The sequence below is a fragment of the Aquabacterium sp. CECT 9606 genome, assembly GCF_918741295.1.
Lineage (GTDB): Bacteria > Pseudomonadota > Gammaproteobacteria > Burkholderiales > Burkholderiaceae_C > Aquabacterium.
Genome location: NZ_CAKKNB010000003.1, coordinates 227,141 through 453,108 on the forward strand (window position 1 = coordinate 227,141; position 225,968 = coordinate 453,108).

Sequence of the window (225,968 nt, forward strand, 5' to 3'; positions counted from 1 at the left end):
TCTGCTGGGCATTGGGGCGCCACCTTCACTGCGCGCGGCGGCTTACCTGGTCTACGCCAGCGAGTACCTGACCCCGCCTGATGAGGTCATTGGCCGGGCCTTTGGCCCCGATGCTGCCGCCCTGGTGGCCCACACGCGCAAGCTGGTGCAGATCCAGCGCAATGCGCGCGACTCGCTGGGGGACGACACCGATGGCCCCTTGCGCGCCGAACAGGTCGAACGCATCCGCAAGATGCTGCTGGCCTTCTCGCGTGATTTGCGCGTGGTGCTGATGCGCCTGGCATCGCGGCTTCAGACGCTGCGCCACTATGCCGAGACCAAACTACCGTGCCCCAAGGCTTTGGCACGCGAGTCCATGCAGGTGTTCGCCCCGCTGGCCAGCCGCCTGGGCATCGGCCAGATCAAATGGGAGATGGAAGACCTGTCCTTCCGGTTCCTGATGCCCGACACCTACCGCTCGATCGCGCGCTCGCTCGACGAAAAGCGGCTGGAGCGTGAGCGCGATGTGGAGCAGGTGCGCCGCACACTGGCCGAGGCCCTGGCTCAAGCCGGCCTGCAAGCCCAGGTTCAGGGTCGCCCCAAACACCTGTACAGCATCTGGAAGAAGATGCAGGGCAAAGGCTTGTCCATCGACCGCGTGTTCGATGTGCGCGCTTTGCGCGTCATCGTGGCCGACATCCCAGCCTGCTATGCGGCGCTGAGCCGGGCCCACGAGATCTGGCGCCCCATGCCCGATCACTTCTCTGACTACATCGCCCGCCCCAAGCCCAATGGCTACCAATCACTGCACACGGTGGTGCTGGGCGATGACGGCAAGCCCATCGAGATCCAGATTCGCAGTTTGGCCATGCATGAGCACGCCGACAGCGGCGTGGCGGCCCACTGGGCTTACAAAGAGGCGGGCGCCAAAGGCTACGCTGGCGTGCAGGTGGTCGGTGAATTCGAAAGCCGCGTGGCGGCGGCCCGCAAGACCGTGCTGCGCCAACTGCTGGCCTGGGAGCGCGACCTGGCCGCGGCCGACGAGACCGAAGGTGGCGGCCCAGCCGGCCACGGCTACTTCGACGACCGCATCTACGTGTTCACGCCCGACGGCAAGATCATCGACCTGGTGCATGGCGCCACGCCGGTGGACTTTGCCTACACGCTGCACACCGACCTGGGGCACCGTTGCCGGGGTGCAAAGGTTGATGGGGTCATGGTGCCCTTGAACACGGCCTTGCAAAGCGGCCAGACGATCGAGATCGTGTCGGCCAGAGAGGGTGGGCCATCGCTGGACTGGCTGAACCAGGACCTGGGCTATGTCCGCAGCCCCCGGGCGCGTGCCAAGGTGCGCGCCTGGTTCAACGCGCTGGCCCAGCAAAGCACCATTGCGAAAGGCCGTGAGCTGGTTGAGAAGTTATTGCAGCGCGAAGGCAAAACTGCGGTCAAGCTGGAAGACTTGGCCGCGGACCTGGGCTTCCGCAGTGCCGATGCCTTGTTCGATGTGGTGGGCAAAGATGAATTCTCGCTGCGCAACATCGAGCAGCTGCTGCGCCCCGCCGCGCCCGAGCAAGACCCGGATCAGGTGGTGGCCCAACGCATTGCGCGCAGTGAGGCCGAGCTGGACCGCAGCGGCAATGGTCGGGGCGTGCTGGTGGTGGGCATGGATTCACTGTTGACGCAGTTGGCCCGCTGTTGCAAACCCGCGCCGCCTGATGCGATTGGCGGCTACGTGACGCGGGGCAAGGGCGTGGCTGTGCACCGCTCTGACTGCAGCAATTTCCGGCAGATGGCGGGGCGCCATGGTGAGCGCGTCATACCCGTTGCCTGGGGCCAGCATGCGGCCGCGCAGAGCGCGCACTACGCGGTGGACGTGTTGGTGGAAGCGCACGACCGTCCAGGCCTGCTGCGGGATGTGTGTGATGCCCTGGCGCAAGGCAAGACCCATGTGGTGGCCATGAACAGCCAGACTCAGCGTGATCACACCACCATCACCCTCACGGTGCAGACCTCGGACACGGCCAGGCTGGGTCCGGTGCTCGCGCGTGTTGCACAAGTGAACGGTGTTTTGAAGGCGCGGCGAAAATAGAAAAAAGTCATGCTATAGTAGCGGTCTTGAAGGCGCGTAGCTCAGCTGGTTAGAGCACCACCTTGACATGGTGGGGGTCGTTGGTTCGAGTCCAATCGCGCCTACCAAATTGGTAGCCCCGGAAAGCCGGTAAGTTGTTGTAGCGACTTACCGGCTTTTCCGTTTCCGGGCCCATATCGGCCACAACCTGCGGAAACAGGTTCAACCCCGAAGAGGCGGCTCCGCGGTCTCTCCATCGTCGATGACCGCGGCTTGTTGCGCATGCGAGGCTTGCTTTTGCCACCGTTTTGACCACGCTTTTCTCACCGGTTCGTCAAACTGCTTGAGCATCAGCCACGACAAGACTGCGGTGATGGACAGCGCAATCACGACCAGCACAGGGCTGTGTCCATTTTGGTTCATGGTTTGCTTGATGCCCGAAGTGATGAGCAGAATCGGAAAGTGCAACACATACAAGGGGTATGACAAATCGCCCAAGAATGTGCCCGCACTGGTTTTCACTTGGCTCGGACCACTTCCAAAATATGCCAAGAGTGGAAGCAGTATGAAAATACTGACCAGGTCCCACAGCAGATTGTGCGGCATGAGAAGAATACCCGCTAAAAGTGCACACAGCATCCCGCCGGTCAACCCCGCTTTATTTTCATTGGATGTGCGAAATCTGTGTATCAGCACGCCGGTTAAAAAGCCAAACGTGACCCTTGGGAAACCTGCCAGGTAAGTTAGGGAATCCCAGCCCAGGTTGGCGTTGCCAAAGTTCATCACCGCGGCCGCGTACAAGGCCCCGCTGATAGCCGTGATGGCACACAAGATGGACGTTCTTGCCTTGACCAGGCAGGACGCCCAGATCAGGTTGATGATCACCTCAAACGAGAGGCTCCAGAGGGGCCCATTGCCAGGAAACGCCACGAACTTGGTGATGTCCGTCGTGAAGAACGATGGCAGCAGTAAGGCGTTGAGGCCACTTGACACCAGAATCGTCGGCAGTGTTTCAACTTTTCCTGGCGAAACCAGGTATTTCAAAAGCAAGACGGCAAGCCCCAGGGCAGCGCCTGACACGGCGAGCGGATAGAGCCGGATAATGCGTGCCCGCACGAAATCAAAGAACCCCATGCCTGATATCAGTCTGTGGCTGTAAGCGTGGGCGATGACAATTCCACTGAGTATAAAAAAGAGGTCAACTGCCAGATAACCATGTGGCACGAAAGTGATCGAGAGTTTGGCTGTTGCCAGGTGATATATCACGACGAATACTGCAGCAGCACCTCTCAATGCGTCCAGGTTGTGCAAACGAGTGGGAAGCCCTGATTCATTGTTCATGGTCTGCCGCGCAAAATATGAGCGCTCTCCAAGGTTTATTCGAAAAGCGGCTTGCACGGACGCAGTGACTCAGCAGATTGAATATCTGCTGCACCGCTATGAGTCATGCAAACTGCGCTTTTCCCTTGGCCGAACAATAAGCAGGTTGTGGGCCAGCGCACCCATTGAGTGGCCGACAGCGCGGAAAGGAGCGGCGGATGCTTCAGCGCCGCCGCATGGGTTGCTCAATGAGTCTTGGAGCGATCCTTGGGCACCTTGCCGCCGGCTTTCCTGGCCTCGGACAAGCCAATCGCAATCGCCTGCTTCCGGCTGGTCACCTTCTTGCCCGACGTGCCGCTTTTCAGCTTGCCAGCTTTGAGTTCGTGCATGGCCTTGCCGACCTTTTCAGATGCCTTTTCACCATACCTTGCCATGATGTTCTCCTTTGATGGAAGTGGACACAGGCAAAATCTGGCAATCAGCATGCCGGCCCAGGGCTTTCTGAATCAGTACAAAACGCGGCTGCGGATCGTGCCTGGAATGTTCTGGATTTTCTGCAGCGCCACTTCTGAATAGGCGGCGTCCACGTCCATCACCAGGTAGCCGATGGCCTCGTTGGTCATCAGGCTTTGAGCTGAGATATTGATGTTGTTTTCGGCGAATACCTTGTTCACATTGGACAGCACGCCCGGCACGTTCTCGTGGATGTGCAGCAAGCGGTGCTTGCCCGCGCCCAGCGGCATGGACACCTCTGGGAAGTTGACGGCCGACAGCGTGGTGCCGCAATCTGAATAGCGCACGAATTTTTCGGCCACTTCCAGCCCGATGTTGGCTTGGGCCTCCAGCGTGGATCCACCGATGTGCGGCGTCAGGATCACATTGTCGAACGCACGCAAGGGCGATTGAAACTCTTCATCGTTCGCCTTCGGTTCAACCGGAAAGACGTCAATGGCCGCGCCACCGAGATGCTCACTTTTCAGGCTGTCGGCCAGGGCATCAATGTCGACACAGGTGCCGCGCGCGGCGTTCATGAAGATGGCGCCACGCTTCATCTTGGCGAAGTGTTCGGCGCGCATCATGTTTTGCGTGGAGGGTAGTTCAGGCACGTGCAGGGTGACCACGTCGGCCACGCTGAGCAACTCACTCAGGCTGCCGAGTTGGCGCGCATTGCCCAGGGGCAGTTTGGTGACGGTGTCGTAATACACCACCTGCATGCCCAGCGATTCGGCCAGCACCGACAGTTGCGAACCAATGTTGCCGTAGCCCACGATGCCCAGGGTCTTGCCGCGTGCCTCCCAAGAGCCTTCGGCCGATTTGCTCCAACCGCCACGGTGCACCAGCGCGTTCTTCTGCGGGATGCCCCGCAGCAGCAAGATCAACTGGCCCAGCACCAGTTCGGCCACCGAGCGGGTGTTGGAGTAAGGCGCGTTGAAAACCGGCACCCCCTTGCGCATGGCGTGCTGCAGCGCGACCTGGTTGGTGCCGATGCAGAAACAACCGATGGACACCAGCTTGTTGGCCGCTTCCAGCACGGCGGGCGTCACCTGGGTTCGCGAACGGATGCCCAGAAAATGCACATCTCGCACCCTCTCCAGCAAGGCCGATTCGTCAAGGGCGGTCTTGAGGTATTCGATGTTGGTGTAACCGTTCTTGTGCAACACATCCAAGGCGTTCTGGTGCACACCCTCCAGCAGCAGAAAGCGAATCTTGTCCTTGTCGAGCGAAAGCTGCTGCATGCCTGAATCCTTCATGTGGTGAGTGTTGATCAGCCAGACGCTACCATGATGAGGATTTTCCACTGAAAGAATGGTCATGCCGACAGCACCCGACGACATCCTTGCCCGGCTCCATGGGATCGTGGGCGAAAGCCATGTGAAGACCGACCCCGACAGCCTCAAACACTGGGGTTGCGACTGGACCAAGGTGCGCACCCCGGCCCCTTTGGCCATCGTGTTTCCGTCGAGCATTGAAGAGGTTCAGGCCATCGTGCGCCTGGCCAACGAGTTGCAACTGGCCCTGGTGCCCTCTGGCGGGCGCACGGGTTTGTCGGCGGCAGCCGTGGCCGCTGAAGGCGAAGTGGTGGTCAGCTTTGACCGCATGAACCGCATCATCGAATTCATGCCGGAAGACCGCTTGGTGCGGCTTCAGGCGGGTGTTGTCACGGCTCAGTTGCAAGCATTTGCCGAAGAGCAGGGGCTGTACTACCCGGTGGACTTTGCCAGCGCCGGCTCGTCGCAACTGGGCGGCAACATCGGCACCAACGCGGGGGGTATCAAGGTCATCAAATACGGCATGACGCGCAACTGGGTGCTGGGCCTGAAGGTGGTCACTGGCAAGGGCGATGTGCTGGACCTGAACAAGGGCATGGTGAAGAACGCCACCGGCTACGATTTGCGCCAATTGTTCATCGGAGCGGAAGGCACGCTGGGTTTCGTGGTCGAGGCGATGATGAAGCTCGACCGGGCGCCGCGTGATTTGCGCGTGATGGTGCTGGGCACACCCGACTTCGCCGCGGTGATGAAGGTGCTGGCGGCGTTTCAGAAGCAGCTGGACCTGACGGCCTTTGAGTTCTTCTCGGAGTTGTCGGTGCAACTGGTGACCAAGCACCAGGGCGTGCCACGGCCTTTCAATGCAGCCACGCCGTTTTACGCCTTGCTGGAGTTCGAGGCATCCAGCGAGAAGGTGGTGGACGAGGCCATGGCCTTGTTCGAGTCCTGCGTGGAACAGGGCTGGGTGGTCGATGGCGTGATGAGCCAGAACCAGACGCAGGCCAAATCGCTTTGGCGTTTGCGCGAAGGCATTTCTGAAACCATCTCGCACTACACGCCGTATAAAAACGACTTGTCGGTGCTGATCCAGCATGTGCCGGCGTTCATCGCCGAGATCGATGGCATCGTGGCCGAGCAGTACCCCGACTTCCGAGTCGTCTGGTTCGGCCACATCGGCGATGGCAATGTGCACCTGAACATCCTCAAGCCTGACGACATGGCCAAGGAGGATTTCTTTGCCAGGTGCGCCACCGTGAACACGCAGATCTTCGAAACGGTGGCACGGTACGAGGGATCGGTGTCGGCCGAGCATGGCGTGGGCCTGACCAAAAAACCCTACCTGGGCTACAGCCGATCGCCGGAGGAGCTGGCCTACATGAAAGCCGTCAAGCTCGTGTTCGACCCCAACAACGTGATGAACCCGGGCAAGGTGTTTGACCTTTGAAGGGCTGGGCTGCCGATGGATGCGTGCGGCTCACTGCAGCACGCCGATCACGATCAGAACACTGTTGCCGCCCGAGATTTGGGCCGGGCCTTCGCCACCATGCGGGTCGCCCATCTGCGCGGCCCGGCCTGGGTCGATCTTGTCAGCGCCGGTGTTGACCTGGGCGCCGTAGAACACGCTGTCGATCTGCACCTTGCCCCTCACGCCATAGAGCATGGGTGACTGGTTGTTGAAGTAATCAAGCTGGCTGCCGGAGCCCGACAGTTCAATGCGGAAAGCAGGCTTGTCGGCGGTGCCGTCCTTGCCCAGGTAGGTGTACGAGATGTCGCCACGCCAGTCCGACAGGTTCACGGATTGGCCGCTGGTGGCCGTGATGCCCGCGCTGCCGCCCACCGCCAGCGAACTGCCCCCGCCCAGTTTGAAATCGAAGGATCCGAAAGGTTGCACGCGGTTGACCGAGCCGGCCGTGGGGGTGCCACTGGCATCCTTGGGGGCCAGGCTGTCTTCGGCCTTCCAGCTCATGTGGGTGACCTTGAAGCCGACCTTCTTGAGTGGCCCTTCAGCCGGCGCATAGGCCAGGCCTTCGGTGAAGAACATGGACGTGAGCTGCTTGGCCTGCGGCCCGCTGTAGTGCCCGCCAACGTCGGCCAGGATGAACATGCCCTCGCTGCCGAACAAGGCGCCAGCCCTGAAGCGCGCATCGGCCACGCGGCCTTGGTCGGCCAGCTCGGGCGTGGGCCGCAGGCGCTGGTAGTCACCCCAGACGCTGCCTTGCCAGCCCCGGTACTTGCGAGGGTCGTCCAGGTCGGCCGCGCCCAGCTTGTTCTGCTCATTGGGCGCCACCAGCTTGGCCAGGTTGACCGTGCCGCCCAGGTGCAGCAGGTCGCCGCCGTTGGGGCCCGAAGCTGCATCCACGTTCAGACCGGTGGGCAGGTTGCCGCCAAAGTAGCTGTCTTGGGCATAGTAGGGGTGGCTGGGCGTGAGCAGTGGGCCGACGTCGAAGATGCCCGGCGCCTTGAGCTTTTCCTTGAAGATAAGACCCACCATGGTCTTGGCCAGCAGCAAATCGGCGTTCCAGGTCTCATCGACCAGGCCGCCTTCATCGGGGCTCGGCGGTGCAGCGCGGTCCTTGGTGAGGATGCCAATCTGTGCCATCCAGGCCAGGAAAAGTACCGTCTGGTAGTTGTCCTTGAGGCGCTTGGTGAAGGTGTCGCTGCCCAGGTATTCGTCCACCCGTAAACCGACCATGCGGCTGACGATGTCGGTTTTGATCGAGTTGCTGGGTGTGAGGGGTTCGATGGCGTCGAGGTACTTGCCGAAGGTGGACAGGTTGCTGCCGATGCTGTCGCCATACTGCAGCCCACCGACGCCCCCATTGGGCAGGATGGCGGCGCTGAACAGGGCGCCATACGAGGCGGACTCGGTGCCTTTGAGCTTGAATTTCTGGCGCTCTTCGGCTGAGAAGTCTGTGCCATAGCGCAAGTCTTTGTAGATGTCGCTGACGAGCCCGACCACGAGCGGGTGGTCTGCCGCCTTTTTGGCAGCTTCCTCCAGCTTGGGGTCGGCCTTGGCCTCCGTTTTGGCCGGGTCTTTTCCATCGGCCGTGGGTGGCGTGGCTGCGCTGGGTTCACGTTGAATCACCGGCCCGGCCGCGCTGATGGCGGCAGGGTCGGCCATGCGCATGATCTGATCAGCGACCGCGTCAGCCTCTTGCTCCAACGCATCACCAGGCGTGCTGACGGTGGCTTTGCGTTGCACGGTGGCCTCGGTTGCCACATTCTTCTTCAAGATGTCGAGCGCGCGTTCATAAGCTTTGGTCTTGCGTTGGCCGGCCTGCTTGACGCCGTTCCAGAAGGCCAGGCGCTCGGTGGCATCGGGGTTGCCCTTGGCCTTCTCGCCCGTCCAGTGCGCGATCTTGGCGTCGAAGTTGTCGCCACCGGTTTCCCACCGGTCTTCCGGGCCGGTGCCACCAAAGTTGGCGGTTTTGCCGCTCATCTCGGTCGAGGCCTGCACCCCGCCGCTGGCGTGCATGGCCGCCGCGGAAAAGATGAAGGCGTATTGCGGATCAGCGGCGGCGGTCGGGTTGGCCTTGACGGCTGCGGAGGTGGCCCGCGCCAGGGCCGCATCATCGGTCTGGCCTTGCGAATCAAGCCGCTCGGCCTGTTCGTCCAGGTAGGCCAGGGCTTTGATGTACTGCTGCCGGAAGGTGATCTGCAAGGGCCCCCGGCCCGCGAATTGGCCCACCACGGCGGGGTCGGCCTGGGCCGTCAGCGAGCGCAGGCCGCGCGACTCGACGGCGGCGTGTGCCAGGTACAAGGCCTGCGCTTGCAGGGTGTCGATCTGCATCACCCTGAAAGCCTCGGTGAGGCGCTCGCCCGCGCCGGTGGCGGCTTGTTTGATCTGGGCCAGGTCTTTGTCCCCATAGCCGGGGTCGGTCATCACCGCTTCCACGTCGGCGTCGGTCAAGGCCTTGCTCATGTCCATGCGGGTGCCGGTTTGGCCGTTGGGGCCGACGGCTTCGCTGGCAGATTCCAGGTCCGCCTGGTGGCGTGTTTTCTGCTTCTTGTCCTGTCCGGTGAAGGTCACGTCCTCGCCAATGGTGCCCCGTTCGGCGCCATAGGCCGTGGCAGGGTTCTTGCCATAGGCCTTGTTCCACTTTTTGTTCTTGATCTCTTCCTCGGCCTGGGTCTCGGCATCCACGATGTCGTAGAACTCGCGGGCGATGTTGCTGGGCCCGGTGCGTTGGCCGTTTTGCTGAACGATGTGGGTCAACTCGTGGGCCAGCAGCCGTTTGCCACCCTCGGTGTCGGGCGCGTATTGGCCCGCGCCAAACACGATGTTTTGCCCGGTGGTGTAGGCCTTGGCCTGGATGCCTTGTGCGGCCTGCGCCGCTTTGCCATCGGTGTGGAGCCGCACCTGGCTGAAGTCCTGGCCAAAGCGTGGCTCGAAATAGGACCGCAGCTCCTGGGGCAGGGCCTGGCCGCTGCGCTGCGCGGTCTCAACAGCCGTGCGGGTGTCCAGCGGTTCACTCGTCTGGCCGGACTCTTGGCGGGCTTCTCGCTGCAAGGTGGCCGGCTGGCAACGTGGGCAAGCGCCGCCACAGGCGCAGCCTGAGGGCGAGCGCATCAGCTGGTTCAATGGCCCGGAAGAAGCCGCAGGGGCCGCGCGCCTGGCCAGCGCGGGCGTTTTGGGGGCGTGGGCAGGCGGAGATTTTTGAGATGACATCGCGGCAACTCAGGGCGTGCATTCAAGTTTGATTTTGGTGCCAGGCACCGGGTGGGCCTGGTTGTAGGTGTCGATGGTGGTGCCCACGCAATGGGTGAGCTTGTTCGATGCTTTCTCGGCACTGGCCGCGTAGGCCTTGACGGCGGCTTTGTAGGTGGCGATCTCGTCGGTGAACTTCCGGCGCGTCATGCCGCTGGTGCCGTTGAAGGTGGGCAAGGGGTTGGCCTTCAGGTAGGCGACATAGTCCAACCCATGGTTGCCTTCGTGCCAGCGCAAGGTGGTGGATGCCGGGTTGACCTTGCCGCCAGCGATGTCTTCGGCCGTGGTGCCGCGCCCATAGCCCGAGGTGGTGGAGCCGGGCATGCCTGGCGGGTAGGCGGTCTGGATGGTGGCCAGGTTGGCGGGGGCGGTGAAGGTGTCGATGGTCTCTGTCTTGCCAGAGATCAAGGTGGTGAATGGGATGTCCACCGGGATCAACAGGCGAGTGACTGGCGTGGTGATGCTGGGGTCCACCATGTCCGTCAGGATCTTCACGCTGGTGCCGCTGGATGTGCTGAAACCCACCTCGCCGCTCAAGGGGTCGACGGCTTGCCCTTGGTCAAGCGGTGTTGAAATGCCCGTTTCCTGGCGGTGCGCCGACCGCCAGGCCCACATGGGGATGCGCGCGCTGTTGATGCCATAAAGCGCATCCTCGGTGGTGCTGAGCGCGGTGGCGGCCTTGGGCATCAGGGCTCGGATGGCGCTGATGTAGGCGGCTTGCAGGTCTCGGTCCAGCAGGGTGTCGCCGCTGAGCTGGTCCTTGATGAGTTTCTGGGTGTCGGTCACCTTGGCGTACCAGCCATTGATGTCGGTCTCGAAAGAGGCGGCGTCCACCTTGCCCTGGGCGCTGCCGATCGTGGTGGCCGCGTTGGTGAAGGCGGCGATGGCGGCCTTGACAGCATCGCGGTGGTCCTTTTCGGTGGGGGCGCCGGGCTTGGGCTCGCGGGCGATCACGGGGCCGGCGGTCTGGGTGATCGGCAAGGTGGCTGGCGAGGCGGACTGGCAGCGCTGGCAGCCCCCGCCGCAGGCACAGCCTTGTCTTTGCACGGTCGGGCCGGTTGCAGGAGATGCGTCGGTCCGCGGGCCAGGCGTCTGCCGTGGTGTGGTGGGGGCGAGGATGCGGGTGGACTGGCCCTGCGGGGCCTTCAAGGCAGGCATCTGGGCTAGCCTGCCGTGTGGCCAACGCAGGATGCGGGCGCAGCTTGTCCGGACACCCGGGCCGCGAATGATTCGAAGCAGGACGAATCTGCCCGGCGCAAGGCGTTGGGCGCGTGCTGGAGCATCGAGAACCACACGTGGAAGGGTTCGTGCAGCAGGGTCAGGCCCCGCTGGTCAGGCGTGTTCCAGAACGTGGGGCATAGCACGATCAGGCGGTTGCCAGGGCAGCTGAAAGCGAAGTTGGTGCCGCAAGCGCCAGCGGTGCAGCCCACGAGCTTGAAGTTTTCGCCACCCAGGCATTGGTAGCGCAAGTAGCCGCTTTCCAGCGTGGTGCGGACACGGTTGAAACGGGTGATCTGCTGCTGGATGATGGGGAAGTGGGCGCGGTTGGTCAGCGTCAGCCCCAACTCCTCCTGCAAGATGGTGTCGAAGGCCGCGTCCACCGGATCGCCTGCGCGCGCCGAGTCCAGGTTGGTGGTCAGCTGGTCTTCTGCAGCTTGAGCCAGCGTGATCGCTTCAGCATCGGCATCCGTGATGGCCTGCACGACTTCGTCGCCGGTCAGGGCCGGGTTGGTCAAACCATCGGCTTCACAACTGACATTGGCCCGGCGCACCAGGCGGTTCACCATGGGCTCGATCGCGGCCTGCTGCTGCACCACGTGGGTCAGTTCGTGCGCCAGCAGTTGGCGGCCAGACTGGCTTTGCGGCGTGTACTCGTTGGCGCCAAACACGATGTCGGCACCTACCGTGTAGGCGCGGGCATTGATCCCTTCGGCGGATTGGGCTGCTTCGGCGCCATCGTGAACGCGGACTTCGGCGAAGTCATGCCCAAAGCGCGATTCCATGAAGTCGCGCGTGGACGAGTCCAATGGTTTGCCGGGCGATTGAAGGCCGCTGGCCACGGGGGTGCCAGCCATGGCCGCATCGGTGTCGCGGATTGGTTTGCGCCGAACAGCGGGGCGATCCTCAGATTCGCTTTGCTCGATGGGTGCGCTGGGACTGCGCATGACCTTGTCGGCGACCTGGTCCGCCTCGCGCTCCAGGGCATCGTCCGGTTCGCTCACGCGCAATGCCGAGGATGCCCCGGCCTGGCAACGCGGGCAACTGCCACCGCAGGCGCAGCTGGCCCGCTGGACCAGCGACGGCGGCCATCCCTGCGCACGCCGCACAGGCTCGCCTTTGGAGAACCTGGCCCGCGCCGGAGACCTGGCCAGCAGTTGGTGGTTCATCATGGCGAGGACTCCTCAGCGTTTGCGTTTGGCGGCGACAGGCTTGACTTCGGGTTCGTTGTCGGGCTTCTTGGCGGCTTTGGGCGTGCTTTTGCTCGGGGCTGTTCTGGGCTTGGGGGCTTCTGTCACCACGTCTGTGAAGGCCGGTCGAAGCTTGAGTTTGTCCAACTCGCCCGCCTGAAGCCGTGTTTCATGGGCCGTCATCTGCCCGGCGGTCAGTGAAAACGGCTTGCTCGCCTGCGGCACCAATTTACCGCTGTCGCTGCCAATCTGCAATGTCAGCTTTCGGTTGGCGCCGATGGCATCCACCTGCGCGGGTTGCAGGATGAAGGCGTAGTAGCCCGAGGCATCGGTGGTTGCTGGCGCCACGCCGGTCACTGGCTTGCCGGCTTCGTCGATCAGGGTGACCTGAACGTGCGCGGCGGCTTTTGAGGCCTCATCGGTGATGCGCCCTTGCAGCAAGGTCTCGGTCTTGGTGACGGGGGGCACGCGGATGTTGGCGATCTGGACCTCGACCTCCAGCGCGGCCACGCGTTGCAGCATGCTCTTACTGGCATTGGCGTAGCGCTTCACGCGCGGGTCATCGGGGTTGACGTCCGATCGAAGACGGCGAGCTTCTTCGACGATAAGCAGGCGGGACGCCAGCTGCGCGTCGAGCACCATGCCGAGCAGGTCGCTGCGCTGCACTTGCAAGGTTTCGAAAGCACCCTGCAGATCGCTTTTGTAGGTTTTTTGTCCGGTGTTGGAGATGATGGCCATGACGTCACCCGTGAGGTTTGAAGAGGATGCCGGAGGTGGTGCTGCGGCTGGCGCACAGTGCGCTGGGGTTGAGCACCTGGTTGCCGACCTTGACCTCGGCCATGGCCGGGTTCATATCGTTGGCCACGATGCAGTGGTCGCCCTGGTTGAAACTGGCATTGACGAGCCGCACGCCCAAGGCGAACAGCGACAGCAGTGTTTCGGGGCCTCGTTCGCTGAAGCGGTTGTTGGTGGCGCGCAGGGTATTGCCCATGAGCAGACCGTTGGCGAAGAGGTTGCCACTGCGCAGGCTGAAGGACTGGTTGCTTTGGTAGGACAGGTCGTCCATCGAGGCGATGAGGTGGCAGGAGAGGCTGGTGTTGCTTTGCCCGGTGCGCGATTGGTTGTCGTTGAACATCACATTGCCCGCCGGGAAGAGCCTGGCCACGGCCGCATCGCGCTGGACCGCCATGGCAGCGGGCGCGGCATGCAGGCCTGTGGCTGCGTTGGTTTCGACACCTGCTGCGTCCACCCGCGAGGCTGGCGCGGTTGTCAGGCTGCCTTCCCGTTGAAGCTCCACGCCCGCACCGGCGTTGTTCACCCCGCCCAGGTCAAAGAGGAAGACCGTGCCAGCCATGCGCTCCTGGGCGCTGAGCCCTGACAGCTCGCTGGAAAACGCGTTGTCGTTGCATTGCACCGGCCCGAATGCCACCGCGTACAAGGCCAGGCCCACGGGCTGATCGACCAGGTTCTCGTGGATGCGCGCGGCCGGGCGTTGGCTGAAGGCCTCGCCTTGCGCCATGGCTTGCCGGTCCAGCAGGTTGAAGTTGCTGACCAGCTTGATCACGATGCCGCCCCGATGGCCGGGGATCAGTGATTCGGTCGTGATGTCGGGGCTCAAGGGGCCGTTGTTGACCAGCCGGTTGTGGGTGATTTCCACGTCTTCACCATAGGCGATGAAAATGCCGCACACCGGGTTGGCGCCGGTCACGCCGTTGTCTTCGATCTGGTTGTCAACGATGGCCAGGGCCTCGCACAAGCCCAGCGAGATGCCGCCCAGGCCTTGCTTGGCGGCCGTGCTGCGCAGGGCGTTGTCGAAGAGGTTCAACAGGCAGCCGGTGATCTGGTTGCCCAGGATGCGCAAGCCCACCACGGGCGTGCCGAGTTGGCCCAAGGCCGTTGACAGGGCGCTGCTTCGCAGCTTGCTGGCCTCTTGCGTGGCCGCGGTCACGCCGATGCCGGACAGGCCCATGGCCGTCAGGGTATTGCGTTCGATGGTGATGTCATAGAGGAAGCCGCTGTCTTCTCGCGTGGGCTTCTCGTCGTCTTTCAAGGTGATGGTGAGGTCGAAGCGCTGAGCGCCGGGGATGGGCTGAAGGTCCAGCTTGTCGATGCTCAAGCCGGGCTCGCCTTCGGTCACGCGGAAGGTGGCGGGGTTGCTGCCGAAGCGGAAAGTGCCATCGGCGCCGCTCACCTCCACCCGGGTGTCGCCCGTGGCGGTGTCGGTCAAGGTGATTTGCACACCGGCACGTGGCTTGCCGTCGGGGCCCAGCACCAGGCCGATCACGCCGGACTCACGTGGCAGGGTGAAAACGTGCTCGGGCTCCGGCTCAGGGACGGGCAAGGACGCCCCCAAGGTCACGCCATTGCCCGCGCCGCCGACGACGGTGTTCTCCAGCACCCGCACGCGCTCGCTGCCACCGCCCAACTGGATGCCGCCCAGCGCGCGGTAAGGCTGTGTCAACAGGGTCAAGGGGGTCAGCAAGATCTCCCAGACGGTGTTGACGTAGCTGATGATCAGCCGGGGGTTGAAGTAGACGATGTCGAGCTTGGCGCAGGGGTCGTTCGGGTCCAGCGGATCGGGTTCGGTGGGCACGTCGATGGGCGGCATGCGCAGGGCGGGCACCAGACGGATGTCGTTGCGCTCGATCAGGCTGTCGTCACCGGCCAGGTAGATGGCCACGTCGCTGCCGCGCTTGTCCAGCATGCGGATGCGGTTGTGGTGGATGTTGGCGCCGCGCGCGTTGCGCGCGCGGATGGCATTGGTGCAGGCCAGGATGCGGTTGTGGGCCACTTCGATGTCCACCACCTCACCGGCCTTCTTGGCACTGATGACGATGGCGGTGCCGCCCAGGGTCACCATGTCCATGTGCTCCAGGCTGATGTTGACCGAGTCGCGGATGGTGAAGATGGGCAGCTTGTCGCCGTCCTTGCGCGGGATCACCTTGGTCTTGGTGTCGCAGCCCTTGATCTTGACGTTGCGCCGGCCGTCGATGACGGCATTGGTCTGGTGCAGGCCGGGCAGCAGGCAGATTTCGCCCCCGCTGGCGGGCAGGTGCTGGATGGCTTCTTCGATGGAGTCGAAATCGCCATGGCTGGTGCGGCCATCGCCCACGTTGTAGGTGCAGCAGATTTTCTGGTTGGTGAGCGGGCGGAAGATGCGGCGGCAGTCGTCGATCTGGCCGGCGGCCCAGGTGATGGTGGTGGAGGGCGCGGCGTTCCAGTTCAGGATGGCCAGGGCGACGCGGTGGTGGCGCACGCCTTGCGGCGGCGCGTTGGCGGGCCACACGGGCGGCTCGAAGGCGGCGCCCGAGGCGCGCACCGGGAAGGTCCAGTAGTCGCCGGGCTGGTAGTTGGCGTTGCTGGCGGTGGCGGCATCGAATTCAAGCCGGATGCCGTCTTTCAGCTCGGTCGGGTTGGGGCCGCCAACCGGGAAATCCGCGACCAGTTCGATGCCGTTCCACAAGCGGAAGAAGCCGGTGGCGGGTGTCACGGCGGGCCAGGGCCCTTGCACATTGGTGAGCGACAGGATGCCGTCTTGCGACAAGGTGGCATCGGCTGTGAGGGTGATGCGCCAGCTGCCCAGGCCGGCGTCGAAGGCCAGCGCCTCAAGGTAGAAGTCGGTGACGCCGCAATGGTTGATCATCTGATCATTGGCGGTGATGGTCACCGTGCCGGTGCCTGGGGCCGCTGCCGCGTACAGGCCACGGCCCACCAGGCCGCCGTTCCACTGCGACCATTTGAAGCGCGCCCGGTTGGCGGCATCGGGGTCGGCCACTTCGATGCGGTACAGGTAGTGTTCGAGGCCGGTGTAACCGCCACCGGCTTCCAGCGGGCAGTCGCCGGTGATGGTGAGCACAGGCGCGGGCGACACGGTGAGCTTGCCTTTGGCGCCGAAGTTGTCGGCCAGGCCAGCGGCGGCGCTGCAATCGTCGTTGGGGCCCAGGCGCAGCAGCTTCAGGTTGGCGAAGGTCTGGGTGCGTTCGGTGGTGTCCGGGCCGCCCAGTGCAGGTTCGATCAGGTTGAGCGGGTCCTGGAAGCCGCTGACGGTGTCTTCCCACACATCCAGCACCAGCAAGTCGCGGATGCCATCGGCGATGTTGGCGGGGGTGGCCTGCGGTGTCTGGAAGGGTGGCGCCAAGTAGGTGGCGATGAAGGTGGACGGCAGGTCCAGGGTCATCGACAGCCCATCGGCCCAGGCGCGCCCGGCATCCAGCTCGACCTTGACCAAGGTGCCATCGGTGCTGGCGCTCAGCGCCTTGAAGGCCTTGGTGTTGGACGAAGGCACGGCCAGCACGCCCGGGCCGAAGGTGTCGCGGCCCACGGCAGCTTGCCAGGTGGCGGCAATGGCCGCGGCCTCGTTCCAGTCACGGTCCAGCAGCACGCGGCCTTGCTGGTGCAGCACCCCCGAATAATGCGGCTCCGTGTCAAAAGCCAGGAATGAAAAATCGCCCTTCATGATCGTGTCCCTCAAGTGATCGGGATCAGCACGGGTCGCACGCCAACTGGCATGAACTCCCGCAGCCTTATCCCGATGTTTTTCCATTTGTGCGTGCCCCGCAGGTAGCTAAAGGCCCCCATCTCGTCGTCGTGGCTGCCGCCTTCGCGGACGCGGCGGTCGCAGTCGGGCCGCAGTTGGGCGTAGCCGGGTTGGCCAAACCATTCGGTGGTGAAGCGCAAGCGCGCGTCTGGCCCGAACACGCAGGCGAAGTGCTGCGGCAGGCGGTCGTGCTTGCCGCTGAACCAGCAGAACTTCAGACAACTGCCGCGCTGGGCCAGGCCAATGTCGACGATGTGGCTGTCCTGGTTGTCGTGCACCTCCAGGCGGTGCACGAACAGGCCGCTTTCGCCGCGCGCGGTTTGCACGCGGGTACGGCCGAAGATGGTGACGCCCTGAATGACCAGATCGGGGCCCCATTCGAGGTCGGGGTTGCCGGTGGCCGCGCCAATGGCCAGGGCGAATGGCGTGGCCGCTGCGATGCCGCTGCCCGCGTCGACGATGCTGTCGCTCAGGGTCAGCAGGTAGCCTGTGTCGATGGACAACGGGCCGGTGATGCTGCGCTGGATGGTCACCGCGGGCACTTGGTCGAAGGCGCCCAGGTCAGGTGACACCAGGCCGTAGTCATTGCCCAGGCGCATGGCCTGGCGGATGGCGGCACGTTTGCCAGTCACACTGCCATCCAGGATTTGGCCGCCGCCGGGGTCGAGGGTGCAACCCAGCACGTTCAACTGGCCGAGCGCAGCCTGCATGATCAGGGCGTCGGTCGCCGGGAAGGTGGCATCGCGGGTGAGGTACAGGCCTTCCAGCGTCACTTCCAGTTGCTCGGCGTTGATGGCGCCAGGGCCTGTGATCTGTGTGGGCCTGAACCGCAGGGGTTGGCGCAGGCGGATCACCGGGCGTTGTCCTGGCGCGCTGCGGATCCACAGCGAATGGGCCAAGCGCAGGGACAGCACGCCAGCGTCATTGCCGATGCCGTTGATGGCGTTCAGGTCCAGCACATGGGTCTGGCTGTCGGTGATCTCGATGACCAGGGGACGGTTGCGGGTGGGCAGGCCGTCCAGTGCCTTCTGCAAGGCCAAGGAGTCGTCGAACCAGTTGATGGTCTTGAGCTCGTAGGATTGTTCGGCGGGCCAGGTGGCGGGCAGGGCCGATCGCTTGATGGGTTGTGCGCCCGTGGGGCCGGCCAGGGCGTGGGTGGCAGATACCAGCAGGCCATCCTGCAAGGGGGTGGCTTGCGTGGCCGGGTTGGCATCGGGCACGCCAAAGACCAGGCGACCGCGCTCGGGATCGATGACGACCTCCCAGGCGCGCAATGGGGGCGCCAGGCCCGATTCCCAGGCGCAGAGGTTGGCGCCTCGGACCTGCCAGGCCTGGCCCAGGAAGGGCGTGGCGGGCAGGTGCAGGACCAGACCGACGGCATCCGGGCCCGGGTGGGCGTTGCGCGGATCGCTGTAGGTTTGCACGGACACGTACTGGGCCGCGCGGCCGGCTGGTGTGCCGTCGGTGAGCCGTGCGGTGGGCATGGGGCCGGGCACCTCGTCTTCGCTGCCCAGGCGGGGCGGATCTTCGTCGGCGTGGAAGCGGTGCGTGTTGAACAGCGGCCAGGGCTCGCCCTGAGCTTGCACGTCGAAGCGCACGGCGAGCGCAGCCGAGCCGGGGCTGGGTGGCACGGGCGCAATCAGCCTGAACACGGGGCGCGACAAAGGCACCTGGAAATCCTCCAGACGCCAGAGCAGCACCGCCAGGTTGGGCAGGTTCCAGCCCGACATGCCCAGCGTGGGCGGCTTGATGTCCACCACGCGGGCGAACGGATCGAAGGCGCCATTGACCAGGGACAGCAGCGCCGGGTCGCGCAGTGATGTCGTGCCGCCGCGCACGGCCGATCGCATGTCGGTACGCCGCTTGAGTGGGGGCGTGCCGCCCGCATCGGGCCGCTGGTGATTGAGGTGTTGGTTCCAGGCCAGGCGTTCGCGCATCTCGACCGCGTGGGCAGCCCATCCGGACAGCGTGAACACTTGGGACTCGACCGCGCCCAGCGTGCCTTTGCGGCGCCGGTGGAAGACGGTGCGCGCCACGTCGGCCCGCAAGGTCCACGGGTCGCCAGACAGGCGGGTGGTGCCCAGCAGATCGGCGATGTAGGCCACCACCCAGTCGTCGCAATGCTCGACGAACAGGTCGTGGTATTGCGCATCGGTGCGGGCGTGCAGCGCGGCCATCGCGTCTTCGATGACGCCCAGGAAGGCTTGCAGTTGACCTGGCGGCGTTTGCTCGGTGTCGCGGATGCGGTAGATCTCGGGGAGCCGATCGAACAGCGGCTGGCGTGGGGAGCTCATGATGGCTGGGCCTCCTTGTCCACGGCAAGTTGCAATTGCAAGGCGGTGGACGTCAATGAGAGCAATCGGTCGCCGGCGCAGGGCAGGGAGCGTTGGGTGGCCGTGGTCGCGTGCAGGGTGGAGAAGGCCAACGCTGAAAGCAGCAACTGCGGCTGGTGGGTGGACATCCTGGTCAAGCGCACCCAGGCGACGCCCGGCACGTTTTGCACCGCGCCCACCACCTGCGAGCCATGCGCGCTTTCGCCGAACTGTCGTTGCTGCCAACTGAACAGGCCTCGCGATGAATCAATGCCGTCGCCTTCTTCGCCCGTGGCACCTAGGGCTTGCAGGATGGCGGCGCGCACATCGTCGGCGCGGCGGGTGGCTTCATAACCCACGACGAGTTTCAAGGCGACCTCGGTGCGCGAGCCCTGGACCACCAGCAGTGGGCAGCGCCCCGCGCCGCGCGTGCGAACGGCCGTGCGCAAGGCGTCGGCGGCGGCCAGGGCATCGGCCTCCAGCGCGCTGTCGGTCAGGATGGTGACGCGCACCAGCGGCGAGCCGTCCACGCTGACCCAGGCGGCGCGGGCCTTGAGGACACCGGGGATGGACAGGGCTTCGGCTTCGTAGTCGGCCAGACTGACGATGCGCCCCAGGCTTTGCATGGTACCGGGCGCGGCGGTGCGGCCGCCGTCTTCGGTTTCAGCTTGGGCGCCCCCGGTGGCGGGTTCCAGCATGAAAACGGCGTCCAGCCCGGCGGGCTTCTTGTCGGCCTGAGGCTTGGCATCCAACTTCAGCGGGCCATTTGCGCCATCGCCCGTGCGGTACACGGCGACGACGTTGCCGCGGCCCGAACGCAGTCGCGCGCCCGTCTTGCCATCGCCAAACTGCACCCAGCTCTTGCCTTCGGCGTCTTCGCGCACGATGTAGACGTGCTCTTTGGGGCCACGTCCGAACAGGCTGTCGACGCGGGTCCATTCGATGCCGTTCACCCACACCTGCACCTGGGGCCAGTGCGGTTGAGACTGCGTGGTGTCCAGCAGGTAGGTCAGCGGGGTCTTGGGCAAGGCGAAGGTCTGGAATGTGGCGCGCGCATCGCCATCGCCCAAGGCCACTTGCGCCTCGGTCTTGCCTTGCGTGGCCTCGACCAGGTTGCCGTAGACCGTGACTTGGGGATCGTCGTGGCCGAACTGCGCGTAGGTGAACTCGCGGTCCAGTTGCACGCGGTGAAAGCCGGGTTGGTTGGCATCGACACCCGCCGTGTCCACCGCCAGCGCGGTGGCCTGGGTCAAGTCATCGCCTGGCCCTTTGAGCAACAGGCTCCGCTTGGCCAGGGCTGCAGCCTCCTGGGCCGTGCCGTAGAAGTGCAATTCATGGCCACTGGTCGCGAGGCTGGGGGTGAAGTCTGCATGCAAGCCGAAGGGCTCGCCCACCACTTCGTGGAAGCTGATGCCACGGATGTCGGCATGGCCCAGGGTGGTGAACAACTCGGTGATGGCCAGCGAATCGTCCAGGCTCAGCACAGTACTGGCGCCGGTCAAAGGCCCCCAGGTCAAGGATTGCCGATCCACCTGCGACACGCGCCGCTCCAGCAAGCGCTTGCGGTCGCTGCCGTTGCTGCTGGCCCGCAGGTTGGCCTCGATCAGGATCCGGGTTCCGGCCACGACGCTGCTCACCTCGCCATCCAAGGGCATTTGCGTGGCGCTCAAGCTGGGCACCGAAGGCGCGCCCGTGTTGGCGTTGAGCCGCCGCTTGTACGAGACCTCGGAGGTGACGGCACGCCCCAGGCTGTCGACCACGACCTGCTGCGCGGGCGCGTTGTGCCCGAAGTGCCGGTGCGTGCTGCCCAGCTTCCAGGCTTGCAAACGCGGCGTCGAAGTCAAAGCGGGCACGCCCAAGCCCGCGGCCAGGATGGTGGTCGAGGACAGCAAGCTGATGCTGGACGAGATGGCTGGCGCGCTCAGGCTGAAACTGAAGGTCAAAGGCAAGGCCAGCAAGCTCAGCTTTTTCAGGCTGGTGACACCGCCTTTCATTTTCACGACCGTGCTGCCGAAGGACTCCCAGGTCTTGTCCACCACCAGCACTTGCAGGTGGTCGTAGGCATCGCCGCTGCCGCGCGCCACGCCGACCATCACGCGGTCACCCGCTTTCAGGCTCACGTTCGTGCCCGCGTCCAGCACCAGCGTGAAAGTGTGGGTGCCATGGCGGATGGCGGGCACCTGGCGTGGCCGGTACAGGTGGAACTGCGAGAGGGCGGGGTGCGCGATCAGCTGGCGGCTGGTCTCGAAGACGGCTGGCTTGTCCTCGCCTTCAAGTTGGGCCTTGACGCCCAGGCCCATGGGCAGCACCACAGGCTGCGTGCCTTTGACCGCGAAGGCAAAACGCGCTTTGCCGCCCATGCCCGGGGCCAGTCGGTAGCCCAGCAGGCGCACCAGGTCGGCCACGCTGTCGCGCCATTTGGCGCTGCGCAGGTAGGCCTCGTTGGCGTACAGATCCTGGTAGAAGCTGAGGATGTCGCCAACCTCGGCGGCGGCTTCGATCAGGGCGATGCCGGGGTCGTCGGGCAGGCGGTGCGTCCACGCGGCCAACGCGGGGCTGGCGTCCAACAAGGACAGCATGTGTTCGCGCAGGTCAGCATAGCTGCCGATGCGGTAGCCGATGGTGGACAGGCCTGGTCGGTTGAAGACCACCTTGGGGAAGTCCGCCGCTTGGCGGCAGTCGTTGTCGCAGCTCATCGGCGGCCTCCGGTGATCTCGAAGGTGATGCGGCCGGTTTCCAGGTGGTCCGGGTCATTGGCGACGAGGATGATCTCGAAGGCGCCCACGTCCAGCTTCTCGGTGCGGGATTCGGGCAGCTCCGAGGGATCGATGTCGACCACGGTGATGCCGCCGCCGCTGCCAGGGTTCCAGCGCCGCATGCGCAGGCGCAGCACGCGGCCGATGCCGGTCACCTTCAGGGCTCGGCCGATCAACTGGCTGGCGTAGAGGGGCTGGCCAAAGGTCCAGGCGTCGGGGTTGAAGAAGCCGGAGCGGCCGTCGCCCGTCCAGCTGTCAGAGAACTCTTCTTCAAGCGCAGCGCGCAGGTCTTCAGGCCAGTAGGCCTGTTGGGCACACAGCGTCATCTTGATGTCCAGCGGCACGTAGCTGGCGGGTCGCACCTCCAGATCCTCGCCGATCAAGCGCACGGCTTCCAGGTGGTTGGCGATGGTCTGGCGCAAGGGTTCGGCCAGCACGGTGGTGCCCACGGGGTCGACGGCCACGCGCACGGTGCGCCAGCTGCCGGTCCAGGCGTACCTGGCTTTGGCGTGCGAGACGCCAGGCAACTCTTCCGCACGCTTGGCATAGTCCTGCAAGGTGACGGCACGCAGTTGGCGTTGGCGGTAGGCCTCGGGCACGCGGCGCACGATCTCGGCCACGGGCTCGGGGTCGCGCCCGTTGAGCACGTCAAATGGATTCCAGACAGCTTGCACTGCGCCGCTGGCATCGTCGAAGTTGACGAGGGTATCGGCTCCGACGTTGCCCTGGCTGCCTTGGCCCACGCGGTATCGGCAACGAACGAAGGCGTTGGACGGCAGGGCTGCGCCATTGGTGCCGTCGCCAAAGCGGATCGAGCTGCCACCCAGCTCATCGGTCTCGACGATGAAGTGCTCGTCGTCACCTTCACTTTCGATCAGGTCGGACTGCTCCTGCCAGGGCTGGGCAAAGCCCTGCACCGAGACCTGCGCGGTGGTGCGCGTGGGCAGGTCGCCGCCGGGCGTGGTCGCGCGGTAGGCCAGGGGCGAGGCCGGGAAGGGACACAGCATGCCGCGCAGGGGCGATTCGCTGCCTTGCTGGCGTGTGACGATCTCATAACGCGCTTCGTCGATGGCCACCAGGCTATGTTCATCCAGACTGCCCAAGGGCTGGCCGGGGGCGCGAAAGGTGGTGATGCGCGGGCGGCCTTGTGTGGCACGGACCAGGTTGGCGTGGAACAGGCTCACGTCATTGACCACCACGCCCGAGCATTCGCAGATGAAGCAGAAGTTCTGTTGCAGTGCGTCCTCAAGCAGCCAGCACACGCGCACCAGCCATTCGCCGGTGAAGGGATCTTGCAGGGTTTGGGCGCGGGGCGTGGGGCCGCCCAATGGCAAGAGGCGCAGCAACTGGCGCTGGGCGGTGCGGGCGCCATTGGGGGTGCCGGTGGCAGGGTTCAGGGCTTCCTGCACCAGCAGGTGATCCACGCCGACATCCACGTCTTCCGCGCCGGGTGCTGGCGCCTGGCTGGGGTGCGTTCCGAGGAAGAGATCGCGCAGTGATTCGGCTTGTGCCTGGGTGAGTGGAGACAGGCCGGTCAGGTCCGCTTCGGTGCTGCCTTTGGCCAAGGCGGTGACCGTGTCACCCCAGGTGTAAAGGCGCAACGTGCTGAGCTGTGCAAAGCAGCGCTGGCGCCACTTGCTGCCTTCGCGCGGCATGGCGAAGATCACCGCGCCCGCATCCTTCCAGTGCTCGCCCGTCCAGGCGCCGAACTCGTCGTTGGGCGTGGCAGGCAGGTCCACCGTGGCGCTGACATTCAATGCCAGCCAGGTGCTGGCCTGGTTGCCCTGGTGGATGTGGTAATCCATCAAGCGGGCATGGCGCGCCAGCGAGACGCGCTTGCGGGCGGTGGCGATGGAGCGTTCGTTCAAGACCCGGTCGTGGTAGTCGGCCTGCTCATCCGCATCGGCAGCGATCAGGTCGATCAGCACCTGGTCCAGATCGGCTTCGCTGGTGGGCGACCAGTTGGGCACGCGCCGCATCATGGCCGCGATCAGCACGTGGCGGAAGGAGTCGTAGTCGCGCGCCAGGTAGTCGATCTCAGGCTCGACGGGGGGCGGTTTGACGCGCTCCGACGGCATGCAGTTGAGGTTGAAGCAGCCCGGGCGGAACTTGAAGGGCAGGGCGTTGAGCAGCGGGTCCATCGCCAGCGGTAAGGCATTGCCTGGTGCGGACAAACCCATGGCGGTGGTCGACAGCAGGTAGGTCGAGTAGTCGCCCACCGGCGCGATCTTCAGCTTGAGGGTGTTGGCGGTGGCGCCCGCTTGCACCTGGACCACCTGAACGGGCCGCGCCGGGTTGCCCGCGCGGTGGCGTTCGGCGCCTTGCACGGTGAAGGCCTCTTTGGGCGGCAAGGGCGCCAGAGCATTGTCGTTCCAGAACTCGACTTCCAGCCAGGCGAACGTGGGCTTGGGCGCGGCTTCCAGCGTGACATAGGCCAGCTTGAAGGCGTTCAAGCCTTTGGCGTCAAGGTCGCGGGCGCGGTCGCTCAGGCGTTCTTCGTTGCGCAGCAGGCTCATGTCAGTGCGCTCCCTGGCGTTGCAGGCGCACGCTGATCACTTCGCCGGTGGCGATGATGCGGTAGCGCAGGTCCACGTTGAGGGTCGAGTCTTCGGCGCTCACGTCCAGCAGTTCGACCGTGATGCGTTGGCCCAACCAGCGCGACAGGTTCTGGCTGACCAGGGCCTTGGTGATGCCGGCGGTGGCGTCGTCATTGCGCTGGAACACCAGGCGGCGCAGGCCGGCCCCGAAGCTGGGCAGGAAAGGCCGTTCGCCTTGCGCGGTGAGCAGCAACTGGATGATCTCGCCCCGGATGTGGTCGGGCAGGTCGGCCGGCGTGGCTGTGCGCCCATCGGTGCCGATGCGGAATGGGAAAGCCAGGTGGCGGCCGTTGTTCGTGCTCATGGCAGCGGCGTCCGGTAGGTGTCGACCGTGAAGGCCATGGTGTGGTGGTGGTTCGTCAGGCCGCCATCGCCGCTGTTGTCGGTGGTGACCAGATCGCCCACGTGGTCACCCAGGAACTTCAGCACACCTTGGGCAATGGCCGCGAACAGGATTTTGCGGTCGTCGGCGCCCTGGCCGTCCATGGGCAGGAACTCGCCTTTGCGCGCCTGCCATTCGTTCTGCATGGCCTGGTCGATGTACGCGGCCAGGCTGGACGCGAAGTCATCGAAGGTGCCGGCTTTGAGGGGGGAGCTCATGGGATGGCCTCGGTCGATCAACCAGTGGTGACGCGGGTCGACAGCAAGGCCGGCGTCGCGGGTGGGAAGGGGGTGACCGGCACGATGGGCGTGACAGGGATGCCGATCACGGTTTCGCCCACGTGCATGTGCGCGTTGAAGATGCTGACGAGCTGGTTCAGGTACTGCAGCAGCGAATCGCCAAAGGCCACGGGGTGCGTGGCGCCCTCGGTCAGCTCGATCAGTGGTGCTTCGACGATCACCTTGGTGGCGGCCAGCAGCTTGATCTGCCCATCGTTGACGCTGATGGTCATCAGGTTGCTGCCGTTGCCGTCTGACAAGGTCAGCGTGTTGGCGTCGTCGTCGAGCGCAACCATCAGGCCTTTCTCACTGCGCAGGACCTTCAAGGGGGGCTTGGCGGCGGTGCCTTTCTCGTCGGCCGGGACATCGCTGGTGCCCCACCAGCCGCCAGTCCAGATGGGGCGGGATGGGTCACCCGCCTCGAACTCGATCCAAACGCCTGCGCCCACGGGCGGGATGGCGTGGAAGCCCACGCCCGGGCCGGCGTAGGGCGAACAAGGCGTGGCCCAGGGCGTGGACAATTCTCCAAAGACCTCGGGCACTTGGGCCTTGATGCGGCCGATGGCGGACGGGTCTTCGTTGTCGGTGACCAGGCCGCGGTACTTGCCGAAATGGCGCGTGCGCGATTGCGTCGCCAACTCGACCACCAGTTTTTCGAGCGTGCCGCTTTCCATCAGAACACCCCCGAGGCCATGCCAGAGCCGCCACCCGCGCCACCGGCCGAGCGCGCATTGCGGTGCAGAGAAAACTTTTGCCGGTAGCCGTGGTCGGTCAGCACATGGGTGACGCGGCCGATGAGGTAATCGCCCGACAGGTAGCCGCCGATGCCGCGCACGCGGACCAGGTGGTAGGGCTGCATCACCCCTTCGTAGTTGTCGGCGTCCAGCTCGCCATTGGCGGCGTAGGCCCAGGACGAGAGATCGACCGTCGCCGAAGTGGCCGCGTCCAGGTCGGTCTGCTCTTCGCGCGTGCCGGTCAGCAGCATCACGGCGGGCTGGGTCATGTCGTGCGTGGAGGCATCGCCCAGGGGCGCGATGTCGGCGGCCTCGGTGCTGCTGGAGAGCACACTGCGGTCGGCCAGGCTGATGCTGCCCGCTTGGGCCTTGATGGGCCGCAGGGCGTCGAACTCGGCCGAGAAGCTGGCCACATTGCACTTGTCGCCCACCAGCAGGATCTCGGGCAGGTCGGCCGCGTCGAACTGGGGGCGCTTGAACATGCCCACGCTCAGGCCCGGCGCCTCGCCAGGCTTCACATAGGTGAACATGCCGTAGCGTTTGGCCAGGTCGCGCAGCAACTGCATGCTGGTGCCGCGCTGCACGACCACGCGCTGAAGCGCCGCGCCCGCGTCCGGGGCGGCATCGACATCGGCGCTGAAGCCCACATCGGTGAACAGGCTGGTCACGATGTCCTGGGGCGCCATGTCTTCGAACAGCACGACTTTTTCGTCGCGGTTGAGCTGCACGCTGTCGTCTTGCACCACCAGGGTCATCACGCTCTGGTTGGGCGCCGATTTCATCTCGTAGCGGTTGCCCACGACCATGCCGTCGATCAGGGGCAGGAAGTCGGCATCGGCCACCTTGACCTCGATGCGCACGCGCACGAAGGGTTGGGCGATGTCGTCCTCGATGCCGGCCCACACACCCGCGTCGTCGGTGCCCACGGGCAGGTCCAGCTCGGCCTCGGCCGCGATGCCAATGCCTTGGTCGATGCGGATCTCGGTGAACAGCGCCAATTGCTCAGCTGACGCCGGAGCATTGTCGAAATAGACGCGGTATTCAGCCTTGGCCATGGTGCTCAGCTGTTGGGGATCTGGATGGTGCGGCCGGTGGGCGCCAGCAAGGAGGCGGCTTCCAGCTCGGTGTTGGCATCGGCCACGTGCCAGTAGCGCGTGGCATCGCCGTAGCGCTGCTCACTCATGGCGTCAAGCTGGTCGTGTGATCGCACGGTCGCCTCAACGCCGGGCGTCGGTGGCAGCGGGCGCAGCTTGACGGCGGCCACGGGGCCACCGGCCCGGTCTGGCGCGGTGACGGTGGGCAAGCCGAAGTAGCGGGAGTTCTTCAGGAACATGAGGGCTTCTCCATCCTTCATCAAAAGGGAATGATGTCCAGCGCAAACTCAACCGCCTTGGCTAGGTTCAGGGTCGCCTGGGTGTCCTTGATCATTTGCGTGTACTTGTAGGCGCCTGCGCCCACGGCGTCGTCGGTGGGGGCCTGGCTGGACACCTGCAGGCCGATCTTCACTTCGGCCTGGATGGGGTTGAGCAGCACGTCGTACTTCTGCTCGGTGATGGACATCGAGGTGATCGTCACCGGCAGCACACGCGAGGGCCCCCAGATGAACAGGATGCGCGGCAAAGGCACGCGGGGGATGGGCTGCGACGGCGGCGTGGTGCTGGGCCCGGAGATGGCTGATCCCACGGCGTCGATGGCCGCCCCGATCAGGCCGCCCGGCGTGGTAGGCGGGTAGACCATTTTTTCCAGCGCCGCGATTTGCGGGCCCACGCCGAACAGCCGGGGGATGGCCGAGACCGCGCCGCCAGCGCCCAGGTCATCCGCCGCTGAAAAACGCGCAGTGATTTCGAAGCGCTCCGAAGGTGGTGCGGCCGCCGCGTGGTTCTCGGTACGCGGCTGTGCGGCCGCGGTGCTGGGCGGCTGGGGAATGGTGATGGTGCGCGTCATCTGTTCGGGGTTGAACTGGAAGACGACGATGTTCGGGATCGGCCCGAGGATGTTGGCGCCGTATTCCACCAGCACGCCGCGCAATGGGAAGAGTGCCATCAGACCGTCTCCCCTTGCGTGGTGCCGATCCAGTCGACCAGGCGTGCGGCGATCAAGTCGGTCAGCGCGTGCGCATCCATGCCGACGTGGGCATCAATGGCCCCCAGGTCGGCTTGGGCGATGACACTGCTGGCACCACGCAGCTTCAGGTCGGACAGGCGATGGGTCAAGGCGGGGCCCAACAAGTCTTGCACCTGCCCGCCCATCTCCGTGGACACGCCTTGCAGCGTGACCGCCAGGTGATCAATGTCCAGCTTCATGCCCAGACCTCCATGAGTGCGGCATAGCGCCCGAATTGCTCTCGGCCGGCCACGCGGTTCATCTTTTCCAACTCTCGCTTGATGGCGGTGAGCACGTGGGGCATGTCAACACGTGCTGGCGACTGCGCGCCTTGCTTGGATGCGGCCAGCAAGCAGGCGTTGAACGCGGCCGAGCGGATGTGGCCACCCGCCATGTCGAATTGCTGGGCCAGCCAGCGGCAGTCCAGCTCGGTGATGTCGACCTGGGCGGGGAAGACCTGTCGCCACAGCTGCTCACGCTCAACGACGCCCGGCACCGGGAACTCCACGATGTGGCGCAGGCGGCGTGTGAATGCCTCGTCCAGATCCTTGCGGCGGTTGCTGGCCAGCACGGCCAGGCCCTTGAAGCGCTCCATGCGTTCGAGCAAATAGCTGATCTCGATGTTGGCAAAGCGGTCGTGCGCGTCTTTCACCTCCGTGCGCTTGCCGAACAAGGCGTCGGCCTCGTCGAAGAACATCAGGCAGTCGCTGGTCTCGGCGGCGTCGAAGATGCGGCGCAGGTTCTTTTCGGTCTCGCCGATGTATTTGTTGACGACCTGGGACAGGTCGATGCGGTACATGGGTAAATCCAGTTCGTGCGCCAGGGCTTCGGCGGCCATGGTCTTGCCGGTGCCCGGTGGGCCGCAGAACAGCACCGACAGGCCGCTTTCGTTCCAGGCTTGAGCCGTGCCCCAATCATGGTGAACCCGGCCCAGCACGGACATGGCCGCGACGATTTCGCGCAGTTGCTGGGCCTGTGCGGTGGGCAGCACCAGTTCGTTCAGGGCGAAGCGTGGCATCACGGCATTGGCCAGGCCGTCGAGTTCAAGCCGGGCTTCGGCGCGGCACACGGCGAACAAGTCCGAGGCGCTGGCTTCATCGCCCAAGGCGGAGGCCGCTGCTGCGGCGCGATCCAGCGGGCGCTCGGCCATGCGGAAGCGCCGCGCAGCTTCGGGGATGGCCTCGCGAACGGCGGGGGCGCAGTCAGCGAGTAATGCGTTCAGCCGCTGACCCCGGGCTGCCACGTTCAACGGCGGCAGGGTGCAGGTGGGCAGCATCAGCTTGCCTGGCAGGACTCTTGCAGCTTGGCCGCCATCGGTGGTGGGCAGGTACCAGCGCAATGGCAGGGCCGCTAATGACGAGGTCCAGTGATCTGCACCAGTGGCGCAGCAGCGTTCTTGCCAATGTTCCGGGAGCAGCACGTCCACGCCTCTCAGCCAGCAGACGGTCGCTGCGGCGGCCAAGCCGCGCTCGGGGGTGATGTCGTCGCTCAGCACGCACAGGCCTCGGCCCGCGGCGGCGCTCAGGGCCTGCGCCCAGGTGGTGAAATCGGTGCCGAGCTGCGCCTGTAAAGGCAACACCTGCATGGCGGTGGGTGGGTCAGAGCGCAAGCGTGCCAGCACGGCTTGCATCTCGCGCGGCAGTTCGCGCGTGGGGACATCACCGTTTTGCAGCAGGCCTCGGGGGCTGCTTTGAGGATCCAACAGGGCCTGCGCCACGCTGGCGGGCATGTCCAGCGCTTGATGCCAGTCCAGCACTTCCCGCCCGCTTGGCAAGTGCAGCAGGCCATGGTGGAACAAGGCATGACTGGCGTCGGCGCAGGCGGCCACGGCCATGGGGTCGTCCCACAGGCGTTGTGCCAATGCCAGCGTTGGCCAGGGGCGAGACAGGTCGTTCTGGCAGGCCGCGCACACCGCGCCGATCGAGGCATCGACACGCCCCGCCAGCGCGCAGGCCAGCACGAACTGGGCCGCTGGCGTCAAGCCGCAAGTGCGCGTCAGCCAAGCCCAATCCCCGTGGCGACTGAGGCGCAGACGAGGTGCCTCCAGCTCGGCAATGCGGTCGCTCAAGTAGCGCGCGGTCGTGTCCTCGGCAAAGAAGGCCCGCTTGTCGTCGCGAAAGCGCGCCAGGTCCAGGCTGTCTTGCACCGGGTCCGTGATGGGCGGCAAAGCACCAGGTACAGGCGCGGCGCCATGGCCCCGCTGGTGCCAGCACCAGGCGATCTCGCGCCGCAGACGCCAGGTCACCTGTGCCAGCCAATGGGCGCACACCGGGTCACCCACGCCCAGGTCGGGGTTCATGGAAACAGGCGTGGCGGCGAGTGGCGCGCTCATGTCCAGCTCAGCACGGGAGAGTCCAGGGCCTGCTCGCCATTCACGCGCAGGATCACCCGGTAGTTGGGATTGGGTGCCAGCGCTTGAACGTCGCTGACGGCAAAGGTGAGGGAGGTGGCGCTGCCGCCGGGCAATGGCTCCAGCAGCAATTGCGCTTGGCCATTGAGGTAAAGCGCCGCGTAGATGGCGGCATCAGGCCCGCCCAGTTGCGCACCATTGACCACGAACTGACCGAACAGCTTGCCTGCCACCAGGGTGAGCGGTACGGGCAGGTTCACGCTGGTGACCCTGGGCACAAGGTGCCCTGCCACCGCATTGCTGCTCAAGGTGTGCCCATCGGGCAGCGTGCGCGCCACGCAGACGGGGTAGGCGCCTGCCGTGATGGGGTCGGCCAGTGGGATGGTGGTGCTCAAACCGCCGTCTGCCGTGGGCGTGGCGGGGTAGACCGAGGCACCCACCATGATCTGATCGTAGCCCGCCAGATCAACACCCCGCAGCACGAAGTCCTGGCCAGCGCTGATGCGCTCTGGTTCGATGGCGCTGAGCCTGGGGCCCAGGCTGGGCAGGGCCGTGACGCCTTCGTACATCTGCGGCGGCGGCAGTGGCTTGCCGATGGTCTTGACGGGCAACGCATACGCCGGAGGCGTGTCCATCGGCGCCAGCATGACCGGGCGGACCTGGAAAGCGGCCGAGATGCGGTACTTCTCTTCACTGCCTTGCATGATCTTGGACAGCATCTCGACATCGGCCTCGTCGAAGGTGATGCGCAAAGGATCCGGGCTGCTCGACAAGGCGGCGTTGGTCGGGTCGGGCGGGATCACGCTCATGCTGTTCAGGGCTAGCATGCCCCGGCTTAGCAGCTTGTGCGCGGCGATGGAGTCGCTGTCTGCGCCATCGAAGGCGGTCAGCAGGTAGTACAGCACCAACCAGACTGGCGGGGCCTGGCCGGCGTCAAGAGGGCGGTTGCGCAGGTTGGCGTCAATGCCCACACGGTAGAGGAAGAGGTTGAAGCTGCCGCCCGTCGCGCCGGCATTGCTGGCATCTTCGGGTCGGCCCACGGCCACGGCATTGATGCCGGTTCGGGATGCAAGCTGGACCTTCAGCAGATCGCTGACAGCGCCGATGGCCTCACTGCTGGCGGCAAGTGACATGGCTCAGCTCCAACGCACATGGTGGCGGCGCAAGGCGAACCGCGCTGGCGCCGGGGTGGGTTCGGCCACGGGCTGAGGCTCGGGCATGATCACCGTCGCAGGGCTGGCGGCGCGCACTTCCAGGGTGATGGTGCCAATGCGGACGTGGGTCCGGGGCATGGCCTCGCCTGGGTTGGAGGGCTTGATCGTTGGGCGTGATTCGCGCTGGTGGTCAGGCTGCACTGGCCGGACCGTGAATGACGACCCCACAGAGGTGGGCTGTTCAGGGGTTTGCCGTGCCAGGCTCCGGCTTTGTTCCTGCGACTCAGGTTTTTGCCGAGGCAGGTCCACGCTGCTGGAGCTTGCCAGGGTTGATAGCGCCTCTTTGACCAACTGGGGCGCGGCTTGCGACAAGTGCATGTCGCGTGGTTGCCGAGGCGAACTCAACGTGGTGTTGGTCAGAGTCGTGGTCAGCGGCGCCAAAGCTTTGTCTGCCCAGGCTTCGCTTTGAGAATGAACCATTGGCGAGGCCAAGGCTGGCTTGCCTGGTTGGACATGGACCGGCCATGCCATCGCGTCGGGCACAGGCAAGGTGTCGGCTGGTGCTTGGGTGAGCGGTTCTGCCGGTCGCGCCATCGTTGGAGCCTCTGAGGTGGTTTGCGCCTTTTGCCTAGGCAGCGTACCCAGCAACGACGAGGTCTGGCGCTCCTCACTCAAACTCAGAGGGGGTGCGGTGGTGGCCATGGGCGCCATGACCTCGGCATGCTGCTCAAACATTGAAGGGCTCACCGTGGTGGGTGCGCCGGGCGTCACCGCAGGCGGTGCGACCTGCGCGGCCAGTCGGGCAAAGTAGCCGCTCATGCCCAGGCTCCTTCACGGTCAAGCTGCCGCAGGTAGTGCGCGCGCCGCCAGCGGGGCAGGGCCAGGATGTCAGCCTCGCGCCAATGGAAGGCGCTGGCCAGTTGCAGCACGTCATCCAGCATGCGGGCTTGCGCGCGCGAGAACCCGTCGATCAGCAGGGCTTCCAGGTCACAAACCAGGGTGTTGTCCTGCGCGCAGGCGGGGCAGGTCGTGTGCAGGCGCAGGGCGGTCAAAGGGTCGTGCGCCTCAAAGGCATCGTCCAGCATGGGCAGCAGCGTGGACAGGGCCGGCGGCTCTTCATCAGGCGCCACACCATGCACCGCTTCAATCAAAGACGCGGCCAGGGCCTCTTGCGAAGAAGGTCCTTCCAGCATCCAGCTTTGCAGATCACGGCCACGGGGCAGGCGCAATGCCAACTCGACGCCGCTGTCGCTGCGCCAATTGAAGCGCGGCGCAGCCGACTGGCCGGCCAAGGCGCGCAAATCCAGCGCGACTTCCATGGGCTCGTTGCACTGAGTGCACGCGCTTTGCAACTCGATGACGGGCTCCTGAGCGGCCAAGCGCATGGCGATCAAGGCCTGCAAGCGCTGGTTCAGCGTCCAGTCCCAGGCCTCATCCGCCTCGATCGCCTGCCCATCAGGGCCGCACACGCAAGCGGTCAGCAAAGCGGTCACCGTGCCAGGGCGGTCAGCCGCATCGAACACCAGGTCGATGTCTGCCGCCGCGCTGCCCACGGCACGCGCCCGCCAGGCCTGAGCATCCTGCCCAGCCATCATCAGCCCGCCTCGTTCGGCTCAGGCGTGTCGGCATCGCGCACCCAGCCTTCCAGTTCGATCTTGATGTGCTCGATCGCCACGGCGTTCGCATTGGCGTCCAGGTCGGGCAGGGTGACGAACTCGCTGACCCAGCAGCGGAAGAGGAAGTAGCGGATGGCCACCTGGCTCTTCTCGTTGAGCACTTCCAGGGTCAGATCCTTCTTGTAGCCCGCCAGGTCCATGGCCGAGTCGCCGGCGTAGCTGCCGACCGCATTGGCCCACTTCTCGAACTCCAGGTCGTGGGTGATGCCGCGCTCCAGCGTCACGCCTTCGTAGGTCGAGCGGCCGGGTGATTTATGGTCATAGCTGTTCTGCCCGCCGCTGCGGTGCTTGACCACCTCGGTGGTGCGCTTGAGCGAGCTGACCTTGGACACGCCGAGCACGGCCTTGCCGTCCCACAGCACGCGGAATTTGAAGTTCTTGTAGGGATCGATGCGGGTCGCGTTGACGACGAAACCGGTATTGGCCATGACGAGGTTCTCCGGTATTTATTTACAGATCACCAGCGATCTGCTGGATGCTGATGACGACAAATTCGGCGGGCTTGAGCGGGGCGAAACCGACCTGGATGTTGACGATGCCCTGGTTGCGATCGTTCTGGTTGGTGGTCTCGCCATCGCACTTGACGAAATAGGCCTCCTTCGGCGTGCCGCCCTGGAAGGCGCCCTGGCGGAACAGCGAGTTCATGTAGGCGCCCACGTTGAGGCGGATGTTGGCCCACAGCGGTTCGTCATTGGGCTCGAACACCACCCACTTGGTCCCTCGGAACAGCGACTCTTCCAGCATCAAGGCCAGGCGGCGGATGGGCACGTATTTCCACTCCGAGCCCATCTGGTCGGCGCCGACCAGGGTGCGCGCGCCCCAGGCAATGCCGCCATAAACCGGGAAGGTGCGCAGGCAGTTGATGGCCAAGGGATTGAGCACGCCGTTCTCGGCGTCGGTCAGCTTGGTGTCGAGTTGTGCCACGCCGTTCAGCACGGCTTCGACCCCGGCCGGCGCCTTCCAGACGCCACGTTGGCTGTCGGTGCGCGCGTAGATGCCGGCAACGGTGCCGCTGGCGGCCACAGAGCGCAGGCGGAACTCGTTGACCGGGTCCGGGATCTGCGTGCGCGGAAAGTACAGCGCCGCGTTCTTGTTGCGGAATTCATTGTGGTCGTCCAGCCAGTCCTTGATCTCCTGCACCTCGTTCTTGTCGGAGGGGAAGTCGATCAAGGCGAAGGCACGCTTGCGTTCGCAGAAGGCCAGCGCGGCGCTGTAGACGGCGCGCGTCTGCGAGTCGGGGAAGCCATCGGCCACCGCGCGTGGAATGCACAGGATGTTGAACAGGTCGACTTTTTCAAGTGCGTTCAGGCCTGTGAACAGCGCCGGGTTGCCGATGATGGCCGTGGCGTCGGGGGCGATGCCATCGCCACCCACCGTGGACTTCTTGAGCGCCGCCACGTCCGCCCCTGCCACCAGCCCCAAAGGGTACTGCTGCACATTGGTGTTGTTGGCGGCCACCAGCGCCAGCGTGGTGGCCGTGGTGTCGGCAGCGGCATTGGCAATGAGCACGGTCTCGACTGGATCGAAGGTGGTGCTGCCTTTGCCCGACAACACGCGCAGCCTCGTGCCCACCACGTCCACCGTGGCGCCGGTGTAAGAAGTGGAATTGACATTGGCCGCGCGAATCGCCTTCTCCAGGCGGGGCCGAAGCTGGGCCAGGGTGGTCACGGTGCCCGCGGCCCAGACGTCCAGCGTGGCATCCACAGCTGCCAGTGCCCCGATTTTGACGCTGATCTTCTTGCCGCTGAAACCATTGAAGTCGGCCAGCGCCAAAGCCGCCAGATCGCCGCTGATGGTGCCGCTGGAGGCTGGTCGATTGGTGGCGGTGGCCCCTGCGCCCTTCAGCACCTTGATCAACTTCGAGCCATCGTTGATCACCTTGACGGCGTAACGTGGCTTGCTGTCGTCCATCGTGAGGTTCAGGAAGCGCTCGCTGCCCAGGGGCTTGGCCTTGGCACTGGGACCGTCATACCGGGTCACCGTGAGGTTGAACAGCGTGGCGGCGTCGGGCTTGCTGAAGTCCACGTTGTAGTCCACGTCCACCCGAACGTTGTTGCCCCACAGGCCCTCGCTGTAGGCGCGCACGTCCAACACGGCCGCGCCACCACCCGATGCATCCGCCTTCAGTACGGCGCCGGCCAGTGACACCGGATGGGTGCCGTCCGCCGTGGCCACGCGGATCACATAGGCCGAGCCACCCCCATTGAGGAAGTACTGGGCAATGGCGTAGCTTGCCTCGCTCCGGTCATCCAGGCCACCGAAGACGCGCTGAAAATCGGCCATGCCGAAGATCTCGATTGCCTCGTTCATAGGCCCTTCCCGGAAGAAGTCGATGAAAGCAGTGATCGAGGTGCCCACGCTGGTGATGGTGTGCACGCCGCTCGACACTTCCTGGATGTAGACGCCTGGGTAACTCACTTGCACCATGTGTGCCTCCTGGAACAGTCATTCAATCGATCAAGAATTCGCGATGAAACGGTCAAGCGTTTCATCGACCTTGGCGTTCAGGCCGGTGCGCCGGTAACGCACCTGCCCGTCTGCCGCGTTGCTCGCCTCGATGACACCGGCCTGCTCCATCTGCTTGAGCGCTTGCGCCAGGTCAACCAAGGACACCTCACCTGATTTCAGCCACCACTGCGCAATGCCTTGCTGGGTGTCAGACGCAAGGGGGTTCTGCCGCAAATAGCACGACAGGACACCCACGATCTTCGCGACCGAAGCAGAAACATTCATGGCGACATGCAATCCCTTGACCTGTCTATACGCAATCTCGGTGCCATGCATCAAGCAGGCTGATCACAGAGGGGAAAGACATCTCGGGCAGTCATGTCCGCGGACAAATGTGTCCACCTTGGCCCTGCTCAAGGCCGCTTTACCTGGGGGCCATCACAGCAGGAAAGCACCTGGACAAATTTGTCCGACCAGATGCGCGGAAATGTCCTGGTCAATGCGCGGCGGCATCCTTGGGCCGAAAGCGCTCGGCGCAAATGCCGTGCTTGCGTATCAACTCGAACAGTGCCCTCCGGTTCTTCTGGGCCACCTCGGCGGCCTGCGTGATGTTGCCGCCATGGGCTGCCAGCAGGCGCTCCAGGTAACCGCGCTCGAAGGCATCGACGATGCGTGTCTTGGCGTCCTGGAAGGATTCGCCTGCGCCTGCCGTGGTGTCGATCGCTTGCAATTGAAGATCATCGGGCAGGATGCTCGAACCCTGTGCCAGCAGAACAGCCCGCTCGATCACATGCTTGAGTTCGCGCACATTGCCGGGCCAGTCGTGGGCCAGCAGCCGTTTGACGGCCTGAGGCGACAACCCGATGGGTGGTCGCCCTGATTGGGCAGAGAACTGCTGAAGGAATCGCAAGGCCAGGGTGCAGATGTCCTCGGCGCGGTCGCGCAAGGGCGGCAGCACCACGGTCAGCACGTGCAGGCGGAAGAACAGGTCGCGGCGGAAAAGGCCGCGTTCGACCAGGCCCGCCAGATCTTGATTGCAGGCAGCGATCACGCGGACATTGGCTTTCAGCACCGAATCACCACCGACCGGACGGAACTCCATGTCCTGCAGAAAGCGCAGCAGCTTGGCTTGTGCGGGCAGGGGCAACGAGTCGATCTCGTCCAGGAACAGGGTGCCGCCTTCGGCTTCGCGCACCAGGCCGCTGCGCGTGGCGTGGGCGCTGGTGAAGGCGCCGCGCACATGGCCGAACAGCTCGCTCTCCAGCAGATCGGCCGGGATGGCGCCGCAGTTCACGGCCACCATGGGTCGTGTGGCCCGCGCCGAGGTGTAGTGGATCGCCCGGGCGCAGACCTCCTTGCCGGTACCTGTCTCGCCCAGGATCAGCACCCCTGCATCGCACCCCGCGATGGTGGGGAGCATGGCCAGTTGCTTGACGAACGCCGGGCTGGCGCCCACCAGTTCACGCAAGGCAGGTGATTGAACCGGAGGGCGTTGCAAAGTTGTGGTGGCGGGCATCGCACCCACGGCGCGGCGCAAGCGGGTCAGCAAGGCAGGCTCATCCAGCGGCAGGCTCACGAAGTCGATCGCACCCGCGGACAGCAAGGCCAGCAATTGGGGCTGCGACAGCCCCATCACCACCGGGAGCACAAGGCAGTGGGGATGCTTCAAGCGCCAGGCCGCGATGGTGGCGGCCACGTCGGCCACGTTGTCCGCGTCCACCAGCGGAAGCGACAGATCGCACGGCGCGCAGGCAGGCAGGCAGGTTTGCAGCTCGACGGTGAACAGATCGGCGGCCCCGGCCAAGATGCAGTCATGCAACTCGCGGCCCAGCGCACCGTGCGGCTCACCTGCTGCCACTGAGCAGGTGAGCTGATTCATCGTGATGTCTCGATCGTCATGCGGGCTCCCTGGGAGGGTTTGTTCTTGCCCGGATTTTGCGAGACATCAACGCATTGCAGTATCCCTACCTTGTCAGGGATCAGCGGTTCGGCTGTGGTGTGAGCCTGAGGTAAGGTGTGACGGCTTTGTAACCTTTGGGGAACTTCTGCTTGATCACTTCAGGGTCTTGCAGCGAAGGCACGATTACCACGTCGTCGCCATCCTTCCAGTTGCCCGGTGTGGCCACGCTGTGGTACTCGGTCAGTTGCAGCGAGTCGATCACGCGCAGGATCTCGTCGAAGTTGCGCCCGGTGCTGGCCGGGTAGGTGATGATCAGCCGGACCTTTTTGGTCGGATCGATCACGAACAGCGAACGCACGGTCAGCGTGCTGCTGGCGTTGGGGTGGATCAGGTCGTACAACTCAGAGACCTTGCGGTCAGCATCGGCGATGATGGGGAAATCCACCACCGTGTTCTGCGTGCTGTTGATGTCGCCAATCCAGCGTTGATGAGATTCAACCGGGTCCACCGACAGGGCGATGACCTTGACGTTGCGATTGGCGAATTCGTCCTTGAGCTTGGCGGTCAGGCCCAACTCCGTGGTGCACACGGGCGTGAAATCGGCCGGGTGCGAAAACAGAACGCCCCAGCTGTCGCCCAGCCATTGGTGAAACCGGATGGGGCCTTCGGAAGAGTCTTGTTCAAAATCAGGGGCGGTGTCGCCCAGGCGCAAGCTTGGCATGGTGAGTCCTTTCAGTGGGTGAGGTCAGATCGCGTAAGTCAGTTCCATGGGATGCACGCGCTCGATGCGCCGTTGGCGCTGCTGGTCGCGGATCATCTGGTCTACATGGAAGCGAGCCAGTGGCCAGGGCCCAAAGCCCGATTCCGTGTTGATGTGGCCCACGGGGCCCAGGTTCAAAAAGTGTGCGCTCCAGTGATCGGCCCATTGCCGGGCGCTGTCCAAAGGCATCCAAGGATCATTTTCACTGCCGATCACGGTGGCCGGCAAGCCCAACCCCGGCGTTGACAGGGCATCGACCACGCCAAACTTGACCGGGTCGGCCGGCGCCACCAGCAAGGCGGCTCGGATGCCGCCCCCGGAGGGTGACAAGGTGGGGTTCAGGGCGCGCAGGTAGCGGGCCAGCGCCAGGCAACCAAAGCTGTGGGCCACGGCCACCCATGTGGTGGAGGCCGGCGCGCTTTCGATCGTGCCGCCAATCTGCGCGGCCCAGGCATCCAGCTCGGGGTGATCCCACTCCTGCTGCTTGACGCGGACCGCCCCCCGGTACTGGCTTTGCAGCCAGGTTTGCCAATGGGTGCGCCCACTGTTGTGCAACCCGGGGATGACCAGCACGCGCACTTGCGAGCCGGCGTAGCGGCGTGAGGCGTGCTGAACCGCACTGTTTTCCAATTCATGGAGGCCATTCAAGCTCATGGGCAAATCCTGCGCAATGACGCGATGGGTGAAACATTAAGGAATGAACACCATGCTGTGAAGCAACCTTTGCGCATGCCCCTCATGGCAATGCGCATAACGAGGATGCACATGTCAAATGCGTTGTTCCCTTGCGGGCGCAGGCGGCCTATCGTCCAGCATGACTTTCGCAATTGGATTCCAGGGAGAAAATTCCATGAGCAGTTCTCTGGAATTACCTCCTCCTACCGTGAACGATGGTGCCGTGTCGACCCTGGTCGGCCACAATCTGCGGCGCTTGCGCAAGCAACACCGCTGGTCGCTGGAAGAATTGGCCTTGTACAGCGGCGTGTCTCGCGCCATGCTGGGGCAGATCGAGCAGGGTAAAAGCGTGCCCAGCATCCGAACCCTGTGGCAGGCCGCCCAGGCGCTGGGCGTGTCGGTGTCGTGGTTTCTGGAGTCTCAGCACGACGCCAGCGTCTTGCTGATCAAGCCCGCCAAAGACCAGGCCACGGTTTTGGGCCCAGGCGACGGCGAGTTGCGCGCTCTGCACATGCCTACCGAGGGTCACCGTGACGAATTCTATGAACTGCGTTTGGCACCCGGGGCCCGCCTGAGCCTGACCACCCCAGCCAAGTCCCGCCGGATCAATGTGGCTGTATCCGAAGGCACCTTGGAGGTACTGGTTGACGAGGCTTCATACCAATTGGGCTTGCGCGACGCGCTTCAGTTTGAAGGCACCGACGCGCTGACCTGGCGCAACACCGGGCTGATCGAGGCCAAGGCCTTCGTGGTGATCAAGCCCTTGCTGCACCAAAATCAAAGCACCGTGCTGGCCAGGGCCTGATCCAGGTCAGCCAACAAATCATCGATGTGCTCGATGCCCACCGACAAGCGAACGGTATCTTCGGTGACACCCGCTTTGCCCAACTCTTCTGGCGACAACTGACGGTGCGTGGTCGACGCGGGGTGGGTGGCCAATGAGCGCACATCCCCGATGTTGACCAGGCGTGTGAACAGCTTCAAGCCATCCAGGAAACGCGCACCGCCTTCGCGGCCACCTTCAATGCCAAATGTCAGCAGGCCCGATGCCTGGCCCGACAAATACTTTTTGACCAGTGCGTGGTCGGGGTGGTTTTCCAGCCCGGCATAGTTGACCCATTTGACGCGAGGGTGGCTGCTCAGGTATTGCGCGGCCTTGAGCGCATTGCTGCTGATGCGGTCCATGCGCAGGGCCAGTGTCTCGATGCCTTGCAGGATCAAAAAGCTGTTGAACGGCGAGATGGCCGCGCCCGTGTTGCGCAGCGGGACCACGCGCGCCCGGCCAATGTAGGCGGCAGGGCCCAGGGCCTCGGTGTAGACCACGCCGTGGTAGCTCACATCAGGTTCGTTCAGGCGCTTGAAGCGCTCCTTGTGCTGGGCCCAAGGGAACTTGCCCGAATCGACGATTGCGCCGCCGAGGCTGTTGCCGTGGCCACCCAGGTACTTGGTCAGCGATTGCACGACGATGTCGGCACCATGCTCTATCGGGCGGCAAAGGTAAGGCGAGGGCACCGTGTTGTCCACGATCAGCGGGATGCCATGGCGGTGCGCGATCTCGGCCACCTTGGCGATGTCGGTGATGGTGCCCGAGGGGTTGCCCAGCGATTCGACAAAGATGGCCTTGGTGCGGTCGTCGATCAGGGGCTCGAAACTGTCGGGGTTGCGGTGGTCGGCAAACCGGGTGGTGATGCCGAACTGGGGCAAGGTGTGCGCCAGCAGGTTGTAGGTGCCGCCATACAGCGCCGTGCTGGACACGATGTTGTCACCCGCTTCGGCGATGGTCTGGATGGCGTAGGTCACCGCGGCCTGGCCCGAGGCCACGGCCAGCGCCCCGATGCCGCCCTCCAGCGCCGCGATGCGCTGTTCCAGCACATCCTGCGTGGGATTCATGATGCGCGTGTAGATGTTGCCAGGCACCTTCAGGTCAAACAGGTCAGCGCCATGCTGGGCGCTGTCAAACGCGTAAGCCACCGTCTGGTAGATCGGCACGGCCACCGCCTTCGTGGTCGGGTCTGGAGAATAGCCCGCGTGCACGGACCTCGTTTCGAACTTCCAATCGGGATGGGTGGCCATGTCGCTCCTTGGTGATTGAGGATTCAGAGTGCTGCGATGGAAACTTCGGTCGACTTGACCAAAGCAATGACTTCCTTGCCAACGACCAGGCCCAGCTCCTTGACCGAGCGGGTGGTGATGACCGAGGTGACGATCAATCCCGAGGGGGTTTCGACGTCGATTTCCGAAACAACGGGGCCGTCAACGATTTCTTTGACTTTGCCGCGGAACTGGTTGCGAACATTGATGGCGGTGATGGTCATGGGAGTCGATTCAAAAGTCAATGATGAAGCTTGCACCTTAGGGGGGTGCCCTGGCCTTGAGAAGTGATGAGTTGGCATGCCGGTGTGCAAGAAAATCATATGGACTGCTTAATAATCGGGTGAGCCTTACCCTTTACCAGAGCCTGACCATGAGCCAATTTCCTGACGACATCTACACCGAACCCTCCGCCGTCGCTGTCGACACCCTGGCCAACCTGGGACCATTGCGCGGCATGGCGGGCATCTGGCAGGGCACGCGCGGCCTGGACATCAAACCCAAGGCCGATGGCCCGCGCAAGCAGGCCTATGTGGAGCGCATGGAGCTGCAACCCATCGATCCGGTCACCAATGGCCCGCAGCTCCTGTATGGGCTGCGCTACCTGGTCCTGATCACCAAGCCTGACCAGGTCAAGACTTACCACGAGCAAGTGGGCTATTGGCTGTGGGAGCCGGCCACGGAAACCGTGACGCACACCCTGACGATTCCCCGCGCGCAAACGGTGATGGTGTCTGGTCAGGTCAAGGCCGATGCCACCAGCTTCGAGTTGGTGACGACCGACGGCGTGGGCATCTGCTCCAGCGCCTTCATTGATTACGCCTTCAAAACCGTGGAGTTCCGCATCAAGGTGCAGTTCAACGCGGACGGCACCTGGGCGTATGACGAAGACACGGTGATGATGATCAAGGGCCAGCCCGAGCCCTTCCACCACGTGGACACCAACCACCTGAGCCGGATTGGTGAGCCAACGCCCAATCCTTTGGCCCGAGGCCGCTGAGGCAGCGTGGTTTCTTCTTCCGCGCCTGTTTTTCGCTTTGACCGCCTGGATGCCCTGCGCGGCTTCGCGCTGGTGTGGATGGCGGTGTTCCATTTTTGCTTTGACCTGAGCCACCAGGGGCTGCTGGCCGCCAATTTTTACGAAGACCCTTTGTGGATCACGCAGCGCACCTGCATCCTGTCCTTGTTTTTGCTGTGCGCGGGCGCAGGCCAGGCGGTGGCCACCACCCAGGGCCAGTCATGGCCACGCTTTTGGCGGCGCTGGGCGCAGGTGGTGGCTTGCGCGGCGCTGGTGTCCCTGGGCAGCTGGTTCATGTTCCCCAACAGCTTCATCTACTTTGGCGTGCTGCATGGCATGGCCGTGATGCTGGTCGTGGCCCGTTTGAGCGCGCCATTGAAGGCGTGGCTTTGGCCGCTGGGCGCCATCGCCGTGGCCTTGCCCTGGTTCATTCGGCATCCATTTTTTGACAGCCGGGCCACCAACTGGCTGGGCTTGGTCACCTACAAGCCCATCACCGAAGACTATGTGCCGGTGCTACCCTGGCTGGGCGTGATGTGGTGGGGCATGGCGGCCACGCAATGGCTGCTGGCCCGGCATCCGCATTGCATGGCTTCTGGCGCCAACGGGCCTGGCAGGGGTGACAATTCAGGCTTGACCGCGACAGTTCGGGCCGCTTTGGCGGCCTTGGGCCGTTGGAGCCTGACTTTTTACATGCTGCACCAACCCGTGCTGATCGGTGCCTTGAACGCCTGGATTTTTTTGAAGTGACGACACCATGACCCAAGACGAAATGAAAACACTGGTGGGCCAAGCGGCCCTGGACTACGTGACTGCGGGCAGCGTGGTGGGCGTGGGCACGGGATCGACCGTGGACAAGTTCATCGATGCTCTGGGCGCCGCGCTCAAGACCGATCCCCAGCGGGTTGTGGGTGCCGTGTCCAGTTCCGTGCGCAGCACTGAACGGTTGCTGGCCTTGGGCGTCAAGGTGTTGCCGGCTGAGTCGGTGAGCAGCTTGGCCGTCTACATCGATGGCGCGGACGAAATCAATCACCAGGGCGACATGATCAAGGGCGGTGGCGCCGCCTTGACCCGCGAAAAAATTGTGGCCGATTTGGCTGAGCGTTTTGTGTGCATCGCCGACGAAACCAAGCTGGTGGACACCTTGGGGCGCTTTCCGCTGCCGGTGGAGGTGATCCCGATGGCGTCGGCCCAGGTCATCCGCCGCTTCACGGCCATGGGCGCGCAGGCCAAGGTGCGTGAAGGCGTGACCACCGACAACGGCAATGTCATCGTCGATGTGACTGGCCTGAGCATCACCAACCCCGCCCAGATGGAGTCGGATGTGAACCAGTGGCCGGGGGTGGTCACCGTGGGCATATTTGCCCGCAACCGCGCGTCGGTGTGCCTGTTGGGCACGCCAAACGGCGTCAGAACCCTGACTTTTTAAGCCCCGGGCCGTGCTGGTTTCTCAGAACTTGAAGCCAGGTGGCGGAGGCGGCGTGGGATTGGGCGAAGGGCTGACATTGCTGGGCGTGTCGGTCTGCAGGCGCAGTGGCTCGGGCACGGGTGCGCGCACTTCGGGCGGCACCAGCGGTGTGGCTGCGGGCTGCTTGTAAGTGTTGGGCAACGCCGATTTGGCTGGGTAGCCCGCCGCGTCCAGGTAGCCGCTCCAATCGGCTTGCGTGAAGCCCACCAACTGCTTGCTGCCCACCTTCAACACTGGCAGCTGCTGGACGCCTTCCTGCTTTTGCAAGGTCAGGATGTCCTCAGAGGTTTCCACCGTTTTCTCGGTGTAGGGGATGCCCCGTCCTTGCAGCATCTGACGCGCGCTGTCGCAGGGGGGGCACTTGGACGACGAATAAAAAGTGACCGGGTATTGGCTGGCCACGCGCTGCAATTCAAACGGCAGCCCGGTGGCCTGCACCACGGTGCCATTGGTTTTGAGCGTGGCGGCAGGCCGATCGGCCGGGGGGCGGTCGGTGTAGGTGACACGGCCATCCGGCCCCACCACCTTGTAGAGGGCCCAGGCCGGGCCTGCACTGAGCAAAGTCAGGCCCACCAGAGAGGCCAGCAAGGAAGAGGACTGCACGTAACGACTCATGTGGTTCTACCTTTGAATTCAGCTCATGCCTTGGTGGCGCAACAGGGCGTCGATGCTGGGCTCGCGGCCTCGGAACGCCTTGAAATTATCCATGGCGGTGCGGCTGCCGCCGGCTTCCAGGATCGACTCCCGATAGCGCCGGCCAACTTCAGGATTCAGCACGCCGGAAGGACCTGTGGCGGCTTCTTCAAAAGCTGCATAGGCATCCGCCGACAGCACTTCGGCCCACTTGTAACTGTAATAGCCCGCCGCGTAGCCGCCTGCAAAGATGTGTGAAAAGCTGTGTTGAAAGCGGTTGAACGCTGGCGGGATGTTGACCGCAACTTCCTTGCGCACTTCGTCCACCACGGCTTGAACCCGCTGGTCGTTGCCTGCTTCGGCGTGCAAGCGCATGTCGAACAATGAAAACTCAACCTGGCGCAGGGTGGCCATGCCGCTCTGGAAGTTCTTGGCGGCGTTCATCTTGTCGAACAGATCGCGCGGCAAGGATTGGCCGGTGTCCACGTGGCTGGTGAGTTGCTGCACCACGTCCCACTCCCAGCAGAAGTTTTCCATGAACTGGCTGGGCAGCTCGACCGCGTCCCACTCGACGCCACTGATGCCTGACACACCAATGTCGTCCACCTTGGTCAGCATGTGGTGCAGGCCGTGGCCGAATTCGTGGAAGAGGGTGGTCACGTCATCGTGAGTGAGCAGTGCAGGCTTGCCCCCCACGCCCGAGGCGAAGTTGCACACCAGGTGCGCCACGGGGGTTTGGGTCTGGTGGTTGTCGGGGCGCGTCCAACGGCCCCGCACGTCGTCCATCCAGGCGCCGGGGCGCTTGCCCGAGCGGGCGTAGAGGTCCAGGTAGAACTGGCCGACCAGGCTGCCGGCGCGCTCGATGCGGAAGAATCGCACCGACTCGTGCCACACAGGGGCGCTGTCAGGCTTGATGTTCACATCGAACAGGGTTTCGATCAGCTTGAACAGGCCGGCCAGCACCGTGGGCTCGGTGAAGTATTGCTTCACCTCCTGGTCGCTGAAGGCGTAGCGGGCTTCCTTGAGCTTCTCGCTGGCGAAGGCGATGTCCCAGGATTGCAGATCGGTCAGGCCCAGTTCGGTGCGTGCGAAGTCGCGCAGTTCGGCCATGTCCTTTTCGGCGAAGGGGCGTGCTCGGCGTGCCAGGTCGCGCAAGAAATCCATGACCTGCTGCGGGCTGGTGGCCATCTTGGGCACCAGGGACACATCGGCGAAGCTGGCATGGCCCAGCAAGGCGGCCTCTTCCTGGCGCAGGGCGATGATCTGCTGCATCAAGGGGGTATTGTCGCGCTCGGCAGGGCCAGTCTCGCTGGCGCGGGTGGCATAGGCCCGGTACAAGGTTTCGCGCAGGGGGCGGTGCGTGGCGTACTGCATCACCGGCAGGTAGCAGGGCATGTGCAGGGTCAGCTTGTGGCCATCCTTGCCCTCGGCTTGCGCGGCGGTTCGGGCAGATTCGACCACGTCGGCGGGCACACCGGCCAACTCTTCCGCCGTGGCGTAGTAGCTGTAGGCATCGGTGGCGTCCATCACGTGCTCGGAGAAGGCTTGCGACAGAGCCGCCTGCTGCTCCTGGATCTCGGCAAAACGTTTTTTGGCCTCGCCTTGCAATTCGGCGCCACCCAGCACGAAACCGCGCAGGGCGTTGTCCAGCGCGCGGTGGCGGGCCGGGCTCAGGCGTTGGCCCTCGGGTGTCAGTGACAGCGCCTTGTACTTGCCGTAAAGACGCTCGTCGGCCCCCAGGCGCGTGTAGAACTCGGTCAGGCGCGGCAGGTTTTCGTTGAAGGCCGCGCGGATTTCTGGCGTGTCGGCCACCGCGTTGAGGTGGCCCACCGCGCCCCAGGCACGGCCCAGGCGTTCGGTGGCCACGTCCAGCAGCAGCGACAAGGTGTCGTAGTCCGGCGGCACGTCGGGGCCGGTGACCTTGTCCAGCGCAGCTTCGGCCTCCTTGAGCAACACATCCATCGCCGGCGTGACATGGCCGGGTTGGATGCTTGAGAAAGCGGGCAAGCCGGAGGTGTCGAGCAGGGGATTGGCTGTGGTCATGGGCGTTGGATATTGGTTACAGGCGAGTTATAGGCGCTCGGCGGCTTCGATGGTGTTGACCAGCAGCATGGTGATGGTCATGGGGCCGACACCGCCCGGCACGGGGGTGATCCAGCCAGCCACTTCCTTGACGCCGGCAAAATCGACGTCGCCACACAGCTTGCCTTCATCATCGCGGTTCATGCCGACATCGATCACGACGGCCCCGGGCTTGACCATGTCGGCCGTGAGTACATTGCGCTTGCCCACGGCGGCCACCACCACGTCGGCTTGGCGGGTGTGGTAGGCCAGATCCGGGGTTGCACTGTGGCAGATGGTGACGGTGGCACTGGATTGCAAGAGCATCATGGCCATGGGTTTGCCGACGATGTTGCTGCGGCCAATGACCACGGCGTGCTTGCCGCGCAGGTCGTAACCGATGGACTCGATCATCTTCATGCAGCCATAAGGCGTGCAGGCCTTGAAGCCGGGCTCGCCCACCATCAGGGCACCAGCGCTGGCCACGTGGAAGCCATCGACGTCCTTCAGGGGGGAGATGGATTCGATGACTTTGTGATCGTCGATGTGCTTGGGCAGGGGCAACTGCACCAGGATGCCGTGGATGGACGGATCGTTGTTCAGCGCCTCGACGCGGGCCAGCAGTTCGGTCTCGGTCATGGTGGCGGGGTATTTCTCGAGCACCGAGTGCAGCCCGGCGTCTTCGCAGGCCTTGACCTTGTTGCGCACATAGACCTGGCTGGCGGGGTTCTCGCCGACGAGGATCACGGCCAAGCCGGGGGTGATGCCTTTTTCGGTGAGCGCGGCGGCGCGAATGGCCACCTCGGCGCGGAGTTGCTTGGACAGGGCGTTGCCGTCGATCAGTTGTGCGGTCATGGGGCGGTCTGCAATTCAGTCAAAAAGGGACGAAAGAACGAAAAAGGCCGCACTGAGGCGGCCTTGCTTGCGTGCGAGAGGGCAGACCTCTCACAGGCATTGTTGCCTCACATCAGGGCTTGGCGGGCGCGCTGGCCGGTTGGCCGCTGGCGCCCAGGGCGATCTTGAGCAGATCGGCCACGGTGTTGGCGTTGAGCTTTTCCATCACATTGGCGCGGTGGGCTTCCACCGTTTTGATGCTGATGCCCAGGTCGTCGGCGATCTGTTTGTTCAGGCGGCCGGCGACGATGCGCTCCAGCACCTGGGCTTCACGCGTGGTCAGGCGCGACAGCAGGGCTTCGCGGCTGGCGGCTTCTTGCGAGCTGGAGAAGGCGGTGCGGGCTTCGTCGAGCATGCGTTCGACCAGGGCCACCAGGGCGTCTTCCTTGAAGGGCTTCTCGATGAAGTCCATCGCACCTTTTTTCATGGTGTTCACAGCCATGGGCACGTCGCCGTGGCCGGTGATGAACACGATGGGCAGGGGCGATTTGCGCTCGAGGAGTTTGTCCTGCAGCTCCAGGCCGCTCATGCCATCCATGCGGATGTCGGCGATCAGGCAGGCCACTTCGCGGGGGTCGAATCGGGCCAGGAAGGATTCGGCCGAGTCAAAGCACCGCACCCGGTAGTCTTTGCCTTCGAGCAGCCATTGCAGCGAATCGCGCACGGCCTCGTCGTCATCGACCACATACACAGTGCCTTTTTTGGGGATCAGACTCATGGGTTATCGGCTAGCAAGTCGTTGGAGGGAGGGGTGATCGAATCGGAGAAATCCGAGGCACCACTGCTGTCGACCGGGAGGGTGAAAGTGAACTTGCACCCCATCACCGTGGGACCATTGTAGATGTTCTCGGCGCCAATGCGACCGTGGTGTGACTCGATGATGGACCGGCACAGGCTCAGGCCAATCCCCAGGCCTTCGGCCTTGGAGGAATGGAAGGCCTCGAACAGGCGGCTGCTCATCTCTTCTTTCATGCCCGGGCCGGCGTCGGTGACGGTGAATTCAACCACCTCGCCCTGGTCTTCCGTCTTGCGCAATTGCACGCGCAGATCAACGTGGCGGCGTGACTGTGGCATTTGCGCCGAATCAATGGCCTCGGCGGCGTTTTTGAGCAAGTTCAGCAAAACCTGCTCGATCAGGATGGGGTCGACCATCAGGGTGGGCAGGCGCTGGGCGATGGTGCTGTTGAGGGTGACGCGGCGGCGGCGCATCTCGAATCCGGCCAATTCCAGCACGGCTTCGATGATGTCGCGGGCGCGGGCGGGCTGGCGTTGCGGCTCGCTGCGTTTCACGAACTGGCGGATGCGGTGGATGATCTGGCCGGCGCGCTGGGCCTGGCGCGAGGTTTTTTCGAGCGCCTCGATCAGGCCCTCGTTGGCGATGCTGCCTGATTTGATCCGGCTGACCATGCCGCTGCAGTAGTTGGAGATGGCGGCCAGGGGCTGGTTCAGTTCGTGCGCCACGGTGGAGGCCATTTCGCCCATGGTGATCAGGCGGCTGGTGAACTGGGCTTTTTCGGCTTGGCGCGCGGCGGCTTCCTCGCCCTGGCGGCGGGCGGTGATGTCGGTGGCGATCAGCATTTGCGCCAGGTGGCCGTCGGTCCACTGGATGTAGCGGGCGCGCACGTCGAACCACTTCTGGGCCGATTCCATGTAGATGTCCCGGGCATCGACCCCTGCGGCGGTCAATTCCTGCGTGGGCAGGTTGCCGAAGTTGTCGACGGATTCGTCGCCATCGGCCAGGTCGGCGGGGTCGAATTCGCCGCCGGTCAGCTCCGAGTGGGCGCCAGGGTTGGCGCCAAACCACAGGCGGTAGGAACGGTTGGCGAACAATAACTCGCCGCGTTGCACGGAGACCACGGACACGGCCGCGTCCAGCCCTTCCAGCACGGTGGTGAAGCGCTCGTGCGCGGCGGTGAGCTGGTCGCGCACGCGCTTGGCTTCGGTGATGTTGGTGACGGAGGTCATCCAGCCGGTCTGGTTGCCCTGCGAGTCGATCAGGGGCGAGACGTACATGCGGGCATCGAACTGGCTCAGGTCGCGGCGCTGCATCACCACTTCGACGCCGCCAGTCGGGCTGCGGCCCAGCAGCTCTTGCTGGAACATGCGGTTGAACTCGTCCAGCCGGTCCTTGGGCCAATAAGGATAGGGCGGTACACAGCCGATCAGCTCGTCTTCGGCGAAGCCGGTCATGGCGCAGAAGGCCGGGTTCACGTAGGTGATGCGGCCTTCCAGGTCGATGGTGCGCATGCCGGTGAGCATGGAGTTTTCCATCGCCCGGCGGAAGTTGGTTTCCTGCACCAGGGTTTTCTGGATCTGGGCGCGGCGGCGCATGTGGCGCAGCGTGCCCACCAGCGTCCACACGGTCAGGGCCGACAGCGCCACCACCATCCAGAACAAGGTGTTGCCGACCAGGTTGGTGGAGGTGCGGAAACCCATGCCACGCAAGATCAGGCCATTGCCCACGGGCGTGACGATCACTTCGTGCACAAAGGTGGGTTTGGCCGATCCCTCGGCCGAGGCGCTGACCGTGTTGGTGAGCACTTCGCCGCCAAACTGGACCAGGCTCATCGCGTGTCGGCTGACGATCTCGCGGGGCACCATGTAGCGCATCAGCGCTTCGAGCGAATACTCGGCCGACAAGGTGCCGATGAAGCCCGTGCTGTCAATCAGGGGTACCTGGATCTGGATGACCCGGACGGCCAAGCCATTGATGTAAGGCTGCGAATAGACGGGCTGATTGCGCTCCTTGGCCAGCTTGAACGCGCTTTTGGGAGCTTGAACACCGCGCTGGGGGTCGTAGGACGACAGGTTGGCGTAGGGGTCCAGATTCAAGCCCTGCGGCGCGGGCAGGTACAGGTTCATGGCGGCATGCGCGGCCTTGACGGTTTCGTCGGCCTGCGTCCAGGCCACGCTGATGACCTCGGGGCGGGCCCGCACAAAATCACTGGCCTGCGACATGAACTGCTCGGAGTTCACCGCCTTGATGCTGATTTCGCGGGCCAGGCGCAGCAGTTGCTCCTGGCTTTCGATCATGCGCATGCGGATTTGTTGCTGCACGACCTCGGTGTCGCGTTTCACCGACTCTTGTTCGCGCTCGAGTTCTTCATTGCGCAGGTACCAGAAGGCCACGATGATGGCGGCCAAAAACAACAGCACCGAGACCAGCGGCCCCAGGGTGGCGTAACGGTCTTGCTGGTTGGGCGACTGCTTGCGCCACCACTGCCAGAAGAAGCGGTTGGAGTTTCCAGCCCCGGGGGTGCGTGAGGCGGCGGTGGACAAGGATGAGCGAGACGGCATCCGGTGATTATCCGTGTGGTCTCCCACAATCGACGTGCTGCTTGAGAACAGGTGCAATCCCGATTCAATTCCAGCGTTAAGGATTCACTCTAATCACCCCACTCACTCAGGGGATGGCTGATACTCATGACACTGGTACATACCAACGGAGACTTTGCTTATGTCCGCTGCCGATGCGCTGCCGTCTGCTTCCATGGATCTTGACCCGGAAGAGACACGCGAATGGCTTGACGCCTTGTCGGGCGTCATCGAAACCGAGGGTCGCGGCCGTGCCCACGACCTGCTTGAACAGCTCTTGGACCACGCCCGCCAGGCCGGTATCGACCTGCCGTTTTCGGCCAATACAGCCTATGTGAACACAATTGGGGTTCAAGACGAAGCCCAGTTCCCCGGCAACATGGAGATTGAAGAGCGCCTGCGCGCCTTCATGCGCTGGAATGCGCTGGCCATGGTGGTGCGGGCCAACCGCCACGAGCCGCCGGATGGCGGTGACCTGGGGGGACACATTTCGTCCTTCGCTTCGCTGGCGACCATGCTGGGCTGTGGTTTCAACCATTTCTGGCACGCCGAGCATGAAGGCCATGGTGGTGACCTGCTCTACATCCAGGGCCATTCGGCACCCGGCATCTACGCCAGAGCCTTCATGGAAGGCCGCATCACCGAAGAGCAGTTACTCAATTTCCGCCAGGAAGTGGGAGGCAAGGGGCTGTCGAGCTACCCGCACCCCAAGTTGATGCCCGAGTTCTGGCAGTTCCCGACCGTGTCGATGGGGCTGGGGCCGATCATGGCCATCTACCAGGCGCGCTTTTTGAAGTACCTGCATGCCCGAGGCATCGCCGACACCTCCAACCGCAAGGTCTGGGTGTTCTGCGGCGATGGTGAGATGGACGAACCCGAATCGCTGGGCGCCATCGGCCTGGCCTCGCGCGAGAAGCTCGACAACCTCATCTTCGTCGTCAACTGCAATTTGCAGCGCCTGGACGGCCCGGTGCGCGGCAACGGCAAGATCGTTCAAGAGCTGGAAGGCGAGTTCCGCGGCGCGGGCTGGAACGTGATCAAGCTGCTGTGGGGCGGCTATTGGGATCCGCTGCTGGCGCGCGACAAGGAAGGCCTGCTCCGTAAGGTCATGATGGACATGGTCGATGGCGACTACCAGGCCTGCAAGGCCAATGACGGCGCCTTCGTGCGGCAGCATTTCTTCGGGCGCAACCCCAAGGTGGCCGAGATGGTGGCCAAGATGTCCGATGACGACATCTGGCGTTTGAACCGCGGTGGTCACGATCCGCAGAAGGTGTACGCCGCCTACCACGCCGCCGCCAACCACACCGGCCAGCCAACCGTGCTGCTGATCAAGACCGTCAAGGGTTTTGGCATGGGCAAGAGCGGTGAGGGCAAGAACACCGCGCACCAGACCAAGAAGCTGACCGAGGAGGACATCAAGACCTTCCGCGATCGCTTCAACATCCCCATCACCGACGAAGACCTGCCCAAGATCCCCTTCTACAAGCCGGCCGAACACACGCCGGAGATGGAATACCTGCACGCCCGCCGCAAGGCCCTGGGCGGCTACCTGCCGCAGCGCCGCGTCAAGGCTGACGAGCAGTTGGTGGTGCCTGAATTGACGGCTTTCAAAACCGTGCTGGACGCGACCGCCGAGGGGCGTGAGATCTCGACCACGCAAGCGTTTGTGCGCTGCCTGACCCCCTTGCTGCGCGACGCCCAGTTGGGCCCACGCGTGGTGCCCATCCTGGTGGACGAAGCCCGCACCTTTGGCATGGAAGGGCTGTTCCGTCAGATCGGTATCTATGCGCCGGAAGGCCAGAAGTACACCCCGGTCGACCGCGACCAGGTGAGCTACTACCGAGAAGACAAGGCTGGCCAGATTCTGCAAGAAGGCATCAACGAGGCGGGCGGCATGAGTTCGTGGATCGCGGCGGCGACGTCGTACTCCACCAACAACCGGATCATGATCCCGTTCTACGTGTATTACTCGATGTTCGGGCTGCAGCGCGTGGGCGATCTGGCCTGGGCGGCTGGCGACATGCAGGCGCGCGGCTTCCTGCTGGGCGGTACCTCAGGCCGCACCACGCTGAACGGTGAGGGCCTGCAGCACGAAGACGGTCACAGCCAACTGGTGGCCTCAACGATCCCGAACTGCCTGAGCTACGACCCGACCTTCGCGCACGAAGTGGCGGTGATCGTGCAGCATGGCTTGAAGCGCATGGTCGAGCAGCAGGAAAACGTCTTCTATTACCTGACCTTGCTGAACGAGAACTACAGCCAGCCCGGCCTGCGTGAAGGCACCGAGGCCGAGATCATCAAGGGCATGTACCTTCTGCAGGAAGGCGCCAAGAAGACGCCGCGTGTGAACCTGCTGGGTTCAGGCTCGATCCTGCGCGAATCGGTGGCGGCGCGCGAGCTGCTGGAAGCCGACTGGGGCGTGGCCGCCAATGTGTGGAGCTGCCCGAGCTTCAACGAACTCGCTCGCGATGGCCAGGACACCGAACGCTGGAACCTGCTGCACCCGACCGAGACGCCGCGCGTGTCTTTCGTGGCGCAGCAACTGGCGCCGCACAACGGGCCGGTCATCGCCTCGACCGACTACGTCAAGACCTTTGCCGAGCAGATCCGGGCCTACATTCCCAAGGGCCGCACTTACAAGGTGCTGGGCACGGACGGCTTTGGCCGCAGTGACTTCCGCTACCGCTTGCGTGAGCACTTCGAGGTCAACCGCCACTACATCGTGGTGGCCGCGCTCAAGGCCTTGTCGGAAGAGGGCAGCGTGCCGGTGGCCAAGGTGGCCGAGGCCATCGCGCGCTACAAGATCGACGCCGACAAGATCAACCCGCTCTACGCTTGATGCACTTGAGGCAGCACTGAATGGCACTCACAGAACTGAAAGTTCCCGACATCGGTGACACGACCGATGCCGCGGTGATTGAAATCCTGGTCAAGGTGGGTGACACCGTCAAGGCCGAGCAAAGCCTGATCACCCTCGAGTCGGACAAGGCCTCGATGGAAGTCCCGGCGGCACAAGGCGGCGTGGTCAAGGAGATCAAGCTCAAGCTGGGCGACAAGGTCAGCGAAGGCGCTTTGATCGCGCTGGTGGAATCGGCGGAGGCCGCGCCAACGCCATCCCCATCGCCAGCAAACGATGCGCCGTCTGCAGCATCTGGCTCCGCCGAGCCCGAATCGGCCGCGGTGGTTCAGGCCAAGACCCAAGCAGCGGAGTTGGTCGAACCAGTGGCGGCGCCGAGTTCACGCATACCACCCACGGCCGCTTTGCCGCCCGCCGAACCACCGGCCAAAGATGGGCACGTGCCTCATGCGTCGCCTTCAGTGCGCCGTTTTGCACGCGAACTGGGCGTGGCCTTGGGCAGCGTGCAGGGCTCAGCACCCAAGGGGCGCATCACGCACGCCGATGTGCAGGCGTTTGTCAAAGCCGCTTTGGCCAAAGGCTCGGGTGCGGCGGTGGCATCCCCCGGCACGGTTGCCGAAGGTGAGGGCCTCAACTTGCTGCCCTGGCCCAAGGTGGACTTCGCCAAATACGGGCCCATCGAACGCCAGCCCTTGTCACGCATCAAGAAGCTGTCGGGTGCCAACCTGCACCGCAATTGGGTCCGCATTCCGCACGTCACCAACAACGAAGAGGCCGACATCACTGATCTGGAAGCCCTGCGCGTCAAACTCAATGAAGAGCATGCCAAGACGGGCCCCAAGTTCACGATGCTGGCTTTTCTGATCAAGGCTTGCGCGGTGGCGCTCAAGAAGTTTCCGCAGTTCAATGCCTCGTTGGATGGCGATGACCTGGTGCTCAAGCAGTATGTGCACATCGGGTTTGCGGCCGACACGCCCAATGGCCTGGTTGTGCCCGTGATCCGCGATGCCGACACCAAGGGCCTGTCGCAGTTGGCAGCTGAGACAGCCGCATTGGCGGCCAAGGCGCGAGAAGGCAAACTGTCGCCTGCCGACATGCAGGGCGGTACCTTTTCGATTTCGTCACTGGGCGGCTTCGGTGGCACCACCTTCACGCCCATCATCAATGCGCCCGAGGTGGCCATTCTGGGCGTGTGCCGCGCGGCCATGAAGCCGGTGTGGAACGGTTCAGGGTTTGATCCGCGGTTGATCATCCCGCTGAGCCTGAGCTACGACCACCGCGTGATCGACGGGGCCTCCGCGGCCCGCTTCAACGCGTTCCTGGCCACCTTGCTGGCCGATTTCCGCCGCGCAATTCTTTGAACTGACACCATGGCCTTGATCGACATCCCTGTGCCCGACATTGGCGACATCGCCGATGCGGCGGTCATTGAAATCCTGGTCAAGGCGGGTGACACCGTCAAGGCCGAGCAGAGCTTGATCACGCTGGAGTCCGACAAGGCCTCCATGGAGGTACCGGCGCCGCAGGCTGGCGTGGTTGGCGAAGTCAAGGTGAAGCCGGGCGACAAGGTGAACCAGGGCACAGTGATCCTGACGCTGGAGACGGGGCAAGCGGCGGTTGCGGCCCCCCCGTCCCGGGCAGCGGCCGTGACGGTGGCACCAATCACTGCCGCGCCTGTGCCTGCGCCAGCCGCCCCAGCTCCCGTTGTTGCGTCAACGACGTCCAGCAAAGAGCCCGACAACGCCGACTGCGATGTGCTGGTTCTGGGCGGTGGCCCCGGTGGCTACAGCGCCGCCTTTCGTGCCGCCGATCTGGGCCTGAAGGTCATCCTGGTGGAGCGCTATGCCGAGCTGGGCGGCGTTTGCCTGAACGTGGGCTGCATCCCTTCCAAGGCCTTGCTCCACGTGGCCAGTGTGATGGAAGAGGTCAAGCACTTCGATGCGCTGGGCGTCAGCTTTGGCGAACCCAAGCTCGACCTGGACAAGCTGCGGTCCCACAAGTCCAAGGTCACTGGCAAGCTCACCACTGGGCTGGTCGGCATGGCCAAGGCCCGCAAGGTTACGGTGGTGCGAGGCTACGGCAGCTTTGTGGACGATCGACACATCAAGGTCGAGGTGACCACCGGCCCCGGCCAGGACAAATCGGGCGAGACCCAAACGCTCAGCTTCAAGCGCTGCATCATCGCCGCGGGCTCGCAATCGGTTCGCCTGCCTTTCATGCCGAACGACGATCGCGTGGTCGACTCCACCGGCGCGTTGGGACTGCCATCCGTGCCCGGCAAGATGTTGGTGATCGGCGGCGGCATCATCGGCCTGGAAATGGGCACGGTCTACTCCACCCTGGGCACCCGCATCGATGTGGTCGAGATGAGCGACACCCTGATGCCCGGCGCTGACCGCGATCTGGTCAAGGTCTGGGAAAAACACAACGCCAAGCGTTTCGACCGCATCATGCTGGGCACCAAAACCGTGGCGGCCGAAGCGACGGCCGAGGGCATCCGCGTGAGTTTCGAGTCGGCCAAGCCTGGGGCCGAAGCGCCTGCGGCACAAATGTATGACCTGGTTTTGCAGGCCGTGGGCCGCAGCCCCAATGGCCGCAAGATCGGTGCTGAGCTGGCGGGCGTGGCCGTCAATGAGCGCGGCTTCATCCCGGTGGACCCGCAGCAGCGCACCAATGTGCCGCACATTTTTGCCATTGGCGACATCGTCGGGCAGCCCATGCTGGCGCACAAAGCCACGCACGAAGGGCACGTTGCCGCCGAGGTGGCGGCTGGTGAATTGACAAGCGACACCGCTTTGTCCCGCGCCGCTTTTGATGCGCGCGTCATCCCCAGCGTGGCCTACACCGACCCTGAGATTGCCTGGGTGGGCCTGACCGAAGACCAGGCCAAGGCACAGGGCAAAGCCATCAAGAAGGGCTTGTTCCCATGGGCCGCCTCGGGCAGGGCGCTGGCCAATGGCCGCTCGGAAGGCTTCACCAAATTGCTGTTCGATGCCGAGACCAAGCAGATCCTGGGCGGTGGCATCGTGGGCACGAACGCCGGTGACCTGATCAGCGAGGTGGCTTTGGCCATCGAGATGGGCGCCGACGAGGTCGACATTGGCAAGACCATCCACCCGCACCCCACCTTGGGCGAAAGCATTGGCCTGGCCGCAGAAGCCGCCCATGGGACTTGCACGGATTTGATGCCTCCTCGGCAACGGCCTTAGCCTCAGGGCAACGCTGGCCGGTTACCATGAGAGCTTGCCCCTCAGGGGTTCATCCATCGAGGAGTCAAACATGGCCAAAGGTCAGCAACGCAGCGGCAAGGAAGTGAAGAAACCCAAGCAGGACAAGACGCCTGCCAAGCCGATTTCTCCGGGCGCTGTCATGCCCAGCATCACCACGGTGGTGCCCGTTCGTGGCAAATTGAAGAAAGCAGGCTGAAAACCTGACGCAAGCACCTTGGTTCGAATCTGGACTTTTATTTTAGAAATGTCTAGAATTGAACCATGAGTGCTGCATTGCATCTTTCCCGGTCGGCCAATGTGCCACCAACTCCGTCAGCCCAGCAAATGGGCGCTGCGGGTTTGCGCGCCTTTGTCCGCATCGCCGAAGCCTGGGGCTTGAACACCGACGAGCAGCTGCGCCTGTTGGGCGAGCCTGCCCGGTCCACCTTCTTTGCCTGGCGCAAATCGCCCGACACCGCCCGCGTGCCCCGCGACACGCTGGAGCGCCTGTCCAACCTTTTGGGCATCTACAAGTCCTTGCAGATCCTGCTGCCTGATCCGCAGGCGGCAGATGCCTGGGTGCGCCAGCCCAACACCGCTGAATTATTCGGTGGCCGCTCGGCCCTGGACCGCATGCTGGCGGGCAACGTCAGCGATTTGAACCTGGTTCGCCGTTACCTGGACTCGGTGCGCAGTGGCGGCTGGGCATGACCCAGCTGGTTCCTGACATCCGGCGTGTGCGCTGGCAGCCCGCCTACCGCATCGTGCCCACGCGTTATCCGTCGGTTTATTTGTTCGACCGGGTGGCCGAGTTGGAAGATTTCGACGCCTTGTACGCTCTCGAATCATTGACCAACGAACGCGTGCGCGATGAAGTCGGCCAGGTGGATTTGGTGGCACCACAAGACCGCATGGTTGGCCCAGGGTCTGGCCCGGTCATGGCGGCCTTCACCCACCTCAATCCGGAAGGCAGCCGGTTTTCAGACGGCAGCTATGGCGTGTTCTACGCGGCGCACGACAAGGACACCGCCGTGGCCGAGACCCAATACCACCATGCCAGGTTTCTGGCCGCCACCCGGCAGCCGGCCCTGCAATTGCCGATGCGCCTGTATGCCGTGAAGATCAGCGCCCAATTGCACGACCTGCGCCCATTGGACCCTGACGGTGCGGGCGTGCATGCCAAGGACAACTATGCCGCCTCGCAAGCCTTGGGCAAACAACTGCGCCAACAAGGATCGGCCGGGGTGATTTACCGCAGCGTGCGCCACCTTGGTGGGGAGTGCGTGGGGCTGTTCAAGCCCAAAGGGGCCAGCCAGTGCCTGCACGCCGCGCATTTGCTCTACGTGTGGAATGGCCAGGCCTTTGCGGATGTCTATGAAAAGCTGGGGCCTTCTTGATTCAATGAAAGTTACGGCTTTCAGTGACGAGCCGGCCCAGCAAGGGCGTCAAGTCACGCAAGTGGTGGGCGATCAGATGGCTGACATGGCCTTCGCGCTGCCAGATGCCGTAGACGGCCAGCAGCCGTGAGTGCAGCAGCTCCTGGCGTTGGCGATCGCGCAGGTGCTTCCAGATGACGACGTTGACGGTGCCGGTTTCATCTTCCAGCGTCACGAAGACCACACCGCCCGCGGTGGGTGGTTGCTGCCTGACCGTGACGATGCCGCAAGCGCGGGCCAGCTTGCCGTGGCTGAGTTCGCGCAAGGTTTGCGCCGACATCAGGCGCTGTTGATCAAGCCTGCTGCGCAGCAAGGCCAGGGGGTGCCGGCGCAAGGTCAGGCCCAGTGAGGCGTAGTCAAAAACTATTTCTTCGCCTTCGGGTGCGCAGGGCAGGGTGAGCAGGTCTTCGTGGACAGGTGCCTCGCGCAGCAAGGCCGGCGCACGGTGCAAGGCCGCGGCCTCCCAGACCTGCTGGCGGCGGTGGCCGGCCAGGCTGATCAAGGCATCGGCCGCGGCCAGGTGGCGCATGTCGGCCTGGTCAAGCTGCGCTCGGCGCGACAACTCCTCGACGCTCTTGAAGGGGCCTGCGCGCCGCGCTTCTTGGGTGATGCGCTTGGCGGCATCGGATGACAGCCCGCTGATCATGGACAAGCCCAATCGCACCGAAGGCTGCCGACTTTGATCAGTTAGACCGACCAGCGTGCATTCCAGCTCGCTGTGCACGACATCGGGCTGAAGCACCGTCACGCCATGGCGCATGGCGTCTTGCACCAGTTGGCTGGGCGAGTAAAAGCCCAGGGGCTGTGCGTTGAGCAAGGCGGCCAGGAAGATGGCGGGCTCGTGGCACTTGATCCAGGCGCTGACATAGACCAGCAGGGCAAAGCTGGCCGAGTGCGATTCCGGGAAACCGTAGGCGCCAAAGCCTTGGATCTGCTGGTAGATGCTTTCGGCGAACTGGAGGGAATAGCCATTGCGTGCCATGCCGTCCATGATGGGTTGGTGGAACTTGTCGACGCTGCCATGGCGTTTCCAGGAAGCCATGGATCGGCGCAGCTCATCGGCTTTGCCGGGCGTGAACCCCGCCGCGATCATCACGACCTGCATCACCTGTTCCTGGAAAATGGGGATGCCCAAGGTGCGGCCCAGTGCTTCTTCCAGCTGTGGGGGGCATTCGTATTTTTTGGGCCGCTCCTTGCGGCGCTCCAGGTAGGGCTGGACCATGCCGCCCTGGATGGGGCCGGGCCTGACCAGCGCCACTTCCACCACCAGGTCATAGAACGTGCGCGGCTGCAGTTGCGGCAGCATGTTCATCTGGGCGCGGCTTTCGATCTGGAACACGCCGATGGTGTCCGCCTGGCAAATCATGTCGAAAGTGGCCGTGTCCTTGGGCGGGATGTCTTGCAAGGCAAAGGTGTGGCCCCGCCGCAGGCTGATGAAATCCAGCGCGCGCCGCAAAGCCGACAACATGCCCAGGGCCAGCACATCCACTTTGAGCATTTTCAAGGCGTCCAGGTCATCCTTGTCCCACTGGATCACCGAGCGGTCGGGCATGGTGGCGTTCTCGATGGGCACCAGTTGGCTCAGCGCTTTGCGGGCGATCACGAAGCCGCCCGTGTGTTGGCTGAGGTGGCGGGGAAAGCCCACCAGGATGCAGGTCAGCTCCTGCCATTGCTGAACGCGGCGCTCGGTGGGGTCCATGCCCAGCTCCAGCAAACGCTGGGGGTCGATGCCCCGGCCATCCCACCACTGGTGGTTCTCGGCCACGCGTTCGATCAACTCGGCGCGGATCCCCAAGGCCTTGCCCACGTCGCGCAAGGCGCTGCGGGTGCGGTAGGTGATCACCGTGGCGGTGAGGGCGGTGCGGTCGCGGCCGTATTTGCCGTAGAGGTACTGGATGACTTCTTCACGGCGCTGGTGCTCGAAATCGACGTCGATGTCGGGTGGCTCGTTGCGCTCGCGCGAGATGAAACGCTCGAACAGCAGCGTGGTGCGCGCGGGATCGATTTCAGTGATGCCCAGGCAATAGCACACGGTGGAGTTGGCCGCGCTGCCGCGTCCCTGGCACAGGATGTTTTGGGACCGGGCAAACCGAACGATGTCGTGGACGGTGAGGAAGTATTTTTCAAAACCGAGTTCACTGATCAGGGCCAGCTCTTTCTCGATCTGGTCTTTCACGTCAGCGGGGGTGCCCTTGGGGAAGCGGTCGAGGCATCCTTGCAACGTCAACTGGCGCAAGTGCGATGCGGCAGTTTCGCCCGGCGGCACGATCTCTTCGGGGTAGTCGTAGCTCAGCTCGTCCAGGCTGAAGTGGCATTGCGCCACCACGTCTTGCGTGGCGGTCAGCAGGTCGGCCGGATAGCGCCGGGCCAGCCTCAAGCGGCTGCGCAAGTGCTGTTCAGCGTGGACTTGCAACCCCAGGCCGCAGTCTGGCAAGGGCTTGCCCAGGCGCGTGGCGGTCAGCACGTCTTGCAGGGGCTTGCGTGAGCGCACATGCATGTGGACATCGCCACTGGCCACCAGGGGCACGCCGCTGTGTTGGCTGAGCTGGCGCAAGCGCTGCAGCCACCAAGCGTCGTCCAGGGTATTGAGCAACTCGGCCGCGAGCCAACATCGGCCCTGGAAGTGGGCCTGCAGCCAATGAGCCTGTTCTTGCAGTTGAGGCCATGGCGTGCGGCGGTGGGGCACCATCAGCACCAGGCAATCATCCAGGCTTGAGGGTGGGATGTCTTGCAGCCTGAGCGGATCGGGGCCCTTGCCTGGTGTGGCACGCCTAAGCCGGGTGATGAACTCGCAAAGCCGGCCATAGCCACCGATGTTGCAAGCCAGGACCACGAGCTTGAAGTCGGGCTCGGCTTGCACGGTGAATTCGCTGCCGATGATCAACTTGAAATCGGGCGATGGCTCGCCTTGCTCTTCGGCTTGTTCACGCGCCGTGCGCAAAGCCAGATGAGCACGCACCACGCCGGCGACTGAGCACTCATCGGTCAGGGCCAAGGCCGTGTAGCCCAGGGCCAAGGCGCGGTCCACCAGCTCGCCCGGGTGCGCCGCACCACGCAGGAAAGAAAAGTTGGACACGCAATGCAGCTCGGCGTAAGGAGGCAGGGCTGCGCGGCTAGGCCGGCCCGTCGTCATGAAAAGATGCCGTGCAGGAACAGAGGGCTGGACTGGTTTTCCTGCACATGCCGCTCGCGGAAAACCCACAACAGCCCGGCTTGGTCGTTGTGCGCCAGGTAGTAGTCGCGGGCCACGTTTTGCCCATCCCACCAACCGGCTTCCACGCGGTGGGGCCCAGCCAGCAATTGCAGGGGATTCAGCGTCAGGGCTTGGGGCTCGGGCAGCAGCCAGCCGGGTTGAGGGTGATCGGCAATGGGTTTTTGGGCCGAGGTACTGCCAGTGTGGGCCTTGTTGGTCGATGTGAACGCGTCCACGGCCGGAATCCAGCGCTGGGTGCGCTCGATCCGGTGGTCTGCCTGCACCACGGCTTGCTGAACATGCTCTTTGCCCAGTCGGGCCGAGAGCCGGTCCAGCAAGGTGGACAAGGCCTCGCGCTGTTGGCGCTGTGCGGCGGGCGAGGCGAGGGCATCCGGCCCTGCACCCAGGCCCAAGGTGCTGTGCTCCTGGAAAAGGCAATCGCTGTCGATGGACAAGGGTTCGATCTCGTCCACATGAAGGCTCAGGTCACCCACTGGCCCCCCCAGCGTGGTGCGGCTCAGGTGCTCTGCCAACAGGCGGTGCAGGCGGCCCAGATCACGTGAGGCTTCGGACAGGCGCATGACCAGCTCACCTTGTGGCGCGACATCCCGGCGGTGGAAATCAAGCTGCCAGCGCAAGGTCAGCACCCTGACGCCACTGTGGCGGCCTGCCAGCCAGGCGCACAAGGGCTGCAAAAGACGCCGGGCCGCGAACACCAGCGAGGCGGCGTTGTCCACCCGGCCTGGCAATTCAAGCCGCAAATCAAAGCGTTCCGGCACCTGCACCCATTCAAAGGCCTCGGGCTTGGTGCCGTGTGCCTGGTCCAGGGCCAAGAGCAAAGCGGCGCCAAAGCGGCGGCTCATGCCATGCCGGGGCAGGCGTCGGACATCGCCCAGGGTTTTGCAGCCCAGCCTGGACAAGGTGGCCTCGTGGGCTTGCACGGCGCTGATGGTGGACAAAGGCAGCTCGTCAAGGCGGTTGCTTTTGCCTCTGATGGGACGCCCGTGCCGTGCCCGCGCCAGCGTGGCCAAGGCGGTGGGCCCGCAAGCCCAACGTCCCCATCCCAAATGCGCAGCGCCTTGCACGACCAAACGCATCAGGTTTTGCGAGCCCCCAAAAAGACGCCGGCTGGCATGCACTTCCATGACCACACCTTCGTCCAGCAAGGCCACCCGCGGTGTGAATTGCGAAGCCCACCAGGCCAGCGACAAGGCATCAAGGGCTTCCTGGTCAGGCGATGAGGAGGCCTCTGCGGGCAACAAAGCGATCCAGAGCAGCATGGCGCATCACCACAGGCCGCAGCCCTGAAGTGGCACGGCCCGCTGGATCAAGGGTTCCAAGCCGGCAGGCCAATGGGGCAGCTCAATGAGGCGGTCCAGCAAGGGGCCGCGCCGTTTCAGGATGTTGACCCGAAGCGGCGGGGGCAGTTTGGGCGGATGCCCGCTCACGCTCACTTCTAGCCTGAGGGGCGCGGCAGAGGCTTCAGTGCGCGAGGCTTGGTGCCGGAAGATGAAAGCCAGCGCGGGATGGTGCATGGCGCAAGCCTGCAATCGCCGCAGTTGATCGGACCGGGCCTGGGGCAACCAGGCCAGCACGGCGCTGACGCTGCGTGATTTCAGGGCCTGCTCGGTGGCCCACAGGGATTCGGTGGGTGTGCGGGTCTGGATCCACACCAGGTGGTCTTCGCGCAGACCTTCGCGGCGCAGGGCCGGCAAGTGGGGGCTGTGCGGTGGGTTGACCAGCAGCACGGTGCCGCCTTGCCCCACAAGCTGCGCCAGTGCGGGTGACAACAGGCGCCATTCGGCGTGCACCCCGGGCGCCTGCAGCACCTCGGTCAGGGCCTGGCAGGGCCAGCCGCCTCCGGGCAATTCAGCGTCGAGGGCCGGGTGGCCGGTGGACAAGACAGGGGTGGCCCGCCCGCCCAATGCATTGCCGCGCCACACCGTCTGGGCGATGTGGTCGGGCAAAACGGGGGACCGATGGGCAAGCAGCATGGAAGGCACGATACTGTTTATTTGTACAGTATCGTACCGCAGCCCGGCCGGGCCGTGTTGAGAAAAATGAAGTCAGCGGGGTTTTCTGAAATCGTCCTCGATCCAGGCCGTGGCCGAGGCCATGTTCAACTTGAAGCTGGCCGACACACGCACCTGGACCGCCTCGCCACCCTCTGCATCGTGCGCGGTCAGCAGCGCATGCGGTTCGTACTCGTCGGCCACGATGTCCAGCGTCACTCGCCATGGTTGCGTGGCCACGGTCACCACCACCTCCTTGTGCAAGGTGGCGTGCAGCTGTTGCTCATGCCGGCGAATCACCTCCGAGGCCGTCTTGACCAAGGTGTTGAAGGCCGACACGTCCAGCGGCTTGGGGTTCTTCTTGTCCCGGCCCATGGTCCAGGGGCCGACAAGGGCGGGCTCGGGTTGGCCGTCCTTCAGCATCTCCACGGCCCAGCCATCGTCATCGTTGTTCTTGATGACGCGGGCCGTCCAGCCGTTGTCGGACCACAGGCGGGCTTCTTTCACAGGTGTCGTTTCAGTCATCCGCCGATCTTACGTCTCATGCCTTGTTCAGCCGGTTGACCGCCTGCACCAGGGCTTGCAAGGACGCGGTGACCAGGTTGGGATGCCAGCCCGCGCCATGCACACCGCCTGCCACGCCGGCTCCGCCCAGTTCAACCCAGGCCAAGGCCGACGCATCCGAGCCTTGTCCGGTGGCATGCTCCTCGTAGCCGTGCAATTGCATGCCGGGCGCCAGGTCCAAAGCCTGCAAGGCATGCCAGGCCGCGTCCAGCGGGCCATTGCCTTGCCCCGCCAAGTGCCGTGTTTGCCCATGGATTTTCACGGCCAGGCTCACATGCGTCACCGTGCCTTGCTCTTCCAACTGGTGGCTCACCAACTCCAGCGGTGCCGTGCGTTCCAGGTACTCAGCGCGGAACAAATCCCACAGCACGCCAGAGGTCAGCTCGCGCCCCGAGTCGTCCGCCACACGCTGCACGATGCCGCTGAATTCGATCTGCGCGCGGCGCGGCAAGACCAGCCCATAGGCCGACTCCAGCAAATACGTGATGCCGCCTTTGCCCGACTGGCTGTTGACGCGCACGACCGCTTCGTAATTCCCGCCCACATCGGCCGGATCGATCGGCAAGTAAGGAACAGCCCACAAGGTTTGCCCAGCCTGGGCCGTCATGCCTTTGCGGATGGCATCCTGGTGCGACCCCGAGAACGCCGTGAACACCAGATCGCCCGCATAGGGATGGCGTGGGTGCACTGGCAGCGAAATGCATTGCTCCACCTCGCGGGCCAAGGCGTGCAGGTTCGAGAAATCAAGCCCTGGGCTGACACCCTGGCTGTACAAGTTGAGCGCCAAGGTCACCAGATCGACATTGCCGGTGCGCTCGCCATTGCCAAACAGGCAGCCTTCAACGCGTTGCGCGCCCGCCATCAAGGCCAGTTCGGCCGCGGCCACGGCGGTGCCCCGGTCGTTGTGTGGGTGCACGCTCAACACGATGGCATCGCGCCGGGCCAGGTGCCGGTGCATCCACTCGATCTGATCGGCATAGACATTGGGGGTGGCGGCCTCGACCGTGGCGGGCAAGTTGATGATGGCGGGGTTCTCGGGCGTAGGCTGCCAGACCTCGGTCACGGCATTGCAAACCTCCAGCGCGAAATCCAGCTCGGTCGTGCTGAAGGTTTCCGGGCTGTACTGAAGCGTCCAACGCGTTTGCGGGTGCTCGTCAGCCAGCTGCTTGATCAGGCGCGCGCTGTTGACCGCCAATTGCCGAACCTCGGTTTGGCTCATGTTGAACACCCATTGGCGCCAGGCCGGTGCGGTGGCGTTGTAGAGGTGGACGATGGCACGCGGTGCGCCGCGCAATGCTTCAAAGGTGCGGCGGATCAGGTCTTCACGGGCCTGGGTAATGACCTCGATGGTGACATCATCGGGGATGTGCCCATCATCAATGAGCGTGCGCACCAGGTCAAAATCAGTCTGCGAAGCTGCGGGAAATGCCACCTCGATTTCCTTGAATCCAAGCTTGACCAGCGTCTTGAACAGGCGCAGCTTGGTGGCGCCATCCATGGGTTCGAACAGCGCCTGGTTGCCATCACGCAGGTCGGTGCTCATCCACACGGGCGCCTGGGTCAGACGCTGTTGGGGCCAGGTGCGGTCCGGCAAATCAACCGTGGGGGCCGGGCGGTACTTTTGAGAGGGGTCTTTCAACATGATCAAAATGCTCCAGAAATGAAAAAGCCAGCTCGAAAGCTGGCTGGAGGGGTGTCGGAAGTTGGTGTGGCTGAAAGGTCAACCAGACTCAACGCACGCGCTCGCACCCACGCCAGCCAAATTGGCTAGCGATAGCAGGGCGAAGGTGGTCATCGACAAGTTCATGGCGAACAGTGTAGGCGAATCATTCAGATTGAGCAAACCCTGTTGCGGCCTTGGTGTTTGGCGTCATACAGAGCGCGGTCAGCCCTGGAGATCAGGCTGTCCGGCGTGGCGCCTGGCATGGCCGCGTTGCAGCAGGCGACCCCCAGGCTGACGGTGACCACGGGCAAGGTGGGCGATGCCCCATGCGCCATCGCCATGCTTTCTACGGCATTGCGAAGCCTCTCGGCCGCCTGCAACGCCAGTGCCAAAGAAGTGTCGGGCAGCACGGCGATGAACTCCTCGCCGCCATAGCGGGCCACCATGTCGCCGGGTTTGCGCAAGCTGTTCTGCATCACGCTGGCCACCTGGCGCAGGCATTCGTCGCCCGCTGGGTGGCCGTAGTGGTCGTTGTAAGGCTTGAAATAATCCACATCCATCATGATGATGGCCACTTCGGTGCCGCCATGTTTGGCGCGCTGCCAAAGGTCTTGAAGGTACTCCTGGAAATGGCGGCGATTGAACAGGCCGGTCAGCACATCAACCCGGGACAATTGCTGCAACTTCAGGTTCACCTCGCTGAGAGCCTTGACCAACTCACGCTCGCGTTCGCTGAGCAGGTAGCGGCGGCGCTTGTCGCGCTCCATCACATAGTTGGCGCACAGCGAGAAAGCCACCGTGGCCGCGGTCAGTGAACAGATGGGCCACACCAGGCGTGGGTTGAAGTTGGGCAGCACCCATATGCCCACAACCTGGATGGCCAACACGGCCAGCGAAAAACCAAGCGCCGACCAGAAGCGCAGCCGCTGGACAAGGTTGCCGTACATCACCACCACCGCAAAACCGGCGTGGTAGAAATCGCTCAAAGGGCTGCGGGTGATGGACAGGGCATAAGCCAGGGTCGCCGCGGCGAACAAGCCACTGATCACCACGGCCGAATCAAGCAAGACCGGATGTTGGGTCAAAGGCTTGTCGCCCTTCAGCCAGAGCACCAGCAAGGCCAGCAGGGCCACGGGCGTGAAAATCAACAGCCGCAATTGGACGGCGATGCTGAACACGTCGGGGATCAGCAGGTAGTCCGCCACCAGAAAACCGTCGTACACCACCAGCGAAATCAAGCCGCTGATGATGAAATGCCGCAAACGCTGCTGAGGGTCCTGGCTGAGGAACTCATTCTCCAGCGCCGCAGGAAACTTCATCCACCTGAAACCAAGGTTCAGCAAGTCTTGCACCTGGTTCATGCGCAAGCGGTCGAGTTCGATGGAGGCGGAGGCCGTGCTCATGAGGTGCGTCCAGAATCAGGGTCTGGCCAGACACGATTGCGTCCGCTGTTCTTGGCGCGGTACAGGGCTTCGTCGACCTGGATCAACAGGGTTTTCTGGCTGGCCCCACGGTCAATGGGGCGCATGGACGCCACCCCCACGCTGACCGTCACGAACGAGCTGGTTGGCGAGCCCACGTGAGGCACGCGCAGGCGTTCGATGGCGACCTTGATGCGGTCGGCGGCCTGCAAGGCAATGGGCAAGGTCGTGCCCGTCAGGACAGCAATGAACTCTTCGCCGCCAAAGCGTGCCACCAGGTCACCGGGGCGCCGCAGCCGGCGTTTGAGCGTGCCGGCCACCTGGCGCAGGCATTCGTCGCCAGCGGGATGGCCATAGTGGTCGTTGTAGGCCTTGAAGTGGTCCACGTCGATCATGATCAAAGACACCTCGCTGCCGTCCACTTCGGCACGCTCCCAGACTTGCGTCAGGAACTCGTCGAAATGCCGGCGGTTGGCCACCTGGGTGAGCAGGTCAGACCGGGAGATCTTGTCCAGCCGTTCATTGGCGGTCTTCAGGGCGGCCAGCAGATTGGTTTCGCGGATCCGCAGCAGCCAGTTCTGACGCTCGTCGCGCTCCAGGCTGTAGCAGCCGAACAGGGTGAAGGTCATGGTCGAGATCAGTACCAGCGCCGAGGGGATCATGACCTCGATCGGCGCTGGCGGTATGAAGTGCAAGGCCACCACCGTGCCCATGGCGATGAAGATGTCCAGGATCAGTGCCATCCAAAAGCGCATTTGCGCCACCGAGTGGCTGAACATCACCACCACGGCCAGCCCGACCAGGTAGGGGCCGGCCAAGGGGTCCTTGCTGATGCTGGACAAATACAACACGATGCAGGTGGCCAGCATGGCGGCCAGCAGTACCAGGGTTTCCCTGAAAAAGGGGTGGGGCGTTTTGATCAGCACGTACAGGCCGATCAGGCTCACCGGTGTGAACAAACCCGTGCGCAGCGCCACGGCCTCGGCAAACACATCGGGGATCATCAACAGGTCAGTCAGCAGGTAGCCGTTGAACAAAATGGTGACCAACGCGGCCGTGATGATGATGACTCTCAGGCGGTCTGCGGCCGTATCGTGCTGAAAACGCCTTTCAAGCTTGGTGGGAAAACGCAGTGTCGGAAAGCCGTTTGTCAGCAGCTGGTCAATTTGCTCGGCGGAATCCCCGGAGACCGGGCCGTAGTCAACCGGGGCGAGGTCGATTGCCCCAAAGCCGGTCGTGGGGATGAAGTCGCGCGCGGTAGGGTGGATGGACACCGAAGCAGATCCAGGCGTTTGCTGTTTCAAACCTTCAAACATAAAACATGGTCACGATGGCGCAGGAGGTGCCTGGGCACGCCATCATCAATCAATTCGCCATGGTTTGAAGCCGGATTTTCCCCCTTGATGTTCGGGATACAGGGATGAATTCACGTGCGAATGTGCCGCAAATTGCATCAATTCGCGTTGGTCTTTACTCGGCGTCCGGTTTGCCGAAGAGGTGTACAAACAAATCGTCGTCGGTGATCTCCCGTACCGACAAGCCATTCACAGGCTCGCGGAATGGCATGTCCGGTTGCTCAAGCGGCAGTTCAGCCGGCATGGTTTCCGCAAAATTAACCACGGGGCCACCTTCGCCAGCCCTTTGCAAGCGCCATGACATGGAATCGGCCAAAGAGGGGGGTGTCATCCCACGGTATAAATCCAGTGGATGCGGTGGGGGCGTTTTCATGTGGCCAGCCTACCCAGGTTGGTTACATGTAAACACACGATAAAAGCACTTTTGGACGACCAGTTAACGATGAGTACACCCGCGGGCCTTTTCTCAGACACACCCGGCTTCATGCGCTGCAAGTGGTGCCAGGCCACGCCGGCTTATCAGCGCTACCACGACCACGAGTGGGGCTTTCCGGAAACCGATGACCGCCAGCTGTTCGAAAAGCTTTGCCTCGAGGGCTTTCAGGCCGGGCTGAGCTGGCTCACCATCCTCAACAAGCGGGAGGGGTTTCGGCAGGCATTCGCCAATTTCGATGTAGACCAGGTGGCCCGGTTTGGCGACAGTGACATTGAGCGGCTGGTCATGGACGCGGCCATTGTGCGGCACCGGGGCAAGATCGTCTCGACCATCAACAATGCACGGCGGGCGATTGAGTTGCGCGAAGAGTTCGGCTCGCTGTCGGCCTACATCTGGCGCTTTGAGCCGGCCGCCAACGCCCGCCCCAAGCGCGCGACCTTGGAGGCGCTCAAGGCCCTGCCCATCGCGCCAGAGGCCGTGGCCCTGTCCAAGGACCTGAAGAAACGCGGCTGGACGTTCGTGGGCCCCACCACCTTGTACGCTTTCATGCAGGCCATGGGCATGGTCAATGACCACATCGAAGGCTGTGGCGTGCGTCAAGCGGCATTGGCCGCCCGTGCCAGCCTGAAGCTGCTCAAACAGCCAGCTTCCTGACCCAGGCCACGTAGCGGTCGACCCAGGCCTGCAGGAATTTGCGGCTGTCCTCGTTGGCGATGCTGCCATCGGGGCCAAACAGGCCGTCCTTGGCTTGCACAAAAGCTTCGGGTTGGCCCAGCGTGGGCACATCCAGGTAAGCCAGGACGTTGCGCAGGTGCTGCTGGGCCAGGGCCGTGCCAATGGCACCGATCGAGACCCCAATCACCCCCGCCGGCTTGCCACCCCACACGCTTTGCCCGTAGGGCCGCGAAGCGTGGTCAATGGCGTTTTTCAGCACACCAGGGAAGGAGCGGTTGTATTCCGGGGTCACGAACAGCAGGCCCTGGGCGGATTTGACGGCCGCCTTCAACCGCTTGACGGATTCCGCCGGGTTGGCATCGTCATCCTGGTTGTACAAAGGCAGATCGTCGATTTGGATGTGCTCAAACGCAAAGTCAGACGGTGCCAGCTTGGCCAGCGCGACGGCCAACTGGTGGTTGAAAGACGCTTTGCGCAAGCTGCCCACCACCACGGCGATTTTGATTTGACTCATGAAAGTTCCTTCGACTCTGGATTGCGTGACTCGGCCTTGATTAAAGCCTCATTGCGTGCAATTTGCTCAGCTTGGTGGTGAACCCTGTGCAGCGTCAGGTTTTACGATCTGCCAAAGCCTGCGCTTTCAGGAATTTTTAAGTGGGGGCTCAGGAGCGCAGCCTCTGCGGGCTGAACATACATGTCAGCAGTTGTATCGGGGTTCTCATGGGACAGACGGTTTTGGTCGTGGACGACAACGCCTTGAATCGTGAGTTGTTGCGATTGGTGTTGGAGCAGCAGGGATATGCGGTTCTCGAGGCCACAACGGCCGAAGAAGCGTTGGGCATGATCCGCGAAAATCACCCGTCTCTGGTGCTGATGGACTGCCATCTGCCAGGCATGGACGGCCTGACGGCCACGCGTGAAATCAAAGGCACCGACGCCACCTGTGGCATCCCTGTGGTGGCCGTGACGGCCCATGCCATGCCCGGTGACCGCGAACGCGCCCTGGCGGCAGGTTGCAACGAGTACATCTCCAAGCCGGTGGATTTTTCCCGCCTCATGACCATCGTGAGCACGCTGGTGCCCTCGGTCTGATAGGCTGGGTAACGCTAAAGGCGCGCCAGCGCCTCGCGGATGCGCTCAATCGTGTGGGCCATTGCTGCCTTGCTGGACACCTCCAGCCCCAACTGGCGCGCAATGTGGTTGACCTTGGCCGGGTTGAGCGGCAGGCCGCCGTTGTCCACCGCCTTGATCAGGTCCTGCGCCTGCCGGATTTCCGCCGAGCAGGCCGAACGAGGCGAGAAAAAACGGGTCAATTGTTTGACGAGCTGCATGGTGACCCGTTGATCTTCAGCGAAACACACCCACTGCATCGGCCAAGCTGGCCATTTGCTGTTTGACGCTTTCAGATGCCGCCGTGCCTTGCTCAACCAGGGCTGCGTTTTGCTGGGTGATCTGGTCAAGGTGGCTAATGGCTTGGCCGACCTGGGCAATGCCCGCATTTTGCTCGTGCGTGGCCGAGCTGATCTCTGCGATCAAGTCCGACACCCGCTGAACCTGCGTGACGATGTCGCCCATGGTTTGCCCGGCGTCATTGACCTGCCGGGAGCCGGCCTCCACCTTGTTCACGCTCTCATTGATGAGGGCTTTGATTTCTTTGGCAGCGCCCGCACTGCGGTGCGCCAGACTTCTCACTTCACTGGCCACCACCGCGAAACCACGGCCTTGCTCGCCGGCGCGAGCGGCTTCAACTGCGGCATTCAATGCCAGGATGTTGGTCTGGAAGGCGATGCTGTCAATCACGCCAATGATGTCGGCGATCTTTTTGGAACTGTGCGTGATGTCATTCATCGTGGCCACCACGTCTGACACGGCGCGTCCACCCTTGGCGGCCGCTTCACTGGCCGAGCCCGAGAGTTGGTTGGCCTGGCTGGCGGTGTCCGCATTGTTCTTCACGGTCACGGTCATCTGCTCCATGGACGAGGCGGTTTCCTCGACGCTGGCTGCGGCCTGTTCCGTGCGAGAGCTCAGGTCATTGTTGCCCTGCGCGATTTCATTGGTGGCCGTCTGCACATTCAAGACCTGCCCACTAACATCGTCGATGACCCAGCGGAACATCAGGCCAAGCTGGCCGATGGTTCGCATGGTCATGCCGATTTCATCGACGCGGTCCATGTGCAAGGCCTTGTGCTTGTCGCCCGAGGCCACCCGCAGGGCTTGATCGCGCATTTGCTCCAGCGGCCTGGCAATCTGGCTTTCAAGCGACCAGTTGGCCAGCAAAGACAGCACTGCAACGGCCCCCGAAAAGCCAAGAAGCGCCATGCCGTTCGCCAGACCCAAGGCCCATGCCGCGCCAACCAATGCGGGCACCAGCAACAGCAGGGTCGATCGGATGCGCCAGCGCACAGGCATGGTCTGCAACATTGACATCCAGGCAGCCGCGCCCGTGCGGATGATCAAACCCTTGTGGAAGCGGCGGTTGCCGGCCTTGCCTTCGCGGAAATCGCGGTACAGGCTTTCTGCCGCGGCAATCTCTTCATTGGAGGCCTTCGTGCGAACCGACATGTAGCCGGTCTGCTTGCCTTGGCGCACCATCGGCGTGGCATTGGCGCGAACCCAGTAGTGGTCGCCATTTTTTCGGCGGTTTTTGACCAGGGCCGTCCAGGGTTGGCCCGCCTTGAGGGTGGCCCACATGTCGGCAAAGGCCTCGGTGGGCATGTCCGGATGGCGCACCAGGTTGTGCGGTTGCCCCTGGATTTCCTCGCGGCTGTAGCCACTCACGGAGACAAAAGCATCGTTGGCGTAGGTGATATGGCTTTGAGTGTCCGTGGTGGACATCAGGGTGGCATCGTCGGGAAATTCAAAGGCTCGTTGAGTGACGGGTTGATTGTTGCGCATGTGGCCGCTCTAGGATTGAGTTTGGAAACCCGGCCACTGCAATTGGATCCGCCGGTCAGATCACTTCTGATCTTTCCATATCGGAACAGGATCGTTCTTCTTTAGAACATTCGGTTCAACGGGCATCTTTGGGTTTCAGGGAGGCTGTTCTCCATTCGGATTCAAGAGGGCATCGCGGCGCTCGGCCATTTCGCGGCGCATGGCATCAATGTCTTGCGAACTCAGCTTGGCTTTGGCGTGGGGATAGACCGCACGCTCTTCTTCCTCGATGTGCTGCCGGCACAGCGCAGTGAACCGCAGGGCCAGTTCCCGGATCTCACCGAGGTAAGGGTGGCTGTAACCACGCGCGATCATGTCCAAATGGGGCACCAGGCGCAGCCATTGGGCTTCAATCTCGACATGGTCTTGCCGAAGGTGCTCAATCGTGCGGACCATGTCCAGATCACCGCTTTGCACCAGGGTCGGAAAAACGTGCTGTTCTTCGTCCAGGTGGTGCTGCAGGCCGGTGGTGGTGAAGAATAGATGAATGCTCCGCGACAGCGTCCTCGCCGTGGCATCGACCCCTTGGGCGCTCACATGCTCGATCAGGGTGTGCAGATCGTCCAGCATCGACAGGATCTCTTGATGGCAACTGTCCAGGACATCAAAGGGCATGGGCGCATAGAAGGCGGCTTGTGCGTGAGACAAGGGCCGGTCGGACGAGTGGGTCATGTGGGCCTCGCATTCAGTGCGCCATCAACACTGGCAAAGACATGTCATTCAACACGGTCCGGGTTGCTCCGCCCAGCACCATCTCCCTGGCCCTGCTGTGGCCATAGCAGCCCATCACCAGCAAGTTGGCCTGGATATCTTGCGCCAGGGACAGCAAGGCCGTGCCCGCATTGGAAGGCGAGGCAAGGCGTCGCACGTGCCAGATCGGTTCGATGTCGTGCAGACCCAGATAGCGTGTCAGATGAGCCCGACTGGCAGCGTCGTCATTGACGGGGTCGCCCAGCATGGCCACATGAACGGCTTGAGCCTGGGCCAGGAATGGCCATGCGGCGCTCAAGGCCCGAGCGCACTCCCGGCTCCCGTTCCACGCGATCAGCGCGGTCTTGAACGGCTGATCGGGCAGGGCGCCCAGCGCCGGAACGACCAGCGCGGGTTTGCCGCTGTGCTCGAGGATGGTGTGCACGAAGTCTCCAGGCACTTCGTGGTAGCCCACGGAGGCGTGTGCAGGTTGACCCAGCACCAGCAAATCAGCGCAAAGCGCATGCTGTGCAAAGTCATACGGTGATGGCGTTCGCACTTCATCCCAGTTCACGTCAGACAAACCTTGGATCGCCGATTGGAATGCAGCATGGGCCCTGGCCCGCTTCTCGGTGTCCAACCGGGACAGGGTGGCCACGGCCGCGTGGTCGGCATCTTGATGCCCAGGGTAAAGCTGTAACCAAGGCGTGACGGCATAAAGTGCCGTGATCCGGGCTGGCAATGATGCCGCCACAAGTTGGGCAAATCTCAAACGATCAAGTGCCCTTTCAGAGCCATCGACATGCACGAGCACGTGGCGCAATGGGTTCATAATCATTTCCGTCCAAGCTGCCATCAGACTCTCGAAAATAGTCTATTGCCCTTGAATTCCTTTGCGCGAGATCAAGAAATCAACGTGTCAAGCCCAATTCACATTGCCGTTGTCGATGACGAGCCCGAGATCACCTTGTTGCTCAGCAACTACCTCTCAGGTCATGGGTTCAGGGTGAGTGCGCTTCATTCCGGTGCGGCCTTGATGGCGATGATGGCGCTGGATGCGCCTCAAGTGGTGCTGCTCGACCTGGGGCTGCCCGGCGAAGACGGCTTGAGCATCGCCCGCCAGCTTCGCGAAAAATGGCGTTGCGGCCTGCTGATCGTGACTGGCCGAGGCGATCCAGTAGACAGGGTGGTTGGCCTTGAATTGGGTGCGGATGACTACGTGACCAAGCCCTTTGACCTGCGCGAGTTGCTCGCCCGCACCAAGGCGGTTTTGCGCAGAATCATGCCGCCTGCCGACGGGCCCGGCGCGAGGGCCACGCAGCAGACTCAAGACGTTTGGCGTTTCCTGAACTGGACCTTTGACCTGGCCGCTCGCCGCTTGCTGACCACCCAAGGCGACGAGGTGCCCCTGACCAGCGGAGAGTTTGATTTGCTCGCTGTGTTCTTGCAGCATCCGGGCAGGGTGCTGTCCCGTGATTTTCTGTTGGAGCACACGCGCGGGCGTGAGGCCGGCCCCTTCGACCGAACCATCGATGTCCAGATTGGCCGCCTTCGCAAAAAGCTGGAAGAAGACTCTCAAGATCCCAAGATCATCAAATCGGTGCGCGGAGCGGGGTACGTCTTCGTGCCACTTGTGCAGGCAGCACCATGAACCACGAGATATTCCAGTCCATCTTCAAAGCGTATCCGGACGCACTGTTGCTGGTGGATGGCAGCGGCATGATCGTGATGGCCAATCCTGCCGCCGCCGAGTTGCTGGGCTATGAACTGGACGAATTGGTGGGATTGGCGGTCGAGGCCCTGGTGCCCGATGCCATCCGCCCTCGGCACGCGCAGTACCGCAATGCCTACGGCCGCAATCCCCATGCCCGCCCCATGGGCACCAACATGGATTTGGTGGCCAAGCGCCGAGACGGCTCGCAGGTGATGGTCGAGATCGCGCTCAGCCCGCTCAAAGATCTGGGTTTTCCTTATGTGGTCACGGCCATCCGGGGCATTGGCGCCTATCCCCGGGTCAAGCAGGCCTTGCAACGCGCTCGTTACAGCGATTATGTTGCCCGTTTGGGCAGGCTGGCGGTGGACATGCGTGACCCGCAAGAGCTCATGCAAGAGGTGCCCTTGGTGGCCACCGATGCCTTGCAGGTGGAGTACAGCGCGGTGTACTTGCTGGATCCCAGTCGCCTGGAGTTCACCTTGGCCAGTGGTGTGGGGTTGGTGGCCGATGAACCGCTGCATGCACGGATCCCGAGCACGCCTGACCGCATGCCGGGCTATGTGCTGGCCAACCATGCGCCGCTGCTGGTGCAAGATGGCCGCACCGAAACGCGTTTCGTTGTCTTGCCCGCCTACCTGGCGGCCGGGCTCGTCAGTGGCTTGGCGGTGCCCCTGTCTGACCGGGGCAGAACCGTGGGCGTGCTGGTGGTCAGGTCCAAGCAGGTGGCCCGTTTTGACGAAGACGAGACCCGCTTCCTGGAATCGGTCGGCAATCTGTTGGCCAGCACCTTGCAACGCTCACAAACCGAAGAGGCCCTGCGACACTCCCAGCGGCTGGAAAGCGTGGGGCAGCTCACCGGCGGCATTGCGCACGATTTCAATAACTTGCTGACCGTCATCCAGGGCAATCTTCAGGTTTTGCAAGAGTTGCCCTCCATCACCGCCGATCCGCATGCACAGCAGTTGCTGGGATCCGCCTTGCGCGCGGGCAAGCGAAGCGCCGAGTTGACCAGCAAGCTCCTGGCTTTCTCGCGCCGGCAAGTGCTGCAACCTGGCCGCGTTGATGTCGTTGCGCAGCTGCACTCGCTGGCCGACATGTTGCGCCGCACCCTCGATCAGCGGATTCAGATCAAGCTGGACGTGGACGAGGCCTGCCCGCCATGCCTGGCCGATCCGGGCCAACTCGAGGCGGCGCTGCTCAACCTTGCCATCAATGCGCGCGACGCGATGCCCGATGGCGGCACGCTCACCATTGCCTGCAAGGCCTGCGGCGTTTTGCCGGGGGATCTTCAAGCTGAATTGGTGGGCGGGGAAGGGCAGTCGGCCCCACAACCGTTTGTTCAGATTTCGTTGGCGGACACGGGCACCGGCATGTCTGAAGAGGTCAAGAAGCGGGCCTTCGAGCCCTTCTTCACGACCAAGGAAGCGGGCCGAGGAACGGGCCTGGGCTTGAGCACGGTCTATGGCTTTGCCAGGCAATCCCGTGGCGCCGTGGCCCTGGATAGCACCATCGGGGTGGGCACCAAGCTCACCTTGTACATCCCGGTGCCGCCGCCGGAAAATGAGCCCGAGCTGGCGCAGGCCGCTTTCACCCACATCGTGCCCATGGGCCTTCGGGTGATGCTGGTTGAAGACGATCCTGAGGTCAGGGCGATTGTTCAGCGCTTTCTTGAAACCCTGGGTTGCCAGGTCACCCCTTTTGCCAGCGCTGAAGAGGCAGTGAGTGCCTTCCATGTGAATGACGAGGTTCAACTCTTGCTGACCGACATTGCCCTGGGGCCTGGCATGCGCGGCATGGAACTGGCCAAGATTGCGCAGGCCCGGTGGCCCGCCTTGGCCATCATCCTGATGTCGGGGTTCTCATCCGAATTGCTGGACGCCAATCGCGATGCGCCCGAGCACTGGGAGCTGCTTCAAAAGCCCTACGGCCGTGATGAACTGGCCAACGCGATCGCCAAAGTCACCTCGGCATTACCTCATTGAAGCGTGGTGTTGCGGGCAGCAGGCAGGCTGCTTTCAATGAAAGCCGCCAGCTGATTCACATCCGGAATGAGGATGTCGCGTCGGCCTTTGGCAGTGAAGCCGATCAGGTTCTTGCTGGCCAATCGCGTCAAGGCGCGGCTCACGGTTTCCAGCGTCATGCCCAGGTAGTTACCGATCTCGGCGCGGGTCATGCGCAGGGTGATCTGGTCGGTGCGCAGGCCACGTTGGGCCAGTGACTCGGCCCAATACCGCAGAAAATCAGCCACGCGTGCGTCGGCCGACAGGGTGCACAGTGACAGCAGCGAATCACGGTCACGCGTGATCTCACGGCTCATGGACTCGTGAAGCAAGGCGAGCAATGCTGGTTGCGTTGCTGCGGCCTGGCACAGCGACTCGTAGCTCAGGCACCAGACTTCTGCCGTGTCCATCGCGACGGCGTCGCAGCCATAGCGGCCTCGGGCAATGCCATCGAAGCCCAGCCAGTCGCCCTTGAAGTGCAGTCCCACCACCTGTTCGCGGCCGTCTTGCGAGGCGTTGATGGTTTTGAAAATGCCGGAATTGAGCACGTACAGGTACTTGAATGGCTGCCCGGCTTCATAGATTTTGTCACCCGCGTGCACCAGACGACGCTGGATGGTCACCGCTTGCTGCAGCAAGCGCAGGCTGCCCGCGATTCGCTCGCTGACGACGTTGGCTTCATTGGTTCTCCAGCCCAGATCGGCCAAAGCCGGGACAACGAAAGGCGCGCGGTTAGTCAGGGCAGAGGCGGAGGTGAGGGTGGAGGTGGTCATCTGAGACTTTCTCTGAACAGTGCGTTGGTAGATGTCTTTCACTGATGCTCAGTCTAGAAATGCCGGATCAATGAGGTACCAACGCTCTGTCGCACTGCGCAACGTTGTGTAAACGGTATGTATCAGGGCGGCATCGCTTGACCTGCATCAAGCGCCTTCCTGCGCTTGTCCCTTAGCCTGCGACCACAGCGGATCATCATCCCGATGCGCGCCCCATGGCCGTTCAATGTGAGCATTTACCTAGACTACAAAGCGCTGAATGCCCCCGACGGGCTGAACGAAGATCAGCTCGCGGCTCTGCGCTGCGTTGCGGACAGCCTGACCGTGACGGGTGCTGGTGGCACATCGCAAATGCTGCTGCGCGACAAGAACATCGCCGTGGTCTGTGGTCAATCGGATCTGCAAGATGCCAGCCTTTTTGAGCGTGCTGCCACCAGCCTGGGCGCGCGCGTGGCCCGGATCCGATCCAGCGATGCGGGCTTGGCACCTGGGGCCGACCTCATCGCCACGGCCAAGATGCTGGGGCGACTGTACGAGGCGATCGAGTGCCAGGGCGTGGCCCCTGAAGTGATTGCCCAACTGGAGCAGCACGCCGGTATCGTGGTGTTCAACGCCCTGGGTTCACCCCGACATCAGGCGTTCATCCAGTTCGATCGAACACGGCATGACGCCTTGGCCCGAGACCATGCACCGAACAGTGATGAAGCTGGCCGCGAAGCCTTCATCCAGGCGGTGCTGCTGAGCACGCTGCGTTGATCCCATGAACACCTGGGCCGATCTCCAAACCACGCCTGACGCTCAGATGGCCGTGCTGGACGACGACGTGGAGGCCGCTCGGTTCACCCGGTGGAAGGCCGGGGCCGATGGCCGGCGGCTGGGCGAGTCGTCCTTGCGCATTGGCGGCATGCACTGCGTGGCTTGCGCCTCAACCATTGAGCACGCGCTTGAAGGGGTGGTGGGCGTGACTGCGGTTCGCGTCAGTGCCGCAGGGCAGTGCGCCACCGTATCCTGGGATGTTGAGTTGACCCGCCCCTCGGCGCTGGTGCAGGCCATTGAGCAAGCTGGCTACAGTGCAACGCCAGACACCGTGGCCGGTGCGCGGGCCTTGCGCTTGAAGGAATCACGCGACGCGCTTTGGCGCTTGTTCGTGGCATCTTTTTGCGCCATGCAGGTGATGATGCTGGCCACCCCCTCCTACGTGAGTACATCGGGCGAATTGGCACCAGACCTGAAACAGTTGCTGGATTGGGGCGCATGGTTGCTCACGCTGCCCGTGATGATTTTTTCCGCGGCACCTTTTCTCACGGGCGCCTGGCGTTCAATGAAGCACCGCCGGATCGGGATGGATGTACCCGCCGCCTTGGGCATGCTGGTGGCCTTCATCGCCAGCAGCGGGGCCACCTTTGACCCTGGTGGGGTGTTCGGCCACGAGGTCTACTTTGACTCATTGACCATGTTCATCAGCTTTCTGCTGGGCGGCCGATACCTGGAAATGCGTGCCCGTCACCATGCCGAGCGCTCCCTGGAAGACACCGTTGGGCGGATGCCCGAAGTGGCGCTGCGCGAGAACCTGGATGGCAGCGTGGCCTCGGTCAGCGTGCTGCGCCTGCAACGTGGTGACATCGTACGGGTGCCCGTGGGCGGGGCGTTCTGCGCAGATGGCGTGTTGACCCAAGGCCAGACTCGCGCGGATGAATCACTGTTGACGGGCGAGTCGGCCCCTGTGGAGAAGACGGTGGGCGACGAGGTGGTGGCCGGAAGCCTGAACTTGGCCGCCCCTGTGGCCATGCGGGTTGAACATCTGGGGGCCGACACGCGTTATGAGGCGATCGTGGCCATGATGCGCGACGCCCGCACGCAACGCCCCATGTCGGTCAACGAGAGCGACCGCTGGGCGGCACCATTCTTGTGGGCCATCCTGGTGCTGGCCGCAGTGGCGGCGGCGGTGTGGAGCGTGATTGATCCCTCCCGGGCCGTGTGGGTGGCCGTCTCTGTGCTGATCGTGACATGTCCATGCGCCTTGTCCTTGGCCGCACCATCGGCCATGTTGTCGGCGGCCATGGCAATGGCCAAGCACGGCCTGCTGTTGCGCCGCATCGAGGCCATTGAGGGCTTGGCTGGCATGCAAACCTTGTTCGTCGACAAAACCGGCACGTTGACCGAGGCCCGCACCCAGCGCGCCACCATGATCCGCACGGGCCATGACGACCGTTGGACTGACGATGCGGTGCGCAGGCAAGCGGCTTCGCTGGCCGCATGGTCCACGCACCCGCTGGCCAAGGTCCTGGCGCAAGAGCCCGCCCGGGCCGGCATGGCGTGGCATCGGCTGATCGAGACACCGGGCCAAGGCATTGAGGGCCATGCCAGCGATGGATCGATCTGGCGGCTGGGCCGGGCATCGCCGAGCGTGCCGGTGGCGGCCAACGATGGTGACGACGCCGAGACCTGGTTGATCCACAACGGCCGGCCGGTGGCGTGCTTCCGCTTTACCGAAACCCTGCGCCCAGGCGCGGTCGAGGCCGTCCGGACCCTTGGGCAAGATGGTGTGAAGGTCGTGCTGCTGTCGGGTGACAGCGCCGAGCGGGTCAGCCGTGTGAGCCGGTTGTTGGGCCTGGCGGACGGCCAAGGGGGCATGGCGCCCCAAGACAAGCTGGCCGCAGTCAAGGCGGCCCAGTCGCGTGGCGAGCACGTGGCCATGCTCGGCGATGGCATCAATGACGCGCCCGTTCTGGCGCAGGCTGACACCTCGATCGCCATGGGGGAGGGCGCGCAGATCGCCCGGTCACAAGCCGATGGGGTGCTGGTCACCAACGATTTGCAGGACGTGGTTCGCGCACGCGCCCTGGCGCGGAGAACGTTGCGAGTCGTGCGGCAGAACTTCATTTGGGCCGCGTCTTACAACGCGGCTTGTGTGCCTTTGGCCCTGATGGGTTGGTTGCCCCCGTGGGCCGCCGGCCTGGGCATGGCCACCAGTTCACTGCTGGTCGTTCTTAACTCACTGCGCCTCGCGCGCTGACCAGCATGGACATCCTCTACCTTTTGATTCCACTGTCGTCTGTGCTGGTGCTGTGCATCCTGGCCGTTTTTGCCTGGGCGCTGAATTCCGGGCAGTTTGACGATGTCGAGCAGCATGGCGAACAGATTCTGGATGCCGCGCAAGAGCCGCTTGATCTGAGTCAAGGTGATCAGGCCAGCTTCATCCAACAATCACCTCTGAGCAAGAAAGCAGAGGCGATTGATGGCTGACAACACACGAAAAATCATGGGGCCGCCCACGGCGCCATGGTGGCGCATCAAGATGGTGTGGCTGGTGATTGGCGGACCTGCGGCGGTCGTGGTTGCTGGCTTCATCACGCTGGCACTGGCCATTGATGGTGGTGACCAGCCCGTGCCCAATCCAGGATCCGCTGCCGTGGTGTTTCGTCGCTGACGCCTGACCCCATGCAGTGGCCTTTGATCCTTGCTGGTATGGCCATGGGCTTGGCCGCCACGCCCCATTGCGCCGTCATGTGCGCGGCCCCTTGCGCAGCGCTGACGCGTGGTGACAAGCACAGCACGACCAGTTTTCAAGTGGGCCGCCTGAGCAGCTACATGCTCGTGGGCGCGCTCGCTGCCTACAGTGTTTCCACCTTGGGCGTGTGGAGCGAGTCGGTGCCCGCGTTGCGGCCGCTGTGGACGTTGCTGCACCTGGCCTTCCTGGGATTGGGCCTGTGGTGGTTGTTCAAGGGTGAGCAGCCCGCCTGGATGCAACGCGACGACACCGTGTCCATCGTGCGCATGCCGGGCCGCCGCCAATCACCGGTTCTGCGTGCTGGCCTGGCAGGTCTGGCATGGGCTGCCTGGCCCTGCGCGGCCCTGCAAGGCGCTTTGGTGCTGGCTGCGCTGGCAAACACCCCTTTGGCTGGCGCCCTGGTGATGGGCGCGTTCTCAGTGGCTTCCATGCCGGGCTTGCTGTTGGCGCCCTGGGCTTGGAAGCGTTGGCAGGCCCACCATGGCACGGCCATTTCCCCCGGGCAGCTCACGCTCCACGGGTTCCGCATCGCCGGGGTCGGACTGGTGCTTGCCTCCGGGTGGGCCCTGACGCACGACCTTTGGGAGCGTTTTGCTATCTGGTGCACAACATGATGATCCGAATCATTGCCTTCGTCCTTGCCACCTTGGGCGCCACCGGCGTGCTGGTGGCAGCAGGGCTGAATGAACACAAGGAGCGCGCTGCCGCTCTGAGCCTTGATCAGGGTCAAGGGCCAAACGGTGCCTCTGACCAACAATCTCGGTAGACCTTCAATCTCAAGCACGAAACAACGAAAGGACGCGCCGAATGGCCGCTCTAAAATCTGCCGTGGTCAGCTATGACGACTGGCCTGTTCGACAGTTCGCACTGGCGGCGGTGTTGTGGGGCGTGGTCGGCATGTCCGTCGGCGTCCTGATCGCAGCTCAACTGGCTTGGCCCGACCTCACGGCGAACATTCCCTGGCTCAGCTATGGGCGCCTCAGGCCCTTGCATACCAACGCGGTGATCTTCGCGTTTGGCGGCTGTGCCTTGTTTGCCACCTCTTACCACGTGGCCCAGCGCACGGGCCAAACCCGCCTGTTTGCACCGGCCTTGGCCAGGTTCACCTTCTGGGGATGGCAGGCCGTCATTGTGGCGGCCGCGATCACACTGCCGATGGGGTACACCCAAGGCAAGGAATACGCCGAGCTGGAATGGCCCATCGACCTCCTGATCACGGTGGTGTGGGTGTCTTACGCGATCGTGTTCTTTGGCACCATCGCCAAACGGCAGGTTCGGCACATCTACGTGGCCAACTGGTTCTTCGGCGCCTTCATTTTGGCCGTGGCCTTGCTGCACGTGGTCAACAGTGCGGTCATGCCTGTGAGCCTGTGGAAGAGCTACTCGGCTTACGCGGGTGTGCAGGATGCGATGGTGCAATGGTGGTATGGCCACAATGCAGTCGGCTTTTTCCTGACGGCAGGCTTCCTGGGCATGATGTATTACTACATCCCCAAGCAGGCTGAGCGTCCGGTTTATTCCTACCGCTTGTCGATCGTGCACTTCTGGGCGCTGATTTTCACCTACATGTGGGCAGGCCCGCACCACTTGCATTACACCGCCTTGCCCGACTGGGCTCAGTCGGTGGGCATGGTGTTCTCATTGGTGCTGCTGGCACCCAGCTGGGGCGGCATGATCAATGGCGTGATGACTTTGTCGGGCGCCTGGTACAAGCTGCGTGACGATCCCATCCTCAAGTTCCTGATCGTGGCGTTGTCTTTCTACGGCATGTCCACCTTCGAAGGCCCGATGATGTCCATCAAGACGGTCAATGCGCTGTCGCATTACACCGATTGGACAATTGGCCACGTTCACTCAGGTGCCTTGGGCTGGGTTGGATTCATCACCATGGGTTCGCTGTACTACCTGATCCCCCGCATGTTCGGACGGACCAGCATGTTCAGCGTGCGGGCGATTGAAATTCATTTTTGGATTGCGACCCTGGGTGTGGTGCTGTACATCGCGGCCATGTGGATTGCTGGCGTGATGCAGGGCCTGATGTGGCGTGCGGTCAATCCGGATGGCACCTTGGTGTACAGCTTCATCGAAAGCGTGAAAGCCACCTTCCCGTTCTACGTGGTTCGCCTGGCAGGTGGCTTGCTGTACCTCAGCGGCATGCTATTGATGGCCTGGAACGTGGTCATGACGGTGCGTGCTGGCAAGCCCGCGGTTGCGCAAGTGCCTGCCGCCAAGCACGAAGGCCATGTCAACCCGGCCAAGGGCCACGAACGGATCGAGACCAACAATGGCTTGATGATCGTCCTGATCCTGTTGGTGGTTGCCGTGGGTGGTCTGGTTGAGATCGTGCCCTTGTTCTTCCAGCGCTCCACCACCGAAGCAGTGGCGGGCGTCAAGCCCTACACCGCCTTGCAATTGGCCGGCCGCGATGTCTACCTGCGCGAGGGTTGCTACAACTGCCATTCGCAGATGATCCGTGCCCTGCAGTCAGAGACCCTTCGGTACGGCCACTACTCCCTGGCAGGAGAGTTTGTTTATGACCGGCCTTTCCAATGGGGTAGCAAGCGCACGGGCCCAGACCTGGCGCGTGTTGGTGGCAAGTACAGCGATGAATGGCATCGCATCCACCTGACGAGTCCGCGCGATCTGGTGCCCGAATCCAACATGGCAGCCTACCCCTGGTTGGCCACCCGGCAGGTTGATCCCGCGAGCATGCCACCGCGTTTGACGGCCATGAGGCGGCTTGGCGTGCCTTACACCCAGACCGAGGTTGATGGTTCGCCCGAGGCCGTGCAGGGCAAGAGTGAGCTGGATGCCCTCATCGCCTATCTGCAGGTGTTGGGCACCCAAGTTAAGTAGCAAGGAGACTCCCATGGACCTCAATGAGTTACGAGTCCTGGTCACCCTGGCCAGCTTCGTCTGCTTTGGCGGCATCGCCATCTGGGCTTGCTGGCCTGGCCACCGCGCCGATTTTGACGCCGCAGCACATCTTCCCTTCAGTGACGAGGAGCCCGTCCGTGAGTGATTTCATCAGCAATGGATGGTCCGTCTACGTTGCGGCGGCCACCATCATCGGGCTTGTGGCCTGCCTGGCCTTGTTGGTCATCGCAGCCCGCCGCAAGGTCATTCCGGGCGACGACACCACCGGCCACGTCTGGGACGAAGACCTGCGCGAATTGAACAACCCCTTGCCGCGCTGGTGGATGGGCCTGTTCGTGGGCACGGTGATCTTTGCCTTTGCCTACCTGGCCCTGTATCCAGGCCTGGGCAGCACGCGGGGCTACTTTGACTGGAGCACCAACAGCCAGCACGCCGCCGAGCAAGAAGCCGCCCGCGCTTTGAGCGCACCCTTGTACGCCAAGTTCGCCGGCCTGCCGGTGGCCAGCCTGGCCAAGGACGCCCAAGCCATGGGCATTGGCGAACGCCTGTTCGTCAACAACTGCGCTACTTGCCACGGCTCTGACGCGCGAGGCAGCAAGGGCTTCCCGGATCTGACAGACAACGACTGGATCCATGGCGGTTCTGTCGAGAAAATCGAGGAAACCATCACCAAGGGCCGCATTGGCATGATGCCGCCCATGGCCGCTGCCGTGGGCACCGAGGCCGACGTGCGCAACCTGGCCCACTATGTGTTGAGCCTGTCTGGTGGCGCCCACAACAACATCGCAGCTCAGCTGGGACGGTCGTCATTCTCGGCCTGCGCGGCCTGTCATGGTGTTGATGGCAAGGGCAACCAGGCCATCGGCGCACCCAATCTGGCCGACAAGGTCTGGCTGCATGGTTGGGGTGAAGAGGCAGTCGTGAGCATGATCAAGAATGGCAAGACCAACCAGATGCCCGCCCATGGCAGCCGACTGAGTGCCGAACAGATCCACGTGCTGGCCGCGTATGTGTGGCAACTGTCACAACCCAAGGTGGAGAGCGTTGCCCTGCAACGGTAAAAGCACACCATGGCTGGTACGGAAAAGAAATCGTCGGGGCGCGTCATTCCCATCATGCCGGTGGCCGGTGGCGCGGCGGGTGGCGACGTAGCGCAACTCGTGTCGTTGTATGAGAAGCAGCCCAAGATCCACCCACGCGCTGTGCATGGCTGGTTCGCCGCCTGGCGCTGGGCGCTGGTGTGGCTGACCCAGGCTTTGTTCTATGGCCTGGCCTGGTTGCCATGGAATGGCCGTCAAGCCTTGCTGTTTGACCTGACCGCCAAGCGCTTTTTCATCTTTGATCTGGTGCTGTACCCGCAAGATTTCATCTACCTGACGGGCCTGCTGATCATCTGCGCCTTTGCGCTTTTCCTGTTCACCGCCGTGGCGGGACGCCTGTGGTGCGGCTATGCCTGCCCGCAAACGGTTTACACCGAGATCTTCTTGTGGGCCGAACGCCTGTTCGAAGGCGACCGCAACCAGCGCCTCAAGCTGGACGCAGGTCCCTGGGGCTGGCAAAAGACCTGGCGCAAGTTTGGCAAACACTTCACGTGGGGTGCCATTGCCCTGTGGACAGGCTTCACCTTCGTGGGTTACTTCACGCCCATCAGGACCCTGGCCGCCGAGGTGACGCAGTTCAGCCTGGGGCCGTGGGAGACATTCTGGGTGCTGTTCTATGGGCTGGCCACTTACGGCAATGCCGGCTACCTGCGCGAACAGGTTTGCAAATACATGTGCCCCTACGCGCGTTTCCAGAGCGCCATGTTTGACCACGACACCCTGGTCATCAGCTACGACCAAGAACGCGGTGACCCCCGTGGAACCCGTGCGCGCAGCGCTGATCTGAAGCAACTGGGCCTGGGCGATTGCATTGATTGCGGGCTGTGCGTGCAGGTGTGTCCTACCGGTATCGACATCCGAAATGGCCTGCAATACGAGTGCATTGGCTGTGCCGCCTGCATTGACGTTTGCGACAGCGTGATGGACAAGATGCGCTACCCGCGCGGCCTGATCAAGTACGCCACCCAGAATGGCATGGCGAATAAGCTCACATCCCGCCAGATGATGGGCCGCATGCTGAGACCCCGCATCCTCATCTACAGCGGCATTCTGGCCGTGATATCGCTGGGACTGGTGGCCAGCCTGGCCATGAAGAGTCCCTTCAAGGTCGATGTGGTCCGGGACCGCGGTTCACTGGCCCGCATCGCTGGCGAGGGCAATGTGGAGAATGTCTACCGACTGCAATTGATGAATGCCACCGAGCAAACCCAGCGCTTGCGGGTGCAGGTCAGTGGTTTACCGGGCGCCAAGGTCACGGGCATGGCCGAGATCCAGGTTGAGGCCACCGAGGCGCGCTGGTTCCCCGTTGTGGTTCAGATTCCGCACGAATCAGCAAGGCAGTTGAGCAGCGGCGTGCACCCTATCCAGTTCCAGATCGAGCGCCTGGCTGACGATGGTCAAGGCCGCAACGCCCGCGTGGTGGAAAAGTCCACCTTCGTCATTCCCCGTTGAAAGCCTGAAAGTCGTTCATGAACACGTCGTCGTCTGTGGGGCTGGACTCACGCTTGCTCCAACGTCTGGACAAGAGTGGCCCGCGCTACACCTCTTACCCCACGGCAGACCGCTTCAATGAACGCTTCAATCCGCAGGACTACGAACTGGCGCTGAAGACCCGCGCTGAAGGGTTGGCAGCTGGCTCGGCCATCGCACCCTTGTCGATGTATGTGCATGTGCCATTTTGCGAATCGGTGTGCTACTACTGCGCCTGCAACAAGATCGTCACCCGTGACCACACGAGGGCCGCGAAATACCTGGATGCGCTTGAGTTGGAGGTCGATCTGCATTTGCGCGCCTGGGGCCAGCCGCAACAGGCCTCGCAGCTTCACTTGGGCGGTGGAACGCCCACCTTCATGAGCGACCTGGAAATCAGCCGTCTGATGGCCATCCTGCGCCGCGCAGTCGAGTTCTCGTCCAATGCTGAGATGTCTGTGGAGGTGGATCCGCGAACCGTGACGCCACAACGCCTGGCCAACTTGGCCGAGATGGGTTTCAACCGCATCAGCTTTGGCGTGCAGGACTTTGACGAGCAGGTTCAGGCCGCCGTTCACCGCCTGCAACCTTTTGAGTCTGTTCAAGGGCTGATGGAGAGTGCCCGTTCATTGGGCTATGGCTCGATCAACATGGACTTGATTTACGGCTTGCCCAAGCAAACGCCCGATTCATTTGCCAAAACATTGGGGCAAGTGGCACAGCTGCGCCCAGACCGCATCGCCCTGTATGGCTACGCCCACATGCCAGAGCGCTTCAAGCCGCAGCGCCGGATCTTGACGCCAGACTTGCCCACGTCCGTGCAACGCATCAGCATGCTGGAACAAGCGATCAATCGCTTCAGGGCCGAGGGCTATGACTACATCGGCATGGACCACTTTGCCTTGCCCGACGACTCCTTGGCGGTGGCCAAGCGCCAAGGCAAGCTTCAGCGAAACTTTCAAGGCTACAGCACCCAACCCGATTGCGACATCGTGGCGCTGGGCGTGTCCGCCATTGGTCGTGTGGGCAACAGCTATTCGCAGAATGCCAAAACTTTGGACCAATACCTGGCCGCGCTCCGGCAAGGGCGTTTTCCGACCGAAAAAGGCCTTTGGTTGTCCAGCGATGACCTCATTCGCCGCACGGTGGTCATGGCCTTGATGTGCCAAGGCCGGCTGGATTTTGAGCTAATTGAGAAAACCTGCGGCATCACGGTGACCAGCTACTTCAAGCCAGAATTGGCCCGGTTGCAGGCCATGCAAGAGGAGGGCATGCTGGTCATTGAGCCTCGCGCAGTGCAGTTGACCCCTCTGGGCTGGCATTTTGTGCGAAGTATTGCCATGGTGTTTGACCGCTATCTTCATTGAAAACAGTGGCGCCCAAGCCACCCATTGACAGCGGCTCGTGAAACGACTGATCATGGCCTTCTCACGGAGGGTCGATCAGTGGATGAAGTCGTTTCGTTTCTGGGGCGAAATGGTTACCTGCCCCACGGCTACTGCTTCACGTGGAGACCCGAGCTGTTGTGGTCCATGGTGGGCGCCGACCTGGTCATCGCGGGTGCTTATTTCTCGATTCCCCTGGCGATGCTGAGTTTTGTCCGCCAGCGTGGCGAATCGGCCATGAACTGGCTGATCTGGCTGTTTTGCGCTTTCATCTTTGCCTGCGGCATCACGCACGTGATCGATGTGGTCACCATCTGGCAGCCTTTTTATGGCCTGCAGGCCATCGGCAAGGTGGTCACAGCCATCGTTTCACTGATCACCGCCATTGCACTGTGGCCACTGATCCCCAAAGCGCTCAAGATCCCCTCGGTTGATCAGCTGCAGACCAGCATCCAATCGCTGCAGGCTGAAGTCAAGCAACGCCGGGCCGCTGAAGCCAACTTGGCAGACACCCAAGAGGCACTGGTCATCGCCTTGGCCAGCATTGGCGCGGGCTTCCTGGCCACTGACCGCGAAGGGCGCGTCACTCGCATGAATGGCGTGGCCGAACAGGTCACGGGTTGGAGCCAGGCCCAGGCCTTGGGTCAGCCGCTGTGGGACGTGTTCCAGCATGAAGACCGGCCTGAGTCGTACCTGGGCCGCAACCCGGTGGACGTCATGATCGAGAACGGCGTCACCATCGACACGGTGCACCAGGTGGTGGCCATCCACCGTGACCAATCACGCACGGCGGTGGAGTTGAAGGCCTCGCTCACCCATTCGCAGGATGGCGAGGTGAGGGGGCTGGCCATGGTCTTCAGGGACATGACCGAGCTGAACCAGGCCGAGATGAAGGCCGGACAGCTGGCCGCCATTGTCGAATCCTCGCACGACGCCATCATAGGCAAGACCCTGGAAGGTCGCATCACGCACTGGAACAACGGCGCACAAAGGCTGTTCGGCTACACCGCCCAAGAAGCCATCGGACAACAGATCCAGATGTTGCTGCCCCCTGAGCGCGTTGCAGAAGAGATGGCCATCCTGGCCGAGCTGTCGGCTGGCGCCATGGTCACGGCTTTCGACACGGTTCGCCGGGCCAAGGATGGCACCCTGGTCGATGTCTCGGTCACGATTTCGCTCATTCGAAATGCTCAGGGCCAGATAGTAGGCGCCTCCAAGATCGCACGGGACATCACGCAGCAAAAGCGCGTTGAGCAAATGCGCGTGGATGCTGAAAAGCTGGAGGCCGAGAACCGCCAGGTTCACGCTGCCAATCGGCTCAAGAGCGAGTTCCTGGCCAACATGTCGCATGAGCTGAGGACACCGCTCAACGCCATCATTGGCTTTGCCGGTCTGTTGCACGGCGGCGCAGTCCCGCCCGAGTCGCCCAAACACCGCGATTTTCTGGGCCACATCGAAACCAGCGGCCAACACCTGCTGCAGCTCATCAACGATGTGCTCGATCTGTCCAAGGTCGAGGCCGGCAAGCTGGAGTTCTTCCCTGAATCCGTTGATCTGGCGCTGCTGGTCAGCGAGGTCACGACGATTCTCCAGACATCGGCAAGCCGCCAAGGGGTGACCCTGTACGCCGAGATCGACGAGCGTGTTGCCCAACTGCACATCGATCCGTCGCGGCTCAAGCAGGTGCTTTACAACTACTTGTCCAACGCCATCAAGTTCACCAGGGCGGGCGGGCAAGTCACCGTGCGGGCCATGCCGGAAGGCGCCGATCATTTCCGCATCGAGGTCGAGGACACTGGCGTCGGCATCGCCGCCGCAGACTTGTCGAAGCTCTTCATCGAGTTCCAGCAGCTTGACAGTAGCTACACCAAGCGCCATCAGGGCACGGGGCTGGGCCTGGCACTGACACGCAGGCTGGTTCAGGCGCAGGGCGGGCACATCGGGGTGCGAAGCACCTTGGGGGTTGGCAGTGTTTTTCACCTGGTCCTGCCGCGCAGCCATGCCTCCACCGATGCCGTGCCCAGCCCCGCTTTGTCAAGCAGCGGCCCTCGGTTTTTGGTGATCAAGGATGACCACCATGAGCAAAGCCGCATGGCCGACGCGCTGTTGGCGGTGGGTGTTCAGGTCGACCATGCCAAGACGGGCGATCAGGCGGTGGCGCAAGCGCACAGCCATCCCTACGACGCCATCACGCTCGATTTGATCTTGTCCGATTGCAGGGGCCTGGAGGCCCTGTCGGCCATTCGCAGCAAGGGGCCCAGCCGTGAGGCGCCGGTGGTGGCCGTGTCCATGCGAACAGCCTCGTCGTCGGCCGCCAGCTTCCCGGTGGCTGATGTGCTGAGCAAGCCCCTGGAAACCCGGCAGCTCAGCATGGCGCTGGGCAGCTTGGGCTTGACCCAGCGTGTTGGCGCGCGCGTCATGGTCGTTGACGATGATCAGCTTGCGCGGGATTTGATGGAAGCCACCTTGGGCAAGCTGGGCATCGACTTCATCGGCTTGTCGGATGGGCGGCAGGCGCTTGAGGAGATGGCACTGCACCGACCCGACGCGGTCATCCTCGACCTGATGATGCCCGGCATGGACGGCTTTGAAGTACTGGACGCGCTGCGCCGGCAAGCCGAATGGCGGGACATGCCCGTCTTTATCTGGACCAGCATGCTGTTGACCGCCGACGAATACGCGCACTTGTCGCGATCGGCCTTGGCGATCTTGACCAAGGGCGGTGCGAGCCTGGAGGATTTGCTGGACAACTTGAGGCGTTGGAAGGGGCCCCTGGCCGCGGATGCAAAGCAGCAGGCCACCGAAGACAAGGAGTCGTGATGCCGGGCCACCGAGTCATGATCATCGATGACAACCACATGAACCTGGAGTTGGTGTCCTACATGCTGGAGGCTGCCAATTTCGCCGTGAAGGTGGAAGTCGATGCCGTCACTGCATTGAAAAGCATTCCGGATTTCAAGCCCCAACTCATCTTGATGGACATCCAGCTGCCCGGGATGGACGGCTTGGAACTCACCCGCCTGCTGAAAGGCGATCCGCTCACCAACCACATCGCGATCGTGGCATTCACGGCCTATGCCATGAAAGGGGACGAGGCCAAGATGCTCGGCGCGGGGTGCGATGGCTACATCTCCAAGCCGATCAATGTGTCGACCTTCATTTCTCAGATCAGGGCTTACCTGGTCGACTGAGAGTCCTTGGTGGCGCCGAAGGTCTGGCACGCGCTTTCAAGAGTCCACATCGTTCTTCTTGGCTCCGCGTAAATTCATGATCGCCAGGCCCACTTGCAAGGCGATCAAGGCGTAAGCGTGGACCTGCCAGCCCCACACCAACCACAACACATTGCTCAAGAGGAACGCCCAGAAACCCCATGCACGTTTGCGTGCTGATCGGGAGGCCACCAGCCAGGAGGCTAGCAAGGTCACGGCCATGGCCGGCCATTGAAGGAGGTCGAGGTCGGGCATGAATGCGGTCGAAGAGTGAAAGACAACTCGGTTGCAATTGGTGTGCCGGCTTCACGCGATTGCTCAAGTGGTTCGCCTTTGCCACCGATAAACCAGAACACGAAACAGCAAATGCGGAGGACGCGGCATGGCAGCAGGAGGCAACTCGGGTGCAGCAGGGGGGAACGCAGGGCGGGCTGGTGGCCCGGTCGGTGATGTAAGGAAGCTGAACGTCGTTCAGTCAAAGGGAAAAGAAAACGACTGGAAAATTGAAAAGGCCATTGCAGATGGTCTGATCGGGCGCGACTTTCCTGAAAGCCTCGACCTGCGTGAAGACTGGTGGGACATTGCCGATCAGGGCGAAACCTCTTCTTGTGTTGGCTGGGCTTCGACCGACGGTGTGCTGAGATGGCACTTGGTAAAAGCCAATCGCATCCAAGCCACTGACAAGCTGTCAGTCCGCTTTACCTGGATGGCCGCCAAAGAGACGGACAAGAATGTCGAATTCGCTGAAACGTTCATTGAAGGCTCCGGAACGCCGCTGAAGCCGGCCCTGGATGTGATGCGCAAGTTCGGCAGCGTGCCGGAGGGCATCTTTCCGTTCAGCGATGGATTCGTGCATCGTGACTACAGCAGCACGGAAAAGTTTTACGCGCTGGCGAACCAACTCAAGATCAAATCCTATTACTGCCTTCAATACGACGAGATTGCCGACATCGACCGATTCAAAATCTGGCTGTTCCACTGCGGGCCCATTTTGGCGATGGTGGATGTCGATGCCAACTTCTCAAAGCCCAAGGTGGACAAAAAGATGGTTTTGGACGACTACGATGAGAAAAGTGCCGATGGCGGCCATGCGGTTGTCATCGCCGGTTACACGAAAGACCACTTCATCATTCGGAATAGCTGGGGCACTGAGTATGGCGACCAAGGCTATACCTACGCCACTAACGCCTATGTGCGTGCGGCCATTTGTGAGGCGTATGGGATAGCGCTCTGATGGCGCGCGATTTTCATGGTCACTGAAGCGCTCCCGGACGCGCGGTATGGCCGTCGCCGAGGAGGGCAAGGCCTTGTCTGAAGGCAAATATGCCTCGTCTGGCAACGTCCCAGCCCTTGTCGAGCAAGTGCATGCGCACCATCGCGTGTATCAATTGGACCTGCACACAAGCGGCCCACATGGCCCTTCCGGGCGTCAGGTCATCGCTGTTGCACACGCCAAAGAACAGGGTACCGCAGCGGCTGCGATCTGTGCGAGCAAACACGACCTAATAGAAATCCACCCAGTACCAAGGTGACGGAATATCCAACTTTGCCCAAAGACACTCTTAGAGCGGGAGCCGGGGTTTGCAAAACCACTAATTGGATTTTTGTAGCCCCGACGACGTCCCCCTATGATCCAACTTTTCTATCAGAGAACACAAAAATCTAACTTTTCTACACTAGCCATCCATGTGAAAGAAGTGGGCCAGGTGGCGCAATAGGAATGATTTGGCAGCTAACTGCCAGGAGCCGTCATTGACAATGTGGCTGGGATTTGTGCGCCCTCAACACGGCGATTTGTATCTGCGGGGATGCAATGATCCCGACTCACTAGGAATCTGTTACGACAAGGGAAACACTGACTTATGTCTGCAGCACTGCTAGCAGTTCCTCGTTTTCCTTACCGCCGACTTTCCTCGCCAGCGCGGTGGCGGCCTCGACCCGAACTGTCATCGGTAGCGATGAGTGCAGCGCAATCATGCGCAGTTCGGACTTCACGAGGGCGGTGGACCTGCATCGCGTGAGCAACAGCGAAAGTGTGACGCAATCATTGTTGGTGGGGTCGAAGACGGAGCCTTGCTTGAGCGGTATGTGCGCGACCTTTGCTGCGCCGAACGTATCGCCAGTGCGCTCAAGCGCGAGCGCGTAAGACACCATGGTCTTTGGTCCAGTACATCGTCCATGGCTTTTTGAAATGCTTTGTTAGTTTACATAATATACAGAGTGCGATTCTGTCAACCCCTGGGATAGGGGTGTCGCATTTGCGCTTTCAGAGTGAAAAGACGCTGAAATTGTGATAGCGCAAACGCCTGCAAAGAATGCTTTTTTGAGCACTTCTGCTCTGCTTGAGTTTTTTGGGTTTTCGATGATCGACAGGGCTAGCCACTCCCGCGATTCCTCCGGCGACATGCTCATTGCTGTGCATAGCAGCGCGACCGTTTCGGGAGAGATTGTCCTTTGGCCGTGGCGCATGTTGCTGATGTGCTGAACCGGAATCCCGCTCATCTTGCTTAGATTTGCGTCGCCTTCGCATGCAAGTGATGCTTTGTCAATAAGGGTTATCAGCTTCATTTTCATAACCAATCCTGGTTAGAGTTGCGTCCATCGGTAACCAGTATTGATTACTGGAACCAAAGTTGATTAGCGGCCACTGTACCGCACAGAACAACCCAGGGGCAACGAATGAAGCAATTTGGACCACGCGAGACCCATCAGCGCACAGTGCTCTTGTGGGCCTTTCTAGGCGGTGTGCCTCCTGTCGTGGTCAAAGCTGCAAACGCCTACACCGACCTGATCGCCCGTCCTCGCGGTCATTGGATGGCCGCCTGTGAAGGCATGCCGACCGGCGCCCGTTTCCCGCTGCAATGCCTGCTTACCTCCATGGAGCGGCAAGCGTGAGTGATCGCGTTTTCAACTTTCATATTGGCCTGCTTATCGGTGCCGCAGTTGCGATGTTTGGCTCAACCTGCTTCATCCAGTATGAGTTTTTGCCTGTTCTTGAGCAGGCCGTCTCTGTGCGCCTTGAGGCATGCGAGGGCGAGGCCCGGGACGCCGCAGGCGGCACGGGAGGCGACCGCGCCCACCCCGATGGTAATCACGGGGATAACCTTGGCGAGGTGCAACGATGACCCGCCCCGCTAAGTCGTCGTTGGTGTTGGATGGTCGTGCCATCAAAGCTCGGTTGGAGGCTGAGCGGCTTGAAACCAGTTCCATGGTTCATGTTGACTGGGTTCGCTTCACGGTTCGCCTGCGCCATGCCGTGACCTTGCGCCTTGTGCATGTGCCGGCTTCAACGTCGAATGCCTATGTCGATATTGCGCAGCAAGGCGACTACCGGATTCAAGAGTTGCGTCACATGATTGGGCAGTTGCCCGAGGTCGTTCAAGATGCTGCTGGTCAGGCTGCAACATTGGCTGACCGTGTTGCCGGCATGTTGGGGGAGGGCTTCGCTCGTGCTTCGATGATGGGCAAGGGGCACGATTTTTATAAGCATCGCTGGCCCATTTTGCGTAATGACGTTGAGTGCGGTTGGGTCGGCTTTGGTGCTTCGTCTGATAGCCCCAGGCAAGCCGCTCAGGCTTCAACGATCCATGTCAATTTGTTCGGTGCAGCGTGTACGTTTGCCGCTGATGGTTGGCGCGAAAAGATTGCCGCTCTCGTTGATGAGCTTGAAGCGGACATCACTCGCTGTGACCTTGCCGTTGATTTTTTTGATGGCTTCAAGGGCGGTATTGAGCGCGTTGTTGATCAGTACAAGCAAGGCCTGTGTGATTCCATGGGTCGCAAGCTCAAGGTCAAAGACATTAATTTTGTTCGTGGGTCTGAGCGGTCCTTGTACATAGGCTCCAAAGAAGCGGGCAAAGAAACAAACATTTATGAGAAGGGCGACATGCTCTTCGGCGAAGAAGCCGGTTCGGATTGGTTGCGCTTTGAGCTTCGCTATGGCAACAAGCTGCGCGTAATTTCGTCCGACATTCTTCGTAGACCTGCTGACTTTTTTGCTGGCGCCAGTGAATGGCATGCCTCGGTACTTGCTGAAGCTGGTGAGGTTGCTGAGCCTGAGCGCGTCAAGTGCCGTGGTCGGTTGCCCTTGCTGAATGTTGAGGCTGAAGCATTCCAAAACCTCAAGTGGGCATTCAACACAGCAGGCGCAACCATCGCGACTGTCTGGCGTTTGCTCTCCGATGAAGACCTGTTTCGCTTGGTCGATTCAAGCAAGGTCCCGCGCCGTTTGCAGCGCTTCACACCATCCGAACTCAAGATCGCCTTTGCAGCGGCCATGAGCCGATCAGTGGTCTCAGAGCCTTGCCCGGCTCTGGCTTGACCTTAACCAGGGCAACAGGAAAACATCATGCGTTTTGAATCCGAAGTCATCGTCCATGCCGTCAAGGAATCGGCTGGTGAATATGAGGGCCGCGCCTTCAGTTCTTGCACGTTCCACTGCGAAGTGGATCTGAAGGAAAACAACGCTGGCCGCTCCATCGGTCGTGTCACTCGTCCCTTCAAGTTGGGCGATGCCAAAGAGTTTGACAAGTGGGCTCACTTGGGTGCCTCGCTGCCCATCAAGGCGAAGGCTGTCTTCGACATGGAAGCTACCAAGGATGACGGTGCCAAGCTGGTCTTGGTGGACATCAAGCCTGTCGCCCAGGCCAGCAAGGCGGCCTAACCATGCGGCTCATCGTTCAAAGCCGCACAACAGGCAAGTTCCTGTGCCCAAGCCTGGATGACGGTCAACCCACATGGGTTCGGTCGTTGGCTGAGGCTGGCGGCGGCGTGGTCACTGATCCCGAAATGGCTACACAGCTTTTGGAGGATTGGGCTGACTTTGACGATGAGCCGGTGATTGTTGATCTGGATGTTCTCGGCACCGCAGATGAAGGGCTTGGGCTATGAGCATTGAACAACCTGGCTTTGATGAATCAGAGCCCGATGAGTTGCCGGTGCTCACTCCATTGCAGTTCGCGCTTTGCGTGGTTTGGTTCTTCATGCCATTCATTGCTCTTTGCTTTGATGCGCTGGTGAGTCGGCATGGCTGATCTTGCGCCTTCCGCAACGTGCGTGAGCATCTCTTACGACGCTGGCTCAAACCAGCGTGTCTATGTCGTTGAAGGTGCTTGGAGCTCTGGCTCGTGCTACGGGCAGGTACTGGTCATCGCCGGTGAATACGGCGATCTCGTTGCCGCGGCTGGTGGTGTTTCTGCACCCAGCACGCCAACAGCCCAGTTCACCGAAGAAGAAGTCACGTCTCTCAAATATCAGGCGTCGAATCCGTCGCCTTTCAATCTGTCCATCCCGGACGGAACCCTCGTTTCAGGTGCCATTGCTGGAACGTGGGCGCTCGCATGGGTGATCAAGCAACTCGTGCGGGCACTCAACACTGATGGTGAAAAGGAAAGTACATGAATCAAAAAATCAAGCGTGGTTTGGCCCTGGCCCTGGTCGTTGGCGGCTCTGCTGCTCAAGCAGCTGTTGACGTGACTGCGGCTACGACCGAAATCACCGATTCGAAGACTGCTGTGCTGGCCATCGGCTTGGCAGTGTTCGGCGTCTCGGTGGGCGTCAAGCTGTACAAGTGGCTCACCCGCGCACTGTGATCGGCCCGGCCCCTTCGGGGGCCTTTTTCTATTGAGGGGTAGTGCATGGGTATCTATGTGGTGATTGCATTCTCGGGGGCTGCATGGATCTTGTTGCGCGCTTGATTGTTTCGTTGTGCCTGCTGCTTCCATCCTTGGCGCGTGCTGATTACACGTGGACAGAGCCAATTTGGCAGAACCCATTCACGGGCGTTACTGGTACTCCGGCTGTTGCTTGTGCTTCTTCAAGCGGCCCAAGCAATGGGACTTATTGCACTGCTACATCGGTCGGTTATGACGCTGATGGCCGTGCTGCATGTAGGTCTACCTGCGATGGCGGCTATGTCGGCAACTTCTCTCTTGGGCCTTCTTGTCCAACTGGTGCGCTTTTGCTTAATGCTCAGACCGGGCGGATGGCCTGCCGTCATGACGCGCCTCAAAATGATTGCCCCGTTTCTGGCACTCAGCTAAAGGATTCGAGTTATCAGGCCAAGGCAGGTACTGGTGCTGGTGTCTCAATTTGCCTCGGCGGCTGTCTTGCAAAGGGCGCTTTTTCTGCTAAATATGGTGGGGTCAACTATGTCACCGGCCCGATCGTTTCCACTGGTGAAACCTGCTCCGGCGATGGCTCTGGTGGAGCTCCTCCTGCTGAGCCTGTCCCTACTCCGTGCGGTGCTGGAAAGTGCCCAGGCACGGTAACGATCAATGGCACAGCCACAACTGCGTGTTATGCCTGCGACTCGGTCACAACCACGAAGACGACCACTAGTTCAGCTAGTGCTGCTTCTGCCGCTTCTGGCGCTGCTCCTTCGGCTAGTTCTGCTGAGTCGGGTTCAAGTTCGAGCACGACAACATGCACTGGTAACGCGTGTACGACTACGCGCACCACTACGAAAAACAATCCTGACGGGTCTTCAAGTTCATCTGAGGAAACAGAGACCAAAGACAAAGCCTCCTATTGCGCTGAGAACTCTAAAGACCCTGCATGCAAAGGCGAAGATGAGAGCCAGTGGGGCGGGGCTTGTGCTGGTGGTTTTACATGCAAGGGTGACGCCGTGCAGTGCGCGCAAGCTCAAGCGGCGTATGACCTTTCATGTTCAGTGAAGACTGACCCGGCTAGTACGGTTGTTTCGGCTGGTGTTGCTGCCGTGGGCGCTGGCGATAGGCCTGCTGGTCATCCTGGCCTTGATCCCCAGACTCTTGATGTGCAAAGCACTCTTGATGCAACCAATCCATTCAGTGCGTCTTGTCCGTCTGACATTCAGATCAACGTCATAGGCACAACCGTGGCAATTCCTCTTTCCAGCGCTTGTGATGTGCTTCGAGTGCTTGGCTTTGTAGCTGTTGCGTTTTCTTTGTTTGGTGCTGGTCGTTTTGTTGTGGGGGCCGTCTAAATGCCGTTGCTTGTCTCTGCGCTTATTGGCGCTTTAAGTACTGCTGCTGGCACTCTGGTGATGAGGGTGCTTTTGTCGCTCGGCATGTCTTACGTTGCGTACCGTGGCATGGATGTATTGCTGGGTTGGGTCAAGGTGCAGGCGTTTAACTACCTCGGCCAAGCTGCTGGTGTGTCGTCGGTGATCACTCAGATCATGGGTGTCTTGCAGATCGGCACTTGCCTCAATATTTGGTTTTCAGCTCTGGGCATTTACCTTGGTTTGCGCTTGTCTGGTGGCGTCGTCAAGAAGCTGGTGACTAGATGACCATTGAACTCCAAACCGGCTTGCCTGGGGCCTGTAAGACCCTGTACACCCTTGATCGTGTCGAGGCATTGCGCAAGAAAACTGGGCGGCCAGTGTTCTTTCACGGCATAGCGATCTTTCCCGAGAAGCTGCCCGACTGGCAAAAGCTCGATGATCCAAAGGATTGGCACAAGTGCCCGCCTGAATCTATCGTGATCATTGATGAGGCGCAACAGTTGTTCAGGCCGCGCCCCAACGGCTCACAAGTGCCTGAGTACGAAAGCAAGCTTGAAACTCACCGGCACGGTGGCATTGACCTCATCTTGCTAACTCAACGCCCGCGCCTTGTGTCCGTCAACGTGCGTGAGCTGGTCGGTCGGCACTTGCATGCACATCGCACCTTCGGCATGCAGCGCTCCATGATCTACCAATGGTCAGAGTGCAAGATGAACACTCAGAGTCGCCAGGATGCCGATTCAAAGACCATGTATCGCTTCAACAAAGAAGTGTTCACTTGGTACAAATCATCCGAAGCGCACACGATGAAGGCCTCAATCCCTCCTAAGGTGTGGATGCTGCTTGGTCTGCTGGTGATGATTCCTGCGCTCGTTGGCTATGTGTGGTGGCACCTCCAAAAGAAATCTGAAGGCATTGAGCCTTCCACCATGGTCGATAAGGTCTCAAGCGTGGGGCAGGGCACTCAACAAAATCAGCAGGTAGGCGAAGCCCGCAAGGTTCTGACGACTGTGGAATACGTGGCCCAGTTTCAGCCTCGCGTCAACGGTTTGGCCTATACCGCGCCCGTTTACGATGAGGTCACAAAGCCCGTGAGGGCGCCTTACCCTGCGGCCTGTGTGCAAGGCAAAAGCCGCTGCCAGTGCTACACCCAACAGGGCACGAAATTGGAGACCGACAAGGCTTTGTGCGAGGGCATCGTGGCCGGTGGCTTCTTCATGGCCTGGGATGAAAAACGCGGTGAGCGCATAGAGGTCAACAAACCGCCCGCGTTGGCACCTGTTGCCACGCGTGAGCCGTCGTCAGGCTTGATCAACGCTACACCCGGTTGGACCCCATCCAGCGCCCGCCCATTGGCCGAACAGATCGCGGACGGTCAAAACCTTCGGCATGGTAAAAACAACCGTATACCGGGTTGAATATGAAGTTCATTGTTGCTTTGTTGGTGCTCCTGATCGTTGTTCTTTTGGGCTTTGTCTATTATCAGGATCAGCAGTGGGAAGCCTTCAAGCGTGCTCATGAGTGCAAGGTCGTTGCGCGTGTCAGCGGTGATGTTGTCAACACCACGGGCTTCGTCGGTGGCCGGGTTGTGGTCGGTATTGGCTCAACACCAGACAAGACTGGCTGGCTCTGTTCTGATGGGGTGGTTTACTACCGTTGATTCTGCCTGGTGTATTAACGCGATGCGTTATGTCCTGCAGTGGATTTAGAAGCCGGCCAGATCCATGTTTTCGAGGTTGGCCAGGGCAAATGCAAGCTGGAACATGGTCTGAAACTCAGGCGCTCTGCGGGGCGCCTTTTTCATGCGTGGACGGTACAGCACCCGGATCTTCAATGCGGCCGCACGGATGATCCTGCGGGCCGCTCTGGCTGCGCGTCCGGCCCTGGTGGTGGGCCTTGCCTGCTTGAGCATGCGCAAGCGGCCAAAGGGTAGTGGCAACTGAAGTGCAAATGCTTCGGCAAACTTCCTGAGGTTCTTGGCAATCATGGCAGTTCCTTAAATTTCAACCCGCGCAGATTGCTTCCTCGTTCCCCCAGCGGGGGCGGAGGGGGAGATGGCGCCAGGACGTAAGAAACCGGGTCGGCTTTGCAGCTAGACCCGGAAATAAAACAACCCTCTTGACGCCCCTCACAAAGTGCGGGGATCAAGAGGGTTGTTTCCGGGTCGTGCATGCAAAGCCGACACGGTTTCGAGATGCTAGGTCAGCCCAATAGCGCGGGGCGTGACACAAAGCGAAGCGACTGGCGCGACTTGAGCGGGCTGACCGGGTTTGACGCGTGGCGGTGGCATGCCTGTATTCAGCGGGTCGTTTGCCGCGCCAAACTGGCCGATGCGCTGCAGTTGGTCGATCACTCCATGCAGGCGTTTGATTTCAAGGCGCTGTGCAACCGTCAGGTTGTAGTGCATGTCACTGAGGTCCAGCACCTCGGCGTTGGTCTCTGACATTCCCCAGCGGGTGATCCAGAACAATGACAGTAGGACTGGGCGTGGCGCTCCCTTTATTCGCCACGTCTTGATCGTCCTTGTTGTGACACCCAGCGCCTTGGCTATGGCTTGGTCGCTGGGGCTCCCTATGTCCTCAAGCAATGCTTGAAAGGACGGCGTACTCTTTGGTAGTCGATTCAGCATGGATAGGAAATCGGCGCTGTGCTTGTTTGCTTGAGTCTGAAAGGCGCTTCCATAGGGAGATCAAAGCCTTCTTGGCTCGCTTCCACAAGTTGACATAATATACATCGTGGAAAGTTAATTGCATTGCTGCATGGTTGAAGGGATTGGCCATGGCGTTCCTCGCTCCGACCTTTCCAAAGCGCTGGGTCGCGGGCTTAACACGTCTCGCCTAGGCCAACCGCCCCCGTTGGGGTGATTGCTTGGGTCTCTTGCAGTGCCGACACTGCTAGCGCTTACCTAATCGACCAAGCAGTCTGCAGCGTCTTCAGGCGGCGCCCAATATCCAAACGACACATCAGGGAACATGAACTACGTCAAGATCGCCACAGCGCTTAGCGCACTGACCCTTTGCTCTTGCGCCTCAATTGTGGCCACAACCCAAGGCCCTTCGAAGAATGGCAGTCTCGTCTTCGCCGGCACCAGGCTCAATGCCAGTTTGATTGGAAAGAAGTCCTGCGAAAAGCCCTCCCCAGACAACCACGGTTGCGCATACGACAATACGCTGGCGCCATTCAGTCTCCTTGATTTCATCCCCAGCCTGGCCATGGACACTTTACTGCTTCCGTTCACAGCGCTGCATGCGGTTCTTCATCCGGTACATTCTTCGACCAGTCAAGAGCCCAGCCGCGAATCGGCCAGTGACAAATAAGCAGGGCGCGGATGCAAAAAACTCTGCTTATCGGCGCGGTACTGCTCACGACGTGTGCTGTGGCCGGCGCAGAATCGCTGTGCCAGCCGAGAGAGGAAATTGTCTTTTCGTGCAGCACATCCAGGACAAAAGTGATATCTGTGTGCTCCGCGCTGAGACCGGCCGGCGCTGCACGACCCTACATAGCCTATCGGTTCGGCACGGGCCAAAACGTTGAACTGGATATCACGGTCAAAGAACCTGGCAAGCGCAGCAGCGCGGCCTTGTTTCATTACTTTCGTCCCGGAGTTGACCGGACATCGTTGTCCTTTAAGCGACAGAGCACCACGTACACGGTCTTTTCAGAAGTTGACGAGGCGTTGATGCCCACCCACAAGGCCGGTGTTACGGCCTCTGTTCTGGGAAGACGTCCTGTTAACGTGCCCTGCATTGGCAACCCCACAGAGAACTGGTTCAAGCTGGACGGTCAGGTCGCTTGTGAAGACGAGGATTGGAACTCTTGCCAGGAACCCTAACCGGCGCCTAAGCGCCGCTCAACCCATTGCCGCTCAGCTATCATCGCCCCATGCACCGGCTGCTTGTCCTCATCATGATCGTGTTGCTTCCCTTGCGAGGCTGGGCTGGCGATCTCATGAGTTTTCAGATGGCCGCAAGCAGCGCCGTTGCCCATGTCGCAGATGCCATGCCAACAGCATGCCCGATGCACGCGCAGGCCGACCAAGCTCAGACAAACCAGACGCAGCCCGACATGAAAAACTGCGCCTCCTGTGGCTTGTGCATTCCTTTCGCCGATCTGGCTTTCAGCCGATTTGATGTGGTCACGGCTGCCAAAGATACCCAGCCCTTGTTTGGCGCCGCCAACTTCGCAAGTGCCCTGGTGGCCCCCACCGCCAAGCCGCCCATTTTTTGATCTCCAAGCCCAAAGTGCGTCCGCAGTTTCTGCGGTGACATGAACCGTGGCTCATCCCAGAGCCACCGCTGGAGATGCAATGAATCAACAACCATTCAAGGCCAGGCCATGAGGTGGCTGTTTGCCCTTGCGGCAGGGATCGCCGTCAGCAGCGCGGCGCAGTCGGCGCCCATGGGCTTCAAGGACAGCGCGATGGCCATGGGCGATTTCAGCCCCAACTGGCGGGAGTCCTGGGTCAACTACGCTCTGACAGCGCGCGATGCGGTGGGGGCCGGTGGCTTGTACATGCGCTCTGATGACAAGTCGAAGACGCGCACGCTCGCCGAAGTCAACTACACCCGCCTGGTGACACGTTGGAATCTGCCTCATGCCCAGGCGAACGTCTGGTTTTTCGCCGGTGCCGGCGCCATCCAGGGCAATGACTTCTCGGGTTCCAAACTGGCCTGGGCGCCCGGCCTGCAAGTGGACTACGAGACCACCCGCGTCTACGTGGCCGCGACGGGCCGCCTGTACCGCGCAAGCGGCTTGAACCACGACTTTGCCTCGGTCCGCGCGGGCTTCTCGTTCTACGAGGTGGACTACGACGAGATCCAACCCTGGTTCATCGTCGAGGCCCGCCGGATGAGGGGCCTGTCAGACAAAACAGAGGTCACGCCCATGCTGCGCCTCATCCACAACCGCTATTTCGTCGAGCTGGGAGTCAACAACTCCAAACAAGCTCGGGCGAATTTCATGTACATCTTTTGAAGGAACAAAACCATGACACACCCATCACGCATTCTGGTCACCGTGGCATTGATCGCCGGCTTCACTGCCCCAGCCTGGGCCACCACCAGCATCAAGGCCACGGTCAATGGCATGGTCTGCGCGTTCTGCGCGCAAGGCATTGAAAAGCGCTTGTCCAAGTTGCCCGCCACGCAGGCGGTCTATGTTGACCTGAAGCAAAAAGTGGTGGCCGTGGAAGCCAAGGCCGGCCAAACCCTGGACGGCAAAACGATCACGGCTGAGATCAAGGACGCCGGGTACGACGTGATCAGCCTGGAGACGGTTGAAAAGTCAGTCGCCGAGATCAAGGCCGACATGAAGGCCCCCAAGTGAGTGCCGACGGCATCATCGAGTCCAGGGCCAGCCTGTGGACTTCCGTGCTCAGCTTGTTCGCCAGCTCCAGCACCTTGGTGTGCTGCGCCCTGCCCGCCCTGCTGGTGGCGCTGGGCGCGGGTGCGGCGCTTTCATCGCTGGTCTCGGTTTTCCCGCAGGTGGTGTGGCTGAGTGAGCACAAGGCTGGCCTGTTTGTGTTCGCAGCGGTGGCCATGGTGGGTAGCGGCTTGCTTCAATGGCGAAACAAATCCGCGCCCTGCCCGGCCGACCCTGCATTGCGAATGGCCTGCTTGAAGACACGCAAGACCTCATGGCGCCTGTATCTGTTCAGCCTGGCCGTCTATTTGGTTGGCGGCTGGTTTGCCTTTGTGCAGCCATGGCTGATGAGGGCTGATTAAGCGGCAACCCTGCCACCGCTGCGCCGGTACACCCCCGGTGAGCAGCCCGTCCAGCGCTTGAACGCACGGTAAAAGGTGGTTGGGTCTTCAAAGCCGATCTGCACGCCGATCTCTTCGGGCGGCCAATGCGTCTGCATCAGCAAGCGGATGGCGACGTCGCGCCGCAGCTCGTCCTTGAGCAACTGAAAACTCGTGCCTTCTTGCTCAAGCCGCCGCGCCAAGGTCCGTGTGGACATCAACAGGCTTTTGGCCACATCTTCAATTCGGGTCAACTCACGCAACGTGCTTTCAAGCTGCTCGCGCACACGGTGGCTCACGAATCGCTCGGCAAAAGAAACGAACATCCAGTCGGCGGGCGCACGCAGCAGGAAGTCGCCAATGGCATCGGCACGCTGTCTCACGGGCCCTTGCAGCAACTGCCGGTCGAAGTGGATGGCCGTCACCGCCTGGTTGAAGCTGGCCTGGCCGGGGTAAAGGTAAACATAGTCAGAGGCGTAAGCAGGCGGCTTGTAGGCCAGGTCAACACGCGTGATCGGGATCTTGCGGCCTGCCAGCCACGAAGCCATGCCATGCACGAGTTTGAGCATCACCTCTTGCGCGAACCGATGCTGGCGCACGGCTTCGGTCTGCGGGCGAAGGATGACGCTGACCTGCTCTGGCGACGACACGAGCTCAAAGTGAAGGTCGTCCAGGACCAATTGAAAAAACTGGGTGAACCGGTGCAAGGCGGTGATCAGGCTGGAGGCCTGCACCACGCTCAGGGCCAGGAACTTGAGCGTGCCTGGCTTCAGTGGGCGCGAGAACATGCCCGGGCTTTCATCGCCAGTGTGGGTGGCAACCAGGCGGTAAAGCGCAGCGAATTGGTCCGTGGTCACACGCGCTTGGGGTGACGCCAGCAACTCAGTTGGAATGCCCGTTTGCTGAAGGATCGACAAGCGGATGGCGCTGGACAAGGCGGGCCCGTCGAGCAACTGTTGAGCAAAGTCGATGGGAACTGTGGTGGCAGACGGGTGACTCATTTTTGGCTGATTATGCAAGTAAATCGGCGGGTGCGGCAAGCGCTTGCAGGGTTCTCATTCCTACAATCGCCATCACCCAAAGCAACCAAATTGGCTTGATCGGCCAGTGAGATTTCATGCACTTCCAGCTGACCGACGAACAAAAGATGATCCAGGAGCTGGCCCGCACCTTCGCGGACCGCGAGATCATTCCACTGGCCGCCAAGGCGGATCGCGACGAGCAATTTCCTATCGCCGTTCAAGCCAAAGCGCTGGAACTGGGCCTGTTGAACCTGGCCTTGCCAACCGAATATGGCGGCGGGGGGCTTGGTGCAATGGAAGTGGCCCTCGTGACCGAGCAGTTGTGCAGAGGCTGCTTGGGCATCGGCGCGGCCTTGTCCATCAGCGCGCTGGCCAGCGAGCCGATCCTGATTGCCGGCACGCCAGCGCAACAACAGGCTTATTTCTCCAGGCTGGCCGCCGGTCAGTTCGCCAGTTTTGCCTTGACCGAACCTGCGGCCGGGTCCGACGTGGCCGCGTTGCGAACGCAAGCCAAACGCGTGGACGGTGGCTACAAGTTGACAGGCAGCAAGATCTGGATCTCCAATGCTTCATTGGCCAGCTTCATGGTGGTTTTCGCCAAGACCGACATGGACGCGGGCCACAAGGGCATCAGCGCATTTGTGGTTGAGCGTGAAGCGCCCGGCTTGTCAGTGGGCGAACCATTGGGCAAGCTTGGCCAGCGCGCGGCGCCCGTCTGCGAGGTGTTCTTTGACGAGGTTCACGTGCCCGAGTCCAGCCGGCTTGGCCAGGAAGGTGAAGGTTTCTCGATCGCCATGCGCACCTTCGATCGATCGCGCCCGATGGCCGCAGCCTTCGCACTGGGCGTGATGCAGCGTTGCCTGGACGAGGCCCTGGCCTATGCCAAAGAGCGGCGCTCCATGGGCAAGGCCATCCTGGAGCACCAGGCGGTGGGCCACAAGCTGGCCGAGATGAGCATGAAACTGGAGGCCGCGCGCTTGCTGACCTACCAGGCCGCCTGGCGCGCCGACCAGGGCCAGCCCAACACCGCGGAGTGCGCCATGGCCAAGGCCTTTGCCTGCGATGCGGCCATGTGGGCCGCCACGGAGGCGATCCAGGTGTACGGCGGCATGGGCTACAGCACCGAATTCCCGGTTGAAAAGCTGTTCCGCGATGCCAAAGTGCTGCAAATTTACGAAGGCACCAGCGAGATTCAGCGCAACATCATCCTGCGTGAACTGACGCGAGCCTGAGGTGACGAACATGAATCAGACCGATCCCATCGTGATTGCTGCCGTGGCCAGAACCCCATTGGGCGGCTTTCAAGGAAGCCTTTCCCACATCCCGGCGCCCTCGTTGGGTGCGCATGCCATCAAGGCCGCCATGGCGCGCGCTGGCGTGGCGCCAGACTTGGTCGACGAGGTGTACATGGGCTGCGTCTTGTCGGCGGGCCTTGGGCAAGCGCCTGCGCGCCAGGCAGCGCTGCAAGCGGGCCTACCGCACGCCACCGCCTGCACCACGGTCAGCAAGGTTTGCGGCTCGGGCATGAAGGCGGTGATGCTGGCCCACGACACACTGCTGGCGGGGCAAGCCCAGGTCATCGTGGCCGGTGGCATGGAGTCCATGAGCAACGCACCATACCTGCTGCCCAAGGCACGTTCGGGCCAGCGGCTCGGCCATGGCCAGGTGCTGGACCACATGTTCCTCGATGGGCTGGAAGACGCCTATGCACCCGACACCAAAGGCCAGTTGATGGGGCATTTTGCCGAGCTGTGCGCCAGCGAATACGGCTTCACCAGGCAGGACCAGGACGCGTTCGCCATCGAGTCGACCACCCGTGCCCACTGGGCCATCCAGCAAGGTGCTTTCGCGTGGGAGGTGGAGCCCGTGCGCGACGTGGTGCGCGGCCGCGAATCTGTGGTCGAGCATGACGAGCAACCGCTCAAGGCACAGCTGGACAAGATCCCCCAGTTGAAGCCGGCCTTTGGCAAGGATGGCACGGTGACGGCGGCCAACGCCAGTTCCATCTCCGACGGCGCCGCGTCCCTGCTCATGATGCGCGCATCGACCGCGGCCGCTTTGGGCGTGCAGCCCATCGCGCGCATCGCCGGGTATGCCAGCCATGCCCAGGAACCGCGTTGGTTCACCACCGCCCCCGCAGGCGCTGTGCGCAAGCTGCTCGCCAGAACAGGATGGCAAACCACCGATGTCGACCTCTGGGAGATCAACGAGGCGTTTGCCGTGGTGACGATGGCCGCCATGCGCGATCTGGATTTGCCACATGACCAGGTCAATGTGCATGGGGGCGCCTGCGCGCTGGGGCACCCCATCGGCGCCACCGGTGCGAGGCTGTTGGTCACTTTGCTGGGCGCCTTGCGCCGTCGCCAATTGAGCAAGGGCATCGCTACCTTGTGCATTGGCGGCGGTGAGGCCACCGCCGTGGCGGTGGAGCTGCTTTAAAAAACTTTGACTCAAGGAGACATCATTCATGGACATCTCGAACAGCGTTGTGTTGATCACCGGCGGCAGCTCCGGCCTTGGCGCCGCCACGGCGCGCATGGCTTTGCACGCCGGCGCCCGCGTTGTCATCGCCGACTTGGCCGAGCCCAAGCCCGATGCCCTGCCGGCCAGTGACAAACTGGTTTATGTGCGCACCGACGTGGCCGACGAAGCCAGTGCCGCTGAAGCCGTGAACACTGCCTTGAAGCGCTTTGGCCGTTTGGACGTGTTGGTCAGCGCTGCAGGCATCGGCCCAGCTGAGAGAATCCACGGCAAAAATGGCCCGCACAGCCTGGACAACTTCTCCCGGGTGATCCGGGTCAACCTGATCGGCACCTTCAACATGATGCGGCTGGCCGTGCCCGCCATGCTGTCATCGGGCGTGCCAGGCCATGACCAGGACGCTTCATCCTCACAAGGCGTGATCATCAACACCGCCTCGGTGGCGGCTTTTGATGGGCAGATTGGCCAGACGGCTTACGCGGCCTCCAAGGGCGGTGTGGTGGCCATGACCTTGCCCGCCGCACGCGATCTGGCGCGGGACCGGATACGTGTGCTGACCATCGCACCAGGCATCTTCGAAACCCCGATGCTGATGGGCTTGCCGCAAGAAGTTCAAGCGTCGCTCAGCCAGACGGTTCCCCACCCTGCCCGCCTTGGTCGGCCGGCCGAGTACGCGGCGCTGGCACGCAGCATCATCGAGAACGAATACCTGAACGGCGAGGTCATCCGGCTGGACGGTGCGTTGCGGATGGCCGCTCGCTGAGGGCCTGCTGCTTGGTCAACATGCGGCGCCCGTCGGTCGAGCCGGACACCATCTCGATCCATTTCGTCCAGCAAGCCTTGCACGCTGGGGTGCGCAGCCGCGTGCCGCTTGACCAGGTTCTTGAACAGGCCGCCATCCCGAGGCATTTCCTGGACGAGCCCTTGTCGCGGGTATCGCCCCGGCAGTTCGGCGAGCTTTGGCGCCAGATAGCACTGCACCTGGGCGACGAGTTTTTTGCATTGGGCCCGCGGCCTGCCAAGCCGGGCACCTATGCCCTGCTCTGCCAGGCCCTGTTGAGCAGCGAGAGCCTGCATGTGGCCTTGAAGAGGCTGTGCAGGTACACAGGCCTCGTCTTCGAGGGCCAGCATGCCAGCCTGGAAGTGAATGAACACACGGCCACGCTGCGTCTGCAAGATGACCAGGCGCGCACCACACCGTTCGCGCACGCCACCTATTTCATGATGGCGTATGGCCTGGCCTGCTGGCTGATCGCGCGTCGCATACCGATCCTGAGCTGTGGCCTGGGCGGCCATGCGCCTGGTTTCGAGGCCGAATACAAGGTCATGTTTTGCGAGCAACTGGCCTTTGGTGCACAGGATGGCACCCTGGTCATGCCCGCGTCCATGTTGACGCAGCCGGTTTTGCAAAGCGCTGAATCTCTGCGCCTGTACCTGCAACGGGCACCCGATGTGTTTCTGGTGAAGTACCGCAACACGGACAGCATTGCTGGCCAGGTCCGTACCCGCTTGCGTCACATTCGGCCGGTCGATTGGCCAGATCTGCACGCCATGTCAGCCTCCCTCAACATGGCGCAAGCCACCTTTCGCCGCCGCCTGGATTCAGAGGGCACCACCTTCCAAGCCATCAAGGATCACCTGCGCCGGGACATGGCCATCACGGCATTGCGGGAGGACCGGGCGTCCATCGAACAAATCGCGCACGACATCGGCTTTGCCGAAGCCCCGGCGTTTCACCGCGCGTTCAAAAAGTGGACGGGCATGCGCCCATCCGACTACCGGCGGGGCACACTCGAGAAATCACAGCGTGACGGACCTTGAACGTTCATCCGCCAGGCGGATGGCATGCTCGATCACCGATGGCGTCAGATCCTCGATGCGCGGAACTGTCCAGTTGGGCTTGCGGTCCTTGTCGACCAACAAGGCCCTGACCCCTTCGGTGAACTCACCGCAAGACAAAGCCTGCTGGATGAAGCCGAACTCCATCTTGAAGCAGTCCTTCAAGGGCAGATGCCGCCCGCGCTTCAAAGATTCGCAGGTCAGGGCCAGCATCAAGGGGGAATGGCTGCGCAAGCTTTCCAATGTGGCCAGCGCCCAGGGGCTGCCGTCCGTCGTGAGTCTGTGCACCAGCTCGGTCAACGAGGCCCAAGGCTGGAAATGCTCAAAAATCGTGGGCCATTGCTTTGCCAGCATGGCCGATTCGATCTTCGTTGCTGGATCATCCATGCTCAAGGCGGCCCGCAACTGATCTGCATCGCTCACGTTGATGCCCGAAGACCAATCGATCGCCTCCAGCAATGCGGGCAATGCCTCCGGATCGTCGACCTTGCTGCGCGCATCGGCCAGCTGGGCATAGATGGCGTCTTGGGCGCCAATCGTTGTCGCCGTGAGCGCCAGGTAGCGGGCAAGCGGCTCTGGTAACTTTGAAAAGAAGTACGAGGCGCCAACGTCGGGGATCAAACCAATGCGTGTTTCTGGCATGGCGATGCGCACATTGCTGGCCACCAGGCGCAGGCTCGCGCCCTGGGCCAGCCCCATGCCGCCCCCCATGACGATGCCATGCATGAAGGCCACCACTGGTTTGGAGAAGGTGTGGATGCACAGGTCAAGGCGGTATTCGTCGATGAAGAAGTCCCGGTGCAATGCGCTGCCATCTTTCACGCTCTGGGCAATGGCGATCACGTCTCCGCCGGCACAAAAGGCCTTGGCCCCGCTGCCGCGCAGCACCACGGCTCGGATCGCTGGGGCGGCCTGCACTTCTTGCAGCATCGCGTACAACTGCAGCACCATGCCGTGCGACAGCGCATTGAGTGCCTGTGGCCTGTTCAGCGTGATCAGGGCAACCTTGTTGACGATCTGCAGTTGCACTTCGCTCATTGCCATGCCACCGGACGCTTGTCCAAAAAGGCGTTGACCCCTTCGCGCTGATTGGGGCCATTGAACAAGTCCATGAAAGACTCACGCTCAAGGGCGAGTGCGGCACGCCGCGGCACGCCTTCACGGGCGGCATGGATCAATTGCTTGCAGGCGCGCACGCTGTCGGGGCTTTGCCGGGAGACGCGCTCCGCCAGCGCCAAGGCTTTGGCCAGCGCCTGGCCGGTGGGCACCACTTCCGTCACGAGGCCGATGCGCAGGGCGGTGGCCGCATCCAACCTTTCGCCCAGCAGAATCATGCGCTTGGCCCAGCTCTCGCCCACCAGCCAGGGCAAGGCCTGGGTGCCGGCAGCACAAGGCAGGAGGCCCACCGCGGCCTCTGGCAAAGCCAACTGCGCGTGCGCTTCAGCGATGCGGATGTCCGTGGCCAGGGCGCATTCGAGCCCACCGCCCATCGCATAGCCGTTGATGGCCGCGATGGTCACCAGGCGCGAATCGGCCAGCACTTCGAACGCGGCCCCAAACGCTTGGGCCATCGCCAGGGCCATGGCCTTGTCGCCATCGGCGAAGGTGTTGAGGTCAGCCCCCGCGCTGAAGAACTTGGGCCCCTGGCCGGTGATGACGAGTGCACGCACCGCCGGGTCGGCGTCGAGCTGGAGGACGGTGGCGCGCAGTTGCTGCAGCCCTTCCAGGCTGAAAGCGTTGGCGGGCGGGCGGGCCAGCGTGATCAGGGCCGTGCTGTCTTGAAGTTGGAGTTCGATCATGGCGATGATGGCAAGGTGGCGAGCAGCTTGATGATGGAGGAGAAGTCGAGGGCACCTTGGCCCTGGCTGCTCCATTGCTGGTAAAGATCCTGAGCCAGGGCGCCCATGGGCAAAGGCTGGTGTTTTTCATGCGCCGCATCCATCGCCAGCCCCAAGTCTTTGAGCATGAGGTCGACCCCGAAGCCGCCGGTGTACCCCCGTGAGGCGGGCGCACCATCAATGACACCCGGGAAGGGGTTGTAGGTGTCGGAGCTCCAGCACCGGCCGGTCGATGTGTTGATGATCCCGGCCAGCACCTTGGCGTCCATGCCCTGGCTGGTGCCCAGTGACATGGCCTCGGACACGCCCACCATGGTCACGCCCAGCAGCAGGTTGTTGCACAGTTTGGCCACTTGCCCATTGCCCACCGCTCCGCAGTGGACGATGTTGCGACCCATGCATTGCAGCACCGGCTTGATGCGCTCGAACAGGGCTTCATCACCGCCAACCATGAACGTGAGCGTGCCGGCTGCGGCGCCACCAGTGCCGCCAGAGACGGGCGCGTCGGCAAACGCGTTGCCGTGGGCTTGGGCGCTGGCCGACAGTTGGCGTGCGGTGGCGGGGCCGATGGTGCTGCAATCCACGATGGGCACGCCTGGCTGGACGTAGCCTAGAACACCGCCTTCACCGTTGATCACCTTGTCCACATGGCGGGCCGCCGGCAACATGGTGATCACCATTTCTGCGCCATCCACGGTGTCGGCCAATGACGCGCCTGGCCGGGCCCCCTGCGTCGCCAGGCGATCCAAGGCCGCAGCATCGAGGTCATAGACCGCGAGTTCATGCCCAGCCTTGAGCAGGTTGCCGGCCATGGGTGCGCCCATGTTGCCCAATCCAATGAAAGCGATCTTCATGCCCTCTCCTTCCTGCCGCTTGTTCAGCGAAGATTGATGGTGGTGTTGACGCCGGACGACACGGTCGCATCGTCAAACCACCGGGCGGTGACCGTTTTGGTCTGCGTGTAGAACTGCACCACCTGTTTGCCGTAGGGCCCCAGATCACCCAGCTTGGAGCCGCGTGAACCCGTGAAGCTGAAGAATGGCACCGGCACTGGAATCGGTACGTTGATGCCCACCTGGCCCACGTCGATCTCGCTTTGAAAGCGCCTTGCCGCGGCGCCACTCTGGGTGAACAAGGCCACGCCATTGCCAAAGGGGTTGGCATTGACCAGCGCGATGGCGTCGGTCAGCGTATCCGCCTCCAGGCACACCAGCACCGGGCCGAAGATCTCCTCGGTGTAGATGCGCATCTTGGTGTTGACCCCAGCGAAAACCGTGGGCCCCACGAAATTCCCGGCCTCATAGCCCGGCACGCGCACACCTCGCCCATCCAGCAACAGCCTGGCACCTTCATCGGCCCCGGTGGCAATGAGCTCCTCAATGCGCCGCTGTGCCGCCTTGGAAATCACCGGCCCGATGTCCGTGCCATCTTCGGCGCCCGCGTTGACTTTCAAGCTTTTGGCGCGCTCTACCAGTTCAGGCAACCAATCTTTGGAGTCCCCGACAAAGACCGCCACGGAGGCCGCCATGCAACGCTGACCCGCTGCCCCAAAGGCGGCGCCGGCCAGGGCATTGAGCGTTTGAGTCTTGTTGGCATCGGGCAGTACCACGGCGTGGTTCTTGGCGCCCATCATGCTCTGCACGCGCTTGCCATGTTGCGAGCCCAGGTTGTAGACGTGCGTGCCCACCGCCGTTGAACCCACAAAGGAAATGGCCGCCACATCGGGATGTGTGCACAGGGCATCCACCACGCTCCTGCCACCATGCACGACGTTCAGCACACCGGGCGGCACGCCTGCTTCGAGGGCCAATTGAACCAGCTCCATCGTGCTCATCGGGTCTTGCTCTGAAGGCTTGAGCACGAAGGTGTTGCCGCAGGCGATGGCCATGGGGAACATCCACAAAGGGATCATGGCCGGGAAGTTGAACGGCGTGATGCCGACACAGACCCCGATGGGCTGGCGCAGCGTGTATGTATCCACCCCGCCGGCCACGTTCTCCGCAAACTCACCCATCTGCAAGGTGCCGATCGAGCAGGCATGCTCGACCACTTCCAGGCCACGGATGATGTCGCCTTCAGCGTCGGCCAGGGTCTTGCCTTGCTCGGCCGTGAGGATGCTGGCGATGCGTGGCAGGTTGTGGCGAATCAGGGTCTGCAAGCGCAGCATGATGCGCATGCGCACGGCGATCGGCGTGTTCCGCCATGACTGGAAAGCCGCCTTGGCGGCCGCCACCGCGGCATCGACCTCGGCCGCCGTGGCGCACGGCGCATAGGCCAGCACCTCTTGCGTCGCGGGATTGGTGATGGGATGCCGCTCGGTGGCGTTGGAAGCGACGAATTCGCCATTGATCAGCAGGCGAACGGCCTGGTGGGCGTCGTACAAGGAGGAGGTGGTGCTCATGGCCGGCTTGGTGTGTTCTGAAGAAGTTGACGGGCGATCACGAGCTTCTGGATCTCGCTCGTGCCTTCATAGATCTGGGTGATGCGGGCATCGCGGTAGTGGCGCTCAACGGGATAGTCCTCCAGGTAGCCGTAACCCCCGTGGATCTGGATGGCCTTGGAGCAGACCCACTCGGCGGTCTCTGAGGCAAAGAGCTTGGCTTGCGAGGCCTCGGAAATGCAAGGCACGCCCGCCGTGCGCAACCGCGCCGCATGGTGGACCAGCAAGCGCGCGGCATTCAGACGCGTGTGCATGTCGGCGAGCAGGTGGCCGATGGCTTGGTGCTCTGCGATGGGTTTGTCAAACTGCACGCGTTCGCTGGCGTAGAGGCTCGCCGCCTCCAGCGCCGCACGTGCGATGCCCACCGACTGGGCCGCGATGCCGATGCGCCCGCCTTCCAGGTTGGACAGCGCAATCTTCAAGCCTTCGCCCTCCTGGCCCAGCAGGCTGGCTGCCGGCACACGGCAGGCCTCCAACACGATCGGGCAGGTATCCGAGGCGCGGATGCCCAGCTTTTTTTCAGGGCGCCCCACCTTGAAGCCGGCCGTGCCGGCGGGCACCAGAAAGGCCGACAGCCCCTTCTTGCCAGCGGCAGGATCGGTCACGGCGAACACCAGGGCCACGCCAGCGCGCGAGGCATTGGTGATGAACTGTTTGGCCCCGTCGAGCACCCAGGCGTTGCCATCGCGCACCGCACGCGTCTTCAAGGCATCGGCTTGGGAGCCGGCTTGCGGCTCCGTGAGGCAGAACGCGCCGATTACTTCGCCGCTGGCCATGCGGGGCAACCAACGCCGCTTCTGCTCGTCGGTGCCAAATTTGAGGATGGGTACGCAGCCCACGGAGTTGTGCACACTCATGAGCGTGGCCGACGAAGCGCAGCCAGCGGCCACTTCTTCGATGCACAAGGCATAGGCCAGGTCGTCCGTCTTGACGCCGCCCCATTCGTCAGGCACCAGCAGCCCGAGCAAACCCAGCTCACCCATCATGCGCACGGTGCCATCGGGCAGGCGCCCTTCACGGTCCCACTGGCCGGCATGGGGCGCCAGCTCGCTTTGCGCGAAGGCCCTGGCCGCGTCGCGGATTGCGCGCTGGTCTTCCGTCAACAATGTGTCAAGACTGCTCACTTTCAATCCCGGTATCCCGTCAAACAGGACACCATCGTAGGAAGTGGCAAGGGCACTGTCCATGACCGATCCGCTGCTGCGTGTGAGCAAATCGGCCAGTCGGCCTCAAGGCCAAGTCATCTCCGCATGTCGTTCAGAAAGCACAGTCCCCCGATCACCAGGCAAACCAGCGCCACCAGGTCGATCCACACCACCCCGCGCAATGTGAGCGTTGTACCACCGGCTGAAGCCGTCGTTCGTGGAGAGACAATCCATAAAGCTCGATCGATGGCATCACCAGAGCTCACCTTGCTTCCAGCAAGCCATGATGATGGGCTTTCGCTTCTGCCCGCTTTTGAGCTTGCGACGGGCGGTGTCTTTGAGTTCTCCCAAAGTGTCGGGGCAGAATTTGGCCAGCGCATGGCGCTTGAGCCATGCGTGCTCGGATCCCCGCTTGGCTGGTTCGCGTGCAGATAGAACCAAGGTGCCGGATGGGCACATGCTGCCCGATCTCACAATCCACGTTGCCGCGAGGAGGTGGCCCTCAACTTTCGCAGCCGCCGCCACCCCACCACCGTGCCACTGATAGCGACGACCAAACCGGCGAGACACAGCGTGGCGATCACCAGGTCCCAAGCCGGGCGGTGTTGAATCAACCACGGCAGGTCCAGGCTGTGAGGTGCATTGAAGAGCCAGCGTTCAAGCCGGCTGTTGCGCGTGCTGCTGCCCAACAACTGGCCGTTGGCCGGATCGATGTGCAGCCAGGTGCCTGCGTCGTCGGCCAGCACCAGGCGCCACACGGGCAATGTCACGGTGCCATGGTGGCCATACCAGTACCGATCCTCCTGCGTCAACAGCACGCTGCGCTTGATCTGCACACCCGGCCAGGCGTGGCCGATGGCTTGTTCGATATCGAGCTGCGTGGTCACGGCGCGTCGCCCGTCTGCCGCAACAACCACGGTTGCAAGGCCTTTGGCATCGTGCCATTGCAGCAGTGGACGCCCGGCCAGCCACAGCACCTGCAACTCGCGCGCATCGGGTAGCGCCGCTGGTGGCCAAGGCAAGGTCATCGATGGCTCGGCACCTCGATACCGCACCATGGCCGCCGGGTCGATACCGCCGCGCCCGAACCAGCCGGTGGGATTCATCGACAGCCAGCCGCTGGCGATCCAGGTCAACACGAAGATGCCGCCGACCATGCCCGCCAAGTGATGACAGGCCATCCAGCCGCGATAGGGCGTGACGGCGCCGTGGCGGTAGCGCCGCCGCAGCCGCACGCGCAACACGCCCAGCACCAGCCCGGTGACGGCAGACACGATGCAGCAGCCAGAGATCCACACGACCACCTCGTGCCACAAGGGCGGGTTGGCGCGCAGCGGTGTGAAGTACAGCCAGTGCGGCACCGCGCCCAGCCAGTTCCAGAAGCGCTCGTGGCGCGAGGTGTCGCGCACCACCTCGCCCGTGCGGGCCGACACGTACAGCTCGGTCCCAGCAGCGTCGCCGATCTCGATGCGGTGCAAGGGGCGCAACGCATCGAGGCCGCCAGGCACCGTCCACTGGTCGCGCTCCAGCGTCTCGGCCCAGCGTGTCTGCGGCTGGCCCGCAAACGCCCTAGCGATCATCTCGGCCTGGTGCGCATTGAACGGACCCATCGGATGCCCATCGCGGGCCGACAACACCTGCTGTCTGCCCTGCTGATCGACAATGCGCCACACCGGCTCGGCACGTGGGCCGGCATGCAGCATCTCCAATCGCATGCGCTCGGGTGTCTCGGTGACCGAGCCTGCCACCAGCGCAGCGGTTGGCGGCAAGACGGCCTCGGCCATCCGCAGCGGTGGCAGCCCGCCCAGGCGCTCGGCCTGCGTCAGCGCCGGAAAGCCCACGTACATCATCACCAGCCCAGAGGCGAACCACATGGCAAACAACAGGCAGCCGACGATGCCAAGCCAGCGATGGGTGAGGTACAGCGCACGACGGCAAGGCCGCCATGCACGGCGCAAGGCACCGAAGATGTTCATGCGGCTTAGAACGCGAATTCAGCAACCAGCTCGGCCCGGCGCGGCTCGCCAAACAGCGCTTGCGTGTCGCCGTAAGTTGAAATCGCGTATGCCTTGTCGGCGGCGTTGCGCAGCAGGGCCCGCACGGTCGTCATGCTGTTGACGTTCCAACTGAGGCTGGCGTCAAACACCGTGTAGGACGGCAGCGTCGCGGTGTTGGCCGTGCTGGTGTAGCGTCGGCCAACGTAGCGTGCGCCGACCGAGGCTTGCCAGTTGCCGAAGCGGTGGTGCGTCCAGAGATTGGCCACCAACTCCGGCACGTCGTTGGGGCGTTTGCCATCCAGGGTGACGCTGTTCTGCACCAGGTGGTCGTAGCGCGCACTCAGCACTGCGAGGTTGCCTTCGAGGCGCCACTGCCGCGTCGGACGCAGGTTGCCGCTCAACTCGACCCCTTGTGAATGTTGGCTGCCGCCCTGGACATTGGTGGTCGGGCTCGTGCTGGTGTCCTGCGTGACGATGTTGCTCTTCTTGATCTGGTAGACCGCCGCAGTCCAGTCGCCCAGGCCGTCGGCCAGGCTCTGCTTGATGCCCGCCTCCACTTGCCGGCCGGTTGTGAGGCTGAAATCCTTGTTGGCCAGGTTCAGTGTCACCAGGCTGGTCACCGGGTCGTGGCCGCTGCTGAACTGCACATAGACGTTGGTGCGTGGCGCCAGCGTATAGGTCAGGCCGAGTCGGGCGGATGTGCCTGACAGCGTCTGGTCCAGGCCATCGCCGCCCAACAGCTGCGTGCGCGTCACTTCGACCCGGTCGTGGCGCAGGCCACTCAGCAGCACGAGCTTGTCGGTCGCATGCCAAGCGTCTTCCACATAAAAGCCCTGCGCGACCGTGTCGGTCTTGAACTTCGGTGCGGTCGCGTCCGGGCTGGACCAATTGCCATGGGCCACGTTGTGCAAGCTCACGCTGGAGCTGCCGCCGGCGGCGCCATTGTTGGTGTGCTGGAAATCGATGGTGCTGTACTCCCAACCGGCCACGACGCTGTGGCCCGAGGGCTTCCAGGCGACCTCGGCCCGGTTGCCGCGTTGGGTCTGGTTGTGCAGGATTTCGAGGTAGACGTCGCGGTCAACCAGGTTGGTCCCAGAGTTGTAGATGTATTCCTCGATGTTGCGCCACTGTCGGTTAGCCTCGAGGTAGAACACCTCGTCATTGACACTCAAGGTTGGCGAGATCTGCCAGCTGGCCCGTCCGCGCAAACGCTTGTCTTCGTAACGCACGATGCTGTCCGCGGCGTTGTAGTTCTCCTTGCGCAGCGAATCATCCAGACGGCTGTTGACGAAGGGGGTGCCGAAGTAGCGCTCGGGTTTTTGCAGGCTGTAGTCGGCCATCAACTCGAAGCGCAGGTCCCCGCGCGGGTCGATGCGAAGCGTGGACATCAGCTTGCCGCCGCTGGCCTGCCCGAGGTCGCGCACGCCGTCAGACCTCAGGCCGTAGGCATCCACGCGGTAGCTGGCCACCTCGTTGATGGGGCCGGTGGCGCCAACGCCGACCCGCGCGCTGCCGTGGTCGCCCGCAGCAAACAAGGTCTCAATGGCCGACGCGCGTTGCGGCGGCTTGCGCACCGCGTTGATGGTCGCGCCAACGGTGCCCGAGCCGAACACCACCGATGCCGGGCCACGCAAGATCTCGATGCGCTCGTAGCCCCAGGTGTCGATTGGGTAGGTCTGCGTGCCCGAGGCCACGGCCAGGCGCAGGCCGTCTTCGGCCAGGCCGATGGAATTGGTGCCGGTGAAGCCACGGGCCGAGAACGACAGGCCGCCATCACCAGGGCTGGCGATGTCGGTCAAGCCCGCGGTGCGGGTGATGGCCTCGCGCATCGCGTAGTCGCCGCGCTCCAACACCTGCGCGCCGCTCACCGCCTCCACGCTGGCTGGCAGTTCACGCACCGTCAGGCCAGTGCGCGATCCTGTGGGCGATGGCTGGTCCAGGTGCAACCCCGAACCGCTGGTGCGGCCGGTCACGGTCACCTCGGGCAAGGGGGCCGGTTCGGCAGCGCAGGTGGCGCTGCTGGCCCAGGCCGTGAGCGTCAGCGCGATGCAGGGAGCAGTCCAACTGCGATGTCGCGACGGACCGGGCATGCGAAGGGAAGCCACGGAAACCGGGGTGCGGAAAAATACGGAAGACAACATGAGAGGGAACTCGACAAAGAAGGAAAGCGTCGCGCGCACCCGCGATCCTTCCGCCTAACCGAAGGTAAGCCTGTGCAGAGGGATTGACGAACACGACAACGCTGAACCGTCCACCCGCCGTGAACGGAACACTTGAACGCACGCTGGCCCTTGAGGGCACGGCGCGGCACGCAGGTCGGTCTCCGGACTCGCAAGTCATGTCCCGTCGCCTTCCCAGCGCTTGCGCGCCAGTGGCACGGATGACGGAACCACACTCACCTACCGTTGCGGGGGCAGTCGCGGCTTGAGGCACCTGTTGGCGCCGCACCGCGTTCCCGTTTCACCATCGAGGAAGAATTTCCTCGACGGCTCCTGCGTGGCTTGGAAGATACCAGATTGAACACGCCAGCAGGCGCAGCCCCCAACCACCAGGCAAACCAAGGCCAACAAATCAAACCACACCACCCGCGTGATCTGCGCGTTGTAGCCGCCAGTTGACACCGCCAGCCACAGAAACGACACCACGCTGATGCCCCCCACGGGCAAGGCCATGGCTTGCCACGGCGGCCGGAAAGCAGCCGCCATGAAGAAAGTACCCAGCAAACCGAACAGCACTGCGCGATGGCGCATGAGGATGGCCAGGTTGGGCTCGTGGAATGACAACCCATACAGGGTGGCCAGGCGCTCCGCGCTCAACACGCCGGACAGCGGCAGCAGGTGGATCAGCCCCACGATGATCAGCATCACTGAAGCTACATGGCGCATGACTTGCCCTGCGGCTGTTCTTTCAACACGCTTTCCAGTTGAAAGCGCCTGATGTTGTCGGCCACCTGCCCCGCATGCTCCAGGCTCAGGAAGACACCGGAGCTGTCGATCCATTGCAGCTTGGCATTGGGTAATTCGCGCTGAAAACGCTCTGCCAAACGCTTTGGAAAATGCTGGCAACGGGTGGACCACAGCAGCAACACGGGCCGGTTGAATCCCTGCATTGCAAAACCAGATTCTTGCGTGAAACGGGTGGAGACGCTGCGCAGGAACTGTCGTACATCTCGGCGCACGCCGGCATCCGTGCGCAGGGGCTTGAGCCAATGCTCGATCAGGTCGTCGGCCAAGGGCGCTTCGGTCAGGTCGCCGAAGGCAATGGGCAGCCGCCTCAGCAAGGGCACATGGTGCAGCAACTGCGCAGACACCCAGGCCAGGCCCGGAACGTGCCCCCACCATTTGAGCGTGGCAAATGCTGGCGGCGGGAAAACGTCGTAGGCATCGCAGGTGGTCAACACCGCACGGCCAATGCGCTCGGGGTGTCGTGCGCACACCATCTGCACCAAGGCCCCACCGCTGTCGTTGCCCACCAAGGTCACGTCCCTCAAATCGAGCGCCTCGATGAAATCTGCAATGAGCCGGGCCACACCGGGCACCGATAGATCCGCGTCGGGCTTCATGGCCATGGCATGAGCGCCGAGCGGCCAGTTGGGCACAATGCAGCGCGCACCTTGGCCCAGCTCTGGCAGAAGCGGCACCCAAAGCTGGTGGTCGGCCATCAGCCCATGCACAAAGACCATGGGCTGCCCCCTGCCCTGGTCCAGGTATTGAAGCGGGCCTTGCCGCAGGTGGATGGTTTTGAGTGAACTCATGGTGCTCTCCGGTGTGTTGGCAAAGTGCGCTTGCATGTTCCGCTCACCCATCACATCGGGCAATTACCTCGGAGGTCATTGAAACGGCCCACCGGGGAAGGGATACTGCGGCCCATGACGAACGCCGAACCTTTGCGCCAGAGCCCCCATGAGCCGCCACCGTTTGGCAAGCTGCTGCGGCAATGGCGTGACTTGCGCAAACGCTCGCAGCTGGACCTGGCACTGGAGGCCAGCGTCTCGCAACGTCACTTGAGTTTTCTGGAATCAGGCCGTGCGCAACCCAGCCGTGAGATGGTGCTGCAGTTGGCCGAGGTGCTGGGCGTGCCTCTGCGTGAGCGCAACCTGCTGATGACTGCGGCTGGGTTTGCGCCGATTTTTCAGCAACGGGGACTGCAGAACGACGAGATGAAAGCGGTGCGCGAAGCCCTGGAGTTGATGCTCCGGCATCACGAGCCCTACCCTGCCCTGGTGGTCAACCGACAGTGGGACATGGTGATGAGCAATGGGCCTGCTCAACGCTTCACGGCGATGTTGGGCGAGCCGGATGCGCTCTGGCGCCTCGTTGATCCCAGTGGTGGGCGCAATGTGATGCGCATGACTTTTCACCCGCACGGCATGCAGCCGCGTTTGCGAAACTGGGCGCAGGTGGCACCGCTGTTGTTGTCGCGGCTTCAGCGTGAGGTGGCGGCAGACCCCACACACGTGGCATTGCGGCAGTTGCTGACCGATGTATGCCGCTTTCCGGGCGTGCCAGAGCACTGGCAGCAGCAGGGCTGGGTGCTGCCCATGCCCCCTCCCATCTTTCCATTGGAATACGACCTGGGCGAGCACACCATCAAGGTGTTCTCGATGGTGTCCACCTTTGGCACAGCGCTGGACATCACGGCAGAAGAACTTCGGGTTGAGACCTTCTTCCCCGCAGATGACTTTTCACGGGAATTTTTCCGCATGCTGTCGCCTTGATCAGGCTCAAGCCTACTTCCTCAACAGCACATTCATCCCCGGCAGAACATCCGCCTCATCAACATACCCGATGGCGCCGGGTGTCTTGCTCACGAACTCGATCATCTCGTTCGTCTGCTTGACCTCTTGGGGGGGCGTGCCCTTGCCCACGTAACGGCGAACCGTCCAATAGGCCACGTACTGGTCCTCGTCGGTTTGCAGGTACTGGCTCAGAAAGCGCTGGCGTGCCACCAGGGTGGGGGCGCCGTTGGCGGGCCGCACCCGCACCCCCTCCACTTCAATGGTCTTGCCCATGTATATGCGCTGAACCGTGGTCAGGTCGATCTTGTGGACGTTGGGGTGGCCAATGACCACGATGCGGTCGGCGGCATGGCTCAGCGGCCCCAAGGCCAGCAGCAACGATGCGAAGGTGAATTTAAGGCGTGTCATGGGCACTCCTTAATACGCAAAGTTGTAGCTGATGGACAGCACGTCAATGCCTTTGTCCGCCACAGCCGGGCCCCCGCTGGGCGAGTCGATCATGGACGAGCCCTTGCGCACCCAGGTGTGCAGCCATTCGGCCTTCAGCTTGCTGTGCGGTGTGAGCGCATAGGAGGCACCGATGGCCAATGAATGCTGGTCATAAAAGGGGATGCTATCGGCAAAACGGCGCTGGCTGGCATTGATCACATCGGTCACACCCGGCGCCACGTCTGGCACCGACGACTGGCTCAAAGCATCGTGGGCGCGGTTCGGGGCACCCACGGTCTTCAACACCGAAGCCGACACATAGGGCGTCCACTTGTCCATGGTTTTCAAGATGGCGATGTAGCCGCCTGCAGTGTTGGCGCCCAGGTCGGTGTCGTGCTGGATATTGCGCTCGGCCTCGAACATGATCCGCCAATTGCCAGACAGTTTCTGGTCAATGCCCACGGTGATGATGTCGTTCCTGATTTGCGGCGCGGTGCCGTCGGGCGCATAGATCGGGCCAAAAAAAGTCGGCACGGATTGGATGCTGACGGGATTGAGGGGGCCACCATCGGGCCGGGTAACGGCATGGTGAGCGCCAAACCGCAACATGGTGTCTTCCGCGCGCCAGGTCAACACAGCCCCACTGACCCGGGTGTCGTACTTGTTGAACGCGGTGCCGGTGTCGCGGGTGTTCATGCGAACCCAGACCTTGGCTTCACCGCTGTAGACATCCAGGCCAAGCTCGGAGTTGGCCATGGCCCAGTTCCGGGTGATGTACACCCCGGTCACGTCGGTCGTGGGGGCGATGGAGTACATCTCGGTGGGCAGTCGGGCGAAGTCATAGCTTTGGCCCACGTCCAGGTTCTCGGATGACAAGTACAAGGGGATGCGCAGCTTGCCCACGCGCAACAGCCAGTCGTTGTTCGGCCGCCATGAGGCGAATGCCCAGCTGGCGGTCAGGTCCCAGTCGTCATCATTGCGGGCCGATGGCGCCAGCTTGCCCTGCACCGTGGCCGAGAACTCCGGGGTGAACTGAACATCGAGCTGCGCGCCCAAAACGGTGTCGCGCATGAGGGTGCCATCAGAATCGACGAAGCGCTGGTAGCGGTAGTCCTGGTTGGAGATGGCCGCGCCTATGGTGCCAAAGCCTGAGTACGAAAAGTCTTGCGCCTGGGCCACCGTGGCCGCCAGCACCGTCAGCGCCAAGGCCGAGGCTTTCCGCAAAAGAGCTTCTTTTTCTTTCATGTCAGTCTTTCCACTGGCTGGCGATGTCGATGAACATCGCTTGTGTTGCATGCAGGGCGTCCACGATGTCGCCGTCAAAATGTTTGTCGCGGCCTTCGTCGATGAACTTCATGGCCACCTCGTGGCTGAAGGGTTCCTTGTAGGGGCGACGGCTGATCAGTGCGTCATACACATCGGCCACGGCCATCAACCGTGCCGACAAGGGAATGGCTTGGCCGCGCAGGCCGTCCGGGTAGCCAGAGCCATCCCACTTCTCATGGTGCGAACGGGCAATTTCCATGGCGTAGGCCAGGAAGTCGGTTTCTTCGCCCATGCGCAAGGCAGCGCGGTTGAGCATGTCCCAACCGTGTAGTGGGTGGCCCTTCATGACCTCGAACTCTTCCGTGGTCAACTTGCCCGGCTTGAGCAGGATGCTGTCAGGAATGGCGACCTTGCCAATGTCGTGCAGCGGCGCCGACTTGGCGATCAATTGGATGCTGTCGGGATTGAGCACTTTGTGGTGCAAGCCCTGTTCCCACAGGTGCGTGGCCAGCACCCGTACGTATTCCTGCGTGCGCTTGACGTGGTTGCCGGTGTCTTCGTCTCTGAACTCGGCGAACGAGATCATGATGAAGAGCGTTGAATCGCGCAGACGATCCAGCTGCGCCATCTGGATTTCCAACTGGGTTTGAAGTTTGGCGTTGCGGTTGTTCAGGTAGTCGTGAAAAGCCTTGTTCTGCAAGTGCGTCTTGACGCGGGCTTTCACAACAGATGGGCTGATGGGCTTGTGGATGTAGTCGGCCGCGCCAACTTCAAAGCCCCGGGTTTCGTCTTCCGGCTCCTGCATGGCCGTCAAGAAAATCACTGGAACATGGCTGGTGCGCGGATCTTGCTTGAGGCGTTGGCACACCTCGTAGCCGTCCATGCCGGGCATCATCAAATCCAGCAAGACCAGATCAGGCGGCGAGCGTTTGGCCAATTCAAGCGCCTTGGGGCCAGACGAGGCCAGCTTGACGCGGTAGGTTTTGTCCAGCAGGCCGGCCAGAAGCGTGAGGTTGGTGGGCGCGTCATCCACCACCAGGATGGTCGGGGTATGGGCCTGCGCTTCACTGGATGACATCGTCGAGCCTTTCTTGAAGCAAAGCCAGGGCCGCGTCGAAATCGCAGCCCTCGATGGCGGTGTCCAGCCGGCTGAACATCACGGGATCGAATGCGTTCATGAACACCTTGCGTTGGCTGCGCCACAGGCTGATCGCCGCGCTGTCGCTGTCATGGACCAGGCGTTCGAGCGCCTTGGTTTGTACCTGGATGACTTTGGCATCCATGTCGGCATGCGGTGCGGCCGTGGGCGCCGCAGCACCTTGCAATTGCGGGATCAGCGCCAACAGCAAGGCCTCTGTGGCCTCCTTCAAGGCGCCCACCAGGGAGTCGGCTCGCTCGGCCGACTGCTGCTTGACCGCCCTTTCCAGCTCGGCACAAAGGCGGGCCATGTCATTCGCACCGATGGTGGCGCACAAGCCGCGCAGGGTGTGCGCTTCACGCGCCAGGCTGGCCCAGTCTTGCGCTTGCGCGGCGGTGGCCAGCGCCGTGCCGCCGGTCATCACATGGTCGACGAAACCGTTCAACACGCGCACATACAGGCCCAGGTTGCCCTCCAGCCTGGCCAATGCCTGGCGCGAGTCCAGGCCTGGGGCCTGAGGCAGCTTGCCGGCAGAGGCGCTCGACCTGACAGCTTGTTCAACAAGTGCCGAGGGGACCTTGTTCAGGGGGTGGTAACGGGCCAGCGTGGCATACAGCTTTCTGGGTTCCAGCGGCTTGCTGATGTGGTCCTGCATGCCAATGGCCAGGCAGTGGTCCCGCTCTTCGTCCAGTGCATGGGCCGTCATTGCCAGGATGGGCAAGGCCCGGAAGCGCTCATCGGCGCGGATCTGGCGGGTGGCTTCGTGGCCATCCATCACCGGCATGTGCAGGTCCATCAGCACGACGTCGTAGGCGGTGGGGCCGCTCATGCGCAGGTGTTCCACGGCCTCGCAACCGTTGTCCACGGATGTGACGATGGCGCCGCGGCGGCTCAGCAACTCGGTGGCCAGTTGCTGATTCAAGGCGTTGTCCTCCACCAGGAAAACGCGCAGGCCGTCCAGACGAATGACTGCATCTGGCGACTGCTCGACGTGGGCCGCTGAGGTGTCGATGCCTGTCAACTTGCCGAACAGGCCGCGCAGGGCATCGGGCAGGATGGGCTTGGGCAAGAAGGCGTCGGCCCCAGCTTGGGTGGCATTGGCCTGCAGGCTGTCCCAGCCATAGGCTGAGATGACCACCACGTCCAAGCCCGGGTGCAGCTGGCGCAATCGGCTGGTGACCTCGGCACCGCCCATGTCCGGCAAGACCCAGTCCAACAGCACCATGTCGAATGGGTGCCCCGCCTCGTCGGCGTCGGTGACCATGGCCAGGGCCTGGGCGCCGTTTTCCGCGGTGGCAACCAATCCTCCACGCTCGCTGTCGGCATGTTTTCCCACGCCCATCATGGTCAGCAGGCCCGCCATCGAGGTTCGGGTGTCACTTTGGTCATCCACGATCAGCACGCGCAGCGCTTCGATTGGGATGGGCGGGAGCGATGTTGGCAGCAATGCGGGGTCGAGCACCAGGCTGACGGGCAAAGTCACGGTGAAGACCGAGCCGGCGCCGTGTTGGCTGGACACCGAGATGTGCCCGCCCATGAGTGTGGTCAGGCGTTGGCAGATGCTCAAGCCCAGGCCGGTTCCGCCGTAGCGTCGCGTGGTGCTGTCGTCGGCCTGCGTGAACTCCTGGAACAGACGGCTTTGCTGCTCGCTGTTCATCCCGATGCCCGTGTCGCAGACCTCGAAGCGCAAGGTGGCTTGGGCACCATCACGGTCGTCCAGGCCTACCCTCACCTTCACGTGCCCACTGTGCGTGAACTTGACTGCGTTGGACAGCAAGTTGGTCAGGATCTGGCCCACACGCAGCATGTCGCCCTGCACCACGCCGGCATCGCTCAGCAAGGCCGGATCGGTGAACTCGCACAGAAGCTCGATTTCACGCTCCTGGGCTTTCTGGCGCACCAGCATCAGGGCGTTGCCCACCACCTCTTCCACCCGGTAAGGCGCGCGCTCCAGAGACAAGCGCCCGGCTTCGATCTTCGAGAAATCCAGGATGTCGTTGATCACGCCCAGCAGGATCTGAGATGCCGACAGCACCTTGTCCAGGTAGTCCTTCTGCTGGTCGGTCAGCGGTGTTTGAAGCGCCAGGTGCGTCATGCCGATGATGGCGTTCATCGGTGTGCGGATTTCGTGGCTCATGTTGGCCAGGAAAAGCGATTTGGCCTTGGTGGCCGATTCGGCCTGGTCGCGCGCGGCCTGCAAATCGGCCTGGACCTGCGCCCGCGCTGCCAGATCTTCCTGGATGGATTGCGCCATGGTGTCCATGGTGACGCCCAGCGCGAACACTTCCTTGACCGCATGCGATTTGGGATTCCCGCGGGAGGAATAATCACCCTGGGCAAAGGCGCGAGCCTGGGCGCTCAGCGCATTGATGGGCTGAAGCACGCGCCGGCGCATCACCAACAGCGCTGCGCCCATGACCGGCAAGAGCAAAAGATCGACGGCCACGGCCAGTGCGATGAAACGCGATACCCGGGTGGACGCCCGCGTCACGGCATCCTCGGTGCGGGCGTTGGCCAAGCGTGTCAGGTCAGCGATGGCGCGGGTCAGGTCCGCACCATCTTGTTCATAGGATTTGGCGTAGACCAGCTTGGTCGCGTAGGCCAGGTTGGGCTCACCCTCCGAGACGAACACCTGGTGCTGCGCGTCGTACAAGCCCTGCGTGGCGGCAAATGCCACCTGCTCGGTTTTTTTAAGGTGCTCGGTGGCGGCCATCACGCGCTGCAAGCAGGCCAGCTCGGCCGGGCTCAGGTTCAGGGCCTTCATGCGGTCCATCAAGGAAGCCCGTGTGCCCGTTTCAGACAAGGCGTGTGGCTTGCGCTTGGCGATCACATCTTCCCAATAAACACTGACGTCGTCCGTGCCGGGGCCCGCTTTCTCGCCCTGGCGAATGGCGTAGATGTCGTAATAGGTCAGCAGGTAGTTGACATCGCCCGTGGCGGTGTAGGCGCGCACCAATCGTCGCAGCAAATCGGTTTCTGCCCGCAGTTGCTCCAAAGCGCGCGTGGTCTTCTCACGCTGCAAGGCGACTTGCGGGCTGGTTTCAAAAGCCGACCGAATCAGCACCAGGAACGCAAAATTGGCCATCAAGGCCAGGATGACGCCCAGAAACATGCTGTGCGAAACGGTTCTCAGTTTCACCCGTGCGCTCCCCGCCGCGGTTTGTTGGCCAAAGCAAATCCAGTGACGCAAAAATGAGCCATGGGGGGCTATCGGTCACGCTGCGCACGGCTAAAGCCCCAGCGGCCTCAATCCCCACTTGCACGCTCAACTTTGATGGATATTCGTGACGGAATCGTCACAGGCCTATTCGAAGCTCTGACCACGCCGTCAGCTTGGCACAATGGGCAACCACCAATGCGACGGACGGCTATCCCATGACCCAGGCTCACCGCGGCTTCACCCTGATCGAACTGATGGTCGTGATTGCGATCATGGCCATTCTGGCCCTGATCGCCATGCCAAGCTACCAGGGCAAGATCATCAAGGATCAGATCGCCGAAGGCGTCGCGCTGGCAGCCATCGCCAAACCACCGGTCGCCGCCTCGTGGTCGATGACCAAGGTGCTGCCAGCGGACAACACCGCGGCAGGCTTGCCCAGCGCTGACAAGATCGTCAACAACGTGGTCAGCAGCGTTGCCATTGCCGATGGCGCCATCCACATCACCTTTGGCAACCGGGTGAACGGGGCGATCAAAGGCAAGATCCTGACTTTGCGCCCTGCGGTGATCGAAGATGCGCAGATCGTTCCCGTCACCTGGGTTTGCGGTCACGCCGAGGCTCCTGAGAAGATGACCCTCAAGGGCGCGGACAAGACCGACATCGCCCCGGCTTTTTTGCCGATCAACTGCAAGGCCAAGTGAATTAAGCTGGATGCGTTTTCAGGTGGATAACTTTGCAGGGAGTGCCAGTAGATGGCAAGGTCAAACCGCAGCTTCTCGGTGCCGGATGCCGCTCGCGCGCTGGCCGTGATCTTTTTTGCCGCGCACGCCGGACTGGCGGCTGGTGCCGGCATGTACCGCTGCTATAACGGCGGTTCGATGTACGTTTCCGACAAGCCCTGCCGCGCCGACAAACGCGAAGAGAAGTTCACCGCGATGGGGCCGTCCGGCAACCCCATGCCCATGCGGGGTCAGAGCTTCAACCCGCCTTCGGTTGACAAGGCGCCCGAACACTTGCGCTACCTGAGCACAGCTTGTGCCCAGCTCAACGACGCGATCCGAACCGCGCCATCAAGGGGCCTGCGTTCAGACGTCATTTACCAGCTCCGGTCAGAATACCAAAGCAAGTGCAGCGAAGATGAAAGCGACGCTTACCGAGCCTTGCGCAAGGAGCGCGACCAGGAGCGGCAAGACCGGCGAGCCGAACAGCAGGCTCATCAGGCCCAAAAAGAATTCACCCAAAGGGAGCGCGAGCGTTGCAACGAGATGCTGCGCATCCTCCACGGCAAGCGCAGCCAGTTCGACACCATGACCGAAGGCCAGAAAAACGACTTCGTGAATTTCCAGTCGAACTACAGCGCACGTTGCAAGAACGACTGATCTGCGGGGCCAAGGTTCCTCACGTATCCTTGGCGCATGCGCTGGATGACATGGAACCGCTTTGGCCGGGCCGCAGGCACGACCGCCTTGCTGGCACTTTTGAGCACGCCTGCCTGGTCGGGCGCGACGCTGGACGCCATCCGTGAGCGTGGCCAGGTCAAGTGTGGGGTGAGCACCGGTGTGGCCGGCTTCTCGGCGCCTGACAGCAAAGGGCGATGGACTGGTCTGGACGTGGACGTGTGCCGGGCGCTGGCGGCCGCTGTGCTGGGCGATAGCAACAAGGTCAACTTCGTGCCGCTCAACTCGCAGCAGCGATTCACCTCGCTTCAGTCGGGCCAGGTGGACCTGCTCTCGCGCAACACCTCCTGGACCTTGACCCGTGACGCCTCGCTGGGCTTTCATTTCACGGCGGTCACTTACTACGATGGCCAAGGCTTTCTTGTGCCCAAGAAGCTCAAAGTGAGCAGTGCCAAGCAATTGCGCAATGCGCAGGTGTGCATCCAATCAGGCACCACCACCGAGAAAAACCTGTCGGACTTTTCTCGCTCGCAAGGCGTGCCTTTCAAGCCCGTGGTCTATGACTCGTTCGAGGCGGCCTTCAAGGCCTTTTTCTCAGGGCGCTGCCAGGCTTACACCACCGACGCATCGGGCCTGGCCATTGTGCGCAACAAGGAAGCGCCTCACCCCGAGGACTACGTGATCCTGCCCGAGCTGATCTCCAAGGAGCCCTTGGGCCCCTTGGTGCGGCGGGGTGACGACGAGTGGTTCGCCATCGTCAAGTGGACGGTGTTTGCCATGATCGAAGCCGAAGAGCTGGGTTTGACGCAAGCCAACATCGACAGCTTTCGCGCCAGCCCCTCGCCATCGATCCAGCGGTTGGTGGGCACGGGCGAGGACATGGGCAAACTCTTGGGCCTGGACAAGACCTGGTCCTACCGCATCGTCAAAGCCGTGGGCAACTATGGCGAGGTGTACGAGCGCAACGTGGGCGCAGGCTCAATGCTGAAGCTGCCGCGTGGGCCCAATCGTTTGTGGAGCCAAGGCGGTTTGATGTACGCACCACCCGTCCGTTGACCATGCTTGATTTTTTGAACCAGCCAGCCGGCTTCGGCATCGGCGAGACCGGGCTGCTGGTTTATGACGCCAGCCAACCCCTTTGGCGGGCAATGGCCGTGGGCTTGGGCAACACCTTGCGCGTGTCCTTGCCCGCCTTGGTGTTCGCCACTGCGCTGGGCACCTTGGTGGCCTTGTCAAGGCGAGCCGCGCACCCGGGCTTGAGGACCGCCGGCCAGGTCTACATCGATGTGGTGCGCAACGTGCCTTTGCTGGTGCAACTGCTGATGTGGTACTTCCTGCTGCTGGATTGGTTGCCGGACACCACCTTGGCGTTGGGCTGGTTGCCCGGCGTCACGCTGAGCAAAGGCGGGCTGAGCTTCCCCTGGCTGGCCGCAGATCACAGTGGCTGGCTCTGGAGCCTGCCTGCGCAGGATGGCCTCAGCGTCACGGGCGGGGCCACGGTCACGCCTGAGTACCTCGCCGTCTTCATGGCCCTGGTCACGTACACGGCGGCTTTCGTGGCCGAGGTGGTTCGGGCCGGGCTGGAGTCGGTGCCCAAGTCGCTGAGCGAGGCGGCCCTAACCTTGGGGGCCTTGCCCCACCAGGTGATGCTGCGCGTGGTGCTGCCCCAGGCCCTGCGCACCATGGTGCCGGCCATGACCAACCAGTACCTGAACCTCGTCAAGAACTCTTCGCTGGCCGTGGCCGTGGGTTACCCCGACCTGGTGTCGGTGGGCAACACCGCCCTGAACCAGACCGGCCGCGCGGTGGAATGCATCCTGGTGATGATGTCGGTCTACCTCACGCTCTCGCTGCTGACCGCGGCCTTGATGAACTGGTTCAACACGCGGTATGCACTCAGGGGCAGTGCATGAAGAAGACGAGCGCCACCTCCATGGCCATGTCGACTTTCTTCTGGCTGGCCTTGGCCTATGCAGGCTGGCGCTTGCTGGATTGGGGCGTGCTGAACGCCGTGTTCAGGCCCGACGAGGCCGCCTGCCATGCCTTGGAGCGCACAGGCGCGTGCTGGGGCGTCATCACCGAAAAGATCCGTCCGCTGCTGTTGGGCCGCTATCCCCACGAAGAGCAATGGCGCCCTTCGCTGGCACTGCTGTTGATGCTGATGGGGGCCGGGGCCCTGCTCTGGCGCCCTTGGGCCCTGTCTCTGCGAGGTCTGGTGTGGGGCACTGCCTTGGTGTCGCTGGCTGTGGGCTTGTTGATGCACGGCGGTCCGCTGGGCCTGCCGGTGGTGCCTTCCGATCAATGGGGCGGACTGCCCTTGACCCTGATCCTGGCGGGCCTGACCATGGCGCTGTCTTTGCCGCTGGGCATCGCCTTGGCCTTGGGCCGCAGGGCACGTTGGCCCTGGGTGCGCTGGGCCTGCAGCGGGTTCATCGAAGTCACGCGGGGCGTGCCTTTGGTGATGGTCTTGTTCATGGCCGCCTTCATGCTGCCGGCTATCATTCCCGCCCGCTTCGAGGTCAGCCTGCTGTGGCGCGTGTTGATCGCCTTGACCTTGTTCTCGGCCGCCTACCTGGCCGAGATCGTCCGAGGTGGCCTGCAAACCGTGGGGTCTGACCAGTTCGACGCCGCGAAGGTGATGGGCTTGTCAAGCTGGCAGACCCAAAGGCTGGTGGTGTTGCCCCAGGCGCTGCGGGCGGTGTTGCCGGCTTTGGTCAACCATGCCATCGGCCTGCTCAAGGACACCTCGCTGGTCATGGTGGTGAGCCTGCATGAATTGACCGGGGCCTTGTCCTTGAGCCTGGGCGGAGACCCGCAGTGGCGTCCCTATTACCTTGAGGGTTATCTGTTCGTGGCGGCCATCTATGCCGCCTTGTGCCTGAGCCTGTCGCGGGCTGGCCGCCGGGTTGAGCAACGTTGGCTGGTCAGCGGTGGGCAGGCCTGAGGAATCTCAGTCTGCGCCCAGGATGTCGTTCTCGACGTCGGGAGCGCTGTCCACTTCCTGGTCAAAGGCATTGGTGTCGCCATTGATGTGCGGGATCAGGGGCTTGTCCAGCGGGCGGCAGATGCGGCTTTGCAGGTGGTTCAAACGCTCCGATCGCTCCATGGCTTCGATCACAGCTTGGGGATCCATCATGAGGGCGAAGGGATTGGCGTAAAGACCTGTGTTTTGCATACTAGCTCCGTGAAGAAGTGCCGTTTCGATGGATGAACTTTAGGCTTCACGGTCGGAGGCGAATAGTCGCCGCAAATCCAAACCGTCTGTCAGAAATTGTCTGACAAGGGTTTGAACACAGGGTCAGTTCACGGAGGCGGTATTGGGCGGGATTGCGAACAATTGCTCGAAATTGGTCGTCGTCACCCGGCCTAAGACCTCGGGTTCAACCCCCTTAAGTTCGGCCAGGAAACGGCCGACCAGGGCCACGTAGGCGGGCGAGTTGGTTTTACCCCGGTGAGGCATGGGCGCCAGGTAAGGGCTGTCGGTTTCGATCAGGCAGCGGTCAAGGGGCACGAACTTGGCCACCTCGCGCAGGTCGGCCGCATTCTTGAAGGTCAGGATGCCCGAGAACGAGATGTAGAACCCCAAGTCAAGCGCGGCCCGCGCCACGGCCTGGCTTTCGGTGAAGCAATGGAACACGCCCCTGGAGCGGCCCTGCCCTGACTCCCGCAGGATGCCAATGGTGTCGTCGCTGGCCTGACGTGTGTGGATGACCAGCGGCAGCTGGGTGTCCAACCCCGCCTGGATGTGGACCCGAAAGCGCTCGCGCTGCCAGTGCATGTCGGCCACGGAGCGCTCGCCCAGGCGGTAGTAATCCAGGCCGGTCTCGCCAATGCCCACCACGCGTGGCAATGCCGCGCGCTCGACCAGGTCGGCCAGGGTGGGTTCCCGCACGTCTTCGTTGTCGGGGTGGACGCCCACCGTGGCCCAGAAATTATCGAAGCGCGTGGCCAGGGCGTGCACTTGCGGAAATTCTTCCAACGTGGTGCTGATGCACAAGGCTCGCTCGACCTGGGCTTGCGCCATGTCGGCGCGCACCTGGTCCAGCGCATCGGCGTAATCGGGGAAATTGAGGTGGCAGTGCGAATCAACAAACATGAGGCGAATCTTGCCTCAAAGTGTCTGGGTCGGCTTGTTCGATGACAGGGACGTGCCCAGAATTTGCTCGATCTTGATGCGCAACAGGCGGGTCTTCTCGTCAGACGGGAAGCGCACGCCCACACCTTGGGTGCGGCCACCGGAGGCGTTGGCCGGGGTGATCCAGGATATCTTGCCCGCCACGGGGTAGCGCTGGGCTTCGTCAGGCAAAGACAGGAGCAGGTAGATGTCGTCACCCAGCTTGTAATCGCGGGTGGTGGGCACGAACAGGCCGCCATCGGCAAAAGCCGGAATGTAGGCCGCGTACAGCGCGCCTTTTTCGCGGAACACCAGCTGGATGACACTGGGGCGAGCCACGCCAGCGCTGGGCACCGCACCCGCAACGCCACCACCCATCGGGGTCGTGCTGGTCTTGCCTGGCCCGGAGTTGGCAAAGGCAGACGGCAAGGCTGTGGTGTGGAATTCGCTCATTGTGGTGAAAGTGTAACGTCGGCCGCTGGCCACAAACGTGAATTTAAGCGCAGGAGAAGCCTCTTTACTTGTTGAAACGCAGTGCCAGACGTGCTTGCTGCAATAACGATTCCACCCTCAAATTCAGGCTCCAGGGGTGCTCTGCCGTGCGGCTGGCCTTGCGCAGCTCGCCTGACCAGGCCGTGAGCCGGGCCAGATCACCATCACGATGCAGGCTGCCTTCCGGAAAGTAACGGGGGGCGGCACCGGTGGCCATGCAAGCCAGGTCGTGACACAGTTTTTGAAGGGTCTCGATGACCAGCGGCAAGGGCCAGCCCACCATCGCGCCGCTTTGTCCCTGCGCCACATCGCGCGGGATTTGCGGCCAACGCACGGCATCCAAGCCCATGGCGTGGCGGTCACGGGCGGTCAGGGGTTGGCCTCCCGAGGCTTGCAACAGGATGGCCGCATCCGCTTCGGTCAGGCCCTTGATCTGCTCACACAGCCAGGTGATGGACGCAGCCTTGTCAGGCAATGGCAGGCGCCAGGCCTGGCAGCGGCTGCGCACGGTGGGCAGCAACTCGTCCAGAGAGCCAGCGCTGACCACAAAGCGCACCATGCCGGGCGGCTCTTCCAGGGTCTTGAGCAAGGTGTTGCTCGACACGGTGTTCATGCGCTCGGCCGGGTGCACCACCACCACTTTGGCGCGCCCTCGAGATGCGCTCTGCTGCGAGAACTGCACCACCGCGCGGATGGCATCGACCTTGATGTCCTGGCTGAGCTTCTTGGTTTTGCCTGATTTTTCAGACGCGCCTTCGTCGTCATCGCCTGAACCGGTCCAGCCCAAAGCGGCTTGCAGGGCCTCAGGCACCACCACCACCAAGTCGGGGTGTGAGCGTGCCGAGATCAGGTGGCAACTGCCACAAGCGCCGCAAGCTGGCTTGAACGGGCTGCCCGGGGCCTGCGCCTCGCACAGCCAGGACTGCGCCAAGGCCATCGAGAACTCAAATTGCCCCACGCCTTGGGGGCCATGAACCAGCGTGGCGTGGCCGTGGGCCTGCGCCAAGGCTTGGGCAAGGGGGGCGTGAAGCCAGGGCAGCAAATCGCTCAAAGCCAACCTCTGGATTGAAGCGCAGCATCGACCTGGCGTGCCACCTCGGCCTGGTTGGCGCTGGCATCGATGAGCGCGAAGCGTTGGGCATCGGCCCGCAGGCGCGCCTGGTAGCCGGCTCGCACGCGCTCAAAGAAGGCGGTGTCCTGGGCTTCGAAGCGGTCAGGCTGGCGAGCGGCCGACAAACGCGCGGCGGCCACTTCTGGCGGCAAGTCGAACAGAAAGGTCAGGTCGGGCTGGCGCTGGCCTTGCACCCACTTTTCCAAGGTGCTGAGCACCGACAGGTCAAAGCCGCGGCCCGCGCCCTGGTAGGCAAAAGTGGCATCGGTGAATCGGTCGGACAGCACCCAGGCGCCACGGGCCAAGGCCGGCTCGATCACTTGCACCAGGTGATCGCGGCGTGCGGCGAACACCAACAAGGATTCGGTCAGCGCGTCCATGGCATCGTGCAAAACGCTTTCGCGCAGCTTCTCCGCCAAAGGCGTGCCGCCGGGCTCGCGGGTTCTCACCACATCGTGCCCTGCCTGGCGCAATTGGCTTTCCAGGGCATCAAGGTGGCTGGTCTTGCCTGCACCATCAATGCCCTCAAACGAAATGAACCGGCTCATGGACGCTTTCTCTGGTACTGGTTGACCGCGCGATTATGCTCAGCCAGGGTGCTGCTGAACACGCTGCTGCCATCGCCGCGCGAGACAAAATACAAGGCGTTGGTCTCGGCCGGGTGCACGGCGGCCAGCAAAGCCGCTTTGCCAGGCATGGCGATCGGCGATGGCGGCAGGCCGGTGCGCATGTAGGTGTTGTAAGGCGTGTCGGTCTGCAAATGGCTGCGCTTGAGGTTGCCATCGAACTCATCGCCCATGCCGTAGATCACCGTGGGATCGGTCTGCAATGGCATGCGCACGCGCAGACGGTTGCAAAAAACGCCCGCGATCATCGGCCGGTCGGCTTTCAGGCCGGTTTCTTTTTCCACGATCGAGGCCAGGATCAGCATCTCTTGCGGCGAATTCAAGGGGCAACTGTTGCTGGCACCGCGCAAGGTCCAGGCATCGCTCAGGTGCTTCTGCATGGCCCGGTGGGCGCGTTGCAGGACTGCCAGGTCGGTGCTGCCCTTGGAGTAGGAATAGGTGTCCGGGAAGAACTGCCCTTCTGGCGACAAATCAGGCTTGCCCAATTGGGCCATCACCTGCGCATCGCTCAGTTTGGCGGTGGTAGGTTCCAGGCCTTCTGCCTGGGCCAGTTCAGCCCTGAAACGCTTGAAAGTCCAGCCATCGATCAGTTTGACCACGGCCAGGCGTTCATCGCCCATCACCATCATGCGCAGCAGTGACAGAGGGGTTGCACCGCGCTCCAGCATGTAGCTGCCAGCGCGGATCTGGCGCGCCTGCCCCGACCAGCGAAACCATTGGTAAAGCATCACGGGCGAGGCGTCTACACCGGCGTCCACCCAGCCCCGAGCGATCTCGCGGGGCGTGGTGCCCGACTCGATGGCCAGCTCGATGTCATCGCCATGCATTCGCAAAGGCTGGTGCACCCACCAGAACACGGCCCCCGCGAAAGCCAATGTAGCCAGCATCAACAGTCCGAGCAAGACGCCCATGACGCCGCCTTGCTGCTGCCTGGCTTTGGGGTGGTTTGAAAACAGGTTAGTCGGGATCATCCGTGGACCAATGATGGATTTGACGACCGTGATGATAATGACCCCCATGCAAGACATTCATTTTCCAGACGTCAAGGCGCTCAATGGCGCAACCGCCTTGTCCCATTTGGGCATCATTTCAGCCGAGGGAGCCGAGGTGGCCAGCTTCCTTCATGGACAGTTGAGCCAGGATGTGACAGGCCAGTCGCCCGATCAAGCCCGCTTGGCTGCATTTTGCTCGGCCAAAGGCCGGATGTTGGCCAGTTTCATCGTCATCAAGCCCCAGCCAGAGGCTTTTTGCCTGATCACGGACGCGCAAGTGCTGCCAGCGGCCCTCAAGCGGCTGTCCATGTTCGTGCTGCGCGCCAAGGCCAAATTGACTGACGCTGCGGGCAAGCTGTCTGCCGTGGGTTTGATGGGCCAAGCCGCCAGGGATTGGCTGGGCGAGGTGGCGACAATCGAGCCATGGCAGTCCAGCCCACACGCGCCCAGCGGCGGCCAGGTGGTGCGCTTGCCCGACGTGCTGGGCGCGGCCCGCTGGCTGTGGATCGGGCCTGTTGAAGCGGCCCAAGCCATCACCCAAACCTTGCCCGCCCTGCCTTTGCCCGCGTGGCAGTGGCTTGAAGTGATGAGCGGTGTCGTGCGGATCGAGCCGGCCACCGCAGATCAATTCGTGCCCCAGATGGTCAACTATGAGTTGGTGGGTGGCGTGCATTTCCAGAAGGGTTGTTATCCCGGCCAGGAGATCGTGGCGCGCAGCCAATACCGGGGCACGCTCAAACGGCGCACCTTCTTGCTGCATGGTCAGGCGCCCATGCAGGCCGGGCAAGAGGTTTTTTCGGCGGCCGACCCCACCCAGCCCGCAGGCATGGTGGCCAACGCCGCCGCCATCCCGACTCAGGATGGGCAAGTCGGCGCGGCGTTCAGCGCCCTGGTCGAATTGAAATGGCAAGCTCTGGAAACCGGATGGCACCTTGGATCAGCTGATGGGCCCGCCCTTGAGCTGGGCACCATGCCCTACGAGGTGCCTTTGGGCACGTCAGACGTCTGATTTGACAATTTCTTAACGGCAATCGACCTCGGTTTGGGCGCATGCCCTTGGCACGCTGCTTCAAGGGTGCAGTCCGCGGGTTAACCTCCATCACACTTGACCGCTTTGGGAACTCATGGCCATGGCAGACGCAGCCCCGGCAAAGGCTCTGTTCATCTACTACAAGGTGGACCCGGGCCATGCCGCGGCGTTTGAAACCGCGGTTCGGCACATGCAGGCCGCACTGCGCCGATCCCACGAGGACCTGACGGCCAGGTTATGGATTCGCGCCGACGCGCCAACGTCAGCGCAAACCTGGATGGAAACCTATGAACATCCCGAGGGCGTCGGCGTTTTGCTGGCCACCCTCATCGAGTTGGCCGCGCAGGATTTGCCCCTTGGGCTGATTGGCGGCCGTCACGTCGAGATGTTCTGCAACATTGACTGAGAAGGACACAGCCCGATGTGTTTGGTGGCCGTGGCGCTGGATCAAAGCAGCCGTTTTCCCTTTGTGATGGCGGGCAACCGCGAAGAGTTCTTCGAGCGCCCCGCCAATCGGCTGGCCTGGTGGGAACCCGGGCAGGAGGCGCCTTCGATCCTGGGTGGGCGCGACCTGCAAGCTGGAGGCACCTGGCTGGGCCTGACGGCCCAGGGCCGACTGGGCGTGGTCACCAATGTGCGCGACCCTTCGCAAATGGATGAGGCTGCACCTTCACGCGGTGAGATCGTGCCCTTGTGGTTGCAGGGTGACACCCCGATGAACCGACTGTGGCCACGCCTGGCCATGTCTGGGTACAACGGCTTCAACCTGCTGACGGTGGACTTCGCCGAGGGCGAGGCCTATTGGGTGAACAACACCAAGCTGTACCCGCAGCGCCTGGAGCGTGGGCTGTATGGCGTGTCCAACGCTGGCTTGAACACGCCTTGGCCTAAAGTCCAGACCTTGAAGACCCGGATGAAGGCCGCCTTGAACAGCGCGACCGACCTCGATGGTTTGGTGGTGAGGCTGTTCGAAGCCTTGACCGACCCCACCATTGCCCCGGATGACAAACTGCCCTTCACCGGTGTGCCCTTGGAATGGGAGCGTCTGCTGTCGGCCGCTTTCGTGCGGTCTCCCGATGGCAAGTACGGCACCCGGTGCTCCACCTTGGTCATCACAGAGCGGGTAAACAAGCGCCTGGTCACCCATGTGCTGGAGCGCACATACTCAAATCAATCCAGCATGGCTTTGTTGCGCCGGGTGAGCTTGAAGAACTGGCCACCGCGCCACACCGACGCAGCATCGGAGTTGGCGCGCCTGGAGGTCGCCTTACCGCCGCCCGGCGTGCACCACGAAGACACGTTTGAAAGCAGCGACGTGTCGGAGCACGACAACCACGCCCTGTCGCCTCCACCTGCCGCTCGGAAAACACGTGCGCGCAGCCTGATCAAATCGGCGGCGAGCCGGCCAGTCAAAGCTTGAGTGTCATGACGATGTGGGGAATGCCCACCTCGTCAAACTCTGCGCCCTCTGTGATGAAGCCTGCGCGGCGGTAAAAGTCCTGGGCGCTGGTTTGAGCGTGCAGTGTCAGTCGTTGAACAGACCGCTGCCTTGCGGCGTCAATCAGCGCCTGCAAGACCTGTTGTCCCAGCCCCAGCGCCCTGCTGCCATTCAACACAGCCATGCGCCCGATCTTGGCCTCACCGGCTGGCAAGCTCGCCGTGATCAAGCGCCCGGTGGCCACGGGCAGGCCCGCCAGATTGGTGACCACCACATGCCAAGCCTTCGCATCGTCATCGTCCCATTCTTCTGACTCGGCAATGCCTTGCTCTTCGATGAACACCGCCATGCGCACCGCGCGGGCCATGGGTGCCAGCGTGGTCCAGTCACCGCCGTGCAACTCGTGCACGGGCGTCCCCAGCTTCTGCTGCTCCAACTGCAGGCGCATGGCCTGCGGCACCGGCGTCGGCCGGTTGGTGTCCAGGCTGACATAGACATACACCGTCTCGCCGGTGACCAGCAGGCGCCCGCTGGTGCGGATCTCCCATGCAAAAACCAGGGACGAGTTGCCCATGCGGTCGCAACGCACCCCGATGGACAGCCAGTCGCCAAAGCGGGCCGGCGCGTGGTACTGCAGCGAGTTGCTGCGCGCGAAAACGTCGCCCCCCAGGTGGGTGAAGGCCTCAGGGTAAGGCAGGCCCGAGGCCCGCCAATACTCGGACATGGCCGTGTCCAGGAAGTTCAGGTAGTGGCCGTTGAAGACCACCTTCTGGGCATCGACCTCGGACCAACGCACACGCAGATGGTGGTGAAACGAAAAATCAGTCGTCATGAAAAAAGCCCGCATGGGTGAGCATGCGGGCCATTGTCTGGCACAAGTGCCTAGGGTGTTTGAGTGGGCCTACTTCTTGTCGCGCAATTCGCGGCGCAGGATCTTGCCCACGGGCGACTTGGGCAGCTCTTCGGTGCGGAACTCGACGATGCGGGGGATCTTGTAGCCGGTGAGGTTCTTGCGGCAGTGCTCGATCACCGATTCCTTGGTCAGGCCCGGATTGCGCGGCACGATGATGACCTTGACGCGTTCGCCGGCCACGTCGTCCGGCACGCCGATGGCGGCCACTTCCTTGACGTCGGGGTGCATGGCGACCACGTCTTCGATCTCATTGGGGTACACGTTGAAGCCGGAGACCAGGATCATGTCCTTCTTGCGGTCCACGATCTTGCAGAAGCCCTTGTCATCGATGATGCCGATGTCACCGGTGGCCAGCCAGCCGTCCTTGTCCAGGACTTCGGCAGTGGCTTCGGGACGGTTCCAGTAGCCCTTCATGACCTGAGGGCCGCGCACACACAACTCGCCGGGCTCGCCGATGTCGGCCCAGGTGCCGTCTTCACGGCGCATGCGCACTTCGGTGGAAGGCACGGGCACACCGATCGAGCCGGTGAATGTGGGGCCTGGCTTGGAAATGTCGACCGGGGCTTGCGTCACGATGGGTGAGCACTCGGTCAGGCCGTAGCCTTCGACCACGGCATTGCCGGTGACTTCCTTCCAGCGTTCGGCCACATTGCGCTGCAGGGCCATGCCACCCGCGATGGACAGCTTCAGCTTCGAGAAATCCAGCTTGCGGAAAGCCGGGTCTTCCAGGAAAGAAGCGAACAAGGTGTTCACGCCGGTGATGCCCGAGAACTTCTCGTTCTTCAGGATCATCATCACGCGCTTGGTGTCGCGGGGGTTGGCGATCAGGATGTTGCGGCCACCCAGTGCCATGAAGATCAGACCGTTCACCGTCAGCGAGAAGATGTGGTACATCGGGATCAGGGTGACCACGGTTTCCGTCTCGCCCGTCAACTGGCCTTCGGCAAAGGCCAAGGCCTGCTGGCAGTTGGTGAGCACATTGCGGTGGGTGAGCATGGCGCCCTTGGCCACGCCGGTAGTGCCGCCGGTGTATTGCAAAAAGGCCAGGTCGTCAGGCTTGACGGCGACGGGCTTGACCTTGACCTTCGCGCCTTGCTTGAGCGCCTCACGCATCCAGGTGGCCGTGGGCAGGCTGTAGGCCGGCACCATCTTCTGCACCTTGCGCAGGATGAAATTCAGAGCCCAGCCCTTGGGGTTGAAGAAGCCCTCGGCCAGCAAGTCGCCGATCTGCGTCAGCACGATGTTCTTGACCTTGGTGCCGGCTTGCGCGTCTTGCAAGGTCTTGGCGAAGGTTTCCATCACGATGATGGTTTCGGCGCCTGAATCCTTGAGCTGGTGGTTCAATTCGCGCGCCGTGTACAGCGGGTTCACGTTGACCACAACCGCGCCGATGCGCAGCACGGCGAACAGCACGATCGGGTACTGGAAGATGTTGGGCAGCATGATCGCCACGCGATCGCCTTGCTTGACGCCCTTGCTCTGCAGGTAGCCCGCAAACTCCTTGACCAGGCGGTCAAGGCGGTCGTTGCTCATCTCGGTGCCAATGCTGACAAAGCCGGGGCGGTCGCGGAACTTGTTGATGCACTCGTCGAAATACTCGGTGAGTGACTGGTACTTGTTGATGTCGATGTCGTGGGCCACACCCTTGACATACGAGGACAACCAGATGCGGTTGGTGGTGCCGTCGGGGTTGACAATGGATTGCCCAGGCGTGTGTGCCGAGGCCGTGGCTGCTGCGGATGTGGTCATCGATGTCTCCTCGTATGCCTGCAATCGCTCATGGCGCTGCAGGAGGGGCTTTCCCGAGGCAAGGGTTGCCTCGAGTTGCCTGTTTAAGCGGACAAGTGTATCAACCTGTGAGGGGGGTTTGAAAGTCCCCCCTCGCAAATTTCATCAAGTTTTACCGCTCCAGGATGGCGACCACGCCCTGGCCACCTGCGGCACAAATCGAGATCAAGCCGCGGCCCGACCCCTTTTGGGCCAGCATCTTCGCCAGCGTGGCGACGATGCGACCGCCCGTGGCGGCGAATGGGTGGCCTGCGGCCAATGAGCTGCCGTTGATGTTGAGCTTGCTCATGTCGATCGAGCCCAAGGGCTGATCGCGACCCAGACGCTCCTTGCAGTACTTGGCATCTTCCCAAGCCTTCAGCGTGCACAACACTTGCGCGGCAAAGGCTTCGTGGATTTCATAGAAATCAAAGTCTTGCAGCTTGATGCCGGCGCGGTCGAGCATGCGGGGCACGGCATAGGCCGGGGCCATCAGCAAGCCTTCCTTCTTGTTGAAGAAATCAACCGCAGCCACTTCGCTGAAGGTGATGTAGGCCAGCACCGGCAGGTTGTGGGCCTTGGCCCATTCCTCGCTGCCCAAAAGCACGGCCGAGGCACCGTCGGTCAAGGGCGTGGAGTTGCCGGGTGTCAACGTGCCTTGGCCGGGCGCGACCTTCTTGTCAAAGCAAGGCTTCAGCGAACGCAGCTTTTCGATGGTCAGGTCAGCGCGCAGGTTATTGTCTTTGGTGACCCCCTTGAACGGGGTCATCAGGTCGGCAAAGAAGCCGTCGCTGTAGGCGCGGGCCAGGTTCTTGTGGCTCTTGAAGGTCAGTTGGTCCTGGTCTTCGCGGGCGATGCCCCATTCGCGCGACATCAGTTCGGCGTGCTCGCCCATCGAGAAACCAGTGCGGGGTTCGCCGTTGCGCGGAATGGCAGGCTTGAGCAGCATGCTGGGGCGGATTTTCGAGATGATCTTGAGCTGCGCCATCGTGCCCTTGGCGCGGTTGGCTTCCATCAGGATCTTGCGCATCTTCTCGTTGATGCCGATGGGCGCGTCAGAGGTGGTGTCCACACCGCCGCCGATGCCGCACTCGATGTGGCCGAGGGCGATCTTGTTGGCCACCAGCATGATGGCTTCCAGGCCGGTGCCGCAAGCTTGCTGCAGGTCGTAGGCTGGGGTTTCGGGGGCCAGCGTGGTCGACAGCACAGACTCTCGGACCAGGTTGAAGTCCTTCGAGTGCTTCATCACGGCGCCAGCGGCAACGTCACCCAGGCGTTCGCCATGCAGGTTGAAACGGTCGACCAGGCCTTGCAGCGTGGCGGTCAGCATGTCCTGGTTGGACACGTGCGAGTAAACGGTGTTGGAGCGGGCAAACGGGATGCGGTTGCCACCGATGATGGCGACGCGACGAATGGTGTTCATGGATGAATCCCCAGAGGTGAGATGCAAAAAAATGGATGAGTCAGATCAGGCGGCGGCAGTGATCAGTAAGTGACCCGGCCGCGCAGGTGGGGCTTGTCGCCCTTGGCATTGCGAACTTCGAACAGGGCACCGTCTTCCTGGCGGGCCGACCACAGCGAAGCGCGGGCGGGCAGGAACAAGGGCGTCTTGAACTCGACCACCGCCTCGGCCTGCTCGACCGGCTCGCGCGGCATCAGGGTGGCCAGGGCGCGGGCCTTGGTCCACATCCCGTGGGCGATGGCCTTGCGAAAGCCGAACATCTTGGCCGTGATGCCAGACAAGTGGATGGGGTTGATGTCGCCAGACACCCGGCCGTAGCGGCGGCCAATGCCACCCGCGGCGAAAAAATCCGCCTGATGCGACAACGGTGTCGGGTCAATCAAAGCCGAGGCGAAGGCCTGGCCCTTGGGCTGGCGGATGCCAAGGCGCAACAGGTACTGCGTGCCTTCCCAGACCAACTGACCATCACGGATGGCGCGCTGATCCAGCGTGAAGATCTGCCCTTTCTCATGGGCAATTAGCGGGCCGGTGCTGACCTCGATCCGCAACTCGTCGCCCACATTGATGCGTTGGAGTTGCTTGACGCTGTTGGCCAAGTGCACCGTGCCCATGGCCGGCCAGGGGTAGTACTTGGAGCCAAAGAACGCCATGGTCAGCGGAAACGCCAGCATTTGCGGAAAGGTGATGGGCACCCCATGCGCGCGGCTGAAACCACACACCCGCGAGTAGCTGGCGACGTTGGCCTCATCCACACGGACGCGCGGGCGCGCATAGGTCACCTCGGGCAAGGATTCGATCACCCCCGGCCGTTTGGTGCTGGACTGCATCGCCCGCACGTACATGGTGACGGGGTTGACCAGCTTGTTGACTTCAATGAGCTTCATGGCAGATCTCAGGCGCCAATCAGGCTTTGGCCGCACACGCGGATCACGTTCGAGGTGACGCCGCTGGAGGCCGGGCTGGCGTACCAGGCAATGGCTTCGGCCACGTCTTCAGGTTGGCCGCCCTGGCTCATGGAGTTCATGCGGCGGCCGGCTTCGCGGATGGCAAAGGGGATGGCGGCGGTCATCTGCGTTTCGATGAAACCAGGGGCCACGGCGTTGATGGTGATGCCGCGCTCGGCGAAGATCGGGGCGGTGCCCTGCACCATGCCCACGACACCGGCCTTGGAAACCGCGTAGTTGGTCTGGCCCATGTTGCCCGCCAGGCCCGAGATCGACGACACGCAAATGATGCGGCCACCGCTCTTGATCGCGCCGGATTCAACCAGCGCGTCGTTGATGCGCTCTTGCGTCGACAGGTTCACGTTGACCACCAGCTGCCAGAGGTGTTCCTTCATGTTGGCGATGGTCTTGTCGCGGGTGATGCCGGCGTTGTGCACGACGATGTCCCAACCGCCCTGGGCCTTGGCGGCCTCGACCAGCTTTTGCGGGGCGTCGGCCGCGCCAATGTCCAGCGCAATGGCGGTGCCGTTCAGCTTCTTGGCCACTTCATCCAGGCCGGCCTGGGCTTGGGGCACGTCCAGGCAGATCACTTCGGCGCCGTCACGGGCCATGATCTCGGCGATGGCCGCACCAATGCCGCGCGATGCGCCAGTGACCAGCGCCTTCTTGCCGGCCAGGGGCTTGTTCCAGTCAGCAGGAATGGCTTGTGGACCCACGATCCCGCCGATGCGGATGACCTGGGCCGAGACGTAGGCTGATTTGGGCGACAGCAGGAAGCGCAGGGTCGATTCGACATTGCCCTCGGCGCCTTCGGCAACGTAGACCAACTGGGCATTGATGCCCTTCTTCAGTTCCTTGCCCAGCGAGCGCGTCAGGCCTTCCAGCGAGCGCTGTACAGCGGCCTTGCGTGGGCTCTTGCACGACTCGGGCGGACGGCCGATCACGACCACGCGGCCACAAGGCAGCACCGAGCGAGCGGCATCGTGGAAGAACCAGTACAGCGCGTCGGACTGCGTGCTGTCGTCCAGGCCGGTGGCGTCGAACACCAGCGCCTTGACCTTCTCACCTGGCTTGCCATCGGTGCCCCAGCGGCCGGTGGTCAGGCCCACCTTGTTGGCCACCGCCACCCATTGGGGCAACTTGGCATGGGCCAGGGTCTGGGCCGAGATGGATTTGAAGAAACTGGCCAGCGAATCCAGCATCGGGGTTTCGCCCGCGCCACCGATCAGAACGGTGCCTTGAACAACGGGCTGGCCTTCTTTGTAGCGCTCCAGCGGCAATGGCTTGGGCAGGCCCAAGGCATTGATGAGCTTGGCGCCCATGGGCGAATTGGCAAAATCAAGGTAACCGTCTTTCATACTGATCGCTTCGAGAAAAACAGCCGGACGGCGTGCACAGCCGCCACGGCCTGGTTGGGATCAAGAGGCGGCAACCACGCCGCCCCACCGTTGGCCGGTGCATCCATCGCGCACCGCACCCTCACCAGCCCGTTCAGGCTGAGGAGCTCGCAGCTTCAATGGGCTGCGTGTCTGAGGAAATGGGAAACAAGCCCTGGCTGGGAAAACCAGGGATCTTCAAGATGTGTCCAAACAAGGTGTCGTGCTCGGCGTCTGGCAAGGGGGCCTTCAAGGCCGCGACCATCAGCGATGCCAAGCGCGACAGGATCAGGGATTCGTCATCGCCCTCACCCCGTGTGAAGTCACGGATCAGGCGCTGGGTGTTGCCACCGGCCAGGATGCCCGACAAGGCACCCATGGCGAAATGCAGCCTGAAACCCAGCTCACTGCGGTTCAGATCGGGCAAAGTGCGCTGGAAGGCCAGGAAAAACCGGCCCAGCGTCTCGATGTAATGGTTGTTGATGAAGTCGCGCACCACGGGCGACGGGTCGGTGTAGGCCCGCCCCAGGAAGTGCAGGTAGCGCTCGGCCGCCGGAGTGCCGCTGCGGAAAATCCGCACAGCCGGCAAGAACATGGCGACGAGCACGTGCTCACAGGTCAAATCACCGTGCAGGGTGTTCTCAAACCACTCGAGCATGGCCACGCGCTGGGCATTGAGCTGGTCAAGTTGGCGTGCCAGCACGGCGTGGATCAGCGCATCCTTGCTGCCAAAGTGGTAGTTCACCGCTGCCAGGTTGACGCCGGCCGCCGTGGTGATCTGACGCATGGACATCGACTCGAAGCCGCCGGAGACGAACAAAACCTCAGCCGCATCCAGGATGCGGGACTTGGTGTCCGTGGGTGACAAGCGGGGAGCGGCCGTTGGCATGGTCAGATTGATCTCCGGGATACGAACGTTTCAAACGCCCGTTTCATCTCATTGGGTGCGTATGGTATTGCACCTTTGGGCTGCTGGTGCAACTGTTTTCGAACAAAAATCCGGTCTCCCCCTCACTGCGGGGGCTTTCTTGGTGCACCGATGTAAAGTGCGCCCTACCCGCGTTTGACACCGTCTTCTGTACAAAAGCCATGTCCACGATCCTCTACCTCACCCAGATCCAATTTGAGTTTGGTGCCATACAACTGCTGGCCTCGGAGTGCGAGCGGGTTGGCATCAAGCGGCCTTTGATCGTCACCGACGCGGGCGTGCGCGCGGCGGGCGTGCTGCAAAAGGCGCTGGACGCCCTGAAGGATTGGCCAGTCACGATTTTTGACCAGACCCCGCCCAACCCGACCGAGGCCTCGGTGCGTGCTGCGCATGAGGTGTGGACACAGGCCAAGTGCGACGGCCTGATCGCCGTGGGCGGTGGCTCCAGCATCGACCTGGCCAAGGGCCTGGCCATCATGGCCACCCACCCCGGACCTTTGAAAACCTACGCCACCATCGAGGGCGGCTCACCCAAGATCACCGGGCAGGCGGCGCCCTTGATCGCGGTGCCGACCACGGCCGGCACCGGCAGCGAAGTGGCACGCGGCGCGATCGTGATCGTTGACGACGGCCGCAAGCTGGGCTTCCACTCCTGGAACCTGATGCCCAAGGCGGCCATTTGCGACCCTGAGCTGACCCTGGGCCTGCCCCCTGCCCTGACGGCGGCCACCGGCATGGACGCCATCGCCCACTGCATGGAAACCTTCATGGCGCCTGCCTTCAACCCACCGGCCGACGGCATCGCGCTGGACGGCCTGGAACGCGCGTGGCACCACATCGAGCGCGCCACCAAAGACGGCAGCGACCGCGAGGCCCGCCTGAACATGATGAGCGCCTCGATGCAAGGCGCCATGGCGTTTCAAAAAGGCCTGGGCGCTGTGCACAGCCTGAGCCACAGCCTGGGCGGTGTGAACCCCAAGCTGCACCACGGCACCTTGAACGCGATGTTCCTGCCCGCCGTGATCCAGTTCAACTCGCAGGCCGAATCAATCAAGAAAGAGCGCCGCCTGGAGCGCATGGCCCACGCCATGGGTTTGGCCAGCGCGGGCGACATCCCCCAAGCCATCCGCGATCTGAACGCGCGTCTGGGTTTGGCCAAGGGCCTGGGCGAATTGGGCGTTCAGCGCGACTGGTTCGACAAGGTGGTTGATGGCGCGATGAAAGACCATTGCCACAAGACCAACCCTCGCATCGCCACCGCAGAGGATTACGTCGAGCTGCTGTCAGCGTCGATGTGATAGGTGGCCGGGGTCGCAAGCTCCCTGGTCACCATCACCTGGTCGATCTTGTAGCTGTCGACGTCCATGACCTCGAAGCGAAAGCCCCCCCAGACCACCACATCGGTGCGTTTGGGGATGCGGCGCAGCATGACCATCATGAAGCCGGCCAGGGTTTCATAGTCTTCCTGCAAGGGCAGATCGTCAAGCTCCAGCGCTTGCATCACGTCCGGGATGGGCGTCATGCCGTCGATCAGCCAGGAATTGGCGTCGCGCTGCACGATCTGCTCCTCGTCCATCGAGATCACCAGGCCGCCCATCACCGTGCTCATCACATCGTTGATGGTGATGATGCCCACCACCAGGCTGTATTCGTTGACGATGACGGCAAAGTCATCTTGCGCTTGGCGAAACTGCGTCAGCAATTCGGACAAGGTCAGGCGATCGGGAACGATCAGCACCTTGTTGATCAGGCCATCGGCTTCGAGTGAGATGGGCAGCGAGTTCAGCACCCGGCTCAGCAGGTGCTTTGAATCGACATAACCCACCACGTGGTCGATGCTGCCCTTGCAGACCAGGTAGGTGGAGTGCGGGTATTGGTCGATGCGGGCGCGGATCAGCAACTCGCTGTCGTCCAGCAGGAAGTGCACGATGCGCTCGCGGCCGGTCATGGCGCTGGTCACCGTGCGGGTTTCCAGCTCGAACACGTTTTCAATGACCTGGTGCTCGCGGGCGGCCAGCACACCGGCTTCGGCGCCGGCATGGGCCATGGCGCGGATGTCATCGGAGGTGATGCTGTCGTCACGCCGGGTGGGCAGGCCCAGGAGCTTGAACAAGGCGTCCGTCAGGTGGCTGAAGAACCACACCACAGGCCTGAAGACCGCGAGGAAGATCCGCATCGGGCCGACCACGCTGACCGCCACCTTCTCGGGCGCGACCATGCCCAGGCGCTTGGGGAACAGGTCGGACAGCAAGATGAACAGGCTGGTGACAATGACGAAAGACAGCAACAGCCCTGCAGTTTCAGCCCGCTCGGGCGAGACCTGGAAAGTGCGCAAGATCATCTGGATGAAGGGGGAAAATGCGCCCTCGCCCACGATGCCGCCGAGAATGGCCACGCTGTTCTGGCCGATCTGGATGACGGTGAAGTAATCCCCGGGTTGGTCTTGCACGTGCATGACCTGCTGGGCGCGCACGTCGCCTTGCTCCAGCATCTGGCGCAGGCGAACGCGGCGCGAGGCGGCCACGGCCAGTTCGGCGGTTGAGAAAAAAGCGCTGACCGCGATGAGCGCGGCAATCAGCATCAGGCTGACGGTGGAGTCCATGAAACCAGTGTAGCGATCACAGGGCCCGGACTTCCGAGATGGGGCAGCCTCGGTGCAACCAATCGCCCCACTCCTGCGCCAGGCGTTCACTTTCCGCCACGGCCCCGCCCCAGTGGCGCACGCGTTGAGAAAAATCCAGCGCGGTGAAATCCTGGCGGTCAGGCAATTTGCCGCCTGGCAATTGCGCAATCCACTCGGGATTGGGCGCCAGCAAAACCATGTTGCTCAGACCCGGCGTGGGCAGGTGGCGGCGCTTGAATGACTTGTCCAGCCAGCCCGGCACGATTGATTGCTGGAAATGGGGATAGAGCACCAGACCGCTGTCCATGGAGGTGAAGTTCCAGTGGAAATGGTAGTCGACCAGGCCCCCGTCCCAGTGCGCGCCACGGGTGGCCCCGGGGATGTCGCGCACGGCATCCAGCAAGAAAGGGATGCTGCATGAAGCCTGCAACGCGGGCTTGAAATTCTCGGCGGTCAGTGCCCAACGCGCGGTGGGCAGGTCGCTCAAAGCCACGGGCAAGGCCTCACCAGCCGAAGAAAAGACATTGCGCTCCAGGAATGCGCCCACGCTGCGGCGCGACATGGCGTTGCCCAGGGCCAGGCCCGCGAAACCCAAGGGCGTGCGCATGGGTGTTCCGGGGCGCAGAAGCTGCCGCCCGCGGGCCGTGACCACATGCAGGCGCCAGCGAGGATGGGACAGCATGCCCTCTGTGTCCGCGCCAAAGAAAGTGTCCAGCACCTGGCCGAAGCTGGCGCTGACGCGCTGGGGCGACGGCATCTTCTGCCCGGCGTCAGGCTCGTAGTGCTGGTGAACGTAATCGTGCGCCAGGCGCTGGAAGGCTTTGGCGGGCGAAGGCATGGTGGCGGCGGCCATTCGCCAGGCGCCGATGGAGGCGCCAACCAGATGCAGGGTGTGTTGGGTCGGGGCCAGCCACTCCCCAAACAACTGGCGATCCAGGTGGGTCAGGATCAAACCTTTGGGGCCACCCGCCGCCGCCGGGATCAAACGGACGTCGCCCGGGTTCAGCCCATGCTGTTCAATGTGGCGGCGAGCAACGGGGCCTGCGTAGATATGCAAGGCTTTCATGGTGGTCTTCGTCAAGCGACAGCTTGAACCTCCAGGCCGGCTTGGCCTGTGCGATGGGCCTTGTATACGCGCCGCACCCATTCAACGCAAGGCCGGTTGGCCAGCCAGGTGGGCGAATGGCCCGCCCCCTGGCGGAACTGCGCAGTGCCATAGATGGGGTGCTGGTCTGGACACGCCAGCGGCGCCAGGATCGAGGCTGCGGTGATGTCGGCCACTGAAAACTGGTGCCCCACCAGGTATTGGCGCCCATCACTCAAGCGGCCATCCAGCCAGGCCAGTGCTTGCTGTATGCGCAAGGCCGATTGCGCAGCGTCCTCGGCATTGATTCGCAAGCGCCGTTTGAAGATCCACTTCGTCAGAGGGAAGAACAACCTGACCAGGCGCGCCTGGTGCCGATTGGCGTGCTGGGTCCACATCGCCAGAACCCGCGCGTCGTCGTCCAAGGCCGCGTGGTACAGGTACCGGGCAACGTCATTGCCAATGGCATCGAAACGCTCTTCAATGCCCATGATGTCTTCGCTCAGCCCCGGATGGCGTGGCATCACGGCCAATGGGCCTCGGTGCTCGTCCAGCCATTGCAGGATCTGGGTGCTGTCCTGAATGTGCTCAAGCTCGCCATTGGCCTGGCGAACCTCCAGGATGGGCAAGGTGGTTTCGCCCTGTCCGCCCATGCGCAAGGCGGGCACCACGTGCAAGGTGGGCGTCATCACCACCTCGGTGAAGCTCAGGCCTGAAGCGTCCAATGTCCAGCGGATTTTTTCGCTGAAATGCGACATGGCGAAGGTGTAAAGGGTCAGGCTTTCGGTGAACATCGCTGCCAGGATACTCCAGCGCCCAAGCGCGCGCTGGGGGCCGCCACCCACTTGGGTGTTGACGCCCGCCTGGGCCCGCGAGAGATAATCCCAAGAGTTTTTTTCACCATCCAATCAGGGAGATTGACTTCATGTCGTTGAACAAATTCGTGTGCGCTGGCTTGCTGACGGCAGGGTTGTCATGCCTCACCCCCGCGATGGCCGCTCCTGTGTCGTACACCTTTTCAACGGGCGCCGCGATTGGCGGCCCTGCTGAACTGACCCACTTGCTGAGCGGACTGACGGTGTCGGGTTCGTTCGTCTACGACCAAACCGTGCCCTTGCTGGGTTCGTCTGGCGATCTCGGTTTTGAGCCTGGCTACAGCATCTATGCCACACCTGGATCGCCGGATCAGGCCTTTCGCACCCTCACCGGCTCCGTGGGCGCCTACCAATTTTCCGACATCGCCGGCTCTGCCAGTATCCGTAATGCCAACACCGGTGTGCCCAGCGCCACTATGTTGGACATCATTTCCCTGACGTCCGATCCCACCGTGAAGGCCGGCACGAACACCACGCCCGCCGACTACGACCGCCAGCTGCAAGGCTTCACGCTGGGCAACTACACCCTGCACAACGTTCGCCTGTACTGGATCGGTGGTGTGGGTGGCGGCGCTTTCAACTTCCTGAGCGACAGCGCCCTGCCCGCCGAGCTGCCAACTTTTCAAGGTCGCCTGGCGTTTGATTTCGTTCGCACGGACGATCCCACCAACCTGGCCAACATTCCCTACTATTCGAACACCGTGACGTTTGGCGGGTTGACCGTTCAGGCCGCCGCGGTGCCCGAGACCGACACTTACCTGATGGCCCTGGTGGGCTTGGGGCTGGTGGGCGTGGCGGTGCGTCGTCGCCAACAGCGGTCGCTGAAGGCTTGATCGAAAAAGGGAGCCTCGGCTCCCTTTTTTGCATCCCAAGCGCTTTTTGCCCGACTCAGCGCTTGGCCTGCAACTTTGCAAACGCCGCCGCCATGGCCGATTGCTCCTGAGGTTGAGCATTCGATGACCCGCCACGCGGCGCATTGAAGCGTTCATTGCGCGCCGCCGGCCGGTAGTTGTTGTCACCCTTGCCCGCCGCGCCCTTGGCTGGCATGGCCGTGTCCAGCTTCATGGTCAGCGAAATGCGTTTGCGGGCCAAGTCCACCTCCAGCACCTTCACCTTCACGATGTCGCCAGTCTTGACCACTTCGCGCGCGTCGTTCACGAACTTGTTGGCCAACTGGCTGACGTGGATCAGGCCGTCCTGGTGCACGCCCAGATCGACAAAAGCGCCGAACTGCGCCACGTTGCTGACCGTGCCTTCCAGGACCATGCCCTCTTGCAGATCCTTGATGTCGTCCACGCCATCATTGAAACGCGCCACCTTGAAGTCGGGACGTGGATCGCGGCCTGGCTTTTCCAGCTCGGTCAGGATGTCCTTGACGGTGACGATGCCGAACTTCTCGTCGGCAAACGCCTCGGGCCGCAGCGTGCGGATCACGTCAGAGCGGCCCACCAGCTCGCCAATGGGCTTGCCTGAAGCCGCGATCATCTTCTCGATGACGGGATAGGTTTCGGGGTGCACGCCCGACATGTCCAGCGGGTTGTCGCCATCGCGGATGCGCAAAAAGCCCGCGGCCTGCTCGAACGTTTTGGCGCCCAGGCCAGCCACGTCCATCAGTTGCTTGCGGTTCTTGAAGGCGCCGTTCGCATCGCGCCAACGCACGATGCTGTTGGCCACCGTGGTGCTCAGGCCCGACACGCGCGACAGCAGCGGCGCCGAGGCGGTGTTCAGGTCCACGCCCACGGAGTTCACGCAGTCTTCGACCACGGCGCTCAGGGTGCGGGCCATCTCGCTCTGGTTGACGTCGTGCTGGTACTGGCCCACGCCAATGCTCTTGGGGTCGATCTTGACCAGTTCGGCCAGCGGGTCCTGCAGGCGGCGGGCGATGGACACGGCGCCGCGCAGGCTCACGTCCAGGTCGGGCAACTCCTTGCTGGCGAACTCGGAGGCCGAGTAAACCGAAGCGCCGGCCTCGGACACCACGACCTTCTCAATCATGGTGCCGGGTGCCAATTGCTGGATGCGCTTGATGAGGTCGGCGGCCAGCTTGTCGGTCTCGCGGCTGGCGGTGCCGTTGCCAATGGCGATCAGGTTCACGCCGTGCGTGGCGCACAAGCGGCCCAGGGTGTGGATCGAGCCTTCCCAGTCCTTGCGCGGCTCGTGCGGGTAGACGGTGCTGGTGTCGAGCACCTTGCCGGTGTCGCTGACCACGGCCACCTTCACGCCCGTGCGAATGCCGGGGTCCAGGCCCATGACCACGCGCTTGCCGGCGGGCGCGGCCAGGAGCAGATCGCGCAGGTTTTCTGCAAAAACCTTGATGGCGGTTTTTTCAGCGTCTTCGCGCAGCCGTGAGAACAAGTCGCGCTCCAGGCTCAGGCTCAGCTTGACCTTCCAGGTCCAGCCGATGGTCTTGCGAATGAGGTCGTCCGACGCGCGCTTGCTGTGGCTCCAGCCCAGGTGACGGGCGATGCGGCCTTCGGCCATCGTGGGTTGGCCGGGCACGATCTCTTCGTCGAGCACCAGCTTGGCATCCAGAAATTCAAGGGTGCGGCCACGGAACACGGCCAGGGCGCGGTGCGAGGGCACCGTGCGGATGGGCTCATCGTAGTCAAAATAGTCGCGGAACTTGGACACATCCGGGTTTTGCTCGTCCTTGCCGTCCATCAGCTTGGACTTGAACAGGCCCTCTTCCCACAACCAGTCGCGCATCTTGCCGATCAGGGTGGCGTCTTCGGCCCAGCGCTCGGAGAGGATGTCGCGCACGCCATCGAGCACGGCGAAGGTGTCGGCAAAGCCGCCGTCGGCGTTGATGAAAGCTGCGGCTTCAGCTTGCGGATCCAACGATGGATCGGCGAACAGCTTGTCGGCCAGCGGCTCGATGCCGGCTTCGCGGGCGATCATGGCTTTGGTACGGCGCTTCTGCTTGTATGGCAGGTACAGGTCTTCCAGCTCTTGCTTGGTGGGGGCGGCCTCGATGGCGGCGCGCAGCTCGGGCGTGAGCTTGCCTTGCTCGTCAATGCTCTTGATGACGGCCTCGCGGCGGTCTTCCAGCTCGCGCAGGTAGGTCAGGCGCGCTTCCAGGTCGCGCAACTGCGTGTCGTCCAGGCCATCGGTGGCTTCCTTGCGGTAACGGGCGATGAAGGGCACGGTGGCGCCGCCATCCAGCAGCTCGACGGCGGCGTTGACTTGGGCAGGCCGAACCTTCAGTTCGGCCGCGATTTGCATCAGGATCTTGTTCAAGCGGGTGCCCTAGGGAGAAACCAGAAAAAATGCGATCGCATCGCATCGATCAGGGGGCGCAGTTTGCCATAGGCGCCGCGCCGATTTCCGCCCCGCCAATCTGGGACAATGCACGACCTGCGCCCTGGCGTGCCCCTTCGCTTTTGTTTGTCCATGCCCCTGATTCCCTACGCCCTGTCCCGCGCCGTCCTGTTCAATCTGGACCCGGAAGTTGCCCACGAACTGACCATGGGCGCCCTGGCACGGTTTCAAAACACGCCGCTGGACTGCGCCTGGGGCGCCAGCCGGGTCAGCGATCCGGTCGAGATCGCTGGGCTGAAGTTCCCCAACCGCATCGGCATGGCCGCTGGACTGGATAAAAACGGTCGGTGCATCGACGGCCTGGGCGCCATGGGCTTTGGCTTCGTCGAGGTGGGCACGGTCACCCCCAAGCCGCAGCCCGGCAATCCCAAGCCCCGCATGTTCCGGCTGCCGCAGGCCAATGCGCTGATCAACCGCCTGGGTTTCAACAACGATGGCCTGGATGCCTTCGTGAACAATGTGCGGCGCGCGCGTTTCCGCACGCAGGGCGGCATCCTGGGCTTGAACATCGGCAAGAATGCCAGTACCCCCATCGAGAACGCGGTAGACGACTACCTGATCGGCCTGGAGGGCGTCTACCCCTGGGCCGATTACGTGACAGTGAACATCTCGTCGCCCAACACGCAGAACCTGCGCAGCCTGCAAAGCGACGAGGCGCTTGACCGCCTGTTGGGCGCATTGCAAACCCGCCGCCAAGCCTTGATGGCACGCGACAAGCGCCACGTGCCCATGTTCGTGAAGATCGCGCCTGATCTGGACGAGACCCAGGTGGGTGTGATCGCGGCCACCTTGCAGAACAACGGCATCGATGGCGTGATCGCCACCAACACCACGATCAGCCGCGAGGCCGTCAAAGGCATGGCGCATGCAGAAGAAGCTGGCGGCCTGAGTGGCGCGCCCGTGTTCGAGGCCAGCAACCAGGTCATCCGCCAGTTGCGCGCCGCCTTGGGCCCGCGCTTTCCCATCATCGGCGTGGGCGGGGTCATGAGCGGGGCCGACGCGCGTGCCAAACGCGACGCGGGGGCCGACCTGGTTCAGGTCTACACAGGCTTGATCTACCAGGGGCCGGCACTGGTGACCGACTGCGCACTGGCGCTCAAGAATTAACCCGCTTATTGACCGGTTTTGGCAGACGCCACGGGCGCGTCCACCAGGCGCACCGAAGTCTCGAGCGCTTCCTGGCAATCCTTGAAGCTCAAGCCCAGGGCGCGGGCGTAGCGCGTGAAGCAATGGTTCAACTGGGCTTGCGCGCGTGCTGGTTCGGCACCCACGGCCGTGGTGAGCTCATTGGCCAGGCTGGCCACCGCGCGCAGCGTCTCTTCCCGGTCATCGGGTCGGCGCACGGGCGATGACTTGTTCAAGGGACGCGCTGCCTGCTGCAACTTGTCGTCCATGCCCCAATAACGCATCACGGCGATCGACAACTCCTCCATGTCGACACCCAGCACGGCACCAGCGGCGGCTTCCATGTTCATCCCAGGCGTGGGGGGGCTGGTTGCATCGGGTGGTGGCCCGGGTTGCATGAGCCGGTCAATCTGGGCAGCCTCGTCGGGAAAGTGATAGCGCACCAGCAAATGCCCCAGGCGCTGCGAGATGGCGGCGACCAGGGCTTCTTCGTCGCTGATGGAGAACGGGGCCAGCAGGCGGGCGATGTGCCCCGCGATGCAAGTGCGGCGCAGCTCGTTTTCAAGGGCGGTCTGGGCCGCAGGTGTGGGTGCATCAGGCCCGGCTTTTGACTCGGCCACCGCCAACGCGCCCGGCCAAGGACGCAACACCGAAGACACATTGCGCAAACCGAGTTGACCCATCAGCACCACGGATCGGGTGATGGTGGTCACGTGGTCATCGCTGATCCCTGTTTGAAAACGCGCCGTGTTCACGCTGCGCAGCAACTCCCACACCAGGCCGGGGTCCTTGGCGATGACATCAACAATGTCGTCCACGCGCAGGTTGTCCTTGCCCAGCGACTGGTTGAATGCACGGCCCATGCGCGGTCGGCTGGGTAAACTGCCCACCGTGTTCAGTCGGTCGATCAACAAGGCCAAGGGGCCGCCCGACTCCTGCTCATTGGTCTTGATCCAGCCTTGCAAGGCGGCCAGCAGGGTGCGCGCGTTCAGATAGCGCTGGCGCTGCTGGCGGTCGGTGGATCGGTTCACGATGGCCCGCAGGGTATCGGGCACCGGCTGGGTTGCCGACCAGGGCAGGCGCACGATCTCGCGCCCAACGCGTTGAGCGGCGCTGCAAAGATCGGGATCGTCCAGCGCGGGCCCGCCGGCCAACAAGCGGTACATCAGCAAGCCCGCCATCAGCACATCGTGTTCTGCGTCGGCCCGCTGCTGCTGCAAGCCGGCCACGGCCCGGGGTTTGCCGGGCACTTCCGCCATGAAACCCACGCCCAGGCCGACCAAGCTGGCCCGTCCTTGGTTGTCGATCAACACGTTGTGCAGGCCCAGATCACGGTGGGCCACGCCGGCCTCGTGCGCATAAGCCAGGCCTTCCAGCACGTCCACCATCCAGCCCACCATCTCCACCAAGGTGGGCTGTGGCCCTGAGGCCAGGCGTTCAAGCAGCGAGACACCGCTCCCACGGTGAGCGCTGACGAAGGGCCAGCCATCCTGGATGCTGATTTCCAGCACATCGGCCAGCCGCGGGTGCTTCAGGCGGGCAGCGGCTTGAACATCCTGGTGCCATGCCTCCAACTCCTTGGGCGGACGAGGCTGCGCACGTGGCACGCACAGCACCACTTCGTGCTGCAACCTCGGATCCATCGCCCGCCACGTGGTCGCCGACAGCGTACGGCTGAGCAATTGGCGCAACTCAAAGCGGCCAAAATGCGGAACCGGCGGTGACGAAGGTGGCGTGATGACGGCCATGGGCGATGACAAGTGCTTTTTTCATGGGGTGACACATCTCCCCGGTATGACCGATTGAACCGCAGTTGCGCAAGGGTGAAACTGTTTCAAAAGGCGGGAAGACGGTCTTTTTTAAACCATTTCGACCAGCCGCCCGTCCCCGGTGATGAAAGCCGCGCGCACGGTATCTCCGGGCTGCAAAGCCGACACCGCTTCCACGTACTGGCGCAATTGGGCTTGATAAGCCGGCAGTTCCTGCGGCCGATGTTGGAGCTTGTAGTCCAGCACCCACCACTCCCTTCCAGCGGCAGAATCCCGCGCCACCAGGCGATCGATCCGCAAGTTCTGGCCGCTGTGCACCAGCCCCACCTCGTTGCCGGCCCAGGCCAGCTGGCCGGGGTCCAACCAGGCGGCCAACTCTTCACTGGCCAAAATCCTGGCCACCAAGGGCTCAGCACGATCCGTCAATGCCGAGGGCGCGGACAGCGTTTGACCCGCCGCCTGGATCGCTTGCCGCACGCGAGGCGCAGTCCGGTTGCCGCTGGCCAACAGGGTCAGCCATTCCAAGGCCTTGTGAACGATCTGGCCCAACATGGCGCTCTCTTCCAACACGGCTGGCGGCGTGAATGAATCAGCGCCGGGGGGGCGGGCCGTCAAGGCAGGCAACATAGCCAGACGAGCATCAGGTGGCGTTGGCAGGCCAGTGTTCGTTGGGCCGAGAGCGGCCTCCACGGGCGCTTGGGGCGTCCAGACATGCGCCTCGCCCACGGCTTGCGAATCCATCAGGCGTTGCCACCAACTGCCGTGCTTGTTGCTGGTGCGAGGCTCCGTGCGGCTGAAGACCAGTTGTTCCCGGGCCCGCGTCAAGGCCACGTACAGGGCATTGAGCTCTTCGCGCCGTTGGGCCGCGCGCTCCTGGTCCATGGACAGGCTCAGGCTGGGTGGAGGGTTGGCCTCAGAGCGGATGAAGGCGCAACTCACCGGGCGCGCCTCGCTTTCAGGCCAATCGACCATCACGGTGTGGTTGTTCGGGCGCCCTTCTTGCGCATCGGCGTCCACGATGAACACCGCCCGCGCCTCCAGGCCCTTGGCCCCGTGGATGGTCAACAACTGAACCGCGCCTGGGTGCACACGGGCAGGCAAAGCCTGCGGCAAGCGCTTGAGCGCCCTGACCCACCGGTATGGCGTGGCATCCCGGCCGCCGTCCATGTCCAGGCTTTGGGCCAGCAAGGCATTGATGTGAGCCATGGCCTGCCCCCGCATCGCAGCCGGCACAGCCGCCACCCAGCGCTCGCGGACGCCGCCTTCGGTCAGCATGGCTTCCAGCAGATCGTGTGGCGGCGCTTGCCGGGCCAGTGCCTGCCAACGCGCCAACAAACGGGCCGAATGCACCACCGACTCGCTGGCATCAGGCCAGGTCATCAGCGCGTTCCACCAAGTGCCACCCAGCACCCGGGCACGGGCCGCCAATGCCATCACCTCGTCATCCGACCAGCCAAACACCGGGCTGCGCAAGGCGTGCGCCAAAGCCAGGTCATTTTGGGGCGACACCAGGGCTTCAACCAAGGCCACCAAGTCGCGCACTTCAGGCGTCTCGATGAGCTTGGTGTCTTCAGGCGCCACATAGGGCACGCCCTGGGCTTGAAGCGCCAGGCCCACCCAGGCCAGCGTGGCACGTTTGCGGCTGAGCACGAAAATGTCTTCGGGTTGCAGACCTTGCACGCGGATCAACTCGCCAATGGCCTGCGCCACGTGCTCGGCTTCCAGCTGCTTGAGCGATGAATCGGGCTCTTCGCGGGGCTCGACCAAGGTGTCACGCCAGGCCATGTCAACGGCCTGAGCACGCGGCTCGCTGGGTGGGCGAACAACGTCCGGCAGCACCGACACCCTGGCCACCTCTTGCGACTCGGTGGTGTGCGGCCGAAAGCCGCTGAAAGCGCCTTGTTCCACGGCGCTGCCCATCACCTTGTTCAGAACCTCGATGACACCCGGTGCATTGCGGCGGGTGTGGTCACACGACAGCAGATCGCCCTGCAGGCCATCCAGCACAAAATGCTTGGCGGCCTCAAACACACGTGGGTCCGCCCGCCTGAAACGGTAGATGCTTTGCTTGGGGTCACCCACCAGGAACACCTGCATCGATTGTCGGCCGCTCGCGCCTCCGCCCGCCCCCGCATAACCGCCCAGCCACGACTTCATCGTCTGCCATTGCAGGGGGCTGGTGTCCTGGAATTCGTCCATCAACAGCTGCCGCACTTGCGTGTCCAGGCGTTCCTGAATCCAGCCGGCCACCGAGGAGTCGCTCAACAGGTGCGACGCGGCCAGCTCCAGGTCAACCATGTCCACCAGCCCCTGCTGCACTTTCAGGCTGGCGTATTCCTCGAAGAGCGCGCGCGCCAAAAGGCACATGCGCTGGTGCAGCGAATGGGCCTGGGCTTGCTCAACCGCCAGGGCCAGGTCCGACAACCAGGCCACGGCCCAGGCCAGCTCGTCAAACTCGCCCAGTTGCTTGCGCGGACCTTTGTCGGTGAACAAGGCATGGCGCAAACCTTCGTATTGGGCAGCCACATCCGCTTGCCCCAAGGCTTGCTCCATGTGGAACCCGGCTGCCTGAGCCTTCGCGCCTTTGGCCTGGCACAACAACTTGGCCAAAGCCCACAACTGATCCTTGACAGAGGCCTTCAACAATGCCTCGCGTGGATCAACCACGCCCGACCATTGCGCCGACCACTCCTCCACCGATTTGACACTGCCTTGCAGATGCCCAGCCTGGTCGGCCAAGGTGATTTCCAGCCGGTTGGACAGGGCCGATTGCAGCCACGACTCGAGGTTGAACCGGCCCACATCGCGCACCAGGGACACGAAAGCATCCAGCTCCGGCGCCGACTGCTGGGTGTCCATGCGCCGAAGGAGTCGCCCCCACAACTCAGGCCACAGCTCCCCCGTGTCTTCGATCAGGTTCAATTCAGGGGGCAAACCCAGTTCGGCCAGCGCATCCAAAGGCGCCGCGCGCACCAGGCGCGAAAACCAGCCGTGGATGGTGTGGATCTCCACGCCCCGGCCATCTTCCAACCACTGTCGGTACAAATCAGCCAAGGCGGGCGAGGCCTGCTGGGCTTGCTCGGGCAACATGCCACGCATCACCAGTTGCTTGCAGCGTTCGGCATCATCGGCCTGGGCAAACTCGCGCAGCCATTCGTGCAGCCGCTCGCGCATCTCGCCAGCCGCCTTGCGTGTGAAGGTGATGGCCAGGATCTGCGAAGGCGCCACACCGTCCAGCAAGGCACGCAAGATGCGCGAGACCAACATCCAGGTCTTGCCAGCCCCGGCACAGGCCTCGACCACCACACTGCGCCGTGGGTCGCAGGCCACCTGGTAAAAGCGCTCGCGCGGTACAGGCTGGTCGTTGATTCGGTAAGCGGCCAAGTTCATCGCGAGGACTCCGTCAAGGACCAGTGGTCACGCCGACACAGGCCGCGCATCTCACAATAGTCACAAGCCACGCCTTCGCCCAGCGCAGGCATGGCCGCGCCGTCCAGCAAGCGCGTCAGGTCAGTGCGCAGCCCTTCCACCAAGGCTTGCGCCGACTCGATCACCTGGGGATGCTCGACTGGATGAACGCCTTTTTCGTCCATCTGGAGGTACAGGCCGTCAATGGCCGAGGTCACGCGCATGGGGTCGCCCAAGTCTGCCGTGGCCGATGCGTGCTGGGCCAAGGCGGCATAGAAGGCCAATTGCGTGTCTTCCAGCGGCTGCTTCACCTTTTGCTTGAGGGCATCAAGCGAACCTGTCTTGTAGTCGATCACGGTCCAAGCCGTGTCCTCACCACCACGCTCCAGCCGGTCCAGCCGGTCCAGTTGGCCGTGCAGCGTCACGGCCACGTCCTCACCCAATTCGCTGCGCAGGGCCATGGGCCACTGCACCACCTCCTCGGCCTTTGCAAAACGCCAACCTTGGGCTTCATGGCCCTTCAGCCAGGCCACGTAGTTTTCAGCCAGCCGCCCCAGAGTCGCGGCAAAAGGCAGAAAAAATGGACGCCGACCGTCCCGGTCCAGGCCCTGTGCCCGCGTCACCTCCTGCGCGACCGAAATCCACAGTGCCACGTCGTCATGCTTGGCCGAAGTGGCCTGATCACGGCGGGTGTGAAAGCCCTGCAGCACGGCATGCAGCCAAACCCCGAAGTCAGATCGGTCCACCCCTTCCTCCAGCTCATCCAGTTGCCGAAGGTTCAACACATGCCTGGCAAAGAAGCGGTAGGGACATTGCCGCAGCGACTCGTAAGAGGTGGCGGTGATCTGGCCAGGCAAAGGCAGCTTCAAATTGCGCGGGACCTCACCTGGCCGCGCCGCGGACCTGAGTGTTGGACGTGGCATGAACACTGGCGAAGCCGGCACTGTTTGTGGCAGTCGCATGTCCTTCTCATCGCGCAAGGCCAGGCCGGTGCGCAATGACCACCGCTCGAACCACGGGCTGGGTTCCAGGGGCTCGCGCCCATTGGCCTCGCGGCACAGGCATGACACCTCAGGCTGCGCCATCAACAGTGCAAACGAAGCCCACTGCGCATCGCGGCTGGTGGTTTTGCTTGGCAGACCCATTTGCTCGGCCAAGGCGCCATGCACCCAACCTGGCACCCTATTCGACGCCCCCAGTTGCCCTTCGTCCGTCCCCGGCATCACCACGGCGCTGAAGGGACGCAGCACAGCGCGCGTCAAAGGCGTCACCACCACGTCCACCTTGGCATCGCCTGCCGCCGCTGACTCCAGCCTGAAGCTGGACTCCTCCAAGACCTGGTCCACCCAGCGGCTCAGACCGTGGCCATCCATGCGCAAATCTTTGGCCACCATGGGCCAGGCCGGGACGGCAGCGCCATTCTCGACGCTCAAACGCAAAGCCTCCAACACCGAGGCGCCGGCCACGTCGTCCAACAAGGCCTGCCATGCGCCGCAATCCTTCAAAGCCTCCGCCAGTTGCGCCAACAAGGTCGACAACGGAGCCCGGCCTTGGGTCCACAAAGGCGCCAGGAGTTGCGCTGTCTGCTGGGCCCTGGCCCACAGCTTTTGGGCAGGCGCGGGCATGGCCTGGCGCCCTTGCGGCAGCAGGTCTGTGGTGGCGCCCGGGCCTTGCTCCGACAGCCCCCAGGCAGCCAGAAGACCATGGCGGCGGCACCAGCTTTCCAGGGCGGCCACGGCCTCGTCCATTTCAAAATCTGATTCAAACTCGGCCCACTTTACCCACCCCGACTTGAGCCAATCGAGCAAGTCGTCGGTGGACGCGCGCGGTTGCGATGCTGCCAGCATGCGGGTCACCGCCGCGCCGGCGCGCGTGGTGGACAACTTCCAACCGGTCTCATCCGACAGGGTGGCACCCGCGCCCTCCAGCAAGGCGCGCACACGCCTGATCAAGCTGCGGTCCAAGGCAATCAAGGCCACCGGATCACCCGCCGAGGCTCGCGCGTCTTGAACCGCCGTCAGCACCAAGGCTGCGGTTTGCTGGGCCTCGTCTTCAAAGTCACTGCAACGGGCCAACGCCGGGACGATCACGTCCCCGCTCGGTGTCGCCACCGCTTCGGCGTTCATCCACAAGGCGGGCACACCGGACAGCGCGGCCTGCTTGAGCACCGCCAACATCACTGACGACTCACTGCCGGGCACCACGGTCTCGCCGGCCGTCACGCCAACCCAGGCGGCCGCGTGATGGCCGAACAATGCATCCGTGGCCCACAGGCCATCGTCGCTGCTGGCGGCCCACTCCAATGCCCAGGCCATCAACAGCCGCTCGCGCGCGCCTGGACCTGTGTTGGCCGCTTGGGCCAAGTTCAGTGCATCTCGGCACTTGGCCCAATAGGCAGGCCGCTGTGGCGGCGGACAGGCTTGCGCCACGCGCACCCATGAGTGGGCACAGTCCACCACCTGCGACACCGCGTGCTCAAAAGCTCGCCGATCGCGCTGTGCCCACTGCCGGCCCCAGGCCTGAGCGCCCAAAGCCTGGGTCACCAACAGGCGGTCCAGGACGACGTCCAGCGTGGGTGGGGGGCCCAACTCCGCGTTCATTGGTGACGAGGCCTGAGGCTCTTGCGCCCAGGCCAACGATTGGGCCAAGGTCGGCACCGTTTCGATCTGCGGCAGCCATCCTCCCACTGCCCGCGCCCAGGCATGCCGAGCCACCGGCAGCAAAGCCCCCACCGGCAACAGCACCACCACGTCACGTGCGCTCAAAGCGTTGTCAGCGCACCACCGTGCCACCGTGATGGCCCAGTCATCCCAGCATTTCCGTGCCGCAGATCCCTGCGCCCAGGGCCATGTCGTGGGCGACAAAACTTCATTTTCGATACTGGCTATGACGGTCATAGGGTGATGGTCTCTTGTGGCCTGCTGCAGCGGCCACATCTTCTGTGTCAGAATCTTCTCAACCATTCTGGTGGTTATTTTGCAGTTCACGCACCGCCGGAGTCACCAAGGATAGTTCCATGAGCAGCGACCTGATCAAACACATTTCTGACGCATCTTTCGATTCAGACGTCCTTCAATCGGCCCAACCCGTGCTGGTTGACTACTGGGCTGAATGGTGCGGTCCTTGCAAGATGATCGCCCCCATCCTGGACGAACTGGCCACCGATTACAGCGGTCGCCTCAACGTCGCCAAGATGAACGTGGACCAGAACCGTGACGTGCCTGCCAAGTTCGGCATCCGCGGCATCCCCACGCTGATGATCTTCAAGGGCGGCCAACTGGCGGCCACCAAGGTCGGCGCGCTGTCGAAGGCCCAGCTCACCGCTTTCGTCGACGCCAATCTTTAATTTATTGGCGTTTCCTTCCTATAATGCGTCAACCAGCTGATATTCTTGCAGCTGGTTCTCGTCAAGCCGGGTAGTCAACGACCGCCCGGCGGGTGCCACAGGCCCCGCACTGTGTGCCCCTGACAAAAGCGTCTGGTCCTCGTTGACCATTTTGTCTACCCCCACGAATTCACCCACGATCTGATCCTCAGGTTTCGCAGTTCGCCATCGAGCGCGGCAACTTGAAGGTTTTCGCACAGGGTCCCAATCCATGCATCTTTCAGAACTGAAGGCTTTGCACATCACCGAATTGACGGCGATGGCAGAAGCCCTTGAGCTCGAGAACATCTCCCGCATGCGCAAGCAGGAGTTGATGTTCGCCATCATGAAAAAGCGCGCCAAGGCGGGCGAGCAAGTCTTCGGGGACGGCGTCCTCGAAGTGCTGCCCGACGGCTTCGGCTTCCTGCGCGCCCTCGACATGAGCTTCCTGGCCAGCACGGACGACATCTACCTGTCGCCCAGCCAGGTGCGGCGCTTCAACCTGCACACCGGCGACATGGTCGAAGGCGAAGTGCGGGTGCCCAAGGATGGCGAGCGCTACTTCGCGTTGGTGAAGGTCGACCGGGTCAATGGCCTGTCGCCCGACGTCAACAAGAACAAGATCATGTTCGAGAACTTGACGCCACTGTTCCCCGATGAGCAGTTCAAGCTCGAACGTGAAATCAAGACCGAAGAAAACATCACCAGCCGCATCGTCGACCTGATCGCGCCCCTGGGCAAAGGCCAGCGCGCCCTGCTCGTCGCCCCGCCCAAGAGCGGCAAGACGGTGATGATGAAGAATTTGGCGCACGCGCTGACCAACAACTACCCTGACGTCCACGTCATCGTGCTGTTGGTCGACGAACGCCCTGAAGAAGTGACCGAAATGCAGCGCACCGTGCGCGGCGAAGTCATCAGCTCCACGTTCGACGAGCCCGCTCAGCGCCACGTTCAAGTCGCCGAAATGGTGATCGAACGCGCCAAACGCCTGGTCGAGCTGAAAAAGGACGTGATCATCCTGCTGGACTCGATCACCCGCCTGGCCCGCGCCTACAACAACGTCTTGCCGTCCTCCGGCAAGGTGCTGTCCGGCGGTGTCGATTCCAACGCCCTGCAGCGTCCCAAGCGCTTCTTCGGCGCGGCGCGCAACATCGAAGAAGGTGGCTCGCTCACCATCATCGGCACCGCCCTGGTCGACACCGGCAGCCGCATGGACGAAGTGATCTACGAAGAATTCAAGGGCACCGGCAACTGCGAAATCCACCTGGATCGCCGCATGTCCGAAAAGCGCGTTTACCCCTCGATCTTGCTGAACAAGTCGGGCACGCGCCGCGAAGAACTGCTGCTCAAGCCCGATATCCTGCAAAAAAGCTGGATTCTGCGCAAATTGCTCTACCCGATGGACGAAATCGAAGCGATGGAATTCATCCTCGACAAAATGAAGTCCACCAAAAATAACCACGAATTCTTCGATTTGATGCGTCGTGGTGGTTGATATATAATCTCGGGTTTTCCGGCTGAGAGGAAAGTGCGCGTGCATGGTGCCGCGTGGCTTCCGATTCTCAACAGCACATGAAGGTTAGAAGATGAAAGACGGCATTCACCCCAACTACCGCGACGTTTGCTTCGTGGACCAGTCCAACGGCTTCAAGTTCGTGACTCGTTCATGCTCGCCTGCCCGCGAAACCATCAAGATGGAAGACGGCCGCGAACTGCCGCTGTTCAAGCTGGAAACCTCGAGCGAATCGCACGCTTTCTACACCGGCACCCAAAAGAGCATCGACTCCCTGGGCGGCCGTGTCGAGAAGTTCCGCAACAAGTTTGCGCACCTCAAGAAGTAATTGTTCTGTCAGGATGTGCCTCCGGATTCGGAATAGCACGCCTGCTGATTCAATCACTGATCAAAGGGCGGCTTCGGCTGCCCTTTTTATTTGCGCTGATTTTGCGCTGATGCGCTGACACACCACCGAATGAGCACCTCATCCCAGGCTGTCACCCCCGCGCTGGTGACCCAGAAAGCCGTGAAGCGGTTGCCCCGCTGGGCACTGCTGCTGTTCTGCGTCGCCTACGTGCTGCCCGGCCTGTTTGGCCGCGACCCCTGGAAAGGCATCGACATCGCGTCGTTCGGCCACATGTGGAGCATGGCCGAGGGTCAGGCTTCCTGGCTGCATCCCAATGTGGGCGGCGTCCTGCCCACTGGCGGCGGCATCCTCCCCTATTGGCTGGGTGGCGCATTCATCGCCTTGCTTGACCCATGGCTGGACCCGGCCCTTGCCGCGCGCATCCCATTTGCATTGCTGCTGGCGTCGGTGCTGAGCCTCACCTGGTACGCCACCTACCACCTGGCACGCACCAAGGCCGCCCAACCTTTGCCTTTGGCTTTTGGGGGCGAGGCGCTCCCGCAGGACTACGCGCGTGCCGTGGCCGATGGCTCTGTGCTGGCGCTGATTGCCAGCTTGGGCTTGCTGCAGCTTGGCCATGAAACCACCCCTGAACTGTTGCAACTGGCTGGCAGTGCCTTGTTCATGTACGGCTTGGCCGCGGCGGCTTTCCGGCCCTGGCAGAGCCGTTTGGCCACCCTGGTTTGCCTGCCCGTGATGGCGGCCAGCGGCAGCCCCACCGTTGCTGTTGAACTGGCCGCGGCTGGCATGCTGATCTGTTCCTTGTCTGACGATGTGGTCATGCGTTCGCACATGCGTTGGGTGGCGGCCAGCGGACTGCTGGCGGCGGCTTTGGCCAGTGCCTTGAGTTCCGCCGGCCTGCCAGGATGGGCCCTGCGCATCGACACGTGGTCTGGCATTGGCAGAACACTGCGCCTGTTCACCTGGTTCACCTGGCCGGTGTTGCCACTGGCCGCCCTGACGGTCTGGCACTGGCGGCGCCAGGTGGCGCGTAGGCACATTGCCGTGCCACTGTTCTCAGCGCTGGTGGGCTTTGCCGCATGCATCGTCATGGACGCCAATGACCGAGCCCTGTTGCAGGCGCTGCCGGCTTTGGCCGTGCTGGCTGCTTTCGCCTTGCCCATCTTGCAGCGCAGCCTGGGTTCGGCCATCGATTGGTTTTCGGTGTTCTTCTTCACCACGGCGGCACTGTTGATCTGGCTGCACTACGGCGCCATGTACACCGGTGTGCCGGCCAAGATGGCTGGCAACGTCGCCAAACTGGTGCCCGGCTATGCCACTGATTTTTCCTGGCCTTTGCTCATCTTGGGCGCCATGGCCACGGCCGCGTGGCTGGCGCTGGTGCGCTGGCGCACCGCCCGCCAGTCTCACGCCCTCTGGAAGAGCCTGGTGCTGCCAGCCGGGGGTGTCGCCCTGTGCTGGCTGCTGGCCATGACCTTGCTACTGCCACCGCTGGACCAATCACTCAGCTACCGCTTGCTGGTCAACCGCATCAAGCGCCACGTGCCTGTGGGTACCTGCATCGCTGCGCCCAACGCCTCAACCGGCTTGCTGACCGGGCTTGAATACTTCGGGCGTTATCGGGTCGATGGCCTCACGCCTCCCGCTTCTGTGCCCAGGAGCTGTCCGGTGCTGATCTATAGCTTGCCGGCCAAACAGACCGCACCCAGCTTCCCGGGTTGGCGCCGTGTTGCCCGCGAGAACCAGCGGACACAGAACTCCGAGTCAGTGGCAATTTATCGCCGGGCGCCCTGATCTGATCAGACCAGACGCACGCGCGCCGTGGGCACCGACAAAGTGAAGGTCGAGCCCTTGCCCGCTTCGCTGGTGATGCGCAATTCGCCGCCATGGCGTTGCGCCACGTGCTTGACGATGGACAGGCCCAGGCCGGTCCCTCCGGTTTCGCGAGAACGGCTGCCGTCCACGCGGTAAAAGCGCTCGGTCAGGCGAGGGATGTGCTCCGGATCGATGCCGATGCCGCTGTCCTGCACGCTGAATTCGCCACCACCTTCAGGCAGGGTAACCCACCGCACGTGGATGGCACCGCCATCCGGGGTATAGCGCACGGCATTGGAAACCAGGTTGCCCATGGCACTGAGCCATTCGCTTTCCACGCCAGCGATGTCGGCCTGCTGGCCCGGTTCATCCAATGAAAACGACAAGGCATGGCGCCCTCGTGACAGGCCAAGCGCGTCGTTTTCAAGCCGCTGCATCAGGCCCGCCACCTTGATCCAGCGGTCAGACGAAGGCCTGGGACTGCCTTCGATCTGAGCCAGCGTGAGCAGGTCGGCCACCAGGCTCTGCATCCGATCGGCCTGCTGGGCCATCAAGGCAATCACACGGGCTCGCTCCACCTCGGTCAAGGGCAAGGACCCCATCGTTTCAATGAAGCCATTGAGCACCGTCAACGGCGTTCTGATCTCGTGGGACACATTGGCCACGAAGTCACGGCGCATGGCGTCGGAGCGCTCCCGCTCGGTGATGTCCTGCGACAGGATCAGCTTGAGGCCGTCGCCATACTGCCTGACCTGCAGGGACAGGTAATCCAGCCCACCGCGCGGCATGAGGCATTTCACGGGCTCGCGGTAGTCGCCCGCCTGCAAATACTGGACAAAGGTGGGTTGCCGAACCAGGTTCGTCACGCGCTGGTGCAAGTCGCGGACAGGATCCAGCCCGAAATGGTCGGCCGCGACGGTGCTGATCCAGGTGATGTGCTCGGTCTCGTCCAGCAGGATCACACCGTTGGGCGAAGCCTGAATGCCCGAGAGGAACTGCTCCAGGCGACGCCGTTCTTCGGCGATGAGCTGGTCGCGTTGCCGGATAACACGTTGCACCCGATGCGCGATCTCTCCCCACAAACCCGGCATTTCAGGGGCATTGGCTTCCGGCGTGCGCAGCCAGTCCAGGATCTGGTAGCCCTTCAGCGTGTCAAGCACCGAGAGGGCCAGCACGGCGGACGCGGCGCACAGCAGGGCCAGCATCGTTGGGTGCCCCACCCGCTCGCCAAACCACCAGCCCAAGACACCACCTGCGGCAGCCGTCAGCACCCGGGCACTCACCCGGGAAAGCAGCCAGGAATTGGTTTTCTCAACCCTTGAAGAAAGCATCACGCGGCGTTGGCCACTTGCTGAGTCAAGCGATAGCCTGCACCCCGGACCGTCTCGATCAACTGGGAACGGTCCACCGGCGACAGCGCCTCTCGCAAGCGCTTGACGTGGACGTCCACCGTACGCTCTTCAATGAACACGTGGTCGCCCCAGACACGGTCAAGCAACTGGGCACGGCTGTGCACACGCTCAGGGTGCGTCATGAAGAAATGCAGCAGCTTGAACTCGGTCGGGCCGATCTTGACCTCCTGGTCGGCGCGCGAGACGCGGCGTGTGGCCGGATCCAGTCGCAAACCGGCCACCTCCACCGCGGAATCCAGCGCCTGTGGCGCCTTGCGACGCAAAACCGCACGCACCCGGGCCATCAACTCATGCGTCGAAAACGGCTTGGTCAGGTAGTCATCTGCACCAGCGTCCAGTCCGGCCACCTTGTCCACTTCTTCGGCGCGGGCGGTGAGCATGATAATAGGCAACTCACGCGTGCGCGCTTCAGAGCGCCAGCGCTTGGCCAACGACAAGCCGCTTTGGCCGGGCAACATCCAATCCAGCAACACCAGATTGGGCAACACACGATCGATTTCCGACTGGGCGGCGTCCGCGGTCGGGGCCACCACCACTTCGAAACCTGAATGCCTCAGATTCAATGCGATCAGCTCGGCGATCGCTGGCTCGTCTTCAACCACCAGCACTCGGCTCATGGGGACTCCTGACTGACTGCGTTACTTGATGATGGACTCAACGGCATCGGGCGTGTTGTGACGCACGTCGGTGCCCTTGACGATGTAGATGACCTGTTCAGCCAAGTTCTTGGCATGGTCGCCCACGCGCTCGATGGCCTTGGCCACGAACACCAGGTCGATCGATGCGGAGATGGTGCGCGGGTCTTCCATCATGTAGGTGATGAGCTTGCGCATCAGGCCATCGAACTCGGCATCGATCACATTGTCATCCTTGATGACTTCCAGGGCGGTCTGCGTGTCCAGGCGCGCAAAGGCGTCCAGGGCTTTGCGCAATGACGCTGTGGCCAGATCGGCCTCGAACGACAAGTCATTCACCGGCAGGCGCAGCCGGCTCGAAACACCGGTGTTGATCAGGCGCTGCACCGTGCGTGCAATGCGCGCGGCTTCGTCGCCCACACGCTCCAGGTTACCGATGGTCTTGCTGATGGCGATCAGCAAACGCAGGTCACGTGCGGTGGGCTGGCGGCGCGCGATGATGGTCGACAGGTCGGCGTCGATGTCCATCTCCATCTGGTTGACGCGCTCTTCGCTGATCAGCACCTGGCTGGCCACTTCGCCATTGAAGTGCGTCAGGGCATAGATCGCCTGCCCGACCTGGGACTCCACCAGACCGCCCATTTCAAGCACGCGGGTCGAGATGCCGCCAAGCTCCATGTCGAACTGGCTGGACAAATGTTTTTCAGACATGAATTCTTCTCCGTCAGGAATGATCAGTGCGGGTGCCGTGGCGATCAGCCGAAGCGACCAGTGATGTAGTCTTCGGTCTCTTTCTTCTTGGGCTTCATGAAGATGTCCGAAGTCGGGCCGTGCTCGATCACTTCACCCAGGTACATGTAGGCGGTGTTGTCGGAGCAACGGGCGGCCTGCTGCATGTTGTGGGTCACGATCAGCACCGTGTAGTCGTCCTTCAATTCGTGGATCAGCTCTTCGATCTTGCCGGTCGAAATGGGATCCAGTGCCGAACAAGGCTCGTCCAATAGCAGCACCTCGGGCTTGATCGCGATGCCACGGGCAATGCACAAACGCTGTTGCTGGCCACCTGACAGTCCCGAACCGCTCTGGTTCAGCTTGTCCTTGACCTCGTTCCACAAAGCCGCTTTTTTGAGCGCCCATTCAACGCGCTCGTCCATCTCCACGCGTGACAGGCTCTCGAACAAACGCACACCAAAGGCGATGTTGTCGTAGATGGACATCGGGAAAGGCGTGGGCTTCTGAAACACCATGCCCACCTTGGCACGGATCAGGGACACGTCCTCTTTGCTGGTCAGGATGTTCTGCCCGTCCAGCAGAATCTCGCCCTTGGCATGCTGCTCCGGATAGAGCTCGAACATGCGGTTAAAGGTGCGCAACAAGGTGGATTTACCGCAACCCGAAGGACCAATGAAGGCAGTGACCTTCTTCTCGGGCAGCTCCAGATTGATGTTCTTGAGCGCGTGAAACTTGCCGTAATAGAAGTTCAGGTTGCGCACGGCCAGCTTGGACTTCAACGGGGTTTGGTTTTGAACCTTGGCATCCATGTAGGAATCTCCGGAATACTTGTCAGGTCACCGAACGCATCAGCGCTGGCGGAACAGGGTGCGCGCCACGATGTTGAGCGCCAACACACCAACGGTGATGATGAACACGCCGGCCCAGGCCAGCTTCTGCCAGTTCTCATAGGGGCTCATCGCGAACTTGAAGATCGTGACGGGCAGGCTGGACATGGGTTGCCCCAGATCAGCCGACCAGAACTGGTTGGACAAGGCCGTGAACAACAGCGGCGCCGTCTCACCAGAAATGCGCGCCACCGCCAGCAAGATGCCGGTCACCACGCCCGCGCGGGCCGACTGCAAGGTGATCGAGGTGATCACGCGCCACTTGGGAGTTCCCAAAGCATAGGCCGCTTCACGCAAGGCGCTGGGCACCAGCGACAGCATGTTCTCGGTGGTCCGGATCACCACCGGCACCACGATCAGGGCCAGCGCCAGCACACCGGCCCAACCCGAGAACGTCTTGACGCGGGCCACCACGGTGGAATAGATGAACAAGCCCACCACGATCGACGGCGCCGACAACAAGATGTCATTGATGAACCGCGTGACGCTGCCCAGCCACCCCTTCTGGCCATACTCGGCCAGGTAGATGCCGGCCATGATGCCGACAGGCGTGCCAATCAACGTTGCGAGGCCCACCATCATCAGCGAGCCCATGATCGCGTTGGCCAGACCGCCCTCCTCCATCGGAGGTGGCGTCATCTCTGTGAAGGTGGCCAGCGCCAGCCCACCCATGCCGAGGCGAACCGTTTCGAACAAGATCCACACCAGCCAGACCAGGCCGAAAGCCATGGCTCCCAGTGACAAGGTCAAGGCCAGAGCGTTGACACGCTTGCGGCTGGCATGCCGCTTGCGCCGCATGGCATAGAGTTCAGCCGTGCTCATGAACGTGCTCCTTCAGATTTCTTCATGCGGGCCAGCAAGACCTTGGAGAACGCCAGCACCACGAAGGTGATGAAGAACAAAACCAGGCCCAGGTAAATCAGGGAGGCCTGGTGCAGGCCTTCTCCGGCTTCCGCGAATTCGTTGGCCAGGGCCGACGTGATGCTGTTGGCAGCCTCGAACACCGACAAGGAGTTGAGCTGGTTCATGTTGCCGATCACGAAGGTCACGGCCATGGTCTCGCCCAGTGCTCGCCCCAGCCCCAACATGATGGCGCCCACCACGCCGGTCTTGGTGTAGGGCAGCACCACCTTGGAAACAACCTCCCAGGTGGTCGACCCCAATCCATAGGCCGACTCCTTCAACATCGGCGGCGTTACATCGAACACGTCACGCATCACCGAAGCGATGAAGGGAATGATCATGATCGCCAGGATGATCCCCGCCGACAAGATGCCGATGCCCACGGGGGCCCCGGAAAAGAACGCCCCGAGGTAAGGGATGCCGACAGTCAACGCCTGCAAAGGCTGTTGCACATAGGTGGCCAGGATCGGCCCAAACACCAGCAGGCCCCACATGCCGTACACGATGGACGGCACGGCGGCAAGCAACTCGACGGCGATGCCAAGTGGGCGCTTGAGCCAACTGGGCGACAGCTCGGTCAAAAACAAGGCGATGCCAAAGCTCACGGGCACCGCGATCAGCAAGGCGATGATGGACGTGGCCAAGGTGCCATAGATCATCACCAGGCCACCATAGCTGTCCTGCACTGGATCCCATTCCGTGCGCCAGAGAAAGCTGAAGCCATACTCGCGGATGGCAGGCCAGGCGCCCACGATCAGGGAGCCAATGATGGCCAGCAGCAGAGACAAGGTGAGCAAGGCGGCGCCACGGGCCACCATCGCGAACACCCAATCGGCCCACGGAAGGGTCACGCGCCGGGGGTTGGGATTTTTCATGAAAGATGTTCGTCCTTGGGGTGCCCCGCTGGCACCGTCAAAATCGGCGGGCAATATGGCAGTCATGGCGTGCGTGCCTCCATCCAAGGGTACTGCGTTCTTTGGTCGTTCAACAACAAACCGGGCACCATACGGCGCCCGGTTTGCCTCACAAAAGTCTCTCGATCACTTGTAAGCCAGGGGCTTGCCAGCGGCGTCCGTCACGGAGGCCCACTGCTTGCGAACCAGGTCTTTCACGCTGGCTGGCAGGGGCACGTATTCCAGGTCTGCAGCCGTCTTGTCACCACCTTCATAGGCCCAATTGAAGAACTTCAAGGTGCTGATGCCTTGAGCAGGCTTGTCCTGGCTCTTGTGGATCAGGATGAAGGTTGCGCCACTCAGGGGCCAGGCATCTTTACCTGCCTGGTTGGTCAGCACTTGGTAGAAGCTCTTGTCCCAATCAGCGCTGGCCGCAGCGGCCTTGAAGGTCAGGTCATCAGGCTGCACAAAATTGCCGGCGGCGTTCTTCAAGGACACGTGTGCCATCTTGCTTTGCTTGGCATACGCGTACTCGACATAACCAATCGAGTTCGGCAGGCGTTGCACGAAGGCAGAAACGCCCTCATTGCCCTTGCCACCAGAACCGGTTGGCCACTTGACAGCGGTGCCCTCACCCACCGTGGACTTCCATTCGGCGTTCACCTTCGACAGGTAATTGGTGAAAATGAAGCTGGTGCCCGAGCCATCAGCGCGGCTGACCACAGCGATTGGAGCGTCAGGCAGGGCCAGGCCTGGATTCAGCGCCGTCAATGCAGGGTCGTTCCACTTGGTGACCTTGCCCAGATAGATGTTGCCCAGCACTTCGCCCGTCATCTTGAGCTGGCCAGGCTGGATGCCCTTGATGTTCACCACCAAGACAACACCACCGATCACGGTGGGGAACTGAACCAAGCCGTCCTTGGCCAGGTCTTCGTCTTTCAAGGGCATGTCGGAAGCACCAAAATCCACCGTCTTGGCCTTGATCTGCTTGATGCCCGCGCCCGAACCCACCGATTGGTAGTTGATGCGCACGCCAGTGGCCTTGTTGAAGGAGTCAGCCCATTTGGCGTAGACCGGCGCGGGGAAAGTGGCGCCCGCACCAGTAACGTCTTGCGCCAGCGCCAGACCGGCCGACAAGGACAACGTGACAGCCACCGCGGCTTGGATCATCTTGAATTTCATGTGTTCGCCTTTTAAAACCTGTGACAGACAAATTTCTCAAGGTGGACTGTAGGCGGGCATTGTGACGAGTCTATGACAGGCAAAAAGACTTTGTCATAAATCTGCCGCCGCCTCAATGAGGCCAGTCAAGCCGCTTGAGCGTCACACACAGGTCACGCGAATGTCACATGGGGCTTTCAAGGTGCGGGGGATCAAAAGTGCTTTGATCAGGACTGCACGGCCTCGGCCAATTGCTCCGCGCAGCGGTTGGCCAGGTTTCCGTCCTGGGCTTCGACCATCACCCGCAGCAGTGGTTCGGTGCCAGAGGGACGGATCAACACGCGCCCACGCCCATCCAACTGACGCAAGACGGCTTCCTGGGCCGCTGCCAGCAAGGCGCTGTTCTTCCAGTCTTGCCCGGCCTTCAAACGCACATTGATGAGCCGCTGCGGAAACAATGTGACGCCTTCAAGCCAGTTGGACAAGCTGCGACCACTTCGGGCCACTGCCTGCAAGATCTGCAACGCACTGACAATGCCATCGCCCGTGGTGTGGCGGTCCAGGGCGATCAGGTGGCCAGAGCCTTCTCCGCCCAATTGCCAACCCCGGCTGAGCAACTCTTCCAGCACGTAACGGTCGCCCACTTTGGCGCGCACAAACCCGACGCCACGCTCTTGCAGGGCCAGTTCAACGGCCATGTTGGTCATCAAAGTGCCGACCGCGCCAGGCACGTTCTGTCCCTGCGCCAGGCGATCGGCCACCATGACGTACAGCAACTCGTCTCCATTGAACAAACGCCCATCGGCGTCGACCAACTGCAAACGGTCGGCATCGCCGTCCAGCGCAATGCCATAGTCGGCATGGTGATCCTTGACCGCCTGCACCAGCGCCTGGGGATGCGTGGCCCCCACCCCGTCATTGATGTTGACACCATTGGGCGAACAGCCGATGGAGATGACTTCGGCGCCCAGTTCGTGGAACACCTCCGGAGCGACCTGGTAGGCCGCGCCATGAGCGGCATCGATCACCAGCTTGAGCCCCTTGAGCGACATGGCCGAGGCGAACGTGCTCTTGCAAAACTCGATGTAGCGGCCCCGCGCATCTTCCAGGCGCCGCGCCTTGCCCAGGTTGGGTGATTCCACCCATGCCGGCGCCACGTCCAGCGCGCCTTCGACATCCTTCTCCCATTGGTCAGACAGCTTTTCACCCTGGGCCGAAAAGAACTTGATGCCGTTGTCGGCAAAAGGATTGTGCGAAGCGCTGATGACCGCGCCCAGGCTCAAGCGCAGGGCCCGCGTCAAGTAAGCCACGCCCGGGGTCGGCAAAGGCCCTGTCAGCAGCACATCGACCCCGGCGGACGCGAAACCTGCCTCGAGAGCCGACTCCAGCATGTAGCCGGAGATCCGCGTGTCCTTGCCGATCAACACCGTGGGACGCGCTTCCGAGCGCCTCAAGACTTGCCCGACGGCATGTCCCAACCGCAATACGAAATCAGGCGTGATGGGCGTTTGACCAACCGTGCCACGGATGCCATCGGTTCCAAAATATTGTCTGCTCATAGGCTGTGCGGAGTGAGGGGGGTGTTGGATTGTGGCGCGGAATGACTGGCGCTTGTCCAAGAAATTGGGGGGATTTCGGATGCGGCCCACAACTTCAGGGCATCGACGGTGGCGGCCACGTCGTGAACGCGCACCACTTTGGCGCCCTGGTGAACGCTGGCCAGTGCAGCGGCCAGACTGGCCGCCAGACGGTCGCCCACAGGCTTGCCGGTGACATGGCCAAGCGTGGATTTTCGGGACCACCCCACCAATAGCGGCAAACCAGAATCCAGGAGCTCGTTTTGCCGACGCAACAAATCCAGGTTGTGTTGTGGCGTTTTGCCAAAACCGATGCCAGGGTCCAGGCACAAACGGTCTCGCGACACACCTTGGACCACCAAGGCCTGCACTCTCTCGTGCAAAAAGGTGCGCACCTCACCCAGCACGTCGCTGTATTGAGGGCGCGACTGCATGGTGGCGGGATCACCTTGCATGTGCATGAGGCAAACGCCGCATTGGCCATGCTCCACGATTGCCAACTCCGCGCCGGGCACTTGCAAAGCGCGTATGTCATTGATGATGTCCACGCCCAGGTCCAGGGCCTGCCGCATCACACGAGGCTTGCAGGTGTCCAGCGAAATGGGCACACCCAATGTGAGCGCCCCTTTCAAAACCTCCTCCACCCGCGCCCATTCATCCTCAGCACTCAATGTGGGCGCGCCGGGGCGGCTCGACTCACCGCCGATGTCGAGGATGCCAGCACCCTCCTTCAACAGTTGTTCGCAATGTGCCAATGCAGATTTCGCATCGGCATGGCTCCCGCCATCTGAAAATGAATCCGGCGTCACATTGACGATGCCCATCACCGTCGGAGATGACAAATCAATGCGAAATCGGGTGGTGTGCCAAAGCATGAAGGCCAAACATTGGGTGAAATGACAACGGGGCCGAAGCCCCGTTGATTTGAAATCACGCCTTGATCGTCAAAGGCGGAACTGCTGTGTTCAGGCGGCAGCCGGTGCGCCGTCGGTGCTCACCGGGGGCTTGGTGCCACCGCCAGGAGGCGTGCTACGGGGAATCCAGTCCTTGGGAGGGCGGGGTTCGCGGCCACTCATGATGTCCTCGATCTGCTCCGCATCAATGGTTTCCCATTCGAGCAAGGCCTTGGCCATCGCGTGCATCTTGTCCTTGTTGTCCTCGATGAGCTTGCGGGCCACGCCGTATTGCTCGTCGATGATCCGGCGGATCACGTGGTCGACCGTCTGCATGGTCTGCTCGGACATGTTGGTCGTCTTGGTGACCGAACGGCCCAGGAAGACTTCACCTTCGTTGTCGGCGTAGACCATGGGGCCCAGCTCGTCGGTCATGCCGTAGCGCATCACCATGTCGCGGGCGATGCCGGTGGCACGCTCGAAGTCGTTGCTGGCGCCGGTGGTCATCTGGTTCATGAACACTTCTTCGGCGATGCGGCCACCAAACAACACCGAGATGGTGTCGAGCATGCGTTCCTTGTCCATGCTGTAGCGGTCGCCTTCAGGCAACTGCATGGTCAGGCCCAGTGCACGGCCACGCGGGATGATCGTGACCTTGTGGACCGGGTCGGTCTTGGGCAGCATGCGGGCGACCAGGGCATGGCCAGCCTCGTGGTAGGCCGTGTTGCGGCGCTCTTCCTCGGGCATGATCAGCGACTTGCGCTCCGGGCCCATCATGATCTTGTCCTTGGCCTTCTCGAAGTCCTGCATTTCCACCACGCGGCCATTGCGGCGTGCGGCGAACAAGGCAGCTTCGTTGACCAGGTTGGCCAGATCGGCCCCCGAGAAACCAGGCGTGCCACGGGCCAGGATGTCCGAGCGCACGTCTTGGCCCACGGGCACCTTGCGCACGTGCACATTCAGGATCTGTTCGCGGCCGCGCACGTCAGGCAAGGTCACGTAGACCTGGCGGTCGAAACGACCAGGACGCAGCAGGGCTGGATCCAGGATGTCGGGGCGGTTGGTCGCGGCGATCACGATCACGCCCAAGTTGGTTTCAAAACCGTCCATCTCGACCAGCATCTGGTTGAGGGTCTGCTCGCGCTCGTCATTGCCACCACCCAGGCCAGCACCACGGTGGCGACCGACCGCATCGATTTCGTCGACGAAGATGATGCAAGGCGCGTTTTTCTTGGCCTGTTCGAACATGTCGCGGACACGGGCGGCGCCCACGCCAACGAACATTTCAACGAAGTCAGAGCCAGAAATCGTGAAGAACGGGACCTTGGCTTCGCCAGCGATCGACTTGGCCAGCAGCGTTTTACCGGTGCCAGGGGGGCCGACCATCAGCACGCCGCGGGGAATGCGGCCGCCAAGCTTCTGGAACTTCTGCGGATCGCGCAGGAAATCGACCAGCTCCTTGACCTCTTCCTTGGCCTCGTCGCAACCAGCGACGTCGGCGAAAGTGACGTTGTTGTTGGTGTCGTCCAGCATGCGCGCGCGGCTCTTGCCAAAGCTGAATGCCCCGCCTTTGCCGCCACCTTGCATCTGTCGCATGAAATAGATCCACACGCCGATCAGCAGCAGCATCGGGCCCCAGGACACCAGCAGGCTCATGATGAGCGAGGGCTCTTCGCGGGGCTTGACGTCGAACTTGACGCCGTTGTTGATCAGGTCGCCGACCAGACCGCGGTCAAGCATCGTCGCCGTGCTGCGCAAGCGCTTGTCATCACTGGTGACCGCAATGATCTCAGTGCCGCCACCGCCACTGTCTTGCAGCGTGACGCTCTTGATGCGCTTGGCGCGGACTTCTTCGAGGAAGTCTGAGTAGCCAATTTGGTTACCGGCCGTTGTGGCGCGATCAAACTGCTTGAACACGGTGAACAGCACCAACGCCACCACCAGCCAAACAGCAATTTTCGAGAACCATTGATTGTTCACCGCGGCTCCTTATTCCATTCACCCTCTGTGTCGGCCGGCGCAGGATGCAATCCGATAACCGAAACAGATTCAAAAAACCCCGCATCCAAGCCACTGAACACGCAGTCTTCGCGGTACATGGGGACGATTCTATGCGAGTCAAGCCCCTGCTTGCATGGACCAATCCCCCGACAACCTGAGGATTTACGTCTCATCACCAACTCGACCCGCATATTTCATCGATTTTTGGGTCCTATGCCCACCAAAAATGTCTCGGACGATTTGTCGCGCGATGCTTTTGGTTTGATGGGTTTGACCACACGAAATGACTTTTTAAACAGTTCCACCAATTGGCTGTAGCCACTGCCGTGAAAGACCTTGCAGACCAATGCCCCTTCAGCTTTCAGGTGCGCCATGGAAAACTCCACCGCCAGTTCAACCAGATGTTCAATTCTGGCGGCATCCGAGGACTCGATCCCGCTGAGGTTGGGCGCCATGTCGGACACCACCACATCCACCGGACGGCCGCCAACCATGGCGTCGAGTTGCGCCAAAACAGCATCTTCGCGGAAATCGCCCTGGATGAATTGCACGCCCTCGATCGGGTCGAACTCCAGGATGTCCAACGCGATGATGGCGCCATTGAGTTCGCCCACCGCGGCCCCCCCCACGCCAGCGTCCTTCGGGGCAAATTTGCGGCGAACGTACTGGCTCCACGCCCCCGGGACGGCGCCCAGGTCGATCACCAGTTGCCCCGGCTTGATCAAATTCAGGCTTTCGTCGATCTCTTTGAGCTTGTAGGCCGCCCGGGCCCGAAAGCCATCTTTTTTGGCCATTCGGACGTAAGGATCGGTCAGATGGTCGTTCAACCAGGCCTTATTGACCTTTTTGCTTTTCGTTTTGACTTTCATGGCTCGATAATAGAGGGATGCCTGCTATTGAATTGACTACTGCCGAGCGCCGTGCCCTGAGGGCCGACGCACACCACCTTGATCCCGTCGTCATGATCGGGAACGAAGGCCTGACCACCAACGTCGTCAAAGAGACCGACCACGCCTTGAAAGCCCATGGGCTGATCAAGATCCGGGTGTTGGGAGACGACCGCGCCGCGCGCAACGAGATGTTCGCCGCTTTGTGCGATCAATTGGGTGCCGCGCCGATCCAACATATCGGCAAATTGCTGATTTTGTGGCGCCCCATTCCTGAAAAGGAAGCCGAAGAGTCCGCCAGCACAGGGAACGGGTCGCGCATCGTCAAGATCCTGAAGTTCTCCAAGAGCGGCACCCGTCGCCCTGAAGTCAAGAAAGTCACCGTGATGGGCAACCAGCGCGTGACTGCTGGTGGTTTGATCAAACGCGCCAAGAAACGCGTCCCCAGCACCAAGAAACCCGGCTGATCCGGGCAGTTCAGCGGCGGCCAGTGAGCCGCCACGCCAGGGCCAACACCAGCACCCCCTTGAACAGGAACAAGCTGGACGACATGGCGTGCAGGGTGCCGAAGGACAAGCTGCCACCCTGCCCCGCCTTCGCCGCCACGATCATCGGGCTCAGGGCGAAATGGCCCAGCACAGTGGCGAATAAAGCCCCCATCACCAACATCAACTCCGCCGACATGAGCGACTGGCCAGCCTGCAGGGCCGCCTGGCGAGTGCGTTGGCGCTCAAAGAAAAACAAGGCCATGGCCATCACCAAGCTGATGTAGGCCTCCATGGCGAAAATGCGCCCAGCGGCCTGGCCGGCCAGAGAACGCTCCAGCACGGCGAACAGGCTGGGGGCAGCCACCCCACCCACCGCCAACAACATACCGGCCCACATGGCGGCCAACAATTGCTGTAAACGCGACGAAAAACTCATCAAAAGTGCCTATTGGTATCGAACTTCGATGACCTCATAGTGGCGCACGCCACCAGGTGCTTGAACTGCAGCCACATCGCCGGCCTCCTTGCCGATCAAGGCGCGCGCAATGGGCGAACTGATGGACACCAGGCCCAATTTCAAATCAGCCTCGTCGTCACCCACGATCTGATAAGTCACCGAAGCACCAGACTCTTCGTCCTCCAGATCCACCGTTGAGCCAAAAACCACGCGGCCGCCAGCATCAAGCGACGCGGGATCAATGATCTGGGCCGCCGACAGCTTTCCTTCGATTTCCTGGATCCGCCCTTCGATGAAACCTTGCTTGTCCTTGGCCGCATCGTATTCGGCGTTTTCCGACAAGTCGCCCTGTGCACGGGCTTCGGCGATGGCCAGGACCACGGCGGGGCGCTCAACATGCTTGAGGCGCTGCAGCTCTTGCTTGAGTTTTTCTGCACCAATTTTGGTGATTGGAATGGTGGACATGATGCGTCGTCTCTCGAAATGAATGGAGCCGCGCCCGTGAGCCATCTGACGATGGATTCCGGGCGCGGCCCTCATGGTGATCTGGAGCCGGAGCGCTGTGCCTGCGCTCCGGGCAATGCCAGTTTAGTGCAGTTTGGCGTGCAGTTCCTGCAGTGAATACACCACCAGATCGTCTTGGTGCTTGAGCGCCTCGACGGCGGCCTCGCAACCGGCCATGGTCGTGTAATACGTGACCCGGTTGGCCAGAGCGGCCGTGCGGATGCTGCGGGAATCGGCGATCGCCGTGCGTGTTTCATCCACCGTGGTGAACACCAACTGGATCTCGCCACCCTTGATCATGTCACTGATGTTGGGACGGCCGTCCTTGACCTTGTTCACGGCCTTGACAGGGATGCCGGCCTCGGCGATGGCCGCGGCAGTGCCCTTGGTGGCCACGAGCGTGAAGCCCAAGGCGACCAGGTCGCGGGCGATGGCCACGGCACGGGCCTTGTCGTTGTTCTTGACCGAGATGCACACGGTGCCCTTGGCAGGCAGCCGCGAACCGGCGCCCAACTGGCTCTTGAGCATGGCTTCGCCAAACGTGACACCCACGCCCATGACTTCGCCAGTAGAGCGCATTTCCGGGCCAAGCACCGGGTCGACGCCCGGGAACTTGTTGAACGGGAACACGGCTTCCTTGACGCTGAAATAAGGCGGGATGACTTCGCGCGGGGGCTTGCCGTCGGCGCTGGTCTGGTCCTTGAGCTTCTGACCGGCCATGCATCGCGCGGCGATCTTGGCCAGGGCCTGGCCGGTGGCCTTGGACACGTAAGGCACGGTGCGCGAAGCGCGCGGGTTCACTTCCAGCACGTAGACGGTGGCCTTGTCGAGGCTGCCGGTCACGTCGCCCTGGATGGCGAACTGCACGTTCATCAGGCCGACAACCTTGAGCGCCTTGGCCATCAAGGCGGTCTGGCGACGCAACTCTTCTTGCAAAGGCTGGCTCAGCGTGTACGGGGGCAGCGAGCAGGCCGAGTCGCCCGAGTGGACGCCCGCTTGCTCGATGTGCTCCATGATGCCGCCGATCATGACGTCGGTGCCATCGCTGATGCAGTCCACATCGACCTCGACGGCGTCATCCAGGAAGCGGTCCAGCAGCACGGGTGACTTATCGGAGACGCGGACGGCTTCGCGCATGTAGCGCTCCAGGTCCTTGTCGCCGTGCACGATTTCCATGGCGCGGCCGCCCAGCACGTAGCTGGGGCGCACCACCAGCGGGTAACCAATCTCTTGCGCCAGCGACAGGGCCGCTTCTTCAGTGCGGGCCGTGCGGTTGGGTGGCTGCTTCAGGTCCAGCGTGTGCAGCAGGGCCTGGAAGCGCTCGCGATCTTCGGCGATGTCGATGCTATCGGGGGTGGTGCCAATGATGGGCACACCATTGGCCTCGAGGTCGAGCGCCAGCTTCAAGGGCGTCTGGCCGCCGTACTGAACGATCACGCCTACGGGCTTTTCCTTGTCGACGATTTCGAGCACGTCTTCCAGCGTCACCGGTTCGAAGTACAGGCGGTCAGAGGTGTCGTAGTCAGTAGACACCGTTTCTGGGTTGCAGTTGACCATGATGGTCTCGTAGCCGTCTTCGCGCATGGCGAGGGCGGCGTGGACGCAGCAGTAGTCGAACTCGATGCCCTGGCCGATGCGGTTGGGGCCACCGCCCAGCACCATGATCTTCTTCTTGGCGGTGGGTTCGGCTTCGCACTCGGCGCCTTCAACCTCGTAGGTCGAGTACATGTAAGCCGTTTGCGTGGAGAACTCGGCGGCGCAGGTGTCCACACGCTTGTAGACTGGGCGCACACCATGGGCCACGCGGGCGCGGCGCACGTCGTGCTGGTTGGTGCCCATCAGCTTGGCCAAGCGGCGGTCCGAGAAGCCTTTTTGCTTCAGGTAACGCACTTCGGCCTTGCTCAAGCTTTCCAGCTTGCGGGCCTTGACCTCCGCTTCAGTCTTGACGATGTCTTCGATCTGGGCAAGGAACCAGGGGTCGATGTTGGTTTCTTCAAAGACCTCGTCCAGGCTCATGCCCAGACGGAAAGCGTCGCCCAGGAAGCGGATGCGCTCGGGGCCGGGCTCACCGATCTCTTGGATGATTTCTTCGCGGTCGGTGCTGATCTCGGTCAAACCATCGATGCCGGTTTCCAGACCGCGCAGGGCTTTCTGAAAGGATTCCTGGAAGGTCCGGCCCATGGCCATCACTTCACCCACGGACTTCATCTGCGTGGTCAGGCGCGAGTCGGCAGCGGGGAACTTCTCGAAGGCGAAACGCGGGATCTTGGTGACCACGTAGTCGATCGATGGCTCGAACGAAGCCGGCGTGGCGCCACCAGTGATGTCGTTCTTCAGCTCGTCGAGCGTGTAGCCCACGGCCAACTTGGCCGCGATCTTGGCGATCGGAAAGCCGGTGGCCTTGGAGGCCAGCGCGCTGGAACGCGACACGCGGGGATTCATCTCGATCACAACCATGCGGCCGTTCTTCGGGTTGATGGAGAACTGCACATTGGAGCCGCCGGTCTCGACGCCGATTTCGCGCAGGATGGCGATCGAGGCGTTGCGCAGCAACTGGTATTCGCGGTCGGTGAGCGTCTGGGCGGGGGCCACGGTGATGGAGTCACCGGTGTGCACGCCCATCGGGTCGAGGTTCTCGATCGAGCAGACGATGATGCAGTTGTCCGCCTTGTCGCGAACCACTTCCATCTCGAACTCTTTCCAGCCGATGAGCGATTCTTCGATCAGCAACTCGTTGGTTGGGGACAGGTCCAGACCGCGCTTGCAGATCTCTTCGAACTCTTCGGGGTTGTAGGCGATGCCACCGCCCGTGCCACCCAGCGTGAAGCTGGGGCGGATCACGGTGGGGAAGCCGGGTCCACCGGTGAGCGTGGCGATGTGCTTTTGCACCGCCCAGGCTTCTTCCAGCGTGTGGGCGATGCCCGACTTGGCCGAGTCCAGGCCGATGCTGGTCATCGCGTCCTTGAACTTCAGGCGGTCTTCGGCTTTCTCGATGGCCTTTTCGTTGGCCCCGATCATCTCGACCTTGTACTTGTCGAGCACGCCGTGCTTGTGCAGGTCCAAAGCGCAGTTCAGCGCGGTCTGGCCGCCCATGGTGGGCAGGATTGCGTCGGGGCGCTCCTTGGCGATGATGCGCTCGACCACCTGCCAGGTGATGGGCTCGATGTAGGTGACGTCGGCCGTGTTCGGGTCGGTCATGATGGTCGCAGGATTGCTGTTGACCAAAACGACTTTGTAGCCCTCTTCGCGCAGGGCCTTGCAGGCCTGGGCGCCCGAGTAGTCGAACTCGCAAGCCTGACCGATGATGATCGGGCCGGCGCCGATGATGAGGATGGTTTTGATGTCTGTGCGCTTAGGCATTGTTCTTCTCCATCAATGCCACAAAGCGTTCGAACAGGTAGCTGATGTCATGCGGTCCGGGCGAGGCTTCCGGGTGACCCTGGAAGCAGAAAGCGGGTTTGTCGGTGCGGGCCAGGCCTTGCAAGGTGCCGTCAAACAAGGACACGTGCGTGGGGCGCAGGTAGGCGGGCAGCGATTTCTCATCGACCGCGAAACCGTGGTTCTGGCTGGTGATGCTGACGCGGCCGGTGTCGAGGTCTTTGACCGGGTGGTTGGCGCCGTGGTGGCCGAACTTCATCTTGAAGGTCTTGGCACCAGAAGCGAGTGCCATGATCTGGTGGCCGAGGCAGATCCCAAAGGTGGGAATGCCGGTTTCGATCAGTTCTTTGGCGGCGGCGATGGCGTAGTCGCAAGGCTCCGGATCGCCAGGGCCGTTGGACAGGAAGATGCCGTCAGGTTTGTACTTGAGAACCTCAGCCGCAGGCGTTTTGGCGGGCACCACCGTGACCTTGCAGCCACGTTGCGCCAGCATGCGCAGGATGTTGCGCTTGACGCCGAAATCGTAGGCGACCACGTGGAACTTGGGCGCGGTTTGCTGGCCGAAGCCTTCGCCCAGGGCCCATTCGGTTTCGGTCCAGACCGATGTTTCAGTGGCGGACACCACCTTGGCCAGATCCTGGCCGGCCATGTTGGGCGCGGCCTTGGCTTTGGCTATGGCGTCAGCCTTCACGGCTTCGGTGATTTCCTGACCGGCAGGCAAACCGACGATGCAACCGTTTTGCGCCCCCTTGGTACGCAAAATGCGTGTCAGTTGGCGGGTGTCGATCCCAGCGATGGCCACGATGCCTTGGGCTTGCAGGTACTCGGACAGAGACTGCGTCTGGCGGAAGTTGGAAACCCGGATGGGCAGGTCTTTGATGATCAGACCAGAGGCATGGACTTTCGACGCTTCGACATCCTCGGGGTTGACGCCGTAGTTGCCGATGTGCGGATACGTCAGGGTGACGATCTGCTGGCAATAGCTGGGGTCGGTGAGGATTTCTTGATAGCCGGTGAGAGAGGTGTTGAACACCACTTCACCAACTGTGTGACCGGCAGAGCCGATCGAAGTGCCAGAAAAGACCGTGCCGTCTGCGAGGGCCAGAAGAGCTTGGGGCAGTACGGGCAGCACGGGGTTATTCTCCGTTGTTGTGCGCGCCCAGCTCTGCTCTTGAAGAGCCGATTCCGGTGAAGGTGAAACGATGCAAGTTTCGCTAGGCGGAGGTGGTTTCGGGTAAACCTGTAGAGTATAACCCATCGTGCTGTCGCAAAGCATTTCACATCCCACGGAGGCCCCATGAAAGGCGACATGAAAGTCATCGAACACCTGAACGCTCAACTCAAAAACGAGCTGACAGCCACCAACCAGTACTTCCTGCACTACCGCATGCTCAAGCACTGGGGTTTTGACAAGCTGGCCAAGAAAGAATACGAAGAATCCATTGGCGAAATGAAGCATGCCGACAAGCTCATGGAGCGCATCTTCACGCTGGATGGCCTGCCCAATTTGCAGGATCTGGGCAAGCTGCTGATCGGCGAAGATGTGCCCGAGTTGCTGAACTGCGATCTGCAATTGGAAAGCGGCGCCCAGCAGACCATCAAGGATGGCATCGCCTACTGTGAAACAGTGCGTGACTACGTGTCCCGCGACCTGCTTCAAGACATCCTGGACGACACCGAAGAACACATCGATTTTCTGGAGACGCAGATCGATTTGATTGGCAAGGTGGGCCTGCAAAACTACCTGCAATCGCAGATCAGCTGATGGCCCAGCGGGCCGCTCACAAAAGCGGCCGTGACAAATCCCCGAAAACCTTGGGGACTCCACATTCAGGGGGTTGACTGCGAATTGTTCTTATTTAGAATAGCGTCATCAACTCAGGTTCTTGACGCCATGATTGTCTGTGTTTGCAACCGTATTTCTGACCGCGACATCGTGCGCCATGCGCAGCAAGGATGTTCGTCTTTCGACGATCTGCAGTTCGAACTGGGTGTCTCCACCTGCTGCGGCAGTTGCGAACAGTGCGCACGCGAGGTATTCCACCACGCCAAGAAGGCTTCGGCCAGTGTCACCGAAGCCCCGATTTCATTCGGTTTGCCAGCCTTCGCCTGATCCCGCTCGACCAAAACGCGCGTCATTTCGCACAATCAGCCCCGGCCTTTTCCCTTAACTTTGCCGCTGCCCGACCGATACCTCCTTAGGACCAGTCGGTTTGGCTTGCAGCAGAGGGAATCATGGCTTCATCTTTCTTCGTTGACGACAAAGCAAGTGCACGCCTCTCAGGCGTGAAAACCCGGCCAACCTTGGTGCAATTGCATCAAATTCAGCAGCCAGTTCACCCCGCACTGTCCGTTGACGACTCCAACTTCTCGACACCGTCTTCATTGCGCCGGGCTCAGGTGTGCCCGCCCTCCTTGTTCAATCGCTCGGGCCCGCAGTGGAAGCGCTGGGTCACGGGCTTTTGGTCCTGGCTTTGGGATCTGGACGAATACCCCGATGCCATGCCAGTGCTGACCGGCTTGACCAAGGTCAAGTCCGAGTTCATTGCCGCGATGTGGGATCTACAGTCGGTCCGGGCCAACCAGGTTCGCGACGCCATCGAACATGCCCGCTCCCTGCGCGAACTTTGGCATTTGCGCGCCGATGTGTTCCGGGCGATTTCCACCCATCGTGGACAGACCGAAGCCACCGTGCGCATCGAGGCCCTCAACAACCATTTCCCGGTGCGCATGTCGCGACCCACCACCGAGATCCGGACAGGCCGCACGACTACTTGGTGATCAGTTGTCACAAAGGCCTATGAAGACGCTGCCGCCATAGCACAATGGAGGGCTGAAACCTCGCAGCCCCATGAACATCATCATCCTGGACGACTACCAAGACGCCGTCCGCAAGCTCAAATGCTCATCCAAGCTGGATGGGCTTTCCGCCAAGGTCTTCACCAACACCGTCAAGGGTAATGGGCAATTGGCCGTGCGTTTGCGCGATGCCGAGGCCCTTGTGCTGATTCGCGAACGCACGCATTTCCCCAAAGCGCTGCTCGAAAAGCTGCCCAAGCTTCGCTTGATTTGCCAGACCGGGCCAGTGGGCCCCCACATCGACGTGGAAGCCTGCACCAGGCTGGGCATCGCCGTGGCCGAAGGCGTGGGCTCGCCCGTGGCGCCTGCCGAACTGACCTGGGCACTGGTGATGGCGGCCATGCGGCGCCTGCCCCAATACATCGGCAACCTCAAGCACGGTGCGTGGCAGCAGTCGGGCCTGAAAGCCTCTTCCATGCCCACCAATTTTGGCGTGGGCATGGTGCTCAAGGGCAAAACCCTGGGCATCTGGGGTTACGGCCGCATTGGCCAACTGGTGGCCGGTTTCGGCAAGGCCTTCGGCATGCACGTCACCGTATGGGGCAGCGAAGAATCGCGAGCCCGCGCCAAGGCTGATGGGCACATTCCCGCCCCCAGCCGCGATGCTTTTTTCGAAGCCTGCGATGTGCTCAGTCTGCATTTGCGCCTGAATGACGACACGCGGGGCATCATCAAGCTGGAAGACCTGAGCAGGATGAAACCCACGGCCTTGCTGGTCAACACATCGCGTGCCGAGCTGATCCACGAGAACGCGCTGGTCACCTCCTTGAACCGGGGCCGCCCAGGCATGGCGGCCGTTGACGTCTTCGAGAGCGAACCCATCATGCAAGGCCACCCTTTGCTGCGCCTGGAAAATGCGGTGTGCACGCCGCACATCGGCTACGTTGAGCAAGACAACTACGAGCAGTACTTCAACGCGGCCTTTGACAACTTGCTGAACTTCGTCAAGGGCGAGCCGACCAACATTGTCAACCCGCAAGTCTTACACTCACGGCCGTTGATTTGAGGCCCCGGTTTGGAAGCTGAGCGCGCCCTGCCCCGCCAAGACATGGCCGAGGCCCGCTGGGCCTTGTTGCTGGGCAATTTCGTCATCGGTTGTGGCGTGATGGTGGTGGGCGGAACGCTCAACGACATCACGCATTCGCTGGACATCAGCGTGCAGCAAGGCGGACACATGATCGCCATTGCCGCCCTGATGATGGGGCTGGGCGCGCCCATTCTGGCGGGCCTGGTTGGCAGTGGCGATCGCCGCCGTTTGCTCACGGCTGCCATGCTCTGGTATGCGCTGGGGCATGCCCTGTGCGCCTTGGCCCCCAACTACACCTGGCTGTGGCCCTTGCGCGCCCTCACCGTCCTGTCGGCGGCGGTATTCACCCCGCAGGCCGCCGCCGTGGTGGGCTACATGAGCACACCGGCGCACCGCGGCCGGGCCATCACCTTCGTGTTCATGGGCTGGTCCATCGCCTCGGTGGCCGGCTTGCCACTGGCGGCCTGGGTGGGCGAGCGAATGGGCTGGCGAGTGGCCATGGGCGCCATTGCCGTGGGGTCGCTGGTTGCTGCCTGGGCCGTGCACCGATCGGTGCCCACCGGTATTCGCCCGCCAGCTTTGTCGATGCGTTCCTGGCGCAAGGTTTTCTCCTCCCCTTTGATGATGGGACTGGTGGCCGTCACAGCCCTGCAGAGCACTGGTCAGTTCACGGTGTTGGCTTATGCCGCGCCTTATTACAAGATCGGTTTTGGCGCCAGTCCGGAGCAGATCAGCTTTTTGTTCGCCTGGTTTGGCGCGCTGGCCCTGGCCGGCAACCTGTTGCTGAACAAGTATGTGGACCGAGTGGGCGCCGCACGGGCCGTGACGTCAACCTTGGGCCTGATGGCGCTGAGCTTGTTGATCTGGCCATTGGCGCACGACGTCGCCACACTGGCCTTGGTTTTGTTACCCTGGGCCCTGAGCGGGTTCGCGGCCAACTCTGGTCAGCAGGCCAGGCTGGGCGGTCTGTCCCCTCGCCTCACGCCCGCCTTGATGTCGCTGAACACGTCGGCCATTTACCTGGGGCATGCCTTGGGCGCTTCTGGTGGCGGCCTGGTGCTGTCGCATGCCGGGTATGGCCAGCTTCACTGGCTGGGCCTGTTCTGGATGCTGCTGGCGTGGGCTGTGAGCTGGTGGGCTTGGCGTGCGCAGCAGGCCCAGGAAAAGCGGCGGGATGAACTGCTGTCCGTCAGCCCGCCCGCCAACGCCTGACATGAGCGGCCGAGGCCAACCCGTCAGTTGCTGAGACCACGCTGGCGCCGGGCTTCGTAGAGACACACGCCGCTGGCCACCGAGACATTGAGGCTTTCAACCCCGCCCAGCATCGGAATGCTGACCAACTCATCGCAGTTCTTGCGGGTGAGCTGGCGCATGCCACTGCCTTCAGCACCCAGCACCAAGGCGGTGGCCTGGGCCATGTTGGCGGCGTAAAGATCGCGCGGGGCGTCATCGGAAGTGCCGACCACCCAGATGTCACGCTCCTTGAGCTCGCCCAGCGTGCGCGACAGGTTGGTCACCATGAAATAAGGAACGGTCTCGGCCGCGCCGCTGGCCACCTTGGCCACCGTGGCATTGACACCCACGGCGTGGTCCTTGGGGGCGATGACGGCATGCGCGCCAGCACCATCGGCCACGCGCAGGCAAGCGCCGAGATTGTGCGGGTCGGTGATGCCGTCGAGCACCAGCAGCAAGGGGGGCTCGGACAAGGCATCGAGCAGATCATCCAGCGACTTGGCCTGGGGAATGTGCTCTACCTTGGCCACCACGCCTTGATGGCGGTGGGTGCCAGACATTTTTTGCAGGCGATCGTCGTCGCTTTCGACCACATGCAGGCCTGCTTCTTCGGCCTTGGCCAGGAACTGGCGCATGCGCTGATCGCGCCGGGTGGCGTCAACGTGCAGCTCGCGGATGGTTTTGGGGGCGACCTTCAGGCGCACGGACACGGCATGGAAGCCAAATAGCAGTTTCAGACTCATGGGCGGCATCCTACCCTGTGGCTTGGCACCGGATCATGGCTGCGGCACCAGGCGGCCAGCATCAATGTGCAGGATGCGGGCACAACGGCTGGCGATCTGCGGATCGTGGGTGACCAGGATCAGCGTGGTGCCGGCCTCGCGGTTCAGCTCGAACATCAGATTCATCACCGACTGGCCAGTGGCGTGATCCAGGCTGCCCGTGGGCTCGTCGGCCATCAGCACCTTGGGTTGCACCACAAAGGCACGCGCCAGGGCCACGCGCTGTTGTTCACCACCCGACAAGGTGACGGGCTTGTGCGACAGGCGCTTGCCCAGGCCCACGCGCTCAAGCATGGCTGCGGCCTGGGTTCGCGCATCGCGCACGCCACGCAGTTCCAGCGGCAGCATGACGTTTTCGATGGCACTGAGGTGCGACAACAACTGAAAGCTTTGAAAGACAAAGCCCAGGTTGGCGGCGCGATGGGCAGCACGGTCGTCTTCGCTCAAAGCGAAAAGATCGCGACCACACAATTGCACGCTGCCATGGGTGGGCACATCCAGGCCAGCCAGCAAGGACAGCAAGGTGCTTTTGCCTGAGCCGGAAGCCCCCACGATGGCCACGGTTTCACCGGCCTGCAGGGTGAAGTCGATTTTGTGCAGAATGTCCAGGGTACCCGACGAGTCTTCCACCGATTTGCCCAGGCCTTGCACCTGCACGACCATGGTTGACGGGACTGATACAACGGGGTTTTGGCTCATGTGGATGACAGACTGGAAATGTTGATGCCCATTGACTTTACGCGACGTGTGCGGATGGCCCTGGCTGGCCTGGTTTTCAGCCTGTTGACTTCAGTGGGTAATGCGGCGACCACGGTAGCGACAACATCGACCGTCCTGGTGATGGGCGACAGCTTGTCAGCGGAATATGGTCTCGCACGCGGCACAGGCTGGGTGGCTTTGCTTGAAAAACGCTTGCAGGCCGAGAAAATCAATGCCCAGGTGGTCAATGCCAGCATCAGTGGCGAGACCACCGCCGGCGGTGTCACCCGCTTGCCGGCCTTGCTGGCCCAGCATCACCCCAATGTGGTGGTCATTGAATTGGGCGCCAACGACGCCTTGCGTGGCTTTGCCTTGTCAGGCACTCAAAGCAATCTGACGACGATGGTGAAGGCCAGCAAGGCGGTGGGGGCCAAGGTTGTGATGGTGGGCATGCAGGTGCCACCCAATTTTGGCAAGCGCTACACCGAAGACTTCGCGGGCTTGTTCCCCAAATTGGCCAAGTCGGAATCCGTCGCTTTGGTGCCCTTCTTCCTGAAGGGCGTGGCAGACAGGGCTGACGCGCGGGACTGGTTTCAAGCCGACGGCATGCACCCGAATGCCAAAGCGCACCCCGTCATCCTGGAAAACATGTGGCCGGCGTTGAAGCCCTTACTTCTTGGGTGTCAGCGTTGATGCCAGGCCGGTGCCAAAGTTGCCCAGCAGCGTTTCTGCCTGCTTGCTCATCTGTTCCTGCATCTGCGTGAACATCTGGCGTGACTGCTCCATGTAGCCGCCCATGAAGTTTTGCATCAGCGGCGCCTGCATCAAGGGAGCTTGCAGGTTCACCACGGAGCTGTCGGTCAGGCGGGCCTGCAGGTCGATGAAGGATTGAATGTTCTTTTCCAGGTAGTTGCCCATCAAGCCTTGCATGGTGTTGCCATAAAAGCGAATGATCTGGGCCAGGGCCTGGCTGGAAAACATCGGCACGCCACCGGTTTCTTCTTCCAGAATGATCTGCAAGAGGATGCTGCGGGTCAGGTCGTCGCCAGACTTGGCGTCCAGGACCACGAAGTTTTCACAGGCCAGCACCATGTCCTTGACATCGACCAAGGTGATGTAGCTGCTGGTCTGGGTGTCGTACAGGCGGCGGTTGGGGTATTTTTTGATCGCTCGAACGCCTGCGGGGGCCGCAGCAGGAGTATCGGCATCAGCGTCCACGTTTTCATCGGTGGCTTTGCTTTTGGTGCCTGAGGCAGCTGACTGACGACGTGAGGTACTCATGCTGGTTCTGGTTCTCCGAAGCGGTGGATCATTTTAGGCACACTCCTCCACGAATGGCAAAGACTTACAGGCCAGCCCAGACAAACGACTTTTAGAATGCACCAGGTCGTTGTTTGCGCGTTCTGAGCAGGTGAGGGAGCAGTTGTGGTGGTGGAAAGCAAATCGAGTGCGGGCGAGCATTACGTTACGCCCGGCCAATTGTGCGTGGGCCTGTATGTTCACCTTGATTTGACGTGGGTGAACCACCCTTTCACCTTTTCCAGCTTCAAGATCAAAACCCCGGAGCAAATCGCGACGATACAGACTTTGGGGCTGACCCGGATTCGCTATTCGCCGGCCAAAAGTGACGAAAAACCAGGCCCCGACACGGCACCTGCCGCGGTTGTGGTGCCAAAGCCCTCGCCCGAAAGCGATCTGGCCTACCAGGCCAAACGTGAGCGCCTTGAGAAGTTGGCGTTGCAGCAAAGCAAGATGGCCTCGTGCGAGCGGGAATTTTTCTCGACCACACGCATCATCAAGTCGATCAACCAGAACTTGTTTTCACGGCCTGAAGAAGTTCGGACCCAGGCCAACGCCTTGGTGTCGGGCATTGCCGACTCCATGATGGTAGAAGCTGACATCGCCATTCAATTGATGGCCGACAAAGTGGGTGGTGAAGATGTGTACCTGCACTCGCTGAACGTCACGCTGTTGTCGATGATGTTGGCCAAGGAAATGAAAGCGCCCATGGAGGCCATCAAGACCCTGGGCATGGGCGCGCTTTTCCATGACGCGGGTGACGCCGAGATCCCCGACCGGATCATCCGAAAGACAGAAGCCCTGACCAAAAACGAGTTGGCCGTGCTGCAGCAGCATTGCGCGCATGGGGTCGACATCGGCAAGAAGCTAGGGCTGCCCCCTGAAGCCTTGCTGGTCATTGCCCAACACCATGAGCGCGTTGATGGGTCTGGGTATCCGCTCAAGATGCAGGCGCCGCAGCTGTCCTTGCTGTCGCGGATCGTGGCGGTGGTGAATGCCTACGACGAGTTGTGCAACCCCGTGAATCCGGCCAAGGCGATGACGCCTCACGAGGCGCTGTCGACCATGTACGCGCAGCAGCGGGCACAGTTCGACCCACTGGCCATGACCACCTTCGTGCGCTGCATGGGGGTGTACCCCCCGGGAACGATCGTGGTGCTGTCCAACGGCTCGCTGGGCATGGTGGCCTCGGTGAACAGCACGCGGCCCCTCAAGCCGACCATCCTGGTCTACGACCCCGCCGTGCCCAAGGACGAAGCCATCCTTGTGGACCTGGAACAAGAGCCGGACGTGGTGGTGAGCCGGGCCATCAGGCCGCAGCAACTTCCGGAGGCCGCCCACGACTACCTGTCACCACGCAAACGGATGGCGTACCACTTCCATGCCGAAGGCGCCAAGCCGCAGACATGAAAAAGCCGCCTTGTGGGCGGCTTTCCGGTGATTGGTGGACGCAAGTGGGCCCGGACCTGTCCGGATAAGGGCGAATCCTTGGTGGGCCCCTCGCGCCTTGCCGCGCAGTGTACCCGCACCCATCGGGCGACAGGGTCAAGCCGCAACCCCATTCATTTGGCGCACAAGCTTAGGTAGATTCGTCGCTTCTCTGAAAAGCGAGCCCTGCCTACCATGCGACCAACTCAACCGGAGGTATTCATGCCCGACAACACGACCCTCAGCAAGGCCAGTGATTTCGCCCCCGAAGTGCTCAAGCTGTTTGACCAATACGTGCACGGCATCATCGACCGGCGCGGCTTCCTGGATGGCGCGGCGCGTCACGCCAAGGCAGGCGTCACTGCGCTCGGCTTGCTGGCCGCGCTCAGCCCTCGCTTTGCGCAGGCGCAAAAGGTGGCCCCCACCGATCCTCGCATCAAGGCCGAATGGGTTGAGCTGCCATCGCCCCAAGGCAACGGCAAGCTGCGCGGCTACCTGGTGCGCCCGGCCAATGCATCGCCAGGCAAACTGCCCACCGTGTTGGTGGTGCATGAAAACCGGGGCTTGAATCCGCACATTGAAGACATCGCCCGGCGCGTGGCGCTGGAGAACTTCATCGCTTTCGCGCCAGACGCCTTGTTCACGCTGGGCGGTTATCCTGGTGATGAAGACAAGGCGCGGGAGCTTTTCAGCAAGTTGGATCAAGGCAAGACCCGCGAGGACTTCGTGGTGGCGGCCAACTACCTGAAGGCCCTGCCGGCCGGCAATGGCAAGTTGGGCGTGGTGGGCTTTTGCTACGGTGGTGGTATTGCCAACTTCTTGGCGACGCGGCTACCCACACTGGATGCGGCCGTGCCTTTTTATGGCGGTGCGCCCACGCTGGATCGGGTGCCCGACATCAAAGCCGAGTTGCTGCTGCAGTTTGCCGGTGACGATGAACGCATCAACGCCGCCTGGCCTGCGTATGAGGCTGCACTGAAGGCTGCGAAGGTGCGCTATGAAGCGCATGTCTACAAGGGTACGCAGCATGGCTTCAACAACGACACCACGCCGCGCTATGACGAGGCGTCTGCCAAGCTGGCCTGGCAGCGCACCGTCGATTTCCTCAAGCGCACCTTGAAGGCCTGAAGCCTCAGCTGGCGTACTTCACAGAGCAGCCATAAGGCTGTGTGCTGGGGTGCGCCACCTTCTTGCCCGAGGCCAGGGCGGCCAGCGCGCTGCTCACGTAGTTGTCGGCCTTGGCGATGTCGGCCGGGTTGGTGGAAGGGATGCTGTCGATGCCGCCCTTGTAAACCAGCTTGCCTTCAGGATTGATGATGAACAGGTGGGGCGTGGTCTTGGCGCCATAGAGCTTGCCGATGGTGCCGTCGGCATCCAGCACGGTGCCCGCCGGCTTTGAATCACGGTAGCCATTGATCTTGATGGCCGTGGGTCCGTCCACCTGGCCCTGCTCACCGGGCGCGGATGAAATCACCTGCAACCACACCACGCCTTTGGCTGCAGCGTCTTTTTGCAGTTGGGGGATGTTGCCGCTTTCGTAATGCTTCTTCACGAACGGGCAATCGTGGTTCGTCCACTCCAGCACCACCGTCTTGCCTTTGTAATCACCAAGGCTGATGGTGCGACCATCGGCACCCTTGCCAGTGAATGCAGGGGCCGCCTGATCGATGGTGGCGACCGCCTGTGCGGCGAATGGCACCAGGGCCAAGGTCAGGCTGGCCAGGGCCAGTTTTGAAAAAATACGACGTGACATCATCAGCTCCTTCGTGGTTTAAGTTCAGGGAACGGCCGCTGCCTTGAGGGCAGCGAGAACGACTTCCGGGGTCAGCAATTGGGGCAGCACCACTGGCGCCGCCTCAACGCCCTTGGGATAGAAGGCATACAAGGGCACGCCACTGCGGCCGAATTGAGCCAGCATCTTGGTGATCTGCGGATCCCGGTTGGTCCAGTCGCCTTTGAGGTAGGTGATACCCGCGTCCTTGAAGGCGCTCGTGACCGAGGGTTCGCTCAAAGCCACGCGCTCATTGACCAGGCAGGTGATGCACCAGGCGGCGGTCAGATTGACAAACACCGGGTCGCCTTTGGTGCGAAGGTCTTGCAGGCGCTGGGCGGTGTAGGGCTCCCAGTGCTTGGCGGCATCGCCAGCCTGTTGGGCGGACGATGCCGTGCTGGCGGAGCTGGCGTTGATGCCGACGTAGCCACCCGTCACGGCCACCAGCAAGGCCAGGCTGGCGACGCCCATGCCGGCCAACCTGGGCAAGCCTTCCCCGTGCCGGAATGATTCGTAAAGCCACGCGGCAAAGGCGATGGCCACCATGCCGGCCAATGCGATGGCCACCGAGTTGATGCCTGCTTGCTGGGCCAACACCCAAACCAGCCAGGCGGCGGTGGCATACATGGGAAAGGCAAAACCTTGCTTGACCCGTTCCATCCACAGGCCTGGCCTTGGCAAGGCGCGTTGCAGCGCGGGCCAGGTGCTCAAGGCCAGGTAGGGCAAAGCCAAGCCCAGCCCCAAGCTCAGGAACACGGCCAGCAGCACGCCCGCCGGTTGGGCCAGGGCATAGCCCACCGCCCCACCCATGAATGGCGCCGTGCAAGGCGTGGCCACGATGGTGGCCAGCACACCCGTGAAGAAGGAGCCCGAATACCCTGAGCGCGCGGCCAGCGACGACCCCACGCCCGCCACCGAAGCACCAACTGAAAACACCCCCGACAAGCTCAGGCCCACTGCGAACATCAGGTAGGCCACGGCCAGCACGAACAGCGGAGACTGGAACTGGAAACCCCAGCCAACTTGAGCACCGCCGGCCTTCAGCAAAATGAGCAAGCCTGCCAGCAAGGCAAAACTGGCCAGGACACCGAGGGTGTAGACCAAGCCATGCAGGCGCCGTTGTGAGGGTGTTTGCTCGGCGTGGCTCAGCAAGGCGAGCGCCTTGATGGACAGCACTGGAAACACGCAGGGCATGAGGTTGAGGATCAAACCGCCCAGCAGCGCCAAACCCAGTGCAGCCGCCAGTCCGATGCTGACAGGTGTAGACGCGGGGGTGGCCACACCGCCCGTCTTCAAAGTGGCTTCCACGTTGAAGCCCTTGACCACCGCGCCATTGGCACCGCCCTCGGTCACGACGAGCACGCCGCTCAAGGTGCCACCTGGGGGCACGGGGTCTTCGCCAGGCTGCAAATCGAGCACCAGGGCTTCGCCTTCTTGGCGAAGAGCCTGCTCGGCGCTGTGGACCACTTGGCCCCACTTGGCTGGATAGAACCAGATGTCTTTGACTTTGGCCGAGTGCAACTCGGGACTGGTGATGGTCAGGGCCAGTTTCTCAGCCCGTTGTTCTACCTGAACGGGCCACGGGCTCTTCACCGGCAAACGGGCTTTCGCCTGATCGATCAAAGGGTTGCCCGAGCCAAGCGCCGTACCTTTCTCCAGGATGGGCAACACCAGATCCAACTGCACCTCTTGCGGTATGCAGATCTCCTGGCACACCAGCCAGTTGACCTTGGCCTGGATGGGAAAGGTGCCGCCGGCCTTGGCGTCGTCGGGCACGCTCACCGAGGACAACAGCGTGACCTCTTTCTCGTAGCCCAGGTTGGTGATGGGGCCGAGCTTGAAGCGGCTGGGCACGGGCCATTGGATGTCACCTGCCGAGGCGCCCGCTGGCAAGCTCCAGGCGATGGTGGTGGCAATGCCGGAGTCCCCCGGGTTGCGCCAGTAGGTGTGCCAATGCGGAATGATGCGTTGCTGCACGCCCAGCACAATCTGATCGCCGGGCCGAACGGCATTGGCCGAGGCCACCAACTGGGCTTGAACCTGTTCGGTGGCGGCCTGTGAAGAGAGTGCTTGCGCGGCTGGGCTGAAGCAGGCCAACCACGTCGACAAAAGGACTGTGGCCGGCAGAGGGTTTGAACGATGCATGAGGACCTCGGTAGGCAGGATTCGTTCCAGGCATAGCGGCCTTGCATGGGCCCTGGGTTGCTGCCTTTGCAGCACAGCCTAACCGCCATTGCTGCAACAGCAACAGCACCCTGTCAGAAAGCCAGCGCATTGGTGTGGGCACAGGCTGTCACACACCCATTTGCTGTCCCTTTTCCTGGCCCGGAACCTGCGAACGTCAGGCCGCAGTTCATCACCGTTCAAAAAAGTAGTCGTCCAATGTGGATCGTCAATATTGCGCTGCGTCGTCCCTACACTTTCATCGTGGCGGCCCTGCTGATCCTGCTTGCCTCACCGTTCGTTCTGCGCAAGGCGCCCATCGATGTCTTCCCTGAAATCGACATCCCCGTGGTGGGGATCTTGCTGTCGTACAACGGCCTGACGGCGGCTGAGATGGCCAATCGGATCACCACACCGATGGAGCGCAACCTCGCCAATGCGGTCAGCGACATGGAGCATGTGGAATCCCAGTCGATGGCGGGCCTGGCGGTCATCAAGGTCTTCTTCCAGCCGAACACCGACATGGCCACGGCCATCTCCCAGCTGGTGGCCAGCACCCAATCGTCATTGCGCTCGCTGCCACCGGGGGCCACACCCCCTACCATCGTCAAGTACTCGGCCTCGAACCTGCCGATCTTGCAGTTGGGTTTGAGCAGCCCATCATTGTCGGACCAGGAGCTCAACGACCAGGTCTTCAATGGCTTGAGGCCGAAGATCGTGACCATCCCCGGCGTGGCGGTCACCTTCCCTTATGGCGGCAAGAGCCGGCAAGTGTCGGTGGACCTGGACGGCCCGGCCCTGACCGCGCGGGGTCTCACGCCCGTGGACGTGGTCAATGCCTTGAGCCTGCAGAACCTGACCTTGCCCACGGGCACGGCCAAGATCGGTGCCTCTGAGCTGAATGTGGCCATGAACGGCTCGCCCGCGACCCTGGCTGCGCTGGGCGACATCCCCATCCGGACAGTCAACGGCAGCACGGTCTACATCCGCGACGTTGCCAATGTGCGCGACGGCTACCAGCCCCAGACCAACATCGTGCGCCGCGATGGCGAACGCGGCCTGCTGATGACCGTGCTGAAGAACGGCGGCGCCTCGACCCTGGACATCCTCAAGACGGTGGCGGAGGTGCTGCCCAAGGCGGCCTTGACCATGCCGCCCGACATCAAGATCACGCCACTGGCCGATCAATCGGTGTTCGTGCAGTCGGCCATCACAGGGGTGGTGCACGAGGCCATCATCGCGGCCACGCTCACGGCCGCGCTGATCCTGCTGTTCCTGGGCAATTGGCGCAGCACGGCCATCATCGCCATCTCCATCCCGCTGTCGATCCTCAGTTCGATCATCGCGATGCACCTGATCGGCCAGACGATCAACATCATGACGCTGGGCGGCCTGGCCTTGGCGGTCGGCATCCTGGTGGACGACGCCACGGTGACCATCGAGAACATCGAGCGGCACCTGCACATGGGCAAGAACCCGCACCAGGCCATTCTGGATGGCGCGGCCGAGATCGCGGTGCCGGCCTTGGTGTCCACCTTGTGCATCTGCATCGTGTTCGTGCCGATGTTCTTGCTGACCGGTGTGGCGCGCCACTTGTTCGTGCCGCTGGCCGAGGCCGTGGTGTTCGCCATGCTGGCGTCTTATGTACTGTCGCGCACCTTGGTGCCCACGCTGGCCATGTACCTGATGCGCCAGCAAGCCCGCAGTGGCACGGCCAAAGGCGAGCCCGGTCGCTTGCGCCGCATCCACCTGGCTTTTGACCAAGGCTTTGAGCGCTTCAGGGCTCAATACACACTGGTGCTGGCCGCCTTGTTGAACCGCAAGAAATCGTTTGCCTCGGGCTTCCTGCTCTTTTGCCTGGCCTCTGGCGGACTGTTTGCCCTGATTGGCCAGGACTTCTTCCCAGCGGTGGACGCCGGGCAGCTGCGCTTGCATGTTCGAGCGCCGGTGGGCACACGGCTGGAGGAAATGCCGCAATTGGCCGACCAGATTCAAGCCGCCATCCGCAAGGTGATCCCCAAGGACGAACTGGCCAACATCGTGGACATCGTGGGCGGGCCTTACACGCCCTACAACACGATCTACAACAACAACGGCACCTTTGACAGCAGCGACACCGAGATCATGATCTCGCTGAACAAAGGCCACGAGCCCAGCGCCAACTACATCCGCGCACTGCGGGCCGAGTTGCCGAGGCAGTTTCCAGGCGTCGAGTTCTACTTCCAGTCGGCCGACATGGTCAGCCAGACCTTGAACTTTGGGCTGCCCGCGCACATCGACATCCAGTTCAGCGGCAACAACGTGGACCAGAACCTGGTGCTGGCCAGCGAGTTGCTCAACGATATCCGCAAGGTGAGTGGCGCGGTGGATTCATACATCTACCAGCGCTTCAACAAGCACACCATCTCACTGGAGATGGACCGCTCACGTCTGCTGCAGACCAGCCTGGTGGCCCGTGACGTGGCGCAGAACGCCTTGATCTCGCTGAGCTCAAGCTTTCAGACCGCGCCCACCTACTGGCTCAATCCCACGAATGGCAACGTGTACAACGTGGCCGTTCAAATGCGGCAATCCGACATCGACAGCATGAGCGCCCTGCTCAGCATCCCGATCAATTCGTCGCCCACCGGCAACCAAGTCAAGGAGCCGCAACTGCTGGGCGACGTGGTGCAGGTGAAGGCCAGCAGCCAGCAGGGCATCGTCTCGCACTTCAACAATTCGAACGTGATCGACGTTTACGCGGCGGTTGACGGGCGAGACCTGGGCGGCACCTTTGCCGACATCGAGCCCTTGATTGAGAAGGTCAGGGCCAAGCTGCCACGGGGGTCGGATATCACGGTGCGTGGGCAAGTGCAAACCATGCGCGATTCGTTCACCGGTCTTGGCTTGGGTCTGGCCGTGGCCATCGTCTTGGTCTACCTGCTGATCGTCGTCAATTTCCAGTCATGGCTGGATGCACTGATCATCATCACCGCCCTGCCCGCCGCGCTGGCCGGCATCCTGTGGATGCTTTTCCTGACCGGCACATCGTTGTCGGTGCCAGCGCTGACCGGGGCGATCATGACCGTGGGGGTGGCCACGGCGAATAGCATCCTGGTGGTGTCATTTGCACGCCAGCGGCTCAGCGAAGGTGTACCCGCCACCATGGCAGCACTGGAGGCGGGCGGCACTCGATTGCGCCCGGTGCTGATGACGGCTTTGGCCATGATCATCGGCATGGTGCCCATGGCCATCGGCGTGGGTGAAGGCGGTGAGCAGAACGCCCCGCTGGGCCGGGCCGTGATCGGCGGCCTGATGCTGGCCACCGTGTCCACGCTGATTTTTGTTCCCCTGGTGTTTGCTGGACTGCACCGGCGCCATCTGGCGCCCGTCTCCAAAGCCAGCCTTCTCTCCAACGACTTGCAAGCGGCATGAGCATGACTTCTTCCACCCACATACCCGATGCCCCCCAGAAAAGCCAAAGCCTGCGGCGCGCCACCCGCATCGCCGTTGCGGCCGCATTGCTGCTGATCGGCGGCGCAGCCGTGCGGGTCTACACCACCAGCGTCCAGGCCAAGGCGCTGGATGAGACCACAACGAAAAACGCAGCCCGCAGCGTCTTGACTGTCAATGCCCGGCCCGGTGACAGCAAGCGGAACCTGGCCTTGCCGGGCACCCTTCGCGGACAGACCGAAGCGGCCATTTATGCGCGCACCACGGGCTACCTGCAGCGCTGGACCAAGGACATTGGCGACCATGTGCGCCAAGGTGAACTGCTGGCCGTGATTGACACGCCGGAGGCCGATCAGGAACTGGCTCAGGCTCACGCCACGCGCGAGCAGATCAAGGCCAGGCTGACACTGGCACAGTCATCGTTGACACGTTGGGAGGGCCTGCGGCAAAGAGACGCCGTGTCGCAGCAAGAGCTGGACGAACGCAGCGCCACGCACCTGCAGGCCAAGGCCGACCTGGCCGCGGCCGACGCGAACGTGAAGCGGCTGGAGCAGCTTCAATCGTTCCGCCGCATCACCGCCCCTTTTGACGGCGTGGTGGTGCGTCGCAATGTGGAGGTTGGCGCTTTGATCGGTGCTGGCAGCACCAGCAACAACCGCGAGCTTTTCTACCTGGCCCAGTCCGACACCTTGCGCGTGACAGTGGCCGTGCCGCAGATTTACGCCGACACCGTCAAGCCTGGCCAGGAAGTCACGGTCAGGTTGATCGAAAAACCCAGCCTGACGTTCAAGGGATCGGTGGCCCGCACGGCAGGTGCCATCGACTCGGCCACGCGCTCGATGCAGGTTGAGATCACCTTGCCCAACAAGGAGGGCAAGCTGATCCCGGGCTCCTACGTGGAGGTGAATCTGCCATTGCAAGTTGGATCGCGCACCTTGGTGTTGACCGTGAACGCCCTTCAGTTTCGCCAGGACGGGCCGCGCGTGGCCGTGGTCAATGGCGACCGCATCAGCTTGCGCAGCATCAAGCTGGGACGGGACCTGGGCCGGGTGGTCGAGGTCACTTCTGGATTGGGGCCCAAGGACGCTGTGGTCCTGAACCCGCACGATTCGGTGGAGGAAGGCGAGCGTGTGATTGCTAATGCAGCCCCACCAGAGAAAGCGCCCGTGCGCTGAAGGCATTCGCTAACCGCATAAGCAAGACTCCTCATCGTGTTGTTTTGTTTTGTACAGACAGTTGATATCCCAGCACCGAAGGTGTTTTCATAACGACAAAACAGCGTGCAAGGCCTTGAATTTAATGAAGAAAACGGCATAAACCGCTGGCACAGCTTGTGCGATAGAGGGGTAACGCAACAACTTACCTCTAGGAGCCAACGCGGTGCATTCTTTCAAAACAACAGTGCTGACCAGCGCCGTGCTGCTTGCCTTGTCGGGCGGTGTGGCACACGCTCAATCAGCATCCGACCTCAAGCGGGAGATCGAGGAACTCCGCAAGCAGGTTGAAGAGTTGAAGGCCTTGGTCAAGCCTGCCGCGCCTGCCGTTGCGGCTGCTGCCGATGACAACATCGACGAGGCCACGCGGGACTCGTTGACGCCCGCCACGCAAGCCGACATCAAGGGCGTGCGCGCCGACCTTGAGAACTACAAGTACGACCAGCAACGCAGCCGCGAGACAAAGACCGCCTTGACCAACCGCGGCACCACCATCACCGGCACCTTGACCGCCCGCGTTTCACAGCAGCAGCCTTCCGTGGCGCCAGTGGGCACCACGCCCAGCAACCCGACCAGCGCCACTGACACCAAGCGCTCATGGGGCTTTGATTCACCGGGTGCCACCCTCGCATTTGCCGGCAGCCTGTTCAAGGACTACACCGAGGGCAAGAACCTGACCTACGCGTTCAGTGCGAATGCCGTTTCTGGCGCCTTGAACGTGCTCAACGCCAATCTGGCTTATAGCTTCTTCTCGACCAACTCTGGGCAAGAAGAGCCCAAGCTGACGCTGACGCTGGGCCAGCAGCAATTGCCTTTCGGCCTGGAAGCCCAGACCACCGAAGAAATCCGGCCGGTCATCACTTCTGCCCAGTTCCTGTCACGCGGTGCGTCCGCCACCCAAACGCCTTACAACGGCGGCGCCGGCTTTACCAACCTGAATGCGCGTCAAACGGGCCTGATCCTGCGGGGCGATGCCTTCGTCAATGTGGACTACACCTCGAACTACCGCTCCTCGCTGATCGAATACGCGCTGGGCGTGGTCAACGGCACGGGCGTGAATGCTGGCGACAACAACACCGCCAAGGACTGGATCGGCCGAGTGGCCTTCACGGTGCCCGCCGACTACAACAGCTGGCTTCGGGAGTTGAAGCTGGGCTTGTCGTACTACACCGGCAAGGCCAACATCGCCAACACGCCCGCCATCGGGGCCGTCGTTTTGAAAAACGGCGACCTGTCGCGCACCGGCTTTGACATCAACTACACGCGCTTCCCTTACTCGGTGGCCTACGAGTACGCCGAAGGTCGTGACGAGGTGGTCCGCAACCCCGCCACCGCCACCCGCGCCAGCTTCGCCACGGACGTCAAAAAGGCACGCGGCCAGTACGTGACTTTCGCCTACACCTGGGGCGAACAGTTCTTGAACAGCTCCAAGCAACTGGGCAAGTTCGACGACTACTGGCCCCAGTCTTACCAGGCCTTTGTGCGCTTTGACACCTTCGATTCAGACACCGCGAACAACGCGTCGGTGCGCACCACCAGCCTGGGCGACAAAAGCAAGATCACCACGCTGGGCTTGAACGCCTTCTTCGCCGAAACCACCAAGTTCCAACTGAACTACCTGATCGCCTCCAACGACCAGCCGGTCTCGGGCTACACCTTGCAGCGACCCCGCAAGACCCGCGGCCTGGTCGCGCAGTTCCAGTACGGCTTCTGACTACCCCAAGGACAAAACATGAATCGTCGAATTTTTGCCGCAGCGCTTGGCGCACTCACCCTCTTCAGCGCCACTGTGACGGTTGTTCATGCCGAAGACAAACCCAAGATCATCCGCATTGGCTTCCCCCAAGCTGGCACCGGCGGCCGCCCCTTGCCTTCAGGCAGCTACCCAGCCACGGCAGAACTGCAAGGCGTGATCGAGGAGGAGTTCAAGGCCGATGGCATCAAGATCGTCTGGAACCACTACGTGGGCGCTGGCCCCGCCTTGAACGAGGCGTATGCCAACGGCCTGATCGACTTCGCTTTTGGCCATGGCGACCTGCCCCTGATCGTGGGCTGGTCCACCGGGCTCAAGCGCAAGGTCATCATGTCCTCCAGCCGCTTTGGCAACAGCTACTTCGTGGTGCCTGCCTCGTCAAGCGCCAAGAGCCTGGCCGACCTCAAGGGCAAGAAGCTGGCCACCTTCAAGGGCACGGCTGGCCAGCTGACCCTGTACCGCTGGCTTGAGAAGTTCGGCTTTGGCGACAAGGATTTCCGGGTCATCAGCCTGAACAACGATGACACCAAAGCGGCCCTGGCCACCGGCGACATCGACGGCACCGTGGTGACGCCCTTCGACCTCGAAGCACGTGGCGTGGCCAAGCACATCCATGAGATCAACGACGATCCAGACCTGAGCAGCCCAGGCTCGGTGTGGGTGGGCGACGAGTTCGAGAAGAAGTACCCGCAGATCGTTCAGCGCGTGGTGAACCGCCTTCTGAAGAGCGCGGTCTGGAGTTCGACCGAAGCCAACCGCGAGAAGCTCTTCCAGTACTGGGCACAAGCAGGCAGCACGCCCTACATTGACTACAAGAAGAGCTGGAGCAATGTCACGGACCTGCGCACCCGCGTGAACCCCTTGCTGGACGAGTACTACGTGGCCAGCTTGACGCGCTCGATCTCAGAGGCGAAGAAGTTCAAGCTCATCCGCCGGGACGTGAACATCAACGACTGGCTTGAGCCCAAGTACCTCAACCAGGCGCTGAAGGAGCAAGGCCTGGAAGACTATTGGCCCCAGTACGACGCGAGCGGCAAAGTCAAAGTGACGGCCCGCAAGTTGGCCAGCAAGTGAACCGGAGTTGAATGATGAGTGCTTCAACCGACGACCCGCATGTGTTCCCCGTGGTGCCCTCGACCTGGTCTACCAGCATCTTCTCGGTGGTGACACAAGTGGTTCAGCGCTTGGGCATCATCGCCGCCGGGTTGATGCTGCCAGCGCTGATCTTCTGGCTCTGGTCGGTGGCCACAGAACGCCGGTGGCTACCCGAGCAGATCCTGCCAGAGCCCGCGCTGGTGTGGCAGTCCTTCAAGGAGCTCTGGGAGACCGGCGAGCTGCAAGGCCACGTGGCCATCAGCGCTTCGCGCGTGGGTTGGAGCTTGCTCATCGGCGGCTCGGCCGGCCTGGCCTTGGGTTTTGCCATGGGCCTGTCGAAAACCGTGCGGGCGTATGTCTTCCCCACTTTCGATGTCGTCTCGCAGTTCCCGGTGCTGGGCTGGATTCCTTTGCTCATCATCTTCGCGGGCATTGACGAGCCTTTGAAGATCTCGGCAATTTCGATCTCGGTCGTCATCCCGGTGGCCATCAACACCCTGAAGGGCATCGAGAACATTCCCCGTTCATTGTTCGAAGTGTCGCGGGTCTACAAGTTCACCTTGTGGCAAGTCATCCAGCGTGTGGTGTTGCCTTGTGCCGCCCCCAGCTTGTTCAATGGCCTGCGCCAAGGTGTCATGCAGGCCTGGCTGTCGTTGGTCTTCGTGGAGCTGCTGGTGTCCAGCGAGGGCATTGGCTACCTGATGGTGTGGGGGCGCCAGTTGGCCCAGATCGACCTGTGCATCGTGGCCATGCTGGTGATCGGCGCGGTGGGCATGGCGCTTGAGCTGGTGCTGCGCTGGATCGAAACCCGCCTGCAAGGCTGGCGCCGCGCGGCCTTCTGAACCAAGACTGGAGATTCCAACATGAGCAATGCAATCACCAAGCGTGACTGGCGCGGTCTGGTCTTGCCCGTGGGCTTACTGGCCGTGTGGTGGTTGATCACGGCGCAAGGCTGGGTCAACACCAAGCTCATCGTGCCGCCGGCAGGTGTGTTCCAAACGGCCATCACCACGCTGAGCGGCGTCGAATTCTATGAAGGCGTGGCGCTGAGCCTGGGGCGCGACCTGTCCGGCTTCTTCCTGGGCGCGTTGGGCGGGGTGGCCTTGGGCACCTTGCTGGCGGTATCACGCTGGGCTGACCGCCTGATCGGCCCCACCTTCCACACGGTGCGACAGATCTCGCTGTTTGCCTGGCTGCCCATGCTGACCAGCTGGCTGGGTTATGGTGACATGTCCAAGGTGGTGTTCATCGCCTTGTCGGCCTTCTACCCGGTGGCGCTGGGCACCTTTGAAGGCGTGCGCGGCGTGACGCAAGGGCATGCGGAAGTGGCCAAGGTGTATGGCTTCACCCGCACGCAGGTGCTGTTCAAGCTGATCCTGCCTGCGGCTTCGCCGCAAATCCTGACCGGCCTGAACCTCGGCCTGGTCTATGCGTGGCTGGCCACCATCGGCTCGGAGTTCCTGCTGGCCAATTGGGGCAATGGCCTGGGCAACATCGTCTTCAAGGGCCGGGCCGCCTTCAATGTCGAACTGATCATCGTCGGCATGCTGGCCATCGGCTTGGTCGGCACCGTCTTCAACCGGCTGGCTATGCGCCTTGAACAGTACTCGCTGCGCTGGCGCGGCCCACAGGCCTGATTCAAACCAATCGTTCAAGTCAAGAAATAGGAGCCCACCATGGCACATGCAGGCACGCTGGAAATCCGCGACCTCAACAAGCAATACGAAGTGAAGGGCAAGCCCCTGAAGGTTCTGGAAGACATCACGCTGTCGGTCAAGCCGGGCGAGTTCGTCAGCATCGTGGGCTCCAGCGGCTGTGGCAAGTCCACCCTGCTGCGCCTGCTGATCGGCCTGGAGGGCGACTACAAAGGCGAGATCAGGCTGGACGGCCACAAGATCGTGGGCACCAGCCTGGACCGGGGCATCGTGTTCCAGGAGCACCGCCTGTTTCCCTGGCTGACCGTGGCGCAGAACGTGGGCCTGGGCTTGCTCAATGCGCCTGGCGGCCAGGCGGCCAAAGACAAGAGCATTCAGGAGCACATCTCGCTGGTGGGGCTCAAGGGGTTTGAAAAAGCCTACCCCTATCAGTTGTCGGGTGGCATGTCGCAGCGCGTGGCCATTGCACGCGCGCTGGTCAACCGCCCTGAGGTCCTGCTGCTGGACGAGCCATTTGGTGCGCTCGACGCACTGACGCGCGCGCACCTGCAGCAAGAGCTGCAACGCATCTGGCAAGCCGAAGGCATCACCGCCATCCTCGTGACCCACGATGTCGAGGAAGCTGTTTACCTGGGTGACCGCGTGGTCGTGATGCAGCCCCGGCCCGGCCGGATCAAGCGCATCGTCGATGTGGACCTGGCCCGCCCTCGCGATCGTGGCAGCTACGCCTTCAGCGCGATCAAGAACGACGTGCTGAGCGAGTTCGGCGAAGCACCTCGCGAAGAGGCGCCGGATTCAAGGCCGTGGGTGGATCCTCAAAGCGAGTGGCGCTACGCATGGTGATGCAGGTGACCTGGCCACTCAGGCCAGGTCGGGCATCTCGGTCGGCTCATGGGCCGGGATCGGCTCGTCATCCTGAACACCGAGCAGGCCATGGCGTTTGAGGTGCGTGCGCAACATGTTGCGCGTGATGCCCAATACCCGCGCGGTGCGAACCTGGTTCTGGTGGCAAAAATCGTAGGCCGCATGGATCAAGGCCGATTCGGTCTTGTCGAACAGATCGGTCTGCCCGCTGGCCAGCAGCTCTCGCCAGGCACTGACCAATGAATCCATTGGCGTTGACTTGACGGTGCCTTGGTGATCAGGCGCGGTGCCTGCATCAATCGACGGCTCGCCAGCGGTGGCTTCTGAAAGAGCCGTGGGCGCTGTTGGCGCCACCGGTTGAACAGGGGATGAACTGCTGCGGGACAGCGGCACCAGCTTGAGGTCTTCGACTTCGATGACTTCATCGCGGCAGACGATGAGCGCGAAGTGAATGACGTTTTCAAGCTCGCGGATGTTGCCTGGCCACGAGTAGCTCAACAAGGCCGCTTGAGACGCCGGGCTCAACTGCACTTGCTCCATGCCCAGCCGGCTTTGGTAACCCAAGATGAAGTGGCGGGCCAGTGGCAGGATGTCGGCGGGACGCTCGCGCAGCGGTGGCAGGCGCACGCCCGCCACGCTCAAACGGTAGTACAGGTCGGCGCGAAAGTGCTGCGCCTCCACAGCGCGGGCCAGGTCGATGTTGGTGGCGGCCACGAGCCGAACATCGAGCGCAATGCCACGCCTGGAGCCCAGCCTCACCACCTGCCGTTCCTGCAAAACCCGCAGCAGCTTCACTTGCAAGGCCAAGGGCAAATCCCCGATTTCGTCCAGGAACAAGGTGCCGCCATTGGCCGCTTCGAACCAGCCTGCACGGGCTTGCGACGCGCCGGTGAAGGCACCAGATTCATGACCGAACAACTCGGCGTCGATCAGGGTCTCGCTGAAGGCGCCGCAATTCACTGCCACGAAGGGCCCCCTGCGGCCACTGGTGGTATGGATGTGGCGGGCAATCAGTTCCTTGCCTGTCCCGGTTTCGCCGATGACCAGCACCGTGGCATCACTGCGGGCAATGCGCTCGACATGGCTGAGCAATGCCAGGGAACCTGGGTCGTGAAACACGAGTGCCTTGGCCCGGATGGACAAGGGAGCGGCGTGCGAATCAGGCAAGGTGAGAACTTTTTCCACGGGGGCATCAAATGTCAGTGAGAGGCCGACACCGTAAATCCTCCAAGCCCAACCGTGAACTTCTATTTTTGACAGCGCTTATGAACGCATCACATATGGACTCACCAACCAGCATTGGCGTTGGTGGGCGCCACCGGTAGCGGCGCGGGCTTCTTGAAAGGCTGGCCACTGGCCACATACACGGCCGCCAGTGCGATGACCAGGGACAGCATCAAAGCCACCGGCCCGCCCTTGCTGGCCGATTGGCCCGCGGGCACGTCTTTCCACCCGGTCACCATGGGCTTGACCAGATTGTCTTTTTTAAACCGCACGTAAAAGAAGATGGCCACGATGTGCAGCGCCAGCAGTATCAGCAGCCCATTGGCCAACTGGCGGTGCAAGCCGGTCAACCTGGCCGCCAGGGTTTCATCGATCAGCACATTGAGCGGCCCGGTGAAGGCGATATCGTCGTTGGTGAACAGGCCGGTGGAGGCCTGCACGGCCAACAGGCCCAGCAAGGCCAGCACCGAGAACGCGCCCAATGGGTTGTGCCCCACGCCTTGCCACCGGCCTTTCAGGTAAGCCACGATCTTTGAGGGCGTGGGCACAAAGCTCAGGAAGCGCGCGTGGGTGGACCCCACGAAGCCCCAGACGATCCGGAAGGTGACCAGGCCCACGATGGTCAAGCCCGCCTTGCCATGAATTTCCATCCAGGCGCCACCCAGCTTGCCGGTGATGACGGCCACGCAGACCGCCGCCACCAAGGACCAATGGAAGATCCGCGTGGGCAGATCCCAAAGGCGGATGCGCGTCAATACCGGGCCTGTCTCAAAACCGACCTGGGCTTCATCGTTGTGGGCAACTTCAATGGCTTCTTGGAAATTCATGGCTTGGCCTCGTCTTGCTTGAACGTCCAGCGGATCAGGGTGCCGATGCGGCAGCGGCCACCTTGGGCGGCGGCGTGATCCGCGCCACCGTGCCACCCTGCTCTTCGTAATCCAGACTGCCGGTGGCACCCGCCACCTTGAAGCCCTTGGTGCTCAGGATGTCGCCCACGGCGCCAGCACGATGGGCCCGGTTGGACACCAGGATGATCTGGCGGTCCTTGGGGATGAAGCCCAGGTTGCTTTCAACATCTTTGACCTGCACGCTCAGGAACACCGGAAAGCTGCCCTTGCTGATGAGTTCATCGGGACGGCGCACATCAATGACCACCACCTTCTTGGGCTGAGCCAGCAAGGCATCGACCTGGGCGCGGTTCAGCTGCTTGGTCTTGTAGGTCCATGGCGGCGCGACATAGGCGCCGGCCGGTGCGACGGGTGCGGTTTGCTGGGCCAGCGCGACAGAAGAAGCAGCCGCCAGTGCAAATGCCAGGATATTCGTTGAAAACCTCATGAGCTCATTACCTTTTGATTGATTTTGGGTGATTGGTTATTCGAATATTGCAGCAATCGTGCCAATTATGGATGCCACGACGGCTTCATGCCGAGGATAACAATCGGTTGATTTATCACCATCTTGTGATGAATATCGAACAAACCTTGCCTAAGGCGCAACAGTGTTCAAAAGCAAACAATGCCTGTGCTGCAGAGGCAAACGCGGGGGTGCTGAGAAATGATCAAGTGGAATTCAAATATGCATATTAATCAATTTAATAAGCATGCAAATCAATGACTTAGGCCATTTAGCAAGGCTTTCAAGTCCAATTTAAATACTGGCGCGGTAGTTGCTAACGGATGGCTTACTTTTAAAAATTCTTTGTTTCCTGGAGCCAAGTCAGTGAAGAAGACTTTATACCTCGCCATATTGCTGGGCGTTTCAGCCCTTGCAGCCAACGCGGCCGACGATGACAAATCAAAACCTGCGAAAGCGTGGTCGGCCTACCAGCCGGTGAAAGATCCCGCCATCCCTGCGGTCAAGCAAAAGGCCTGGGTTCGCAACCCCATCGATGCCTTCGTGCTGGCGCCCATCGAGGCCAAAGGGCTGAAGCCCTCGCCCGAGGCTGATCGTGCCACCTTCATCCGCCGCGCCACGCTGGATGCCTGGGGCCTGCTGCCCACTCCGGAAGAGATCAAGGCCTTTGTCAACGACAAGTCCTCCAATGCCCACGAGAAGCTGGTTGACCGTCTGTTGGCCTCTCACCATTTTGGCGAGCGCCAGGCGCGCCGCTGGCTGGACTTGGCGCGCTACGCCGACAGCTCTGGCTTCCAGAACGACAACACACGCCCCAACAATTGGCGCTACCGCGACTACGTCATCAACGCCTTCAACAGCGACAAGCCCTTCAACCGCTTCATCCAGGAGCAGGTCGCGGGTGATGAGTTGTGGCCCGACAACCAGGAGGCGCGCATCGCCACCGGCTACCTGGCCGGCTACCCCGACAACGCCAACTCGCGCGACCTGGTGCAGCGCAAGTACCAGATCGAAACCGACATGACCGACCTGGTGGGCGAGACCTTCCTGTCGGCCACCATCGGCTGCGCACGCTGCCACAACCACAAGCAGGACCGCGTCAGCCAGAAGGAATACTTCCAGCTGCAGGCTTTCTTCGCCAACACGGCCTTCAACGAGAAGACACCATTGGCCAAGGGCACGGAGACCGAGTTCGACAAGGAATACCAGCGCCAGCAGGCCATCTACCAAGACGCCACCAAGGACATCCGCGCCAAGCAGAAAGCCATACTGGACACGGTGCGTGAAGCCGGCCGCCAGTACTACAACGAGCGTTATCTCACCGACAGCCGCGATGCCATCTTCAAGCCCGAAGCCGAGTGGACAGCGCTGGACAAGTGGGTGAACTGGCGCAAGCAAGCCGTCGCCTCCGACAACGAAATCGTCAGCTACCTCAAGAACACGGCCGAGGAGAAAGAACGCGCCGACCACAACCCCGACAACGTCGAAAAGTGGAAGCAGTACCAGGCCTTAACCGAACAGCTCAAGCAGTTCGACAAGCTCAAGCCTGCCAAGGGCTCGGCACAGTTGACCGCTGCGTTCGAGCTGACAAACACGGACGTGCCGCCCACCCATGTGCGATTCGGTGGCATCCACGAACGCCCGCTTGAGGCTGTCGAGCCTGGCATCCCCGCGCTGTGGGGTGGCAAGGACGCCAAGCTGACCATCACGCCGACCGACAAATCATCCGGCCGCCGCACGGCCTTGGCCAAATGGCTGAGCAGTGACAGCAACCCACTGACAGCCCGCGTGTACGCCAACCGCGTCTGGTCGCAGTATTTTGACAAGGGCATCATCAGCACCGTGGCGGACTTCGGCCGTGCCGGCCAAAAGCCCACCAACCCCGAGTTGCTGGACCACCTGGCCAGCGATTTTGTGGCCGATGGCTGGAGCGTCAAGAAGCTGCACCGCGAGATCATGTTGTCGTCAACGTACCGCCAGGCTTCGAACGAACGCGCGGATGTGTTGAAGGTGGACCCAGAGAACAAGCTGCTGGCCGTCTATCCGCGCAAGCGCATGGAAGCCGAGGTGATCCGCGACTCGCTGCTGTATGCATCGGGCCTGTTGGTCGACAAGGTGGGGGGCCCTTCGGTGTTCCCGCCGATCCTCCACAGTGGCGATGGGGTGGGCAAATCCCGCGACTTTGCCGGCAACCGTGCCTGGGCCGTGTCGGAGAACAAGGAAGACTGGTACCGCCGCAGCATCTACGTGTTCACGCGCCGCAGCTTCCCCTATCCGATCACGCAGAACTTCGACCCCGCGAACCCGAACAACCCGCACCACAAGCGTGACGTGACCACCACGCCGCTGCAGGCGCTGACCTTGTTCAACAGCGAGATCGTCTTCGATTGGAGCCAGGCCCTGGCCGGCCGGGTGATCAACGAGGCGGGCCAGAACGAAGACGCCCAGCTGAACCGCGTCTACCAGATCCTGTTCGCCCGCCTGCCCAACCCCACGGAACGCACTGTGCTGAAGACCTTCCTGGCCGAGCAGCAGATCGCGATCCGCAACAAGGCGGCGAGCGGCAAGTTCGAGGTGGCGGTGCCTGCCGGCATCAAGGACACCAAGGGCTTTGACCCGGTGCGCTCAGCGGCTTTCGTCGACCTGGTGCACGCCGTGGCGAACTCCAACGACTTCGCTTACCGCTTCTAAAAACAACCATTCACACACAAAGCAACAAGGATTCAACATGAGCAACGATCAACGCCGCGCCTTCCTTCGCAACGCCGGATTGGGCCTGGGTGGCGCCGCACTGGGCGGCTTCCTGCCTGGCATCGGCCACCTCAACGCGGCCTCTGCCGCTGAACTCATCGACCCGCTGGCCCCCAAGGGGACGCACTTTCCCGCCAAGATCAAGTCCGTGATCTGGCTGCATCAGAACGGCGCCCCTTCCACGCTGGACTTGTACGACTACAAGCCCACGCTGCAAAAGCTGGCCGGCCAGCCCGTGCCAGAGTCCTTCCTCAAAGGCATCAAGACCAGCACACAAGGGGGCGTGGGCAAGCTGTACGTGTCCAACCAGCGCACCTGGAAGCAATATGGGGAAAGCGGCGCCTGGTTCTCGAACCTGCTGCCCAACCTGGCGCAGCATGCCGACAAGCTGACCTTCATCAAATCGAGCACGACCGTGGGCGCCACCCACGACATTTCGATCCTGAAGCTCAACACCGGCGACCTGAACCCAGGCCGCCCTTCCCTGGGCGCCTGGATCAACTACGCGCTGGGCTCGGCCAACCCCGACCTGCCCTCTTACGTGGTGCTCTACAACGGCGACCGCGAACCCCAGGCCGGCTCGGTGAACTGGGCCGCGGGCTTCCTGCCCGCGGTGTACCAGGGCACGGCGTTCCGCCCTGGCGATTCTCCGATCCTGTACCTCAACCGTCCTGAAGTGCGCAGCGCATTGCAGCAACGAACCTCGCTGGACTTGCTCAAGCGGCTGAACCTGATCGGCGCAGAGCACTACCCGCACGACACCGAACTGCGCGCCCGCCTGCAATCGTATGAACTGGCCGACCGCATGCAGGCTGCCGCCCCCGTGGCCGTGGACATCAGCAAGGAAACCGCCGCCACCAAAGAGCTGTACGGCTTGAACGACAAGATCAGCCAGAGCTACGGCGAAGTGCTGCTGCGTTCGCGCCGCCTGGTCGAGCGCGGCGTTCGATTCATCCAGGTGGTCTCCGGCTTCCCTGACGGCGTCGAATCCGATCGCCAAAGCTGGGACGCCCACAGCGAGCTGGACGAGAACCACGGCCTGATGGCCAAGATGGTGGACAAACCCATCGCCGGCCTGCTGCACGACCTGAAGGAACGGGGTCTGCTGGACACCACCCTGGTCGTGTGGACCTCGGAGTTCTCACGCACCTCATGGGGCGAAAGCGGCACGGGCCGCGACCACAACCCCTGGGGCTACACCCAATGGCTGGCGGGCGGTGGGCTCAAGGCGGGCTTGACCTATGGCGAGACCGACGACATCGGCCTGCAAGTGGCCGACAAAGACAAATCGGTGGACACCTACGACCTGCACGCCACCGTGCTGCACCTGCTGGGCCTGGATCACCTGAAGACCACCTTCATCAACAACGGCCGCTCCGAGCGCCCGACGGTGGTGTACGGCAAGGTCATCAAGGACATCCTCGCCTGACCTGCCAGCACAGCGCCCACTTTAGCCCGGAAGCACCAAGCCTTCCGGGCCTTTCCGCCAATCCTTCATCCCTCGTCACCGAATTCGTCAAGCAGCATGCGCAAGGTTTCACTGATTATTCTGGGATTTCTTCTGGTGCTGACCACCAGCGTCAAATCGGCCCAGGCCGAGTTGGACATGGACCTGATGCAAGCCATTGAGGACACCAACAAGAGCCTGTCTTCCAACATCGCCATCAAGGATCAGAAAGCCAGCACCAGCGACGCCAAGGAGTTGGAACAGATGTTCTCCAAGGTGGAGACCTATTTTGTGGAGAAAGGCGATGCGCCAGACGCGGTGGACCTGGCCAAGAAGAGCAAGGAGCTGAGCTTGGAGATCGTCAAGTCCGTCACCGCGCAGGACTTTGACTCGGCCACCAATGCCGCCACCACCATTTCCCGCAATTGCAGGACTTGCCACACCTTCTACAAGAAGTCTTGACGAATGCTGAACTCCAGGACAAGGCCCCTCATCGTGGCCACCAGCGCGCTGGCGTTCGTGGTGGTGGCCATGGCGGCTGAAGCGCGGCACGACAGCGCCGAGGCGATCGCCGATCGAAGTGGCGATGGCAACCCCGTGGCCGGCAAGGCGAAGTCCGAAGCAGGACGCTGCCAAAGCTGCCACGGCGTGACCGGCCATGGCGCGGCACCCGAGTACCCCAAGCTGGCAGGCCAGTACGCCGACTACATCCTGAGCCAGGTGCGCAACTTTCAATCCGGGCAGCGCAAGCACCCCGTCATCCAGGCGTCATCACCGGCCTTCAGCGAAAGCGATCTGGCTGACGTCGCGGCCTACTTTGCCAGCCAGAGCTCCATGACCGGCGGCGGCCAGCATGCGGCTGAATCACCCGTGACCAGCCTGTATGCCCGAGGCGACCTGAAACGAGACGTGCTGGCCTGTGCCAGCTGCCACGGCGAGAACGGCAAGAGCACCTTCAATGGTGCCGACAGCTATCCCGTGATCGGTGGGCAACAAGCAGCTTATGTGAAAGCACAGCTGCTGAGCATGCGGGCCGGCGCGCGCAAGAGTGGCTTGGGCGGCGTCATGAACATCGTGGCCAAGTCGCTGAAGGACGAGGAAATCGAAGCCCTGTCGAACTACATCGCCGGCATGTGATGCCTGCTTGCCGAACCTTCCAACCGCAATAGGAATGCACCCATGAAAAAAATCATCCTGGCCACCCTTCTGACCGGCGCCGTTGCCTTGCCTGCCATGGCCGCGCTCAAGGAAGGCGACACCGCCCCCGACTTCAAGGCCCAGGCCTCGCTGGCGGGCAAGGCCTTCAATTACTCGCTGAAAGACAGCTTGAAGAAAGGTCCGGTGGTGGTCTACTTTTACCCCGCTGCCTACACCGGCGGCTGCAACATCCAGGCCCACACCTTTGCCGTCCACCATGACAAATTCACCGCCGCTGGCGCAAGCGTCATCGGTGTCTCGCTGGACGACATTGCGCGGCTGAATGAGTTCTCGGCTGATCCCGACTATTGCGCCGGCAAAGTGGCCGTGGCCTCGGACGCCGACGGCAAGATCGCCAAATCCTTTGACCTGAATGTGCGGGATGCCGCCCCTGGCAAGAAGGACAGCCGAGGCAAGGACATCGACCATGGCTTTGCAGAACGCACGACCTACATCGTGACCCCCGATGGCCGCATCGCCGCCACCTTGGGTGGCCTGGCCCCCGAAGCCAATGTGAACCAGGCCCTTGAAACCGTGCAGAAGCTGGCCGCCGCCAAGCCTTCCGCCAAGAAGCTGTGATCGGAGACCACGCCATGCTGAAACCCACACGCATCCTCCTGGCCATCCTGGGCGCCTGGGCCTTGGCAACCTCGGCGCAAGCCCAAGAGGTCACCCCCGCCATTGCCGGCGTCGTGAATGCCGGCACCAAGGTCGAGCTGATCAAGGAAGGCTTCAACGGCACCGAAGGCCCAGTGGCCTTGCCCGATGGCACCTTCGCCTTCACCGAGACCACTGCCAACCGGATCACCCGCATTGCCGCCGATGGCAGCACATCGACTTTCCTGGACAACAGCAACGGCTCGAATGGCCTGGGCTTCACGGCCAATGGCGATTTGTACGCCGTGCAGGTGCTCAAGCCACGCGTGGGCATCGTCTACCCGCCCGACAAAGCCAAGGTGCTGGTCGAGCAGTTCGAGGGCAAGGCCTTTGGCAGGCCCAATGACCTGGTGGTGACGCCGCAAGGCACCGTCTACTTCACCGACTCAGGCGCGGCGCCCAACGCCCAACCCAAGCCAGACCCCGCCACGGTGAACAAGCCCGCGGTCTACCAGATCACACCCACCGGAGAGGTCAGGCGGCTGGCCAATGACATCGAGCGCCCCAATGGCATCCAGTTGAGCCCTGACAACAAGGTGCTGTACGTGGCCAACACCGCGGGCGAGCACGTGCTGGCCTTCGACATCGCGGCCGATGGCTCCGTCGGCCCACGCAGAAACTTCGCCAAGCTCGAAGGCTGGCGCAAGACCGATACAGGCACCAGCAGTGGAGCCGACGGCCTGGCCGTAGATGCCAAAGGCAGGGTGTACGTGGCCTCCTCTGCCGGTATCCAGGTCTTCTCTAACCAGGGAGAAGCGCTGGGCACCATCCCCTTGCCCAAGGCGCCGCAGAACCTGGCTTTCGCGGGCCCGGACAAGAAGACCTTGTACGTCGTCGGGCGTGGCTCGGCCTACAAGATCGCTGTGCTCACCCCCGGTGTGGCGGGTCGGGCGAAATAACCACTCAGAGACAAAAAAGGAAACTGATGAACAAGCGCATCAAACACATCGCGGCGTCGGCCGTGGCGGCATCCCTGCTGGCGGCATCTGCCCTTGCCTTGGCCCAACAGGCCCCCAAGCCTGAGACACTGATCAAGTGGCGTCAATCCGCCTTCCAGGTCGTGGCCTGGAACTCGGGGCGGATCAAGGCCAGCATCGACGGCCAATACAACAAGGAAGAAGTGATCAAGGCGGCCAACACCATCGCCGCGATCTCAGGCTCGGGCCTGGGCTCCTTGTTCGCGCCGGGCACCGAGCAAGGCAAGGGCTGGCATGAGACCACAGCCAAGCCTGAGTTGTTCAAGAACAGCGCGCGCTTTGCAGAGCTGGGCGGCAACTTCAACAAGGAAGCCGTGGAGCTGACCAAGGTGGCCGCCACTGGCGATGTGGCCTCCGTGAAAGAACAGTTCGGCAAGCTCAGCCGCACCTGCAAAGCCTGCCACGACGACTTCAAGTCCAAGGACTGAGGGAGCCATGCCCACCATGAACAATCGCTTCACGAAGCTGTTCGCCAGGCTGCTGTCCACCGGGGCCCAGCTACCGCTTTCGCCAACTGGCCATCGCGCTGGGCGCTGAGGCGGCCGAGCTGGCCAAGGTGGCTGATGGCGGCGGCGACCTGCCCGCGGTGAAAGTCCAGTACGCCAAGGTCACACGCACGTGCAAGGCCTGCCACGACGACTACCGCGCCAAGAACTGAGCGCCCTTCCCTTCAGACAAAAAACCTGTTCGAGAACCCAAATGCATTCTTCCAAAAAAATTCAGGCCGCCACCTGGTTGTGCGCCGCCATGGCCACCTTGTCATGCGCACAGCACGCTTCGGCGCAAGCCGTCACAACACCGGCAACAACGGCCCCCAAGCCACCGTTGAGCTTTTTCATCACCAGTGAAGGCCTGGGCAAAGGCGCCGACCTGGGCGGACTGGCCGGTGCCGACGCACACTGCCAGAAGCTCGCCACGGCGGCCGGCGCTGGTGGCAAAACCTGGCGCGCCTACCTGAGCACCCAAGCCACGAAGGACCAACCCGCCGTCAATGCCCGTGACCGCATTGGCACGGGCCCATGGCACAACACCCGGGGCGCTGTCGTGGCCAAAGACCTGGCCCACCTGCATGGCGACACCCTGGACGCCGCGCGCCTTGGCAACAACCTGAGCTGGGCCACCGCCTTCACCGAGAAGAACGAGCCCGTCAAGCGCGCAGGCGACAAGCCCAACGAGCATGACATCCTCACAGGTTCATTGCCGGATGGCCGGGCCTTCGACGACGCCGCCGACCACACCTGCAAAAACTTCACCAGCAGCGCGGCCGATGGCTCGGCCCAGGTCGGCCACTTTGACCGCACGGGCGGTGGCAACACCTCCTGGAACTCGACCCACGCCAGCAAGGGTTGCGGCCAGGAGAACCTGGTGAGCACCGGTGGCGCAGGCTTGTTCTACTGCTTCGCCAGCAACTGATTTCTCAAGTCTCTCCGGTTGAAGATGCAGCGAGCCCACAGCTGGCTGCATGTGGTTACAAGGACTTCTGGCAGGTCCTTAAGATCGCCGCTCACTTCAATAGGAGAACGCATGAGAATCAATGGAGTTTTGAACAAAGCAGCCTGGGCACTGGTCATGACCGCGGGTGCCGCGAGCACCCAGGCTGCACAGAAGGTCTGCGTGTTCGACATCCTGGGCGCCAGCGGCGACGCCTTCAACATGGCCAAGGACTACGGCCTGGCCATGCAAAAGCAAGGCGTGACGCTGGAGCTCAAGGCCTACACCAATGAAGGCGTGGCCACGGAAGATTTCCGGGCAGGCCAATGCGATGCCCTGCTGGCCAGTGCTTTTCGCACACGCCAGTTCAACACCGTCTCGGGTGCGATCGACACGCTCGGATCGACCACCATGATCAAGAACGGCAAGATCGACATGGCGGCCAGCTATGACGTCGTCCGCAAAGTCATCCAGACTTACGCTTCGCCCCAGGCCGCCAAGCTGATGGTCCAGGGCAACTACGAAATCGGAGGCATCTTTCCCTTCGGCGCGGCCTACCCCGTCATCAACGACCGCAGCATCACCACGGTCGAAGCACTGGCAGGCAAGAAGATCGCCGCGTTTGATCATGACAAGGCCCAGGCCCTGATGATTCAACGCGTGGGTGGCCAGCCCGTCTCTGCCGACATCAGCAACTTTGCCGCCAAGTTCAACAACGGCAGCGTTGACATGATTGCCGCGCCCAGCCTGGCCTACAAGCCGCTGGAGCTGCAAAAAGGCATTGGCGCCAAGGGTGGCATCGCCCGCTTCCCGATCATGATCCTGACCTACCAGTTGGTGCTCAACCAAGCCAAGTTCCCGGCAGGCTTTGGTGAGAAGTCGCGCAACCACTGGCTCGGCGAGTTCGACCGCGCCATGAGCATGATCAAGAACGCAGACGCCGGCATCCCGGCCGCCGCCTGGATCGACCTGCCCCCTGAGAATGCCCAGAAGTACAACCTGATGCTGCGCGAATCACGCCTGGACATCGCCTCCAAGGGCATTTACGACGCCCAGGGCTTGAAGGTCATCAAGAAGGTGCGCTGCTCAATGAACGCCGCTGACGCGGAGTGCACCACCAAGTCGGAAGAAGGCTGATCCAGTGATGGCCGCCTCAACGGGCTGCCGCTTTTGGGGCTGCCTGCTGGCCAGCCGACAGGGCTTCGGCCTTGTCGATGCTGGCGGCGATTGAGCGTGCCATGTCTGAATCCGGAGGCGCCAGCGCCAGGATCTTGCGCCAGGGCGTGACCGCCTTGGCGTAGTCATGGCGCTCAAAGGCAGCACTGCCCGCCAGCGCCAAGGCCTGCAGATTGCCCGGATCGATCTCCAGGGCGCGGTTGATGATCCGCTCTGGCTCGCCAGACAGGCTTTGCCCGGAGCTCATGGCCAGGGTCACGGCGTAGTCCACCATCGCCGCTGAATCGTTGGGCATCAGTTTCAGCAGGTGTTGATACGCATCCACAGCCTGGTCAAAGCGCCGCAGTGTTTCGTAAGACTTGGCCAACATGCGCCAGCCGTTGGCATCGTCCGGCTTGGCCTTGAGCTTCTCAGCAAGGCGGGCCACCATGGCTTCGATCTGTTCTGCCGTGACCTGGCCACCTGCGGCCGCATCCCCCATGGGCTGGTTGCTCGTTGCAGAATGCGCCGCGCTGGCCACGTTCAAGCCCTGCGGTGTGCCCACTGCCCGATAGGCCGACACGGCCACCAATGACACGAGGACCACCACCGCCAATGCGGACCAGTGCTGCCGAAGATTGGCCTGCAGCCTCGCAGGCGCCGCGTGAACATCCTGAGCAACACGGAGTTCCAACTCATGCCGGGCACTTTGGTGAGCCTGCGCGTCAATGGTGCCGGCTTGCAAGTCGGCATCCAGTTCTCGCAGTTGGTCACGCAGAACCTGCAGGTTCAATGCGCCGCTTGACACATCACTGCCTGATGACACGCCGGTGCGCAGCAAGGGCGGCAGCACGAACAGCAAAGCCATGGCGAGCATGGCTGCCGCTGAAGCATAGAAGGCCATCATGGATGTTCTTTCCCCGCAGGACTACCGGCCAGCAAGGCCGCGGCCCGAGCCAGTTCGGTGTGGCTCAAAGGCTCTGCCGGCGTTGGCTTCTCACGTAACTTGAGCAACAAAAATGCAAGTCCGGACAACAGCAGCAGGAATGGCCCGAACCAAAGCGCCCAGGTGATGCCCTTGACCGGCGGGCGGTACAACACGAAGTCGCCATAACGTTCCACCATGTAATCCAACACCTCCTGGTCCGACTGGCCTTGCGCAAGCTTTTCCCGAACCTGGTTTTTCAGGTCGACGGCCAGGTCGGCGTGCGAATCGGCCAAGGTCTGGTTCTGGCAGACCAGGCAGCGCAGCTCTTCCGTCAGGTGTGTGACGCGCTGCTCAAACGCGGCGTCATCTTGGTCTGCCGCTTGCGCGACGCCCAATGCCAGCGCCAGGATCAGGCAGGCGGCGGGTCCGCGAAGGCGGTTAAGCATGGCTCAACTCCTTGATCAAGGGCAGCAGCTTGCTGCGGATGACCTCTTCCGTGATCGGTCCGGTGTGCTTGAGGCGAACCACGCCATGCTTGTCGATCACAAAGGTCTCTGGCACACCGTACACGCCATAGTCAATGCCGACGCGCCCGTCCAAATCAAACGCCGACACCTGGTAGGGGTTGCCAAACCGGCTCAGCCATTGCTGGCCATCGTGGCGCCCATCCTTGTAGTTCAAGCCCACGATCGGCACACCGGCCTGTTTGGAAAACGCGAGCAGCACCGGGTGTTCTTCGCGGCATGAGGTGCACCACGATGCCCACACGTTCAACAGCCAGACCTGGCCTTGCATGTCGCGGGGGCTGAAGCTTTTCTGGGGCGACTCCAACTGCGTGAGCGTGAAGGCGGGCGCGGCTTTGCCAATGAAGGGTGACGGAATCTCTTGCGGATCGCGCTGAAGGCCAACACCCAGGAACACCAGGAGGATCAGAAAAATGCCCAGCGGCCAAAGAAAACGCTTGCTCATGCAGACCTCATGCTTTTCTGGCGCGAGGCCAGGCGGTAGCGCTTGTCAGAGGCGGCCAGGAAACCGCCCAGGGCCATGATCAGCGCCCCGGCCCAGATCCCGCTGACGAAGGGCTTGTGCTGCACCCTCACCTGCCAGGCCCCACCCTTGGTCGAATCACCGATGGACACGTACAGGTCGCGGGTCAGGCTGCGGTCAATGGCCGCCTCGGTCATGGGCATTTGCTGCGCGGTGTAGATGCGTTTTTCGGGGTGCATGGCCGCCACGATCTGGCCGTGCTGGCTCACCTCGAACGTGCCCCGTGCCGCGATGTAGTTGGGCCCATCGATTTGCTTCAACCCCGTGAAGACTAAGGTGTAGGCGCCAGCATTGACGCTGTCGCCCGGGCGCAAACTGGCGTCTTGCGAGGTCTCGAGCCCTTTGACCAAAGTGACCCCCACGACGAACACGCCAATGCCCGCATGCGCAACGATCATCCCCCAATAGCTGCGAGGCTGGCGCCTGATGCGTTGGATGAGCGAAGTGCCTTGCGAGGCATGGCGCAAACGTTGAATCAGGTGCGATGCCGTGCTCAGCACCACCCAGAAGGCCAAGGTGATGCCCAGAACCACCATGGGCGAGAACTTCAAGACCAAGGCTGCCACGGCCGCGACCACCAGCACACCCAGCGCCAGCCAGCGCAAGCGCACCAGCAATTGTTTGACAGAGGCGTTCTTCCAGGACACGAACGGCCCCACGGCGATCAGCACCAGCACCGGGATCATCAAAGGCACGAACACGGCCTCGAAATAAGGCGGGCCCACGGAGATCTTGCCCAGCTGCAAGGCGTCGATGATCAACGGGTACAGGGTGCCCAACAGCACGGTGCCGGCAGCCACCAACAACAACACATTGTTCACCAGGAGCATCGACTCGCGCGAGAACAAACCGAACTTACCCCCCAGCCCCACCTTGGGCGCACGCCAGGCGAACAGCGCCAGGGAGCCCCCGATCACGATGGCCAGGAAGATCAGGATGAACAGGCCGCGCCGCGGGTCGGTCGCAAAAGCATGCACCGAGGTCAACACGCCCGAGCGAACAAGGAAAGTGCCCAGCAAAGACAAGGAGAACGCCAGGATCGCCAGCAACACCGTCCAGTTCTTGAAGCTGCCGCGCTTTTCAGTCACCGCCAGCGAATGGATCAAGGCGGTGCCCACCAGCCAAGGCATGAAGGAGGCGTTCTCAACCGCGTCCCAGAACCACCAACCGCCCCAGCCCAGCTCGTAATAGGCCCAGAAGCTGCCCATGAAGATGCCCAAGGTCAGGAACATCCAGGCGACCAAGGTCCAGGGCCGTGACCACCGCGCCCAGGCGGCATCGAGTTGCCCACCCAGCAAAGCTGCCACTGCAAAGCCGAAGGCCACGGAGAAGCCAACATAGCCCATGTACAGCAAGGGCGGGTGCACGATCATGCCCAGATCCTGAAGCAAGGGGTTCAGGTCACGGCCCTCGGCCAGCGCAGGCAACGTGCGGTCGAAGGGGTTGGATGTGAAGAGCATGAAGCACAGGAAGCCAACGCTGATCAGGCCCATCACGCCCAGCACGCGGGCCAGCGTTTCAGCGGGCAACTGGCGGCTGAACAGCGCCACGGCCAAGGTCCACAAGGACAGGATCAGCACCCACAGCAGCAATGAGCCCTCATGCCCGCCCCAGCTGGCCGCGATGCGGAAATGCACCGGCAGCAGCGAATTGGAATTGTTCGCCACGTAAGTCACCGAGAAATCGTTGCCCACGAAAGCGCAGACCAACGCGCCAAACGCCAGTGACACGAACAGGCATTGCCCCACCGCCGCTGGACGCGCGACGGCCATCCAGCGGGCGTTCTTCTTGAAAGCCCCGGCCAATGGCAGCAGGCCTTGAACCAGCGCCAGGCCCAAAGCCAGCATGAGGGCAAAGTTGCCCAGTTCGGGGATCATCGTCCGTCCTTTGCTTGCAGGGTGCTTGTTTGCTCGGCCTTCTTCAAGGCATAGGCCGCCTCAGGTGGCATGTAGTTCTCATCGTGCTTGGCCAGCACCTCATCGGCCACGAACACCTTGCCTTCAGACAGCTTGCCCTGGGCCACCACGCCTTTGCCTTCTTTGAACAGATCGGGCAGCATGCCCCGGTAATGGACGGTCACACGCTGTGCGGTGTCTGTCACCATGAAGCTGACGGTGACGCCATCGGTCTGTCGTTGCAGGCTGCCCTTCTCCACCATCCCACCCACCCGGAAGCTGTGGCCTTGCGGCGCCTCGCCCGCCAGGATTTGCGTCGGGGTGAAGAAGAACACCAGGTTCTTCTGAAATGCCGAGAGCACCAGCCAGGCCGCCAGGCTCAGCAGCAGCAGGCCCACGGCCACCAGCAGGAATCGCTTGTTGCGCGACTTCATTGGGCCAGCGTTCGATCAGCTTGCTTGCGCACTGCCTGGGCCAGCAGCAACTCGGCCTTGATGGCCTTGCTGCGCCAGGCCAGCTCGCTCACTTCGGCCAAGAGCACGGCGAACACCACGATCACCGAACCCCACACATACAGGCCATAGCCGCCCATCGAGAAGAAGTCGCTCCAGTTGTGCCAGATCATGGATTGACCTCCAGATTGGCCACCCAGGCGGTGTGGCGTTCACGCTCCAGGACGATGCGGCGCAAGCGCGCCAATGCCACCGCGATGGAGTAGGACCACAGGCCCAGGGCCGTGATGAGCATGGCCACCAGCATGGTCGTGGCCATCGTGCTTTCGCTGCGGAAGTTGATGGACGAACCTTGGTGCAGCGTGTTCCACCACTGCACCGAGAAATAAATCACCGGCACGTTGACCACGCCCACCAGGGCCAGCACGGCACCGGCCTTGTCACCGCGCCGAGGGTCGTCAATGGCCGCCTGCAAGGCCATGAAGCCGATGTAGAGGAACAGCAGGATCACTTCAGAGGTGAGCCGGGCATCCCACACCCACCAGGTGCCCCAGGTGGGCCGGCCCCACAGCGCGCCGGTCCACAAGGCCAGGAAGGTGAACAAGGCACCGGTAGGCGCCAAGGCGCGGGCCATCATCGACGACAGGCGCGTGTTCAGAATCAGCCCCAGCGCGGCCCAGAAGGTCATCACCACGTAGATGAACATCGATAGCCACGCGGCCGGCACGTGCAGGAAGATGATCCGGTAGGCATCACCTTGCTGGGCATCGGTGGGTGCCCGGAAGAAGCCGATGTACAAGCCCAGCGCCGTCAACACGGCGGCGATGGCGGCAAACCAAGGCATCAGCTTCCCGGCAAGGGCGTAAAAATGCTGGGGCGAGGCATACCGCCACCAGATAGAGGGCGTTGAGGCGCTGGCCCCCAGCGGTTTGTTCAAGGTAGACACGTTCGCAATCCTCATCAATGGCTTCTCATTCCAGCGCGATGCGCAGGGCGGCGGCGGTGGCCCAAGGGGTCAACACTGCGGCACTGGCCAGCACACCGCCCAGCAGTTGCAGATGAGCGCTGCTGCCCAAGCCGCTGGCCTGGGCGCTTACCGCGCCAGACCCAAAAATCAACACCGGCACGCACAGCGGCAGCACCAGCAAGGACACCAGCACCCCGCCTCCCCGCACGCCCAGGGTCAGGGCCGCGCCCACGGCGCCGAACAGGCTCAGCACCGGGGTGCCCATGAGCAAGCTCGCCGACAGCACCGAGATCGAATCGCCCGCCAGGCCAAACTGCACTGCCAGCAGGGGCGACAAGATCACCAGGGGCAGACCGGACACCAGCCAGTGCGCCACCACCTTGCCCACGACGATGACGGCCAAGGGTTCGGCCGACAGGGCCAACTGCTCCAAGGTGCCATCGGCAAAATCCAGCGCAAACAGCCGGCCCAGGGACAACATCGATGCCAACAAGGCGGCCACCCAGACGATGCCAGGCGCCATGGCCCGCAACAGTTCGGGCTCGGGCCCCACACCAAGCGGAAACAAGGTCGTGACAATGGCAAAGAAGAACACCGTGGTCAGCACGTCTGACCGACGCCTGAACGCCAGCACCAGATCGCGCTGGATGACACCCCCCAACACTTTCAGCATGATGGCGAGACCTGGTTCAGATCGAGTTGGTGCAGGCGCGATGGACTCAGGCTTTGCGGCTGGTGCGTGGTGTAGACGAGCATGCCGCCCGAGGCCAGGTGCCCGTTCAAGGTGGCACTCAAGCGGCGGATGGATTCCTGGTCAAGCGCATTGAAGGGCTCGTCCAGCACCATCAACTTCGGCGCTGGCCTGAGGCCCAACCTGGCCAGGGCCACACGCTTGCGCTGCCCTTGAGACAAAGACCGGGCAGGCAAGCTTGTCTCGTTCAACAGGCCCACCTGGTCCAGCGCGACCAGCGCATCGGCCTGGCTGCAGGGCTTGCCAGACAAGCGGCTGCCCAAGGCCAGGTTCTCCCAGGCTGTCAGGTCGTCCTTGATGCCGGCGGTGTGCCCCACATAGAGCAGGTCGCGGTGAAAGTCTTCTCGCAGAGACCGGATGTTGCGCCCAGCCCAGCGCACGGACCCCTCCTCTGGCTGCGCCAAGCCGCAGAGCAGGCGCAGCAGGCTGGTCTTGCCCGCGCCATTGCTGCCGCTGACCCACAGCGCTTCGCCCGCCTTGATCTCGAAGTTCAAACCATTGAACAGCTGCCGATCACCGCGCGCGCAAGCCAGTTGATGGGCCTGCAACGTCATTTTTGCCCGCCCGGAATGCGCCGGCGGCTTTGCTTCAATACAGTCATGACTTCAAGGGGCTTATTGTTTTATGAACTTTATCGGGCAGCCCCCATGAGGCAAACGAATGAATCCGCACATGCATATGCACTGTTGGCTCGGGGGTGGTTTCCTTTTCCTATCTTTAC

General features: G+C 62.5%; 211 protein-coding genes, 1 tRNA gene, 2 pseudogenes and 1 riboswitch (1 of these 215 cut by a window edge). Of the genes and pseudogenes, 95 read left to right on the top strand and 119 right to left on the bottom strand.

Going from position 1 to position 225,968, the window contains the following annotated elements; translation table 11 throughout:
- Together LQ232_RS13720 and LQ232_RS13725 are read left to right on the top strand one after the other, a co-directional pair.
- On the top strand, positions 1-2,068 hold the 3' portion of the coding sequence (locus LQ232_RS13720) for a bifunctional (p)ppGpp synthetase/guanosine-3',5'-bis(diphosphate) 3'-pyrophosphohydrolase (protein ID WP_230180911.1). It extends 191 nt beyond the left edge of the window; 2,068 of the gene's 2,259 nt are visible here — the last part of the coding sequence; its start codon lies off the left edge, out of view; its stop codon occupies positions 2,066-2,068.
- A gap of 30 nt (positions 2,069-2,098) precedes the next feature.
- A tRNA-Val gene (locus LQ232_RS13725) sits at positions 2,099-2,175 on the top strand.
- Between the two features lie 94 nt (positions 2,176-2,269).
- Here the strand turns inward: LQ232_RS13725 and LQ232_RS13730 are convergent.
- From LQ232_RS13730 to serA, 3 genes are all read right to left on the bottom strand, one after another.
- Positions 2,270-3,388 (bottom strand): acyltransferase, encoded by a 1,119-nt coding sequence (locus LQ232_RS13730; RefSeq protein WP_230180912.1) that lies wholly within the window; start codon positions 3,386-3,388, stop codon positions 2,270-2,272.
- A gap of 224 nt (positions 3,389-3,612) precedes the next feature.
- Positions 3,613-3,852: a DUF6496 domain-containing protein gene (locus LQ232_RS13735; RefSeq protein ID WP_230180913.1), complete on the bottom strand. Its 240-nt coding sequence runs from the start codon at positions 3,850-3,852 to the stop codon at positions 3,613-3,615.
- Between the two features lie 21 nt (positions 3,853-3,873).
- A complete protein-coding gene (gene serA / locus LQ232_RS13740) occupies positions 3,874-5,103 on the bottom strand; it encodes a phosphoglycerate dehydrogenase (protein WP_230180914.1) in 1,230 nt (409 codons plus the stop codon).
- Between the two features lie 76 nt (positions 5,104-5,179).
- Between serA and LQ232_RS13745 the strand changes: the two genes are divergently transcribed.
- A complete protein-coding gene (locus tag LQ232_RS13745) occupies positions 5,180-6,580 on the top strand; it encodes an FAD-binding oxidoreductase (RefSeq protein WP_230180915.1) in 1,401 nt (466 codons plus the stop codon).
- 30 nt (positions 6,581-6,610) lie between these two features.
- On the opposite strand, the gene LQ232_RS13750 is transcribed toward LQ232_RS13745, so the two are convergent.
- The 25 genes from LQ232_RS13750 to LQ232_RS13870 all read right to left on the bottom strand — a co-directional run bounded on the left by LQ232_RS13750 (position 6,611) and on the right by LQ232_RS13870 (position 38,893).
- Positions 6,611-9,706 carry a DUF4157 domain-containing protein gene (locus LQ232_RS13750; RefSeq protein ID WP_230180916.1) on the bottom strand — a complete coding sequence of 1,032 codons (3,096 nt, stop codon included), beginning with the start codon at positions 9,704-9,706 and terminating at the stop codon, positions 6,611-6,613.
- Positions 9,707-9,814: 108 nt separating this feature from the next.
- Entirely contained in the window at positions 9,815-11,002 is a 1,188-nt protein-coding gene (locus tag LQ232_RS13755) for a hypothetical protein (RefSeq protein ID WP_230180917.1), read from the bottom strand.
- A 5-nt stretch (positions 11,003-11,007) separates the two neighbouring features.
- Positions 11,008-12,234 carry a DUF4157 domain-containing protein gene (locus LQ232_RS13760; RefSeq protein ID WP_230180918.1) on the bottom strand — a complete coding sequence of 409 codons (1,227 nt, stop codon included), beginning with the start codon at positions 12,232-12,234 and terminating at the stop codon, positions 11,008-11,010.
- A 12-nt stretch (positions 12,235-12,246) separates the two neighbouring features.
- Positions 12,247-12,990, bottom strand: a complete 744-nt coding sequence (locus LQ232_RS13765) for a carboxypeptidase-like regulatory domain-containing protein (RefSeq protein WP_230180919.1) — start codon at positions 12,988-12,990, stop codon at positions 12,247-12,249.
- A gap of 4 nt (positions 12,991-12,994) precedes the next feature.
- Complete coding sequence (locus tag LQ232_RS13770) at positions 12,995-16,708, bottom strand: DUF6519 domain-containing protein (protein WP_230180920.1); 3,714 nt, start codon at positions 16,706-16,708, stop codon at positions 12,995-12,997.
- A gap of 11 nt (positions 16,709-16,719) precedes the next feature.
- Positions 16,720-19,083 (bottom strand): hypothetical protein, encoded by a 2,364-nt coding sequence (locus tag LQ232_RS13775; RefSeq protein WP_230180921.1) that lies wholly within the window; start codon positions 19,081-19,083, stop codon positions 16,720-16,722.
- Positions 19,080-21,797: a hypothetical protein gene (locus LQ232_RS13780; protein ID WP_230180922.1), complete on the bottom strand. Its 2,718-nt coding sequence runs from the start codon at positions 21,795-21,797 to the stop codon at positions 19,080-19,082. Before LQ232_RS13780 ends, LQ232_RS13775 begins: the two co-directional genes overlap by 4 nt.
- On the bottom strand, positions 21,794-24,373 hold the full coding sequence (locus LQ232_RS13785; RefSeq protein WP_230180923.1) for a putative baseplate assembly protein: 2,580 nt from the start codon (positions 24,371-24,373) through the stop codon (positions 21,794-21,796). Before LQ232_RS13785 ends, LQ232_RS13780 begins: the two co-directional genes overlap by 4 nt.
- A gap of 1 nt (position 24,374) precedes the next feature.
- A complete protein-coding gene (locus tag LQ232_RS13790; RefSeq protein WP_230180924.1) occupies positions 24,375-24,758 on the bottom strand; it encodes a GPW/gp25 family protein in 384 nt (127 codons plus the stop codon).
- Positions 24,755-25,054 (bottom strand): hypothetical protein, encoded by a 300-nt coding sequence (locus LQ232_RS13795; protein ID WP_230180925.1) that lies wholly within the window; start codon positions 25,052-25,054, stop codon positions 24,755-24,757. The genes LQ232_RS13790 and LQ232_RS13795 overlap by 4 nt, the downstream gene beginning before the upstream one ends.
- Positions 25,055-25,071: 17 nt before the next feature.
- Complete coding sequence (locus LQ232_RS13800; RefSeq protein ID WP_230180926.1) at positions 25,072-25,788, bottom strand: phage baseplate assembly protein V; 717 nt, start codon at positions 25,786-25,788, stop codon at positions 25,072-25,074.
- A complete protein-coding gene (locus tag LQ232_RS13805; RefSeq protein ID WP_230180927.1) occupies positions 25,788-26,903 on the bottom strand; it encodes a hypothetical protein in 1,116 nt (371 codons plus the stop codon). Before LQ232_RS13805 ends, LQ232_RS13800 begins: the two co-directional genes overlap by 1 nt.
- 5 nt (positions 26,904-26,908) lie before the next feature.
- Positions 26,909-27,181 (bottom strand): hypothetical protein, encoded by a 273-nt coding sequence (locus LQ232_RS13810; protein ID WP_230180928.1) that lies wholly within the window; start codon positions 27,179-27,181, stop codon positions 26,909-26,911.
- A gap of 20 nt (positions 27,182-27,201) precedes the next feature.
- Positions 27,202-27,891 (bottom strand): hypothetical protein, encoded by a 690-nt coding sequence (locus tag LQ232_RS13815; protein WP_230180929.1) that lies wholly within the window; start codon positions 27,889-27,891, stop codon positions 27,202-27,204.
- Positions 27,891-28,151 carry a hypothetical protein gene (locus LQ232_RS13820; RefSeq protein ID WP_230180930.1) on the bottom strand — a complete coding sequence of 87 codons (261 nt, stop codon included), beginning with the start codon at positions 28,149-28,151 and terminating at the stop codon, positions 27,891-27,893. The genes LQ232_RS13815 and LQ232_RS13820 overlap by 1 nt, the downstream gene beginning before the upstream one ends.
- Positions 28,148-30,283, bottom strand: coding sequence for an ATP-binding protein (locus LQ232_RS13825; RefSeq protein WP_230180931.1), 2,136 nt, complete (start codon positions 30,281-30,283; stop codon positions 28,148-28,150). The genes LQ232_RS13820 and LQ232_RS13825 overlap by 4 nt, the downstream gene beginning before the upstream one ends.
- Positions 30,280-31,434 carry a DUF4255 domain-containing protein gene (locus tag LQ232_RS13830; RefSeq protein ID WP_230180932.1) on the bottom strand — a complete coding sequence of 385 codons (1,155 nt, stop codon included), beginning with the start codon at positions 31,432-31,434 and terminating at the stop codon, positions 30,280-30,282. The genes LQ232_RS13825 and LQ232_RS13830 overlap by 4 nt, the downstream gene beginning before the upstream one ends.
- Before the next feature lie 3 nt (positions 31,435-31,437).
- Complete coding sequence (locus LQ232_RS13835; protein WP_230180933.1) at positions 31,438-32,274, bottom strand: hypothetical protein; 837 nt, start codon at positions 32,272-32,274, stop codon at positions 31,438-31,440.
- A complete protein-coding gene (locus LQ232_RS13840) occupies positions 32,271-33,050 on the bottom strand; it encodes a hypothetical protein (RefSeq protein WP_230180934.1) in 780 nt (259 codons plus the stop codon). Before LQ232_RS13840 ends, LQ232_RS13835 begins: the two co-directional genes overlap by 4 nt.
- Complete coding sequence (locus LQ232_RS13845) at positions 33,050-33,559, bottom strand: phage tail protein (RefSeq protein ID WP_230180935.1); 510 nt, start codon at positions 33,557-33,559, stop codon at positions 33,050-33,052. The genes LQ232_RS13840 and LQ232_RS13845 overlap by 1 nt, the downstream gene beginning before the upstream one ends.
- A 22-nt stretch (positions 33,560-33,581) precedes the next feature.
- Positions 33,582-35,558 carry a phage tail sheath subtilisin-like domain-containing protein gene (locus tag LQ232_RS13850; RefSeq protein WP_230180936.1) on the bottom strand — a complete coding sequence of 659 codons (1,977 nt, stop codon included), beginning with the start codon at positions 35,556-35,558 and terminating at the stop codon, positions 33,582-33,584.
- Between the two features lie 30 nt (positions 35,559-35,588).
- Positions 35,589-35,864: a hypothetical protein gene (locus tag LQ232_RS13855; RefSeq protein ID WP_230180937.1), complete on the bottom strand. Its 276-nt coding sequence runs from the start codon at positions 35,862-35,864 to the stop codon at positions 35,589-35,591.
- A 211-nt stretch (positions 35,865-36,075) separates the two neighbouring features.
- Positions 36,076-37,458 (bottom strand): sigma-54-dependent Fis family transcriptional regulator, encoded by a 1,383-nt coding sequence (locus LQ232_RS13860; protein ID WP_230180938.1) that lies wholly within the window; start codon positions 37,456-37,458, stop codon positions 36,076-36,078.
- Between the two features lie 100 nt (positions 37,459-37,558).
- A complete protein-coding gene (locus LQ232_RS13865; RefSeq protein ID WP_230180939.1) occupies positions 37,559-38,200 on the bottom strand; it encodes a peroxiredoxin in 642 nt (213 codons plus the stop codon).
- A gap of 24 nt (positions 38,201-38,224) precedes the next feature.
- On the bottom strand, positions 38,225-38,893 hold the full coding sequence (locus LQ232_RS13870) for an alpha/beta hydrolase (protein WP_230180940.1): 669 nt from the start codon (positions 38,891-38,893) through the stop codon (positions 38,225-38,227).
- Between the two features lie 196 nt (positions 38,894-39,089).
- Here LQ232_RS13870 and LQ232_RS13875 point away from each other — a divergent pair, with 196 nt between their 5' ends.
- Positions 39,090-39,719: an XRE family transcriptional regulator gene (locus tag LQ232_RS13875; protein ID WP_230180941.1), complete on the top strand. Its 630-nt coding sequence runs from the start codon at positions 39,090-39,092 to the stop codon at positions 39,717-39,719.
- On the opposite strand, the gene LQ232_RS13880 is transcribed toward LQ232_RS13875, so the two are convergent.
- Entirely contained in the window at positions 39,692-40,987 is a 1,296-nt protein-coding gene (locus tag LQ232_RS13880) for an O-acetylhomoserine aminocarboxypropyltransferase/cysteine synthase family protein (RefSeq protein ID WP_230180942.1), read from the bottom strand. The genes LQ232_RS13875 and LQ232_RS13880 overlap by 28 nt on opposite strands.
- A gap of 23 nt (positions 40,988-41,010) precedes the next feature.
- Positions 41,011-41,229, bottom strand: a complete 219-nt coding sequence (locus LQ232_RS13885) for a molybdopterin-binding protein (RefSeq protein WP_230180943.1) — start codon at positions 41,227-41,229, stop codon at positions 41,011-41,013.
- Between the two features lie 149 nt (positions 41,230-41,378).
- Between LQ232_RS13885 and LQ232_RS13890 the strand changes: the two genes are divergently transcribed.
- The 3 genes from LQ232_RS13890 to rpiA all read left to right on the top strand — a co-directional run bounded on the left by LQ232_RS13890 (position 41,379) and on the right by rpiA (position 43,452).
- Positions 41,379-42,005, top strand: coding sequence for an FABP family protein (locus LQ232_RS13890; RefSeq protein WP_230180944.1), 627 nt, complete (start codon positions 41,379-41,381; stop codon positions 42,003-42,005).
- Between the two features lie 78 nt (positions 42,006-42,083).
- Entirely contained in the window at positions 42,084-42,773 is a 690-nt protein-coding gene (locus tag LQ232_RS13895) for a heparan-alpha-glucosaminide N-acetyltransferase (RefSeq protein WP_230181598.1), read from the top strand.
- Positions 42,774-42,780: 7 nt separating this feature from the next.
- A complete protein-coding gene (rpiA, locus tag LQ232_RS13900) occupies positions 42,781-43,452 on the top strand; it encodes a ribose-5-phosphate isomerase RpiA (protein WP_230180945.1) in 672 nt (223 codons plus the stop codon).
- A gap of 21 nt (positions 43,453-43,473) precedes the next feature.
- On the opposite strand, the gene LQ232_RS13905 is transcribed toward rpiA, so the two are convergent.
- The 5 genes from LQ232_RS13905 to LQ232_RS13925 all read right to left on the bottom strand — a co-directional run bounded on the left by LQ232_RS13905 (position 43,474) and on the right by LQ232_RS13925 (position 50,376).
- Positions 43,474-44,106, bottom strand: a complete 633-nt coding sequence (locus LQ232_RS13905) for a glutaredoxin domain-containing protein (RefSeq protein ID WP_230180946.1) — start codon at positions 44,104-44,106, stop codon at positions 43,474-43,476.
- An 18-nt stretch (positions 44,107-44,124) separates the two neighbouring features.
- On the bottom strand, positions 44,125-46,167 hold the full coding sequence (locus LQ232_RS13910; RefSeq protein ID WP_230180947.1) for a M3 family metallopeptidase: 2,043 nt from the start codon (positions 46,165-46,167) through the stop codon (positions 44,125-44,127).
- Between the two features lie 27 nt (positions 46,168-46,194).
- Positions 46,195-47,040, bottom strand: coding sequence for a bifunctional methylenetetrahydrofolate dehydrogenase/methenyltetrahydrofolate cyclohydrolase FolD (folD, locus tag LQ232_RS13915; protein ID WP_230180948.1), 846 nt, complete (start codon positions 47,038-47,040; stop codon positions 46,195-46,197).
- 112 nt (positions 47,041-47,152) lie between these two features.
- Complete coding sequence (locus LQ232_RS13920; RefSeq protein ID WP_230180949.1) at positions 47,153-47,797, bottom strand: response regulator transcription factor; 645 nt, start codon at positions 47,795-47,797, stop codon at positions 47,153-47,155.
- On the bottom strand, positions 47,794-50,376 hold the full coding sequence (locus LQ232_RS13925; RefSeq protein WP_230180950.1) for a PAS domain S-box protein: 2,583 nt from the start codon (positions 50,374-50,376) through the stop codon (positions 47,794-47,796). Before LQ232_RS13925 ends, LQ232_RS13920 begins: the two co-directional genes overlap by 4 nt.
- Before the next feature lie 160 nt (positions 50,377-50,536).
- Between LQ232_RS13925 and aceE the strand changes: the two genes are divergently transcribed.
- The 6 genes from aceE to LQ232_RS13955 all read left to right on the top strand — a co-directional run bounded on the left by aceE (position 50,537) and on the right by LQ232_RS13955 (position 57,860).
- A complete protein-coding gene (aceE, locus tag LQ232_RS13930) occupies positions 50,537-53,236 on the top strand; it encodes a pyruvate dehydrogenase (acetyl-transferring), homodimeric type (protein ID WP_230180951.1) in 2,700 nt (899 codons plus the stop codon).
- Positions 53,237-53,256: 20 nt separating this feature from the next.
- On the top strand, positions 53,257-54,615 hold the full coding sequence (gene aceF / locus LQ232_RS13935) for a dihydrolipoyllysine-residue acetyltransferase (protein WP_230180952.1): 1,359 nt from the start codon (positions 53,257-53,259) through the stop codon (positions 54,613-54,615).
- Between the two features lie 9 nt (positions 54,616-54,624).
- The gene (gene lpdA / locus LQ232_RS13940; protein WP_230180953.1) at positions 54,625-56,463 is read left to right on the top strand and encodes a dihydrolipoyl dehydrogenase; all 1,839 of its coding nucleotides are present in this window, start codon (positions 54,625-54,627) and stop codon (positions 56,461-56,463) included.
- A 70-nt stretch (positions 56,464-56,533) separates the two neighbouring features.
- Positions 56,534-56,680, top strand: a complete 147-nt coding sequence (locus tag LQ232_RS13945; protein ID WP_230180954.1) for a hypothetical protein — start codon at positions 56,534-56,536, stop codon at positions 56,678-56,680.
- A 65-nt stretch (positions 56,681-56,745) separates the two neighbouring features.
- Positions 56,746-57,174 (top strand): MbcA/ParS/Xre antitoxin family protein, encoded by a 429-nt coding sequence (locus LQ232_RS13950; RefSeq protein WP_230180955.1) that lies wholly within the window; start codon positions 56,746-56,748, stop codon positions 57,172-57,174.
- On the top strand, positions 57,171-57,860 hold the full coding sequence (locus tag LQ232_RS13955; protein ID WP_230180956.1) for an RES family NAD+ phosphorylase: 690 nt from the start codon (positions 57,171-57,173) through the stop codon (positions 57,858-57,860). Before LQ232_RS13950 ends, LQ232_RS13955 begins: the two co-directional genes overlap by 4 nt.
- Before the next feature lies 1 nt (position 57,861).
- On the opposite strand, the gene LQ232_RS13960 is transcribed toward LQ232_RS13955, so the two are convergent.
- From LQ232_RS13960 to LQ232_RS13995, 8 genes are all read right to left on the bottom strand, one after another.
- On the bottom strand, positions 57,862-61,032 hold the full coding sequence (locus tag LQ232_RS13960) for an error-prone DNA polymerase (RefSeq protein ID WP_230180957.1): 3,171 nt from the start codon (positions 61,030-61,032) through the stop codon (positions 57,862-57,864).
- Positions 61,029-62,372 carry a DNA polymerase Y family protein gene (locus LQ232_RS13965; RefSeq protein ID WP_230180958.1) on the bottom strand — a complete coding sequence of 448 codons (1,344 nt, stop codon included), beginning with the start codon at positions 62,370-62,372 and terminating at the stop codon, positions 61,029-61,031. The genes LQ232_RS13960 and LQ232_RS13965 overlap by 4 nt, the downstream gene beginning before the upstream one ends.
- 6 nt (positions 62,373-62,378) lie before the next feature.
- Positions 62,379-63,086: a translesion DNA synthesis-associated protein ImuA gene (gene imuA, locus LQ232_RS13970; protein ID WP_230180959.1), complete on the bottom strand. Its 708-nt coding sequence runs from the start codon at positions 63,084-63,086 to the stop codon at positions 62,379-62,381.
- A gap of 72 nt (positions 63,087-63,158) precedes the next feature.
- Positions 63,159-63,629 carry a hypothetical protein gene (locus LQ232_RS13975; RefSeq protein WP_230180960.1) on the bottom strand — a complete coding sequence of 157 codons (471 nt, stop codon included), beginning with the start codon at positions 63,627-63,629 and terminating at the stop codon, positions 63,159-63,161.
- Positions 63,630-63,645: 16 nt separating this feature from the next.
- On the bottom strand, positions 63,646-65,310 hold the full coding sequence (leuA, locus tag LQ232_RS13980) for a 2-isopropylmalate synthase (protein ID WP_230180961.1): 1,665 nt from the start codon (positions 65,308-65,310) through the stop codon (positions 63,646-63,648).
- 188 nt (positions 65,311-65,498) lie between these two features.
- A complete protein-coding gene (locus LQ232_RS13985) occupies positions 65,499-66,734 on the bottom strand; it encodes a GGDEF domain-containing protein (protein WP_230180962.1) in 1,236 nt (411 codons plus the stop codon).
- Positions 66,731-68,026 carry a diguanylate cyclase gene (locus LQ232_RS13990; protein WP_230180963.1) on the bottom strand — a complete coding sequence of 432 codons (1,296 nt, stop codon included), beginning with the start codon at positions 68,024-68,026 and terminating at the stop codon, positions 66,731-66,733. The genes LQ232_RS13985 and LQ232_RS13990 overlap by 4 nt, the downstream gene beginning before the upstream one ends.
- A 196-nt stretch (positions 68,027-68,222) precedes the next feature.
- Positions 68,223-68,480, bottom strand: a complete 258-nt coding sequence (locus LQ232_RS13995; protein ID WP_230180964.1) for a hypothetical protein — start codon at positions 68,478-68,480, stop codon at positions 68,223-68,225.
- 69 nt (positions 68,481-68,549) lie between these two features.
- On the opposite strand from LQ232_RS13995, the gene LQ232_RS14000 reads away from it, so the two are divergent.
- Positions 68,550-69,197, top strand: a complete 648-nt coding sequence (locus LQ232_RS14000) for a DNA-3-methyladenine glycosylase I (RefSeq protein ID WP_230180965.1) — start codon at positions 68,550-68,552, stop codon at positions 69,195-69,197.
- On the opposite strand, the gene LQ232_RS14005 is transcribed toward LQ232_RS14000, so the two are convergent.
- The gene (locus LQ232_RS14005) at positions 69,178-69,732 is read right to left on the bottom strand and encodes an NADPH-dependent FMN reductase (protein WP_230180966.1); all 555 of its coding nucleotides are present in this window, start codon (positions 69,730-69,732) and stop codon (positions 69,178-69,180) included. The genes LQ232_RS14000 and LQ232_RS14005 overlap by 20 nt on opposite strands.
- Positions 69,733-69,938: 206 nt before the next feature.
- Here LQ232_RS14005 and LQ232_RS14010 point away from each other — a divergent pair, with 206 nt between their 5' ends.
- Positions 69,939-70,310: a response regulator gene (locus LQ232_RS14010; protein ID WP_230180967.1), complete on the top strand. Its 372-nt coding sequence runs from the start codon at positions 69,939-69,941 to the stop codon at positions 70,308-70,310.
- Between the two features lie 14 nt (positions 70,311-70,324).
- Here the strand turns inward: LQ232_RS14010 and LQ232_RS14015 are convergent, their stop codons facing one another.
- From LQ232_RS14015 to LQ232_RS14030, 4 genes are all read right to left on the bottom strand, one after another.
- Positions 70,325-70,549 (bottom strand): hypothetical protein, encoded by a 225-nt coding sequence (locus LQ232_RS14015; RefSeq protein ID WP_230180968.1) that lies wholly within the window; start codon positions 70,547-70,549, stop codon positions 70,325-70,327.
- A 16-nt stretch (positions 70,550-70,565) separates the two neighbouring features.
- Positions 70,566-72,113 carry a methyl-accepting chemotaxis protein gene (locus tag LQ232_RS14020; RefSeq protein WP_230180969.1) on the bottom strand — a complete coding sequence of 516 codons (1,548 nt, stop codon included), beginning with the start codon at positions 72,111-72,113 and terminating at the stop codon, positions 70,566-70,568.
- Positions 72,114-72,248: 135 nt separating this feature from the next.
- Positions 72,249-72,824 carry a hemerythrin domain-containing protein gene (locus LQ232_RS14025; protein WP_230180970.1) on the bottom strand — a complete coding sequence of 192 codons (576 nt, stop codon included), beginning with the start codon at positions 72,822-72,824 and terminating at the stop codon, positions 72,249-72,251.
- A 13-nt stretch (positions 72,825-72,837) separates the two neighbouring features.
- On the bottom strand, positions 72,838-73,674 hold the full coding sequence (locus LQ232_RS14030; protein ID WP_230180971.1) for a universal stress protein: 837 nt from the start codon (positions 73,672-73,674) through the stop codon (positions 72,838-72,840).
- An 84-nt stretch (positions 73,675-73,758) separates the two neighbouring features.
- Here LQ232_RS14030 and LQ232_RS14035 point away from each other — a divergent pair, with 84 nt between their 5' ends.
- The gene (locus tag LQ232_RS14035; RefSeq protein WP_230180972.1) at positions 73,759-74,493 is read left to right on the top strand and encodes a winged helix-turn-helix domain-containing protein; all 735 of its coding nucleotides are present in this window, start codon (positions 73,759-73,761) and stop codon (positions 74,491-74,493) included.
- Entirely contained in the window at positions 74,490-76,538 is a 2,049-nt protein-coding gene (locus LQ232_RS14040) for a PAS domain S-box protein (protein WP_230180973.1), read from the top strand. The genes LQ232_RS14035 and LQ232_RS14040 overlap by 4 nt, the downstream gene beginning before the upstream one ends.
- On the opposite strand, the gene LQ232_RS14045 is transcribed toward LQ232_RS14040, so the two are convergent.
- Complete coding sequence (locus LQ232_RS14045; RefSeq protein ID WP_230180974.1) at positions 76,532-77,329, bottom strand: Crp/Fnr family transcriptional regulator; 798 nt, start codon at positions 77,327-77,329, stop codon at positions 76,532-76,534. The two genes, LQ232_RS14040 and LQ232_RS14045, sit on opposite strands and share 7 nt — an antisense overlap.
- Positions 77,330-77,557: 228 nt before the next feature.
- On the opposite strand from LQ232_RS14045, the gene LQ232_RS14050 reads away from it, so the two are divergent.
- The 13 genes and pseudogenes from LQ232_RS14050 to LQ232_RS14110 all read left to right on the top strand — a co-directional run bounded on the left by LQ232_RS14050 (position 77,558) and on the right by LQ232_RS14110 (position 90,863).
- The gene (locus LQ232_RS14050; protein WP_230180975.1) at positions 77,558-78,085 is read left to right on the top strand and encodes a hypothetical protein; all 528 of its coding nucleotides are present in this window, start codon (positions 77,558-77,560) and stop codon (positions 78,083-78,085) included.
- 4 nt (positions 78,086-78,089) lie between these two features.
- Complete coding sequence (locus LQ232_RS14055) at positions 78,090-80,345, top strand: cation-translocating P-type ATPase (protein WP_230180976.1); 2,256 nt, start codon at positions 78,090-78,092, stop codon at positions 80,343-80,345.
- A gap of 5 nt (positions 80,346-80,350) precedes the next feature.
- Positions 80,351-80,575, top strand: coding sequence for a cbb3-type cytochrome oxidase assembly protein CcoS (gene ccoS / locus LQ232_RS14060; RefSeq protein ID WP_230180977.1), 225 nt, complete (start codon positions 80,351-80,353; stop codon positions 80,573-80,575).
- Complete coding sequence (locus LQ232_RS14065; RefSeq protein ID WP_230181628.1) at positions 80,568-80,759, top strand: hypothetical protein; 192 nt, start codon at positions 80,568-80,570, stop codon at positions 80,757-80,759. The genes ccoS and LQ232_RS14065 overlap by 8 nt, the downstream gene beginning before the upstream one ends.
- A gap of 11 nt (positions 80,760-80,770) precedes the next feature.
- Positions 80,771-81,454, top strand: coding sequence for a sulfite exporter TauE/SafE family protein (locus tag LQ232_RS14070; protein ID WP_230180978.1), 684 nt, complete (start codon positions 80,771-80,773; stop codon positions 81,452-81,454).
- A 193-nt stretch (positions 81,455-81,647) separates the two neighbouring features.
- Positions 81,648-83,063, top strand: a pseudogene (ccoN, locus tag LQ232_RS14075) (cytochrome-c oxidase, cbb3-type subunit I); the annotation flags it as partial.
- Entirely contained in the window at positions 83,058-83,696 is a 639-nt protein-coding gene (gene ccoO, locus LQ232_RS14080) for a cytochrome-c oxidase, cbb3-type subunit II (RefSeq protein WP_256450059.1), read from the top strand. The pseudogene ccoN and the gene ccoO, both read left to right, overlap by 6 nt.
- Before the next feature lie 13 nt (positions 83,697-83,709).
- Positions 83,710-83,862, top strand: coding sequence for a cbb3-type cytochrome c oxidase subunit 3 (locus LQ232_RS14085; RefSeq protein ID WP_230180979.1), 153 nt, complete (start codon positions 83,710-83,712; stop codon positions 83,860-83,862).
- On the top strand, positions 83,855-84,778 hold the full coding sequence (ccoP, locus tag LQ232_RS14090; protein ID WP_230180980.1) for a cytochrome-c oxidase, cbb3-type subunit III: 924 nt from the start codon (positions 83,855-83,857) through the stop codon (positions 84,776-84,778). The genes LQ232_RS14085 and ccoP overlap by 8 nt, the downstream gene beginning before the upstream one ends.
- A gap of 9 nt (positions 84,779-84,787) precedes the next feature.
- Positions 84,788-86,269, top strand: coding sequence for a cytochrome c oxidase accessory protein CcoG (gene ccoG, locus LQ232_RS14095; RefSeq protein WP_371820244.1), 1,482 nt, complete (start codon positions 84,788-84,790; stop codon positions 86,267-86,269).
- Positions 86,270-86,286: 17 nt separating this feature from the next.
- Positions 86,287-87,654 carry an oxygen-independent coproporphyrinogen III oxidase gene (gene hemN, locus LQ232_RS14100; protein WP_230180981.1) on the top strand — a complete coding sequence of 456 codons (1,368 nt, stop codon included), beginning with the start codon at positions 86,287-86,289 and terminating at the stop codon, positions 87,652-87,654.
- 78 nt (positions 87,655-87,732) lie between these two features.
- Positions 87,733-90,492 carry a PAS domain S-box protein gene (locus tag LQ232_RS14105; protein WP_230180982.1) on the top strand — a complete coding sequence of 920 codons (2,760 nt, stop codon included), beginning with the start codon at positions 87,733-87,735 and terminating at the stop codon, positions 90,490-90,492.
- Complete coding sequence (locus LQ232_RS14110; protein ID WP_230180983.1) at positions 90,492-90,863, top strand: response regulator; 372 nt, start codon at positions 90,492-90,494, stop codon at positions 90,861-90,863. The genes LQ232_RS14105 and LQ232_RS14110 overlap by 1 nt, the downstream gene beginning before the upstream one ends.
- A 36-nt stretch (positions 90,864-90,899) precedes the next feature.
- Here the strand turns inward: LQ232_RS14110 and LQ232_RS14115 are convergent, their stop codons facing one another.
- Positions 90,900-91,136 carry a hypothetical protein gene (locus LQ232_RS14115; protein WP_230180984.1) on the bottom strand — a complete coding sequence of 79 codons (237 nt, stop codon included), beginning with the start codon at positions 91,134-91,136 and terminating at the stop codon, positions 90,900-90,902.
- 127 nt (positions 91,137-91,263) lie between these two features.
- Between LQ232_RS14115 and LQ232_RS14120 the strand changes: the two genes are divergently transcribed.
- Complete coding sequence (locus LQ232_RS14120) at positions 91,264-92,115, top strand: C1 family peptidase (protein WP_230180985.1); 852 nt, start codon at positions 91,264-91,266, stop codon at positions 92,113-92,115.
- 626 nt (positions 92,116-92,741) lie between these two features.
- Here LQ232_RS14120 and LQ232_RS14125 read toward each other — a convergent pair.
- Positions 92,742-93,035: a hypothetical protein gene (locus LQ232_RS14125; protein ID WP_230180986.1), complete on the bottom strand. Its 294-nt coding sequence runs from the start codon at positions 93,033-93,035 to the stop codon at positions 92,742-92,744.
- Between the two features lie 45 nt (positions 93,036-93,080).
- Positions 93,081-93,455 carry a helix-turn-helix transcriptional regulator gene (locus tag LQ232_RS14130; protein ID WP_230180987.1) on the bottom strand — a complete coding sequence of 125 codons (375 nt, stop codon included), beginning with the start codon at positions 93,453-93,455 and terminating at the stop codon, positions 93,081-93,083.
- 105 nt (positions 93,456-93,560) lie between these two features.
- On the opposite strand from LQ232_RS14130, the gene LQ232_RS14135 reads away from it, so the two are divergent.
- The 12 genes from LQ232_RS14135 to LQ232_RS14185 all read left to right on the top strand — a co-directional run bounded on the left by LQ232_RS14135 (position 93,561) and on the right by LQ232_RS14185 (position 99,526).
- On the top strand, positions 93,561-93,776 hold the full coding sequence (locus tag LQ232_RS14135; RefSeq protein ID WP_230180988.1) for a hypothetical protein: 216 nt from the start codon (positions 93,561-93,563) through the stop codon (positions 93,774-93,776).
- Positions 93,773-94,006, top strand: coding sequence for a hypothetical protein (locus LQ232_RS14140; RefSeq protein WP_230180989.1), 234 nt, complete (start codon positions 93,773-93,775; stop codon positions 94,004-94,006). The genes LQ232_RS14135 and LQ232_RS14140 overlap by 4 nt, the downstream gene beginning before the upstream one ends.
- On the top strand, positions 94,003-95,202 hold the full coding sequence (locus LQ232_RS14145) for a replication initiation factor domain-containing protein (RefSeq protein WP_230180990.1): 1,200 nt from the start codon (positions 94,003-94,005) through the stop codon (positions 95,200-95,202). The genes LQ232_RS14140 and LQ232_RS14145 overlap by 4 nt, the downstream gene beginning before the upstream one ends.
- A 27-nt stretch (positions 95,203-95,229) precedes the next feature.
- On the top strand, positions 95,230-95,544 hold the full coding sequence (locus LQ232_RS14150; protein WP_230180991.1) for a hypothetical protein: 315 nt from the start codon (positions 95,230-95,232) through the stop codon (positions 95,542-95,544).
- 2 nt (positions 95,545-95,546) lie between these two features.
- On the top strand, positions 95,547-95,771 hold the full coding sequence (locus LQ232_RS14155; protein WP_230180992.1) for a hypothetical protein: 225 nt from the start codon (positions 95,547-95,549) through the stop codon (positions 95,769-95,771).
- Positions 95,768-95,914, top strand: a complete 147-nt coding sequence (locus LQ232_RS14160) for a hypothetical protein (protein WP_230180993.1) — start codon at positions 95,768-95,770, stop codon at positions 95,912-95,914. The genes LQ232_RS14155 and LQ232_RS14160 overlap by 4 nt, the downstream gene beginning before the upstream one ends.
- Complete coding sequence (locus LQ232_RS14165; RefSeq protein WP_230180994.1) at positions 95,907-96,281, top strand: hypothetical protein; 375 nt, start codon at positions 95,907-95,909, stop codon at positions 96,279-96,281. Before LQ232_RS14160 ends, LQ232_RS14165 begins: the two co-directional genes overlap by 8 nt.
- Positions 96,278-96,472: a major capsid protein gene (locus tag LQ232_RS14170; RefSeq protein WP_230180995.1), complete on the top strand. Its 195-nt coding sequence runs from the start codon at positions 96,278-96,280 to the stop codon at positions 96,470-96,472. Before LQ232_RS14165 ends, LQ232_RS14170 begins: the two co-directional genes overlap by 4 nt.
- A 392-nt stretch (positions 96,473-96,864) precedes the next feature.
- Positions 96,865-97,845, top strand: coding sequence for a virulence factor TspB C-terminal domain-related protein (locus LQ232_RS23655; RefSeq protein WP_371820287.1), 981 nt, complete (start codon positions 96,865-96,867; stop codon positions 97,843-97,845).
- Positions 97,846-98,151 (top strand): DUF2523 family protein, encoded by a 306-nt coding sequence (locus LQ232_RS14175; protein ID WP_230180996.1) that lies wholly within the window; start codon positions 97,846-97,848, stop codon positions 98,149-98,151.
- Positions 98,148-99,284 carry a zonular occludens toxin domain-containing protein gene (locus tag LQ232_RS14180; RefSeq protein ID WP_230180997.1) on the top strand — a complete coding sequence of 379 codons (1,137 nt, stop codon included), beginning with the start codon at positions 98,148-98,150 and terminating at the stop codon, positions 99,282-99,284. Before LQ232_RS14175 ends, LQ232_RS14180 begins: the two co-directional genes overlap by 4 nt.
- Positions 99,285-99,286: 2 nt before the next feature.
- Positions 99,287-99,526 (top strand): hypothetical protein, encoded by a 240-nt coding sequence (locus LQ232_RS14185; protein WP_230180998.1) that lies wholly within the window; start codon positions 99,287-99,289, stop codon positions 99,524-99,526.
- A gap of 45 nt (positions 99,527-99,571) precedes the next feature.
- Here LQ232_RS14185 and LQ232_RS14190 read toward each other — a convergent pair whose 3' ends face one another.
- Entirely contained in the window at positions 99,572-99,853 is a 282-nt protein-coding gene (locus LQ232_RS14190; RefSeq protein WP_230180999.1) for a hypothetical protein, read from the bottom strand.
- A gap of 210 nt (positions 99,854-100,063) precedes the next feature.
- Positions 100,064-100,312 carry a hypothetical protein gene (locus LQ232_RS14195; RefSeq protein ID WP_230181000.1) on the bottom strand — a complete coding sequence of 83 codons (249 nt, stop codon included), beginning with the start codon at positions 100,310-100,312 and terminating at the stop codon, positions 100,064-100,066.
- Positions 100,313-100,838: 526 nt separating this feature from the next.
- Between LQ232_RS14195 and LQ232_RS14200 the strand changes: the two genes are divergently transcribed.
- From LQ232_RS14200 to LQ232_RS14225, 6 genes are all read left to right on the top strand, one after another.
- Positions 100,839-101,183: a YceK/YidQ family lipoprotein gene (locus LQ232_RS14200; RefSeq protein WP_230181001.1), complete on the top strand. Its 345-nt coding sequence runs from the start codon at positions 100,839-100,841 to the stop codon at positions 101,181-101,183.
- Between the two features lie 11 nt (positions 101,184-101,194).
- Complete coding sequence (locus LQ232_RS14205) at positions 101,195-101,698, top strand: hypothetical protein (protein ID WP_230181002.1); 504 nt, start codon at positions 101,195-101,197, stop codon at positions 101,696-101,698.
- Positions 101,699-101,931: 233 nt separating this feature from the next.
- Positions 101,932-102,093, top strand: coding sequence for a hypothetical protein (locus tag LQ232_RS14210; RefSeq protein ID WP_230181003.1), 162 nt, complete (start codon positions 101,932-101,934; stop codon positions 102,091-102,093).
- Between the two features lie 108 nt (positions 102,094-102,201).
- Positions 102,202-102,840 (top strand): hypothetical protein, encoded by a 639-nt coding sequence (locus tag LQ232_RS14215; protein WP_230181004.1) that lies wholly within the window; start codon positions 102,202-102,204, stop codon positions 102,838-102,840.
- A gap of 12 nt (positions 102,841-102,852) precedes the next feature.
- Positions 102,853-103,191, top strand: a complete 339-nt coding sequence (locus LQ232_RS14220; protein ID WP_230181005.1) for a heavy-metal-associated domain-containing protein — start codon at positions 102,853-102,855, stop codon at positions 103,189-103,191.
- Positions 103,188-103,589, top strand: a complete 402-nt coding sequence (locus tag LQ232_RS14225) for a hypothetical protein (RefSeq protein ID WP_230181006.1) — start codon at positions 103,188-103,190, stop codon at positions 103,587-103,589. Before LQ232_RS14220 ends, LQ232_RS14225 begins: the two co-directional genes overlap by 4 nt.
- On the opposite strand, the gene LQ232_RS14230 is transcribed toward LQ232_RS14225, so the two are convergent.
- On the bottom strand, positions 103,586-104,608 hold the full coding sequence (locus LQ232_RS14230; protein ID WP_230181007.1) for an AraC family transcriptional regulator: 1,023 nt from the start codon (positions 104,606-104,608) through the stop codon (positions 103,586-103,588). The two genes, LQ232_RS14225 and LQ232_RS14230, sit on opposite strands and share 4 nt — an antisense overlap.
- 116 nt (positions 104,609-104,724) lie before the next feature.
- Between LQ232_RS14230 and LQ232_RS14235 the strand changes: the two genes are divergently transcribed.
- From LQ232_RS14235 to LQ232_RS14250, 4 genes are read left to right on the top strand one after another with little or no spacing between them, the layout of a single operon-like run.
- Positions 104,725-105,861, top strand: a complete 1,137-nt coding sequence (locus tag LQ232_RS14235) for an acyl-CoA dehydrogenase family protein (RefSeq protein ID WP_230181008.1) — start codon at positions 104,725-104,727, stop codon at positions 105,859-105,861.
- A gap of 10 nt (positions 105,862-105,871) precedes the next feature.
- Positions 105,872-107,068, top strand: coding sequence for an acetyl-CoA C-acyltransferase (locus LQ232_RS14240; protein ID WP_230181009.1), 1,197 nt, complete (start codon positions 105,872-105,874; stop codon positions 107,066-107,068).
- Positions 107,069-107,096: 28 nt separating this feature from the next.
- Positions 107,097-107,873, top strand: a complete 777-nt coding sequence (locus LQ232_RS14245; protein WP_230181010.1) for an SDR family NAD(P)-dependent oxidoreductase — start codon at positions 107,097-107,099, stop codon at positions 107,871-107,873.
- 20 nt (positions 107,874-107,893) lie between these two features.
- A complete protein-coding gene (locus LQ232_RS14250; protein WP_230181011.1) occupies positions 107,894-108,931 on the top strand; it encodes an AraC family transcriptional regulator in 1,038 nt (345 codons plus the stop codon).
- On the opposite strand, the gene LQ232_RS14255 is transcribed toward LQ232_RS14250, so the two are convergent.
- The 9 genes and pseudogenes from LQ232_RS14255 to LQ232_RS14295 form a co-directional block, all read right to left on the bottom strand.
- On the bottom strand, positions 108,911-109,987 hold the full coding sequence (locus LQ232_RS14255) for an enoyl-CoA hydratase/isomerase family protein (protein WP_230181012.1): 1,077 nt from the start codon (positions 109,985-109,987) through the stop codon (positions 108,911-108,913). The two genes, LQ232_RS14250 and LQ232_RS14255, sit on opposite strands and share 21 nt — an antisense overlap.
- The gene (locus tag LQ232_RS14260) at positions 109,984-110,748 is read right to left on the bottom strand and encodes an enoyl-CoA hydratase (protein ID WP_230181013.1); all 765 of its coding nucleotides are present in this window, start codon (positions 110,746-110,748) and stop codon (positions 109,984-109,986) included. Before LQ232_RS14260 ends, LQ232_RS14255 begins: the two co-directional genes overlap by 4 nt.
- Positions 110,745-111,641: a 3-hydroxyisobutyrate dehydrogenase gene (mmsB, locus tag LQ232_RS14265; protein ID WP_230181014.1), complete on the bottom strand. Its 897-nt coding sequence runs from the start codon at positions 111,639-111,641 to the stop codon at positions 110,745-110,747. Before mmsB ends, LQ232_RS14260 begins: the two co-directional genes overlap by 4 nt.
- Before the next feature lie 23 nt (positions 111,642-111,664).
- Positions 111,665-113,188: a CoA-acylating methylmalonate-semialdehyde dehydrogenase gene (locus tag LQ232_RS14270; protein WP_230181015.1), complete on the bottom strand. Its 1,524-nt coding sequence runs from the start codon at positions 113,186-113,188 to the stop codon at positions 111,665-111,667.
- On the bottom strand, positions 113,185-114,351 hold the full coding sequence (locus LQ232_RS14275; RefSeq protein ID WP_230181016.1) for an acyl-CoA dehydrogenase family protein: 1,167 nt from the start codon (positions 114,349-114,351) through the stop codon (positions 113,185-113,187). Before LQ232_RS14275 ends, LQ232_RS14270 begins: the two co-directional genes overlap by 4 nt.
- Before the next feature lie 273 nt (positions 114,352-114,624).
- Positions 114,625-114,768, bottom strand: a pseudogene (locus tag LQ232_RS14280) (IS630 family transposase); the annotation flags it as partial.
- A 74-nt stretch (positions 114,769-114,842) separates the two neighbouring features.
- Positions 114,843-116,348 carry a PepSY domain-containing protein gene (locus LQ232_RS14285; protein ID WP_230181017.1) on the bottom strand — a complete coding sequence of 502 codons (1,506 nt, stop codon included), beginning with the start codon at positions 116,346-116,348 and terminating at the stop codon, positions 114,843-114,845.
- 5 nt (positions 116,349-116,353) lie between these two features.
- Positions 116,354-118,510: a TonB-dependent siderophore receptor gene (locus tag LQ232_RS14290; protein ID WP_230181018.1), complete on the bottom strand. Its 2,157-nt coding sequence runs from the start codon at positions 118,508-118,510 to the stop codon at positions 116,354-116,356.
- 155 nt (positions 118,511-118,665) lie between these two features.
- Positions 118,666-118,880: riboswitch (cobalamin riboswitch) on the bottom strand.
- A 361-nt stretch (positions 118,881-119,241) separates the two neighbouring features.
- On the bottom strand, positions 119,242-120,123 hold the full coding sequence (locus tag LQ232_RS14295; RefSeq protein ID WP_230181019.1) for an alpha/beta fold hydrolase: 882 nt from the start codon (positions 120,121-120,123) through the stop codon (positions 119,242-119,244).
- A 114-nt stretch (positions 120,124-120,237) separates the two neighbouring features.
- Between LQ232_RS14295 and LQ232_RS14300 the strand changes: the two genes are divergently transcribed.
- On the top strand, positions 120,238-121,086 hold the full coding sequence (locus LQ232_RS14300) for a helix-turn-helix domain-containing protein (RefSeq protein WP_230181020.1): 849 nt from the start codon (positions 120,238-120,240) through the stop codon (positions 121,084-121,086).
- Between the two features lie 12 nt (positions 121,087-121,098).
- Here the strand turns inward: LQ232_RS14300 and LQ232_RS14305 are convergent, their stop codons facing one another.
- From LQ232_RS14305 to LQ232_RS14320, 4 genes are read right to left on the bottom strand one after another with little or no spacing between them, the layout of a single operon-like run.
- Positions 121,099-121,515, bottom strand: a complete 417-nt coding sequence (locus LQ232_RS14305) for a hypothetical protein (protein WP_230181021.1) — start codon at positions 121,513-121,515, stop codon at positions 121,099-121,101.
- 9 nt (positions 121,516-121,524) lie between these two features.
- Positions 121,525-122,781 carry a hypothetical protein gene (locus tag LQ232_RS14310; RefSeq protein ID WP_230181022.1) on the bottom strand — a complete coding sequence of 419 codons (1,257 nt, stop codon included), beginning with the start codon at positions 122,779-122,781 and terminating at the stop codon, positions 121,525-121,527.
- A 1-nt stretch (position 122,782) separates the two neighbouring features.
- A complete protein-coding gene (locus tag LQ232_RS14315; protein WP_230181023.1) occupies positions 122,783-123,880 on the bottom strand; it encodes a two-component system response regulator in 1,098 nt (365 codons plus the stop codon).
- Positions 123,867-127,079 (bottom strand): hybrid sensor histidine kinase/response regulator, encoded by a 3,213-nt coding sequence (locus tag LQ232_RS14320; protein WP_230181024.1) that lies wholly within the window; start codon positions 127,077-127,079, stop codon positions 123,867-123,869. Before LQ232_RS14320 ends, LQ232_RS14315 begins: the two co-directional genes overlap by 14 nt.
- Positions 127,080-127,315: 236 nt before the next feature.
- Here LQ232_RS14320 and LQ232_RS14330 point away from each other — a divergent pair, with 236 nt between their 5' ends.
- The 5 genes from LQ232_RS14330 to LQ232_RS14350 are packed head-to-tail and all read left to right on the top strand — an operon-like array spanning position 127,316 to position 131,441.
- Positions 127,316-127,801, top strand: coding sequence for a pilin (locus LQ232_RS14330; RefSeq protein WP_305878698.1), 486 nt, complete (start codon positions 127,316-127,318; stop codon positions 127,799-127,801).
- A 51-nt stretch (positions 127,802-127,852) separates the two neighbouring features.
- Positions 127,853-128,479, top strand: a complete 627-nt coding sequence (locus LQ232_RS14335) for a hypothetical protein (protein ID WP_230181025.1) — start codon at positions 127,853-127,855, stop codon at positions 128,477-128,479.
- Between the two features lie 36 nt (positions 128,480-128,515).
- Positions 128,516-129,553, top strand: coding sequence for an amino acid ABC transporter substrate-binding protein (locus LQ232_RS14340; RefSeq protein WP_230181026.1), 1,038 nt, complete (start codon positions 128,516-128,518; stop codon positions 129,551-129,553).
- A 2-nt stretch (positions 129,554-129,555) separates the two neighbouring features.
- Positions 129,556-130,410, top strand: coding sequence for an ABC transporter permease subunit (locus tag LQ232_RS14345; RefSeq protein ID WP_230181027.1), 855 nt, complete (start codon positions 129,556-129,558; stop codon positions 130,408-130,410).
- Entirely contained in the window at positions 130,407-131,441 is a 1,035-nt protein-coding gene (locus tag LQ232_RS14350) for an amino acid ABC transporter permease (RefSeq protein ID WP_230181028.1), read from the top strand. The genes LQ232_RS14345 and LQ232_RS14350 overlap by 4 nt, the downstream gene beginning before the upstream one ends.
- 6 nt (positions 131,442-131,447) lie before the next feature.
- On the opposite strand, the gene LQ232_RS14355 is transcribed toward LQ232_RS14350, so the two are convergent.
- From LQ232_RS14355 to mltG, 6 genes are all read right to left on the bottom strand, one after another.
- Positions 131,448-131,672: a hypothetical protein gene (locus LQ232_RS14355; protein ID WP_230181029.1), complete on the bottom strand. Its 225-nt coding sequence runs from the start codon at positions 131,670-131,672 to the stop codon at positions 131,448-131,450.
- A gap of 123 nt (positions 131,673-131,795) precedes the next feature.
- The gene (locus LQ232_RS14360; RefSeq protein ID WP_230181030.1) at positions 131,796-132,593 is read right to left on the bottom strand and encodes a TatD family hydrolase; all 798 of its coding nucleotides are present in this window, start codon (positions 132,591-132,593) and stop codon (positions 131,796-131,798) included.
- Positions 132,594-132,608: 15 nt separating this feature from the next.
- Positions 132,609-132,989: a PilZ domain-containing protein gene (locus tag LQ232_RS14365; RefSeq protein WP_230181602.1), complete on the bottom strand. Its 381-nt coding sequence runs from the start codon at positions 132,987-132,989 to the stop codon at positions 132,609-132,611.
- 139 nt (positions 132,990-133,128) lie between these two features.
- Positions 133,129-134,154 (bottom strand): DNA polymerase III subunit delta', encoded by a 1,026-nt coding sequence (locus tag LQ232_RS14370; RefSeq protein WP_230181031.1) that lies wholly within the window; start codon positions 134,152-134,154, stop codon positions 133,129-133,131.
- Entirely contained in the window at positions 134,151-134,762 is a 612-nt protein-coding gene (gene tmk, locus LQ232_RS14375; protein ID WP_230181032.1) for a dTMP kinase, read from the bottom strand. The genes LQ232_RS14370 and tmk overlap by 4 nt, the downstream gene beginning before the upstream one ends.
- Positions 134,759-135,751, bottom strand: a complete 993-nt coding sequence (gene mltG, locus LQ232_RS14380) for an endolytic transglycosylase MltG (RefSeq protein ID WP_230181603.1) — start codon at positions 135,749-135,751, stop codon at positions 134,759-134,761. Before mltG ends, tmk begins: the two co-directional genes overlap by 4 nt.
- Before the next feature lie 106 nt (positions 135,752-135,857).
- Here mltG and LQ232_RS14385 point away from each other — a divergent pair, with 106 nt between their 5' ends.
- The 3 genes from LQ232_RS14385 (at position 135,858) to LQ232_RS14395 (ending at position 138,282) form a co-directional block, all read left to right on the top strand.
- Positions 135,858-136,841, top strand: coding sequence for a folate-binding protein YgfZ (locus LQ232_RS14385; protein WP_230181033.1), 984 nt, complete (start codon positions 135,858-135,860; stop codon positions 136,839-136,841).
- Between the two features lie 121 nt (positions 136,842-136,962).
- On the top strand, positions 136,963-137,268 hold the full coding sequence (locus LQ232_RS14390; RefSeq protein ID WP_230181034.1) for a DUF4936 family protein: 306 nt from the start codon (positions 136,963-136,965) through the stop codon (positions 137,266-137,268).
- Positions 137,269-137,283: 15 nt separating this feature from the next.
- The gene (locus tag LQ232_RS14395; RefSeq protein ID WP_230181035.1) at positions 137,284-138,282 is read left to right on the top strand and encodes an NRDE family protein; all 999 of its coding nucleotides are present in this window, start codon (positions 137,284-137,286) and stop codon (positions 138,280-138,282) included.
- Here LQ232_RS14395 and LQ232_RS14400 read toward each other — a convergent pair.
- The 6 genes from LQ232_RS14400 to LQ232_RS14425 all read right to left on the bottom strand — a co-directional run bounded on the left by LQ232_RS14400 (position 138,272) and on the right by LQ232_RS14425 (position 145,651).
- A complete protein-coding gene (locus LQ232_RS14400; RefSeq protein WP_230181036.1) occupies positions 138,272-139,132 on the bottom strand; it encodes a YbgC/FadM family acyl-CoA thioesterase in 861 nt (286 codons plus the stop codon). The two genes, LQ232_RS14395 and LQ232_RS14400, sit on opposite strands and share 11 nt — an antisense overlap.
- Before the next feature lie 69 nt (positions 139,133-139,201).
- Positions 139,202-140,962 (bottom strand): AMP-binding protein, encoded by a 1,761-nt coding sequence (locus LQ232_RS14405; RefSeq protein WP_230181037.1) that lies wholly within the window; start codon positions 140,960-140,962, stop codon positions 139,202-139,204.
- Positions 140,963-141,113: 151 nt separating this feature from the next.
- Positions 141,114-142,403, bottom strand: a complete 1,290-nt coding sequence (locus LQ232_RS14410) for an acetyl-CoA C-acetyltransferase (protein ID WP_230181038.1) — start codon at positions 142,401-142,403, stop codon at positions 141,114-141,116.
- A gap of 62 nt (positions 142,404-142,465) precedes the next feature.
- Entirely contained in the window at positions 142,466-143,326 is an 861-nt protein-coding gene (locus LQ232_RS14415; protein WP_230181039.1) for a MaoC/PaaZ C-terminal domain-containing protein, read from the bottom strand.
- Between the two features lie 8 nt (positions 143,327-143,334).
- Positions 143,335-144,744, bottom strand: coding sequence for a 3-oxoacyl-ACP reductase (locus LQ232_RS14420; RefSeq protein ID WP_230181040.1), 1,410 nt, complete (start codon positions 144,742-144,744; stop codon positions 143,335-143,337).
- A 133-nt stretch (positions 144,745-144,877) separates the two neighbouring features.
- Positions 144,878-145,651 carry a TetR/AcrR family transcriptional regulator gene (locus LQ232_RS14425; RefSeq protein ID WP_230181041.1) on the bottom strand — a complete coding sequence of 258 codons (774 nt, stop codon included), beginning with the start codon at positions 145,649-145,651 and terminating at the stop codon, positions 144,878-144,880.
- A 200-nt stretch (positions 145,652-145,851) separates the two neighbouring features.
- Here LQ232_RS14425 and LQ232_RS14430 point away from each other — a divergent pair, with 200 nt between their 5' ends.
- Positions 145,852-146,988, top strand: coding sequence for an iron-containing alcohol dehydrogenase (locus LQ232_RS14430; RefSeq protein ID WP_230181042.1), 1,137 nt, complete (start codon positions 145,852-145,854; stop codon positions 146,986-146,988).
- Here LQ232_RS14430 and LQ232_RS14435 read toward each other — a convergent pair.
- From LQ232_RS14435 to LQ232_RS14445, 3 genes are read right to left on the bottom strand one after another with little or no spacing between them, the layout of a single operon-like run.
- Positions 146,958-148,292 carry a hemolysin family protein gene (locus LQ232_RS14435; protein WP_230181043.1) on the bottom strand — a complete coding sequence of 445 codons (1,335 nt, stop codon included), beginning with the start codon at positions 148,290-148,292 and terminating at the stop codon, positions 146,958-146,960. The genes LQ232_RS14430 and LQ232_RS14435 overlap by 31 nt on opposite strands.
- A 16-nt stretch (positions 148,293-148,308) precedes the next feature.
- Positions 148,309-149,379: a phospholipase gene (locus LQ232_RS14440; protein ID WP_230181044.1), complete on the bottom strand. Its 1,071-nt coding sequence runs from the start codon at positions 149,377-149,379 to the stop codon at positions 148,309-148,311.
- Between the two features lie 11 nt (positions 149,380-149,390).
- Positions 149,391-150,191 carry a glutathione S-transferase family protein gene (locus LQ232_RS14445; protein WP_230181045.1) on the bottom strand — a complete coding sequence of 267 codons (801 nt, stop codon included), beginning with the start codon at positions 150,189-150,191 and terminating at the stop codon, positions 149,391-149,393.
- Positions 150,192-150,322: 131 nt separating this feature from the next.
- On the opposite strand from LQ232_RS14445, the gene LQ232_RS14450 reads away from it, so the two are divergent.
- Positions 150,323-151,105 carry a PEP-CTERM sorting domain-containing protein gene (locus tag LQ232_RS14450; RefSeq protein WP_230181046.1) on the top strand — a complete coding sequence of 261 codons (783 nt, stop codon included), beginning with the start codon at positions 150,323-150,325 and terminating at the stop codon, positions 151,103-151,105.
- Positions 151,106-151,160: 55 nt separating this feature from the next.
- On the opposite strand, the gene LQ232_RS14455 is transcribed toward LQ232_RS14450, so the two are convergent.
- On the bottom strand, positions 151,161-153,509 hold the full coding sequence (locus LQ232_RS14455; protein ID WP_305878701.1) for a Tex family protein: 2,349 nt from the start codon (positions 153,507-153,509) through the stop codon (positions 151,161-151,163).
- A gap of 153 nt (positions 153,510-153,662) precedes the next feature.
- On the opposite strand from LQ232_RS14455, the gene LQ232_RS14460 reads away from it, so the two are divergent.
- Positions 153,663-154,697, top strand: a complete 1,035-nt coding sequence (locus LQ232_RS14460; RefSeq protein ID WP_230181047.1) for a quinone-dependent dihydroorotate dehydrogenase — start codon at positions 153,663-153,665, stop codon at positions 154,695-154,697.
- 5 nt (positions 154,698-154,702) lie between these two features.
- Here LQ232_RS14460 and LQ232_RS14465 read toward each other — a convergent pair whose 3' ends face one another.
- The 3 genes from LQ232_RS14465 to LQ232_RS14475 form a co-directional block, all read right to left on the bottom strand.
- On the bottom strand, positions 154,703-156,475 hold the full coding sequence (locus LQ232_RS14465; protein ID WP_230181048.1) for an HDOD domain-containing protein: 1,773 nt from the start codon (positions 156,473-156,475) through the stop codon (positions 154,703-154,705).
- A 99-nt stretch (positions 156,476-156,574) separates the two neighbouring features.
- Positions 156,575-159,874 (bottom strand): exodeoxyribonuclease V subunit beta, encoded by a 3,300-nt coding sequence (locus tag LQ232_RS14470; protein ID WP_230181049.1) that lies wholly within the window; start codon positions 159,872-159,874, stop codon positions 156,575-156,577.
- On the bottom strand, positions 159,871-162,657 hold the full coding sequence (locus LQ232_RS14475) for a PD-(D/E)XK nuclease family protein (protein WP_230181050.1): 2,787 nt from the start codon (positions 162,655-162,657) through the stop codon (positions 159,871-159,873). Before LQ232_RS14475 ends, LQ232_RS14470 begins: the two co-directional genes overlap by 4 nt.
- Positions 162,658-162,908: 251 nt before the next feature.
- Here LQ232_RS14475 and trxA point away from each other — a divergent pair, with 251 nt between their 5' ends.
- The 4 genes from trxA (at position 162,909) to LQ232_RS14495 (ending at position 166,912) form a co-directional block, all read left to right on the top strand.
- A complete protein-coding gene (trxA, locus tag LQ232_RS14480; protein ID WP_230181051.1) occupies positions 162,909-163,238 on the top strand; it encodes a thioredoxin TrxA in 330 nt (109 codons plus the stop codon).
- Between the two features lie 250 nt (positions 163,239-163,488).
- The gene (gene rho, locus LQ232_RS14485) at positions 163,489-164,751 is read left to right on the top strand and encodes a transcription termination factor Rho (protein ID WP_230181052.1); all 1,263 of its coding nucleotides are present in this window, start codon (positions 163,489-163,491) and stop codon (positions 164,749-164,751) included.
- 91 nt (positions 164,752-164,842) lie between these two features.
- On the top strand, positions 164,843-165,097 hold the full coding sequence (locus LQ232_RS14490) for a type B 50S ribosomal protein L31 (RefSeq protein ID WP_230181053.1): 255 nt from the start codon (positions 164,843-164,845) through the stop codon (positions 165,095-165,097).
- A 129-nt stretch (positions 165,098-165,226) separates the two neighbouring features.
- Positions 165,227-166,912 carry a hypothetical protein gene (locus tag LQ232_RS14495; protein ID WP_230181054.1) on the top strand — a complete coding sequence of 562 codons (1,686 nt, stop codon included), beginning with the start codon at positions 165,227-165,229 and terminating at the stop codon, positions 166,910-166,912.
- 5 nt (positions 166,913-166,917) lie between these two features.
- Here LQ232_RS14495 and phoR read toward each other — a convergent pair whose 3' ends face one another.
- The 11 genes from phoR to LQ232_RS14550 all read right to left on the bottom strand — a co-directional run bounded on the left by phoR (position 166,918) and on the right by LQ232_RS14550 (position 178,896).
- A complete protein-coding gene (phoR, locus tag LQ232_RS14500) occupies positions 166,918-168,177 on the bottom strand; it encodes a phosphate regulon sensor histidine kinase PhoR (RefSeq protein WP_230181055.1) in 1,260 nt (419 codons plus the stop codon).
- Between the two features lie 86 nt (positions 168,178-168,263).
- Positions 168,264-168,962: a phosphate regulon transcriptional regulator PhoB gene (phoB, locus tag LQ232_RS14505; RefSeq protein WP_230181056.1), complete on the bottom strand. Its 699-nt coding sequence runs from the start codon at positions 168,960-168,962 to the stop codon at positions 168,264-168,266.
- 21 nt (positions 168,963-168,983) lie between these two features.
- Positions 168,984-169,691, bottom strand: coding sequence for a phosphate signaling complex protein PhoU (gene phoU / locus LQ232_RS14510; RefSeq protein WP_230181057.1), 708 nt, complete (start codon positions 169,689-169,691; stop codon positions 168,984-168,986).
- Between the two features lie 44 nt (positions 169,692-169,735).
- Entirely contained in the window at positions 169,736-170,521 is a 786-nt protein-coding gene (pstB, locus tag LQ232_RS14515) for a phosphate ABC transporter ATP-binding protein PstB (RefSeq protein ID WP_230181058.1), read from the bottom strand.
- 39 nt (positions 170,522-170,560) lie between these two features.
- On the bottom strand, positions 170,561-171,421 hold the full coding sequence (gene pstA / locus LQ232_RS14520; RefSeq protein WP_230181059.1) for a phosphate ABC transporter permease PstA: 861 nt from the start codon (positions 171,419-171,421) through the stop codon (positions 170,561-170,563).
- A complete protein-coding gene (gene pstC, locus LQ232_RS14525) occupies positions 171,418-172,377 on the bottom strand; it encodes a phosphate ABC transporter permease subunit PstC (protein WP_230181060.1) in 960 nt (319 codons plus the stop codon). Before pstC ends, pstA begins: the two co-directional genes overlap by 4 nt.
- Positions 172,378-172,542: 165 nt before the next feature.
- Positions 172,543-173,577 carry a phosphate ABC transporter substrate-binding protein PstS gene (gene pstS / locus LQ232_RS14530; protein WP_230181061.1) on the bottom strand — a complete coding sequence of 345 codons (1,035 nt, stop codon included), beginning with the start codon at positions 173,575-173,577 and terminating at the stop codon, positions 172,543-172,545.
- Positions 173,578-173,783: 206 nt separating this feature from the next.
- Positions 173,784-175,115: a phosphoglucosamine mutase gene (gene glmM, locus LQ232_RS14535; RefSeq protein ID WP_230181062.1), complete on the bottom strand. Its 1,332-nt coding sequence runs from the start codon at positions 175,113-175,115 to the stop codon at positions 173,784-173,786.
- Positions 175,112-176,008: a dihydropteroate synthase gene (gene folP, locus LQ232_RS14540; protein WP_230181063.1), complete on the bottom strand. Its 897-nt coding sequence runs from the start codon at positions 176,006-176,008 to the stop codon at positions 175,112-175,114. Before folP ends, glmM begins: the two co-directional genes overlap by 4 nt.
- A 90-nt stretch (positions 176,009-176,098) precedes the next feature.
- Positions 176,099-178,006, bottom strand: a complete 1,908-nt coding sequence (gene ftsH, locus LQ232_RS14545) for an ATP-dependent zinc metalloprotease FtsH (RefSeq protein WP_230181064.1) — start codon at positions 178,004-178,006, stop codon at positions 176,099-176,101.
- Positions 178,007-178,221: 215 nt separating this feature from the next.
- Positions 178,222-178,896 carry an RlmE family RNA methyltransferase gene (locus tag LQ232_RS14550; protein ID WP_230181065.1) on the bottom strand — a complete coding sequence of 225 codons (675 nt, stop codon included), beginning with the start codon at positions 178,894-178,896 and terminating at the stop codon, positions 178,222-178,224.
- 17 nt (positions 178,897-178,913) lie between these two features.
- Between LQ232_RS14550 and yhbY the strand changes: the two genes are divergently transcribed.
- Positions 178,914-179,381, top strand: a complete 468-nt coding sequence (gene yhbY / locus LQ232_RS14555) for a ribosome assembly RNA-binding protein YhbY (protein ID WP_230181066.1) — start codon at positions 178,914-178,916, stop codon at positions 179,379-179,381.
- 10 nt (positions 179,382-179,391) lie between these two features.
- On the opposite strand, the gene LQ232_RS14560 is transcribed toward yhbY, so the two are convergent.
- From LQ232_RS14560 to carA, 4 genes are all read right to left on the bottom strand, one after another.
- The gene (locus LQ232_RS14560; RefSeq protein ID WP_230181067.1) at positions 179,392-179,838 is read right to left on the bottom strand and encodes a DUF4149 domain-containing protein; all 447 of its coding nucleotides are present in this window, start codon (positions 179,836-179,838) and stop codon (positions 179,392-179,394) included.
- A gap of 9 nt (positions 179,839-179,847) precedes the next feature.
- Positions 179,848-180,324, bottom strand: coding sequence for a transcription elongation factor GreA (gene greA, locus LQ232_RS14565; RefSeq protein ID WP_230181068.1), 477 nt, complete (start codon positions 180,322-180,324; stop codon positions 179,848-179,850).
- 123 nt (positions 180,325-180,447) lie between these two features.
- On the bottom strand, positions 180,448-183,723 hold the full coding sequence (gene carB, locus LQ232_RS14570) for a carbamoyl-phosphate synthase large subunit (RefSeq protein ID WP_230181069.1): 3,276 nt from the start codon (positions 183,721-183,723) through the stop codon (positions 180,448-180,450).
- Positions 183,716-184,873 (bottom strand): glutamine-hydrolyzing carbamoyl-phosphate synthase small subunit, encoded by a 1,158-nt coding sequence (gene carA, locus LQ232_RS14575; RefSeq protein ID WP_230181070.1) that lies wholly within the window; start codon positions 184,871-184,873, stop codon positions 183,716-183,718. The genes carB and carA overlap by 8 nt, the downstream gene beginning before the upstream one ends.
- A gap of 165 nt (positions 184,874-185,038) precedes the next feature.
- On the opposite strand from carA, the gene bfr reads away from it, so the two are divergent.
- The 5 genes from bfr to LQ232_RS14600 all read left to right on the top strand — a co-directional run bounded on the left by bfr (position 185,039) and on the right by LQ232_RS14600 (position 188,839).
- Positions 185,039-185,506, top strand: coding sequence for a bacterioferritin (bfr, locus tag LQ232_RS14580; RefSeq protein ID WP_230181071.1), 468 nt, complete (start codon positions 185,039-185,041; stop codon positions 185,504-185,506).
- A 129-nt stretch (positions 185,507-185,635) separates the two neighbouring features.
- Positions 185,636-185,854 carry a bacterioferritin-associated ferredoxin gene (locus tag LQ232_RS14585; RefSeq protein WP_230181072.1) on the top strand — a complete coding sequence of 73 codons (219 nt, stop codon included), beginning with the start codon at positions 185,636-185,638 and terminating at the stop codon, positions 185,852-185,854.
- Between the two features lie 122 nt (positions 185,855-185,976).
- The gene (locus LQ232_RS14590) at positions 185,977-186,522 is read left to right on the top strand and encodes a hypothetical protein (RefSeq protein ID WP_230181073.1); all 546 of its coding nucleotides are present in this window, start codon (positions 185,977-185,979) and stop codon (positions 186,520-186,522) included.
- A 70-nt stretch (positions 186,523-186,592) separates the two neighbouring features.
- Complete coding sequence (locus tag LQ232_RS14595) at positions 186,593-187,606, top strand: D-2-hydroxyacid dehydrogenase family protein (protein WP_230181074.1); 1,014 nt, start codon at positions 186,593-186,595, stop codon at positions 187,604-187,606.
- A gap of 9 nt (positions 187,607-187,615) precedes the next feature.
- On the top strand, positions 187,616-188,839 hold the full coding sequence (locus tag LQ232_RS14600) for an MFS transporter (protein WP_230181075.1): 1,224 nt from the start codon (positions 187,616-187,618) through the stop codon (positions 188,837-188,839).
- A 23-nt stretch (positions 188,840-188,862) separates the two neighbouring features.
- Here the strand turns inward: LQ232_RS14600 and rlmB are convergent, their stop codons facing one another.
- Positions 188,863-189,612 (bottom strand): 23S rRNA (guanosine(2251)-2'-O)-methyltransferase RlmB, encoded by a 750-nt coding sequence (gene rlmB, locus LQ232_RS14605; protein ID WP_371820247.1) that lies wholly within the window; start codon positions 189,610-189,612, stop codon positions 188,863-188,865.
- Between the two features lie 24 nt (positions 189,613-189,636).
- Entirely contained in the window at positions 189,637-190,341 is a 705-nt protein-coding gene (locus LQ232_RS14610; protein WP_230181077.1) for an ABC transporter ATP-binding protein, read from the bottom strand.
- A gap of 24 nt (positions 190,342-190,365) precedes the next feature.
- Between LQ232_RS14610 and LQ232_RS14615 the strand changes: the two genes are divergently transcribed.
- Positions 190,366-191,034 (top strand): arylesterase, encoded by a 669-nt coding sequence (locus LQ232_RS14615; protein WP_230181078.1) that lies wholly within the window; start codon positions 190,366-190,368, stop codon positions 191,032-191,034.
- On the opposite strand, the gene phaR is transcribed toward LQ232_RS14615, so the two are convergent.
- A complete protein-coding gene (gene phaR / locus LQ232_RS14620) occupies positions 191,011-191,622 on the bottom strand; it encodes a polyhydroxyalkanoate synthesis repressor PhaR (RefSeq protein WP_230181079.1) in 612 nt (203 codons plus the stop codon). The genes LQ232_RS14615 and phaR overlap by 24 nt on opposite strands.
- Before the next feature lie 150 nt (positions 191,623-191,772).
- Here phaR and LQ232_RS14625 point away from each other — a divergent pair, with 150 nt between their 5' ends.
- Both LQ232_RS14625 and LQ232_RS14630 read left to right on the top strand, forming a co-directional pair.
- Positions 191,773-193,050 carry an HD-GYP domain-containing protein gene (locus LQ232_RS14625; RefSeq protein WP_230181080.1) on the top strand — a complete coding sequence of 426 codons (1,278 nt, stop codon included), beginning with the start codon at positions 191,773-191,775 and terminating at the stop codon, positions 193,048-193,050.
- Positions 193,051-193,290: 240 nt separating this feature from the next.
- Positions 193,291-194,196: a dienelactone hydrolase family protein gene (locus LQ232_RS14630; RefSeq protein ID WP_230181081.1), complete on the top strand. Its 906-nt coding sequence runs from the start codon at positions 193,291-193,293 to the stop codon at positions 194,194-194,196.
- Between the two features lie 4 nt (positions 194,197-194,200).
- Here the strand turns inward: LQ232_RS14630 and LQ232_RS14635 are convergent, their stop codons facing one another.
- Both LQ232_RS14635 and LQ232_RS14640 read right to left on the bottom strand, forming a co-directional pair.
- Entirely contained in the window at positions 194,201-194,821 is a 621-nt protein-coding gene (locus LQ232_RS14635) for a redoxin domain-containing protein (RefSeq protein ID WP_230181082.1), read from the bottom strand.
- Between the two features lie 24 nt (positions 194,822-194,845).
- The gene (locus LQ232_RS14640; RefSeq protein WP_230181083.1) at positions 194,846-196,984 is read right to left on the bottom strand and encodes a protein-disulfide reductase DsbD; all 2,139 of its coding nucleotides are present in this window, start codon (positions 196,982-196,984) and stop codon (positions 194,846-194,848) included.
- 237 nt (positions 196,985-197,221) lie between these two features.
- Between LQ232_RS14640 and LQ232_RS14645 the strand changes: the two genes are divergently transcribed.
- The 7 genes from LQ232_RS14645 (at position 197,222) to LQ232_RS14675 (ending at position 206,994) form a co-directional block, all read left to right on the top strand.
- Positions 197,222-200,416: an efflux RND transporter permease subunit gene (locus LQ232_RS14645; protein ID WP_230181084.1), complete on the top strand. Its 3,195-nt coding sequence runs from the start codon at positions 197,222-197,224 to the stop codon at positions 200,414-200,416.
- Positions 200,413-201,609, top strand: a complete 1,197-nt coding sequence (locus LQ232_RS14650) for an efflux RND transporter periplasmic adaptor subunit (RefSeq protein ID WP_230181085.1) — start codon at positions 200,413-200,415, stop codon at positions 201,607-201,609. The genes LQ232_RS14645 and LQ232_RS14650 overlap by 4 nt, the downstream gene beginning before the upstream one ends.
- A 205-nt stretch (positions 201,610-201,814) precedes the next feature.
- Positions 201,815-203,362 carry a hypothetical protein gene (locus tag LQ232_RS14655; protein WP_230181086.1) on the top strand — a complete coding sequence of 516 codons (1,548 nt, stop codon included), beginning with the start codon at positions 201,815-201,817 and terminating at the stop codon, positions 203,360-203,362.
- An 18-nt stretch (positions 203,363-203,380) separates the two neighbouring features.
- On the top strand, positions 203,381-204,475 hold the full coding sequence (locus LQ232_RS14660) for an ABC transporter substrate-binding protein (protein WP_230181087.1): 1,095 nt from the start codon (positions 203,381-203,383) through the stop codon (positions 204,473-204,475).
- A 14-nt stretch (positions 204,476-204,489) separates the two neighbouring features.
- Entirely contained in the window at positions 204,490-205,338 is an 849-nt protein-coding gene (locus tag LQ232_RS14665; protein WP_230181088.1) for an ABC transporter permease, read from the top strand.
- A gap of 21 nt (positions 205,339-205,359) precedes the next feature.
- Positions 205,360-206,133: an ABC transporter permease gene (locus LQ232_RS14670; RefSeq protein ID WP_230181089.1), complete on the top strand. Its 774-nt coding sequence runs from the start codon at positions 205,360-205,362 to the stop codon at positions 206,131-206,133.
- A gap of 39 nt (positions 206,134-206,172) precedes the next feature.
- Complete coding sequence (locus LQ232_RS14675; RefSeq protein WP_230181090.1) at positions 206,173-206,994, top strand: ABC transporter ATP-binding protein; 822 nt, start codon at positions 206,173-206,175, stop codon at positions 206,992-206,994.
- 18 nt (positions 206,995-207,012) lie between these two features.
- Here LQ232_RS14675 and LQ232_RS14680 read toward each other — a convergent pair whose 3' ends face one another.
- From LQ232_RS14680 to LQ232_RS14690, 3 genes are all read right to left on the bottom strand, one after another.
- Complete coding sequence (locus LQ232_RS14680) at positions 207,013-208,200, bottom strand: sigma-54-dependent Fis family transcriptional regulator (protein ID WP_230181091.1); 1,188 nt, start codon at positions 208,198-208,200, stop codon at positions 207,013-207,015.
- A gap of 101 nt (positions 208,201-208,301) precedes the next feature.
- Complete coding sequence (locus LQ232_RS14685; protein WP_230181092.1) at positions 208,302-209,066, bottom strand: cytochrome b/b6 domain-containing protein; 765 nt, start codon at positions 209,064-209,066, stop codon at positions 208,302-208,304.
- Between the two features lie 34 nt (positions 209,067-209,100).
- A complete protein-coding gene (locus tag LQ232_RS14690) occupies positions 209,101-209,574 on the bottom strand; it encodes a rhodanese-like domain-containing protein (RefSeq protein ID WP_230181093.1) in 474 nt (157 codons plus the stop codon).
- 384 nt (positions 209,575-209,958) lie between these two features.
- On the opposite strand from LQ232_RS14690, the gene LQ232_RS14695 reads away from it, so the two are divergent.
- The 10 genes from LQ232_RS14695 to LQ232_RS14740 all read left to right on the top strand — a co-directional run bounded on the left by LQ232_RS14695 (position 209,959) and on the right by LQ232_RS14740 (position 219,189).
- Positions 209,959-212,283, top strand: coding sequence for a DUF1549 and DUF1553 domain-containing protein (locus LQ232_RS14695; protein WP_230181094.1), 2,325 nt, complete (start codon positions 209,959-209,961; stop codon positions 212,281-212,283).
- A 37-nt stretch (positions 212,284-212,320) separates the two neighbouring features.
- Entirely contained in the window at positions 212,321-213,772 is a 1,452-nt protein-coding gene (locus tag LQ232_RS14700) for a DUF1501 domain-containing protein (RefSeq protein ID WP_230181095.1), read from the top strand.
- A gap of 96 nt (positions 213,773-213,868) precedes the next feature.
- Positions 213,869-214,252, top strand: coding sequence for a hypothetical protein (locus LQ232_RS14705; protein WP_230181096.1), 384 nt, complete (start codon positions 213,869-213,871; stop codon positions 214,250-214,252).
- Positions 214,253-214,255: 3 nt separating this feature from the next.
- Positions 214,256-214,927: a c-type cytochrome gene (locus LQ232_RS14710; protein WP_230181097.1), complete on the top strand. Its 672-nt coding sequence runs from the start codon at positions 214,256-214,258 to the stop codon at positions 214,925-214,927.
- Positions 214,928-214,969: 42 nt separating this feature from the next.
- On the top strand, positions 214,970-215,566 hold the full coding sequence (locus LQ232_RS14715) for a peroxiredoxin (RefSeq protein ID WP_230181098.1): 597 nt from the start codon (positions 214,970-214,972) through the stop codon (positions 215,564-215,566).
- A 14-nt stretch (positions 215,567-215,580) separates the two neighbouring features.
- On the top strand, positions 215,581-216,543 hold the full coding sequence (locus LQ232_RS14720; protein ID WP_230181099.1) for an SMP-30/gluconolactonase/LRE family protein: 963 nt from the start codon (positions 215,581-215,583) through the stop codon (positions 216,541-216,543).
- Positions 216,544-216,569: 26 nt separating this feature from the next.
- Entirely contained in the window at positions 216,570-217,049 is a 480-nt protein-coding gene (locus LQ232_RS14725) for a cytochrome c (RefSeq protein ID WP_230181100.1), read from the top strand.
- A gap of 86 nt (positions 217,050-217,135) precedes the next feature.
- Positions 217,136-217,279 (top strand): cytochrome c, encoded by a 144-nt coding sequence (locus tag LQ232_RS14730; protein WP_256450062.1) that lies wholly within the window; start codon positions 217,136-217,138, stop codon positions 217,277-217,279.
- Positions 217,280-217,320: 41 nt separating this feature from the next.
- Positions 217,321-218,034: a lectin gene (locus LQ232_RS14735; RefSeq protein ID WP_230181102.1), complete on the top strand. Its 714-nt coding sequence runs from the start codon at positions 217,321-217,323 to the stop codon at positions 218,032-218,034.
- Between the two features lie 111 nt (positions 218,035-218,145).
- A complete protein-coding gene (locus LQ232_RS14740) occupies positions 218,146-219,189 on the top strand; it encodes a putative solute-binding protein (protein WP_230181103.1) in 1,044 nt (347 codons plus the stop codon).
- A gap of 16 nt (positions 219,190-219,205) precedes the next feature.
- Here the strand turns inward: LQ232_RS14740 and ccmI are convergent, their stop codons facing one another.
- From ccmI to ccmA, 9 genes are read right to left on the bottom strand one after another with little or no spacing between them, the layout of a single operon-like run.
- Positions 219,206-220,114: a c-type cytochrome biogenesis protein CcmI gene (ccmI, locus tag LQ232_RS14745; RefSeq protein ID WP_230181104.1), complete on the bottom strand. Its 909-nt coding sequence runs from the start codon at positions 220,112-220,114 to the stop codon at positions 219,206-219,208.
- Entirely contained in the window at positions 220,111-220,581 is a 471-nt protein-coding gene (locus LQ232_RS14750) for a cytochrome c-type biogenesis protein (protein ID WP_230181105.1), read from the bottom strand. The genes ccmI and LQ232_RS14750 overlap by 4 nt, the downstream gene beginning before the upstream one ends.
- Positions 220,574-221,104: a DsbE family thiol:disulfide interchange protein gene (locus LQ232_RS14755; protein ID WP_230181106.1), complete on the bottom strand. Its 531-nt coding sequence runs from the start codon at positions 221,102-221,104 to the stop codon at positions 220,574-220,576. Before LQ232_RS14755 ends, LQ232_RS14750 begins: the two co-directional genes overlap by 8 nt.
- Positions 221,101-223,059 carry a heme lyase CcmF/NrfE family subunit gene (locus LQ232_RS14760; RefSeq protein WP_230181107.1) on the bottom strand — a complete coding sequence of 653 codons (1,959 nt, stop codon included), beginning with the start codon at positions 223,057-223,059 and terminating at the stop codon, positions 221,101-221,103. Before LQ232_RS14760 ends, LQ232_RS14755 begins: the two co-directional genes overlap by 4 nt.
- Positions 223,056-223,511 (bottom strand): cytochrome c maturation protein CcmE, encoded by a 456-nt coding sequence (ccmE, locus tag LQ232_RS14765; RefSeq protein WP_230181108.1) that lies wholly within the window; start codon positions 223,509-223,511, stop codon positions 223,056-223,058. Before ccmE ends, LQ232_RS14760 begins: the two co-directional genes overlap by 4 nt.
- Positions 223,508-223,702, bottom strand: a complete 195-nt coding sequence (gene ccmD, locus LQ232_RS14770; RefSeq protein WP_230181109.1) for a heme exporter protein CcmD — start codon at positions 223,700-223,702, stop codon at positions 223,508-223,510. Before ccmD ends, ccmE begins: the two co-directional genes overlap by 4 nt.
- Positions 223,699-224,484: a heme ABC transporter permease CcmC gene (gene ccmC / locus LQ232_RS14775; protein WP_371820288.1), complete on the bottom strand. Its 786-nt coding sequence runs from the start codon at positions 224,482-224,484 to the stop codon at positions 223,699-223,701. Before ccmC ends, ccmD begins: the two co-directional genes overlap by 4 nt.
- A gap of 16 nt (positions 224,485-224,500) precedes the next feature.
- On the bottom strand, positions 224,501-225,169 hold the full coding sequence (gene ccmB / locus LQ232_RS14780) for a heme exporter protein CcmB (protein ID WP_230181110.1): 669 nt from the start codon (positions 225,167-225,169) through the stop codon (positions 224,501-224,503).
- On the bottom strand, positions 225,163-225,801 hold the full coding sequence (gene ccmA, locus LQ232_RS14785) for a cytochrome c biogenesis heme-transporting ATPase CcmA (protein ID WP_230181111.1): 639 nt from the start codon (positions 225,799-225,801) through the stop codon (positions 225,163-225,165). Before ccmA ends, ccmB begins: the two co-directional genes overlap by 7 nt.
- Between the last annotated feature and the right edge of the window lie 167 nt (positions 225,802-225,968).

What these genes read in the sequence shown, in the direction of transcription:
- LQ232_RS13730 (WP_230180912.1), bottom strand. Translation starts at nt 3,388, where the DNA reads ATGAACAATGAATCAGGGCTTCCCACTCGTTTGCACAACCTGGACGCA.
- LQ232_RS13735 (WP_230180913.1), bottom strand. Translation starts at nt 3,852, where the DNA reads ATGCTGATTGCCAGATTTTGCCTGTGTCCACTTCCATCAAAGGAGAAC.
- serA (WP_230180914.1), bottom strand. Translation starts at nt 5,103, where the DNA reads ATGCAGCAGCTTTCGCTCGACAAGGACAAGATTCGCTTTCTGCTGCTG.
- LQ232_RS13745 (WP_230180915.1), top strand. Translation starts at nt 5,180, where the DNA reads ATGCCGACAGCACCCGACGACATCCTTGCCCGGCTCCATGGGATCGTG.
- LQ232_RS13750 (WP_230180916.1), bottom strand. Translation starts at nt 9,706, where the DNA reads ATGCGCTCGCCCTCAGGCTGCGCCTGTGGCGGCGCTTGCCCACGTTGC.
- LQ232_RS13755 (WP_230180917.1), bottom strand. Translation starts at nt 11,002, where the DNA reads ATGCCTGCCTTGAAGGCCCCGCAGGGCCAGTCCACCCGCATCCTCGCC.
- LQ232_RS13760 (WP_230180918.1), bottom strand. Translation starts at nt 12,234, where the DNA reads ATGATGAACCACCAACTGCTGGCCAGGTCTCCGGCGCGGGCCAGGTTC.
- LQ232_RS13765 (WP_230180919.1), bottom strand. Translation starts at nt 12,990, where the DNA reads ATGGCCATCATCTCCAACACCGGACAAAAAACCTACAAAAGCGATCTG.
- LQ232_RS13770 (WP_230180920.1), bottom strand. Translation starts at nt 16,708, where the DNA reads ATGAAGGGCGATTTTTCATTCCTGGCTTTTGACACGGAGCCGCATTAT.
- LQ232_RS13775 (WP_230180921.1), bottom strand. Translation starts at nt 19,083, where the DNA reads ATGAGCTCCCCACGCCAGCCGCTGTTCGATCGGCTCCCCGAGATCTAC.
- LQ232_RS13780 (WP_230180922.1), bottom strand. Translation starts at nt 21,797, where the DNA reads ATGAGCTGCGACAACGACTGCCGCCAAGCGGCGGACTTCCCCAAGGTG.
- LQ232_RS13785 (WP_230180923.1), bottom strand. Translation starts at nt 24,373, where the DNA reads ATGAGCCTGCTGCGCAACGAAGAACGCCTGAGCGACCGCGCCCGCGAC.
- LQ232_RS13790 (WP_230180924.1), bottom strand. Translation starts at nt 24,758, where the DNA reads ATGAGCACGAACAACGGCCGCCACCTGGCTTTCCCATTCCGCATCGGC.
- LQ232_RS13795 (WP_230180925.1), bottom strand. Translation starts at nt 25,054, where the DNA reads ATGAGCTCCCCCCTCAAAGCCGGCACCTTCGATGACTTCGCGTCCAGC.
- LQ232_RS13800 (WP_230180926.1), bottom strand. Translation starts at nt 25,788, where the DNA reads ATGGAAAGCGGCACGCTCGAAAAACTGGTGGTCGAGTTGGCGACGCAA.
- LQ232_RS13805 (WP_230180927.1), bottom strand. Translation starts at nt 26,903, where the DNA reads ATGGCCAAGGCTGAATACCGCGTCTATTTCGACAATGCTCCGGCGTCA.
- LQ232_RS13810 (WP_230180928.1), bottom strand. Translation starts at nt 27,181, where the DNA reads ATGTTCCTGAAGAACTCCCGCTACTTCGGCTTGCCCACCGTCACCGCG.
- LQ232_RS13815 (WP_230180929.1), bottom strand. Translation starts at nt 27,891, where the DNA reads ATGGCACTCTTCCCATTGCGCGGCGTGCTGGTGGAATACGGCGCCAAC.
- LQ232_RS13820 (WP_230180930.1), bottom strand. Translation starts at nt 28,151, where the DNA reads ATGAAGCTGGACATTGATCACCTGGCGGTCACGCTGCAAGGCGTGTCC.
- LQ232_RS13825 (WP_230180931.1), bottom strand. Translation starts at nt 30,283, where the DNA reads ATGAGCGCGCCACTCGCCGCCACGCCTGTTTCCATGAACCCCGACCTG.
- LQ232_RS13830 (WP_230180932.1), bottom strand. Translation starts at nt 31,434, where the DNA reads ATGTCACTTGCCGCCAGCAGTGAGGCCATCGGCGCTGTCAGCGATCTG.
- LQ232_RS13835 (WP_230180933.1), bottom strand. Translation starts at nt 32,274, where the DNA reads ATGAGCGGCTACTTTGCCCGACTGGCCGCGCAGGTCGCACCGCCTGCG.
- LQ232_RS13840 (WP_230180934.1), bottom strand. Translation starts at nt 33,050, where the DNA reads ATGATGGCTGGGCAGGATGCTCAGGCCTGGCGGGCGCGTGCCGTGGGC.
- LQ232_RS13845 (WP_230180935.1), bottom strand. Translation starts at nt 33,559, where the DNA reads ATGGCCAATACCGGTTTCGTCGTCAACGCGACCCGCATCGATCCCTAC.
- LQ232_RS13850 (WP_230180936.1), bottom strand. Translation starts at nt 35,558, where the DNA reads ATGGTGCAAGTGAGTTACCCAGGCGTCTACATCCAGGAAGTGTCGAGC.
- LQ232_RS13855 (WP_230180937.1), bottom strand. Translation starts at nt 35,864, where the DNA reads ATGAATGTTTCTGCTTCGGTCGCGAAGATCGTGGGTGTCCTGTCGTGC.
- LQ232_RS13860 (WP_230180938.1), bottom strand. Translation starts at nt 37,458, where the DNA reads ATGAATCAGCTCACCTGCTCAGTGGCAGCAGGTGAGCCGCACGGTGCG.
- LQ232_RS13865 (WP_230180939.1), bottom strand. Translation starts at nt 38,200, where the DNA reads ATGCCAAGCTTGCGCCTGGGCGACACCGCCCCTGATTTTGAACAAGAC.
- LQ232_RS13870 (WP_230180940.1), bottom strand. Translation starts at nt 38,893, where the DNA reads ATGAGCTTGAATGGCCTCCATGAATTGGAAAACAGTGCGGTTCAGCAC.
- LQ232_RS13875 (WP_230180941.1), top strand. Translation starts at nt 39,090, where the DNA reads ATGAGCAGTTCTCTGGAATTACCTCCTCCTACCGTGAACGATGGTGCC.
- LQ232_RS13880 (WP_230180942.1), bottom strand. Translation starts at nt 40,987, where the DNA reads ATGGCCACCCATCCCGATTGGAAGTTCGAAACGAGGTCCGTGCACGCG.
- LQ232_RS13885 (WP_230180943.1), bottom strand. Translation starts at nt 41,229, where the DNA reads ATGACCATCACCGCCATCAATGTTCGCAACCAGTTCCGCGGCAAAGTC.
- LQ232_RS13890 (WP_230180944.1), top strand. Translation starts at nt 41,379, where the DNA reads ATGAGCCAATTTCCTGACGACATCTACACCGAACCCTCCGCCGTCGCT.
- LQ232_RS13895 (WP_230181598.1), top strand. Translation starts at nt 42,084, where the DNA reads ATGGCGGTGTTCCATTTTTGCTTTGACCTGAGCCACCAGGGGCTGCTG.
- rpiA (WP_230180945.1), top strand. Translation starts at nt 42,781, where the DNA reads ATGACCCAAGACGAAATGAAAACACTGGTGGGCCAAGCGGCCCTGGAC.
- LQ232_RS13905 (WP_230180946.1), bottom strand. Translation starts at nt 44,106, where the DNA reads ATGAGTCGTTACGTGCAGTCCTCTTCCTTGCTGGCCTCTCTGGTGGGC.
- LQ232_RS13910 (WP_230180947.1), bottom strand. Translation starts at nt 46,167, where the DNA reads ATGACCACAGCCAATCCCCTGCTCGACACCTCCGGCTTGCCCGCTTTC.
- folD (WP_230180948.1), bottom strand. Translation starts at nt 47,040, where the DNA reads ATGACCGCACAACTGATCGACGGCAACGCCCTGTCCAAGCAACTCCGC.
- LQ232_RS13920 (WP_230180949.1), bottom strand. Translation starts at nt 47,797, where the DNA reads ATGAGTCTGATCCCCAAAAAAGGCACTGTGTATGTGGTCGATGACGAC.
- LQ232_RS13925 (WP_230180950.1), bottom strand. Translation starts at nt 50,376, where the DNA reads ATGCCGTCTCGCTCATCCTTGTCCACCGCCGCCTCACGCACCCCCGGG.
- aceE (WP_230180951.1), top strand. Translation starts at nt 50,537, where the DNA reads ATGTCCGCTGCCGATGCGCTGCCGTCTGCTTCCATGGATCTTGACCCG.
- aceF (WP_230180952.1), top strand. Translation starts at nt 53,257, where the DNA reads ATGGCACTCACAGAACTGAAAGTTCCCGACATCGGTGACACGACCGAT.
- lpdA (WP_230180953.1), top strand. Translation starts at nt 54,625, where the DNA reads ATGGCCTTGATCGACATCCCTGTGCCCGACATTGGCGACATCGCCGAT.
- LQ232_RS13945 (WP_230180954.1), top strand. Translation starts at nt 56,534, where the DNA reads ATGGCCAAAGGTCAGCAACGCAGCGGCAAGGAAGTGAAGAAACCCAAG.
- LQ232_RS13950 (WP_230180955.1), top strand. Translation starts at nt 56,746, where the DNA reads ATGAGTGCTGCATTGCATCTTTCCCGGTCGGCCAATGTGCCACCAACT.
- LQ232_RS13955 (WP_230180956.1), top strand. Translation starts at nt 57,171, where the DNA reads ATGACCCAGCTGGTTCCTGACATCCGGCGTGTGCGCTGGCAGCCCGCC.
- LQ232_RS13960 (WP_230180957.1), bottom strand. Translation starts at nt 61,032, where the DNA reads ATGACGACGGGCCGGCCTAGCCGCGCAGCCCTGCCTCCTTACGCCGAG.
- LQ232_RS13965 (WP_230180958.1), bottom strand. Translation starts at nt 62,372, where the DNA reads ATGCTGCTCTGGATCGCTTTGTTGCCCGCAGAGGCCTCCTCATCGCCT.
- imuA (WP_230180959.1), bottom strand. Translation starts at nt 63,086, where the DNA reads ATGCTGCTTGCCCATCGGTCCCCCGTTTTGCCCGACCACATCGCCCAG.
- LQ232_RS13975 (WP_230180960.1), bottom strand. Translation starts at nt 63,629, where the DNA reads ATGACTGAAACGACACCTGTGAAAGAAGCCCGCCTGTGGTCCGACAAC.
- leuA (WP_230180961.1), bottom strand. Translation starts at nt 65,310, where the DNA reads ATGTTGAAAGACCCCTCTCAAAAGTACCGCCCGGCCCCCACGGTTGAT.
- LQ232_RS13985 (WP_230180962.1), bottom strand. Translation starts at nt 66,734, where the DNA reads ATGAGCACGGCCTCCGCCTCCATCGAACTCGACCGCTTGCGCATGAAC.
- LQ232_RS13995 (WP_230180964.1), bottom strand. Translation starts at nt 68,480, where the DNA reads ATGAAAACGCCCCCACCGCATCCACTGGATTTATACCGTGGGATGACA.
- LQ232_RS14000 (WP_230180965.1), top strand. Translation starts at nt 68,550, where the DNA reads ATGAGTACACCCGCGGGCCTTTTCTCAGACACACCCGGCTTCATGCGC.
- LQ232_RS14005 (WP_230180966.1), bottom strand. Translation starts at nt 69,732, where the DNA reads ATGAGTCAAATCAAAATCGCCGTGGTGGTGGGCAGCTTGCGCAAAGCG.
- LQ232_RS14010 (WP_230180967.1), top strand. Translation starts at nt 69,939, where the DNA reads ATGGGACAGACGGTTTTGGTCGTGGACGACAACGCCTTGAATCGTGAG.
- LQ232_RS14015 (WP_230180968.1), bottom strand. Translation starts at nt 70,549, where the DNA reads ATGCAGCTCGTCAAACAATTGACCCGTTTTTTCTCGCCTCGTTCGGCC.
- LQ232_RS14020 (WP_230180969.1), bottom strand. Translation starts at nt 72,113, where the DNA reads ATGCGCAACAATCAACCCGTCACTCAACGAGCCTTTGAATTTCCCGAC.
- LQ232_RS14025 (WP_230180970.1), bottom strand. Translation starts at nt 72,824, where the DNA reads ATGACCCACTCGTCCGACCGGCCCTTGTCTCACGCACAAGCCGCCTTC.
- LQ232_RS14030 (WP_230180971.1), bottom strand. Translation starts at nt 73,674, where the DNA reads ATGAACCCATTGCGCCACGTGCTCGTGCATGTCGATGGCTCTGAAAGG.
- LQ232_RS14040 (WP_230180973.1), top strand. Translation starts at nt 74,490, where the DNA reads ATGAACCACGAGATATTCCAGTCCATCTTCAAAGCGTATCCGGACGCA.
- LQ232_RS14045 (WP_230180974.1), bottom strand. Translation starts at nt 77,329, where the DNA reads ATGACCACCTCCACCCTCACCTCCGCCTCTGCCCTGACTAACCGCGCG.
- LQ232_RS14055 (WP_230180976.1), top strand. Translation starts at nt 78,090, where the DNA reads ATGAACACCTGGGCCGATCTCCAAACCACGCCTGACGCTCAGATGGCC.
- ccoS (WP_230180977.1), top strand. Translation starts at nt 80,351, where the DNA reads ATGGACATCCTCTACCTTTTGATTCCACTGTCGTCTGTGCTGGTGCTG.
- LQ232_RS14065 (WP_230181628.1), top strand. Translation starts at nt 80,568, where the DNA reads ATGGCTGACAACACACGAAAAATCATGGGGCCGCCCACGGCGCCATGG.
- LQ232_RS14070 (WP_230180978.1), top strand. Translation starts at nt 80,771, where the DNA reads ATGCAGTGGCCTTTGATCCTTGCTGGTATGGCCATGGGCTTGGCCGCC.
- LQ232_RS14085 (WP_230180979.1), top strand. Translation starts at nt 83,710, where the DNA reads ATGGACCTCAATGAGTTACGAGTCCTGGTCACCCTGGCCAGCTTCGTC.
- ccoG (WP_371820244.1), top strand. Translation starts at nt 84,788, where the DNA reads ATGGCTGGTACGGAAAAGAAATCGTCGGGGCGCGTCATTCCCATCATG.
- hemN (WP_230180981.1), top strand. Translation starts at nt 86,287, where the DNA reads ATGAACACGTCGTCGTCTGTGGGGCTGGACTCACGCTTGCTCCAACGT.
- LQ232_RS14110 (WP_230180983.1), top strand. Translation starts at nt 90,492, where the DNA reads ATGCCGGGCCACCGAGTCATGATCATCGATGACAACCACATGAACCTG.
- LQ232_RS14115 (WP_230180984.1), bottom strand. Translation starts at nt 91,136, where the DNA reads ATGCCCGACCTCGACCTCCTTCAATGGCCGGCCATGGCCGTGACCTTG.
- LQ232_RS14120 (WP_230180985.1), top strand. Translation starts at nt 91,264, where the DNA reads ATGGCAGCAGGAGGCAACTCGGGTGCAGCAGGGGGGAACGCAGGGCGG.
- LQ232_RS14125 (WP_230180986.1), bottom strand. Translation starts at nt 93,035, where the DNA reads ATGGTGTCTTACGCGCTCGCGCTTGAGCGCACTGGCGATACGTTCGGC.
- LQ232_RS14130 (WP_230180987.1), bottom strand. Translation starts at nt 93,455, where the DNA reads ATGAAAATGAAGCTGATAACCCTTATTGACAAAGCATCACTTGCATGC.
- LQ232_RS14135 (WP_230180988.1), top strand. Translation starts at nt 93,561, where the DNA reads ATGAAGCAATTTGGACCACGCGAGACCCATCAGCGCACAGTGCTCTTG.
- LQ232_RS14145 (WP_230180990.1), top strand. Translation starts at nt 94,003, where the DNA reads ATGACCCGCCCCGCTAAGTCGTCGTTGGTGTTGGATGGTCGTGCCATC.
- LQ232_RS14150 (WP_230180991.1), top strand. Translation starts at nt 95,230, where the DNA reads ATGCGTTTTGAATCCGAAGTCATCGTCCATGCCGTCAAGGAATCGGCT.
- LQ232_RS14155 (WP_230180992.1), top strand. Translation starts at nt 95,547, where the DNA reads ATGCGGCTCATCGTTCAAAGCCGCACAACAGGCAAGTTCCTGTGCCCA.
- LQ232_RS14160 (WP_230180993.1), top strand. Translation starts at nt 95,768, where the DNA reads ATGAGCATTGAACAACCTGGCTTTGATGAATCAGAGCCCGATGAGTTG.
- LQ232_RS14165 (WP_230180994.1), top strand. Translation starts at nt 95,907, where the DNA reads ATGGCTGATCTTGCGCCTTCCGCAACGTGCGTGAGCATCTCTTACGAC.
- LQ232_RS14170 (WP_230180995.1), top strand. Translation starts at nt 96,278, where the DNA reads ATGAATCAAAAAATCAAGCGTGGTTTGGCCCTGGCCCTGGTCGTTGGC.
- LQ232_RS23655 (WP_371820287.1), top strand. Translation starts at nt 96,865, where the DNA reads ATGGCCTGCCGTCATGACGCGCCTCAAAATGATTGCCCCGTTTCTGGC.
- LQ232_RS14175 (WP_230180996.1), top strand. Translation starts at nt 97,846, where the DNA reads ATGCCGTTGCTTGTCTCTGCGCTTATTGGCGCTTTAAGTACTGCTGCT.
- LQ232_RS14180 (WP_230180997.1), top strand. Translation starts at nt 98,148, where the DNA reads ATGACCATTGAACTCCAAACCGGCTTGCCTGGGGCCTGTAAGACCCTG.
- LQ232_RS14185 (WP_230180998.1), top strand. Translation starts at nt 99,287, where the DNA reads ATGAAGTTCATTGTTGCTTTGTTGGTGCTCCTGATCGTTGTTCTTTTG.
- LQ232_RS14190 (WP_230180999.1), bottom strand. Translation starts at nt 99,853, where the DNA reads ATGATTGCCAAGAACCTCAGGAAGTTTGCCGAAGCATTTGCACTTCAG.
- LQ232_RS14195 (WP_230181000.1), bottom strand. Translation starts at nt 100,312, where the DNA reads ATGTCAGAGACCAACGCCGAGGTGCTGGACCTCAGTGACATGCACTAC.
- LQ232_RS14200 (WP_230181001.1), top strand. Translation starts at nt 100,839, where the DNA reads ATGAACTACGTCAAGATCGCCACAGCGCTTAGCGCACTGACCCTTTGC.
- LQ232_RS14205 (WP_230181002.1), top strand. Translation starts at nt 101,195, where the DNA reads ATGCAAAAAACTCTGCTTATCGGCGCGGTACTGCTCACGACGTGTGCT.
- LQ232_RS14210 (WP_230181003.1), top strand. Translation starts at nt 101,932, where the DNA reads ATGAAAAACTGCGCCTCCTGTGGCTTGTGCATTCCTTTCGCCGATCTG.
- LQ232_RS14215 (WP_230181004.1), top strand. Translation starts at nt 102,202, where the DNA reads ATGAGGTGGCTGTTTGCCCTTGCGGCAGGGATCGCCGTCAGCAGCGCG.
- LQ232_RS14220 (WP_230181005.1), top strand. Translation starts at nt 102,853, where the DNA reads ATGACACACCCATCACGCATTCTGGTCACCGTGGCATTGATCGCCGGC.
- LQ232_RS14230 (WP_230181007.1), bottom strand. Translation starts at nt 104,608, where the DNA reads ATGAGTCACCCGTCTGCCACCACAGTTCCCATCGACTTTGCTCAACAG.
- LQ232_RS14235 (WP_230181008.1), top strand. Translation starts at nt 104,725, where the DNA reads ATGCACTTCCAGCTGACCGACGAACAAAAGATGATCCAGGAGCTGGCC.
- LQ232_RS14240 (WP_230181009.1), top strand. Translation starts at nt 105,872, where the DNA reads ATGAATCAGACCGATCCCATCGTGATTGCTGCCGTGGCCAGAACCCCA.
- LQ232_RS14245 (WP_230181010.1), top strand. Translation starts at nt 107,097, where the DNA reads ATGGACATCTCGAACAGCGTTGTGTTGATCACCGGCGGCAGCTCCGGC.
- LQ232_RS14250 (WP_230181011.1), top strand. Translation starts at nt 107,894, where the DNA reads ATGCGGCGCCCGTCGGTCGAGCCGGACACCATCTCGATCCATTTCGTC.
- LQ232_RS14255 (WP_230181012.1), bottom strand. Translation starts at nt 109,987, where the DNA reads ATGAGCGAAGTGCAACTGCAGATCGTCAACAAGGTTGCCCTGATCACG.
- LQ232_RS14260 (WP_230181013.1), bottom strand. Translation starts at nt 110,748, where the DNA reads ATGATCGAACTCCAACTTCAAGACAGCACGGCCCTGATCACGCTGGCC.
- mmsB (WP_230181014.1), bottom strand. Translation starts at nt 111,641, where the DNA reads ATGAAGATCGCTTTCATTGGATTGGGCAACATGGGCGCACCCATGGCC.
- LQ232_RS14270 (WP_230181015.1), bottom strand. Translation starts at nt 113,188, where the DNA reads ATGAGCACCACCTCCTCCTTGTACGACGCCCACCAGGCCGTTCGCCTG.
- LQ232_RS14285 (WP_230181017.1), bottom strand. Translation starts at nt 116,348, where the DNA reads ATGAACATCTTCGGTGCCTTGCGCCGTGCATGGCGGCCTTGCCGTCGT.
- LQ232_RS14290 (WP_230181018.1), bottom strand. Translation starts at nt 118,510, where the DNA reads ATGTTGTCTTCCGTATTTTTCCGCACCCCGGTTTCCGTGGCTTCCCTT.
- LQ232_RS14295 (WP_230181019.1), bottom strand. Translation starts at nt 120,123, where the DNA reads ATGAGTTCACTCAAAACCATCCACCTGCGGCAAGGCCCGCTTCAATAC.
- LQ232_RS14300 (WP_230181020.1), top strand. Translation starts at nt 120,238, where the DNA reads ATGACGAACGCCGAACCTTTGCGCCAGAGCCCCCATGAGCCGCCACCG.
- LQ232_RS14305 (WP_230181021.1), bottom strand. Translation starts at nt 121,515, where the DNA reads ATGACACGCCTTAAATTCACCTTCGCATCGTTGCTGCTGGCCTTGGGG.
- LQ232_RS14310 (WP_230181022.1), bottom strand. Translation starts at nt 122,781, where the DNA reads ATGAAAGAAAAAGAAGCTCTTTTGCGGAAAGCCTCGGCCTTGGCGCTG.
- LQ232_RS14315 (WP_230181023.1), bottom strand. Translation starts at nt 123,880, where the DNA reads ATGTCATCCAGTGAAGCGCAGGCCCATACCCCGACCATCCTGGTGGTG.
- LQ232_RS14330 (WP_305878698.1), top strand. Translation starts at nt 127,316, where the DNA reads ATGACCCAGGCTCACCGCGGCTTCACCCTGATCGAACTGATGGTCGTG.
- LQ232_RS14335 (WP_230181025.1), top strand. Translation starts at nt 127,853, where the DNA reads ATGGCAAGGTCAAACCGCAGCTTCTCGGTGCCGGATGCCGCTCGCGCG.
- LQ232_RS14340 (WP_230181026.1), top strand. Translation starts at nt 128,516, where the DNA reads ATGCGCTGGATGACATGGAACCGCTTTGGCCGGGCCGCAGGCACGACC.
- LQ232_RS14345 (WP_230181027.1), top strand. Translation starts at nt 129,556, where the DNA reads ATGCTTGATTTTTTGAACCAGCCAGCCGGCTTCGGCATCGGCGAGACC.
- LQ232_RS14350 (WP_230181028.1), top strand. Translation starts at nt 130,407, where the DNA reads ATGAAGAAGACGAGCGCCACCTCCATGGCCATGTCGACTTTCTTCTGG.
- LQ232_RS14355 (WP_230181029.1), bottom strand. Translation starts at nt 131,672, where the DNA reads ATGCAAAACACAGGTCTTTACGCCAATCCCTTCGCCCTCATGATGGAT.
- LQ232_RS14360 (WP_230181030.1), bottom strand. Translation starts at nt 132,593, where the DNA reads ATGTTTGTTGATTCGCACTGCCACCTCAATTTCCCCGATTACGCCGAT.
- LQ232_RS14365 (WP_230181602.1), bottom strand. Translation starts at nt 132,989, where the DNA reads ATGGGTGGTGGCGTTGCGGGTGCGGTGCCCAGCGCTGGCGTGGCTCGC.
- tmk (WP_230181032.1), bottom strand. Translation starts at nt 134,762, where the DNA reads ATGAGCCGGTTCATTTCGTTTGAGGGCATTGATGGTGCAGGCAAGACC.
- mltG (WP_230181603.1), bottom strand. Translation starts at nt 135,751, where the DNA reads ATGGGCGTCTTGCTCGGACTGTTGATGCTGGCTACATTGGCTTTCGCG.
- LQ232_RS14385 (WP_230181033.1), top strand. Translation starts at nt 135,858, where the DNA reads ATGCAAGACATTCATTTTCCAGACGTCAAGGCGCTCAATGGCGCAACC.
- LQ232_RS14390 (WP_230181034.1), top strand. Translation starts at nt 136,963, where the DNA reads ATGGCAGACGCAGCCCCGGCAAAGGCTCTGTTCATCTACTACAAGGTG.
- LQ232_RS14395 (WP_230181035.1), top strand. Translation starts at nt 137,284, where the DNA reads ATGTGTTTGGTGGCCGTGGCGCTGGATCAAAGCAGCCGTTTTCCCTTT.
- LQ232_RS14400 (WP_230181036.1), bottom strand. Translation starts at nt 139,132, where the DNA reads ATGACGACTGATTTTTCGTTTCACCACCATCTGCGTGTGCGTTGGTCC.
- LQ232_RS14405 (WP_230181037.1), bottom strand. Translation starts at nt 140,962, where the DNA reads ATGACCACATCCGCAGCAGCCACGGCCTCGGCACACACGCCTGGGCAA.
- LQ232_RS14410 (WP_230181038.1), bottom strand. Translation starts at nt 142,403, where the DNA reads ATGAACACCATTCGTCGCGTCGCCATCATCGGTGGCAACCGCATCCCG.
- LQ232_RS14415 (WP_230181039.1), bottom strand. Translation starts at nt 143,326, where the DNA reads ATGAAGCTCATTGAAGTCAACAAGCTGGTCAACCCCGTCACCATGTAC.
- LQ232_RS14420 (WP_230181040.1), bottom strand. Translation starts at nt 144,744, where the DNA reads ATGAAAGACGGTTACCTTGATTTTGCCAATTCGCCCATGGGCGCCAAG.
- LQ232_RS14425 (WP_230181041.1), bottom strand. Translation starts at nt 145,651, where the DNA reads ATGCCAACGGCCGCTCCCCGCTTGTCACCCACGGACACCAAGTCCCGC.
- LQ232_RS14430 (WP_230181042.1), top strand. Translation starts at nt 145,852, where the DNA reads ATGTCCACGATCCTCTACCTCACCCAGATCCAATTTGAGTTTGGTGCC.
- LQ232_RS14435 (WP_230181043.1), bottom strand. Translation starts at nt 148,292, where the DNA reads ATGGACTCCACCGTCAGCCTGATGCTGATTGCCGCGCTCATCGCGGTC.
- LQ232_RS14440 (WP_230181044.1), bottom strand. Translation starts at nt 149,379, where the DNA reads ATGAAAGCCTTGCATATCTACGCAGGCCCCGTTGCTCGCCGCCACATT.
- LQ232_RS14445 (WP_230181045.1), bottom strand. Translation starts at nt 150,191, where the DNA reads ATGTTCACCGAAAGCCTGACCCTTTACACCTTCGCCATGTCGCATTTC.
- LQ232_RS14450 (WP_230181046.1), top strand. Translation starts at nt 150,323, where the DNA reads ATGTCGTTGAACAAATTCGTGTGCGCTGGCTTGCTGACGGCAGGGTTG.
- LQ232_RS14460 (WP_230181047.1), top strand. Translation starts at nt 153,663, where the DNA reads ATGCCCCTGATTCCCTACGCCCTGTCCCGCGCCGTCCTGTTCAATCTG.
- LQ232_RS14470 (WP_230181049.1), bottom strand. Translation starts at nt 159,874, where the DNA reads ATGAACTTGGCCGCTTACCGAATCAACGACCAGCCTGTACCGCGCGAG.
- trxA (WP_230181051.1), top strand. Translation starts at nt 162,909, where the DNA reads ATGAGCAGCGACCTGATCAAACACATTTCTGACGCATCTTTCGATTCA.
- rho (WP_230181052.1), top strand. Translation starts at nt 163,489, where the DNA reads ATGCATCTTTCAGAACTGAAGGCTTTGCACATCACCGAATTGACGGCG.
- LQ232_RS14490 (WP_230181053.1), top strand. Translation starts at nt 164,843, where the DNA reads ATGAAAGACGGCATTCACCCCAACTACCGCGACGTTTGCTTCGTGGAC.
- LQ232_RS14495 (WP_230181054.1), top strand. Translation starts at nt 165,227, where the DNA reads ATGAGCACCTCATCCCAGGCTGTCACCCCCGCGCTGGTGACCCAGAAA.
- phoB (WP_230181056.1), bottom strand. Translation starts at nt 168,962, where the DNA reads ATGAGCCGAGTGCTGGTGGTTGAAGACGAGCCAGCGATCGCCGAGCTG.
- phoU (WP_230181057.1), bottom strand. Translation starts at nt 169,691, where the DNA reads ATGTCTGAAAAACATTTGTCCAGCCAGTTCGACATGGAGCTTGGCGGC.
- pstB (WP_230181058.1), bottom strand. Translation starts at nt 170,521, where the DNA reads ATGGATGCCAAGGTTCAAAACCAAACCCCGTTGAAGTCCAAGCTGGCC.
- pstA (WP_230181059.1), bottom strand. Translation starts at nt 171,421, where the DNA reads ATGAGCACGGCTGAACTCTATGCCATGCGGCGCAAGCGGCATGCCAGC.
- pstC (WP_230181060.1), bottom strand. Translation starts at nt 172,377, where the DNA reads ATGAAAAATCCCAACCCCCGGCGCGTGACCCTTCCGTGGGCCGATTGG.
- pstS (WP_230181061.1), bottom strand. Translation starts at nt 173,577, where the DNA reads ATGAAATTCAAGATGATCCAAGCCGCGGTGGCTGTCACGTTGTCCTTG.
- glmM (WP_230181062.1), bottom strand. Translation starts at nt 175,115, where the DNA reads ATGAGCAGACAATATTTTGGAACCGATGGCATCCGTGGCACGGTTGGT.
- folP (WP_230181063.1), bottom strand. Translation starts at nt 176,008, where the DNA reads ATGCTTTGGCACACCACCCGATTTCGCATTGATTTGTCATCTCCGACG.
- LQ232_RS14550 (WP_230181065.1), bottom strand. Translation starts at nt 178,896, where the DNA reads ATGAAAGTCAAAACGAAAAGCAAAAAGGTCAATAAGGCCTGGTTGAAC.
- yhbY (WP_230181066.1), top strand. Translation starts at nt 178,914, where the DNA reads ATGCCTGCTATTGAATTGACTACTGCCGAGCGCCGTGCCCTGAGGGCC.
- LQ232_RS14560 (WP_230181067.1), bottom strand. Translation starts at nt 179,838, where the DNA reads ATGAGTTTTTCGTCGCGTTTACAGCAATTGTTGGCCGCCATGTGGGCC.
- greA (WP_230181068.1), bottom strand. Translation starts at nt 180,324, where the DNA reads ATGTCCACCATTCCAATCACCAAAATTGGTGCAGAAAAACTCAAGCAA.
- carB (WP_230181069.1), bottom strand. Translation starts at nt 183,723, where the DNA reads ATGCCTAAGCGCACAGACATCAAAACCATCCTCATCATCGGCGCCGGC.
- bfr (WP_230181071.1), top strand. Translation starts at nt 185,039, where the DNA reads ATGAAAGGCGACATGAAAGTCATCGAACACCTGAACGCTCAACTCAAA.
- LQ232_RS14585 (WP_230181072.1), top strand. Translation starts at nt 185,636, where the DNA reads ATGATTGTCTGTGTTTGCAACCGTATTTCTGACCGCGACATCGTGCGC.
- LQ232_RS14590 (WP_230181073.1), top strand. Translation starts at nt 185,977, where the DNA reads ATGGCTTCATCTTTCTTCGTTGACGACAAAGCAAGTGCACGCCTCTCA.
- LQ232_RS14595 (WP_230181074.1), top strand. Translation starts at nt 186,593, where the DNA reads ATGAACATCATCATCCTGGACGACTACCAAGACGCCGTCCGCAAGCTC.
- rlmB (WP_371820247.1), bottom strand. Translation starts at nt 189,612, where the DNA reads ATGCCGCCCATGAGTCTGAAACTGCTATTTGGCTTCCATGCCGTGTCC.
- LQ232_RS14610 (WP_230181077.1), bottom strand. Translation starts at nt 190,341, where the DNA reads ATGAGCCAAAACCCCGTTGTATCAGTCCCGTCAACCATGGTCGTGCAG.
- LQ232_RS14615 (WP_230181078.1), top strand. Translation starts at nt 190,366, where the DNA reads ATGCCCATTGACTTTACGCGACGTGTGCGGATGGCCCTGGCTGGCCTG.
- phaR (WP_230181079.1), bottom strand. Translation starts at nt 191,622, where the DNA reads ATGAGTACCTCACGTCGTCAGTCAGCTGCCTCAGGCACCAAAAGCAAA.
- LQ232_RS14630 (WP_230181081.1), top strand. Translation starts at nt 193,291, where the DNA reads ATGCCCGACAACACGACCCTCAGCAAGGCCAGTGATTTCGCCCCCGAA.
- LQ232_RS14635 (WP_230181082.1), bottom strand. Translation starts at nt 194,821, where the DNA reads ATGTCACGTCGTATTTTTTCAAAACTGGCCCTGGCCAGCCTGACCTTG.
- LQ232_RS14640 (WP_230181083.1), bottom strand. Translation starts at nt 196,984, where the DNA reads ATGCATCGTTCAAACCCTCTGCCGGCCACAGTCCTTTTGTCGACGTGG.
- LQ232_RS14645 (WP_230181084.1), top strand. Translation starts at nt 197,222, where the DNA reads ATGTGGATCGTCAATATTGCGCTGCGTCGTCCCTACACTTTCATCGTG.
- LQ232_RS14650 (WP_230181085.1), top strand. Translation starts at nt 200,413, where the DNA reads ATGAGCATGACTTCTTCCACCCACATACCCGATGCCCCCCAGAAAAGC.
- LQ232_RS14660 (WP_230181087.1), top strand. Translation starts at nt 203,381, where the DNA reads ATGAATCGTCGAATTTTTGCCGCAGCGCTTGGCGCACTCACCCTCTTC.
- LQ232_RS14665 (WP_230181088.1), top strand. Translation starts at nt 204,490, where the DNA reads ATGAGTGCTTCAACCGACGACCCGCATGTGTTCCCCGTGGTGCCCTCG.
- LQ232_RS14670 (WP_230181089.1), top strand. Translation starts at nt 205,360, where the DNA reads ATGAGCAATGCAATCACCAAGCGTGACTGGCGCGGTCTGGTCTTGCCC.
- LQ232_RS14675 (WP_230181090.1), top strand. Translation starts at nt 206,173, where the DNA reads ATGGCACATGCAGGCACGCTGGAAATCCGCGACCTCAACAAGCAATAC.
- LQ232_RS14685 (WP_230181092.1), bottom strand. Translation starts at nt 209,066, where the DNA reads ATGAATTTCCAAGAAGCCATTGAAGTTGCCCACAACGATGAAGCCCAG.
- LQ232_RS14690 (WP_230181093.1), bottom strand. Translation starts at nt 209,574, where the DNA reads ATGAGGTTTTCAACGAATATCCTGGCATTTGCACTGGCGGCTGCTTCT.
- LQ232_RS14700 (WP_230181095.1), top strand. Translation starts at nt 212,321, where the DNA reads ATGAGCAACGATCAACGCCGCGCCTTCCTTCGCAACGCCGGATTGGGC.
- LQ232_RS14705 (WP_230181096.1), top strand. Translation starts at nt 213,869, where the DNA reads ATGCGCAAGGTTTCACTGATTATTCTGGGATTTCTTCTGGTGCTGACC.
- LQ232_RS14710 (WP_230181097.1), top strand. Translation starts at nt 214,256, where the DNA reads ATGCTGAACTCCAGGACAAGGCCCCTCATCGTGGCCACCAGCGCGCTG.
- LQ232_RS14715 (WP_230181098.1), top strand. Translation starts at nt 214,970, where the DNA reads ATGAAAAAAATCATCCTGGCCACCCTTCTGACCGGCGCCGTTGCCTTG.
- LQ232_RS14720 (WP_230181099.1), top strand. Translation starts at nt 215,581, where the DNA reads ATGCTGAAACCCACACGCATCCTCCTGGCCATCCTGGGCGCCTGGGCC.
- LQ232_RS14725 (WP_230181100.1), top strand. Translation starts at nt 216,570, where the DNA reads ATGAACAAGCGCATCAAACACATCGCGGCGTCGGCCGTGGCGGCATCC.
- LQ232_RS14735 (WP_230181102.1), top strand. Translation starts at nt 217,321, where the DNA reads ATGCATTCTTCCAAAAAAATTCAGGCCGCCACCTGGTTGTGCGCCGCC.
- LQ232_RS14740 (WP_230181103.1), top strand. Translation starts at nt 218,146, where the DNA reads ATGAGAATCAATGGAGTTTTGAACAAAGCAGCCTGGGCACTGGTCATG.
- ccmI (WP_230181104.1), bottom strand. Translation starts at nt 220,114, where the DNA reads ATGATGGCCTTCTATGCTTCAGCGGCAGCCATGCTCGCCATGGCTTTG.
- LQ232_RS14750 (WP_230181105.1), bottom strand. Translation starts at nt 220,581, where the DNA reads ATGCTTAACCGCCTTCGCGGACCCGCCGCCTGCCTGATCCTGGCGCTG.
- LQ232_RS14755 (WP_230181106.1), bottom strand. Translation starts at nt 221,104, where the DNA reads ATGAGCAAGCGTTTTCTTTGGCCGCTGGGCATTTTTCTGATCCTCCTG.
- LQ232_RS14760 (WP_230181107.1), bottom strand. Translation starts at nt 223,059, where the DNA reads ATGATCCCCGAACTGGGCAACTTTGCCCTCATGCTGGCTTTGGGCCTG.
- ccmE (WP_230181108.1), bottom strand. Translation starts at nt 223,511, where the DNA reads ATGAAGTCGCGCAACAAGCGATTCCTGCTGGTGGCCGTGGGCCTGCTG.
- ccmD (WP_230181109.1), bottom strand. Translation starts at nt 223,702, where the DNA reads ATGATCTGGCACAACTGGAGCGACTTCTTCTCGATGGGCGGCTATGGC.
- ccmB (WP_230181110.1), bottom strand. Translation starts at nt 225,169, where the DNA reads ATGCTGAAAGTGTTGGGGGGTGTCATCCAGCGCGATCTGGTGCTGGCG.
- ccmA (WP_230181111.1), bottom strand. Translation starts at nt 225,801, where the DNA reads ATGACGTTGCAGGCCCATCAACTGGCTTGCGCGCGCGGTGATCGGCAG.